224 protein-coding genes and 1 pseudogene are annotated in these 227,078 nt (G+C 71.7%); 125 read left to right on the top strand and 100 right to left on the bottom strand.

What is annotated here, in order from left to right; all coding sequences use genetic code 11:
• Positions 1-125: 125 nt before the first annotated feature.
• A complete protein-coding gene (gene sucB, locus ACYVLT_RS09880; RefSeq protein WP_461119828.1) occupies positions 126-1,898 on the bottom strand; it encodes a 2-oxoglutarate dehydrogenase, E2 component, dihydrolipoamide succinyltransferase in 1,773 nt (590 codons plus the stop codon).
• A 54-nt stretch (positions 1,899-1,952) separates the two neighbouring features.
• Positions 1,953-3,323: a dihydrolipoyl dehydrogenase gene (gene lpdA, locus ACYVLT_RS09875; RefSeq protein ID WP_461119827.1), complete on the bottom strand. Its 1,371-nt coding sequence runs from the start codon at positions 3,321-3,323 to the stop codon at positions 1,953-1,955.
• 175 nt (positions 3,324-3,498) lie between these two features.
• Here lpdA and ACYVLT_RS09870 point away from each other — a divergent pair, with 175 nt between their 5' ends.
• Positions 3,499-3,816, top strand: a complete 318-nt coding sequence (locus tag ACYVLT_RS09870; protein ID WP_461119826.1) for an oxidoreductase — start codon at positions 3,499-3,501, stop codon at positions 3,814-3,816.
• Here the strand turns inward: ACYVLT_RS09870 and ACYVLT_RS09865 are convergent.
• Positions 3,807-4,376 carry a TetR/AcrR family transcriptional regulator gene (locus tag ACYVLT_RS09865; protein WP_461119825.1) on the bottom strand — a complete coding sequence of 190 codons (570 nt, stop codon included), beginning with the start codon at positions 4,374-4,376 and terminating at the stop codon, positions 3,807-3,809. The two genes, ACYVLT_RS09870 and ACYVLT_RS09865, sit on opposite strands and share 10 nt — an antisense overlap.
• Before the next feature lie 50 nt (positions 4,377-4,426).
• On the opposite strand from ACYVLT_RS09865, the gene ACYVLT_RS09860 reads away from it, so the two are divergent.
• Positions 4,427-5,035: an NAD(P)-dependent oxidoreductase gene (locus ACYVLT_RS09860; protein ID WP_461119824.1), complete on the top strand. Its 609-nt coding sequence runs from the start codon at positions 4,427-4,429 to the stop codon at positions 5,033-5,035.
• A gap of 44 nt (positions 5,036-5,079) precedes the next feature.
• On the opposite strand, the gene ACYVLT_RS09855 is transcribed toward ACYVLT_RS09860, so the two are convergent.
• The gene (locus tag ACYVLT_RS09855) at positions 5,080-6,576 is read right to left on the bottom strand and encodes a leucyl aminopeptidase (RefSeq protein ID WP_461119823.1); all 1,497 of its coding nucleotides are present in this window, start codon (positions 6,574-6,576) and stop codon (positions 5,080-5,082) included.
• A 195-nt stretch (positions 6,577-6,771) separates the two neighbouring features.
• Here ACYVLT_RS09855 and ACYVLT_RS09850 point away from each other — a divergent pair, with 195 nt between their 5' ends.
• Entirely contained in the window at positions 6,772-7,977 is a 1,206-nt protein-coding gene (locus ACYVLT_RS09850; RefSeq protein ID WP_461119822.1) for an APC family permease, read from the top strand.
• Between the two features lie 75 nt (positions 7,978-8,052).
• Entirely contained in the window at positions 8,053-9,153 is a 1,101-nt protein-coding gene (locus tag ACYVLT_RS09845) for a branched-chain amino acid aminotransferase (protein WP_461119821.1), read from the top strand.
• A gap of 411 nt (positions 9,154-9,564) precedes the next feature.
• Here ACYVLT_RS09845 and cobS read toward each other — a convergent pair whose 3' ends face one another.
• Genes cobS through cobU form a run of 3 tightly spaced genes read right to left on the bottom strand, consistent with a single transcriptional unit; the run spans position 9,565 to position 11,857 of the window.
• Entirely contained in the window at positions 9,565-10,266 is a 702-nt protein-coding gene (gene cobS / locus ACYVLT_RS09840) for an adenosylcobinamide-GDP ribazoletransferase (protein ID WP_461119820.1), read from the bottom strand.
• Positions 10,266-11,303 carry a nicotinate-nucleotide--dimethylbenzimidazole phosphoribosyltransferase gene (gene cobT, locus ACYVLT_RS09835; protein WP_461119819.1) on the bottom strand — a complete coding sequence of 346 codons (1,038 nt, stop codon included), beginning with the start codon at positions 11,301-11,303 and terminating at the stop codon, positions 10,266-10,268. Before cobT ends, cobS begins: the two co-directional genes overlap by 1 nt.
• Positions 11,300-11,857 carry a bifunctional adenosylcobinamide kinase/adenosylcobinamide-phosphate guanylyltransferase gene (gene cobU / locus ACYVLT_RS09830; RefSeq protein ID WP_461119818.1) on the bottom strand — a complete coding sequence of 186 codons (558 nt, stop codon included), beginning with the start codon at positions 11,855-11,857 and terminating at the stop codon, positions 11,300-11,302. Before cobU ends, cobT begins: the two co-directional genes overlap by 4 nt.
• Positions 11,858-11,935: 78 nt before the next feature.
• On the opposite strand from cobU, the gene ACYVLT_RS09825 reads away from it, so the two are divergent.
• Positions 11,936-12,136, top strand: a complete 201-nt coding sequence (locus ACYVLT_RS09825) for a hypothetical protein (RefSeq protein ID WP_360460753.1) — start codon at positions 11,936-11,938, stop codon at positions 12,134-12,136.
• A 19-nt stretch (positions 12,137-12,155) separates the two neighbouring features.
• Here the strand turns inward: ACYVLT_RS09825 and ACYVLT_RS09820 are convergent, their stop codons facing one another.
• Complete coding sequence (locus tag ACYVLT_RS09820; protein ID WP_461119817.1) at positions 12,156-13,142, bottom strand: aldo/keto reductase family protein; 987 nt, start codon at positions 13,140-13,142, stop codon at positions 12,156-12,158.
• A 49-nt stretch (positions 13,143-13,191) separates the two neighbouring features.
• Complete coding sequence (locus tag ACYVLT_RS09815; protein WP_461119816.1) at positions 13,192-13,824, bottom strand: DUF3043 domain-containing protein; 633 nt, start codon at positions 13,822-13,824, stop codon at positions 13,192-13,194.
• Positions 13,825-13,866: 42 nt separating this feature from the next.
• On the opposite strand from ACYVLT_RS09815, the gene ACYVLT_RS09810 reads away from it, so the two are divergent.
• The 3 genes from ACYVLT_RS09810 to ACYVLT_RS09800 all read left to right on the top strand — a co-directional run bounded on the left by ACYVLT_RS09810 (position 13,867) and on the right by ACYVLT_RS09800 (position 15,743).
• On the top strand, positions 13,867-14,886 hold the full coding sequence (locus ACYVLT_RS09810) for a glycerate kinase family protein (RefSeq protein ID WP_461119815.1): 1,020 nt from the start codon (positions 13,867-13,869) through the stop codon (positions 14,884-14,886).
• An 88-nt stretch (positions 14,887-14,974) separates the two neighbouring features.
• Positions 14,975-15,349, top strand: coding sequence for a HesB/IscA family protein (locus tag ACYVLT_RS09805; RefSeq protein WP_360460741.1), 375 nt, complete (start codon positions 14,975-14,977; stop codon positions 15,347-15,349).
• A gap of 79 nt (positions 15,350-15,428) precedes the next feature.
• Positions 15,429-15,743, top strand: coding sequence for a PASTA domain-containing protein (locus tag ACYVLT_RS09800; RefSeq protein ID WP_461119814.1), 315 nt, complete (start codon positions 15,429-15,431; stop codon positions 15,741-15,743).
• A gap of 15 nt (positions 15,744-15,758) precedes the next feature.
• Here the strand turns inward: ACYVLT_RS09800 and ACYVLT_RS09795 are convergent, their stop codons facing one another.
• Both ACYVLT_RS09795 and ACYVLT_RS09790 read right to left on the bottom strand, forming a co-directional pair.
• Positions 15,759-15,932, bottom strand: coding sequence for a hypothetical protein (locus ACYVLT_RS09795; protein ID WP_461119813.1), 174 nt, complete (start codon positions 15,930-15,932; stop codon positions 15,759-15,761).
• A gap of 76 nt (positions 15,933-16,008) precedes the next feature.
• Positions 16,009-17,184, bottom strand: a complete 1,176-nt coding sequence (locus tag ACYVLT_RS09790) for an MFS transporter (protein ID WP_461119812.1) — start codon at positions 17,182-17,184, stop codon at positions 16,009-16,011.
• Positions 17,185-17,265: 81 nt separating this feature from the next.
• Between ACYVLT_RS09790 and ACYVLT_RS09785 the strand changes: the two genes are divergently transcribed.
• A complete protein-coding gene (locus tag ACYVLT_RS09785; protein ID WP_461119811.1) occupies positions 17,266-17,697 on the top strand; it encodes a MerR family transcriptional regulator in 432 nt (143 codons plus the stop codon).
• A gap of 67 nt (positions 17,698-17,764) precedes the next feature.
• On the opposite strand, the gene asnB is transcribed toward ACYVLT_RS09785, so the two are convergent.
• Positions 17,765-19,693 (bottom strand): asparagine synthase (glutamine-hydrolyzing), encoded by a 1,929-nt coding sequence (asnB, locus tag ACYVLT_RS09780; RefSeq protein WP_461119810.1) that lies wholly within the window; start codon positions 19,691-19,693, stop codon positions 17,765-17,767.
• A gap of 204 nt (positions 19,694-19,897) precedes the next feature.
• Here asnB and ctaC point away from each other — a divergent pair, with 204 nt between their 5' ends.
• Complete coding sequence (gene ctaC, locus ACYVLT_RS09775) at positions 19,898-20,830, top strand: aa3-type cytochrome oxidase subunit II (protein ID WP_461119809.1); 933 nt, start codon at positions 19,898-19,900, stop codon at positions 20,828-20,830.
• 12 nt (positions 20,831-20,842) lie between these two features.
• Positions 20,843-21,259 (top strand): cytochrome c oxidase subunit 4, encoded by a 417-nt coding sequence (locus ACYVLT_RS09770; protein WP_360460722.1) that lies wholly within the window; start codon positions 20,843-20,845, stop codon positions 21,257-21,259.
• Between the two features lie 61 nt (positions 21,260-21,320).
• Here ACYVLT_RS09770 and ACYVLT_RS09765 read toward each other — a convergent pair whose 3' ends face one another.
• Positions 21,321-21,989, bottom strand: coding sequence for a lysophospholipid acyltransferase family protein (locus tag ACYVLT_RS09765; protein ID WP_461119808.1), 669 nt, complete (start codon positions 21,987-21,989; stop codon positions 21,321-21,323).
• Between the two features lie 73 nt (positions 21,990-22,062).
• Positions 22,063-23,049 (bottom strand): MBL fold metallo-hydrolase, encoded by a 987-nt coding sequence (locus ACYVLT_RS09760; protein ID WP_461119807.1) that lies wholly within the window; start codon positions 23,047-23,049, stop codon positions 22,063-22,065.
• A gap of 82 nt (positions 23,050-23,131) precedes the next feature.
• Here ACYVLT_RS09760 and ACYVLT_RS09755 point away from each other — a divergent pair, with 82 nt between their 5' ends.
• Positions 23,132-24,001 carry a LysR family transcriptional regulator gene (locus ACYVLT_RS09755; protein ID WP_461119806.1) on the top strand — a complete coding sequence of 290 codons (870 nt, stop codon included), beginning with the start codon at positions 23,132-23,134 and terminating at the stop codon, positions 23,999-24,001.
• An 18-nt stretch (positions 24,002-24,019) separates the two neighbouring features.
• Here ACYVLT_RS09755 and trpD read toward each other — a convergent pair whose 3' ends face one another.
• The 3 genes and pseudogenes from trpD to ACYVLT_RS09740 form a co-directional block, all read right to left on the bottom strand.
• Entirely contained in the window at positions 24,020-25,072 is a 1,053-nt protein-coding gene (trpD, locus tag ACYVLT_RS09750; protein WP_461119805.1) for an anthranilate phosphoribosyltransferase, read from the bottom strand.
• A gap of 7 nt (positions 25,073-25,079) precedes the next feature.
• On the bottom strand, positions 25,080-25,490 hold the full coding sequence (locus ACYVLT_RS09745; RefSeq protein ID WP_360460710.1) for a hypothetical protein: 411 nt from the start codon (positions 25,488-25,490) through the stop codon (positions 25,080-25,082).
• 67 nt (positions 25,491-25,557) lie between these two features.
• Positions 25,558-25,935 (bottom strand): annotated as a pseudogene (locus ACYVLT_RS09740) (hypothetical protein); the annotation flags it as partial.
• A gap of 83 nt (positions 25,936-26,018) precedes the next feature.
• On the opposite strand from ACYVLT_RS09740, the gene ctaE reads away from it, so the two are divergent.
• From ctaE to ACYVLT_RS09715, 5 genes are all read left to right on the top strand, one after another.
• On the top strand, positions 26,019-26,627 hold the full coding sequence (ctaE, locus tag ACYVLT_RS09735; protein ID WP_082404045.1) for an aa3-type cytochrome oxidase subunit III: 609 nt from the start codon (positions 26,019-26,021) through the stop codon (positions 26,625-26,627).
• 44 nt (positions 26,628-26,671) lie between these two features.
• Positions 26,672-27,481, top strand: coding sequence for a cytochrome bc1 complex diheme cytochrome c subunit (gene qcrC, locus ACYVLT_RS09730; RefSeq protein ID WP_461119804.1), 810 nt, complete (start codon positions 26,672-26,674; stop codon positions 27,479-27,481).
• Positions 27,478-28,602, top strand: coding sequence for a cytochrome bc1 complex Rieske iron-sulfur subunit (qcrA, locus tag ACYVLT_RS09725; RefSeq protein WP_461119803.1), 1,125 nt, complete (start codon positions 27,478-27,480; stop codon positions 28,600-28,602). Before qcrC ends, qcrA begins: the two co-directional genes overlap by 4 nt.
• Positions 28,599-30,269, top strand: coding sequence for a cytochrome bc1 complex cytochrome b subunit (gene qcrB / locus ACYVLT_RS09720; protein ID WP_461119802.1), 1,671 nt, complete (start codon positions 28,599-28,601; stop codon positions 30,267-30,269). Before qcrA ends, qcrB begins: the two co-directional genes overlap by 4 nt.
• 74 nt (positions 30,270-30,343) lie before the next feature.
• Positions 30,344-30,880 carry an HAD domain-containing protein gene (locus ACYVLT_RS09715; protein WP_461119801.1) on the top strand — a complete coding sequence of 179 codons (537 nt, stop codon included), beginning with the start codon at positions 30,344-30,346 and terminating at the stop codon, positions 30,878-30,880.
• 40 nt (positions 30,881-30,920) lie between these two features.
• Here the strand turns inward: ACYVLT_RS09715 and ACYVLT_RS09710 are convergent, their stop codons facing one another.
• On the bottom strand, positions 30,921-31,205 hold the full coding sequence (locus ACYVLT_RS09710) for an Lrp/AsnC family transcriptional regulator (protein WP_461119800.1): 285 nt from the start codon (positions 31,203-31,205) through the stop codon (positions 30,921-30,923).
• Positions 31,206-31,247: 42 nt separating this feature from the next.
• Entirely contained in the window at positions 31,248-32,951 is a 1,704-nt protein-coding gene (locus tag ACYVLT_RS09705) for a DEDD exonuclease domain-containing protein (RefSeq protein WP_461119799.1), read from the bottom strand.
• Positions 32,952-33,118: 167 nt separating this feature from the next.
• Here ACYVLT_RS09705 and ACYVLT_RS09700 point away from each other — a divergent pair, with 167 nt between their 5' ends.
• From ACYVLT_RS09700 to ACYVLT_RS09685, 4 genes are all read left to right on the top strand, one after another.
• The gene (locus ACYVLT_RS09700; RefSeq protein ID WP_461119798.1) at positions 33,119-34,468 is read left to right on the top strand and encodes an NYN domain-containing protein; all 1,350 of its coding nucleotides are present in this window, start codon (positions 33,119-33,121) and stop codon (positions 34,466-34,468) included.
• A gap of 298 nt (positions 34,469-34,766) precedes the next feature.
• Entirely contained in the window at positions 34,767-35,807 is a 1,041-nt protein-coding gene (locus tag ACYVLT_RS09695) for a C40 family peptidase (RefSeq protein ID WP_461119797.1), read from the top strand.
• 61 nt (positions 35,808-35,868) lie between these two features.
• The gene (locus ACYVLT_RS09690; RefSeq protein WP_461119796.1) at positions 35,869-37,143 is read left to right on the top strand and encodes a basic secretory protein-like protein; all 1,275 of its coding nucleotides are present in this window, start codon (positions 35,869-35,871) and stop codon (positions 37,141-37,143) included.
• 9 nt (positions 37,144-37,152) lie between these two features.
• Positions 37,153-38,283 (top strand): glycosyltransferase family 4 protein, encoded by a 1,131-nt coding sequence (locus ACYVLT_RS09685; RefSeq protein ID WP_461119795.1) that lies wholly within the window; start codon positions 37,153-37,155, stop codon positions 38,281-38,283.
• A gap of 122 nt (positions 38,284-38,405) precedes the next feature.
• Here ACYVLT_RS09685 and ACYVLT_RS09680 read toward each other — a convergent pair whose 3' ends face one another.
• A complete protein-coding gene (locus ACYVLT_RS09680; RefSeq protein ID WP_461119794.1) occupies positions 38,406-41,357 on the bottom strand; it encodes an AfsR/SARP family transcriptional regulator in 2,952 nt (983 codons plus the stop codon).
• Positions 41,358-41,674: 317 nt separating this feature from the next.
• Complete coding sequence (locus ACYVLT_RS09675; protein ID WP_461119793.1) at positions 41,675-43,483, bottom strand: AMP-dependent synthetase/ligase; 1,809 nt, start codon at positions 43,481-43,483, stop codon at positions 41,675-41,677.
• 112 nt (positions 43,484-43,595) lie between these two features.
• Here ACYVLT_RS09675 and ACYVLT_RS09670 point away from each other — a divergent pair, with 112 nt between their 5' ends.
• The 7 genes from ACYVLT_RS09670 to ACYVLT_RS09640 all read left to right on the top strand — a co-directional run bounded on the left by ACYVLT_RS09670 (position 43,596) and on the right by ACYVLT_RS09640 (position 48,827).
• Entirely contained in the window at positions 43,596-43,976 is a 381-nt protein-coding gene (locus ACYVLT_RS09670; RefSeq protein ID WP_461119792.1) for a polyketide cyclase / dehydrase and lipid transport, read from the top strand.
• Positions 43,977-43,987: 11 nt separating this feature from the next.
• A complete protein-coding gene (locus ACYVLT_RS09665) occupies positions 43,988-44,776 on the top strand; it encodes a metallophosphoesterase family protein (RefSeq protein ID WP_461119791.1) in 789 nt (262 codons plus the stop codon).
• A 27-nt stretch (positions 44,777-44,803) separates the two neighbouring features.
• Positions 44,804-45,241, top strand: coding sequence for an SRPBCC family protein (locus tag ACYVLT_RS09660; RefSeq protein WP_461119790.1), 438 nt, complete (start codon positions 44,804-44,806; stop codon positions 45,239-45,241).
• Positions 45,238-46,446 carry an ArsA family ATPase gene (locus ACYVLT_RS09655; RefSeq protein ID WP_461119789.1) on the top strand — a complete coding sequence of 403 codons (1,209 nt, stop codon included), beginning with the start codon at positions 45,238-45,240 and terminating at the stop codon, positions 46,444-46,446. The genes ACYVLT_RS09660 and ACYVLT_RS09655 overlap by 4 nt, the downstream gene beginning before the upstream one ends.
• Before the next feature lie 5 nt (positions 46,447-46,451).
• Positions 46,452-46,817, top strand: a complete 366-nt coding sequence (locus ACYVLT_RS09650; protein ID WP_461119788.1) for a hypothetical protein — start codon at positions 46,452-46,454, stop codon at positions 46,815-46,817.
• On the top strand, positions 46,811-47,782 hold the full coding sequence (locus ACYVLT_RS09645; protein ID WP_461119787.1) for an ROK family glucokinase: 972 nt from the start codon (positions 46,811-46,813) through the stop codon (positions 47,780-47,782). The genes ACYVLT_RS09650 and ACYVLT_RS09645 overlap by 7 nt, the downstream gene beginning before the upstream one ends.
• A gap of 112 nt (positions 47,783-47,894) precedes the next feature.
• Positions 47,895-48,827, top strand: coding sequence for an anti-sigma factor RsbA family regulatory protein (locus ACYVLT_RS09640; RefSeq protein ID WP_461119786.1), 933 nt, complete (start codon positions 47,895-47,897; stop codon positions 48,825-48,827).
• A gap of 214 nt (positions 48,828-49,041) precedes the next feature.
• Here the strand turns inward: ACYVLT_RS09640 and ACYVLT_RS09635 are convergent, their stop codons facing one another.
• Positions 49,042-49,518 carry a hypothetical protein gene (locus ACYVLT_RS09635; RefSeq protein ID WP_461119785.1) on the bottom strand — a complete coding sequence of 159 codons (477 nt, stop codon included), beginning with the start codon at positions 49,516-49,518 and terminating at the stop codon, positions 49,042-49,044.
• A 201-nt stretch (positions 49,519-49,719) separates the two neighbouring features.
• Between ACYVLT_RS09635 and ACYVLT_RS09630 the strand changes: the two genes are divergently transcribed.
• The 3 genes from ACYVLT_RS09630 (at position 49,720) to ACYVLT_RS09620 (ending at position 52,092) form a co-directional block, all read left to right on the top strand.
• Complete coding sequence (locus ACYVLT_RS09630; RefSeq protein WP_461119784.1) at positions 49,720-50,451, top strand: lysophospholipid acyltransferase family protein; 732 nt, start codon at positions 49,720-49,722, stop codon at positions 50,449-50,451.
• 22 nt (positions 50,452-50,473) lie between these two features.
• Complete coding sequence (locus tag ACYVLT_RS09625; protein ID WP_461119783.1) at positions 50,474-50,986, top strand: polyadenylate-specific 3'-exoribonuclease AS; 513 nt, start codon at positions 50,474-50,476, stop codon at positions 50,984-50,986.
• 80 nt (positions 50,987-51,066) lie between these two features.
• Complete coding sequence (locus ACYVLT_RS09620; RefSeq protein ID WP_461119782.1) at positions 51,067-52,092, top strand: 6-phosphofructokinase; 1,026 nt, start codon at positions 51,067-51,069, stop codon at positions 52,090-52,092.
• A gap of 54 nt (positions 52,093-52,146) precedes the next feature.
• Here ACYVLT_RS09620 and ACYVLT_RS09615 read toward each other — a convergent pair whose 3' ends face one another.
• Both ACYVLT_RS09615 and ACYVLT_RS09610 read right to left on the bottom strand, forming a co-directional pair.
• Positions 52,147-52,503: a cupin domain-containing protein gene (locus ACYVLT_RS09615; protein ID WP_461119781.1), complete on the bottom strand. Its 357-nt coding sequence runs from the start codon at positions 52,501-52,503 to the stop codon at positions 52,147-52,149.
• Positions 52,504-52,525: 22 nt separating this feature from the next.
• Complete coding sequence (locus ACYVLT_RS09610; RefSeq protein WP_461119780.1) at positions 52,526-52,774, bottom strand: DUF4242 domain-containing protein; 249 nt, start codon at positions 52,772-52,774, stop codon at positions 52,526-52,528.
• 134 nt (positions 52,775-52,908) lie between these two features.
• On the opposite strand from ACYVLT_RS09610, the gene ACYVLT_RS09605 reads away from it, so the two are divergent.
• Complete coding sequence (locus ACYVLT_RS09605) at positions 52,909-54,636, top strand: AfsR/SARP family transcriptional regulator (protein ID WP_461119779.1); 1,728 nt, start codon at positions 52,909-52,911, stop codon at positions 54,634-54,636.
• Here ACYVLT_RS09605 and ACYVLT_RS09600 read toward each other — a convergent pair.
• Positions 54,623-55,642: a DUF2891 domain-containing protein gene (locus ACYVLT_RS09600; protein ID WP_461119778.1), complete on the bottom strand. Its 1,020-nt coding sequence runs from the start codon at positions 55,640-55,642 to the stop codon at positions 54,623-54,625. The genes ACYVLT_RS09605 and ACYVLT_RS09600 overlap by 14 nt on opposite strands.
• Positions 55,643-55,705: 63 nt before the next feature.
• Between ACYVLT_RS09600 and ACYVLT_RS09595 the strand changes: the two genes are divergently transcribed.
• Positions 55,706-57,094 carry a class II 3-deoxy-7-phosphoheptulonate synthase gene (locus ACYVLT_RS09595; RefSeq protein ID WP_461119777.1) on the top strand — a complete coding sequence of 463 codons (1,389 nt, stop codon included), beginning with the start codon at positions 55,706-55,708 and terminating at the stop codon, positions 57,092-57,094.
• 56 nt (positions 57,095-57,150) lie between these two features.
• Here the strand turns inward: ACYVLT_RS09595 and ACYVLT_RS09590 are convergent, their stop codons facing one another.
• The gene (locus ACYVLT_RS09590) at positions 57,151-59,199 is read right to left on the bottom strand and encodes a Stk1 family PASTA domain-containing Ser/Thr kinase (RefSeq protein WP_461119776.1); all 2,049 of its coding nucleotides are present in this window, start codon (positions 59,197-59,199) and stop codon (positions 57,151-57,153) included.
• Positions 59,200-59,383: 184 nt separating this feature from the next.
• Between ACYVLT_RS09590 and ACYVLT_RS09585 the strand changes: the two genes are divergently transcribed.
• Entirely contained in the window at positions 59,384-59,749 is a 366-nt protein-coding gene (locus ACYVLT_RS09585; RefSeq protein WP_461119775.1) for an Rv2175c family DNA-binding protein, read from the top strand.
• A 140-nt stretch (positions 59,750-59,889) separates the two neighbouring features.
• Here the strand turns inward: ACYVLT_RS09585 and ACYVLT_RS09580 are convergent, their stop codons facing one another.
• The 4 genes from ACYVLT_RS09580 to ACYVLT_RS09565 all read right to left on the bottom strand — a co-directional run bounded on the left by ACYVLT_RS09580 (position 59,890) and on the right by ACYVLT_RS09565 (position 65,154).
• A complete protein-coding gene (locus ACYVLT_RS09580) occupies positions 59,890-60,792 on the bottom strand; it encodes a phytoene/squalene synthase family protein (RefSeq protein WP_461119774.1) in 903 nt (300 codons plus the stop codon).
• The gene (mptB, locus tag ACYVLT_RS09575) at positions 60,789-62,330 is read right to left on the bottom strand and encodes a polyprenol phosphomannose-dependent alpha 1,6 mannosyltransferase MptB (RefSeq protein ID WP_461119773.1); all 1,542 of its coding nucleotides are present in this window, start codon (positions 62,328-62,330) and stop codon (positions 60,789-60,791) included. Before mptB ends, ACYVLT_RS09580 begins: the two co-directional genes overlap by 4 nt.
• Before the next feature lie 260 nt (positions 62,331-62,590).
• Positions 62,591-64,084 carry a phytoene desaturase family protein gene (gene crtI / locus ACYVLT_RS09570; RefSeq protein WP_461119772.1) on the bottom strand — a complete coding sequence of 498 codons (1,494 nt, stop codon included), beginning with the start codon at positions 64,082-64,084 and terminating at the stop codon, positions 62,591-62,593.
• 2 nt (positions 64,085-64,086) lie between these two features.
• On the bottom strand, positions 64,087-65,154 hold the full coding sequence (locus ACYVLT_RS09565) for a polyprenyl synthetase family protein (protein WP_461119771.1): 1,068 nt from the start codon (positions 65,152-65,154) through the stop codon (positions 64,087-64,089).
• Positions 65,155-65,259: 105 nt separating this feature from the next.
• On the opposite strand from ACYVLT_RS09565, the gene ACYVLT_RS09560 reads away from it, so the two are divergent.
• Both ACYVLT_RS09560 and ACYVLT_RS09555 read left to right on the top strand, forming a co-directional pair.
• The gene (locus ACYVLT_RS09560; RefSeq protein WP_461119770.1) at positions 65,260-66,144 is read left to right on the top strand and encodes a methylenetetrahydrofolate reductase; all 885 of its coding nucleotides are present in this window, start codon (positions 65,260-65,262) and stop codon (positions 66,142-66,144) included.
• Between the two features lie 9 nt (positions 66,145-66,153).
• Positions 66,154-66,546, top strand: a complete 393-nt coding sequence (locus ACYVLT_RS09555; RefSeq protein ID WP_461119769.1) for a VOC family protein — start codon at positions 66,154-66,156, stop codon at positions 66,544-66,546.
• Between the two features lie 15 nt (positions 66,547-66,561).
• On the opposite strand, the gene ACYVLT_RS09550 is transcribed toward ACYVLT_RS09555, so the two are convergent.
• Positions 66,562-67,212 carry a DUF3153 domain-containing protein gene (locus tag ACYVLT_RS09550; RefSeq protein WP_461119768.1) on the bottom strand — a complete coding sequence of 217 codons (651 nt, stop codon included), beginning with the start codon at positions 67,210-67,212 and terminating at the stop codon, positions 66,562-66,564.
• A gap of 105 nt (positions 67,213-67,317) precedes the next feature.
• On the opposite strand from ACYVLT_RS09550, the gene ACYVLT_RS09545 reads away from it, so the two are divergent.
• Both ACYVLT_RS09545 and ACYVLT_RS09540 read left to right on the top strand, forming a co-directional pair.
• Entirely contained in the window at positions 67,318-68,997 is a 1,680-nt protein-coding gene (locus ACYVLT_RS09545; protein ID WP_461119767.1) for a DUF885 domain-containing protein, read from the top strand.
• A gap of 82 nt (positions 68,998-69,079) precedes the next feature.
• The gene (locus tag ACYVLT_RS09540) at positions 69,080-69,706 is read left to right on the top strand and encodes a CHAP domain-containing protein (RefSeq protein WP_461119766.1); all 627 of its coding nucleotides are present in this window, start codon (positions 69,080-69,082) and stop codon (positions 69,704-69,706) included.
• 643 nt (positions 69,707-70,349) lie between these two features.
• Here ACYVLT_RS09540 and ACYVLT_RS09535 read toward each other — a convergent pair.
• Both ACYVLT_RS09535 and ACYVLT_RS09530 read right to left on the bottom strand, forming a co-directional pair.
• Positions 70,350-70,910 (bottom strand): GNAT family N-acetyltransferase, encoded by a 561-nt coding sequence (locus tag ACYVLT_RS09535; protein ID WP_461119765.1) that lies wholly within the window; start codon positions 70,908-70,910, stop codon positions 70,350-70,352.
• Entirely contained in the window at positions 70,907-71,407 is a 501-nt protein-coding gene (locus ACYVLT_RS09530; protein WP_360466218.1) for a YbaK/EbsC family protein, read from the bottom strand. The genes ACYVLT_RS09535 and ACYVLT_RS09530 overlap by 4 nt, the downstream gene beginning before the upstream one ends.
• A 182-nt stretch (positions 71,408-71,589) precedes the next feature.
• On the opposite strand from ACYVLT_RS09530, the gene ACYVLT_RS09525 reads away from it, so the two are divergent.
• Positions 71,590-72,003 (top strand): SAV_6107 family HEPN domain-containing protein, encoded by a 414-nt coding sequence (locus ACYVLT_RS09525; RefSeq protein ID WP_461119764.1) that lies wholly within the window; start codon positions 71,590-71,592, stop codon positions 72,001-72,003.
• Positions 72,000-72,764, top strand: a complete 765-nt coding sequence (locus tag ACYVLT_RS09520) for a maleylpyruvate isomerase N-terminal domain-containing protein (protein WP_461119763.1) — start codon at positions 72,000-72,002, stop codon at positions 72,762-72,764. The genes ACYVLT_RS09525 and ACYVLT_RS09520 overlap by 4 nt, the downstream gene beginning before the upstream one ends.
• A gap of 57 nt (positions 72,765-72,821) precedes the next feature.
• Here ACYVLT_RS09520 and ACYVLT_RS09515 read toward each other — a convergent pair whose 3' ends face one another.
• Complete coding sequence (locus tag ACYVLT_RS09515) at positions 72,822-74,399, bottom strand: alkaline phosphatase D family protein (protein WP_461119762.1); 1,578 nt, start codon at positions 74,397-74,399, stop codon at positions 72,822-72,824.
• 34 nt (positions 74,400-74,433) lie between these two features.
• Positions 74,434-75,588 (bottom strand): carboxylate-amine ligase, encoded by a 1,155-nt coding sequence (locus ACYVLT_RS09510; RefSeq protein WP_461119761.1) that lies wholly within the window; start codon positions 75,586-75,588, stop codon positions 74,434-74,436.
• Between the two features lie 110 nt (positions 75,589-75,698).
• Between ACYVLT_RS09510 and ACYVLT_RS09505 the strand changes: the two genes are divergently transcribed.
• The gene (locus ACYVLT_RS09505; RefSeq protein ID WP_461119760.1) at positions 75,699-76,409 is read left to right on the top strand and encodes a VOC family protein; all 711 of its coding nucleotides are present in this window, start codon (positions 75,699-75,701) and stop codon (positions 76,407-76,409) included.
• 4 nt (positions 76,410-76,413) lie between these two features.
• On the opposite strand, the gene rox is transcribed toward ACYVLT_RS09505, so the two are convergent.
• Complete coding sequence (gene rox / locus ACYVLT_RS09500; RefSeq protein WP_461119759.1) at positions 76,414-77,868, bottom strand: rifampin monooxygenase; 1,455 nt, start codon at positions 77,866-77,868, stop codon at positions 76,414-76,416.
• Positions 77,869-78,175: 307 nt separating this feature from the next.
• Between rox and ACYVLT_RS09495 the strand changes: the two genes are divergently transcribed.
• Both ACYVLT_RS09495 and ACYVLT_RS09490 read left to right on the top strand, forming a co-directional pair.
• Positions 78,176-78,793 (top strand): GntR family transcriptional regulator, encoded by a 618-nt coding sequence (locus ACYVLT_RS09495; RefSeq protein ID WP_461119758.1) that lies wholly within the window; start codon positions 78,176-78,178, stop codon positions 78,791-78,793.
• 1 nt (position 78,794) lies between these two features.
• Positions 78,795-79,790, top strand: coding sequence for a 1-aminocyclopropane-1-carboxylate deaminase (locus ACYVLT_RS09490; protein ID WP_461119757.1), 996 nt, complete (start codon positions 78,795-78,797; stop codon positions 79,788-79,790).
• 12 nt (positions 79,791-79,802) lie between these two features.
• Here ACYVLT_RS09490 and ACYVLT_RS09485 read toward each other — a convergent pair whose 3' ends face one another.
• Positions 79,803-84,359: an ATP-dependent helicase gene (locus tag ACYVLT_RS09485; RefSeq protein ID WP_461119756.1), complete on the bottom strand. Its 4,557-nt coding sequence runs from the start codon at positions 84,357-84,359 to the stop codon at positions 79,803-79,805.
• Between the two features lie 216 nt (positions 84,360-84,575).
• Here ACYVLT_RS09485 and ACYVLT_RS09480 point away from each other — a divergent pair, with 216 nt between their 5' ends.
• Together ACYVLT_RS09480 and ACYVLT_RS09475 are read left to right on the top strand one after the other, a co-directional pair.
• Positions 84,576-86,519 (top strand): Hsp70 family protein, encoded by a 1,944-nt coding sequence (locus tag ACYVLT_RS09480; RefSeq protein WP_461119755.1) that lies wholly within the window; start codon positions 84,576-84,578, stop codon positions 86,517-86,519.
• 78 nt (positions 86,520-86,597) lie between these two features.
• Positions 86,598-87,839, top strand: a complete 1,242-nt coding sequence (locus ACYVLT_RS09475; RefSeq protein ID WP_461119754.1) for an MFS transporter — start codon at positions 86,598-86,600, stop codon at positions 87,837-87,839.
• Here ACYVLT_RS09475 and ACYVLT_RS09470 read toward each other — a convergent pair whose 3' ends face one another.
• Together ACYVLT_RS09470 and ACYVLT_RS09465 are read right to left on the bottom strand one after the other, a co-directional pair.
• Complete coding sequence (locus ACYVLT_RS09470; protein WP_461119753.1) at positions 87,840-87,965, bottom strand: hypothetical protein; 126 nt, start codon at positions 87,963-87,965, stop codon at positions 87,840-87,842.
• A gap of 19 nt (positions 87,966-87,984) precedes the next feature.
• The gene (locus ACYVLT_RS09465) at positions 87,985-88,824 is read right to left on the bottom strand and encodes a LysR family transcriptional regulator (RefSeq protein WP_461119752.1); all 840 of its coding nucleotides are present in this window, start codon (positions 88,822-88,824) and stop codon (positions 87,985-87,987) included.
• A 71-nt stretch (positions 88,825-88,895) separates the two neighbouring features.
• Between ACYVLT_RS09465 and ACYVLT_RS09460 the strand changes: the two genes are divergently transcribed.
• The 4 genes from ACYVLT_RS09460 (at position 88,896) to ACYVLT_RS09445 (ending at position 91,399) form a co-directional block, all read left to right on the top strand.
• Positions 88,896-89,357, top strand: coding sequence for a cupin domain-containing protein (locus tag ACYVLT_RS09460; RefSeq protein ID WP_461119751.1), 462 nt, complete (start codon positions 88,896-88,898; stop codon positions 89,355-89,357).
• Positions 89,358-89,367: 10 nt separating this feature from the next.
• Positions 89,368-89,562: a DUF3046 domain-containing protein gene (locus tag ACYVLT_RS09455; protein WP_461119750.1), complete on the top strand. Its 195-nt coding sequence runs from the start codon at positions 89,368-89,370 to the stop codon at positions 89,560-89,562.
• A 203-nt stretch (positions 89,563-89,765) separates the two neighbouring features.
• The gene (gene recA, locus ACYVLT_RS09450) at positions 89,766-90,809 is read left to right on the top strand and encodes a recombinase RecA (protein WP_461119749.1); all 1,044 of its coding nucleotides are present in this window, start codon (positions 89,766-89,768) and stop codon (positions 90,807-90,809) included.
• Positions 90,810-90,886: 77 nt separating this feature from the next.
• The gene (locus tag ACYVLT_RS09445) at positions 90,887-91,399 is read left to right on the top strand and encodes a regulatory protein RecX (protein WP_461120156.1); all 513 of its coding nucleotides are present in this window, start codon (positions 90,887-90,889) and stop codon (positions 91,397-91,399) included.
• A 235-nt stretch (positions 91,400-91,634) separates the two neighbouring features.
• Here the strand turns inward: ACYVLT_RS09445 and ACYVLT_RS09440 are convergent, their stop codons facing one another.
• Positions 91,635-92,327, bottom strand: a complete 693-nt coding sequence (locus tag ACYVLT_RS09440) for a YqeB family protein (protein ID WP_461119748.1) — start codon at positions 92,325-92,327, stop codon at positions 91,635-91,637.
• A 54-nt stretch (positions 92,328-92,381) separates the two neighbouring features.
• Here ACYVLT_RS09440 and ACYVLT_RS09435 point away from each other — a divergent pair, with 54 nt between their 5' ends.
• Positions 92,382-93,023: an HAD family hydrolase gene (locus ACYVLT_RS09435; RefSeq protein ID WP_461119747.1), complete on the top strand. Its 642-nt coding sequence runs from the start codon at positions 92,382-92,384 to the stop codon at positions 93,021-93,023.
• Positions 93,024-93,241: 218 nt separating this feature from the next.
• On the opposite strand, the gene eda is transcribed toward ACYVLT_RS09435, so the two are convergent.
• Positions 93,242-93,895, bottom strand: a complete 654-nt coding sequence (gene eda, locus ACYVLT_RS09430) for a bifunctional 4-hydroxy-2-oxoglutarate aldolase/2-dehydro-3-deoxy-phosphogluconate aldolase (protein WP_461119746.1) — start codon at positions 93,893-93,895, stop codon at positions 93,242-93,244.
• Positions 93,892-95,757: a phosphogluconate dehydratase gene (edd, locus tag ACYVLT_RS09425; protein WP_461119745.1), complete on the bottom strand. Its 1,866-nt coding sequence runs from the start codon at positions 95,755-95,757 to the stop codon at positions 93,892-93,894. The genes eda and edd overlap by 4 nt, the downstream gene beginning before the upstream one ends.
• Positions 95,758-95,981: 224 nt before the next feature.
• On the opposite strand from edd, the gene ACYVLT_RS09420 reads away from it, so the two are divergent.
• The 4 genes from ACYVLT_RS09420 (at position 95,982) to ACYVLT_RS09405 (ending at position 99,799) form a co-directional block, all read left to right on the top strand.
• On the top strand, positions 95,982-96,278 hold the full coding sequence (locus tag ACYVLT_RS09420; RefSeq protein ID WP_461119744.1) for a hypothetical protein: 297 nt from the start codon (positions 95,982-95,984) through the stop codon (positions 96,276-96,278).
• 118 nt (positions 96,279-96,396) lie between these two features.
• Positions 96,397-97,158 (top strand): hypothetical protein, encoded by a 762-nt coding sequence (locus ACYVLT_RS09415; protein WP_360464039.1) that lies wholly within the window; start codon positions 96,397-96,399, stop codon positions 97,156-97,158.
• A 9-nt stretch (positions 97,159-97,167) separates the two neighbouring features.
• Positions 97,168-99,045, top strand: coding sequence for a fumarate reductase/succinate dehydrogenase flavoprotein subunit (locus ACYVLT_RS09410; protein ID WP_461119743.1), 1,878 nt, complete (start codon positions 97,168-97,170; stop codon positions 99,043-99,045).
• Position 99,046: 1 nt separating this feature from the next.
• The gene (locus tag ACYVLT_RS09405) at positions 99,047-99,799 is read left to right on the top strand and encodes a succinate dehydrogenase/fumarate reductase iron-sulfur subunit (RefSeq protein WP_461119742.1); all 753 of its coding nucleotides are present in this window, start codon (positions 99,047-99,049) and stop codon (positions 99,797-99,799) included.
• A 57-nt stretch (positions 99,800-99,856) separates the two neighbouring features.
• On the opposite strand, the gene ACYVLT_RS09400 is transcribed toward ACYVLT_RS09405, so the two are convergent.
• The 6 genes from ACYVLT_RS09400 to ACYVLT_RS09375 all read right to left on the bottom strand — a co-directional run bounded on the left by ACYVLT_RS09400 (position 99,857) and on the right by ACYVLT_RS09375 (position 105,755).
• Positions 99,857-100,423 (bottom strand): hypothetical protein, encoded by a 567-nt coding sequence (locus ACYVLT_RS09400; RefSeq protein WP_461119741.1) that lies wholly within the window; start codon positions 100,421-100,423, stop codon positions 99,857-99,859.
• A gap of 128 nt (positions 100,424-100,551) precedes the next feature.
• Positions 100,552-100,980 carry a cytotoxic translational repressor of toxin-antitoxin stability system gene (locus ACYVLT_RS09395; RefSeq protein WP_461119740.1) on the bottom strand — a complete coding sequence of 143 codons (429 nt, stop codon included), beginning with the start codon at positions 100,978-100,980 and terminating at the stop codon, positions 100,552-100,554.
• A complete protein-coding gene (locus ACYVLT_RS09390) occupies positions 100,977-101,393 on the bottom strand; it encodes a type II toxin-antitoxin system HicB family antitoxin (RefSeq protein ID WP_461119739.1) in 417 nt (138 codons plus the stop codon). Before ACYVLT_RS09390 ends, ACYVLT_RS09395 begins: the two co-directional genes overlap by 4 nt.
• A gap of 178 nt (positions 101,394-101,571) precedes the next feature.
• Positions 101,572-104,430, bottom strand: coding sequence for a vitamin B12-dependent ribonucleotide reductase (locus ACYVLT_RS09385; protein ID WP_461119738.1), 2,859 nt, complete (start codon positions 104,428-104,430; stop codon positions 101,572-101,574).
• Between the two features lie 110 nt (positions 104,431-104,540).
• Entirely contained in the window at positions 104,541-104,999 is a 459-nt protein-coding gene (nrdR, locus tag ACYVLT_RS09380) for a transcriptional regulator NrdR (RefSeq protein ID WP_461119737.1), read from the bottom strand.
• Positions 105,000-105,257: 258 nt separating this feature from the next.
• On the bottom strand, positions 105,258-105,755 hold the full coding sequence (locus tag ACYVLT_RS09375) for a LysM peptidoglycan-binding domain-containing protein (RefSeq protein ID WP_461119736.1): 498 nt from the start codon (positions 105,753-105,755) through the stop codon (positions 105,258-105,260).
• A 241-nt stretch (positions 105,756-105,996) separates the two neighbouring features.
• Between ACYVLT_RS09375 and lexA the strand changes: the two genes are divergently transcribed.
• Positions 105,997-106,674, top strand: a complete 678-nt coding sequence (gene lexA / locus ACYVLT_RS09370) for a transcriptional repressor LexA (RefSeq protein WP_461120155.1) — start codon at positions 105,997-105,999, stop codon at positions 106,672-106,674.
• Between the two features lie 52 nt (positions 106,675-106,726).
• Here lexA and ACYVLT_RS09365 read toward each other — a convergent pair whose 3' ends face one another.
• The 3 genes from ACYVLT_RS09365 to ACYVLT_RS09355 form a co-directional block, all read right to left on the bottom strand.
• The gene (locus ACYVLT_RS09365; RefSeq protein WP_461119735.1) at positions 106,727-107,671 is read right to left on the bottom strand and encodes a hypothetical protein; all 945 of its coding nucleotides are present in this window, start codon (positions 107,669-107,671) and stop codon (positions 106,727-106,729) included.
• Positions 107,672-107,759: 88 nt separating this feature from the next.
• Positions 107,760-109,205 carry a GTPase HflX gene (hflX, locus tag ACYVLT_RS09360; protein ID WP_461119734.1) on the bottom strand — a complete coding sequence of 482 codons (1,446 nt, stop codon included), beginning with the start codon at positions 109,203-109,205 and terminating at the stop codon, positions 107,760-107,762.
• A gap of 43 nt (positions 109,206-109,248) precedes the next feature.
• A complete protein-coding gene (locus ACYVLT_RS09355; RefSeq protein ID WP_461119733.1) occupies positions 109,249-109,749 on the bottom strand; it encodes an ArsR/SmtB family transcription factor in 501 nt (166 codons plus the stop codon).
• A 49-nt stretch (positions 109,750-109,798) separates the two neighbouring features.
• Between ACYVLT_RS09355 and ACYVLT_RS09350 the strand changes: the two genes are divergently transcribed.
• Genes ACYVLT_RS09350 through ACYVLT_RS09340 form a run of 3 tightly spaced genes read left to right on the top strand, consistent with a single transcriptional unit; the run spans position 109,799 to position 113,112 of the window.
• Positions 109,799-111,031, top strand: coding sequence for an MFS transporter (locus ACYVLT_RS09350; protein WP_461119732.1), 1,233 nt, complete (start codon positions 109,799-109,801; stop codon positions 111,029-111,031).
• On the top strand, positions 111,015-112,244 hold the full coding sequence (locus tag ACYVLT_RS09345) for an MFS transporter (protein WP_461119731.1): 1,230 nt from the start codon (positions 111,015-111,017) through the stop codon (positions 112,242-112,244). The genes ACYVLT_RS09350 and ACYVLT_RS09345 overlap by 17 nt, the downstream gene beginning before the upstream one ends.
• The gene (locus tag ACYVLT_RS09340) at positions 112,237-113,112 is read left to right on the top strand and encodes an SMP-30/gluconolactonase/LRE family protein (protein WP_461119730.1); all 876 of its coding nucleotides are present in this window, start codon (positions 112,237-112,239) and stop codon (positions 113,110-113,112) included. Before ACYVLT_RS09345 ends, ACYVLT_RS09340 begins: the two co-directional genes overlap by 8 nt.
• A 25-nt stretch (positions 113,113-113,137) precedes the next feature.
• On the opposite strand, the gene dapF is transcribed toward ACYVLT_RS09340, so the two are convergent.
• The 3 genes from dapF to ACYVLT_RS09325 are packed head-to-tail and all read right to left on the bottom strand — an operon-like array spanning position 113,138 to position 115,587.
• Entirely contained in the window at positions 113,138-113,938 is an 801-nt protein-coding gene (gene dapF / locus ACYVLT_RS09335) for a diaminopimelate epimerase (RefSeq protein ID WP_461120154.1), read from the bottom strand.
• 10 nt (positions 113,939-113,948) lie between these two features.
• Positions 113,949-114,857: a tRNA (adenosine(37)-N6)-dimethylallyltransferase MiaA gene (gene miaA / locus ACYVLT_RS09330; protein WP_461119729.1), complete on the bottom strand. Its 909-nt coding sequence runs from the start codon at positions 114,855-114,857 to the stop codon at positions 113,949-113,951.
• Between the two features lie 4 nt (positions 114,858-114,861).
• Positions 114,862-115,587 (bottom strand): class III extradiol dioxygenase subunit B-like domain-containing protein, encoded by a 726-nt coding sequence (locus tag ACYVLT_RS09325; protein WP_461119728.1) that lies wholly within the window; start codon positions 115,585-115,587, stop codon positions 114,862-114,864.
• 185 nt (positions 115,588-115,772) lie between these two features.
• Between ACYVLT_RS09325 and ACYVLT_RS09320 the strand changes: the two genes are divergently transcribed.
• Positions 115,773-117,107 (top strand): DUF349 domain-containing protein, encoded by a 1,335-nt coding sequence (locus tag ACYVLT_RS09320; protein ID WP_461119727.1) that lies wholly within the window; start codon positions 115,773-115,775, stop codon positions 117,105-117,107.
• Between the two features lie 231 nt (positions 117,108-117,338).
• Here ACYVLT_RS09320 and ACYVLT_RS09315 read toward each other — a convergent pair whose 3' ends face one another.
• Entirely contained in the window at positions 117,339-117,815 is a 477-nt protein-coding gene (locus ACYVLT_RS09315) for an Rv2732c family membrane protein (protein WP_461119726.1), read from the bottom strand.
• Positions 117,812-119,281, bottom strand: coding sequence for a tRNA (N6-isopentenyl adenosine(37)-C2)-methylthiotransferase MiaB (miaB, locus tag ACYVLT_RS09310; protein WP_461119725.1), 1,470 nt, complete (start codon positions 119,279-119,281; stop codon positions 117,812-117,814). Before miaB ends, ACYVLT_RS09315 begins: the two co-directional genes overlap by 4 nt.
• Before the next feature lie 57 nt (positions 119,282-119,338).
• On the opposite strand from miaB, the gene ACYVLT_RS09305 reads away from it, so the two are divergent.
• Positions 119,339-120,289 (top strand): TAXI family TRAP transporter solute-binding subunit, encoded by a 951-nt coding sequence (locus ACYVLT_RS09305; protein WP_461119724.1) that lies wholly within the window; start codon positions 119,339-119,341, stop codon positions 120,287-120,289.
• A 122-nt stretch (positions 120,290-120,411) separates the two neighbouring features.
• Here the strand turns inward: ACYVLT_RS09305 and ACYVLT_RS09300 are convergent, their stop codons facing one another.
• Positions 120,412-121,791, bottom strand: a complete 1,380-nt coding sequence (locus tag ACYVLT_RS09300; protein WP_461119723.1) for a sensor histidine kinase — start codon at positions 121,789-121,791, stop codon at positions 120,412-120,414.
• Positions 121,792-122,463 carry a response regulator transcription factor gene (locus tag ACYVLT_RS09295; RefSeq protein WP_073886595.1) on the bottom strand — a complete coding sequence of 224 codons (672 nt, stop codon included), beginning with the start codon at positions 122,461-122,463 and terminating at the stop codon, positions 121,792-121,794.
• A gap of 161 nt (positions 122,464-122,624) precedes the next feature.
• Between ACYVLT_RS09295 and ACYVLT_RS09290 the strand changes: the two genes are divergently transcribed.
• The 4 genes from ACYVLT_RS09290 to ACYVLT_RS09275 all read left to right on the top strand — a co-directional run bounded on the left by ACYVLT_RS09290 (position 122,625) and on the right by ACYVLT_RS09275 (position 125,893).
• Positions 122,625-123,353, top strand: a complete 729-nt coding sequence (locus ACYVLT_RS09290) for an amino acid ABC transporter ATP-binding protein (RefSeq protein ID WP_198932576.1) — start codon at positions 122,625-122,627, stop codon at positions 123,351-123,353.
• Positions 123,354-123,415: 62 nt separating this feature from the next.
• Complete coding sequence (locus ACYVLT_RS09285; protein ID WP_461119722.1) at positions 123,416-124,303, top strand: glutamate ABC transporter substrate-binding protein; 888 nt, start codon at positions 123,416-123,418, stop codon at positions 124,301-124,303.
• A 70-nt stretch (positions 124,304-124,373) separates the two neighbouring features.
• Entirely contained in the window at positions 124,374-125,048 is a 675-nt protein-coding gene (locus ACYVLT_RS09280) for an amino acid ABC transporter permease (RefSeq protein WP_360463655.1), read from the top strand.
• Positions 125,045-125,893 carry an amino acid ABC transporter permease gene (locus tag ACYVLT_RS09275; RefSeq protein ID WP_461119721.1) on the top strand — a complete coding sequence of 283 codons (849 nt, stop codon included), beginning with the start codon at positions 125,045-125,047 and terminating at the stop codon, positions 125,891-125,893. Before ACYVLT_RS09280 ends, ACYVLT_RS09275 begins: the two co-directional genes overlap by 4 nt.
• A gap of 54 nt (positions 125,894-125,947) precedes the next feature.
• Here ACYVLT_RS09275 and ACYVLT_RS09270 read toward each other — a convergent pair whose 3' ends face one another.
• Positions 125,948-127,036, bottom strand: coding sequence for an Rv2629 family ribosome hibernation factor (locus ACYVLT_RS09270; RefSeq protein WP_461119720.1), 1,089 nt, complete (start codon positions 127,034-127,036; stop codon positions 125,948-125,950).
• A 48-nt stretch (positions 127,037-127,084) separates the two neighbouring features.
• Here ACYVLT_RS09270 and ACYVLT_RS09265 point away from each other — a divergent pair, with 48 nt between their 5' ends.
• The 7 genes from ACYVLT_RS09265 (at position 127,085) to ACYVLT_RS09235 (ending at position 131,375) form a co-directional block, all read left to right on the top strand.
• The gene (locus ACYVLT_RS09265) at positions 127,085-127,792 is read left to right on the top strand and encodes an EcsC family protein (RefSeq protein WP_461119719.1); all 708 of its coding nucleotides are present in this window, start codon (positions 127,085-127,087) and stop codon (positions 127,790-127,792) included.
• A 63-nt stretch (positions 127,793-127,855) separates the two neighbouring features.
• Positions 127,856-128,944 (top strand): helix-turn-helix domain-containing protein, encoded by a 1,089-nt coding sequence (locus ACYVLT_RS09260; protein WP_461119718.1) that lies wholly within the window; start codon positions 127,856-127,858, stop codon positions 128,942-128,944.
• Positions 128,945-129,024: 80 nt separating this feature from the next.
• Positions 129,025-129,489 carry a hypothetical protein gene (locus ACYVLT_RS09255; protein ID WP_461119717.1) on the top strand — a complete coding sequence of 155 codons (465 nt, stop codon included), beginning with the start codon at positions 129,025-129,027 and terminating at the stop codon, positions 129,487-129,489.
• Positions 129,490-129,885: 396 nt separating this feature from the next.
• Positions 129,886-130,038 (top strand): hypothetical protein, encoded by a 153-nt coding sequence (locus ACYVLT_RS09250; RefSeq protein WP_461119716.1) that lies wholly within the window; start codon positions 129,886-129,888, stop codon positions 130,036-130,038.
• 32 nt (positions 130,039-130,070) lie between these two features.
• Complete coding sequence (locus ACYVLT_RS09245) at positions 130,071-130,262, top strand: hypothetical protein (RefSeq protein WP_461119715.1); 192 nt, start codon at positions 130,071-130,073, stop codon at positions 130,260-130,262.
• Positions 130,263-130,702: 440 nt separating this feature from the next.
• Complete coding sequence (locus ACYVLT_RS09240; RefSeq protein WP_461119714.1) at positions 130,703-130,909, top strand: hypothetical protein; 207 nt, start codon at positions 130,703-130,705, stop codon at positions 130,907-130,909.
• Between the two features lie 40 nt (positions 130,910-130,949).
• Positions 130,950-131,375 (top strand): CBS domain-containing protein, encoded by a 426-nt coding sequence (locus tag ACYVLT_RS09235; protein WP_360463631.1) that lies wholly within the window; start codon positions 130,950-130,952, stop codon positions 131,373-131,375.
• A gap of 48 nt (positions 131,376-131,423) precedes the next feature.
• Here ACYVLT_RS09235 and ACYVLT_RS09230 read toward each other — a convergent pair whose 3' ends face one another.
• The gene (locus tag ACYVLT_RS09230; RefSeq protein ID WP_461119713.1) at positions 131,424-131,954 is read right to left on the bottom strand and encodes a CGNR zinc finger domain-containing protein; all 531 of its coding nucleotides are present in this window, start codon (positions 131,952-131,954) and stop codon (positions 131,424-131,426) included.
• Positions 131,955-132,016: 62 nt separating this feature from the next.
• Here ACYVLT_RS09230 and ACYVLT_RS09225 point away from each other — a divergent pair, with 62 nt between their 5' ends.
• The 3 genes from ACYVLT_RS09225 to ACYVLT_RS09215 are packed head-to-tail and all read left to right on the top strand — an operon-like array spanning position 132,017 to position 134,278.
• On the top strand, positions 132,017-132,667 hold the full coding sequence (locus ACYVLT_RS09225) for a maleylpyruvate isomerase family mycothiol-dependent enzyme (protein ID WP_461119712.1): 651 nt from the start codon (positions 132,017-132,019) through the stop codon (positions 132,665-132,667).
• 46 nt (positions 132,668-132,713) lie between these two features.
• Positions 132,714-133,649 (top strand): DUF3500 domain-containing protein, encoded by a 936-nt coding sequence (locus ACYVLT_RS09220; RefSeq protein ID WP_461119711.1) that lies wholly within the window; start codon positions 132,714-132,716, stop codon positions 133,647-133,649.
• Positions 133,646-134,278: an endonuclease V gene (locus tag ACYVLT_RS09215; RefSeq protein ID WP_461119710.1), complete on the top strand. Its 633-nt coding sequence runs from the start codon at positions 133,646-133,648 to the stop codon at positions 134,276-134,278. The genes ACYVLT_RS09220 and ACYVLT_RS09215 overlap by 4 nt, the downstream gene beginning before the upstream one ends.
• A 12-nt stretch (positions 134,279-134,290) precedes the next feature.
• Here the strand turns inward: ACYVLT_RS09215 and ACYVLT_RS09210 are convergent, their stop codons facing one another.
• Together ACYVLT_RS09210 and ACYVLT_RS09205 are read right to left on the bottom strand one after the other, a co-directional pair.
• Positions 134,291-135,529, bottom strand: a complete 1,239-nt coding sequence (locus tag ACYVLT_RS09210) for a family 4 glycosyl hydrolase (protein ID WP_461119709.1) — start codon at positions 135,527-135,529, stop codon at positions 134,291-134,293.
• Positions 135,526-136,392: a LysR family transcriptional regulator gene (locus ACYVLT_RS09205; protein WP_461119708.1), complete on the bottom strand. Its 867-nt coding sequence runs from the start codon at positions 136,390-136,392 to the stop codon at positions 135,526-135,528. Before ACYVLT_RS09205 ends, ACYVLT_RS09210 begins: the two co-directional genes overlap by 4 nt.
• A 71-nt stretch (positions 136,393-136,463) precedes the next feature.
• On the opposite strand from ACYVLT_RS09205, the gene ACYVLT_RS09200 reads away from it, so the two are divergent.
• Positions 136,464-137,366, top strand: a complete 903-nt coding sequence (locus tag ACYVLT_RS09200; RefSeq protein ID WP_461119707.1) for an alpha/beta hydrolase — start codon at positions 136,464-136,466, stop codon at positions 137,364-137,366.
• On the top strand, positions 137,366-138,529 hold the full coding sequence (locus tag ACYVLT_RS09195; RefSeq protein WP_461119706.1) for an MFS transporter: 1,164 nt from the start codon (positions 137,366-137,368) through the stop codon (positions 138,527-138,529). Before ACYVLT_RS09200 ends, ACYVLT_RS09195 begins: the two co-directional genes overlap by 1 nt.
• Here the strand turns inward: ACYVLT_RS09195 and add are convergent.
• Positions 138,486-139,487: an adenosine deaminase gene (add, locus tag ACYVLT_RS09190; RefSeq protein ID WP_461119705.1), complete on the bottom strand. Its 1,002-nt coding sequence runs from the start codon at positions 139,485-139,487 to the stop codon at positions 138,486-138,488. The two genes, ACYVLT_RS09195 and add, sit on opposite strands and share 44 nt — an antisense overlap.
• A gap of 159 nt (positions 139,488-139,646) precedes the next feature.
• On the opposite strand from add, the gene ACYVLT_RS09185 reads away from it, so the two are divergent.
• The 3 genes from ACYVLT_RS09185 (at position 139,647) to ACYVLT_RS09175 (ending at position 143,499) form a co-directional block, all read left to right on the top strand.
• The gene (locus ACYVLT_RS09185; protein WP_461119704.1) at positions 139,647-141,494 is read left to right on the top strand and encodes a Xaa-Pro dipeptidyl-peptidase; all 1,848 of its coding nucleotides are present in this window, start codon (positions 139,647-139,649) and stop codon (positions 141,492-141,494) included.
• A gap of 93 nt (positions 141,495-141,587) precedes the next feature.
• On the top strand, positions 141,588-142,352 hold the full coding sequence (locus tag ACYVLT_RS09180) for a M23 family metallopeptidase (RefSeq protein WP_461119703.1): 765 nt from the start codon (positions 141,588-141,590) through the stop codon (positions 142,350-142,352).
• A gap of 115 nt (positions 142,353-142,467) precedes the next feature.
• Positions 142,468-143,499 (top strand): DUF4192 domain-containing protein, encoded by a 1,032-nt coding sequence (locus ACYVLT_RS09175; RefSeq protein ID WP_461119702.1) that lies wholly within the window; start codon positions 142,468-142,470, stop codon positions 143,497-143,499.
• 852 nt (positions 143,500-144,351) lie between these two features.
• Here the strand turns inward: ACYVLT_RS09175 and ACYVLT_RS09170 are convergent.
• From ACYVLT_RS09170 to ACYVLT_RS09155, 4 genes are read right to left on the bottom strand one after another with little or no spacing between them, the layout of a single operon-like run.
• The gene (locus ACYVLT_RS09170; protein ID WP_461119701.1) at positions 144,352-146,403 is read right to left on the bottom strand and encodes a S9 family peptidase; all 2,052 of its coding nucleotides are present in this window, start codon (positions 146,401-146,403) and stop codon (positions 144,352-144,354) included.
• On the bottom strand, positions 146,403-147,380 hold the full coding sequence (galE, locus tag ACYVLT_RS09165; RefSeq protein WP_461119700.1) for a UDP-glucose 4-epimerase GalE: 978 nt from the start codon (positions 147,378-147,380) through the stop codon (positions 146,403-146,405). The genes ACYVLT_RS09170 and galE overlap by 1 nt, the downstream gene beginning before the upstream one ends.
• Before the next feature lie 48 nt (positions 147,381-147,428).
• Positions 147,429-148,589, bottom strand: a complete 1,161-nt coding sequence (gene galK / locus ACYVLT_RS09160) for a galactokinase (RefSeq protein ID WP_461119699.1) — start codon at positions 148,587-148,589, stop codon at positions 147,429-147,431.
• Complete coding sequence (locus tag ACYVLT_RS09155; RefSeq protein WP_461119698.1) at positions 148,586-149,278, bottom strand: metal-dependent transcriptional regulator; 693 nt, start codon at positions 149,276-149,278, stop codon at positions 148,586-148,588. Before ACYVLT_RS09155 ends, galK begins: the two co-directional genes overlap by 4 nt.
• Before the next feature lie 61 nt (positions 149,279-149,339).
• Here ACYVLT_RS09155 and ACYVLT_RS09150 point away from each other — a divergent pair, with 61 nt between their 5' ends.
• Positions 149,340-150,188, top strand: a complete 849-nt coding sequence (locus tag ACYVLT_RS09150) for a sulfurtransferase (RefSeq protein ID WP_461119697.1) — start codon at positions 149,340-149,342, stop codon at positions 150,186-150,188.
• A gap of 205 nt (positions 150,189-150,393) precedes the next feature.
• Here ACYVLT_RS09150 and ACYVLT_RS09145 read toward each other — a convergent pair whose 3' ends face one another.
• Complete coding sequence (locus ACYVLT_RS09145) at positions 150,394-151,008, bottom strand: DUF3558 domain-containing protein (protein WP_461119696.1); 615 nt, start codon at positions 151,006-151,008, stop codon at positions 150,394-150,396.
• A 163-nt stretch (positions 151,009-151,171) separates the two neighbouring features.
• Between ACYVLT_RS09145 and ACYVLT_RS09140 the strand changes: the two genes are divergently transcribed.
• From ACYVLT_RS09140 to ACYVLT_RS09120, 5 genes are all read left to right on the top strand, one after another.
• Entirely contained in the window at positions 151,172-152,347 is a 1,176-nt protein-coding gene (locus tag ACYVLT_RS09140) for an acetoin utilization protein AcuC (RefSeq protein ID WP_461119695.1), read from the top strand.
• A 2-nt stretch (positions 152,348-152,349) separates the two neighbouring features.
• The gene (locus tag ACYVLT_RS09135) at positions 152,350-155,040 is read left to right on the top strand and encodes a bifunctional acetate--CoA ligase family protein/GNAT family N-acetyltransferase (RefSeq protein WP_461119694.1); all 2,691 of its coding nucleotides are present in this window, start codon (positions 152,350-152,352) and stop codon (positions 155,038-155,040) included.
• A gap of 135 nt (positions 155,041-155,175) precedes the next feature.
• Positions 155,176-156,009 (top strand): glutamate ABC transporter substrate-binding protein, encoded by an 834-nt coding sequence (locus ACYVLT_RS09130; RefSeq protein WP_461119693.1) that lies wholly within the window; start codon positions 155,176-155,178, stop codon positions 156,007-156,009.
• Between the two features lie 58 nt (positions 156,010-156,067).
• On the top strand, positions 156,068-156,841 hold the full coding sequence (locus tag ACYVLT_RS09125) for a GntR family transcriptional regulator (RefSeq protein ID WP_461119692.1): 774 nt from the start codon (positions 156,068-156,070) through the stop codon (positions 156,839-156,841).
• A 238-nt stretch (positions 156,842-157,079) separates the two neighbouring features.
• The gene (locus ACYVLT_RS09120; RefSeq protein WP_360466527.1) at positions 157,080-157,406 is read left to right on the top strand and encodes a hypothetical protein; all 327 of its coding nucleotides are present in this window, start codon (positions 157,080-157,082) and stop codon (positions 157,404-157,406) included.
• 67 nt (positions 157,407-157,473) lie between these two features.
• Here the strand turns inward: ACYVLT_RS09120 and ACYVLT_RS09115 are convergent, their stop codons facing one another.
• The 5 genes from ACYVLT_RS09115 to ACYVLT_RS09095 all read right to left on the bottom strand — a co-directional run bounded on the left by ACYVLT_RS09115 (position 157,474) and on the right by ACYVLT_RS09095 (position 161,184).
• Positions 157,474-158,106: a hypothetical protein gene (locus ACYVLT_RS09115; RefSeq protein WP_461119691.1), complete on the bottom strand. Its 633-nt coding sequence runs from the start codon at positions 158,104-158,106 to the stop codon at positions 157,474-157,476.
• A complete protein-coding gene (locus ACYVLT_RS09110; RefSeq protein ID WP_461119690.1) occupies positions 158,106-158,654 on the bottom strand; it encodes a hypothetical protein in 549 nt (182 codons plus the stop codon). The genes ACYVLT_RS09115 and ACYVLT_RS09110 overlap by 1 nt, the downstream gene beginning before the upstream one ends.
• A gap of 101 nt (positions 158,655-158,755) precedes the next feature.
• Positions 158,756-159,559, bottom strand: a complete 804-nt coding sequence (locus tag ACYVLT_RS09105; RefSeq protein ID WP_461119689.1) for an ABC transporter permease — start codon at positions 159,557-159,559, stop codon at positions 158,756-158,758.
• Positions 159,556-160,536, bottom strand: a complete 981-nt coding sequence (locus ACYVLT_RS09100; protein ID WP_461119688.1) for an ATP-binding cassette domain-containing protein — start codon at positions 160,534-160,536, stop codon at positions 159,556-159,558. Before ACYVLT_RS09100 ends, ACYVLT_RS09105 begins: the two co-directional genes overlap by 4 nt.
• A 225-nt stretch (positions 160,537-160,761) precedes the next feature.
• Positions 160,762-161,184: a heavy metal-responsive transcriptional regulator gene (locus ACYVLT_RS09095; protein ID WP_461119687.1), complete on the bottom strand. Its 423-nt coding sequence runs from the start codon at positions 161,182-161,184 to the stop codon at positions 160,762-160,764.
• Positions 161,185-161,834: 650 nt separating this feature from the next.
• Between ACYVLT_RS09095 and ACYVLT_RS09090 the strand changes: the two genes are divergently transcribed.
• Together ACYVLT_RS09090 and ACYVLT_RS09085 are read left to right on the top strand one after the other, a co-directional pair.
• Positions 161,835-162,689 carry a helix-turn-helix domain-containing protein gene (locus tag ACYVLT_RS09090; protein WP_461119686.1) on the top strand — a complete coding sequence of 285 codons (855 nt, stop codon included), beginning with the start codon at positions 161,835-161,837 and terminating at the stop codon, positions 162,687-162,689.
• Entirely contained in the window at positions 162,686-162,862 is a 177-nt protein-coding gene (locus tag ACYVLT_RS09085; RefSeq protein ID WP_461119685.1) for a DUF397 domain-containing protein, read from the top strand. The genes ACYVLT_RS09090 and ACYVLT_RS09085 overlap by 4 nt, the downstream gene beginning before the upstream one ends.
• Here the strand turns inward: ACYVLT_RS09085 and ACYVLT_RS09080 are convergent.
• Together ACYVLT_RS09080 and ACYVLT_RS09075 are read right to left on the bottom strand one after the other, a co-directional pair.
• Positions 162,840-163,973 (bottom strand): sensor histidine kinase, encoded by a 1,134-nt coding sequence (locus tag ACYVLT_RS09080; RefSeq protein ID WP_461119684.1) that lies wholly within the window; start codon positions 163,971-163,973, stop codon positions 162,840-162,842. The two genes, ACYVLT_RS09085 and ACYVLT_RS09080, sit on opposite strands and share 23 nt — an antisense overlap.
• Positions 163,970-164,626 (bottom strand): response regulator transcription factor, encoded by a 657-nt coding sequence (locus tag ACYVLT_RS09075; RefSeq protein ID WP_461119683.1) that lies wholly within the window; start codon positions 164,624-164,626, stop codon positions 163,970-163,972. The genes ACYVLT_RS09080 and ACYVLT_RS09075 overlap by 4 nt, the downstream gene beginning before the upstream one ends.
• Before the next feature lie 105 nt (positions 164,627-164,731).
• Here ACYVLT_RS09075 and ACYVLT_RS09070 point away from each other — a divergent pair, with 105 nt between their 5' ends.
• The 9 genes from ACYVLT_RS09070 to ACYVLT_RS09030 all read left to right on the top strand — a co-directional run bounded on the left by ACYVLT_RS09070 (position 164,732) and on the right by ACYVLT_RS09030 (position 172,570).
• A complete protein-coding gene (locus ACYVLT_RS09070; protein WP_461119682.1) occupies positions 164,732-165,214 on the top strand; it encodes a hypothetical protein in 483 nt (160 codons plus the stop codon).
• Positions 165,215-165,246: 32 nt separating this feature from the next.
• The gene (locus ACYVLT_RS09065; RefSeq protein ID WP_461119681.1) at positions 165,247-166,266 is read left to right on the top strand and encodes a peptidoglycan-binding protein; all 1,020 of its coding nucleotides are present in this window, start codon (positions 165,247-165,249) and stop codon (positions 166,264-166,266) included.
• Positions 166,263-166,928, top strand: coding sequence for an ABC transporter ATP-binding protein (locus tag ACYVLT_RS09060; RefSeq protein ID WP_461119680.1), 666 nt, complete (start codon positions 166,263-166,265; stop codon positions 166,926-166,928). Before ACYVLT_RS09065 ends, ACYVLT_RS09060 begins: the two co-directional genes overlap by 4 nt.
• Positions 166,921-168,114 (top strand): ABC transporter permease, encoded by a 1,194-nt coding sequence (locus ACYVLT_RS09055; RefSeq protein WP_461119679.1) that lies wholly within the window; start codon positions 166,921-166,923, stop codon positions 168,112-168,114. The genes ACYVLT_RS09060 and ACYVLT_RS09055 overlap by 8 nt, the downstream gene beginning before the upstream one ends.
• A 233-nt stretch (positions 168,115-168,347) precedes the next feature.
• Positions 168,348-168,857: a formate dehydrogenase accessory sulfurtransferase FdhD gene (locus tag ACYVLT_RS09050; protein WP_461120153.1), complete on the top strand. Its 510-nt coding sequence runs from the start codon at positions 168,348-168,350 to the stop codon at positions 168,855-168,857.
• Complete coding sequence (locus ACYVLT_RS09045; protein ID WP_461119678.1) at positions 168,836-169,000, top strand: hypothetical protein; 165 nt, start codon at positions 168,836-168,838, stop codon at positions 168,998-169,000. The genes ACYVLT_RS09050 and ACYVLT_RS09045 overlap by 22 nt, the downstream gene beginning before the upstream one ends.
• Positions 168,997-170,298: a hypothetical protein gene (locus ACYVLT_RS09040; protein ID WP_461119677.1), complete on the top strand. Its 1,302-nt coding sequence runs from the start codon at positions 168,997-168,999 to the stop codon at positions 170,296-170,298. Before ACYVLT_RS09045 ends, ACYVLT_RS09040 begins: the two co-directional genes overlap by 4 nt.
• 135 nt (positions 170,299-170,433) lie before the next feature.
• Entirely contained in the window at positions 170,434-171,624 is a 1,191-nt protein-coding gene (locus ACYVLT_RS09035; protein WP_461119676.1) for an NAD(P)/FAD-dependent oxidoreductase, read from the top strand.
• Between the two features lie 10 nt (positions 171,625-171,634).
• Positions 171,635-172,570: a sigma-70 family RNA polymerase sigma factor gene (locus tag ACYVLT_RS09030; RefSeq protein ID WP_461119675.1), complete on the top strand. Its 936-nt coding sequence runs from the start codon at positions 171,635-171,637 to the stop codon at positions 172,568-172,570.
• Positions 172,571-172,684: 114 nt separating this feature from the next.
• Here ACYVLT_RS09030 and ACYVLT_RS09025 read toward each other — a convergent pair whose 3' ends face one another.
• From ACYVLT_RS09025 to ACYVLT_RS09010, 4 genes are all read right to left on the bottom strand, one after another.
• A complete protein-coding gene (locus tag ACYVLT_RS09025) occupies positions 172,685-173,422 on the bottom strand; it encodes a GntR family transcriptional regulator (protein ID WP_461119674.1) in 738 nt (245 codons plus the stop codon).
• Positions 173,423-173,746: 324 nt separating this feature from the next.
• Positions 173,747-175,243, bottom strand: coding sequence for an aldehyde dehydrogenase (NADP(+)) (locus ACYVLT_RS09020; protein WP_461119673.1), 1,497 nt, complete (start codon positions 175,241-175,243; stop codon positions 173,747-173,749).
• Positions 175,240-176,061, bottom strand: a complete 822-nt coding sequence (locus ACYVLT_RS09015; protein ID WP_461119672.1) for an NAD-dependent epimerase/dehydratase family protein — start codon at positions 176,059-176,061, stop codon at positions 175,240-175,242. The genes ACYVLT_RS09020 and ACYVLT_RS09015 overlap by 4 nt, the downstream gene beginning before the upstream one ends.
• Positions 176,062-176,090: 29 nt before the next feature.
• On the bottom strand, positions 176,091-176,873 hold the full coding sequence (locus ACYVLT_RS09010) for an IclR family transcriptional regulator (RefSeq protein ID WP_360460078.1): 783 nt from the start codon (positions 176,871-176,873) through the stop codon (positions 176,091-176,093).
• Between the two features lie 877 nt (positions 176,874-177,750).
• Between ACYVLT_RS09010 and ACYVLT_RS09005 the strand changes: the two genes are divergently transcribed.
• From ACYVLT_RS09005 to ACYVLT_RS08980, 6 genes are all read left to right on the top strand, one after another.
• Positions 177,751-178,653, top strand: coding sequence for a 5-dehydro-4-deoxyglucarate dehydratase (locus ACYVLT_RS09005; protein ID WP_461119671.1), 903 nt, complete (start codon positions 177,751-177,753; stop codon positions 178,651-178,653).
• Positions 178,650-179,906 carry a glucarate dehydratase family protein gene (locus ACYVLT_RS09000; protein WP_461119670.1) on the top strand — a complete coding sequence of 419 codons (1,257 nt, stop codon included), beginning with the start codon at positions 178,650-178,652 and terminating at the stop codon, positions 179,904-179,906. Before ACYVLT_RS09005 ends, ACYVLT_RS09000 begins: the two co-directional genes overlap by 4 nt.
• A gap of 14 nt (positions 179,907-179,920) precedes the next feature.
• Entirely contained in the window at positions 179,921-181,042 is a 1,122-nt protein-coding gene (locus ACYVLT_RS08995) for a hypothetical protein (RefSeq protein WP_461119669.1), read from the top strand.
• Positions 181,043-181,267: 225 nt separating this feature from the next.
• Positions 181,268-181,747: a hypothetical protein gene (locus ACYVLT_RS08990; protein ID WP_461119668.1), complete on the top strand. Its 480-nt coding sequence runs from the start codon at positions 181,268-181,270 to the stop codon at positions 181,745-181,747.
• Between the two features lie 116 nt (positions 181,748-181,863).
• A complete protein-coding gene (locus ACYVLT_RS08985; protein ID WP_461119667.1) occupies positions 181,864-182,388 on the top strand; it encodes a hypothetical protein in 525 nt (174 codons plus the stop codon).
• A gap of 110 nt (positions 182,389-182,498) precedes the next feature.
• Positions 182,499-183,830, top strand: a complete 1,332-nt coding sequence (locus tag ACYVLT_RS08980) for a jacalin-like lectin (protein ID WP_461119666.1) — start codon at positions 182,499-182,501, stop codon at positions 183,828-183,830.
• On the opposite strand, the gene ACYVLT_RS08975 is transcribed toward ACYVLT_RS08980, so the two are convergent.
• Together ACYVLT_RS08975 and ACYVLT_RS08970 are read right to left on the bottom strand one after the other, a co-directional pair.
• Positions 183,815-184,576: a class I SAM-dependent methyltransferase gene (locus tag ACYVLT_RS08975; RefSeq protein ID WP_461119665.1), complete on the bottom strand. Its 762-nt coding sequence runs from the start codon at positions 184,574-184,576 to the stop codon at positions 183,815-183,817. The two genes, ACYVLT_RS08980 and ACYVLT_RS08975, sit on opposite strands and share 16 nt — an antisense overlap.
• Positions 184,577-184,617: 41 nt before the next feature.
• A complete protein-coding gene (locus tag ACYVLT_RS08970) occupies positions 184,618-184,845 on the bottom strand; it encodes a hypothetical protein (protein WP_461119664.1) in 228 nt (75 codons plus the stop codon).
• A 132-nt stretch (positions 184,846-184,977) separates the two neighbouring features.
• Between ACYVLT_RS08970 and ACYVLT_RS08965 the strand changes: the two genes are divergently transcribed.
• Together ACYVLT_RS08965 and ACYVLT_RS08960 are read left to right on the top strand one after the other, a co-directional pair.
• Positions 184,978-185,823, top strand: coding sequence for a helix-turn-helix domain-containing protein (locus ACYVLT_RS08965; protein ID WP_461119663.1), 846 nt, complete (start codon positions 184,978-184,980; stop codon positions 185,821-185,823).
• Complete coding sequence (locus tag ACYVLT_RS08960; RefSeq protein ID WP_461119662.1) at positions 185,823-186,011, top strand: DUF397 domain-containing protein; 189 nt, start codon at positions 185,823-185,825, stop codon at positions 186,009-186,011. The genes ACYVLT_RS08965 and ACYVLT_RS08960 overlap by 1 nt, the downstream gene beginning before the upstream one ends.
• A 35-nt stretch (positions 186,012-186,046) precedes the next feature.
• On the opposite strand, the gene ACYVLT_RS08955 is transcribed toward ACYVLT_RS08960, so the two are convergent.
• Complete coding sequence (locus ACYVLT_RS08955; protein WP_461120152.1) at positions 186,047-187,702, bottom strand: fumarate hydratase; 1,656 nt, start codon at positions 187,700-187,702, stop codon at positions 186,047-186,049.
• 105 nt (positions 187,703-187,807) lie between these two features.
• Here ACYVLT_RS08955 and ACYVLT_RS08950 point away from each other — a divergent pair, with 105 nt between their 5' ends.
• A complete protein-coding gene (locus tag ACYVLT_RS08950) occupies positions 187,808-188,743 on the top strand; it encodes a phosphotransferase family protein (RefSeq protein ID WP_461119661.1) in 936 nt (311 codons plus the stop codon).
• A 251-nt stretch (positions 188,744-188,994) separates the two neighbouring features.
• Here the strand turns inward: ACYVLT_RS08950 and ACYVLT_RS08945 are convergent, their stop codons facing one another.
• The 4 genes from ACYVLT_RS08945 to ACYVLT_RS08930 all read right to left on the bottom strand — a co-directional run bounded on the left by ACYVLT_RS08945 (position 188,995) and on the right by ACYVLT_RS08930 (position 192,519).
• Positions 188,995-189,987, bottom strand: a complete 993-nt coding sequence (locus ACYVLT_RS08945) for a sigma-70 family RNA polymerase sigma factor (protein WP_461119660.1) — start codon at positions 189,985-189,987, stop codon at positions 188,995-188,997.
• 202 nt (positions 189,988-190,189) lie between these two features.
• Positions 190,190-190,615 (bottom strand): D-aminoacyl-tRNA deacylase, encoded by a 426-nt coding sequence (gene dtd / locus ACYVLT_RS08940; protein WP_461119659.1) that lies wholly within the window; start codon positions 190,613-190,615, stop codon positions 190,190-190,192.
• Positions 190,612-192,099 (bottom strand): DUF7782 domain-containing protein, encoded by a 1,488-nt coding sequence (locus ACYVLT_RS08935; protein WP_461119658.1) that lies wholly within the window; start codon positions 192,097-192,099, stop codon positions 190,612-190,614. Before ACYVLT_RS08935 ends, dtd begins: the two co-directional genes overlap by 4 nt.
• 93 nt (positions 192,100-192,192) lie before the next feature.
• Entirely contained in the window at positions 192,193-192,519 is a 327-nt protein-coding gene (locus tag ACYVLT_RS08930; protein ID WP_461119657.1) for a hypothetical protein, read from the bottom strand.
• A gap of 76 nt (positions 192,520-192,595) precedes the next feature.
• Between ACYVLT_RS08930 and ACYVLT_RS08925 the strand changes: the two genes are divergently transcribed.
• On the top strand, positions 192,596-193,288 hold the full coding sequence (locus ACYVLT_RS08925) for a TetR/AcrR family transcriptional regulator (protein WP_461119656.1): 693 nt from the start codon (positions 192,596-192,598) through the stop codon (positions 193,286-193,288).
• Here the strand turns inward: ACYVLT_RS08925 and ACYVLT_RS08920 are convergent.
• Complete coding sequence (locus tag ACYVLT_RS08920) at positions 193,269-194,771, bottom strand: PucR family transcriptional regulator (protein ID WP_461119655.1); 1,503 nt, start codon at positions 194,769-194,771, stop codon at positions 193,269-193,271. The genes ACYVLT_RS08925 and ACYVLT_RS08920 overlap by 20 nt on opposite strands.
• A gap of 95 nt (positions 194,772-194,866) precedes the next feature.
• Here ACYVLT_RS08920 and ACYVLT_RS08915 point away from each other — a divergent pair, with 95 nt between their 5' ends.
• Positions 194,867-195,181, top strand: coding sequence for a DUF3099 domain-containing protein (locus tag ACYVLT_RS08915; RefSeq protein ID WP_461119654.1), 315 nt, complete (start codon positions 194,867-194,869; stop codon positions 195,179-195,181).
• Here ACYVLT_RS08915 and ACYVLT_RS08910 read toward each other — a convergent pair.
• On the bottom strand, positions 195,163-196,071 hold the full coding sequence (locus ACYVLT_RS08910; RefSeq protein WP_461120151.1) for a carbohydrate kinase family protein: 909 nt from the start codon (positions 196,069-196,071) through the stop codon (positions 195,163-195,165). The two genes, ACYVLT_RS08915 and ACYVLT_RS08910, sit on opposite strands and share 19 nt — an antisense overlap.
• A gap of 11 nt (positions 196,072-196,082) precedes the next feature.
• A complete protein-coding gene (locus ACYVLT_RS08905; protein WP_461119653.1) occupies positions 196,083-196,991 on the bottom strand; it encodes a pseudouridine-5'-phosphate glycosidase in 909 nt (302 codons plus the stop codon).
• 31 nt (positions 196,992-197,022) lie between these two features.
• Here ACYVLT_RS08905 and ACYVLT_RS08900 point away from each other — a divergent pair, with 31 nt between their 5' ends.
• On the top strand, positions 197,023-197,274 hold the full coding sequence (locus tag ACYVLT_RS08900; protein ID WP_461119652.1) for a DUF3039 domain-containing protein: 252 nt from the start codon (positions 197,023-197,025) through the stop codon (positions 197,272-197,274).
• Positions 197,275-197,301: 27 nt separating this feature from the next.
• On the opposite strand, the gene ACYVLT_RS08895 is transcribed toward ACYVLT_RS08900, so the two are convergent.
• Positions 197,302-198,501, bottom strand: a complete 1,200-nt coding sequence (locus ACYVLT_RS08895; protein WP_461119651.1) for a YihY/virulence factor BrkB family protein — start codon at positions 198,499-198,501, stop codon at positions 197,302-197,304.
• Between the two features lie 174 nt (positions 198,502-198,675).
• Here ACYVLT_RS08895 and ACYVLT_RS08890 point away from each other — a divergent pair, with 174 nt between their 5' ends.
• The 5 genes from ACYVLT_RS08890 (at position 198,676) to ACYVLT_RS08870 (ending at position 205,241) form a co-directional block, all read left to right on the top strand.
• Positions 198,676-200,388 (top strand): DEAD/DEAH box helicase, encoded by a 1,713-nt coding sequence (locus ACYVLT_RS08890; RefSeq protein WP_461119650.1) that lies wholly within the window; start codon positions 198,676-198,678, stop codon positions 200,386-200,388.
• 179 nt (positions 200,389-200,567) lie between these two features.
• The gene (locus ACYVLT_RS08885; protein WP_461119649.1) at positions 200,568-201,704 is read left to right on the top strand and encodes a sugar ABC transporter substrate-binding protein; all 1,137 of its coding nucleotides are present in this window, start codon (positions 200,568-200,570) and stop codon (positions 201,702-201,704) included.
• 123 nt (positions 201,705-201,827) lie between these two features.
• Positions 201,828-202,601, top strand: a complete 774-nt coding sequence (locus tag ACYVLT_RS08880; RefSeq protein WP_360460122.1) for an ATP-binding cassette domain-containing protein — start codon at positions 201,828-201,830, stop codon at positions 202,599-202,601.
• 35 nt (positions 202,602-202,636) lie between these two features.
• A complete protein-coding gene (locus ACYVLT_RS08875) occupies positions 202,637-204,067 on the top strand; it encodes a sugar ABC transporter permease (RefSeq protein WP_461119648.1) in 1,431 nt (476 codons plus the stop codon).
• A 1-nt stretch (position 204,068) separates the two neighbouring features.
• Positions 204,069-205,241, top strand: a complete 1,173-nt coding sequence (locus ACYVLT_RS08870) for an ROK family protein (RefSeq protein WP_461119647.1) — start codon at positions 204,069-204,071, stop codon at positions 205,239-205,241.
• Here ACYVLT_RS08870 and ACYVLT_RS08865 read toward each other — a convergent pair.
• The 5 genes from ACYVLT_RS08865 to ppgK form a co-directional block, all read right to left on the bottom strand.
• Positions 205,134-207,260: a tetratricopeptide repeat protein gene (locus ACYVLT_RS08865; RefSeq protein WP_461119646.1), complete on the bottom strand. Its 2,127-nt coding sequence runs from the start codon at positions 207,258-207,260 to the stop codon at positions 205,134-205,136. The two genes, ACYVLT_RS08870 and ACYVLT_RS08865, sit on opposite strands and share 108 nt — an antisense overlap.
• Positions 207,261-207,266: 6 nt before the next feature.
• Positions 207,267-207,635, bottom strand: a complete 369-nt coding sequence (locus ACYVLT_RS08860) for a hypothetical protein (protein ID WP_461119645.1) — start codon at positions 207,633-207,635, stop codon at positions 207,267-207,269.
• A 118-nt stretch (positions 207,636-207,753) separates the two neighbouring features.
• Complete coding sequence (locus tag ACYVLT_RS08855; RefSeq protein WP_015800348.1) at positions 207,754-207,933, bottom strand: DUF7455 domain-containing protein; 180 nt, start codon at positions 207,931-207,933, stop codon at positions 207,754-207,756.
• Positions 207,934-208,467: 534 nt separating this feature from the next.
• Entirely contained in the window at positions 208,468-209,796 is a 1,329-nt protein-coding gene (locus ACYVLT_RS08850) for an RNA polymerase sigma factor (protein WP_198932892.1), read from the bottom strand.
• Between the two features lie 171 nt (positions 209,797-209,967).
• Positions 209,968-210,729, bottom strand: a complete 762-nt coding sequence (ppgK, locus tag ACYVLT_RS08845) for a polyphosphate--glucose phosphotransferase (RefSeq protein ID WP_461119644.1) — start codon at positions 210,727-210,729, stop codon at positions 209,968-209,970.
• Between the two features lie 95 nt (positions 210,730-210,824).
• Between ppgK and ACYVLT_RS08840 the strand changes: the two genes are divergently transcribed.
• Complete coding sequence (locus tag ACYVLT_RS08840; protein WP_461119643.1) at positions 210,825-211,625, top strand: inositol monophosphatase family protein; 801 nt, start codon at positions 210,825-210,827, stop codon at positions 211,623-211,625.
• A gap of 43 nt (positions 211,626-211,668) precedes the next feature.
• Here ACYVLT_RS08840 and cei read toward each other — a convergent pair whose 3' ends face one another.
• Positions 211,669-212,388, bottom strand: a complete 720-nt coding sequence (cei, locus tag ACYVLT_RS08835) for an envelope integrity protein Cei (protein WP_461119642.1) — start codon at positions 212,386-212,388, stop codon at positions 211,669-211,671.
• 430 nt (positions 212,389-212,818) lie between these two features.
• Here cei and ACYVLT_RS08830 point away from each other — a divergent pair, with 430 nt between their 5' ends.
• Positions 212,819-213,118 carry a DUF4193 domain-containing protein gene (locus tag ACYVLT_RS08830; protein WP_053717171.1) on the top strand — a complete coding sequence of 100 codons (300 nt, stop codon included), beginning with the start codon at positions 212,819-212,821 and terminating at the stop codon, positions 213,116-213,118.
• A 193-nt stretch (positions 213,119-213,311) separates the two neighbouring features.
• On the opposite strand, the gene ACYVLT_RS08825 is transcribed toward ACYVLT_RS08830, so the two are convergent.
• Positions 213,312-213,776 carry a DUF3093 domain-containing protein gene (locus ACYVLT_RS08825; RefSeq protein ID WP_461119641.1) on the bottom strand — a complete coding sequence of 155 codons (465 nt, stop codon included), beginning with the start codon at positions 213,774-213,776 and terminating at the stop codon, positions 213,312-213,314.
• Positions 213,777-213,800: 24 nt separating this feature from the next.
• On the opposite strand from ACYVLT_RS08825, the gene dut reads away from it, so the two are divergent.
• The gene (gene dut, locus ACYVLT_RS08820; protein ID WP_053717169.1) at positions 213,801-214,268 is read left to right on the top strand and encodes a dUTP diphosphatase; all 468 of its coding nucleotides are present in this window, start codon (positions 213,801-213,803) and stop codon (positions 214,266-214,268) included.
• Between the two features lie 5 nt (positions 214,269-214,273).
• Positions 214,274-214,900, top strand: coding sequence for a DUF3710 domain-containing protein (locus tag ACYVLT_RS08815; protein ID WP_461119640.1), 627 nt, complete (start codon positions 214,274-214,276; stop codon positions 214,898-214,900).
• Here the strand turns inward: ACYVLT_RS08815 and ACYVLT_RS08810 are convergent.
• Positions 214,897-215,571, bottom strand: a complete 675-nt coding sequence (locus ACYVLT_RS08810; RefSeq protein WP_461119639.1) for an alpha/beta fold hydrolase — start codon at positions 215,569-215,571, stop codon at positions 214,897-214,899. The two genes, ACYVLT_RS08815 and ACYVLT_RS08810, sit on opposite strands and share 4 nt — an antisense overlap.
• Positions 215,572-215,676: 105 nt before the next feature.
• Between ACYVLT_RS08810 and ACYVLT_RS08805 the strand changes: the two genes are divergently transcribed.
• A complete protein-coding gene (locus tag ACYVLT_RS08805) occupies positions 215,677-216,054 on the top strand; it encodes an OB-fold nucleic acid binding domain-containing protein (RefSeq protein WP_033437072.1) in 378 nt (125 codons plus the stop codon).
• Positions 216,051-216,815, top strand: coding sequence for a DUF3159 domain-containing protein (locus ACYVLT_RS08800; protein WP_461119638.1), 765 nt, complete (start codon positions 216,051-216,053; stop codon positions 216,813-216,815). The genes ACYVLT_RS08805 and ACYVLT_RS08800 overlap by 4 nt, the downstream gene beginning before the upstream one ends.
• Positions 216,816-217,133: 318 nt before the next feature.
• Here ACYVLT_RS08800 and ACYVLT_RS08795 read toward each other — a convergent pair whose 3' ends face one another.
• Both ACYVLT_RS08795 and ACYVLT_RS08790 read right to left on the bottom strand, forming a co-directional pair.
• Positions 217,134-217,790, bottom strand: a complete 657-nt coding sequence (locus ACYVLT_RS08795) for a potassium channel family protein (RefSeq protein WP_461119637.1) — start codon at positions 217,788-217,790, stop codon at positions 217,134-217,136.
• The gene (locus tag ACYVLT_RS08790; RefSeq protein ID WP_461119636.1) at positions 217,791-218,453 is read right to left on the bottom strand and encodes a potassium channel family protein; all 663 of its coding nucleotides are present in this window, start codon (positions 218,451-218,453) and stop codon (positions 217,791-217,793) included.
• 226 nt (positions 218,454-218,679) lie between these two features.
• Between ACYVLT_RS08790 and ACYVLT_RS08785 the strand changes: the two genes are divergently transcribed.
• From ACYVLT_RS08785 to ACYVLT_RS08760, 6 genes are all read left to right on the top strand, one after another.
• A complete protein-coding gene (locus ACYVLT_RS08785) occupies positions 218,680-220,695 on the top strand; it encodes an APC family permease (protein ID WP_461119635.1) in 2,016 nt (671 codons plus the stop codon).
• Entirely contained in the window at positions 220,692-221,921 is a 1,230-nt protein-coding gene (locus ACYVLT_RS08780) for a class I SAM-dependent RNA methyltransferase (RefSeq protein ID WP_461119634.1), read from the top strand. The genes ACYVLT_RS08785 and ACYVLT_RS08780 overlap by 4 nt, the downstream gene beginning before the upstream one ends.
• Before the next feature lie 74 nt (positions 221,922-221,995).
• Positions 221,996-223,894: a 1-deoxy-D-xylulose-5-phosphate synthase gene (dxs, locus tag ACYVLT_RS08775; RefSeq protein ID WP_461119633.1), complete on the top strand. Its 1,899-nt coding sequence runs from the start codon at positions 221,996-221,998 to the stop codon at positions 223,892-223,894.
• A 229-nt stretch (positions 223,895-224,123) separates the two neighbouring features.
• On the top strand, positions 224,124-224,756 hold the full coding sequence (locus ACYVLT_RS08770; RefSeq protein WP_461119632.1) for a slipin family protein: 633 nt from the start codon (positions 224,124-224,126) through the stop codon (positions 224,754-224,756).
• A gap of 331 nt (positions 224,757-225,087) precedes the next feature.
• Complete coding sequence (locus tag ACYVLT_RS08765) at positions 225,088-225,765, top strand: response regulator transcription factor (RefSeq protein WP_461119631.1); 678 nt, start codon at positions 225,088-225,090, stop codon at positions 225,763-225,765.
• A gap of 1 nt (position 225,766) precedes the next feature.
• Positions 225,767-226,909: a sensor histidine kinase gene (locus ACYVLT_RS08760; protein ID WP_461120150.1), complete on the top strand. Its 1,143-nt coding sequence runs from the start codon at positions 225,767-225,769 to the stop codon at positions 226,907-226,909.
• The last annotated feature ends 169 nt before the right edge of the window (positions 226,910-227,078 follow it).

Raw genomic sequence — 227,078 nt, 5'->3', positions numbered from 1 at the left:
ACGTGTCACCCGCACCACGCCGACCGTCACCCTTCGGTGCCGAAGTGCCCCCGTCGTGGAGGCGCAACGGCGAGGGCCGCCCCCGGTGTGCCGGGAGCGGCCCTCGCCGAACGTCGAACGTGGCCTCAGAGACCGAGGTCGGCCTCGAACGAGCCCTCTTCCAGGCGGTTCTTGACCGTGGTGAGGAACCGACCCGCGTCGGCGCCGTCGACCAGCCGGTGGTCGTAGGTCAGCGCCAGGTAGGCCATGGACCGGATGGCGATGGTGTCGTCGCCGTTCTCGTCCGTGATCACCACCGGGCGCTTCTTGACCACGCCCACACCCAGGATGCCGACCTGCGGCTGCTGGATGATCGGGGTGTCGAACAGCGCGCCGTTGCTGCCCAGGTTGGTCAGCGAGAACGTGCCGCCGGTCAGCTCGTCGGGCGTGAGCTTGTTGCCCCGCGCCCGCGCCGCCAGGTCGCCGATCTTGTGCGACAGGCCGGCCAGGTTCAGGTCGCCCGCGTTCGCGATGACCGCGTTGAGCAGGCCCCGCTCGGTGTCGATCGCGATACCCAGGTGCTCGGCACCGTGGTACACGACCTCCTTCTTCTCCTCGTCGATGGAGGCGTTCAGCACCGGGTGCTGCTTGAGCGCCTCGACCGCCGCCTTGGCGAAGAACGGCAGGAACGTCAGCTTCGTGCCCTCGCGCTGCTCGAACGCCGCCTTGGCCCGGTTGCGCAGCCGGGCGATCTTGGTGACGTCCACCTCGAACACCTGGGTCAGCTGCGCCGAGACCTGCAGCGATTCCCGCGTGCGCTGGGCGACGATCTGCCGCAGCCGGGGCAGCTTCTGCACCGTGCCGCGCTTGCCGCTGGTGTCGGCCGGCGGGGTGGCGACCCGCTGGGCGGGTGCGGACGACGCGGCGGCCGGCTTGGGCGCCTCCTGCTCCTGCTTGGGCGCCTTCGCGGCCTCGACGGCGGCGAGCACGTCCTGCTTGCGGATCCGGCCACCGACGCCGGTGCCCTTGAGCGTGGCGAGGTCGATGCCGTTCTCCGACGCGAGCTTGCGCACCAGCGGCGTCACGTACGGCGCGCCGTTGGCCGACTCCTCGGCGGGGGCCTCCTGCTTCGGGGCCTCCTGCTTGGGAGCCTCCTGCTGGGGGGCTTCCTGCTTGGGAGCCTCCTGCTGGGGAGCCGCCGGAGCGGGCTTCGGGGCTTCCTGCGTGGGCGCGGGCTTGGGCGCTTCCTGCGCGGCGGGCGCGGGCGAGCCCGAGCCGATCACCGCGAGTTGACCGCCGACCTCGACGGTCTCGTCCTCACCGGCGCTGATCTCCAGCAGGGTGCCCGCCACCGGTGACGGGATCTCGGTGTCGACCTTGTCGGTGGACACCTCCAGCAAGGGCTCGTCGACCTCGACCGAGTCGCCGACGGCCTTGAGCCAGCGGGTCACGGTGCCCTCGGTGACGCTCTCGCCCAACGCGGGCATGGTCACCGGGGTGCCGTCGGCCGCGCCGCCGCCGGACTGGGCCGGCGCCTCGGCCGGAGCGGATTGCTCCTGCTGCTGCGGCTGCTCGGGCTCGGGCGCGGACTGGGGTTCGGGCTGCGCCTCCTCGGCGGGCGCGGTGGCCTCGCCGGCGGACGAGTCGGACGAGCCGGACGAGTCGGAGGACCCGGCGTCCGAACCGTCGCCGATGACGGCGAGTTCCGCGCCGACCTCGACGGTCTCGTCCTCCTGGGCGACGATCTTCTGGAGCACACCCGCCGCGGGGGACGGGATCTCGGTGTCGACCTTGTCGGTGGACACCTCCAGCAAGGGCTCGTCGACCTCGACGCGGTCACCCTCCTGCTTCAACCAGCGGGTGACCGTGCCCTCGGTGACGCTCTCGCCGAGTGCGGGCATTTGGACGGAGAAGGCCATCGTTCGCTGACTCCTCGTGCGTGGGTCGGGGATCGGCTGACTGGGGTGCGACGGTCAGCCGTGCACGTGCAGCGGCTTGCCGGCCAGGGCGAGGAAGGCCTCGCCGAGGGCTTCTGTCTGGGTCGGGTGGGCGTGGACCAGCGGAGCCACGTCCTCGGGGTAGGCCTCCCAGCTGTAGATGAGCTGGGCCTCACCGATCAGCTCGCCGACCCGCTCACCGACCATGGTGACACCGACCACCGGGCCGTCGGGCGCCTTGACGAGCTTGACACCGCCGGCGGTCTTCAGGATCTGGCTCTTGCCGTTGCCCGCGAGGTCGTAGACGAACGTCTCGACCGAACCGTACTTCTCCTTGGCCGCGGCCTCGGACAGGCCGACCGAGGCGACCTCGGGCTTGCAGTAGGTGACGCGCGGGATGCCCGCCTCGTCGATGACCTTCGGGTTCTGCCCGGCGATGTCCTCGGCGACGAAGATGCCCTGCTGGAAGCCGCGGTGCGCGAGCTGCAGGCCGGGCACGATGTCGCCGACGGCGTAGACGCCGGGCAGGTTGGTGCGCAGCCGCTCGTCGGTGATGACGAAGCCGCGCTCCATCGTCACGCCGGCCTCCTCGTAGCCGTGGCCCGCGGTGTTCGGGCCGCGGCCGACGGCGACCAGCAGCAGGTCGGCGTCCAGCACGTCGCCGGACTCCAGCGTGACCGACACGCCCGAGTCGGACTGGGTGGCGCCGGTGAACCTCACGCCGGTCTTGAACTTGATGCCGCGCCGGCGGAACGCGCGCTCCAGCTGCTTGGAGGCGTACTCGTCCTCGGCCGGGACCAGGCGGGGCAGCGCCTCGACGATGGTCACGTCCGCGCCGAAGGAGGCCCAGACGCTGGCGAACTCGACGCCGATGACGCCACCGCCGAGCACGACGACCCGCTCGGGGATGAAGTCCAGGTTGAGCGCCTGGTCGCTGGTGATGATCCGGCCGCCGATCTCCAGGCCGGGCAGGCTGCGGGCGTACGAACCGGTCGCCAGCACGACGTTGCGGCCGGTGTAGCGCTGCCCGTCCACCTCGACGGTGTTCGGGCCGACGAACGTGCCCGCGCCCTCGACCAGGGTTACCTTGTTGGCCTTGACCAGACCCTGCAGACCCTTGTAGAGCCGGCTGACCACACCGTCCTTGTAGGAGTTGACACCCGCGATGTCGATGCCCTCCAGCGAGGACTTCACGCCGAACTGGTCACCCTCGCGCGCGTTGTCCGCGACCTCCGCCGCGTGCAGCAGCGCCTTGGTCGGGATGCAGCCGCGGTGCAGGCACGTACCCCCCAGCTTGTCCTTCTCGACCAGGATGACGGACAGGCCGAGCTCGGCCGCGCGGAACGCGCAGGCGTAGCCGCCCGAGCCGCCACCGAGGATCACAAGGTCGGCGGAGGTGTCGGTCACGGGTTCTCCCTGGAGAGCTTGATGCCTTACTCCGCGCGGGTGCGCGCGTGTAATTGCCATCTTGTCACTACCGCGCGAATGCCGGCGACGCGGTGTCCTGTTCAGAGGATTTGGCCCCGGCTTCACACCCGCGCCGGCACCATGGTCGGGAGGAGTCCCGGCAGGAGGTGGCCCGGTGGGCCTGTTCGACCGTTTTCGCAGGAAGCAGCGCCCCGGCGTGCTGCGGTCGGCCACGTCCACGGACACCGGCCACCTGGAGCAGTGGGCCGCCGCGCGCCGGGGCGTGGAGGCCTACGTCGAGCCGAAGACGACCGTGACCGAGACCACGATCGTGCTCGTCGCGCACGACGGTGAGTGGACGCGTCGCCGGATCGACGGCACCGAGGGCGCCAAGCGACTGGCCAAGAAGCTGGGCATCCCGATCTACGACGCGGGCATCGTCGGCTACCCGAAGCGGATGCGCGAGTACTCGCGGCGCAAGGGTCAGGCCTGACCGAGCCCCGTCCACAGGGTCGCCACCAGCCCTCGCGGATCGGTGGGCCAGTCGGTGAAGAAGCCGAGGAACGCCTGGTAGTGGCACGCGCCCAGGATCAGGTCCGCGGCCGATCGCGGGTCGACGCCCGCGGGCAGCCTGCCCAGCGCGCGTTCCGCTTCGAGGTACCGGGCGAGCGTTTGCGGCACGACTCCCGGCCCGGTCTCGTGCGTGCGCAACGCCTCGCGGTGCGCGGCCAGCAGGGCGGGCTCCGAGAAGATCGACGCGGCGATCGGGAAGGTCTCGACGTAGAACGCGATCGCGGCCCGCGCGATGTCGACCAACGTCTCCCGCACGTCGCCGCGCCCGGCCTCCAGCCCGGCCAACAAGGTGCCCAGGTCGCTCGGCGCGCGTTCCCTCAGCACCGCGAGGAACAGCGCGGTCTTGTCCGTGAAGTGCTTGTACAGCGCCGCTTCCGAGAAGCCCGCCGCCTTGGCGATCTCCTTCGTCGTCGCCCGGGCGAGCCCTCTGGTGCGCATCACGTGGGCCGCCGCGTCGAGCATGCGGTCACGGGTGGTCATGGGACTATCCTAGTGGTTAGTGAGCACTCACCAACTGAAGGACGACACGAATGAGGATCACCGTTTTAGGCGCGAGCGGCGGTACCGGGACGAGGATCGTGGAGCTGGCGCGGGAGGCGGGCCACGAGGTCACCGCGGTCGTGCGCACGCCCAACGGCCGTGACGCGGTGGCCGACGTGATGGACCCCGACTCGCTCGGCCCGCACGTCGTCGGCGCGGACGCGGTCGTCTCGGCCATCGGCCCGCGCAACGTGCGCACGCCGACGACCGTGCAGACCGACAGCACGAACTCGCTGGTGCGGGCCATGAAGGAGCACGACGTGCGCCGGTTGGTCGTGGTCAGCAACAGCGGCATGGTGACCGACGGCGACGCCCCGTTCGTCCGCTACGTGGTCAAGCCGGTGCTGCGCCGGGTGTTCAAGCACCCGTGGGGTGACATGGCGCGGATGGAGGAGGTCGTGCGCGGCAGCGGTCTGGAGTGGACGATCGTCCGCCCGCCGCGGCTCACGGACGGGCCGCGCACGGAAGGGTTCCGCACGGCGGTGGACACCAACGTGCGGGCGGGCATGCAGGTGTCCCGGGCCGACGTGGCGGCGCTGGTGCTGCGCTGCCTGGCCGACCCGGGCACTGCGGGCAAGGCGATCAGCCTCGCGAGTTAGCGGAGGCGACCAGCCCCGCGAGCCGGGGGCTGATCGCCGTCGGACTAGCCGTTGGCCGCGATGTCGGCCAGCACCGCCGCCAGGGTCCGCACCGGGACGCCGGTGCCGCCCTTGGCGGTGTACCCGTACGGCGCGCCGCTGTGGAACGACGGTCCGGCCACGTCGATGTGCGCCCAGGTCACGCCCTCGGCCACGAACTCGCGCAGGAACAGGCCCGCGGCCAGCATGCCGCCGAACCGGTGCCCGGCCACGTTCGCGATGTCGGCCACCCGCGAGTCCAGGTCGCCGCGCAGCTCCTCCGGCAGCGGCATGGCCCACGCCTGCTCGCCCACCGCGCGACCGAGCGCGGCCACGCGGTCGCGGAAGTCCTCGGTGCCCATGACGCCCGCGGTCCGCTTGCCGAGCGACACGACCTGCGCGCCGGTCAGCGTGGACGTCTCGATCAGGTAGTCCGGGGCGTCCTCGCAGGCGCGCACGATCGCGTCGGACAGGATCAACCTGCCCTCGGCGTCGGTGTTGAGCACCTCGACGGTCTTGCCGCCGTACATGGTCAGCACGTCGCCGGGCCGGTAGGCGGTGCCCGACGGCATGTTCTCCGCCATCGGCGCCCACGCGGTCACCTCCAGCGGGTACTTCAGCTTCGCGGCCAGCACGACGGTGGCGATCACGGCCGCCGCGCCGCCCATGTCGGAGGTCATCTCGTCCATGCCCGCGGCGGGCTTGATGGAGATGCCGCCGGTGTCGAAGGTGATGCCCTTGCCGACCAGCGCGACCTTCTTGCCCGCCTTCGGGCCGCGGTAGGTGATGCGCACCAGCCGCGGGGGACGGCTGGAGCCGCCACCGACGCCGAGGATGCCGCCGAAGCCCTGCTTGCGCAGCGCCTTCTCGTCCAACACCTCGACCTCCAGCCCCTCGGCCTTGGCCAGGGCGGCGGCCCGCTCCGCGAACGACGCCGGGAACAGGTCGTTCGGCGGGGTGTTGACCAGGTCGCGGGTCGCGCTGACGGCCTCGGCGATCGCGGTGGACGCCTTGAGCGTCGCGCGGTGCGCCCGGATGGCGCCCTCGGTCGGCGCCACGAGGTCGACGCGGGCGACCGGGCCGCTGCCCTTGTCGGACTTGTAGGCGGTGAACGAGTACGCGCCCAGCACGGTGCCCTCGACGGCCGGGCCGAGGTGCAGGGCGGACAACGTGGTGATGGCGCGCTTCTTGCCGCCGAGCGCGCGAGCGGCGGCACCGGACGCGCGGCGGACCTGGTCCTCGGTCACCGAGCCGTCGTCGGCGAGCTTGCCCAGGCCGACGGCGAGCACGACGGGCGCGCCGAGCTTGCCCAGCGTCGGCACGGTGACGACCTCCTCGGCCTTGCCGCTCGCGCCGAGGGCGTCGAGCACGTCCGGCAGCGTGCCGTCGAACGCGGCGTTCACCGCCTCGGCGCCGGGGGCGAGGGCGAGGCCGTCCGGGCCCTGGACTGTGCCCACCACAACGGCGTCGGCGGTGGTGCTGCTCGGGTCACTGTCGGTGATGGCCAGCTTGGGCGCGGTCACTGCGGCTCCTTGACGGGGTCCTCCCGGCACTTCCTGGTCGTGCGGCGGGATGGTGGTGGATCGCGACGAATGCTAAAGGTCTCGTTCACACACAGGGCGGCCGCACCTTCGATCGCAATGAGTAACAATTAACACGAACGGGTGTCGACCGGCCGGGCGTTCGCAGTCACCCGGTTGATCTGAGACTGTGTACCGGTGACAATCACGCCCCGTGCCGGGGCCGTGGCGCTCGCTCTCGGCGCGATGCTGGGGGTCGGTGTCTTCACCGGGTTCGCCCCCGCCGCGGTCGTAGCAGGCCCCTGGCTCCTCCCCGGTCTGCTCTTAGCCGCGGTGACCGCCGTGTGCTGTGCGTTCGCCACCGCCAAGCAGCACCGCGCCTATCCGGACGCGCCGGGCGGTTACGCCTACATCCGCAGTCAACTCGGCCCGTGGCCCGCGCGCATCGGCGCGAGCGCTCACCTGATCGGCCGAGCGGGCATGGCCGCCGCGCTGGCCGGGATGTTCGGCGCGTACGTCGTCCCCGAGCACCGGGTGGCGGCGGCGTTGGGCCTGATCGCGGTGACCGCCGGGTTGGGTGCGGCGGGTTTCAGGTGGAGCACCGGGCTGAGCGTGGCGACGGTGGTCGTGGTGCTGGGTGTGCTCGTCCTGGTCGTGCTGGTGTGCTTCTCGGTCGCGCCGCCGCGCAACCCGGTCGTGGTGGGGGAGGGACCGGGTTTCGACGGGATCATGGCGGCGGCGTCGCTCCTGTTCGCCGTGTTCGTCGGCTTCGAGCGGATCACCTCGCCGCAGGTCGGTGACCAGGTATTTTCGGCTCGCGTGCTGCGCTTCGCGGTGCCCGTGGCGATCGGTGTCGTGCTGCTGGTCGGCATCGGGGTCGGCGCGGCGGTGCTGCGGCAGCTCGGGTCGGCGCGGTTGGCGTTGTCGCCGACGCCGCTGCGGGACGCGTTGATCGTGGCCGACGGGCGGTGGTTGCTGCCCGTGCTCGGGTTCGGCGCGGCGGTGGCGGCGGTGTCGTCGCTGTTCTTCGTGCTCGCGTCGGCGCGGCGCACGCTCGTCGGCCTCACCGAGACGGGTGACCTGCCGCAGGTGCGCGCGGGCTGGCCGTTGGACGTGGTGGGCGCGGCACTGGCGGTTCTGGGCGTGGTGGCGCTGCCGCCGTCGACGGCGCTGGCGGTGGGTGCGTGCGGCACGGCGTTCTACTACGGGTTCACGAACGCCTCGGGGCGGGTGCTGCTGCACGATGACCGGACCTGGCCGATGCGGACGGTGTGCCTGGGGTTGGGCCTGTCCGTCCTGCTGGCGATGAGCGCACCCGCGGACGCGCTCGTGATCACCGGCGTGGCGCTCGCGCTGGGTACCGGACTGCTCGCGCTGGGTCGAGTGCGGCAGGCCGTCGGCTGACCCGTACGGATGGTCGGATGTCCGAGCATCGGGACAACGATTTTCCGACGTCCCACTGGCGGCTATCGTGCTGCCATGACGACCGCGTTGCCTTTCACCCGGACCCCCAACCCGCAGCCGGCGACCCCGGAGCGCGTTGCGGAGGTACTCGCGAAGCCGGGCTTCGGGCAGCACTTCACCGACCACATGGTGACGATCCGCTGGAACCAGGAGCAGGGCTGGCACGACGCCGTCGTCGAGCCCTACCGCTCGCTGGAGCTCGACCCGGCGGCCATGGTGCTGCACTACGGCCAGGCGATCTTCGAAGGGCTCAAGGCCTACCGCCAGCCCGACGGCTCGATCGCGTCCTTCCGCCCTTCGGCCAACGCCGAGCGCTTCCGCGCGTCGGCGCGCCGGTTGGCGATGCCCGAACTGCCCGACGAGCTGTTCCTGGACTCGATCCGGGAGCTGCTGGCCGTCGACGAGCGGTGGGTGCCCGCCATCCCCGAGGAGTCGCTGTACCTGCGGCCGTTCCTGTACGCGACGGAGAAGGGCCTCGGCGTGCGGCCGGCGAAGGAGTACCTGTACGTGCTCATCGCCTCGCCCGCGGGGTCGTACTTCGCCGGCGGGTTGAAGCCGGTGACGGTGTGGCTGTCGACGGAGTACGTGCGGGCGGCGCCGGGTGGCACCGGGGCGGCGAAGTTCGCGGGCAACTACGCGGCGTCGTTGGTGGCGCAGGCGCAGGCGGCGGAGCAGGGCTGCGACCAGGTCGTGTGGTTGGACGCGGTGGAGCGGCGGTGGGTCGAGGAGATGGGCGGGATGAACCTGTTCTTCGTCCTCGGCTCGGGTGAGGACGCGCGGGTCGTGACGCCGGAGCTGTCCGGTGCGCTGCTGCCGGGGATCACGCGTGACTCGTTGCTGAGGTTGGCGGCGGACTTCGGGTACGCGGTGGAGGAGCGGCGGATCTCCACGGAGGAGTGGGAGAAGAAGGCCGAGTCGGGGGAGTTGACGGAGGTGTTCGCGTGCGGCACGGCGGCGGTGATCACGCCGGTGGGGCACGTGAAGCACGCCGATGGTGAGTTCAGCGTGTCGGGTGGGCGGACGGGGGACGTGACCATGCGGTTGCGCAATCACTTGACGGGCATCCAGCAGGGCCTAGTGGCGGACCCGCACGGCTGGATGACCAAAATCAACTAACCCCGCGTGTCCTACGTCGGGAACGCGCGTGTCCTACGTGCAGAACGCGCGTGTCCTACGTTGGGAACAGGCGAGTTGAACGCTCAGAACGGGCGTGTCGAACGTTCAGGACCCGAGAGTCCTACGTTCAGAGCGCGAGAGTCCTACGTTCGGAGTGTGTGAGTCCTACGTTCGCGGGGTGTGAGTTCTGCGTTCAGGGGCGGTGGTCCGGTCCGGCTCGATTTGACATGGGGCCCTTACGGGCACCCCAGGCAGGCCAAAGCCGGGCAGGCCTGGCGGATAAAGCGCCCGCCAGGCCTGCCCGGCTTCGTCCAGCCTATGGCACCCGAACCCATGTCAAATCGAGCCTCGGTGGGGATGTTGCGGGGCCGTTGTGGGGGCGTTGTGGGTGGGTTGGGGTTGTGGGTTTGGTTAGAGGGCGGTGATGGTTAGGACGGTTAGGGTGGCGGTTTCGCAGGCTGCGCCTAGGACGTCGCCGGTGATTCCGCCGAAGCGGTTGCGGGTGTGGTGGAGAAGTAGCAGGACGAGGGTGGCGGCCAGGAGGATGGCGGCTGGGCCTTTCCAGGGGTGAACGAAGAATGCCGCTGTGGTGAGGGCTGTCCACCACGTTGCGGCCAGCCATGGGGGTTGGGTGCCTGCTACCAGGGCGCCTAGGCCCTCTGGGCGTGCGGCGGGGGTGCCGCGCAAGCAGCACAGGATGAAGGCGGCACGGCCCGTGGTCAGGGCGAGTAGTACCGCGCTCCAGTGGACGTGGGGGTAGGCGGCGGCTTGGGCGCCTAGGACGACGATCAGCGCTACTACCGCGAACGGGCCGGCGCTGCCGTCCTTCATCACGGCCAGTGCGCGTTCCGGGGGGCCGTAGCAGCCCAGGCCGTCGGCGGTGTCGGCCAGGCCGTCCAGGTGCATGCCGCGGGTGGCCAGGGCCAGGAAGCCGACCAGGAGGAAGCCCGCGAGCAGGTCCGGCAGGGGGATCAGGAGCAGGACGGTGGCGGCGGCGCCCAGCAGCAGGCCGACGAACGGTGCGAACGCGATGGCCCGCTGGGCTGCCCGGGTGTCGACCTCGTTGCCGACGCGGACGGGCAGCACCGTCAGCCAGGACAGGGCCAGGCGCATCAGGCGGGTCCGGAGACGCCCGCGCTGTCGAAGGTCGCCATCTCGGCCAGGATCCGGGTCGCCATCACCACCAGGGGCAACGCCGCCACCGCACCCGAGCCCTCGCCCAGTCGCATGTCGAACTCCAGCAACGGTTCCAGGCTCAGGTGACCCAGTGCCAGGGCGTGCGCGGGCTCGACCGAGCGGTGGCCCGCCACCCACCAGTCGCGCGCACCGGGCGCAAGCTCCTCGGCCACGACGGCCGCCGCGCCGACGACCACGCCGTCGAGGATCACCGGGGTCTTGCGGATCGCGGCCTGGGCCAGGAAGCCCACCATGGCGGCGATGTCCGCACCCGAGGCGGCGGCCAGCAGGGCCAGTGGGTCGTTGATCACGGGGCGCGCACGGCGGAGGGCGTCGCGGATGGCCGCGGTCTTGCGCATCCAGGCCTGGTCGTCGATGCCGGTGCCGCGACCGACCACGGCCACCGGCTCCGAGCCGGTCAGGGCGGCGATCAGGACCGCGGCGGGTGTCGTGTTGCCGATGCCCATGTCGCCGGCGATGAGCAGGTCCGCGCCGCCGTCGACCTCGTCGTCCACGAGCTTGCGGCCGATCTCGACCGCCTGCTCGGCCTCCTCCGGCGTGAGGGCGTCCTCGCGGTCGATGGAGCCGGAGCCCCGGCGCACCTTGTGGTCGCCGACGGCGGTCTCGGCGTCGACCGCCAGGTCCACCACGCGGACGGTGGCGCCGGCCACGTTCGCCAGCACGTTCACCGCCGCGCCGCCCGCCAGGAAGTTGGCCACCATCTGGCCGGTGACCTCGCTCGGGTACGCCGACACGCCGTGCTGCGCCACGCCGTGGTCGCCCGCGAACACCACGACCCGGGGCCGGGTGAACGGGCGGGGCGGGCACTCGCCCTGGCACGCCGCGACCCACGCGCCGAGCTCCTCCAACCTGCCCAAGGAGCCCACGGGCTTGGTGAGCACGGCCTGTCGGGCGGTCGCCTCGGCGCGCACGTGCTCGCTGGGCGGCTCGACGGACGGGAACTCGATGGTCACCGACTACCTCCGGGTTCGCGCAGTCGCAGTGGGATTCCGGCGACGACCAGCAGCACCTCGTCGCACACCTCGGCCAGCCGCGCGTTGAGCGAGCCGAGGTGATCGCGGAAGAGCCTGCCAGAGTGGGTGCTGGGCACGACGCCCAGGCCGACCTCCGCCGACACCAGGACCAGATGGGTGCGGGTTCGGGCGACCGCGCGGACCAGCGCGGCGCACTCGTCCTCGACCTGCGCGATGCCGTGGCCCTCCCACGCGCCCGCGTCGTCCAGGGCGCCGCTGAGCCAGGTGGCCACGTCGTCGACCAGGATCGGCGGGTCGGTCTCCAGAGTGGCGGTGAGCAGGGCGATCAGGTCGGTGGGGGAGGGCGCCTCGACCGTGGTCCAGGTGGTGGGACGGCGGGCCACGTGCTGGGCGATCCGCAGTTCCCAGTCGGCGTCGTCGGGGTAGCGCCGCGCGGTGGCGACGTAGGTCACGACGTCCTCGGTGAGCAGGCCCTCCGCGTGCGCGGACTTGCCCGAACGCGCGCCGCCCAGCACCAGTGTCCGACGCGTCACACCGCACTCCAACCGTTCCAGGAGGACATAGCCTGACCGGGAACGTTACCCGTACGGCGCAGCGCGAGGAGGTCCGTCATGGAGTACCGGTGGCGGTACCAGGACGAGCAGGGGCACGAGGTCGAGGGGCCGCGGGTCGCCTTCCCGGACCAGACCGCGGCCGAGGACTGGTTCGGCTCGGCGTGGGTCGACCTGCGGGAGGCGGGGGTCGCGCAGGTGACGTTGCTGCGCAGCGAGTCCGAGGTCTACGGCCCGATGTCCCTCGCCCCGGCCGAGTAGCCGGGGCGAGGGCGCGCCGTCACGGGGTGACGGTGAACCGCGGGTCGGACTCGACGACGCCTTCGAGCACGTCGTCGATCTTCTTCATCAGGTCCGCGTCCAGCGTCACGCCGGCGGCCTTGACGTTCTCGTGCACCTGCTCCGGGCGGGACGCGCCGATGATCGCGCTGGCCACGTTCGGGTTCTGCAGGGTCCACGCGACCGCGAGCTGCGCGAGGCTGAGCCCGGCCTCGTCGGCCAGCGGCTTGAGCTGCTGGACCTTCTCCAGCACCTCGTCGCGCAGGAAGCGCTGGATGAACTTGGAGCCGGTCTCGTCGGTCGCCCGCGAGCCCTGGGGCACGGGCTGGCCCGGCAGGTACTTGCCGGTCAGCACGCCCTGGGCGATGGGGGACCAGACGATCTGGCTGACGCCCTCGCGCTCGGAGGTCGGCACGACCTGCGACTCGATGACGCGCCACAGCATCGAGTACTGCGGCTGGTTGGAGATGAACGGCACGTTCAGCTCACGCGCGAGCGCCGCGCCGCGGGCGATCTGGTCGGCGTTCCACTCCGAGACGCCGATGTACAGGGCCTTGCCGGAACGGACGACGTCGGCGAAGGCCAGCATCGTCTCCTCCAGCGGCACCGACTTGTCGTACCGGTGGGCCTGGTAGAGGTCGACGTAGTCGGTCTGCAACCGCTGGAGCGAGCCGTTGATCGACTCCAGGATGTGCTTGCGACCGAGGCCCTTGTCGTTCGGGCCGCCGGGCCCGGTCGGCCAGAAGACCTTGGTGAAGATCTCCAGCGACTCGCGGCGCTGACCGGTCAGCGCGCGGCCGAGCACGGCCTCGGCCTTGGTGTTGGCGTAGACGTCCGCGGTGTCGAACGTGGTGATGCCGGCGTCGAGTGCGGCCCGGACGCAGGCCGTCGCCTGGTCCTCCTCGACCTGGGATCCGTGGGTGAGCCAGTTGCCGTACGAGATCTCGCTGATGTTCAGGCCACTGCGGCCGAGGCGTCGGAACTCCATGCGGCCAAGCCTAGTACCGGATCGTTCGGGTAGCTAACGAGCTCCGGGGTCACACCTGGTCGCCGGGGCGCACCCTCGGCTTGGGCACGCGCAGGCGGCGCAGCTGGCTGGCGCGGATGAACGAGTACCAGCCCAGCGACAGGCCGCGGGTGGTGTCGTTCGGGAACTTCAGCCGCACCCGCCGGTTCACCATCCGGCCGAGCACGAAGCCCTCCACGACCATCGCGAGCAGCATGAACGTGGTCAGCAGGGTCGCGTACTGCTGCACCGCGGGCATGGGCACGAGCAGCGCGACGAACACCAGGATGGCCAGCGGCATGAACAGGCCCATGAGGTTGCGCCGCGAGTCGACCACGTCGCGGATGTAGGCCTTCACCGGGCCGCGGTCGCGGGGCAGGAGGTACTTGTCCTCGCCCGCCATCATCCGCTGGCGCCGCTCGACCGCCGCCGCGCGGCGCTCCTCCTTGGAGACCTTGCTCCCGCGCGCCCGCTTCAACGCCTCGCGCTGCGTCCTGGGCGGTGGTGGCACCGGACCGCGCCTCTTGCCCTCGGCCTCCCGGCGCTTCGGCGTGGGCCGCCCCTTGCCGGGCGTGCGCGACGGATCGGTCGAGGTCACCTCCGCGGGAGCGTCATCGGCGGTGGTCTCGGCGGTCTCGTCGGCGTTGCGGCGCAGGAACCTCACCACACCAGAGTAGGAGATGCCCCGATAAGTACTGTTCGCGAGGTGCGAGTTGTTATTGCGCCGGACTGCTTCGGCGGAACGCTGACCGCGCGGGAAGTCGCCGAGGCCGTGGCCGAGGGCTGGCGCCGAACCGCTCCCGACGACGAACTGCTCCTGCGCCCGCTGGCCGACGGCGGACCCGGTTTCGTGGACGTGCTGCACGCCGCCCTGGGCGGCACGCTGCACACGACGACCGTCACCGGCCCGCTGGGCACGCCCGTCCCGGCCAGGTGGCTGGAGCACGACGGCACCGCCTACCTGGAGTCCGCCGCGGCCTGCGGCCTGGACCTCATCCCCGCCGACCAGCGCCCGAGCACCGCCGAGACGGCCACCACCAGGGGCGTCGGGGAGCTCGTCAACGCCGCCGGTGACGCCCGCGTTCACACGATCGTGGTCGGTCTGGGCGGTTCGGGGACCACGGACGGCGGCGCGGGGCTGCGCGAGACGGTGCGGCCCGTCACGGCCCGGCTCGTCGCCGCCTCCGACGTGGAGAACCCGCTGCTGGGCCCGCACGGCGCCGCGCACACGTTCGGCCCGCAGAAGGGCGCGTCGCCCGAGGCGGTGGCGCGGCTGGAGGCGCGGCTGGCCGCGATGGACGAGCTGGCCGCCGTTCGCGACCGGCCCGGCGCGGGTGCGGCGGGAGGCCTCGGAGCCGCGCTGATGGCGCTCGGGGCCGCGGTGGAGTCCGGTGCGGGGCTGGTTCGCTCGCTCACCCGGCTGGACGAGGCGCTGGACGACGCCGACCTGGCCGTGACCGGTGAGGGCAGCTTCGACTGGCAGTCGCTGCGGGGCAAGCTGGTGACCGCCGTGGCAGGCGGCGCGGCCGAACGCGGGGTGCCGTGCGTGGTGCTGGCGGGCCGGGTCGCCGTGGGCAGGCGTGAGGCCGCGGCGGCGGGCGTGCAGGAGTCGTACGCGGTGGCCGAGCACGCCGGGTCGGTGGAGCGCAGCATGGCGGACCCGGCCGGCACACTGGCCGACCTCGCCGCGCACGTGGCGAGGCACTGGTCACACCCCCGTCGCTGACGTCTGTGCGACCATGGGGGTAGGAACAAAGCGGGTACTTCCCGTGTTGCCCGGAATAGATGCCCGCAAAGGACCTCTGAGGAGAGCCATGACGACCGCTCAGGACGCAGTCACCTCGACTCCTGAAGCCCCGCCCACCCACGGCGTGACGCTGACCGACGCGGCTGCCGTGAAGGCCAAGGCGCTGCTCGACCAGGAGGGGCGCGACGACATGCACCTGCGCATCGCCGTCCAGCCCGGTGGTTGCGCGGGGCTGCGTTACCAGCTGTTCTTCGACGAGCGCACGCTCGACGGCGACGCGCTGCGCGACTTCGGCGGCATGAAGGTGGCCGTGGACCGCATGAGCGCCCCGTACGTCGAGGGCGCCGTGATCGACTTCGTCGACACGATCGAGAAGCAGGGTTTCACCATCGACAACCCGAACGCGGGCGGTTCGTGCGCCTGCGGCGACTCGTTCCACTGATCGACCGCTGGGACGTCAGTCCGGGAAGGGCCCTCGCCACACGGCGGGGGCCCTTCCCCGTTCTGGGACCCTGGAGCGCATGGCGCACACGAGCGTGCCGCACCTGGTGGGGTTGACCGTGCCCGAGGCCCGGGACAGGGGGCACCGAGCTGGTGTCGTGGTGACGTCACGTGACGTCGACGGCCCGGGGTTGGGCGCCCGGACCTGGCCGGGCACCTGGATCGTCACCGCGCAGGAGCCGCCGGCCGGTGCACGGGTGCGCCGCGGCGCACCCGTCGTCATCGACTTCGAGGAGTACCCGGACGCGGGTGGCGCGGGCGACCGGGAACCACGCCGCCCACTGCCCAAGCTCGACGAGCTCCGAGCCGACCCGGCCGAGGACCGCGCCGAGTGACCACCTGAGCCGGTCTCAGACGTAGGCGTCCAGGTCCGCGACCTGGGCGTAGTTGGCGTCGTCCACCTGCCACGGCACGGTGGGCCGCGGTTCCTGGAGGGGCCTGCCCTCGGCGCCGCGCAGCTCGCGCGGCAGCTCGGTGCAGTCCTCGATCAGCTCGGCCAACGTGTCCGCCTCGGTGTTCCTCACCTTTCCGACCGTATTCGTGCCATTGCCTTGACAGAAGCCCTACCGGGCGGTAATCGCCGCCCGGTAGGGCCTCATCTCACACGTGCGCGGCCAGCGGCACGGGGGCCGGGCCCGTCGACCGGGCGGTCACCCTGCCGACCACCAGGGCCACCCCCAAGCCGAGGATGGTCGACACCCCGCCGACGGTGCCGACCCACCGCAGGCCGAGCCCGCTGGTCAGCACCACGCCGCCGAGCATCGGGCCCAGCGCCGCGGCCACGTTGAACGCGGAGATGTTCACCGAGGCGACCAACCCGGCCGCCGAACCCGCCTGCCCCATCAGGTAGGTGTGGATCAGCGGACCCGCCGTGAACGCGCTCGCGCCCAGCACGAACACGCTCACCACGGCCGCCACCTTGCTCTCCAGCACCAGCCCCTGCGCCAGCAGCATCACGCCGAGCACGGCGAGCGGGACGGGCAGGACGCGGGCGATCCGGTGCGGCGGCACCTTGCCCGCCAGCGTGCTGCCGACCAACGTCCCCAGGCCGTACACGAGCAGCACACCGGTCACCCAGCCCGGCGCGAACCCGCTCACGTCCCGCAACGCGGGCGCGACGTACGTGAACGCGGTGATCAGGCCGGTGAACGACAGGATCGTGGTGGCCAGACCGAGCAGCACGGTCCGCTTGCCGAACGCGAACAGGCTGGCCCGCACGCCGGGGTCCGGCTCGTGCGCCACCTTCGGCGTGCCGAGCACGACACCGACCAGCCCGATCGCGGTCAGGGCGGCGACCAGCACGAACGACGCCCGCCAGCCGTAGTTCTGGCCGATCAGCGTGCCGAGCGGGATGCCGAGGATGGTGGACAGGGCGACACCGTTGACGACCTTGGCGATGGCCGCGGTCTGCTTCTCCGGCGGCACGGCGGCGATGGCGACCTGGGACGCCACCGCGAAGAACAGGCCCTGGGCCAGCGCGGCCACCATGCGCGCCACCATGAGCAGGGTGTAGTCGTCGGCCAGGGCGCTGCCCACCGACGCCACCAGCGCCAACGCCATGACGGAGATCAGGAGCTTGCGGCGCGCGATGCGCCCGGTGAACACGGTGAGCACCGGACCGCCCAGGGCGACGGACACGGCGTACGCGGTCACCAGCAGGCCTGCGGTCGGCACGTCCACACCGAGATCGGTGGCGACCTCGGGAAGCACGCCGACGATGATGAACTCGGATGTCCCCACAGCGAATGCGCTGAGCATCAGGATGAAGGTGATCACGGCGACGACGCTAAAGTGTGACACTGACGTCAGGGTCAAGGTTGCGTGATCGAACGCTCTTTTCGGCAGGGGTGGGAATAAGTGCTCATCGGTGAACTCGCGGAGAAGACCGGCGCCACGGTGCGCATGCTGCGCTACTACGACCAGCACGGGCTGCTGACGCCGCAGCGCACGGACTCCCGCTACCGCGTCTACGACGAGTCCGACGTCGAACGCGTGCGCAGCGTCCGCTGCCTCATCAGCGCGGGCCTGAACGTGCGGCTGGCGCGGCTGGTGCTCGCGCACGCGTTCGACCAGGACGTCGAACTACCCGAGGACGAGGCGGGCTGCGTGCCGCTGCTGCGGCTGCTGAACGAGGAGCTGACCTCCATCGACGCCCGCATCGAGGAGCTGAACCGCAGCAAGACCCACCTGACCAAGCTGGTGGGCGACGTGTCCCGCATCCTCCGGGAGAAGGCGGGCGCCGAGGTCGTCGCCGACTGCGAGGCCCTGCTGGTGGACGAAGCCGGCTGAGCCGACGCTCCACCCGCGGCGAAGGCCCCCGGCTGCACGCGCCCGGGGGCCTTCGCCGCGGCCGGCCCTAGAGCTTGACCGGGTAGTGCGGCTCCGGCACGACCGGGCGGATCCGGCCCTCCACGAAGATCCCGTGCCAGATCATGAACACCAGCAGCGCCCAGATCCGCCTGCTGTGGTCCGCGACCCCCGACCGGTGCTCCTCGACGACCCGCAGCACCGCGCCCTTGTCGATGTACTGGTCGGTCTGCGACTGGCGCACGATCTCCACCGCCCAGTCGTGCATCTCGTCCTTCAGCCAGTGCCGGATCGGCACCGGGAAGCCCAGCTTGCGCCGGTTGAGCACGTGCGCGGGCACGATGTCGCGGATCGCCCGGCGCAGCGCGTGCTTGGTCGTCTCCTTGGTGAGCTTCAGCTCCGACGGCACCTGGGACGCGATCCGGAACACCTCGGGGTCCAGGAACGGCACCCGCAGCTCCAGCGAGTTCGCCATCGTCATCTTGTCGGCCTTGACCAGGATGTCGCCGCGCAGCCACGTGAACAGGTCCACGTGCTGCATCCGCGTCACCGGGTCCCAGCCCTCCGACTCGCGGTAGGGCTGCGCGGTCACGTCCTTGTGCGACACGTTCGGGTCGTACGTGCGCAGCACCTGCCGCAGCTGGTCGTCCATGAAGATCCGGGCGTTGCCGTAGTAGCGCTCCTCCAGCGTGAGCGCGCCGCGGCGCAGCAGGTCCTTGCCGCGCACGCCCTGCGGGATCTTGGTCGACACCTTGCCCATGGCCTTGCGCAACGCGCCGGGCACCTTCTCGAACGGCGCCAGCGACAGCGGCTCGCGGTAGATCGTGTAGCCGCCGAACAGCTCGTCCGCGCCCTCGCCCGACAGCACGACCTTCACGTGCTCACGCGCCTCGCGGGCGATGAACCACAGCGGCACCAGCGCCGGGTCGGCCACCGGGTCGTCCAGGTACCACGTGATCAGCGGCAGGGCGTCCATCATCTCCTGCGCCGTCACCGCCCTGACCACGTGCTTCACCCCGATCGCGGCGGCCGACTCGGCGGCCACGTCGATCTCGGAGTAGCCCTGCCGCTCGAACCCGGTGGTGAACGTGATCAGGTCCGGGTTGTGCTCCTTGGCCAGCGCCGCGACCACGGTCGAGTCGATGCCGCCGGACAGGAACGAGCCGACCGTCACGTCCGCGCGCATGTGCTTGGCCACCGAGTCGCGCAACGCCTCGGTGATCTCGTCGTACAGCCGGTTCTCGTCCGCGTCGCCGCGCACCGCGCGCGGTCGGAACGTGGCCGGGAAGTACCGCTCGACCACGGGCTTGCCACCCGGCTTGAGCGTGAACGACGTGCCGGACTCGATGCGGTGAACCTCGCTCTGGAGCGACTCCGGCTCCGGCACGTACTGCAGGATCAGGTAGTGCTGCAGCGCCTTCTTGTCGACCTCCGGCGTGATGCCGATCGTCGGCGCCAGCTGCAGCACCGACTTCTTCTCGCTGGAGAACGCCACGCCGCCCGGACCGGCCGCGTAGTACAGCGGCTTGATGCCGAACGGGTCGCGCGCGCCGAACACGACCCGGCGCGCCTTGTCCCAGATCAGGAACGCGAACATGCCGCGCAGCTTGGCCACCGCGGACGGGCCCCAGTAGTGGTAGGCCGCCACGATCGTCTCGGTGTCGCCGTCGGTGGCGAACACCGCGCCGAACTGCTTGGTCAGCTCCGCGCGCAGCTCGACGTAGTTGTAGATCTCGCCGTTGAACAGGATCGCGTACCGACCCTGCTGGTCGTGCGGACCCCAGTGCAGGGGTTGGTGCGAGTGCTCGATGTCGATGATGGAGAGGCGGTTGAAGCCGAAGACGACCTCACCGCCCTGCCAGGTGCCACTCTCGTCGGGGCCGCGGTGGCGCATGCAGCGCAATGCCCCCGCCACCGCCGAGCGCGCCCGCTCGGCCTCGTTCTCGCCAGGGCAAACCAGTCCTACCAGGCCGCACACGCCGTAACACCCTTCGTGTCGTGTGGAGAAGAGTCCAGTATGCCGGGGGCCGGTCGTGTGACCGAAACTGCACTCCACGGGGGCAGCCCCCGACGGGTGACGTGCCGTGCGCTGAGCTACGCTCCCGCATGATCCGGCAAGGGGTGACTTCCACCCCTGCCTGCGAGCTTTTTGACGTTGAGTGGCGCGAGGAGGCGGCGAGCAGTGGGCCTGAAGGAGGGCACCAGGGCAGCCCGGCTGGCGAAGGTCGGCGGGCTGGTCGGCCTGGTCGGCGTCGGGGCCACGGGTTGCTCCACGGAAGAGGTGCTGCGCTTCGGCTGGCCGGTGGCCGTGACGCCGCAGGCCGAGGCGATGCGCGAGCTGTGGACCTGGTCGGTCGTCGCGGCGCTCGCGGTCGGTGTGATCGTGTGGGGCCTGATCCTGTGGTCGGTCGCGTTCCACCGCAAGAAGAGCGAGGAACTGCCCCGCCAGGTCGCCTACAACCTGCCGCTGGAGCTCGTGCTGCTGGTCGTGCCGACGATCATCGTCGCGGTGTTGTTCTACTTCACCGCCGTGACGCAGAACTACGTCACGGACAAGTCCGAGGACCCCGACGTCACGGTCGACGTGATCGCGTTCCAGTGGAACTGGGAGTTCCAGTACCCGCAGTTCAAGACCGAGGAGTCCGACCTGCCGGTGAGCACCGTCGGCACGTCCGGCGAGATCCCGCTCCTGGTGGTGCCGCAGGGCAAGTCGATCCGGTTCACCCTGCGGTCGACCGACGTCATCCACTCGTTCTTCGTGCCCGAGTTCCACTTCAAGCGGGACGTCTTCCCCGAGCCGGAGAAGAACAACCAGGACAACTCGTTCCAGATCGACCAGATCGACCGCACCGGGTCGTTCGTCGGTCGGTGCGCCGAGCTGTGCGGCGTCTACCACGCGGTGATGAACTTCGAGGTCAGGGCGCTCACGCCGGAGGACTTCGACCGGTACATCGAGCTGCGCAAGCAGACGAACACCGACACCGGCCAGCCGTACACGGCCGCCGAGGCGTTGACCGAGATGAACTGCGGTGAGCTGTGCACGCCGCACGCCGTGACGACCAAGCCCTTCGACACCGACCGGACTGTCCGCGAGGCGTCCGACGGTGGGAAGTAGGAGGACGCTGCGATGAAGGTCGAAGCCCGCATTTTCGACTTGGTGATGGGGTTCTCGTTCCTCATGGCCGCCGTGTACGGCTACTGGACCTGGGCGGACACCAACGCCGTCGAGCCGACCGGCACCGTGGCGCTCGCGCTGACCGGTGGGTTGGCGCTGATCGTCGGCACGTACTTCCGGTTCGTGGCCCGGCGCATCGAGGTGCGACCCGAGGACAACGCGGACGCGGAGGTCAGCGACGGCGCCGGTGAGCTCGGCTTCTTCAGCCCCGGCAGCTACTGGCCCATCGGCCTGGCGGCGGCCGCCGCGACGGCGGGCGTGGCGCTGGCGTTCTGGCACGTCTGGCTGTTGGTGATCGCGGTCGTGCTGGTGCTGATCGCCGTCGGCGGCCTGGTGTTCGAGTACCACACCGGTCCGAGCCACGACTGAGCACGGATTTCCCCACAGGGGGCCACCTTCGGGTGGCCCCCTTTTTTGGTCGTCCTGGGGGTCAGGCGGCCGCGTTCGAGTTCTGGTAGCTGTCCACGTACTCCTGTTCGGACAGTTCCAGGATGCGGTAGACGATCTCGTCGGTGACCGAGCGCAGCACCGGCAGCGACCCGTGCATGCCCGCGTAGCGGTCGAAGCACAGCGGCCGGCCGAACCGGACGGTGACCGGGCGGACGCGGGGCAGCCTGCGGTCCACCGGCTGCACCTGGTCGGTGCCGATGATCCCGACCGGGACGACCGGCGCGCCGGACTCCAGCGCCATCCGGGCCACGCCGGTGCGACCGCGGTGCAGCCGGCCGTCCAGCGAGCGCGTGCCCTCGGGGTAGATGGCGAACGCGCCGCCGCCGTCCAGGATCTCCTTGGCGGTGTCCAGGGACGCCCTGGCGGCCCGACCGAGCCCGCGGCGCACGGGGACGTGGCCCAGGGAGCCGAAGAAGTAGCGGGAGAGGGCGCCCTTGACGCCCTTGCCGTCGAAGTACTCGGCCTTGGCGAGGAACGAGACGCGGCGCGGCACCACCATCGGGACGACGATGCTGTCGATGAACGACAAGTGGTTCGGCGCGAGGATGACCGGACCGTCGGTGGGCACGTTTTCGAGACCTTCGACCGTCGGCCGGTAGACCAGCCGCGCCGTGGGCGCCACCACTCGCTTCATCACCGTGTAGAGCATGCCCACAGCATGACCGGCGGCCGTTGCGCGGCGGTGAAAAGGTGGCCGTCATCTCGACCGCGGTCGGCGGGGTTCACCGGTCCGCGCGGTTCACGCCGACGTACTCCGCGCACAGGCAGCCGACGCCCCTCCCGATCCACTCGCGACCGACCCACTCCGGGTGCCGTTCGACCACCAGCGCCTCGACCTCCTCGACGATCGCCGCTTCGCCCATCGCCGAATCACGGCGCGCCCACGTCTCGTCCCGCAGCAGGCGGAGGTAGTCGCGGGCCTCGGCGAGCAGCCGGGCGTCACCGACCTCGCCGTGACCGGGCACGACGGTGCGGGCGCCGGCGGCGGCGAGGCGTTCCAGCACCGCCTGCCAGCGGGTGCCGGAGACGTCGGTGTCGTGCGGCGGGAACCACGGGAAGATCGCGAACCCGCCCGCCTCCACCAAGTCGCCGGTGAACAGCACGTCCGCGTCCGGCACCCGGACCACCTGGTCGCCCCGGCTGTGCGCGCGGCCCGTGGCGCGCAGCTCCACCACCCGGCCACCGAGGTCCAGGTCGTGCTCGCGGTCGTAGACGACGTCGGGCCGCGCGAGCTCGACGCCGACCAGCCGCCGGGCGATCGACTCGCCGAGGCCGCGGAACATCTCCAGGTAACCGGGGCCCTTCCGGGCCAGGTCGTCGGCCTGGTCGCGGTTGAGCAGGAAGGTCGCCTCGCCCGCGAAGGCCTGCGCCCCGAACGCGTGCTCGGGGTGGAAGTGGGTCGTGGTCAGGTACAGCCTGCGCCCGCGGGCGTGCTCGACCGCGAACTCCAGCACGGCCTCGGCGTTGGCGACGCCCAACCCCGTCTCGACCACGAGCACGGAGTGCGAGCCGCCGATGACGCCGATGTTGGGCACGAGCGGCACACCCCGGTCCGGGACGACCAGGAGGTCGCGGGCGAGGTCACGGGCGTCGGCGACCCGCACGACGGGATCGGGCAGCGCCGGTCCGGGCGGCGTGGGGCCGGACCGGGTGGTTTCGGACGGTGCCGGTTCGGACGGTGCCGGTCCGGACGGGGTGGGTTCGGTCATGCCACCAGTCCACTCCGGACCGGTCGGAGCCGTCCAAGCCCGATCCGGCACCGGCGATACCGCCCGGGTATCTTCGCTGGTGATGGACCTCCGCGAGCTGCGCTACTTCGTCGCCGTCGCCGAAGAACTCCACTTCGGACGGGCCGCCGCACGCCTGCACATGACCCAGCCCCCGCTCAGCCGCGCCATCAAGCGGCTCGAAACCGACCTCGGCCACGTCCTGTTGCACCGCTCGTCCGCCGGCGTGTCCCTCACCCCGGCCGGCGCGTCGCTCTACGACGAGGCGCGCACGTTGCTCGCGCGAGCCGACCAGGTCCGCACCAGGGTCGCCGCCGCGGCCGGCACGGCGACCATCACGATCGGCACGCTCGCCGACAGCGCCGGGCAAGCGGGCACCCGGCTGGCCGCCGCCTACCGCGCGCACCACCCCGAGGTGCACGTCCGGATCCGCGAGGCCGACTTCACCGATCCGACCACCGGCCTGCGCGCCGGCCTGGTCGACGTGGCGCTCACCAGGGCGCCGTTCGACGACACGGGCATCGTCACGCACGTGCTGCGCAGCGACCCGGTCGGCGTGGTGCTGCGGGTGGACGATCCCCTGGCCGGCCGCGAGAGCGTGCACACGGACGAGTTGGCCGACCGCCGGTGGTTCCGCCTGCCGGAGGGCACCGACCCGGTCTGGCAGGCCTACTGGAGCGGCGGGCGGCACCGCGACGGACCGGTCGTGCGCACGGTCCACGAGTGCTTGCAAGCGGTGCTGTGGAACGGCTCGGTGGGGTTGGCGCCGCTGGCACACGCGCTGCCCGAAGGGCTCACGGTGGTGCCGCTGGTCGACCTGCCACCGAGCCGCCTCGTGGTCGCCTGGGCCGACGGCGACCCCGGCCCGCTCGTGCGCTCGTTCGCCCGGATCGCGGCCACCGCGTACGGCGGCCGCGCGCCGAACAACCGCTGAGGCCGGCTGAGCGCGGTCTCAGCCGTCCGCGAGGGCCTTCTTCAGCTCCGTCGACCGCGCCGCCCAGCGCCGCAGCAGGTCCGCCGCCGCACCGGAGTCGATCGCCGCCGCGGCCCGGCCCATCGCACCCGCCAGGTCCGCGTGCAGGTCGCCCGAGAGCCCGCCGTGCGTGGCGAGCGCGCCCGCCGCGTTGAGCAGCACCGCGTCCCGCACCGCACCCGGCTTGCCCGCCACCAGCTCGCGCACGACCTCGGCGTTCACCGAGGCGTCGCCGCCCTTGAGGTCGTCGGCCAACGCCGGTGCGATGCCCAGCACCGACGGGTCGATCCGGTCGGTGCGCACCGCGCCGCCGTCGGCGACCCACACCGACGTCGTGGTGGTCGTGGTGATCTCGTCCATCCCGTCGTCACCGCGCACGACCAGCATGGTGTTGCCCCGACGTGCGAAGACACCCGCGATCAGCGGCGCGAACGCCACCCGGGCGCAGCCGACCAAGCCCGCCTTCGGCTGGGCAGGGTTGGTCAGCGGGCCGAGCAGGTTGAACGAGGTCGGGATGCCGATCTCGCGCCGCGGCGCGCCCGCGTGCCGGAAGCCGGGGTGGAACACCGGGGCGAAGCAGAAGCCGATGCCCAGCTCCTCCACCGTCCGCTGCACGCCCACCGGCGGGAGGTCGATGGCCACGCCGAGCTCTTCGAGCACGTCCGCCGTGCCGCACTTGGACGACGCCGCGCGGTTGCCGTGCTTGACCACCGGCACGCCGGCGGCGGAGGTGACGATCGCCGCCATGGTCGAGATGTTCACCGAGCCGGAGCTGTCACCGCCCGTGCCCACGATGTCGGCCGCGTGCACGTCCACGGTGAACCGGCGGGCGTGCTTGAGCATCATCGTGGCGATGCCGTCGACCTCTTCGGGCGTCTCGCCCTTCGCCCGCAGCGCCACCGCGAACGCGGCGATCTGCGCGGGCGTCGCGGCGCCGGACATCACTTGGTCCATCGCCCACGACGTGTCGTCCTGCGAGAGGTCGACCCGGTCCACGAGCTGGTTCAGCAGTAACGGCCAGGTGCGCTCCACGGCGACATCAGCCCCGGACGACGGGCAGGGCCGTCGAGCGCAGCACCTCGGCCACGGTCTCGGCGGCGGCCAACGGGTCGAGCGGGTGCACCAGCACCGCGTCCGCCTGCGACCACGTCGCCAGCCACCGGTCGTCCTTGCGGCGCACCGCGACCACGATCGGGGGGCAGTCGGTGATCTCGTTCTTCAGCTGCCGGGACAGTCCCATGCCACCGGTCGGCTGCGCCTCGCCGTCCAGGATCGCCAGGTCGACGCCGCCGTTGTCCATCTCGTACAGGACGTCGGCGATCGCACCCGCCTCGACGTACTCGACGCGACCCAGGTCGGGCGCGGGACGGCGCCCCACCGCAGTGATGATCGTCTCACGCACCTCGGGGCGGTGGCTGAACACCAGGATCCTGGTCGTCTGCGTGCTCATCGGCGCGATCCTCCGGCGGGTCGGGGTGCCAGGTGGGGCAGATGCTATCCGGCCGGCTCCCCGTGACCTGAAGTGCGTCCCACCCGATCCAGTCGCCGCCGAGCCGTTGCGCCAGGCTCGCCATCCGGGCCCGCTGCTGGGCGCAGGCCAACGCGGTCAGCACCTGCACCCGCAGCGCCTGCCAGTGCCCGTCGTGACGAAGCACCCACCCGTCCGGCGTGAGCAGCTCACGCGCGCGTTCTACCTGGTCAGGGGGTAGTACCAGGTGGTGGCGCAGCACCGCGGGCCCGTCCGCCCGCCAGCGCGGCGACCTGGCCAACACGGCCGAGTCGGCCTCGGCGACGTCGAACGCCTCCGCCACCACCGACAGACCAGGTGAATCGATCTCCAGTGCGGGTACACCCCGCCGCGCGCGGCGATCACGCAACCGGCTCAACAACCCCATGACGTCCTCACCGTGCGTGTGACCCAGATGACCTGCGTACGTGCCCCGGACCCGATGGGCGGGACGAAAACCTGCAAGCAATAATGCGTCGTGTGACAACGGCAGCGCCCTCAATCGGCCAGCGCGTGCACTCGCTGAACCGCCCGAACATGGTCAGCGTCGGCACGATCGTCTGGCTGTCCAGTGAGCTCATGTTCTTCGCGGGGCTCTTCGCCATGTTCTTCACGGTGAAGGCCCAGAACGAAGGGCACTGGCCACCAGCACCGACCCACCTGAACGTGCCTTACGCACTGTTCTTCACGATCATCCTGGTGGCGTCCTCGTTCACGTGCCAGTGGGGCGTGTTCGCCGCCGAGCGGGGCGACGTGTTCGGTCTGCGCCGCTGGTACATCGTGACGCTGATCATGGGCGCCATCTTCGTCGCCGGCCAGGCCGGTGAGTACGTCACCCTCGTGAGCGAGGGCACGACGATCCCGGCCTCGGCCTACGGCACCGTCTTCTACCTCACGACCGGCTTCCACGGCCTGCACGTGATCGGTGGCCTGATCGCGTTCGGCTACCTGCTGGTCCGCACGAAGCTGAGCAAGTTCACGCCCGCGCAGGCGACCTCCGCCATCGTCGTGTCGTACTACTGGCACTTCGTCGACGTCGTCTGGATCGGCTTGTTCGCCATCATCTACATCGTGCCCTGACCAGCTCGAACCCCGAACTCACACCAGCAAGGGTTGCCGCACACATGACCACCAACACCACACGGGCCCGGAAGCGCGGCACCAAGCTGCGCAGGCGGATCTCGGGCCTGCTCGCGCTGGGCTTCGCGCTGCTGGCCGCGGGCTTCCTGTTCAGCGCCCTCGCGCCGCAGCCGCAGACCGCGCAGGCGCAGGACGACCCGGCGCAGGTGCGACTGGGTGAGCAGCTCTACAACAACGCCTGCATCACCTGCCACGGCAAGAACCTCGACGGCGTCGAGGACCGCGGTCCCAGCCTGATCGGCGTGGGCGAGGCGGCCGTGTACTTCCAGGTGTCCTCCGGCCGCATGCCGATGGCCCGCCAGGAGGCGCAGGCGCAGCGCAAGCCCGCCAAGTTCACGCCGGAGGAGGTGGACGCGATCGGCGCGTTCATCCAGTCCCGCGGCGGCGGCCCGCAGACCCCCGAGGAGCGCGGCGAGGCGCTGCGCGGCGAGGACCCGGCCCGCGGCGGCGAGCTGTTCCGGCTCAACTGCTCGGCGTGCCACAACTTCACCGGCCGCGGCGGGGCGCTGTCGTCCGGCAAGTTCGCGCCCGAGCTCGACGGCGTGTCCGAAGAGCAGCTGTACACCGCGATGCTCACGGGCCCGCAGAACATGCCGAAGTTCTCCGACCGGCAGCTCACGCCGGAGGAGAAGGAAGACATCATCGCGTACATCAAGTCGGTGACCGACGGGAACAACAACCCCGGCGGCGCCCCCCTCGGCGGCCTCGGGCCGGTATCGGAGGGTCTGATCGCGTTCATCGTGGGTATCGCCGCCCTGATCGGCGTGACCCTCTGGATCGGAGCCAAGGCATGAGCGGCGTGAAGCCGAACGAGCTGCCCGACGAGGCGGAACTCGCCGGGATGAGCCGGGACGAGCTGGTCAAGCTCGGCACCGGGATGGACGGTGTGGAGCTCGTCCACTACGAGGACCGCTGGCCGGTCAAGGGCACCCGCGCGGAGAAGCGCGCCGAGCGCCTGGTGGCCCTGTGGTTCACCATCGCCGCGCTCGCCGGCGTCGCGTTCCTCGTGGCGTTCATCTGGTGGCCGTGGAAGTACGAGGCGCCGCACACCGGCGACCACATCCTGTACAGCCTGTACACGCCGGTCATCGGGTTGACGCTGGGTCTGTCGGTCCTCGGCCTCGGCATCGGCGCGCTGCTGTACACGAAGAAGTTCATCCCCGAGGAGCTGGCCGTCCAGCAGCGCCACGACGGTGGCTCCCCGGAGGTCGACAAGGCCACGATCCTCGCCCAGCTCGCCGACGCGGGCGACCGCTCCACGATCGCCCGCCGGTCGCTCATCAAGCGCACCGCGGGCCTGGGCGCCGGCGTGTTCGGCCTCGGCGTGCTGGCCGTGGGCGTCGGCGGGCTGATCCGCAACCCGTGGGCGAAGAGCGACTCGAAGGACTCGCTCTGGCACACCGCGTGGAAGTCCGACGACGGCGAGAAGGTCTACCTGCGCCGGCACACGGGCAACTTCCACGAGGTCGCGCTGGTGCGTGCCGAGGACCTCGACGCGGGTGGTTTCGAAACGGTGTTCCCGTTCCGCGAGTCGGAGCGTGACGACGAAGAAGCCCTGGTCCACGCCCTGAAGCGGGCCGACAGCCCGGTCATGCTCATCCGCCTGCGCCCCGGCCAGACGGTGACCAAGCGGGCCGGCCAGGAGGACTTCAACTACGGCGACTACTACGCGTACTCGAAGATCTGCACCCACCTCGGGTGCCCGACCTCGCTGTACGAGCAGCAGACCGGCCTGCTCCTGTGCCCCTGCCACCAGTCGCAGTTCGACGTCTTCCACTACGGCAAGCCCCGGTTCGGCCCGGCAACCCGTGCCCTCCCGCAGCTTCCGATCACGGTTGACGAGGACGGATACTTGATTGCTCGCGGCGACTTCATCGAGGCCGTGGGTCCGGCGTTCTGGGAGCGTAAGTCATGAGCGGCATCACCACGCCGACAAAGCGGCAGGGCGCAGGCGCCCGCGCGGCGGGTGGCGCCGCCAAATGGGCCGACGACCGGTTCCACATGGCCGGCGGTGTGCGCAAGCAGCTGAACAAGGTCTTCCCGACGCACTGGTCGTTCCTGCTCGGCGAGATCGCGCTGTACAGCTTCATCGTGCTGCTGCTGTCCGGCACCTACCTGGCGCTGTTCTTCGACCCCTCCATGGAGGAGGTCGTCTACAACGGCGCCTTCGTGAACCTCCAGGGCATCGAGATGTCCCGGGCGTTCGAGTCGACCCTGCAGATCTCGTTCGAGGTGCGCGGCGGTCTGTTCGTGCGCCAGGTGCACCACTGGGCCGCGCTGCTGTTCATGGGCGCGATCGTGGTGCACATGTTCCGGATCTTCTTCACCGGCGCGTTCCGGCGCCCGCGTGAGATCAACTGGGTCATCGGCATCGTGCTGTTCATGCTCGGCGCGATCGAGGGCTTCCTCGGCTACTCGCTGCCCGACGACCTGCTGTCCGGCACGGGCCTGCGGGTGATGGCGGCGCTGCTGATCTCGATCCCGGTGATCGGCACGTGGACCAACTGGCTGCTGTTCGGCGGTGAGTTCCCCGGCACGGAGGTCATCCCGCGGCTGTACTCGCTGCACATCCTGGTCATCCCGGGCATCATCCTGGCGCTGATCGCGGTGCACCTGGGCGTGGTCTGGTACCAGAAGCACACGCAGTTCCCGGGCGTGGGCCGCAAGGAGAACAACGTCGTCGGCGTGCGCATCATGCCGGTGTTCGCGGCCAAGGGCGGCGGGTTCTTCGCGGTGGTCGTGGCGGTCACCGCGATCATGGGCGGCGTCTTCCAGATCAACCCGATCTGGAACTTCGGGCCGTACAACGCGGCGCAGGTGTCGGCGGGCGTCCAGCCCGACTGGTACATGGGCTGGACCGACGGCCTGATCCGGCTGTGGCCCGCGTGGGAGCTCTACCTGGGCAACTACACGGTGCCGGCGGCGTTCCTGCCGTTCATGCTCGGCCTGCCGCTGCTGACCGGCCTGGCCGCGGTGTACCCGTGGATCGAGCGCAAGATGACCAAGGACTACGCGCACCACAACCTGCTCCAGCGCCCGCGCGACGTGCCGGTCCGGACGTCGCTGGGCGCCATGGCGATCGCGTACTTCATGGTGCTGCTGCTCTCGGGCGGCAACGACATCATCGCGATGAAGTTCGACATCTCGCTGAACGCGATGACGTGGATGGGCCGCATCGGCATGCTCCTCGTCCCGCCGCTGGCGTACTTCATCACCTACCGCATCTGCATCGGGTTGCAGCGGGCGGACCGCGAGGTGCTGGAGCACGGCGTGGAGACGGGCATCATCAAGCGCCTGCCGCACGGCGAGTTCATCGAGGTCCACCAGCCGCTGGGCCCGGTGGACGACCACGGCCACCCCCTGCCGCTGGCCTACCAGGGCGCGGCGGTGCCGAAGAAGATGAACAAGCTGGGTTCGGCCGGGCACCCGGTGCCGGGCAGCTTCCTGACCCCGGACCCGCCGGAGGAGACCGCCGCCCTGGGCCGTGCCCGGGCCGAGCGCGGTGTCGCGGCGGACTCCCTGTCGGCCGAGAACAAGGCCGCGGGCGAACTGGCCGGGAAGCCGGCCCAGCCCGAGGACTGACCGTTCGTCCGAGAAGGCCCCGCACCTGTCCGGTGCGGGGCCTTCTCGCAGTTCAGAGGGGCTATGGTGCGGCGGTGGCCCACCTCGGACGGCGTCCGCTGCTCTTCCTCGACGTGGACGGACCGCTCATCCCGTTCGGCGGCGGCGGGTACGCCACCCACGGATCGGTTCCGGCGGGCGGCAATCCGCTGTTGAGCAGGATCGACCCCCGCCTCGGGCGACGGCTGGCGGCGTTGCCGTGCGACCTGGTCTGGGCGACGACGTGGATGGCCGAGGCGAACGAGTCGGTCGCGCCCCGGCTCGGCCTCCCGCCGCTCGCGGTGGTCGAGTGGCCTGAGCCGTCCGAGGTGGACGAACGCGCCGGCCTGCACTGGAAGACCCGCGCCCTGGTCGAGTGGGCGGACGGGCGCTGCTTCGCCTGGGTGGACGACGAGATCACCCGGACCGACCGCGCCTGGGTGGCCGCGCACCACCGGGGCGACGCGCTGCTGCACCGGGTCGACCCCCGTCAAGGGCTGACCGACGCCGACCTCGCCGCGATCGAGGAGTGGTCGCGGCGCGACCACGGCGGGTGCCAGGCACGGTCTTTCGAACCTCCACACCACCGGTGACCGCGAAACCTGTCCCGGTCCCGCCGGCGCGGGCCGCCGATCAGGCGTCGTCGAGGCCGATGGCGAACGCCGCGTCCGTGTCGCGCTTCGAGTACGACCGGAACGAGATGTGGGTGTCGGTGTTCAGCACGCCGGGCACCTTGGAGATGTGGCCGGGCACCAGGTCGGCGAGGTCCTCGTGCCGGGCGACCTTGACCAGGGCGATCAGGTCGACGTCACCGGCGCACGAGTAGACCTCGGTGACTCCCTCGATGTCGGCGATCGCCTGCGCCGCGTCCGGAATGGTCTCGGCGGCGGCCTGGATCAGCACGATCGCGGTGATCACAGCGGTCCTCCACAAGTCGTCGGGGTTTCGACCGACCACATGCTAGTGGCCCGCCACCCGGTACTGGTCGCGACCGGCCTCGGCGCGCGCGACCCACTCCCGCCACGCCCCGGCCGCGGCCGCGGGCGACGTCCACGGTCGCTCGCAGTGCACCAGCCGCGTGCCGGGCCGGTCGATCCACCGCAGCACCACGCCGACCTCCTCGGCGGGCGCGCCGAACAGCGGGCCCTCGCCCGGGACCACCGTCTCCGCCGACGCGACCAGCGCGTCGACCACCGGCATCGGCCGCGTGCCCCGCCGCGCGACCCCGGCCGACGCCAACCGCCCGTGCCGCACCACGGCGAACTCCCACCCGCCGGCACCGTCGGGACGTGCCACGACCACCTCGGGCAGCGCCGCCAGGCCCGCCAGCCGCTGCGCCCGGTCCAACGAGCGCACCAACGACGACATGCGGTCGCGGCGGGTGGCGGCGTCCTCGAACCGGTGCGCGAGGGCGAGCGCGTCGATCTGCGCGGTCAGCTCCAGCAGCGGCGCCACGTCCGCCCCGGCCACCAGCCGGCGGAACGCCGAAGCGGCGGGGGAGTACTCGTCCACCGACTGCCGTCCCGCGCACGGCGCCTTGCACCGGCCCAGCTCGAACAGGGCGCACGCCGTGGCGGAGGCGTTGCGCGCCGGGATCCGCATCGAGCACGCCCGCAGCGGCACGGCCTCCAGCACGGCCTCCAGCGCCGTCTCGGCCAGCCGGCGGGACCGGAACGGGCCGAACGCACCCTCACGCGGCGTGCGGACCACGGAGAGGCGCGGGAACGCCTCCTCCGTCAGCACGAGCCACCACGCCTGCCCCTGGTTCTTGGAACGCCGGTTGTAGGCGGGTTTGTGCGCGGTCAGCAGCCGCAGCTCCCGCACCTCCGCCTCCAACGAGTGCGCGCACTCGACCGCGTCCACCCGCACCGCGAGCGACACCATCTCCCGCAACCGCTTGCGGCCCTCGCCGGCGGTGAAGTACTGCCGCACCCGTCGCCGGAGGTCGGATGCCGTGCCGACGTACAGCACCTCCTCCGACGGCCCGCGGAACAGGTAGACGCCCGGTCGGGACGGCAGGTGCGCGGCGAGCGTCCGCTTGCGCCGCTGCGCCGGCGTCACCTCGGGCAGGTAGGCGACCAGCTCCTCCAGCGAGTGCACCCCGACCGACCCGACCCGCTCCAGCAGGTGGTGCAGCACCTCGACGGTCGCGCGGGCGTCGATCAGCGCCCGGTGGTTCGGCTGCACGGACACGCCGAACAGCTGGGCCAGCGCGGACAGCCGGCAGGTCGGCGCCTCCTCGCGGCTGAGCACCCGGCGGGCCAGCTTCACCGTGCACACGACCGGCGGCTTGGGCCACGTGTACCCGTGGCGGGCGCAGGCGGCCTTCATGAACCCCACGTCGAACCCGGAGTTGTGCGCCACCAGCACCGCGCCGGCGGCGAACTCCAGGAACGCGGGCAGCACCGTGGCCAGCCTCGGTGCGCCGGTCACCATCAGCTGGGTGATCCCGGTCAACGCCACGACCTGCGGCGGAATGCCCCGCTCGGGGTCGACGAGGGTGCCGAACTCGCCGATCACCCGGCCGCCGCGCACCTTCACCGCACCGATCTCGGTGATCGAGTCCTCGTCCGCCCGGCCACCGGTGGTCTCCAGGTCGAACACGACGAACGTGGTCTCGCGCAGCGGTGTGCCCAGTTCGTCGAACGTGAGCTGAGTAGTCATCGAGCGGCACCGTACTGATCCACCCCGACAATGTCGGATCGCCGCCGCTCCGCACCACCGTTCACTACCCCAAACGCACCACCACGCGAGGACGCGAACGACCGACTTCCGGGCGACCGAGCCGCGACGCCGGAGGCGGCGCAATCAGACACAGCTAGCCTGTATGGGTGCAAGACCCGATCGAGCCCGCGGACGGCGCTGACGACCTGGAACGCGACCAGGCCGTCGAGTCCACTGTGGACTGGGGCGGGTTGCCCGAAGCGCTGCGCGCCCGGCTCGCCGAGTTGAGCGCGGATGCGTTGGGGGACTTGGCGAAGGTGGACATCCCGCAGTCGCTGCGGGCGGTGGCGCGGTTCGCGCCGACCAAGCGCGCCCGGCTGGGTGGGCCCGCGCTGCTCGGCGGGTTGAAGTCGTCGACGAACTTCCGCGCCGCCGTGGTGGAGTGGCTCAGGCGCAACCGGCCGGCGGTGCTGGAGGTGACCTCGCCCGACCCGGTGGCGGCGGGCGCGGCGGCGATCCTGCAGGGCGAGGAGGTCGCGGCCCACTTCATCGAGCTGGTCGGCAGGCGTGCGGCGGACGCGGCGCTGCGCTCGGAGCGCGACCTGGCCGTGCACCGGGCGGAGCGGCTCGAGGTCGAGCTGGAACGGCTGAAGGCGGAACGGGCCGAGGCAGGCGGCGCGGTGGACAAGATCCGCCAGGACGCCGAGGCCGAGCTCGAACGGCTGCGCAAACGGTTGCGCGAGCAGGGCGTGCGGCTGCGCGAGGCCAAGGACCGGGCCGAGTCGGCGGCGGCCGAGTCCGAACGGGTGCGCGTGGCGGCGGAGGCCGAGCTGCGCCGGTTGACCGCCGAACGGGACCGGGAGCGCGAACGCGCCGAGCACGAGCGCGCCAAGGCGCAGCGGGCGGAGTCGGACGCTGAGGTGGCGCGCCAGTCCGCCAAGGAGGCCCGGCAGGCCGACGAGGTGCGGTTGGCCCTGCTCGTGGACACCCTGGACGGCGCGGTGAACGGCCTGCGCCGGGAGTTGGCCCTGGGCGGCGCAGGCCCGCGACCCGCGGACCTCGTGCGCGGCGCGAGCGCGGCGCAGGGCGCGGTCGGCCGGGTGGAGGACCCGGCGGCGTTGGACCGGCTGTTGGCGCTGCCCGCCGTTCACTTGATCGTGGACGGCTACAACGTCACGAAGACCGGCTATCCGGAGCTGTCGCTGTCGAACCAGCGGGACCGGCTGGTGCACCAGCTGGCCGTGCTGGCGGCGCGCACCGGCGCCGAGGTGACGCTGGTGTTCGACGGCGCGGGTGTGGTGGCCGTGCCGACGACCGCGCCGCGCGGGGTCCGGGTGCTGTTCAGCGATCCCGGCGTGCTGGCCGACGACGTGATCCGGGCGTTGGTGACGGCCGAGCCCGAGGGGCGTCCGGTGGTCGTGGTGACGTCCGATCGGGCGGTGGCCGATTCCGTCCGTCGGCGGGGCGCGCACCCGGTGCCGTCCGCGGTGCTCCTGGCCCGGCTGGGCCGGGTGTGACACAGATCGTGTTTTTAACACCACCGGGGGTCACACGACCAGGTCACAGCTAGACCGTTCGTGAACACCGTTGAACCTGACACGAAATCCGTGCCCCGCCAGTGGACTCCTGACCTCACTTTTCGTAACCTAGCCGAGATCTCGCGGCGGGCAGTGGTCCATCCTGGGCCGCGACGCGGGCTCACCGCCGAATCGGCCTGTCGGGGAGCCGAGCCGGAACACTCTCAGCAGGGTTCTGTCGGGTCGCGTCATGCGCCCGGCCGGCAGGCGGTTCAGACGTGAGGAGACACACGCGACTGTGGCGTCGCAACGACTCAAGCGCGGCCTGCGCGGGGCGATGGCGGCCACGGCGGTGGCCGCTGCCGCGGTGGGCGTTCTGCCCGTACCCGCCGGAGCTCAGCCGAACACCCCCGCGAACGCCTCCGAGGCGCTGAAGAAGTACAACGAGCTGGCCGAGCAGGCCACCAAGCTCAACGAGGAACTGCTGCGCGCCGAAGAGCAGCGCAACGCCAACCAGACCGAGCTGGACAAGGCCAACGCCGACCTGGCGCAGGCGACCCAGGCGGGCGACCAGGCGAAGTCGGACGAGGAGACCTTCCGCGTCCAGGTCGACAAGCTGACCGAGGCGTCGTTCGAGGGCGCTCGGTTCAACCAGCTGTCGGCGTTGCTGGTGTCGGACTCCCAGCAGGACTTCCTGAACCGGATGTCGGCGCTCGGCGTGCTCGCGTCGGACAACAACGAGGCCCTCGTCCGGCTCTCCGGTGCGGTCGACGCCGCCGAGGACGCGCGGCTGAAGGCGGCCGACGCCCAGGGCCGCGCGCAGGCCGCGACCGACGAGGCGACCCGGATCGCCGACGACATCAAGAAGCGCCAGGGCGAGTTGCAGGGCCAGATCACCCAGGTCCGCAACCAGCTGAACCAGCTCAACCAGCAGGAGCGGACCACGCTGACCAACGCGGGTCCGAAGGTCACCACCAACGTGCCCGAGGGCGCCGCGGGTGTCGCCCTGCAGTTCGCGCTGGACCAGCAGGGCGACATGTACCGGTACGGCGCGACCGGACCGGACGTCTGGGACTGCTCCGGTCTGACGTCGAAGGCCTACGCGCACGCCGGCGTGATCATCCCGCGCACCTCGGGCGGCCAGGCGGGCGCCGGGCGCCCGGTCAGCCGCGGCGAGGTCAGGGCCGGTGACCTGATCATCTACAACGGCGGCAACCACGTGGCCATGGCGGTGGACAACGCGCGGGTCGTGCACGCGTCCACCGACGGCGTCCCGGTCAAGGTCGTGTCGCTGGAGTCGCCCGGCTCGATCTACGCGATGCGCCGCATCGCGGGCTGACAGCCGTCGTCCGGCAGGGCCATCCTGGACGGGGTGGCCCTGCCGATGACTTTGGAGGCTCGTGAGCCGCTTTCGGGTCGTGCTGGCCGCGTTGGTGGCCGTGACCTTCCTGGCCGGGCTGACCACGGCCGTGGTCACGGTCCCGCCGTCGGGTCCTTCCGCGTCGGCCGACACCGCCTCCACGCCCCGCGCGGACGCCGTCCGGTCGTTGCTGGACCGGCGGGCGAGGGCGCTGCTGGAGCGTGACGAGACGGCGTTCACCGCGGACCTCGACCCGGTGGCCGACGCCGGGTTCCGGCAACGGCAGCGCGACCTGTTCCGCAACCTCGCCGCCGTGCCGCTGGCCGAGTGGGCGTACTCGGCCGAGTGGGGTGCCGGCGGGACCGACCTCGCCGGCCTGGACCTGCCCGCCGCGGACGAGGCGTGGGCGCCGGACGTGCGGCTGTCGTACCGGCTCAGCGGCGTGGACGTGGAGCCGAGCAGCCAGGGCATGGCCTACCTGTTCACCCGTCGTGGGGACCGCTGGTACCTCAACTCGGACACCGCGCTGGAGCCGCTGGGCAAGCGCACCTGGCGCGGGCCGTGGGACTTCGGGCCGTGCCAGGTGCTCGCCGGGACCGGCGGGTTCGTGCTGAGCCACCCCGGCGGCGAGGCGCTGGCCGGCCGGGTGCTGGCGGAGCTGGACGGCGCGGTGGCGGCGGTGACCGAGGTGTGGGGCGAGGCGTGGTCGCGCCAGGTGGCCGTGCTGGTCCCGGCGAGCGCGGACGAGATGGTCGCGCTGGTCGGACCCGGCTTCGCCACCGGGGCGATCGCGGGCGTCGCGGTGGCCGACCGGGTGGACCCGGACACGCGCGCGGTGCGCGGGCAACGGGTGGTGCTGAACCCGGACAGCGCGGGCGCGTTGTCGCCGTTGTCGTTGCGGGTGCTGTTGCGGCACGAGATCACGCACGTCGCCGCGCGCGGGGAAACCGTGGACGGCGCGCCGATGTGGGTGCTGGAGGGGTTCGCGGACTACGTGGGCTACCGGCGCAGTGACGTGCCGCTGCGCAAGGCCGCGCCGTTGTTGGCCGCGCGGGTGCGGGAGGGGTTGCCCACGGCGTTGCCGTCGGACGCCGACTTCCGCGGCGGCGCGATGGAGGAGGCCTACCAGCAGGCGTGGTCGCTGAACCTGTACCTGGCGTCGTCGCTGGGCGAGCCGGGGCTGGTGCGGCTGTACCGGCGGTTGGCGCGGGTTCGGACGTCCGAAGTGGACGCCGTGCTGGTCGAGGTGACCGGTGAGGACACCGCGGCGCTGGTGCGCGGGTGGCAGGACTTCCTGCGGCGGTCGTTCCCGTAACGTGGTCGCGTGCGTCGGACCCTGTTGGTGACCAATGACTTCCCGCCACGGCCCGGCGGCATCCAGGCCTACCTGCACGCGTTGGCCGTGCGGTTGCCCGAGTTGGTGGTGTACGCGCCGTCGTGGGAGTCGGCCGCGGGCTCGCACCCGGAGTTCGACGCGGCGCAGCCGTTCGAGGTGGTGCGGCACCCCGGGACGTTGATGCTGCCCACGCCGGACGTCGTGCGTCGTGCGTCGGACATCCTGCGCGGAGCGCGCTGTGACGCCGTGTGGTTCGGTGCGGCGGCGCCGTTGGCGTTGATGGCCTCACGGCTGCGTGCCGCCGGTGCTTCGCGGGTGGTCGCGTCGACGCACGGGCACGAGGTCGGGTGGTCGATGCTGCCGGGTGCGCGGCAGGCGTTGCGGCGCATCGGGTCGGACGCGGACGTGGTGACGTTCGTGAGCCGGTACACGCGGTCCCGGTTCGCGGCGGCGTTCGGTCCGATGGCGGCGTTGGAGCACCTGCCGTCCGGGGTGGACACGTCGGTGTTCGCGCCCTCGGCGGCGGCGCGGGCGGAGGTGCGCGCGCGGTACGGGTTGGGCGACCGGCCGGTGGTGGTGTGCGTGTCGCGGCTCGTGCCGCGCAAGGGGCAGGACGTGCTGGTGCGGGCGTTGCCGGAGATCCGGCGGCAGGTGCCCGATGCGGCGTTGCTGCTGGTGGGCGGTGGGCCGTACCGCGGCGCGGTGGAGCGGCTGGCCGCTTCGGTCGGCGTGTCCGAGCACGTGGTGCTGACCGGGTCCGTGCCGTGGGAGGAGCTGCCCGCGCACTACAACGCCGGTGACGTGTTCGCCATGCCGTGCCGCACGCGGGGGCGTGGGCTGGACGTCGAGGGCTTGGGCATCGTGTACCTGGAGGCGTCGGCCACCGGGCTGCCGGTGGTGGCGGGGCGTTCGGGCGGTGCGCCGGAGACCGTGCGCGACGGCGTGACCGGGCGCGTGGTGGACGGGCGTGAGGTGGCGGAGGTCGCCGACGCCGTCGCCGCCCTGCTCGCCGATCCCGGCACGGCGGCCAAGATGGGCGCGGCGGGCCGTGAGTGGGTCACCGCGAACTGGCGCTGGGACGACCTGGCCGACCGCCTGGCCGGCTTGATCAACACCTGAGCGTTGAACTCGGGGTACCTGAACGTAGGACACGGTCGTTCCGAACGTAGGACTCGCGCGCGTGTCCTACGCTCGGAACGCGCGTGTCCTACGTTCAGGACGGGTGAGGTGAACGGTCGGGATCAGGGCGTGGGGTGGCCGATCTGGTCCTGGAGGTCGGCGGCGCGGGTGGTTTCGGCGGCGGCCGCGGCTTCGTCGCCCAACGCGCGGTGGACGGCGGCCAACTCGGTGCGGGCGGTGCGTTCGGTGATCCGCAGGCCCAACCGGGCGGTGAGCGTCACGGCCTGGGTGGCCAGCGCCTTCGCCTCGGCGGGCTGCCCCAGGAGCCTGCGAACGCCCGCCAGGCCCACCAGGGCACGAGCCTCGCCCGGCAGGTAACCGATCCGACGCGCCTTGGTCAGGGCCTGCTGGACCTGCTCGTCGGCGGTCCGCAGCGAGCCGAGGCCCCGGTTCGCCGACGCCATCACCACCAGCACGTTCGTGGTGATCCGCTGGTCGCCGTCCTCCCGCAGCTCGGCCAACGCGCGGTCGGCCAGCTGCAGCGCCTCGGCGTGCTCGCCCAGGTCGACGCGCACCGACGCGATGCTCTCCAACACCCGGGCGGTGGCCTCGTGGGAACCCGCCTCCGTCGACAGCCGCAACGCGTCGGCGAGGTGGGTGAGCGCGCGCTGCGGCTCACCCATGAGCTGCGACGCCACGCCCAGGAGCGTCAACGTGGTGATCTCACTGCCGCGCAGACCGTGCTCCACGCTGATCGCCAGCGCCTCGCCCAGCAGGTCCACCGCCTCGGCCAGCTCACCGGTCTCGATCGCCAGCATGCCCAACCCCGTCAGCACGCCCGTCTCACCAGACCGCGGCCCGCCGGACTCGCGCTTCAACGCCAGGCACGTCTCCAGGTCGTTGCGCGCCGACGTCAGGTCGCCCGACTCCAGCCGCACCACGCCGAGGTGCCCGCGCACCTCCGCCTCCGACGCCAGGTCACCGGACATCCGGTGCAGCTCCACGGCACGCGTGTAGTGCGTCACGGACGTGTCGAAGTCACCGAGCCGCCAGTGCAGCGCGCCCAGGTTCTGGTGCATCGCCGCCTCACCCGCCACGTCGCGCTGCTCGTGCGCGGCGTCCAGGCCGTACTGGGCGGTCGACAGCCACTCGGTCACGTGCTTGCCGATCCACAGGTAGCCGCGCAGCCCGTCGGCCAGCCGCCACGACATCGCGGCCGGTCCCCGTTCGGCCGCCGACCGGATCGCCGCGGTCAGGTTCGACCGCTCCGCGTCCAGCCACGCCCGCGCCTGCGCCGCCGTCTCGATCCGCGGCAGCCGCACCGCCCGCTCGGCGGGCGCGGGCAACCGCATCAGGTCCGGGTACAGCAGCTCCGCGCAGTGGTCCACCGCCCGCACGTAGAACTCCAGCAGCCGCACGCGCGCCGCGCCCACGTCCTCGTTCCCGGCGTCGGCCATCTCGGCGGCGTACCGCGCCAGCTCGTCGTGGAACGCGTACCGGCCGCCGTCGGAGCCCACCAGCCGCGCCCTGGTCAACTGGCCGAGCAGCGCGGTGGCCTCCGGCACGGTCAGGTCGGCCGCGTTCGCCGCCGCCTCGGTGGTGAAGTCCGGCCCCGGCACCACGCTCAGCAACGCGAACAGCCGCCGTGCGCCCGGCGTGAGGGCGGCGTGCGCCAGGTCGAGCGGACGGCGGTCGCCCAGCCGCTCCAGGTACCGCGCCACCGAACCGCCCGCCACCGACGCCGCCGCGATGTGCAACGTCAGCGGCAGGTGCCCGCACCGACGCGCCAGGGTGGCCGCGGTCTGCCCCGACCGGTGCAGCAGGGCGAGCGACTCGTGCGGTTGGAGCACGTCCAGCCCGACCCGCCGGGCGCCGTCGACGGCGATCAGCCCGCGCAGGTCGTCCCGACTGGTCACCAGCACCGGGCAGCTGGCCGCGCCGGGCAGCAGCGGGCGCACCTGGTCCGGCGCGGCGGCGTTGTCCAGCACGAGCAGCATCCGCCGTCCGGTCAGCAGCGACCGGAACAGGGTGCTCTGCTCGTCGGAGTCCACCGGGATCTGCTCCGGCGGCACGCCGAGCGCCCGCAGGAACCGGGTCAGCACCTCCACCACCGGCGTGGCCGGTCCCGGCGCGTACCCGCGCAGGTCCACGTACAGCCGACCGTCCGGGAAACGCTCCCGCAACCGGTGCGCCACGTGCACCGCCAACGCCGTCTTGCCCACCCCGGGCACGCCGGTCAGCGCCACGATCGGCACCGCGGTGCGCGGCCCGTCCGGCGCGATCAGCTTGGCGATCCGGTCCACCAGCTCGGCCCGCCCGACGAAGCCCGGCACGTCCGGCGGCAGCTGGTCCGGCACGTCCGGGTCGACCCGTTCGGCGGGCGCGGCCAGGCTCGGGTCGCCCACCAGGATCGCCTGGTGCAGCTCGCGCAGCGCCGCACCGGGCTCGATGCCCAGCTGGTCGCCCAGCTCGCGGTCGACCAGCCGGAACGCCTCCAGCGCCTCGGCCTGCCTGCTGCCCCGGTACAGCGCCACCATCAGCTGCGCCCAGAACCGCTCCCGCAGCGGGTGGTCGGTCGTCAGCGACCGCAGCACCGGCACCAGCCGCTCGTGGTTGCCCAACGCCAGCTCGACGTCGTTGCGCTCCTCGTGCACCACCAGCAGCCGTTCGGCCAGCCGCGGCACCTCTTCGTCGCGCAACGCCTCCGACGGCACGTCCGACAACGCCGGGCCGCGCCACAGGCCCAACGCCTCGGCGTACAGCTCGGCCGCGTCCGCCAGGTGCCCGGACTGCGCCGCCTGCCGCGCGAGACCCGTCGTCGTGGCGAACCGGTGCACGTCCACCTGCTCCGGCGGCACCACCAACCGGTAGCCGTCCGAAGTGGTCCGGATCAGCGACGGGTCGCCGAGCAGCTGCCTCAGGCGCATGACGTAGGTCTGCAACGTGCCCCTGGTGCGGGCCGGTGGATCACCTCCCCACAGGAAGGAAACCAGTTCACCAATTGAGACGGCGCGACCCGCGCGCAGTGAGAGGGCAGCCAGCAGCGCCCGGTGCTTGCCCGCCCGAACGGGCACCGGTTCACCCTGTATGCGCACCTCAAGCGGGCCGAGAAGGCCGAACCACGGCCCAACGCCCATCCGTTTGCGTCCCCTCGTTCCGCCTCCCCGTCACACAGCCTAGGGCGGGCGCTGACGGCACGAGTCACCGCCGCGTCAGCGATACGACAGCGCGCTCAGGCACTCTATGAACGTCCCGGTTGGGGGACCGGGACAACAAGCTTCTCGGGTCCGCGTCAGCGGATACGCGATCACTGGGGGTCGGGTGGCCCGCACCATCGGTGCGGGCCACTCGTCTTTGTCGGATTGACTCTGCTCAGCGACCTTGCGAGGGGTCAGCCCGCATAGATGGCTTCGATGTCCTGCTTGTAGGTCGACGCCACGACCGAGCGGCGGAGCTTGAGGCTCGGGGTCATCTCGCCGCCGGCTTCGGTGAAGTCGACCGGCAGGATGCGGAACTTCTTGATCGCCTCGGCCTTGGACACGGCCTGGTTGGCCTCGTCCACGGCGGCCTGGATCTCGCCGCGCAGGGTCTCGTCGTCGATCAGGTCGGCCACGGTCGCGGACGCGGGCTTGCCGTTCTGCTCCTTCCACGCCGGGAAGAACTCCGGGTCGACCGTGATCAGCGCGCCGATGAACGGCTGCGCGTCACCGACCACCATGCACTGGCTGATCAGCGGGTGGGCGCGCAGGCGGTCCTCCAGCACGGCCGGCGAGACGTTCTTGCCGCCGGCGGTGACGATGATCTCCTTCTTGCGGCCGGTGATCTTCAGGAAGCCGTCCGCGTCGAGCTCGCCGATGTCACCGGAATGGAACCAGCCGTCCTCCAGCGCCTCGGCCGTCGCCTGGTCGTTGTTCCAGTAGCTGCGGAACACGATGTCGCCCTTGATCAGGATCTCGCCGTCCTCGGCGATGCGGATCGCCGTGCCGATCACCGGACGTCCCACCGTGCCGACCCGGAACGCCGCCGCCGTGTTCACGCACGCCGCCGCGCTGGTCTCGGTGAGGCCGTAGCCCTCCAGCACCGGCACGCCGATGCCGCGGAAGAAGTGCGCCAGCCGCTCGCCCAGCGGCGCGCCGCCGGACACCGCGTTGGTGCAGCGCCCGCCGAGCGCCGCCTGGAGCTTGCTGTAGACGAGCTTGGCGAACAGCGCGTGCTTGAGCTTCAGCCCGAGACCAGGGCCGCCGGTGTCCAGCGCCTGGCTGTAGGCCACCGCGGTCGCCTCGGCCGCGTCGAAGATCTTGCCCTTGCCCGCCGCGTGCGCCTTCTGCTTCGCGCCGTTGTAGACCTTCTCGAACACCCGCGGCACGGCCACCACGAACGTGGGCCGGAACGACTGGAGGTCGTCCACCAGGTTCTTCACGTCGGCGGTGTGTCCCATGGTGACCCGCGTGTACACGCCGCACACCGACAGGGCGCGGGCCAGGATGTGCGCCAGCGGCAGGAACACCAGCAGCGAGTTGCCCGCTTGCATGAGCTGCGGGAACGCGGTGATGCCGCCGCGCACCTCGGACAGCAGGTTGCGGTGGGTCAGCTCGCAGCCCTTGGGCCGGCCGGTGGTGCCGGAGGTGTAGACGATGGTCGCGGTGTCGTCCGCGCCGACCATCTTGCGCCGGGCGCGCGCGTCGTCGTCGGACACCGACGCGCCCAGCGCGGTGAGCTCGTCGATCGCGCCCGCCGCGTCACCGGAGGGACCGTCGATCTGCCACACGTGCCGCACCTCGGGCAGGCCCGCCACCACGGAGTCCACGCCCGCGCGGTGCTCGGCGGTCTCCACGAACACGGCCTTGGCCGAGGAGTCGGACAGGATCCACTCGACCTGCTCGGTCGACGAGGTCTCGTAGATCGGGACCACGACGCCGCCCGCCTGCCAGATGGCGAAGTCGAGCAGGGTCCACTCGTAGCGGGTCTTGGACATCAGTCCCACCCGCTCGCCTGGCTGCAACCCCGCCGCGACCAACCCCTTGGCGACCGCGAGGACCTGCGCGGCGAAGTCGCGGGCGGTGACGTCCACCCACGTGCCGTCCACGCGGCGGCGGAAGCTGACGGCGTTGCCGAAGCGCTCCGCGTTCGCCCACACCATGTCGGTGAGGTTCTCCTCGGCAGCCACAGTGGCGGTGGCGGGGACGCTGAACTCGCGCACGTCGACCTCCGGACGATTGTTTGTTACCGGTGGGGAAACCTAGCCTGTGATTCCGGCGATACACCAGGCCGGCCGGTGTTTCCGTGACCGTGTCGTGGCACTCTTCCCTCCCGTGCCCAGTGTCGACGTGGTGGACGAGACGTTCCTCGCAGTGCCTCCGGCGGTGGTCGCCGCCGCTTTCGCGCCGCCCGCCGCGTGGGTCGGGTTCTGGCCCGACCTCACCCTGGACGTCTACGCCGATCGGGGCACCCAGGGGTTGCGCTGGACGGTCGGCGGCGCGCTGGTCGGAACGATGGAGGTGTGGCTGGAGCCGGTCCTGGACGGCACCCTGCTGCATTACTTCCTGCGTGCCGACTTGCCGGGCGGTGCGTCCGACAAGCGGATACGCCGCGAGGTGCGCCGCCGCCAGTTGGCCGCCAAGCAGGTGTCACTCGGCCTCAAAATGATCTTGGAGGACGGTCGGCCCCCCGGTGTGCCGCCCGCGCTGCCGTAGATTTGGCTCTCGTGCGGGTTCACGTCGTCTCGGATGTCCACGGCAACGCGGAGGCCTTGGCCCGCGCCGGGGACGGCGCCGACGCGCTCGTGGTGCTCGGCGACCTGGTGGACTTCGTCGACTACCACGACCACGGCAAGGGCATCCTCGGCCGGGTGTTCGGCGCGGAGAAGGTCGAGGTGTTCGCCCGGCTGCGGCGCGGCCGGTTCGGCGCGGAGACGGTCCGCTACATGCGGTCGCTGTGGGAGGGCCTGGACAACGCCGCGGACGTCGTCCAAGAGGCGATCATGGAGCAGTACACCGCGATGTTCGCGGCGATGAGCGCGCCCACCTACGCCACCCCGGGCAACGTCGACAGCCCCGAGCTGTGGCCGATGTTCGCCCGTGACGGCGTGCACGTCCTCGACGGGCAGGTCGCCGAGATCGGCGGGCTGAGGTTCGGCTTCGCGGGCGGCGCTCTGCTGCACCCCGGCTTCGTGCCGAACCGGCGCGGTCCGTGGCGGCCCTACCTGCGCACGGAGTCGGACTTCGGCGCGGCGCTGGCCGGGCTGGGCGAGGTCGACGTGCTGTGCACGCACGTGCCGCCCGCGGTGGCCGAGCTGACCTACGACGTGGTCGCCCGCCGACCGGAGCTGGGCTCGACGTCGTTGCTGAAGGTGATCGAGCGCGACCGGCCGCGGTGGTCGGTGTTCGGGCACGTGCACCAGCCGATGGCGCGGCGGGTGCGGGTCGGCTGGACCGAGTGCGTCAACGTCGGCCACTTCCAGCGGACCGGCACGCCCCACGTGTTGCGCTGGTGAGCAGAACCACCGGGTAGCCTCCCGGGCATGGCCGACGAGTCCACCCAGTCCATCGTCATCGACGCGACGCCCGAGGAGATCGCGGCGGTCATCGCCGACTTCGACGCCTACCCCGAGTGGGCCAACGGGGTCAAGCGCGCCGAGGTGCTGGAGACCGGGGCGGACGGGCGCGCGGCGCAGGTCAAGTTCAACATCGACCAGGGCCCGATCAAGGACGAGTACGTGCTCGCCTACGACGAGTGGTCGCCGAGCCGGATCTCGTGGCACCTGGTCAAGGGTCAGATGCAGAAGTCGCAGGAGGGCAGCTACGCGCTGGCGCCCCAGGGCGGCTCGACCGAGGTCACCTACACGCTGTCGGTGCAGCTCGTCGTGCCGATGATCGGCCTGTTCCGGCGCAAGGCCGAAAAGATGATCATGGATACCGCGCTCAAGGAGCTCAAGCGGCGGGTGGAAAACGCTGGATGAGCGCCCGCCTGCTGCTCTTCACCGGTAAGGGCGGGGTCGGCAAGACGACCCTGGCCGCCGCCACCGCCACCGCGCTCGCCGCCGGTGGCCGCAAGGCGCTGGTCGTGTCCACCGATCCCGCGCACTCGCTGGGCGACGCGTTCGGCGTGCCGCTGTCCGGGAACGTCGCCGAGGTCGACGGCGGCGGTTCGCTCGGCGGCCTGCACGCCGCCCAGGTCGACCCCCGCGCGCTCGTCGACGACGCGTGGCGCGACCTGCGGGGACACCTGCGGACCGTGCTCGCCGGCGCGGGCGTGGACGAGCTGGACGCGGAGGAGCTGACCGTCCTGCCCGGCGTCGAGGAGCTGCTGGCGCTGTCGGAGGTGCGGCGGCTGGCGAGCGGCGGGCCGTGGGACGTGGTGGTCGTGGACTGCGGTCCGACCGCCGAGACGTTGCGCCTGCTGGCGCTGCCCGAGGCGTTCGCCTCCTACCTGGAACGGCTGTTCCCCACCCACCGCCGGGTGGTGCGCGGGCTGCTGGCCGGTGTCGCGGGCAGCGGCACGGTGGAGAAGTGGGACGCCACCGCCGACGCGCTGGGCAGGCTCGCGGAGAACCTGGAGCAGCTGCGCGGCCTGCTGACCTCGCCGACGACCAGCGTGCGGCTGGTGCTGACCCCCGAACGGGTGGTGGCGGCGGAGACCAGGCGGACCGTGACGGCGCTGGCCCTGCAAGGCATCCGGGTCGACGGCGTGGTGGCCAACCGGGTGGTGCCGCACCCCGGCGCGGGACGCGGTCCGGCCGCCGCGTGGCTGCGCACCCGCCGGGCCGAGCAGGACGCGGTGCTCGCCGAGCTGGCCGACCTCGGGTCGGTGCGCACGGTGGAGCACCGGGCCGCCGAACCGGTCGGCACGACCGCGTTGCTCGACCTCGCCGACAGCCTCTACCAGGGCCGCGACCCGCTGGACGGCGCGTCGGGCGACGGGCGGCTGCTCGACGTGGAGCGGACCGGCGAGCGGGAGTACACGTTGCGCATCGCGCTGCCGGTCGGCGACTCGTCGCTCGACCTGGCGCGGGTGGGCGACGACCTGGCCGTCACCGTGGACGGCAGGCGCCGGCTCGTCGCGCTGCCGTCGCTGCTCAAGCGCTGCCTGGTGACCGGCGCGGAGTTGGACGACACCGGGTTGGCGGTGCGGTTCGCACCCGACCCCGACCTGTGGATGCGGTGAGGCACGTGGACTCGAAGCTCACCGAAGAGCTGCGCCTGCTGCTCGACGCGGCCGCCGAGCGGGCGCAGCCGTGGCTGCACCGGATGGCCGCCGAGGGCGAGCACGACACGCGGACGTGCGGCTGGTGCCCGTTGTGCAACGCGGTGGCGCTGGCCCGCGGCGACCGGTCGGAGCTGGCCGCCAAGGCAGCCGAGCACGTGACCGGGTTGATCGCGGTGTTGCGGGCGGCGCTGACCGAGCCCGCGTCGGCTCCGGGTTCGGCTCCTGGCACAGGTGCTGGTCCTGGTTCGGACGAGGAGCCGGAGCAGCCGGAGAAGCCGCGCGTCCAGCACATCCCGGTGGTGCGGCGTGACCAGGGGTCGCAGTGCTGACTGTCGGCGTCGACGTCGGCGGGACGAGCGTGCGCGCGGGTGTGGTCGACGGCGACGGCGCGGTGCTCGACACGGCGCGTGCGGCCACACCCAGCGGCGAGGAGGCGTTGGAGGAGGCGATCGGCACGGCCGTCGCCGAGCTGGCGTCCCGGCACCGCGTCACGGGCGTCGGCCTGGCCGTGGCCGGGTTCGTCGCCTCCGACCGGCAGACCGTGCGGTTCGCGCCGCACCTGGCGTGGCGGCAGGCGCCGGTGGCGGAGCGGATCTCCCAGCGGGTCGGCATGCCGGTGGTGCTGGAGCACGACGCGAACGCGGCGGCGCTGGCCGAGCACCGGTTCGGCGCGGCGCGTGGCGCGAAGATCGCCGCCCTGGTCGCGCTCGGCACCGGTATCGGCGGTGCGCTGCTCATCGACGGCCAGGTGTTCCGCGGTGCGCATGGCGTGGCGCCGGAGCTGGGCCACCTGCGGCTCGTGCCCGATGGGCGGCCGTGCCCGTGCGGCAAGAACGGCTGTTGGGAGCGGTACTGCAGCGGTACCGCGTTGAGCACCACGGCGGTCGAGCTGCTGGCCCGCTACCCCGGTCAGTCGACCGTGCTGGCGCGTGAGGCGTTGGGCGACTCGCGGGCGGTGACCGGGCGTCGGGTGGCGGGCGCGGCGCGTGACGGCGACCCGTTGGCGCAGCGTGCGATGGCGGACCTGGCCCGGTGGCTGGGGGAGGGGTTGGCGCTGGTCGCCGACGTGTACGACCCCGAGGTCGTGGTGATCGGGGGCGGTGTCTCGGAGTCCGCGCCGCTGTTCCTGGACGACGCCCGTGAGCACTACGCGACCGTGCTGACCGGGGCCGGGCACCGGCCGTTGGCCCGCATCCGGACCGCGCAGCTCGGTGACGACGCCGGGATCGTCGGGGTGGCGACCCTGGCCCGGGACGTGGCGGCGAGCACAGCCCGCAACGGTCGCCACCGTTGATCTGCCGGTCCGCGTAGCATCGCGGAATGCGGACCTCCGGCGCCGTGACCGCCACCCGGGGACCGCGCGACCACGACGTCCGCGTGTCCCGCGTCGATACCGTGGTGCGCCGATGAGGACGGGTGCGGCGAGCGGGCACGTCGGTTACTTCCACGAGAGCGCGTTCTACGGCAGCGACGACGACTTCAGGTCGATCGTGGTGCCGTTCGTCGACGAGGGCGTGTCGGCGGGTGAGCCGGTGCTGCTGGCGTGCCGGCCCGCCAACGAGCGGCTGGTCCGGGAGGCGGTGGCGGACGCGTCCGGGATCGTGTTCCTGTCCGGCGGCGACCAGTACGACCGGCCCACCGAGGCGATCCTGGCCTACCGGAAGCTGTTCGCCGAGTACGCGGGCTCGACGCAGATCCGGGTGGTGGGCGACGTGCCGCACCCCGGCGTCGGGGCGACGTGGGACTGGTGGGGGCGCTACGAGGCGGCGGTGAACGAGGTCTTCGCCGAGGTGCCGCTGTGGAGCCTGTGCCCGTACGACCTGCGGACCACGCCGGCGCGGGTGTTGGCGGACGTGGTGCGCACGCACCCGCACGTCGCCGGGACGGACGGGTCGCACCTGCCGAACCCGCGGTACCGGTCGTCGTGGGCGTTGCCGTCGGCCGGGCCCACCGGGTTCGAGGCCGGGCCGCCCCTGGTCGAGCTGACCGACCCCACACCGGCCGAGGCGCGGCGGGCGGTGACCACGGCGTGCGCGATCACCAGGCTGAGCCGGGACCAGGTGGACGACCTCGTGTACGCGGCGAGTGAGGCCGTGACCAACGCCTGTTGCCACGGGCTGCCTCCCGTGCGGCTGCGTGCGTGGGCGGGGGCGTCGCACGTGCTGGTGGCGGTGACGGACGGTGGCGACGGCCCGTCGTCACCTTCGGCGGGCCTGGTCCCGACCGACCGCACCACCACGGCCGGCGTCGGCCTCTGGCTGACCCACCGGACGTGCAGCGACGTCAGCATGACCCGCGACGCCGAGGGCTACACCATCCGCCTGACCGCCACCACCTGACCCCGCCAGTCGAACCTCCAAACCGCGAGAGTCCTACGTTCGCGTCGCGAGAGTCCTACGTTCAGGCACCCCGAGTTCAACACTCACGACGAACGGTCGAGTACCTGAGCGTTGAATTCAGGGGTCCTGAACGTAGGACTCTCGCGACCTGGAGGTAGGACTCTCGAGGTCTGGAGGTAGGACTCTCGGGGCTTGAGGGTTCGACTCGCGGGGGTTAGAGGACGGCGCCGTCGTCCCAGCCGGAGTCCGGGGGGTTGGTGTTGCGCATGCGCAGGATCAGCCAGCCGGCGCCCGAGCACATCACGATCAGCGCCAGCGGGGTGCCGATCTTGCCGGTCAGGCCGAACAGGCCCGGCACCAGCAGGAGCACCACGCCCAGGGCGATCACCAGCAGCGCCGCGATCGTGCCCGGCCGCAACGCGGGCAGCGGCGGCGGCTCCGGCGGCACGTAGTGGTCGTCCGGGTCGTCCGAGTCCGGGTACGCGTCGGGGTCGTCGTCGGCCGTGGCCACGGCGGGCTGGCCCTCGGGCCGCCCCGGGCGCACGGGCTCCGCCTCGTCGGTTTCGTCCGGTTCGACCTCGTCGGGGAAGGCCTGCCTGCCCACGCCTTCGCGTTCCAGGCCCGCCACGATCTCGGCGAAGGTCGCGTCCACGTCCTCCGGGCCGTCGGTCGAGTCGCGTCGCGAGTTCATCGGCGTGCTCCAGCCCTCCGGGTCGTGAAGGCCAATCCTCTGCCAGGTGTCATCGTCCCACGAGCCCGTTGTGTTGCGGATTACGGCAGCCGGTGGACCTTGGGACCGTACCGCCTCCGCGCGGGTGTTCGTTGTGTGTTTCGCCATCGGCTCCGTAGGCTGGCGGCGGGGATCAAGCACGTCGAGGAGGCGCTCCCAGCGGTGCTCTACTGGTTGATGAAACACATCTTTCTCGGGCCGCTCCTGAAGCTGTTCTTCCGCCCCCGGATCATCGAGGGCGCGGAGAACATCCCCAAGGAGGGCGGCGCCATCCTGGCGAGCAACCACCTCGCGGTCTCCGACTCGTTCTTCCTCCCGCTGAAGCTGTCCCGCCGGGTCACCTTCCCGGCCAAGATCGAGTACTTCACCGGCAAGGGGCTCAAGGGCGCCTTCCAACGCTGGTTCTTCTCCGGCGTCGGCCAGGTGCCGATCGACCGGTCCAGCGCGTCGGCCGCCCAGGGCGCGCTCGACACCGGCGTGCGGATCGTGCGCGAGGGCAAGCTGCTCGGCATCTACCCCGAGGGCACCCGGTCGCCCGACGGCCGCCTCTACAAGGGCAAGGTCGGCGTCGCGTGGATCGCGCTGGAGTCCGGCGCGCCGGTCATCCCGGTCGCGATGTTCGGCACCGACAAGGCCAACCCCATCGGCTCGAAGATGTGGCGGCCGTACCCGATCCGGATCAAGATCGGCAAGCCGTTGGACTTCTCCCGCTACGCGGGCCTGTCCGGCGACCGGTTCGTGCTGCGGTCGATCACCGACGAGATCATGTACGCCCTGATGGAGCTGTCCGGCCAGGAGTACGTCGACGTCTACGCGGCCAAGGCCAAGGAGGGACAGGGCGAGGACAAGCAGGCGTTGGCGGCCGATCGGCTGCCCGAGGCGAAGGCCGGCTGATCGGCACCCCTAGGCTGGCGGGGTGCGGTTCTTCTACGACTGTGAGTTCATCGAAGACGGGGTCACGATCGACCTCGTCTCCATCGGGGTGGTCGACGAGGAAGGCCGCGAGTTCTACGCCGTGTCGACCGAGTTCGACCCGGCCAAGGCGGGTCCGTGGGTGCGCGCCAACGTGCTCAACCAGCTGCCGCCGCCCGCCGACCGGGCGTGGCGCAGCCGGGAGCGGATCCGCGCCGACCTGCTCGACTTCGTCGGCGGGCCCAAGGCCAACCGGGACGACATCGAGCTGTGGGCGTGGTTCGCGGCCTACGACCACGTGGCGCTGGCACAGCTGTGGGGCCCGATGCCGGCCCTGCCGCGCTGCCTGCCCCGGTTCACCCGCGACCTGCGCCAGCGCTGGGAGGACGTGGGCAAACCGCGGCTGCCGCAGGCCCCGGCCGACGCGCACGACGCGTTGGCCGACGCCAGGCACAACCTCGCGCGCTGGAAGGTGATCGAGAGCGAGCGGCAGCGCCGGGGTTTCTCCGTCCGGTAGGTGGACCCTCGCTTGCTGCACCGATCCAGGGCGTGTCAGTCTTGGGTGACCCACGCCACGAGAAGAGATTGGCTAAGCAAATGCGCATTGGTGTGCTCACCGGCGGTGGCGACTGCCCCGGCCTCAACGCGGTCATCCGCGGTGTGGCCCGCAAGGGCATCGAGGCCCACGGCTGGGAGATCGTGGGGTTCCGCAACGGGTGGCAGGGACCGGTCGAGAACCTGACCAAGCCGATCGGGCTCGATGACGTCGAGGACATCCTCACCAGGGGCGGCACCATCCTCGGCTCGTCGCGCACCAACCCGTACAAGATCGACGGCGGTGTCGACCGCATCCGCGAGACGCTGGCCGCGAACAAGGTCGACGCGCTGATCGCGATCGGCGGCGAGGACACCCTCGGCGTCGCCAAGCGGCTGACCGACGACGGCATCGGCGTCGTGGGCGTGCCGAAGACCATCGACAACGACCTGGGCGCGACCGACTACACGTTCGGGTTCGACACCGCCGTGCACATCGCCACCGAGGCGATCGACCGGCTGCGCACGACGGCCGAGTCGCACCACCGCGCGCTGGTGGTCGAGGTCATGGGCCGCCACGCGGGCTGGATCGCGCTGCACTCGGGCCTGGCCGGCGGCGCGAACGTGATCCTGGTGCCGGAGCGGCAGTTCAGCGTCGACAAGGTGGTCGAGTGGGTGGAGCGCCGCTTCGAGCGCCAGTTCGCCCCGATCATCGTGGTCGCCGAGGGCGCGATGCCCGAGGGCGGCGCCGAGGTGCTGCACTCCGGTGAGAAGGACGCGTTCGGCCACGTCCGGCTGGGCGGCGTCGGCACCTGGCTGGCCGAGGAGATCGCCGAGCGGACCGGCAAGGAGTCCCGCGCGGTCGTGCTGGGCCACGTCCAGCGCGGTGGCATCCCCACCGCCTACGACCGCGTGCTCGCCACCCGGTTCGGCCTGCACGCGGTGGACGCGGTCGCCGAGGGCGACTTCGGCGTCATGGTCGCGCTGCGCGGCACGGAGATCGTCCGGGTGAAGCTGGCCGAGGCGACGGCGGAGCTCAAGACCGTCCCGGTGCACCGCTACGCCGAGGCCGAGGTCTTCTTCGGCTGAGATCCGACCTTTCGGTGAGAGCCCCTGGCGTCCTCGGACGCCAGGGGCTCTTCATCACTTCTTGGCGTAGTCGGTCAGGCCGGTGAAGTCGACCATCACGCACGGTTCGTCGCCGACGATCCAGGCGTCGTGCCCCGGCTCCACCATGATCGCCTCACCCGCCCCGGCCTCGCCTTCCTCGCCGTCGTCCATGACGACGTGCATCCGGCCGGACAGGATGTAGCCGGTGTGGGAGGCCTGGCAGGAGTGCGTGCCCGCGATCGGCTGCACGTCCTTCGACCACCGCCAGCCCGGCTCGAACTCCGCTCTGCCGACCGTCGTGCCACCGACCGTGACCAGGTCGACGTGGCCGTGCGGGAACTCGCGGACCTCTTCCGGCTCCGTGAAGCTCTTCGACGCCAGCACGGACATCTCCATCACCTCTCGTCGTGTCTCAGCCCTGGACCACGGGGTAGATCTCGTCCGCCACGAGGCCGTGCGCCTCCCGGTGGACCCGGTGCGCCGACTCCGCGTCCGGCGCGTCGACCAGGCAGAAGGCCTTGCCGTCCTTCTCGTCGACCCAGTAGTTGAGGTACCGGACGCCGTACTGGTCCTGGGTGCGGAGGTCGGCGGAGTGGGCGTCGGCCACGTCCTTGGCGCCGGCGCCCTCCGGGAGGTTGTTGTGCACGTCCATGAACAACATCGCGTCCTCCTGTCCTGGTCGGTCTTGCCCCGGTTGGTCGGAACACGCTAGGCGGCGGTGCGTTCCCAAACCGTTCCCACCAGCGCCCCGGCTTCCCCCGAGCGCTCCGGCGAGGGCGGACGTAGGGTGCCGCCATGCCGGCCACCTGCCAGGTGCGCGTTCTGGGCAGGTTCTCCGTCTCCGTCGACGGCAGACCCGTCCCCGGCAACGTGTGGCGCAACCGCCGGGCGGCCGACGTGGTGAAGCTGCTGGCCGTGGAGCCCGACCACCGGCTGCACCGCGAGCAGGTCATGGACCGGCTGTGGCCCGACCTGCCCGCCGACGCGGCCGGGGCGAACCTGCGCAAGGCGGTCTACTACGCGCGGCGTGCGCTGGGACGCGCCGACGCGGTCCGGTGCGAGGGGCGGCTGCTGACGCTGTGGCCGGGCGGCGTGCTCGACGTGGACCTGGACCGGTTCGAGCGGGCCGCCGACGCCGCGCTGGCCTCGGGGGACGCCACCCGCTGCGCGCTCGCCGCCGCCGAGTACCGCGGTGGCCTGCTCGTCGACGACCGCTACGAGTGCTGGGTGGCCGAGCCGCACGAGAAGGTCGAGGGCCGGTACGTCGCGCTGCTGAGGGCCGCCGGCGACTGGGCACGGCTGCTCGAACTGGACGAAACCGACGAACAGGCCCACCGCGCGGTGATGCGACGGCACCTGGCCGCGGGCAACCGCCGGGAGGCGTTGCGCCAGTTCGACCGGCTGCGCCGCACGCTGCGGGAGCGGATCGGGGTCGGGCCGGACGCGGAGACCATCGCGTTGTACGAGTCGGCGCTGGCCGTGGACGCGGCCGAGCCGCCGTCGCCGTCGCAGCGGGCGGCGGTGGCGCTGGCCAACGGCCTGGTCGCGTTCGGGCGCCGCCACCTCGCCGAGGCCGAGCGGCTGGCCAGGCAGGTGCGGGTGCTGGCGCTGGACGCCGACCTCGGGCACGAGCTGGGCGAGGCCTCCACCCTGCTGGCCCTCGTCGCGCACGCCCGCGGCACGTGGCACCGGCTGTTCCGGGAGGAGTTCGCCGACTCCGTGCGGCACCCGACGCGGCCGGAGGTCTACGACGCCCACCTGTGCTTCCAGGAGTTCTACCTCTACGGGCCGGAGGGGCACGACGGCGCGGAGGCGTTCGGCCGCGACCTGCTGGACATCGCGTCACGGGCGGGTTCCGCGGCGGGCCGGGCGCTGGCCTTCCTGCTGCTGGGGGAGTTCGCCCTGCTGTCCGGCCACCTCGACACCGCGGTGGCCACCCTGCGCGAGTCCCTGTGCGAGGCCGAACGCGCCGGGTGCGTCTCGGCGCAGTCCCTGGCGCTCGAACGGCTCGCCGAGGCCGCGTCCCGCCGCGGGAACCGCGCCGCCGCCCGCGCCGACCTCGACCGCGCGTTGCCGCTGGCCCGGTCGTCGGGCATCCCGTCGCACCTGGTGATCCGCCTGCACGGGGTCCGCGTGCAGGCCGCCGACAGCCTCGGCGGCGCGCTCGGCGCGATCCGGGAGGCCGAGCGGTGGCTCACCGAGGCGCCGCACGTGTGCGACCCGTGCTCCATGGGCTTCCGGATCGCGGCGGCGACGGCGTGCGCGTGCGCGGGCAGCCCCAGCCGGGCCCGGCCGCACCTGGTGGAGGCGGAGCGGATCAGCGGGCTGTGGCAGGGCGGCCAGTGGTCGGCCGCGTTGTGGGAGGTGCGCGCGCAGGTCCGGCGTGCGCAGGGTCAGCGCACGCAGGCGGCGGCGCTGTTCCTGGAGGCCGCCGAGCGGTTCGCGGCGATGCGCCGTCCCCTGGAGGAGCGCAGGTGCCGTGCCGCCGCGGCCGGCTGCCCGACCGGCCTCAGCGGTCCGTGAACGCGCCGAGGTCCAGGTAGGCGGCGAAGGTGCCCAGCCAGTGCTCGGCGTAGTAGCCGTGCCCGAACACGTGCCGCAGGCCGGTCTCGCGGTGCTCCTCGGCGGCCGTGCGGGCGAGGTCGGTGTACCGGTGGTCCGGGGGCAGCGCGTCGGCGATGGCGCCCCACTGCCACGCCCGTGACAGCGCCAGGCCGACCAGGTGCGAGCCGTACGCGTCACCCGGGTCGTCCACCGGCGTCGGCTCGCGCAGCACCTTCCAGCGCGAGTCCTCCAGGTGCGGCAGGAACGCCTCGAACCAGGCGGTGAACGCGTCCGCCGGCAGCACCCGGCGCATCAGGTCCGCCTCGGTCAGCGCGGGGGACAGGAAGTCGGCCGCGTCCGGCTCGAACCCGCCGTACCCGACGTCCTCGCGGTGCCACCGCAGCGCCGCCTCCGCGCACGCCGAGGCCAGCTCCTCGTCACCCACGGCACGTGCCGCGTCGAGCACCAACCCGGTCGCGAACGCGGTGTTGCCGTGCGTGCCGGTCCGGATCGGCAGCCGCGCGCCCGCCACCTTGGCGAGATACCGGTCACGCAGCACCGCGCTCAACGGCCGCAACGCGGTCGCCCACGGTGAGTCCCAGGTGCGGAGTTCCGCATCGAGCACGAGCAGCCACGCCCACCCGTACGGGCGCTCCCAGAACCCGCCGTTGGGGCCGTCGAAGAACGCCGCCTCGGTCCGCGCGTGCTCCTCGGTGATCAGCGAATCCAGCACCCGGCGGGCCTGCTCCGCACCCTCGACGCCGGGCCGCAACCGCAGCAGGCGGGCCGTCAACCAGGTCTGATGCACGCACGAGTGCCAGTCGAAGGAGCCCGCGAAGATCGGGTGCAGCACCCGCTGCGGCACCAGGTCGGCGTCGCCGGTGACGACGTGCGACCAGTGCCCCGGGTAGTCCCGCCGGAGGTTGTCCACCGCGGTCGACAGCAGCCTGGCCGCCGTGTCGTCATCCAGTCGGGTGTCAGGCATGGCCCACATGATGCACAGGCGGACCCGCGTCCGTCTCTGAGTGTGGACGGCTATCTTTAACGTGTGAACTGGACCGTGGACGTGCCCGTGGACACGCTTCCCGAGCTTCCGCCCCTACCGCCCGAGCTGCGCGACCGGCTCCACGACGCGCTGGGCAGGCCCGCCGCCCAGCAGCCGGAGTGGCCGGACGCCGAGCAGGTGCGCCGGGTGCGCGCCGTGCTGGAGAGCGTGCCGCCGATCACCGTGCCCGCCGAGATCGACCGGCTGCGCGACAACCTGGCCGAGGTCGCCCGCGGCGAGGCGTTCCTGCTGCAGGGCGGCGACTGCGCGGAGACGTTCGCGGACAACACCGAGCCGCACATCCGCGCGAACGTCCGGACCCTGCTGCAGATGGCCGTCGTGCTCACCTACGGCGCGAGCCTGCCGGTGGTGAAGATCGGCCGCATCGCCGGCCAGTACGCCAAGCCGCGCTCGTCGGGCATCGACGCGCTGGGCCTGCCGTCCTACCGCGGCGACATCGTCAACTCGCTGGTCGCCACGCCCGAGGCACGCGTGCCGGACCCGTCCCGGATGATCCGCGCCTACGCCAACGCGGGCGCGGCGATGAACCTGCTGCGCGCGATGACCACCGCGGGCATGGCCGACCTGCACCGGCTGCACGACTGGAACAAGGACTTCGTCCGCCAGTCGCCCGCGGGCGAGCGGTACGAGGCCCTGGCCGGCGAGATCGACCGCGGCCTGCGGTTCATGTCGGCGTGCGGCGTGAACGACGCGTCGCTGCACACCACCGAGATCTTCGCCTCGCACGAGGCGTTGCTGCTGGACTACGAGCGGGCGCTGCTGCGCCTGGACACCAACGGTGACCAGCCGAAGTTGTACGACCTGTCGTCGCACTTCCTGTGGATCGGCGAGCGGACCCGGCAGCTGGACGGCGCGCACGTCGCGTTCGCCGAGCTGCTGTCCAACCCGATCGGGTTGAAGATCGGGCCGTCCACGACGCCGGAGATGGCCGTCGAGTACGTCGAGCGCCTCGACCCGCACAACCAGCCCGGCCGGTTGACCCTGATCAGCCGGATGGGCAACGGCAAGGTGCGCGACGTGCTGCCGCCGATCATCGAGAAGGTCACCGCGTCGGGCCACCAGGTCATCTGGCAGTGCGACCCGATGCACGGCAACACGCACGAGTCGTCCACCGGTTACAAGACCCGGCACTTCGACCGGATCGTCGACGAGGTGCAGGGCTTCTTCGAGGTGCACCGGCGCCTGGGCACCCACCCCGGCGGCATCCACATCGAGCTGACCGGCGAGGACGTCACCGAGTGCCTGGGCGGCGCCCAGGAGATCTCCGACCTGGACCTGGCCGGCCGCTACGAGACCGCCTGCGACCCGCGCCTGAACACCCAGCAGTCGCTGGAACTGGCCTTCCTGGTCGCCGAGATGCTGCGGAGCTGAGAGAACCTCGATCGGCAGTGGCCCCCGACTCCGACGAGTCGGGGGCCACTGCCGTGTCAGACCGCGATGATGGTGATCTTGGTGTCCTTCGGGACGCGCTCACCGGCCCGGATGGACTGGTTCACCACGCGGGCCCGGTCGCGGTTGTTGAACTGGACGTCGACCTTGAGGCCCGCGTCCTCCAGGATCTTCTTCGCTTCCTTGACCGTCTTGCCCTCGACCTGCGGCACGGTCACCGAGTCGGCCGACACGATGACGGTCACCTGCCGGTTGTTCGGTGGCAGGTTCGTGCCCGCCGGCGGGTCGGTGCGGATGACCTTGCCCCCGTCGACCTTGTCGGAGAACTCCGTCGGGCCCTCGACCGGGTCGAACCCGGCCGCGCTCAGCTCGGCGAACGCCTCGTCCTTGGTCTTGCCGGTCACGCTGGGCACCGGCCTGGGCTGGGAGCCCTTGCTGAGCACGATCGTCACCGTGGAGCCGATCGGCACCGGCGTGCCGGGCGCGGGCTTCAGGGTGACCACCTTGCCCTTGGGCACGCGGTCGCTGAACGCGTCCTCAGCCGGGTTGAGCTGGGACTTCAGCCCGACCGAGGCAATCTCCTGCTCGGCCGCGGCCACCTCGACGCCCCCGTTGACCTGCGGCACGACCGGCTTGCCTGCGGACACCACGAGCCGCACCAGGTCGCCCTGGTTGGCCTTGGTGCCGGCGGGCGGGTCGGTGCTGATCACCTGACCGCTGGGCACGGTGTCGCTGTTCTCGGTCCGCAGCGACCTCTTCAACGACGCCTCGTCCAGCAGCGCGGTGGCGGTGGTCTCGTCCTTGCCGACCAGGTCCGGCACGGTGGTGACCCGGCCCACCACCAGCCACCAGCTGGTGATGCCGATGATGAGGGCGGCCACCACCACGACGCTGATCCACGTGATGAACTGCCGCTTGCTGCGCGCCCGCATCTCCTCGTAGAGCTGTTCGGGCGTCTTCTTCTTCGGCTGTCTCTTCGGGCGCGGGCGGACCGCGGGGGGCACCGGCGCGGCCGGCTCGGGCGGCGCGATCAGCTCCGCCCGGGAGATCGCCCTGGTGCCCTGCGGGCCCGCTGACGGCGGCACGAGCGGGTTCGGCCGGCGCACCGGCACGGTCGGGTCGGCGAACGGCGCGCCCGCGCCCACCCGCACCGGCTCCACCCGCAACGTCTGCTCGGCCAGGCTCAGCGGCACGTGCTCGGTGGCCTCCTGCGCGGGCGCGGCGGCGACGGGCACCGGCACGTCCACGGTGGCCAGGCCCAACCTCGCCCGCGCGGTCTCCACCTCGGACAGGAACGACTCGGCGTCCGCCGGCCGCAGGAACGGCTCCTTGCGGGTCGCCCGCCGCACCAGCTCCGCGACCTCCGCGGGCACGTCCGGCACCGCGGGCACGTCGTCGTTCACGTGCCGGTAGGCCACCGAGATGGCGTTGTCGCCCACGTACGGCGGCGCGCCGGTCAGCATCTCGTACAGCAGCACGCCCGCCGAGTAGACGTCGCTGCGCGCGTCCGTGGTACCGGTGGTGACCTGTTCGGGTGACAGGTAGGCGACCGTGCCCAGGATCATGGTGTCGCTGGTCACACCGGCCGTGGAGACCGCCCGGACCAGGCCGAAATCGGCGACCTTCACCGTGCCGCCGGACCCGATGAGCACGTTCTCCGGCTTCACGTCCCGGTGCACGAGGTCGGCCCGGTGCGCGGCGGCCAGCGGCGAGAGCACCTTCTCGATCACGGTGAGCGCCAGCGCCACGTCCAGCTTGCCGCGCGCGTTGAGCAGGTCGCGCAGCGTGCCGCCCTCGACCAGCTCCATGACCAGGTAGACCCGGTCCTCGTCCACGCCCTGGTCGTGCACCTGCACCACGCCGGGGTGGTGCAGCTTCGCCGCGGCCCGCGCCTCGCGCTCGAACCGCGCCACGAACTGCGGGTCGGCGGAGAACCTGGGGTCCATGACCTTGATGGCCACGGTCCGCTCCAGCCGCGTGTCCACACCGCGGTACACGGTGGACATGCCGCCCCGCGCGACCAGGGTGCCTACCCGGTAGCGTTGTTCGAGCAGCCCGCCGATCACGTTCGTCGCCGACCTTTCCACAGCCGTGGATCGTACGGTGGGTGGTGCCGACCGATGCTGTGCGCAGGAGCATCCCACGCCCGCTTGTGGGATCCGCGTCAAAGCGGGTCGAAACAGGGGGTGTCCGCAAGGGGACCCGAGGGTGTACCGCCACCACCCGGTTGGCGCAGGGCGTCGTTCACGTCGTTGTGGCATCGTGACGCAGGTGAGTGCGATTCCTGCCGCTGCGGATGTGCTGGCTCCCGACCTGGAGGTCCTGTCCCTCCCCGAGGTCGCTGAGCGTCTTGACCTGCCGATCAACCGAGTCCACCAGTTGCTGCGCGACGGTCAGCTGCTCGCGGAGCGCCGGAACGGCGTCCTCGTCGTCCCCGCCCAGTTCCTCGCCGCCGGAGGCGTGGTCAAGGGGCTGCCCGGCACCATCACGGTGCTGCGCGACTCCGGCTTCTCGACCGAAGAGATCCTGCGGTGGCTGTTCACCGAGGACGACACCCTGCCCGGCACGCCCGTCGAGGCGTTGCGCGGCGACCGCGGCCGTGAGGTGAAGCGGCGGGCACAGGCCCTGGCGTTCTGACGCGCCGACGCACCACTTCTCCCAGAAGACCGTTCAACGCCAGACGACCGTTCAACGCCAGACGACCGTTCGACGCCGGACGACCGTTCGACGTCCGGGCGGCCCCCGACCGGGGAGTCGTCCGGACGTCGCGCCTCCGGCTAGCGCCCGGTGACCCTGGCCGCCAGCGCCCGCGCGAAACCGGGCCCGGCCACCGCGAGCCGGCGCGCGTTCGGCACCACCACCCGCCGGTCCAGCACCTGGTAGTCGGCCGCCGCGATCTCGTCCAGGATCTCCCGGTACAGCGTGAGCGCGGTCCGCACGCACGGCCGCGACACGGGCCGCAGCATCGGCACACCCACCTCGGCCTCCCGGTACTCGGCCAACGTGTGCGCGACCAGGTGCCGCATCACCCGCCGCACCCGCTGGTCGGGCCGCCCGGTCTGCCGGCACCACACCAGCAGCTCCCGGTCGACGCCGTGGGCCGCCAGCACGTCCTGGGGCAGGTAGACCCGGCCCCGGTCGAGGTCCTCCCCGACGTCGCGCAGGAAGTTGGTCAGCTGGAACGCCCGGCCCAGCGCGGCGGCGGGCGGCTCGGCCAGGGCGCGCGGCACCACCGTCCCGAACACGGGCAGCAGTTGCAGCCCGATCACCGCCGCCGAGCCGTGCACGTACCGCTCCAACGCCGGGAAGTCCGGGTAGGACGTGACGGTGAGGTCCATCCGCATCGACGTGAGGAAATCGGTGAACAGGGCCGGGTCGATCGAGTGGCGGCGCACCGCGTCCACCAGGGCGACGAGCACCGGGTGTCCCGTGGCACGTCCCGCCAGCTCGTCGAGCAGCTGCGCCTCCAGCAGCTTCAGCTCGGCCGCCGGGTCGGCCGACCCGCCGCTGTCCACGATCTCGTCGGCCAACCGCGCGAAGCCGTACAGGGCGTGCACGGCGGGCCGCTGGGCGGGCGTGAGCAGGCGCGTGGCGAGGTAGAACGTGCGGCCGTGCCGGGCGTTCAGCTCGCGGCAACGGGCGTAGGCGGCGGAGACGTCCGGCCCGGCGCGGTCCGTCACCCGTACCTGCCGGACAGCCGCAGCGGGTCCGGCTTGGTCAGCGAGACGCACGCCAGCGCCGACACCGCCGCGACCATCGCCAGGTACACCCACGAGTACAGCGCCGTGTCCCCGTTGGGGAAGGTCACCAGCAGCAGCCAGGTGGAGAAGAACGCGGCCGCCTTCAACCCGGTCGTGGTCCACGGCAGCGCCGCGGCCATCACCAGCGGCCAGCTGAAGTACCAGGGCAGCGTGGCGGGGGAGAGCAGGGCCACGGCCAGCATGGTGATCGCGGCGCGGCGCATCGCCTCCGGACCGCCGTCCTGCGCGGCCCGCCACTGCCGCCACGCGATGTAGACCAGCAGCACCGAGCCGAGGCCGCGGGCGATGGTCATGAACCAGCCCGGCTCGACCCGGACGAACGCGTTGACCACGGTGTGCGCGAAGTCGCCGACCGCGCTGGGCAGCGACAGCCAGTTCACGATCGTGGACGACGAGCTGAGCGCCGGGATCCAGCCCAGGTCGAGACCGGACACCGCGGTGGTCGCGGCGAACACGGCGACGAACGTGACCAGGCCGCCCGCGATGGCCTTGCCGAGCCGTGCCGCCCGCGTGCCGCCCAACCTGCCCGCCCAGACCAGCACCAGGAACGGCAGCGCGACCACGGCGGTCGCCTTCACCGCGAACGCCAGCGTCACCACCGCGATGCCCGGCACGTGCCTGCGGTCGAGGACCAGCAGCACCCCGGCGGCCAGCAGGCCGACCATCAGCAGGTCGTTGTGCGCGCCGCCGATGAGGTGCACGAGCATCAGCGGGTTCGCCACGGCCACCCACAGCGCGACCGCGGGCCGACCGCCGAGGTGGCGGGTCAGCCCGGGCAACGCCCAGCACAGCAGCACCAGGCCGAGGGCCAGCACCAGCCGCATGGCCACCACGCCGCCGATGACGCTGCCCGCGGTCGCCCACACCACGCCCTCGGCGAGCATCAGGAACAGCGGCCCGTACGGCGCCGGGGTGTTCTGCCAGACCCAGCTCACGTTGTCCGACAGCGGGCTCTGCAGCACCGCGGGACCCACGGAGTAGGGGTCGAGGCCGTTGAGCGCGATCTGGCCCTGTGCCAGGTAGCTGTAGATGTCCTTGCTGAACAACGGCGGCGCGAACAGCAGCGGCAGCGTCCACGCCACGATCGCGGTGAGCACCGCGGCGCTGCCGACGTGCCGGTTGCGCACCATCCGGCCCAGCCGGATCCACGACCAGATCACCATGCCGAGCCCGACGTAGAGCACCGCGGTGGCCAGGTCGTGGCCGTGGCCGTACCGGATGAAGCTCAGCGAGGTGTCGGCGATCAGCGGGTCGTGCTTGAGGATCGCGCCGGCGCCGGTGCCGCCCAGGGCGATCAGCATGACGCCGCCGACGCCGAGCAGGATGGTGCGGATGGGGATGCCGCCCGGATCCGGCCGGTCCGATCGGCCCCCGTCGCCCGGAACCCGGGTAGCCGACGACCGCACCGGCCCGACAGGTGCGGCGCTCGATCTCGGGAAGGACGGGGTCGCGGCCATCGCGCGAACATCGTCGCACAACGTCAAGACGCGCCGGCACGTGATGGCGCTGTCTGGTGACACGCTCGTAACACCCGGAGCGATCCTTGCACGCCGCAGGTCACCCGGGGGAGTGACCACATGGAGTATTCGATCACCCGGTCGGGATCGGTCCGACCTGCGCCGAGTACCGCCGGATCCCCCGTCGGGGTGCACTGTTCAACACGTGCCCGCGGTGGACGGCGCCGCGCGGGGTGCGCGACGTCACGTCCCGACGCCGGTCATCGGCGGGTGTGCGCCCGCCGCGCCGCCACCGACCGCCGGGACCTCGAGGCGGTGGCGCCCGTGATCCGCTGGGCGGCGAGCCGGCCCGAGATCAGCACCGGCGGCACGCCGACGCCCGGCGTGGTGCCGCACCCGGCCAGCACCGCGTTGTCCAGCACGAGGTTGCGCGGCCGGAACGGGCCGGTCTGGGCGAACGTGTGCGCGGCCGAGAACGGGGTGCCCGCGGCCAGGCCCATCGCGGCCCAGTCCCGCGGCGTGACCAGGTGCTCGACCTCGATCGCGGCGCCGAAACCGGTCAGCCCGCGCGCCTCCAGCACGCCGACCAGCTCGTCGCGGTAGGCCGGGCCGACGCGGTCCCAGTCGATCGGGCCGGTGCGCAGGTTCGGCGCGGGCGCCAGCACGAACATGCCCTGCCCCGGCGGCGCGGTGACCAGCAACGACGGGTCGCTCATCAACGTGCCGCGGCGGGTCAGCTCGTCGAACGTGCGCTCCCACGCCGCGCCGAAGAGCAGCGTGTGGTGCGCCAGCTCCGGCCACGTCCGGTCCACGCCCGCGTGCAGCACGACCGCGGACGGCGACCACGTGATCGGCACCGGCCGGCGCGGGCGGTGGCCCAGCAGGCGGTACGACATCGGGAGGTCCGGTGTGAGCACCACCGCGTCGCACGGGATGCGCTCGCCGTGCGTGGTGCGCACCGCGGTGACCCGGCCGCCGATGCGCTCCAACCAGGCCACCGGGGTCTGGAAGCGCAGGTCCGCGCCGGCGTCCCGGGCCGCCGCGGCCAGCGCGTCCGGCAGCGCCCGCATCCCGCCTTCGGGGTAGTGGACGCCCGCGATCGTGTCCATGTAGGCGATCACGGCGTACGCGGCGAGGGCCTTGCGCGGCGGCACGCCCGCGTACAGCGACTGGAACGAGAACACCCGCTGCAACCGCTCGTCGTGCAGGAACCGCGCCACCGACGGCCCCAGCCGCCCGAACCCGCGCAACGCGGCCAGCTTCGCCAGCTGCGGGGTGAGCAGCGACAGCGGCGAGTCGAAGTTCGAGCCGATGAACCGCTCGCGCTCCACCCGGTACAGCTCGGTCAGCCAGCGGCGCAGCGCCCGGTACCCCTGCGCCTCGCGCGGACCGGCGAACCGGCGCACCTCGGCCTCCATCGCCTCGGCGTCGGAGTGCACGTCCAGCGTGCTGCCGTCGGCGAAGCGGGCCCGGTAGGCGGGGTGCACCGGGCGCAGGTCCAGCCGGTCGCGCAGCGAGTCGCCCACCGCGTTGAGCGCCTCGTCCACCAGCTCCGGCATGGTCAGCACGGTCGGCCCGGTGTCGAACCGGTAGCCGCCCAGGTCCAGCCTCCCCGCCCGGCCACCGGGCACGGCGTCGCGCTCCACCACGGTGACCCGGCGGCCCGCGCCGAGCAGGTGCAGCGCCGCGGACAGCCCCGCCAACCCCGCGCCGACCACGACCACGTGGTCCGTGCGGCCGGTGACCGTGCGCATCGTCAGGAGGTCCGTTTCGTGGCGCTGATCGCCAGCTCCGCGAGCCGCTCACCGGCCGGTTCGGCGATCGGCGACCGGTCGAGGGCGCGCAGCGCGGACTCGGTCAGCTCGGCGATCCGCTCCTCGACCGCGTCCACCGCGCCGACCTCGCGCAGCCGCGCGCGGACCTGGTCCACCAGGGCGACGTTCAGGTCGGGCTTGCCCAGCGCCTCGTGCAGCACGTCCGCGCCGAACTCCATGCCCAGCGCCACCAGCAGCGTCCGCTTGCCCTCGCGCAGGTCGTCGCCTGCGGGCTTGCCGGTCACCGCGGGGTCGCCGAACACGCCGAGCAGGTCGTCGCGCAGCTGGAACGCCACGCCGATGTCGGTGCCGAACGAGCGCAGGCCGTCCACCAGCTCCGGTGACGCCCCGCCGATCGCCGCGCCCATGTGCAGCGGCCGTTCCACGGTGTACGCGGCGGTCTTGAGCCGGTCGATGCGCAGCGCGGCGCCCGGCGAGCTGTCGCCGCGCGCCTGCGTGAGCACGTCGAGGTACTGGCCCGCCAGCATCTCGGTGCGCATGTCCCGCCACGGCAGGCTCAGCCGCTGGAGGGCGTCGGTCGGCAGACCGGCCGCGAACAGCATGTCGTCCGCCCAGGCCAGCGCCACGTCCCCGATCAGCACCGCCGCCGCCAGCCCGAACCGCTCGGGCTCGCCCAACCAGCCCTCGTCGCGGTGCTTGCGGGCGAACCGGACGTGCACGGTGGGCATGCCGCGGCGGGTTTCGGAGGCGTCCATCAGGTCGTCGTGCACCAGCGCGCACGCCTGGATCAGCTCCAGCGAGCTGACCGCGGTGAGCACGGCCCCGGCCAGCTCGCCCTCCGGGTCGCCGCCTGCGGCGCGCCAGCCCCACCACGCGAACGTGGGCCGGACCCGCTTGCCGCCGCCGAGGACGAAGTCGGCCAGGGCGTCCACGGCGCCGGTGAAGTTCTCCTCCATGCGCGCACCCAGTGCCCGGCGGTCGGCTAGGTATCCTGCCAACGCTTCGTCGACGTGCTTGGGCAGTTCGAGGTCCAACGGGTGGGGCGGCACCCGTCTATGGTCACCTCTGCTCCCGCCGCGTGCCCAACCGGGGGGCTGGTCCCATCCAGTGAAAGGAATCTCCCACTGTCCGGACGTACCTCTAGGCTGGCCGGCATGACGTCGGTGGTCGAGCGCCTGCGCGGGGGGTCCCCCGTGTTCTCCGTCGAGTTCTTCCCGCCGCGCGACGAGGCCGAGGAGACCATCCTCTGGCGCGCGATCCGCGAGCTCGAAGCCCTCGACCCGGCGTTCGTGTCCATCACCTACGGCGCGGGCGGGTCGTCGCGCGACCGGACCATCCGCACCACCGGCCGGGTGGCGCAGGAGACGACCCTGCTGCCGATGGCGCACCTCACCCTGGTCAACCACTCCGTGGCCGAGCTGCGCAACGTGATCGGCTGGTACGCGGCCGTCGGCGTGCGCAACATCCTCGCCGTGCGCGGCGACCCGCCCGGCGACCCGAACGGCGAGTGGGTGCCCCACCCGGAGGGCCTGACCTACGCCGAGGAGCTGGTCCGGCTGTGCCGCGAGCTCGGCGACTTCTGCGTCGGCGTGGCGGCGTCCCCGTACGGCCACCCGCGGTCGACGGACCTGGACGAGGACACCAAGTACCTGGTGCGCAAGCTGCGGGCGGGCGCGGACTTCGCGATCGCGCAGCTGTTCTTCGAGCCGGAGGACTTCCTGCGCCTGCGCGACCGGGTGGCGGCGCTGGGCTGCGACACGGTGCTGATCCCGGGCCTCATGCCGCTGACCACGCCGCGGACGTTGGCCAAGACGGTGGAGCTGTCGGGCGCGTCGGTGCCGGACTCGGTGGCGCGCCGGCTCGACCCGTACGCCGACGACCCGGCGGGTTTCCGCGCGGCCGGGATCGACCTGGTGACCGAGGTGGGGGAGCGGCTGCTCGCCGAAGGCGTGCCGTGCCTGCACTTCTACACGTTCAACCGGTCGAAGGCGACTCGGGAGATCGTCGGCCGCCTGGGTCTGGTGCCCGCCCGCGCCTAGGCTGCGGCCATGGCGGAGATCACCACCCTGTTGATGTTCGAAGGCCGGGCCGAAGAGGCGATGACGCTGTACATGTCGCTCTTCGCCGACTCGGAGGTGCTGACCATCTCGCGCTACGGGCCCGAGGGGCCCGGGGCGGAGGGTTCCGTGGTGCACGCGACGTTCACGCTGGCCGGGCGGACGTACGGGTGCATGGACAGCTCGCAGAAGCACGAGTTCACGTTCACGCCCGCGGTGTCGTTGTACGTGAGCTGCGAGACCGAGGACGAGATCGACCGCCTGTACGCGGCCCTGTCCGACGGGGGCCAACCGCTGATGCCGCTCGGCGACTACGGCTTCAGCCGCAAGTTCGGCTGGACCAACGACCGCTTCGGCGTCTCCTGGCAACTGAATCTGGTCTGAGCGACCCGCGGCCCCTCAGGCGACGCGGTGGCGGCGGTGGGCGACGACGGCCAGCACCACCACGATCAGTGCCGCCCCGCCGGTCAGCCCGGCCACCAGCATGGTCCAGCCGAAGTAGGACACCGAGTTCGCGCCGGCGTACCGGACCGTCGCGGTCAACATCGACGCCTGGCCGGGCTTCGGCGACCACGAGATGGTGGCGTTGTCTTCCTCTCGCCCGTTCGTGTCGACAATTTCACCCGGGAAGCTGATCTTCACCTGGATGTCGGCGCGCTCCGGCGGCACCTGGGTGAGGTCGACCGACCCCGACAGCGTCACCAGGTCGCCGGACCGCCGGAACGTCAGCTGGTACCGGCTGGACGAGGCGCTGGTCGCCGCCGACAGCGCCTGCACCTCGTCGAACGTCAGCCCGCTGAACGACAGCTGCGTGCCGACGTAGTCGTCCACCTTGTACGGCTTGGTGGTGACCTTGCCCGCCAGCTCGTGCGGCACCTTCAGCTGCGGGCCGGGGTCGTTGTCCTTGGTCGGCGGCGTGGCGGCGGTGATCTCGCCGGACACGCGGTCGTCGGAGGACAGCGCCATCGCGGCGTGCAGCCGAACGCACCCCGTCAGCGACAGCATCGCGAGGAGGAAGACCGGCAGGAGGAGCGCGGAGGCCCTGGGCACGCGGCCATCCTGCCGGCCACGGTCAAAAGTTGACCGGAGGTACACGATCGTGAGCGTGGCTAATTACCTGTTGGAGGGACACCGCCCGCAGGTAACGTGCGGCTCATGTCACCCTCCTCCGCCGGCGTGCACGGCATCAGCAACCAGTTCGTGGCCGATTACGCGGCGGCGGACCCGCTGACCGCGACGTTCATCGGCAAGCCCGGCCACGACGACCGGCTCACCGACTACTCGCCGGAGGGCCACGCCGCCCGCGAGGAACTCGCGCGCAACGCGCTCGCCGCGATCAACGCCGCCGAGCCCGCGGACAAGTCGGAGGCCGACGCGAAGGCCGTGTTCCTGGAGCGGGTGGGTCTGGAGGTCGAACTCCACGAGGCGGGCCAGATGGAGGGCAACCTCAACGTCATCGCGAGCCCCGTGCAGTCGATGCGCGAGGTGTTCGACCAGATGCCCACCGACACCGCCGACGACTGGGCCGTGATCGCCAAGCGGCTCACCGCCGTGCCCGAGGCGGTGGCGAACCTGCGCGCGGGCCTGGCCCACGCCGCCGACCAGGGCCACGTGGCCGCGTTGCGGCAGGTCGGCAAGGTTGCCGAGCAGTGCGACACGTGGTCGGGCCGGACCGGCGGCAAGTCGTTCTTCGCCGCCCTGATCGCCGACGCGCCCGCGGACGGCGCGCTGCGCACCGAGCTGGAGACGGGCGCGAGGGCCGCCGCCGAGGCCTACGGCGACCTGGCCGCGTTCCTGCGCGACGACCTCGCGCCCAAGGCGCCGAAGAAGGACGCCGTCGGCGAGGACGTCTACCGCTTGCAGTCCCGCTACTTCACCGGCTCCCGCCTCGACCTGGGCGAGGCCTACGAGTGGGGCTGGGCGGAGTTCACCCGCATCGAGACCGAGATGAAGCAGGTCGCGAACCGGATCAAGCCGGGCGCGACCCTCGCCGAGGCCGCCGCCGCGCTGGACGCCGACCCGCGCTACCTGGTGCAGGGCAAGGACGGCCTGCGGTCGTGGATGCAGGAGCTGTCGGACAAGGCGTTGCAGGACGTGCGCGGCGTGCACTTCGACCTGCCGGACGAGCTGATGAAGCTGGAGTGCCGCATCGCGCCGCCCGGCGGTGGCGTCGGCGCCTACTACAGCGGCCCCACCCCGGACTTCTCCCGTCCCGGTCGCATGTGGTGGTCCGTGCCGGACGGCAAGGAGGAGTTCCCCACCTGGCGCGAGGTCTCGACCGTGTACCACGAGGGCGTGCCGGGCCACCACCTCCAGGTCGCCACGGCCGTGTACCAGGCGGAGAAGCTCAACGAGTTCCAGCGCCTGATGTGCTGGGTGTCGGGGCACGGCGAGGGCTGGGCGCTGTACGCGGAGCGGCTGATGCGCGAGCTCGGCTACCTGGAGGACGACGGCGACCTGCTGGGCATGCTCGACGCGCACCTGTTCCGCGCGGCGCGGGTGATCATCGACATCGGCATGCACCTGGAGCTGGAGATCCCCAAGGGCACCGGCTTCCACGAGGGTGAGCGGTGGACCCCGGAGCTGGGCCTGGAGTTCATGCTCACCCGGACCATCACCGACGCGGCGCACGTGCACGACGAGATCGACCGCTACCTGGGCTGGCCCGGCCAGGCGCCGTCCTACAAGCTGGGCGAGCGGCTGTGGCTGGCGGCCCGTGACGACGCCCGTGCCCGGCACGGTTCCGCGTTCGACCTCAAGGGTTTCCACAAGGAGGCCTTGGAGATGGGTGCCATGGGGTTGGACACTCTTCGTGAACGGCTCGCGGAACTCTGACCCGATCCGGTGACCTCGGCCTCACGCCGAGGTCACCCGGCTCGGTGTTGGATGGGTGAGCGGACGACCGTAGGGGGAACTGATGACCGGACGTGCGGTGCGAGCCGCGGTCGGTGCGGTGCTGGCCGGCGCGCTGCTCGTCGGCGGGTCGCCGGCGCACGTGCAGGCGCAGCCGCTCGGTGACCAGGCCGAGTGGCGCATCCGGCAGGAGATCGTGGACCACGCCCTGCGCCAGGTCGGCCAGCGCGAGGGGACCGGCAACCTCTACCCGCCGCAGTACCAGGTGGCGGGCCAGGGCGTGCTGCGGCCCGCGGAGTGGTGCGGCGTGTTCGTCAACTGGGCGTGGACGACCGCCGGCGTGCCGGACCGGCCGTCGATGCGCCCCGCGCCGGGGGCGTCCGTGCTGGATCAGGGGCACTGGGCGACGTACTGGCAGAAGTGGGGTCGGGCCAACGGCCGGTGGAAGGACATCGCGGAGCGCGACGTCGAGCCCGGTGACGCCGTGGTCTACGGCAACTACCCGGACATGCACGCGCACGTCGGTCTGGTGGTCGAGGTCAAGTACGACCGAACCGGTCGGAAGGCCACTCACGTTCGGACTGTCGAGGGCAACTTCGGCGACCGGGTCGTGTACTCGAAGCTGCGCAAGATCGAGGGTCTGAACGCGGGCAGGTACCTCCAGGCGTCGGGCTTCGTCTCCCCCTTCTAGCGCCAGCCCACCTGGGTGGTCGTGGGCGGTGCTGGGCGCGAAAGCCAGGGCTTTAAAGATCAAAAGCGTCCTCGCCGGACGGGCAGATCAGCAGGATGACGGGGTTGGGCGGTCGAGTCCCGTCCCAGCGTGTGCCGGGGTCCGTGTCATCCCGCCGACCTCCACAAGGGCAACCACACGTGTCAAGGGGGCCGTTCCAGCCCATCGTTCCTGTTGGGTCGGAAGGTGCCCCCTTGACACGTGCGGTAGGGCTGCGCCAGGTCGGCGGGATGACACGGACCCCTCCTTTGAGAGAAACCCGCCAGTGGACGACCGGGGTCTTGCCTCATGCCGTTGCGTCGTTGTGCCGCTGCTCTTCTCCCCAAAAGGAGGGCTTCGTGTCATCCCGCCGACCTGGCTCTGCCCTACCGCGCGTGTCAAGGGGGCGGGGTTCGGGCTTGCCCGGTGTGGGTCTCCTGCCGCCCCCTTGACGCGGGTGGTAGCCCGGAGGGAGGTCGGTGGGATGGCACGGAGTCCGGACCCACGACGAGACCGGGCAGGACCGGGTAGTCGGGGTCATCCTGCTGATCTGCCCGTCCGGCGAGGACGCTTTTGATCTTTTGCCCTTGCTCTGCCTCTGCCTCCGCCGACCAGCGGCGACGGGTCAGGTGATCGGGAGGACCCGCCCCAGCACGGCGAACGGCCGGGGGTCGCCGGTGAACTGGTAGTGCCGCAGCACGTCCACGAAACCCACCCGTCGGTACAACCGCCACGCCTTGCTCGGACCCTCCGGAGTGGACAGCAGCACCCGCGAGCTCGGCACGCCACCCAGCAGGTTGCGCAGCAGCTGCTCCCCGACACCCCGCCCCTGCGCACCAGGCAGGACGTGGAGTTCGGTCAGCTCGAAGTAGTCGCGCATCCACTCCTCCACCGCCCTCGGCCCGGACATCATGGTCAGCCCGTGCCGCACCTGCTCGTGCCACCACTGACCGACCGAACCGCGGTAGCCGTAACCGATGCCGACCAGCTCGTCCTGCTCGCCCAACGCCACCACGCATCGCCAGCCGTCACGCAGCATGTGCGCCAACCACATGGGCGCGCGCTGCTCGGCCGTGCCGGGCGGGTACTCCATGGCACTGACGTAGAGCGCCAGCGCCTCGTCCAGCCGGGAGTTCAGCTCGCGCGCGGACAACGTCACGATCCGCCGGGACGGTGCGGCGGTCACCGGGCGACCTCGGCGGACGTGCCACCGGTCAGGTCGAGCAGCCCCGCGTAGGTCGTCGGGTAGACCGCGTGCGGGTGCCCGGCGGCGGCCCACACCACCTCGTACTGCTCAAGAGCGACATCGACGAACGTGAGGATCGGCGCCGGGTGGCCCACCGGGGAAACGCCGCCGATGACCTGGCCGGTGTGCTCGCGCACGAACTCGGGCGTGGCCCGCTCGATCGAGTCCGCACCCGCCAGCACGGCCAGCTTGTCGGTGTCGGCCCGGTGCGCGCCGGAGGTGAGCACGAGCAGCGGCGCGGCGACGCCGTCGCGGACCGCGGCGAACACCAGGCTGTTGGCGATCGCGCCGACCGGCACACCCACCGCGTCGGCCGCCGCGGCGGCGGTTCGGACGGCGTCGGCCAACACGCGGATCCCGTTCGCGGCCTCGTGGTGGCCCGCCTCGGACAGTGCGGCGGCCACCTTGCGGATGCCGGGGTGGTCGAGTGCGCTCACCTGTTCATAAGACCACGGGCGGTCGGCTTGAGGAGTGCCGGGCCGGCAGGATAGTCTGGTCTGGCTCGAACGTTTGTTCGAGCAATGCCTTGGTGGTGGGGCGGGGGAAGCGCCCCACCACCAAGTGCCGCCGTCTCCCCGCGGCGGTCGTCGCTGTCCCGACGCCGCGAGGAGGCCGCGAGATGACTCAGACCTTCCCCCGCCGCATTCCCCTCCCGCTACCACCGGCGTCGGCGGTGACCCTGCTCGGACAGGCCCGCGAGTGCCTGGCCGAGGCCGAACGGGATCCCTCGCCGCACGCCCGCTTCGCCACGGCCTACCTGGCCGCGATGCGGGCGGCGGCGGCCGTGCTGGCGGCCAGGGGCCGACCCCACCGGGGCCGGGCCAAGCCGACCAGCGTGTGGGTCCTGCTGTCCTCCCTCGCGCCGGAGTTGCGCGAGTGGGCCGCGTTCTTCGCCGAGTGCTCGGCGACGCGCGCGGCCGTGCTGGCGGGCATCACCAGGCAGGTCACCGAGCGCGCAGCCGACGACCTGGTGCGCCAAGCGGCGCAGTTCACCGAGTTGGTCGACGAGATCATGTACGAGGACGGACTGTGAGCAGGGGACTGGTCGCCTACGACCGCCTGATCGACGTAGTGGAAGCCGAAGCCGAGCGCCTGGCGGCGGCGGCCGAGGGACAGCGCCCGGAACGCCAGGTGCCCGCGTGCCCCGGGCTCAACCTCGGGGAGACGGCGCGGCACGTGGGCAGCACGTACCGGATGGTGTCGACGTGGCTGAGGGAAGGCAGCCAACCCCTGGTGTGGCAACAGGACCCGGAGCCGGGGCAGGCGTTGCCGGACTACGTCCGCGCGGGCGTGCGGCCGCTGGTGCGGGCGCTGCGGCCGCACGAGCCGGACGACCCGTGCGAGACGTGGTGGCCGGCCGAGCGCAACCACAACTTCTGGGCACGGCGGCTGGCGCACGAGTCGACCGTGCACCGGATGGACGTGCAGGCGGCGGCCGGGCTGCCGATCGACCCGGTGGACGACGACGTGGCCGAGGACGGCGTGGACGAGATCCTGACGCTGTGGTTGGGACACCGGCTGGACGTCCTCGGCGTGCGCGGCACGCGGGAGGGGACGGTGGCGATCCGCACGGGCGACAAGGTGTGGCTGGCCACGACCGGCCCCGACCCGGCGGTGGCCCGGCTGGTCACCGACGAGGAGGCGGCGTCGGCGCACGGCGAGGTGATCGGCGCGCCGATGCAGGTGTACCGCTGGCTGTGGGGCCGGATCCCGGACCGGGACCTGCCGCCGACCACCGGTGACCACGACGCGATCGCCCAGCTGTGGGCGTTGCTGAGGCTGGCCACCAAGTAGTCGTGCGTCCGCCGCCGGGTGCCCGACCCCCACCCGGCGGCGGACGTGGCGAGCCGCTCACAGCGTCAGCGAGGTGACCTCTTCCAGCCCGTCGGACTTGGCGGTCTCCAGCCGGAAGCGGGCCACCCGCCCCTCGATCTCCAGCACCCCCACCGAGTTGCCGAAGTGCGGCCCGCTGAGCTTGTGCCACGCCACGGGGTCCGGCGAGATGCCCCGCCGATCCGCCCACCACCGCAGCACCCGCGCGATCGGCTTCGACCACGACAGCCGGAACGCCGGCCGGAACACCCACGGCGGGTCGTTGTGCACCGGCGAGCACACGAGTTGGTACACCTTCGCGTCCACCGACGACGGGAACGTCGCCCGCGCCGCGTAGCTGTGGTGCACGTCGCCGGACAGCACGCACACCGTGCCCGGCGCGTCGTCGGCCTTCGAGATCCGCTCCAGCAACCGGGCCAGCCGCTCGAACGACGCCCGGAACGCGGGCCAGTGCTCCAGGTCCGCGACCTGCCGCACCTTCTCGCCGACCCGGCCCCGCCACCCCGGCAGACCCGCCATCCGCTCGTTCATCGACTGGAGGTGGCTCAACGCGTGCGGCATCAGCCACGGCAGGGACGAGCCGACCAGCAGGTGGTCGAAGTCGCCGTGGGCGTTCTCCTCGATCCAGTCGAACTCCCGCTCGCCGACCATGAGCCGCTGCGGCCCGGACAGGATGCGCCCGCTGCGCGTGTCGATCACCAGCAGCCGCACCCGGCCGAAGTCGCGCCGGTAGCTCCACCGGGTCGACTTGCCGCCGTCGACCTCCTGGTCGGCCTGCTCGGCGAAGTCCTCCAGCAACGGCTGCACGTCACCGCCGCTGGACCGCACCTTGGCGTACAGCTCGTCGCGCGCCAGCTCGTCCGGGCTGAGGTTGCCCAGGTGCTGGTAGACCCAGTACGACGCGAGCCCCGCCCGGATGCGCTCGGGCCACCAGCGCTTGGTCGCCATCTGCTCGCGCCACGTCCGCGAGGTGTTCCAGTCGTCGCGCACGTCGTGGTCGTCGAAGATCATCGAGGTCGGCACGACGGACATCAGCCAGCGGATCTCGGGGTCGGCCCACGACTCGTGGTACAGCTCGGCGTACTCGCGGAACGACACCACCTCGCCCGCCGGCTCCGGTCTGCGCTCGGCCAGCCACTGGGTGATCCGCGGCGTCGGCTCGTCGGCGTAGACCTGGTCGCCGAGCAGCACCAGCGCTTCCGGCCACCGGTCCCGCGGCTCGTCCTTCATCCGCAGCGCGTACGCGTCCAGCGCGTCCGGGCCGAGCTTGTCCGCCGTGCCGTCCGACGACTTCGCCGCGCGGCACGAGCCGAACAGCAGCCGCCGCACCGGCGTGGTGCGGATGCTCGGCGGCGGGAAGGGCGAGTCCGGTCGCGGCCACACCAGGTCGCCGTCCAGTCGCACGTCGTAGGCGGTGTCGGAACCGGGTGGCAGCCCCTCGACCACGACGAGGGCGAAGTGCTGCTCGCCCACCTGGAACGTCTCCGCGTGGTGTCCGGCGATGGTGACCTCACACGGCGTGTCCGTCTCGACCCACACCGTGGCCGAAGTGGAGTCGACGTGCCGCAACACCGGACCGAGAACCAGGTCAGCCATGGGGGAAAGGTATCGCGCGGGCCGGGAGGCCGGGTCAACCGCGTGCGGCGGGCTGCGGTGAGGCGGGCACCCCGTGCCCGGCCGCGGCGGTCCGGGTGATCAGGTGGTCCACCACGTCACGCAGGTCGTTGCGGTGGGCGTGCGCACGACGTTGCCGCCGGGCACCTCCACCGTCCCGGCACAGGCGGTGCAGGACCGGGCGGACCACGTCGAGCTCGCCGAACCCGTCGAGGACGGGGCCGACGTCGTGCAGCAGCCGGCGCACGAGCTGCGCCACCGGTCGCAGGCGGTCGTCGCGCGGGTCGTAGCCCTGGCCCGTGCAGCCGTCGCGGGCGGCGCGCCAGCAGGCCGCGCGCAGCACGTGATCGGCGACGGCGGGACCGGTGTCGCCCCGCCGGACGCGGTCGAGGGCGGTGACGGCCATGGCGCGGACGAGCGCGGCGAGGGCGATCACCTGCTCGACGTCGGCGATCGCGTCCATGGGCCGGACCTCGACGGTCGGCAGGTGCGCGCTGGCGCGCACGTCCCAGAACAACGTGGCCTCGTCCACCAGCGCGCCCATCTCCAGCAGGCCCGCGACCGCCCGGTCGTACTCGTCGACGTCGGCGAAGCGGGGTGGTGGCCCGGACACGGGCAGCAGGTGGGTGGCCATGGTGCGCCAGCAGGCGTAGCCGGTGTCGCGGTGGTCGTGGAACGGCGAGTTCGCGGCCAGCGCGATCAGGACGGGCAGCCAGGGGCGCAGGTGGTTGCCGACCAGGACGGCGTGCTCCCGGTCGGGCATGGCCACGTGGACGTGGGTCGCGCACACCGCCGCGGCGTCGGTCGTGGCGCCGTACCGGCGTTGCCCCTCCCGGTACCGGGCGTCCTCGCGCACCGGCGGCGGGCGGTCCGCTCCCAGCACGGGCGTGCCCGAGGCGTACACCGCCAACCCCTCACGCGCCGCCGCCTCCCGGACCGCCGCCCGCATCCCCGAGACCTGGTCGCGCACCTCCGCGATACCGGTGCACGGCGGTGTCTTGGCCTCCACCTGGTACTCGGTGAACTCGCCGCTGACCTGCTCGCCGAGCGCCCGTCGCGCGGTCGGCAGGACCCGTGACGCACCCACGGCGACGGTCCGCGTCCGGGGATCGACGAGGAAGTACTCCTCCTCGATCCCCAACGTGGGTGGCGCGTGCTGCCTCACCGTCACGGGATCCAGGGTTCCCCGTGGTGCGGGATCGCACCGGCAACCACCCGGTCGGGCTTCCGAACCACGTTTTTCGGAGGCAGGACCGACCGCCCGGGCGTTACCTTCGGGCCATGGCGACGAGGTGGTACGACGTGGTGGTCGACGCGGCCGATCCCGCCGCGCTGGGCCGGTTCTGGTCGGCGTTGCTGGGCACGCGGATCACCGGCGAGAGCGACGACGAGGTCGACGTGGCGCTCAGCGACGGGCTGGAGCTGGTGTTCGTGCCCGTGCCGGACGCGAAGGTGGTGAAGAACCGCGTGCACCTGGACCTGACGTCCACGTCGCCGGAGGACCAGGCGGCGATCGTGGCGCGCGCGGTGGCGGCGGGCGCGAAACCGGTCGACGTCGGGCAGGGCGACGTGCCGTGGGTGGTGCTGGCCGACCCGGAGGGCAACGAGTTCTGCGTGCTGGAGCAGCGCGACGAGTACGCCCACACCGGTCCGGTGGCGGCGGTCGTGGTGGACGCGTTCGACCCGCCGGCGCAGGTGGCGTTCTGGGCCGGTCTGACCGGGCTGCCGGTGACGCGCGAGGACGCCGACTTCGCGTCGCTGCGGCAGGAGGCCGGGCCGTCGCTGGAGTTCGTGCGGGTGGGGGAGCCGAAGTCGGTGAAGAACCGGCTGCACCTCGACCTCGCACCGCCCCCCGACGGCGACCTGCCGACCGAGGTGGCCCGGCTGGAGGCGTGGGGCGCGGTGCGGGCCGACGTGGGGCAGATCGACGTGCCGTGGGTGGTGCTGGCCGACCCGGAGGGCAACGAGTTCTGCGTGCTCACGCCCCGCTGAGCGCTCAGGCGGTGTCCGCGCCGGAGCGGCTCGCGGTGGTGGCGGCCCCGAACCAGGTCGGCAGCCGGTCGACGAGGTCCCGCTGGTCTTCGCCGACCCACGCCACGTGGCCGTCGGGCCTCAACAGCACGGCGGGCACGTCCAGTTCCTCGCTGACCTCGACGACGTGGTCGACCCGGTCCTCCCAACCGGCCACCGAGAGCCGCCCGGTCTGGTCGAGCAGCAGCCCGCGGCCGCCGTGCATCCGCTCGTAGAGGCGCCCGTGCTTCAGGCCGACGTCCCGCAGCCGCTTGCCGAGCAGGTCGTGCCCCTCGCCGAAGTCGTAGCGGATCCCGATCGCGGTGATCTTCTCCATGATGCGCCGGTTCACCTCCTCGATCTCCATCAGCTCCGACAGCAGCCGGCGCACCGCCCGCGGCCCCGGCTCGGTGGACATCAGCTCGATCTGCGCGCGGGTGTTGTCCAGCACGTCGGCGGCCACCGGGTGGCGTTCGGCGTGGTAGCTGTCCAACAGCCCCTCCGGCGCCCAGCCGTCGACCGCGGCGGCCAGCTTCCAGCCGAGGTTGAACGCGTCCTGGATGCCGAGGTTCAGCCCCTGCCCGCCGGTCGGCGGGTGGATGTGCGCCGCGTCGCCGGCCAGCAGCACCCGGCCGACCCGGTAGCGCTCGGCCAGCCGGGTGGCGTCGCCGAAGCGGGACAGCCAGCGGGGCGAGTGCACGCCGAGGTCCGTGCCCGCGGTCGCCAGCAGCGCGGCCCTGACCTCGTCCAGGGTCGGTGGGACCGCGCGGTCCTCGGCGACCCCTTCGGCGGGCACGATCACGCGGTACACCCCGTCCCCGAGCGGCATGGCCCCGAACCGCAACTGGGTCTTGCGCACCTCGGCCATCACGGCGGCCAGCGTCTCCGGCGACGCGGTCAGCTCCATCTCGCCCAGCAGCGTCTCGACCCGGCTGGGCTCGCCGGGGAAGTCGACGCCGAGCAGCTTGCGCACCGTGCTGCGGCCGCCGTCGCACCCGACGAGGTAGCGCGAGCGCAGCCGCGTGCCGTCGGCCAGCTCGGCGGTGACCCCGTCGTCGTCCTGGCTCAGCCCGACCAGTTCACGGCCACGCCGGATCTCGGCGCCGAGTTCGGTGGCGCGTTCGGCCAGCAGGCGGTCGGTGGTGGTCTGCGGGATGCCGAGGATGTACGAGTGCGCGGTGTCCAAGCCGGCGGGCCACGGACCGCCGATGCCGGCGAAGAACCCGCCGACCGCGAACTGCCGGCCGTGGGCGAGGAACCGCTCCAGCAGGCCGCGCTGGTCCATCACCTCGATGCTGCGCGAGTGCAGGCCCAGCGCGCGCACGTACTTGGTCGGCTCCGACTCCTTCTCCAGCACGACGACGCGCACGCCGTGCAGCCTCAACTCGGCGGCCAGCATCAAGCCCGTCGGACCACAGCCGACCACGATCACGTCAATCATGCGAACCCCCATTAACGGCGCACTTCGGCTGCTTCGCGAATCCCTGATTTCCTCAGGGTTCGACCACGGCCGCAGATTTTGCGGTACTACCCGGGTCTTGCCGCAAGACCCCCTGTGCGCTATAAGTTGAAGGTGGCGGGAAGTGGGTTTCCCCGTCGCGCCTTCTCGCCGGCGGTGGTCCGGTTCCCCTCATGTCGACATCGTTCGTCGCGATCGGCCGTTTCGCAGGACGGCCCCGTACCCGTGCTCTGGCGATCACCCGGGAGAGCGTCTACCGTGCTTCCGTATGCAATATATTAGTCGGGGGTTGTTCCGGGACCAGGCGCTGATCGCGATCCGCGAGGCGATCCTGGGCGGCGACCTGGCGCCCGGTGTGCCGATCAAGGACGTGGAGCTGGCCGAGCGGCTGGGGTTGTCGCGGACGCCGGTGCGGGAGGCGTTGGCCCGGCTGACCGACGAGGGCCTGGTCGAGAGCAAGCCGCACAGCTACACGCGCGTGACGCCGCTGGACACCGCGGCGGTGCGCGACGCGCACATCGTCGTCCAGACCATGCACGCGCTCGCCGCCCGGCTGGCCGTCCCGCGCGTGGTCGAGGCCGACCTGGACGCCATGCGCGCCGCCAACACGGCGTTCGCCCACGCCCTGGCCACCGGCGACGTGCGCGCCGCGCTCGCCGCGGACGACGAGTTCCACGCGGTGGCCGTGCGGCGCAGCGACAACTTCGCCCTGATGGCCACCATCGAGCGCTACACGCCGCTGGTGCGCCGCCTGGAACGGCTGCGGTTCGCCGCGCCGACCGGCCGCCACTCGGTGGCGATGCACGATGAGATCACCACCGCCTTCGCCGCGGCCGACGCCGACCTCGCGGCCCGGCTGGTCGAGCGGAACTGGGCGACGTTGGCCGACCTGTTGGAGGAGAACTGACATGGCGCTGGACGATTTCGCGCGCTTCCCGCTGACCTTCGGCCCGTCCCCGGTGCACAAGCTGGAGCGGTTGACCGCGCACCTCGGCGGCGCGCAGGTGTGGGCCAAGCGGGAGGACTGCAACTCCGGGTTGGCCTACGGCGGCAACAAGACCCGCAAGCTGGAGTACCTGGTCGCGGACGCGTTGGCGACCGGCTGCGACACGTTGGTGTCGATCGGCGGCGTGCAGTCCAACCACACGAGGCAGGTGGCCGCCGCGGCGGCGCGGGCCGGGCTGAAGTGCGTGCTGGTGCAGGAGAGCTGGGTCGACTGGCCGGACGCGGTGTACGACCGGGTGGGCAACATCCTGCTCAGCCGGCTGATGGGCGCCGACGTGCGGTTGGTGGAGGCGGAGTTCGGCATCGGCGTGAAACCGGCGTGGGAGCAGGCGATCGAGGACGTGCGCGCGGCGGGCGGCAAGCCGTACCCGATCCCGGCGGGCGCGTCGGACCACCCGTTGGGCGGGCTCGGGTTCGCCGGGTGGGCGGCCGAGGTCGAACGGCAGGAGGCCGAGCTGGGCGTGCGGTTCGACACGGTGGTCGTGTGCTCGGTGACCGGCAGCACGCAGGCGGGCATGGTCGCCGGGTTCGCGGGCAGCGGTCGGACGGTCATCGGCATCGACGCCTCCGCCGAGCCGTGCGACACCCGCGGCCAGATCGCCCGCATCGCCAAGAACACGGCCGGCCTGCTCGGCGTCGAGGTGGCCGACGAGGACGTCATCCTCGACGACCGGTTCCACGAGGGCATCTACGGCGTGCCCGGTGAGGCCACGGTGGAGGCGATGAAGCTCGGCGCCCGGCTGGAGGGCATGATCACCGACCCGGTGTACGAGGGCAAGTCGTTGGCGGGCCTGGTCGAACTGGTCTCCACCGGCGAGATCCCGCGCGACGCCACGGTGCTGTACGCCCACCTGGGCGGCCAACCCGCGCTCAACGCCTACAGCTCCCTGTTCCGCTGACCGGGCGCCGCGTCACGCCCGCAGCCGCAGCCCCTTGGGCGTGGCGCGGAAGCCCGCGTCCTGGAGGATGCCCGCCAGCCGTGAGCCCAGCGCGACCTCGCCGTCCGCGCGCTGCACCGCCAACTGCCCCAGCCAACCGTCCCGCACCGCCCGGCTCAGCGCCTGCGCCGCGGCCTGCAACGGCACCTCGTCCTCGGTGAACGACAGCAGCGACCGGCCGCCCCGCTCGACGTAGAGCGTGGCCAGCCCGTCCACCAGCACCACCAGCGCACCGGACTTGCGGCCCGGCCGGTGCTTGCCCTCGCCCGACGGCTCCGGCCAGGTCAGCGCCGCGCCGTAGGGTTGGGCCGGATCGGCCGCCGCGAGCACCACGGCCTCCGACGTGCCCACGTGCTCCTGGCCGGGCGGTCGGGACGACGCGCGCAACCGGTCCACCGCGCCCCGTGCCGCGAACTGCGCCGCGCCGAGCCCTTCGACCACGTACCCGCGCACGACCTGGCCGGACTCCTCCATCGCGCGCAGCACCCGGTACACGCCGCTGAACCCGCCGGTCACCCGCTCGGTGTCCAACGCGCCGCGGGTGAGCACGCCGTGCCGCTCCAGGAACGCCTCGGCCCGCGCGTGCGCACGCCGGGTCGCGTCCACCGCCGGCACCACGGCCAACGACCACCGGCCCGCCACCGTCGGCGGCCCGGTGCGGCTGGGCATGTCCGGCCGGCCCGACCGCATCCGCGCGTACCGGCCGCGCGGCGCCGCCCGCCGCGGCTTGTGCGCCGTGCCGCCACCCGCGACCAGCGCCCGCAGCGGCGCCAGCGTGTCGTTGGTGACCACACCCGCCCACACCAGGTCCCACAACGCGCCGACGACCTCGCCGTCCGTGGTCGGGCCCTGCAACGACACCCGGTCGACCAGCTGGCGGAAGAACAACGCGCCACCGCCCAACGCCTCCACCACGGCGGTGTGCAGCGACGAGTCCGGCATCGCCTCCGGCACCAGGTCCGGCAGCAGCAGGTCGGCCACGTCCGCGGGCGCCAGCGCGATCCAGCCGTCACCGCCCGCCAGCGAGCCGCAGCCGGTCCACGTCACCTCGCCGGACGCGGTCAGCTCGTCCAGCAGCGCCGGGCTGTAGCCGGGCAGCCGCGCGGGCAGCACCAGCGACTCCACCGCGCTCGCGGGCAGCGGCGCGCCCGCCAACTGCTCGACCACCGAGTACACGTCGTCCACCGTCGGCGCGGACCGCAGCCGCCGCCCCACCCCGTGCCAGCCCGGCAGGAACCGGCCCAGCGCGGCGGGTTCCACCGGCTCCACCTCGGCCCGCAGCCGGGCCAGCGACGCCCGCCGCAACCGCCGCAGCACGTCGGCGTCGCAGTACTCGGTGTGGGTGCCGCCGGGCCTGAGCTCACCGCGCACCAACCGCCCGGTGGCCGCCATCCGCTCCAGCACACCCGTCACCACCGCCACGCCCAACCCGAACCGCTCCGCCGCCTCCAGCGCCGGGAACGGACCGTGCGTGCGCGCGTACCGCGACAGCAGGTCGCCCAGCGGGTCGGCCACCGGCTCGGTGAACACCTCCGGCACGCCCACCGGCAACGCCACGCCCAGCGCGTCGCGCACCCGGCCCGCGTCCTCGATCCCGATCACCCGGTCCTGGCCCGCGATGCGCACCCGGATCGCCCGCCGCTGCGCCACCAGGTCCGCCAACCACTCCGGCCGCACGCCGCGGGCCAGGGCCTCCGCCTCGGACAGGTCGCCGAGGAACCGCAGCAGGTCCGCCGCGCCCTCCGCGTCCCGCGCGTGCCGGTCCGGCGCGAGGCGTTGCAGGTTGCGCTCGACCTCCTCGACCACCTCCGGGTCGAGCAGCTCCCGGATCGCCTCGGAACCCAGCAGCTCCGCCAGCAGCGCCGAGTCCAGCGACAACGCCGCCGCCCGCCGCTCGGCCAGCGGCGCGTCCGCCTCGTACAGGAACATCCCGACGTACCCGAACAGCAGGCTGCGGGCGAACGGCGACGGCGACGGCGTCTCGACCTCCACCACGCGCACCTTCCGCGCCCGGATGTCGGCCATCAGCTCACGCAGACCGGGCACGTCGTACACGTCCTGCAAGACCTCGCGCATCGCCTCCAGCACGACCGGGAAGCTCTCGTACTTCGCCGCCACCGACAGCAACTGCGCCGCCCGCTGCCGCTGCTGCCACAACGGGGAGCGCTTGCGCGGGTCACGCCGGGGCAGCAGCAGCGACCGCGCCGCGCACTCGCGGAACCGGGCCGCGAACAACGCCGACCCGCCGACCTCGGCCACCACGACCTGCTCGACCTCCTCCGGGTCGAGCAGCACGTCGTCCGCGCCCGCCACGACCTGCGCGCCGTCCAGGTCGACCGCGTCGGGCAACCTGATCACGATGCCGTCGTCGGAGTGCGCCGCCTGCACCTCGATGCCGCGCCGCTCCCGCAGCCTGGCCGCGATCGCCAACGCCCACGGCGCGTTGACCTGCGCCCCGAACGGCGAGTGCACGACCAGCCGCCAGTCGCCGAGCTCGTCGCGGAAGCGCTCCACCAGCACGACCCGGTCGTTGGGCACGTGCCTGGTCGCCTCGCGCTGCTCACCCAGGTACGCCAGCAGGTTCGACGTCGCCCAGGCGTCCAACCCGGCCGCCGTGGTCCGCTCCGCCGCACCGCTGTCGTCCATGGTGGACACCTCGCGCAGGAACTTCCCCAACGCCCGCCCCAGTTCCAGCGGGCGGCCGGGTGCGTCGCCCTTCCAGAACGGCATCCGCGCGGGCTGACCCGGCGCGGGCACCACGATCACCCGGTCGTGGGTGATGTCCTCGACCCGCCACGACGACGTGCCCAGCAGGAACGTGTCGCCGACCCGCGACTCGTAGACCATCTCCTCGTCCAGCTCGCCGACCCGGGAACCGGGACCGCGCTCGGACGGCGGCGTCATCACCGCGAACAGCCCGCGGTCCGGGATCGTGCCGCCCGACGTCACCGCCAACCGCTGCGAACCCGGCCTGCCGCGCAGCTCGCCGGTGATCCGGTCCCACGTGATCCGGGGCCGCAGCTCGCCGAACTCCTCGCTCGGGTACCGGCCCGACAGCATGTCGAGCACCGCCTGCAACGCGGACTCCGGCAGCGCGGCGAACGGTGCGGCCCGCCGCACCAGCCCGGACAGCGACTCGACCGTCCACGTGTCCATGGCCACCATCGCCACGACGTGCTGCGCCAGCACGTCCAGCGGGTTGCGCGGGTACCGCACGGCCTCGATCGCGCCGTCCCGCATCCGCTCCGCCACCACCGCGCACGACACCAGGTCGCCCCGGAACTTCGGGAACACCACCCCGCGCGACACCGCGCCGACCTGGTGCCCGGCCCGGCCGACGCGCTGCAACCCGGAGGCCACCGTCGGTGGCGCCTCCACCTGCACCACCAGGTCGACCGCGCCCATGTCGATGCCCAGCTCCAGCGACGACGTCGCCACCACGCACGGCAGCCGGCCGGACTTCAGCTCCTCCTCGACCACCACGCGCTGCTCGCGTGACATGGAGCCGTGGTGCGCGCGGGCGACGGCGGCCGAGCGCTGGGTCGTGGTGCCGGACTGGCCGGCCAGCTCGGAGGGGTACCGCTCCACGTCGGCGACCACCTCGGCGGCCTCTTCGGACAGCTCGTTGAGCCGCGCCGTGAGCCGCTCGGCCAGCCGCCGGGAGTTGGCGAACACGATGGTCGACCGGTGCTGCCGGACCAGCTCCAGGATCCGCTGCTCCACCGCGGGCCAGATCGAAGCCCGCTGCTCCGCACCCGCCGCCGAGCCGGACACCTCGCCGGTCGGCTCGCCCAGCACCGACATGTCCTCGACCGGGACCTCGACCCGCACCTCGATCGTCTTGGCCGTCTTCGGCTGCACCACCCGCACCGGCCGCCCGCCCGCGAGGAACGAGCCCACCTCCTCGACCGGCCGGACCGTCGCCGACAGCCCGATCCGCTGGGCGGGCCGTTCCAGCAACGCGTCCAGCCGCTCCAGCGACAGCGCCAGGTGCGCCCCCCGCTTCGTCCCCGCCACCGCGTGCACCTCGTCGACGATCACCGTCTCCACCCCGCGCAACGAGTCACGTGCGGCCGACGTGAGCACCAGGAACAGCGACTCCGGCGTGGTCACGAGCACGTCCGGCGGCGTCCGCGCGAAGGCCCGCCGGACGTCGGCGGGCGTGTCACCGGTCCGCATGCCGACGGTGATGTCCGGTTCGGGCAGCGACAGCCGGTGCGACGCCTGCCGGATGCCGGCCAACGGCCCCCTGAGGTTGCGCTCCACGTCCACCGCGAGCGCCTTCAACGGCGAGACGTACAGGACCCGGCACCGCCGCTTCGGCTCGGCGGGCTTCGGCGTGGCCGCCAACCGGTCCAACGCCCAGAGGAACGCCGCCAGCGTCTTGCCGGACCCGGTGGGCGCGATGACCAGCGCGTGCTCACCCGCGGCCGCCGCCTCCCAGGCCCCGACCTGCGCCGCCGTGGGCGCGTCGAAGGCCCCGGCGAACCACTGCCGGGTCGCGGGGGAGAAGGCGGCCAGAACGTCCATCCCCCCATCTTGAACCACCCCACCGACAGTGTTGGATTGCCGCTGCTCCGCAGACGGCGGGCGAGGTCGCCCGGAAGTCGGTCGTTCGCGTCCTGATTCCCGACGATCGAAAAGCGTGATCGCCGGGAATCAGGACGCGAACGACCGACGCGACCTCGCGTGGTGGGTGGGCTGTGGCACGATCACCACGGCTTGAACCTGAGGGGTGTATCCATCGTGCGCGTCCTGTCCGTCGACCTGGGCACTTCCAACACCGTCGCGGTGCTCGCCGCGCACGGCCGGCCGCCCCGGGTCGTGGAGGTGGACGGCTCGGCCACCATGCCGTCGGCCGTGTACTGCGAAGAGGACGGCACGCTGGTCGTCGGCCGCGACGCCGAGCGCCGCGCCCGCCTCGACCCGGCCCGCTTCGAACCCAACCCCAAACGCCGGGTGGACGACGGCGTGCTGCTGCTGGGCGACAACGTCGTCCCGGTCACCGACGCGCTCGCCGCCGTGCTGCGCCGCGTGCTGGAGGAGACCACCCGCCAGCTGGGCGGCGAGTCGCTGGACGAGGTCCGCCTCACCCACCCCGCGCAGTGGGGCCCGACCCGCCGCAACGTGCTGCTGTCGGCGGCCCGCCTCGCGGGCGTGAGCGGCGAGATCGTGCTGGTCCCCGAACCGGTCGCGGCCGCCTCCCACTACGCCTCCCTCTCCGTCGGCCAGGCGCTCGCGGTGTACGACCTGGGCGCGGGCACGTTCGACGTGGCCATCGTCGGCGCCACCCAGAGCGGCTTCACCGTGCTCGCCGAGGACGGCCTGCCGGACCTGGGCGGTCTGGACGTCGACCAGGCGCTGCTCGAACACGTCGGCCGCCAGGTCTCGCACCGCGACCCGGCGGCCTGGCAGCGGCTGCTGCGCCCCGAGTCCACGGCGGACCGCCGCGCCCGTCGCACGTTGCAGGAGGACGTCCGGGCGGCCAAGGAGTCGTTGTCGCGGCACGCGCACACCGAGGTGCCGATGCCGGAGCCGTTCGAGGACGTGCTGGTCAACCGCTCCGACCTGGAAGCGCTGGTCCGGCCGAGCATGATGCGCAGCGTGGAGCTCCTGGAGTCCACGATCCGCTCCACCGGCATGGCGCCCAACCAGCTCGCGGGCATCTACCTGGTCGGCGGGGCCAGCCGCATCCCGCTGGTGGCGACGATGATCGCCGAGCAGGTGCGGATCGTGCCGACGAGCCTGGACCAGCCGGAGACCTCGGTCGCCCTGGGCGCGCACCACGTGCCCAAGAACGGCGTCACTCCGCGCTCCCAGGAGCCGACCAGGCCCAAGGAACCCGACACGGTCGTCACCACGCCGGTGACGCCGCCCGGCGGCCAGTACCGGCCCAGCCCGACGGTCGGCGGCACCCACCAGGCCAACCCGAACCAGGCCAACCCGACCGTGAGCGGCCCCTACCAGGTGAACCCGCAGACCAGCGGCTCGTACCAGGTGAACCCCAACGTCAGCGGTCCGTACCAGGTCAACCCCCACGCCAGCGGGCCCTACCAGGTCTACCCGCAGACCGGCCCGCAGCAGTTCAACTTCCCGACCGTCAGCCCACGCGCCCAGTCCGCACCGGAGCAGCGCAAACCCAACCGGACCCTGCTGCTCGCCGCGGGCGCGGCGGTCGTCCTCGTGCTCGCCGTGGTCGGCGGCATCTACGCGTTGAGCGGCTCGGGCGTGCCCAGCGCGCAGGACTGCAAGAACGACACCCAGCAGGACGACAAGGGCTTCACCGAGTGCCTGCGCCTGTTCGCGGGCGCCGTCCCGGACACCGGCACGTGCAAGGCGGGCGGCACACCCGGCGTGGGCGGCGTCGCCGACATCAAGGGCACCGTGGTGAGCTGCGCGGTGAAGGACGACTACTCGGTCCAGTACGTCCTCACCGAGACCGTCGTCGGCGCGCAGCACGGCGCCGAGGCCGTCGTGCGGTCGCTCAAGACCGACATGGTCGAGGCGCAGTGGGCGGGCAACGGTCTGACCGGCAAGTACCGGGCCGCCGCCGACGGCGGGCTGGGGCTGCTCGTGTTCACCGCCGACAACCTCCCGCTGCTGGGCATCGTGACCAAGAGCGGCGGCGAGGAGCTGAGCCCGGACCAGGTCGCGGACTTCTTCGAGGCCTCCGTCCAACCAGGCGTGTGACCACGGGTCCCGCGCCCGGGCACCTGAACCCGGACGGTGGCTGGTAGCCCCCCATCGCCCCTGGCAGAGTCAAAGATCATGACCGCGGTCGACGTCGTGCAGCGCAGGGTGCTGCGGGTGCTGGCGGTGACCCAGGTCCTCGGCGCGGCGGGCGTCACCATCGGCCTCGCGGTGAGCACGCTCATCGCCGCCGTGCTCGCCGACTCCGACGCCGTCGGCGGCCTGGCGCAGACCGCCGCGGTGGTCGGCGCGGCCCTCTTCGCGTTGCCCGCGGCCCGGTTGGCGGCCCGCAGCGGTCGCCGTCCGGCACTGGTCCTCGGCTACGGCGCGGGCGCGGTGGGTGCGGCCGTCGCGGCGTGCGCGGTGGTGCTCGGCTCGTGGCAGGTGCTGCTGCTCGCGCTCGTCCTGTTCGGCGCGGCGTCCAGCGCGAACCTCGCCGCCCGGTACGCGGGCGCCGACCTCGCCCACCCGCACCGCCGGGCGCGCTCGGTGGCGTTGGTGGTGTGGGCGGCGACCCTGGGTGCCGTCGCCGGGCCGAACCTGGCCGATCCGGCGGGTCGGGTGGCCGTGCGGCTGGGGTTGCCGGTGGGCGCGGGGCCGTACCTGCTGTCGGTCGTGTTGTTCGGCCTGGCCGCGCTGGTCGTCCGGCACTTCCTCAAGCCCGACCCGCTGACCCTCGCGAAATCCGCCGTGACGCCCGCGACGCCGGTCACACCCGGGCGGGGCGTCGGCGCCAAGCGGTCGACGGCGGTGTGGCGGTCCCTGCCCGCCGCCGGGAAGCTCGCGCTGGGCGGCGTGACGCTGTGCCACACCGCGATGGTCGGCCTGATGTCGATGACCCCGGTGCACATGGAGCACTCGGGCGCGTCGCTGCGCGTCGTCGGCGTGGTGATCAGCCTGCACGTCGCCGCGATGTACGCGGCCAGCCCGCTGTTCGGCTGGATGGCCGACCGGCTCGGCAGGGTGCCCGTGCTGGCGATCGGCGCGGCGCTCGTGGTCGCCGCGTCCGGCATCGCGGGCATGGCGCCCTCGCACGACGCGCCGCAGCTGGCCGCGGGCCTGGCGCTGCTGGCGTTCGGCTGGTCGGCGGGTGTCGTGGCGGGATCCGCGCTGCTCACCGAGTCGGTCGGGGTGGTGGACCGGCCGGCCGCGCAGGGCCTGTCCGACCTGTGCATGAACGTCGGCGGCGCGCTCGGCGGCGTCGCCGCGGGCATCGTGGTGACCGCGTGGTCCTACGCCGCGCTGGGCCTGGTCGTCGGGTTCACCGCGCTGCCGCTGCTGGTGACGTGCCTGTTCGCGTCGTTGCAGCGAGTGCGGTGATCAGCGCTTGCGGTTGTACCAGAGCGCCCGCAGCCCGACGACGATCGCCGCGACGAGCCCGGCGATCATCGCGACCGTGGCGATCGGCGACGACATCCCCGTGGGGTCTTCCTGCAAGAACAGCACCCGTCGAGGTTAGCGCGGGTCAGCGCGCGGCCGCGGCGAACTCGCGCACCCTGACCGTTTCACCCGCCGTGCGCCAGACCATGCCCCACACCAGCCGCGGCGCGTCCACCAGCGGCAGGAACGCGATCCTGGGCCGGGCGAAGTAGCCCGCGGCGTGCGCGCCCAGCGGGCAGACGCCCTCGCCGTCGGCGATCGCGGTGAGCAACTCCTGGAACGTCGTGACGTCCCGTCCACGCGTGATGGCCGAGCCCGCGGGAGTCGCGTCACGCCAGTAGGCGGCGCGGAAGACCGTGTCGCGCGCCAGGTCCTCCAGGGTCACGGACCGTTGCCGCGTGAACGGGTGCGTGTCGGACACGGCGAGCACCAACGGCTCCTCGTGGACGACCGGTCCCGCCGTCAGATCGGGCTCGTCGACCGGGAACAACGTCACCAGCACGTCCACCTCATCGCTCCTGAGCAGCGAGAACGGGTCGATGAACGGCGCCTCGCGGACGCGCACCTCGCTGTCGGGGTGACGGGTGCGGAACCGGTCCAGGACGTCGCCGACCAGGTCGGCGACCGCCGGCGCCTCGAACCCGACGCGCACCAGGGACGTCCCGCGTGCGGCTTCCACAGCGCGCGCTATGCCGTCCACGATCTGCCGGTAGGCCGGCGCCAGGTCGTCCCGCAGCCGGTGGCCGATGGGGGTGAGCGCGACCCGGCGGCTGGTCCGCTCGAACAGCGGCGCGCCGATGCGGCGTTCCAGCTGCTTGACGGACTGGCTGACCCGCGCCTGGGAGACGTGCAGCCGCTCGGCGGTGCGGCTGAAGTGGAGTTCCTCCGCCAGCGCCAGGAAGACCTCCAGGTCACGTCGTTCCATAACCGCCAGGTTATCGTTCCATCGGACCTTCGTCGTTGTTCGGGTCCCTCCCGGCGACGATTCTCGACCACATGGAGAACCTGCTGCTCGTCCGCGCCGCCCAGGCCGAAAAGCTCGACGCCGACCCCGCCGCCGTGGTCACCCTCCTCGCCGACCTCGACGGCCTGACCGGCAACCGGTCCACCTTCCGCGACGGCTCGGACGGCGCGCCGCCGCACTTCCACACCCGCGCCTCGGAGCTGTTCTTCGTGCTCGACGGCACGCTCCAGGTGCTGTTGGACCAGGACGTGGTGACCCTGGAGCGCGGTGACTTCCTCGTCGTGCCGCCACGCGTGCCGCACGCGTTCGGCGCGCTCAAGGGCGCCGACGCGGACATCCTGTTCGTCTTCACGCCCGGCATGGGGCGGTTCGACTACTACCGGCTGCTCGACCGCGTGCAACGCGGCGAGGCGAGCCCTCAGGAGATCCGCGACTCGCAGGACCGGTTCGACAACCACTACGTCGACAGTCCGGCCTGGAAGGCGGCGCGCTAGCCTGGACCCGATGCGCATCACGATGTTCCGCAAGCTGATGGCGGGCGAGTTCGGCCAGGTCAGAGCGGAGATGGTGGCCCGGGACCACGTGCTGTCGGCCCTCGGCGGCCGGACTCCCGACCAGGCGTTGGACGCGGGTGTGCCGGCCAAGGAGATCTGGCTGGCCGTCTGCGACGCCTTCGACGTGCCGGAACAACGGCGGTGACGTGGCCGGTGACCTCGTCGGCGCACGTCGACCCGGTGTGTCGACCAAGTGGTCGAACACCTGTTCGGCTACACTCCCCGACACGACCGGGTGACAACACCCCGCAGGTGACCTGGTCCCCGCCGAAAAATGTCGGACCCCACCCGTAACGTCGGCCCCGACATCGCACCGCGACCCCAAGACACTCCGAGGTGGACTCCAAGATGGCACCCCAGGCACCCGACCGGGACAAGGCCCTCGAACTGGCCCTGGCCCAGATCGACAAGCAGTTCGGCAAGGGCTCGGTCATGCGGCTCGGCGAGGAGACCCGCGCCCCGATCCAGGTGATCCCCACCGGTGCGATCGCGCTCGACGTCGCGCTCGGCATCGGCGGCCTGCCCCGCGGCCGCGTGGTCGAGATCTACGGCCCCGAGTCCTCCGGTAAGACCACGGTGGCCCTGCACGCCGTGGCCAACGCCCAGCGCAACGGCGGCATCGCGGCGTTCATCGACGCCGAGCACGCGCTCGACCCCGACTACGCGAAGAAGCTGGGCGTCGACACCGACGCGCTGCTGGTCTCCCAGCCCGACACCGGCGAGCAGGCGCTGGAGATCGCGGACATGCTGGTCCGCTCCGGCGCGCTCGACATCCTGGTCATCGACTCGGTGGCGGCCCTGGTGCCCCGCGCCGAGATCGAGGGCGAGATGGGCGACAACCACGTGGGTCTGCAGGCCCGCCTGATGAGCCAGGCGCTGCGCAAGATCACCGGTGCGCTCAGCAACTCCAACACCACCGCGATCTTCATCAACCAGCTGCGCGAGAAGATCGGCGTGATGTTCGGCTCGCCCGAGACCACGACCGGTGGCAAGGCGCTGAAGTTCTACGCCTCGGTGCGGCTGGACGTGCGGCGCATCGAGACCCTGAAGGACGGCGGCGAGCCGGTCGGCAACCGCACCAGGGTCAAGGTCGTGAAGAACAAGGTGGCCCCGCCGTTCAAGCAGGCCGAGTTCGACATCCTCTACGGCCAGGGCATCAGCCGTGAGGGCTCGCTCATCGACATGGGCGTGGACCAGGGCATCCTGCGCAAGTCGGGCGCCTGGTACACCTACGAGGGCGACCAGCTGGGCCAGGGCAAGGAGAACGCGCGGAAGTTCCTGCGCGACAACCCGGACGTGGCCAACGAGATCGAGAAGCGGATCAAGGACAAGCTGGGCATCGGCGCCACCCTCGACGCCGAGGAGCCCGCCGCCGCGCCTGTCGAGTTCTAGCCGGCGTGGCGGGAAGAGGTGGCCGTGGTCGCGGGCCGTCCCGCGACCCCTCGGCCGACGACACCGAGCCGCCCCCGATCGACCCGGCGAAGGAGCAGCGCAAGGCGACCGACATCTGCTACGCGCTGCTCACCGCACGGGCCCGGACGCGGGTGGAGTTGAAGGACGCCCTGCTGCGCAAGGACATCAGCGAGCAGACGGCCGAGCTGGTGCTGGCCAAGTTCGACCGGGCGGGCCTGATCGACGACGCCGCCTTCGCCGAGGTCTGGGTCCGCTCGCGGCACACCTACCAGGGGCTGGGGCGGCGCGCGCTGGCCATGGAGCTGCGCCGCAAGGGTGTCGCGGACGAGGTGGCGGCCGAGGCCGTCGCCGCGGTGGACGACGAGGCCGAGGAGGACCGGGCCCGCGACCTGGTGCGCAAGCGACTGCGCACGATGGCGGGCCTGGACGACACGACCAGGATCCGCCGCCTGGTCTCCGCCCTGGCCCGCAAGGGTTACGCGGAGGGCATGGCCTACCGCGTGGTCCGCGAGGAACTGCGCCGGGCGGGCGAGGACGCCACCCCGCTGGACGACCTGAACCAGGACTGACCGACCGGTCACCGCCGTGACCCAGCGAGGACCACCGGCCGGGTCGAGGACGAACGGGTTGCCGGCCGGGTCGAGGACGAGCAGGTTGCCGGCCGGATCGCCCGACGCGGGCACGATCACGCGCACGGCACGATCACGCGCACGGCCACGAACCACCGCGCCGACCTGGCTGACCACCCGTCGCCGTCGCGACCACCGCCGGAGTCGTCACGTCCGGCCGCCGTCGATGCCGACCTCAGGCCACCGGACGGATCAGGCGCCAGTACTGGCGCTTCTTCTCCTCGCGCACCACGACGCCGAGCCGGCTCAACTCGTCCCGCAGCTCGGCCGCGTCGTCCTTGTCGTCCTTGCGCAACGCTTCCGCCCGCACCTTCAGCAGCGCGTTCGCGCCCGGCGGCAGGTCCGGCGTCCCGTCCACCCAACGCCGGTAGTCCTCCCGGTACGGGTCGCCGTCGCCCAGCCACTGGTAGCCGTGCCGCTGGAACGCCTCGGCCAGCTCCTCCGGCTTCAGGTCGTGGCTCTCCCGGGCCAACTCGCCGGTGTCCACACCGAGCAGCACGAACTTCTTGCCGTCCAGGAACACCCCGGACACCAACGTCCGGTCGAAGCTGCGGTGCTTGCCGCCCCTGAGCAGCTCGACACCCTCGTTGAACACCTCGACCACCAGCCGCTCGTGCGCCGCGATCCCGGCCACCACCAGCCCGAGCACCGCGCCGACGGCCACCGACCCCACCGTCGCCCACGGCTCGGGGATGGACGCCACCAGGCGGAACGGCCCCTGCATCGGCGCCCACGACAGGTCGGCCACCCACCCGGCGATCGACTTCAGACCCCACAGCACGACCGCGCCCAGCACCGGGAACCCGACCGACACCAGCGCCACCTGCCCGCGCGGCTCGGCGACCACGGTCGTCATTCGCGCGTTCATCCCCCACTACCTCCCCGGAAAGTGAGCACCAACTTATCTCCGTAGCCTGAGCGGGTGCGGATCAGGGCCGAACACATCGTCTGGGACTGGAACGGCACCTTGTTCGCGGACAACGACGCCGTGCTCGCCGCGGTCAACCGGGTCTGCGCCGAGTTCGGCCACGGGGCGGTCACGCTGGCGCACTGGCGCGAGGTGTTCGCCCGGCCGATCAAGGACTGCTACGAGCAGCTGTTCGGCAGGCCGCTGACCGCGGCGGACTGGGCCCGCCTCGACGTCGTCTACCACGCCGAGTACCGGGCGCTGATGCACCGGTGCGGGCTGGCTCCCGGCGTGCCCGACCTGCTGACGACGTTGCGGCACACCCAGTCGCTGCTGTCGATGTGGTTCCACGACGAACTGGTCCCGCTGGTCACCCGCTTCGGCCTGGGTGAGCTGTTCAGCCGGGTGGACGGCCTCAAGACCGCGGCGGACGGCGGCTCGAAGGCCGAGCACCTCGCCGAGCACCTCGAAGCCCAGCGGCTGCACCCGAGCCGAGCCGTGCTGATCGGCGACGTGGCCGACGACGCCGAAGCCGCCCGGCACGTGGGCGCGCGGGTCGTCCTGGTCGCCACCGGCACCAGCTCCCGCAAGGTCCTCGAACGGACCGGCGCCCCGGTAGCCGACTCGATCCCGCAAGCCCTCGCCTACCTGGCCTGACGACCGACGGCGCTTCCGCCGAAGGCACCCGTCGGCCGGAGATGCTCGCTAGGGCGCCTCTGCCGAAGGCACCCGTCGGCCGGAGATGCTCGCTAGGGCGCTTCCGCCGAATGCACCTGCCAGCCGAAGACGCCCGCCGGGCCGCGGCCGTCGAAAACACCGCCGGCCGAAGGTGCCCGCCGGGGCGCCTCCACCGAAGGAAGGCGCCCCCGTCGAGTTCAGAGCGCCGAAGCGGCCCGTGCCAGTTCCTCGATCCGCGCCCAGTCACCGGACACCAGCGCGTCCTTGGGCGCGAGCCACGACCCGCCGACGCACCCGACGTTGGGCAGCGCCAGGTAGTTCGGCGCGGTCGCGGGTGTGATGCCGCCGGTCGGGCAGAACCGCAGGCCGGGCAGCGGGCCGCCGATCGACTTCAGGTAGTCCACCCCGCCCGCGGCCTCGGCCGGGAAGAACTTCAGCGACGTCAGCCCGCGCTCGGCCAGCCTCATCGCCTCCGACACGGTCGCCGCGCCCGGCAGGAACGGCAGCCCGGTGTCCTCGGCCGCGTCCAGCACCCGGTCGGTCGACCCCGGCGTCACGAGGAACGCCGCACCGGCCTTCGCGGCCTGCTCGGCGTGCTCCGGCGCGGTCACCGTGCCCGCCCCGATCACGATGCCCGGGACCTCCGCCGCGACCCGTTCGATCGCGGCCAGCGCGGCGGGCGTGCGCAGGGTCAACTCGATCACGCGGACACCGCCGCGCAGCAACGCCTCGGCCAGCGGCACGGCGTGCTCGACGTCGTCCACGACGACGACCGGGATGACGGGCGACAGCGCCAGCAGGTCCGCCCCCGTCGCATGAGCCGGCGTGGCTCCCCCTGGGGTCGTGGTCACCGGGACACCTCCTGGTTGAACTGGCCTTCGAAGTGCGAGGCCGCGATCGGTCCGAACACGCTCGCGCCCCGGTCGGCGGGCCCGACCGCCCGGCGCAGCGCGGCGAACAGCTCCCGACCCGTGCCGGTCCACGCCTGCGCGTCCGGCGGGAAGTCCACCAGGTCGCGCCCGGCCAGCTCCGCCGGGTCCACGAACGCCTCCAGCGTGCCGGTCTCGGCGTCCAGCCGCAGCACGTCACCGTCGCGCACGCGCGCCAGCGGACCACCCACGGCCGCCTCCGGCGTGACCTGGATGGCGGCCGGGATCTTGCCCGACGCGCCGGACATCCGGCCGTCGGTGACCAGCGCGACCTTGAAGCCCCGGTCCATCAGCACCCCCAGCGCGGGCGTCAGCTTGTGCAGCTCCGGCATCCCGTTGGCCTGCGGACCCTGCTGCCGCACCACCACGACCACGTCCCGCTCCAGCTCACCGGCCTGGAACGCGGCGCTGAACGCCTCCTGCGAGGTGAACACCCGCGCGGGCGCCTCGACGACCCGGTGCTCCGGCTTGACCGCCGACACCTTGATCACCGCGCGGCCGAGGTTGCCCGACAGCATGCGCAGGCCGCCGTCGGCCGCGAACGGGTCCGACACCGGCCGCAGCACGTCGGTGTCCAGCGAGCGCGGCGGGCCGGGCCGCCACTGCAGCACGCCCTCGACCAGCACCGGCTCCTGCCGGTAGCGGTCCAGCCCGTCGCCCGCGACGGTCTTCACGTCGGCGTGCAGCAGGCCCGCGTCCAGCAGCGTCGAGACCAGGAACTGCACGCCGCCCGCGGCCTGGAAGTGGTTGATGTCCGCCGAGCCGTTCGGGTAGACGCGGGCCAGCAGCGGCACCACCGACGACAGCTCGGAGAAGTCGTCCCAGCTCAGCGCGATGCCCGCGGCCGAGGCGATGGCGACCAAGTGCATGGTGTGGTTGGTCGACCCGCCGGTGGCCAGCAGCGCGATCACGCCGTTGACCACGGACTTCACGTCCACCACGTGGCCGATCGGGGTGTAGTCGTCGCCGCGGCTGATCTCCACCGCACGCCGTGCGGCCTCCTCGGTCAGCGCCTTGCGCAGCCTGGTCCCCGGCGGCACGAAGCTCGCGCCGGGCAGGTGCAGGCCCATGACCTCGACCACGAGCTGGTTGGAGTTCGCCGTGCCGTAGAACGTGCAGGTCCCGGGGCTGTGGTAGGACTGCGCCTCGGCTTCGAGCAGGTCCTCGCGGGACGCCTTGTCCTCCGCGAACAGCTGCCGCACCCGGGCCTTCTCCGAGTTCGGCAGGCCTGAGTGCATCGGGCCCGCGGGCACCAGGATCGCGGGCAGGTGCCCGAACGCCAGCGCGCCGATCAGCAGGCCGGGCGTGATCTTGTCGCACACGCCGAGCAGCAGCGCCGCGTCGAACATCTCGTGCGACAGGGCGATGCCGGTCGCCATCGCGATGACCTCGCGGCTGAACAGGGACAGCTCCATGCCCGCGCGGCCCTGGGTGATGCCGTCGCACATGGCGGGCACGCCGCCCGCGAACTGCGCCACGCCGCCGACCGCGCGTGCCGCGTCCTTGATCCACGCGGGGTACTCGTGCATCGGCTGGTGCGCGGACAGCATGTCGTTGTAGGCGGACACGATTGCCACGTTCGGGCGACGCAGCGCCCGGAGGAGCTCCTTGTCACCACCCGTGATCCCGGCGAAACCGTGGGCCAGGTTGCTGCACGCCATGTCGCGGCGGGCGGGGCCCTCTTGCTGGGCGCGGGCGACTTGTTCGAGGTAGGCGGACCGGCCGGCGGCGCTGCGGGCGGCGATTCGAGCCGTCACTGAGGCGACGACGGGATGCACGCTCATGGTCTGCTGTCTCCGGTGGTGATCACGGGCCGTGATGGCCCGGTGGGACGGCAGCGCTGGCGTCGCACGTACGGACGTGACAGCAAGCACACTATGTCACGACACATGATCGTGACAAAACCGATTCAGATCCTGAGACGCGACTCGGGCGCTTGTGGTTCTTGTCACAGCGGCTTCCACTTGGCAGAGTCGGCACACGGACCGACCCGAGGGAGGTGCTGACCATGACGTCCTCCGAGATCGTGGAGCTGCGCCGGGCGCTTGGCCAACTGCGCCACTGCGTCGGCGGCCTGCGCGCGCGGTACGGCGACGTGGCCGCGGTGCAGAGGCTGGCCAACGACGTCGAACGCCTGGACATCGACGCGACCGAGCTGCTGGACCTGGACAGCACGCCGCGCCAGCGCGAAGCGCCCCGGGTCGAACGGGAGGTCGTCGTCGTGCCCGACACGCCGTACGACCCGAAGCTGTGGCACGACGCCGACGACGAAGGGCTCGGCGGCTACCGCAGTCACCGGACCTGAGCGGCTCACGAGACCGGCCCCCGCGTGCAGACGCGGGGGCCGCTCCCGTTTCAGGCCAAGATATGTGTCCCAAAGCACATTGTGTCCCGCACCACAACGAAGTGGAACGAGGTGAGGTATGAGGGCGCAGATCGCCCAGCGCACGTTGCGCACAGACCGGTGGTGGCTACCGCCGCTGGCGACGTTCGCGGGCCTGCTCCTGATTTCGATCTACGCGGCCGTGCGGACCTTCATGGGTGACTACTACTGGGTGGACGAGTACCGCTACCTGACGCCCATGTACTCGCCGTGCCTGACCGAGGAGTGCCTGCCCAACGCGGCGCACTTCGGCCGCTTGCTGCCCGAGCTGCCGGGGTTCCTCACCCCGCCGGTGATCATCATCCCGTTCCTGCTCGGTTTCCGGGTGACCTGCTACTACTACCGCAAGGCCTACTACCGGGCGGCGTGGATGTCCCCGCCCGCGTGCGCGGTGGCCGAGCCGCACGCCAAGTACACCGGTGAGACCCGCTTCCCGCTGATCGCGCAGAACCTGCACCGCTACTTCTTCTACGCGGCCTCGCTCCTGCTGCTGATCAACGTCTACGACGCGGGTTACGCGTTCAGCACCGGCATCGGCCTGGGCAACATCGTGCTGCTGGTCAACGTCGCCCTGCTGGGCGCGTACACGCTGTCGTGCCACTCGTGCCGCCACATCGCGGGCGGGAGGTTGAAGCACTTCTCCAAGCACCCGGTCCGGTACTGGGCGTGGACGCAGATCTCCAAGCTCAACGCCAAGCACATGCAGTTGGCGTGGGCCTCGCTCATCTTCGTCTGCGTCACGGACCTCTACGTCGCGCTGGTCGCCTCCGGGACGATCGCCGACCTCCGATTCGTCAACTGAGGAGTGGTTTTGCCCGAGCTGGAACGGCATTCGTTCGACGTGCTCGTGATCGGTGCCGGCGGTGCGGGGTTGCGCGCCGCGATCGAGGCCAGGGAACACGGGATGCGCACGGCGGTGCTGTGCAAGTCGTTGTTCGGCAAGGCGCACACGGTGATGGCCGAGGGCGGCATCGCCGCGGCCATGGGCAACGCGAACTCGAACGACAACTGGCAGGTGCACTTCCGGGACACCATGCGCGGCGGCAAGTTCCTCAACAACTGGCGGATGGCCGAGCTGCACGCCAAGGAGGCGCCCGACCGGGTGTGGGAGCTGGAGACCTACGGCGCCCTGTTCGACCGCACCAAGGACGGTCGGATCAGCCAGCGCAACTTCGGCGGCCACGAGTACCCGCGCCTCGCGCACGTCGGTGACCGCACCGGGTTGGAGCTGATCCGCACCCTCCAGCAGAAGGTGGTGTCGCTCCAGCAGGACGACTTCGCCGAGACCGGCGACTACGAGTCGCGGCTGAGGGTGTTCCAGGAGTTCACCGTCACCGACCTGGTGCTCGACGACGGCAAGGTGGCCGGCGCGTTCGGCTACTGGCGCGAGTCGGGCCGGTTCGTGCTGTTCGAGGCACCCGCGGTGGTGCTCGCGACCGGCGGCATCGGCAAGTCGTTCAAGGTCACGTCGAACTCGTGGGAGTACACCGGGGACGGCCACGCGCTGGCCCTGCGCGCGGGCGCGTCGTTGATCAACATGGAGTTCGTGCAGTTCCACCCGACCGGCATGGTCTGGCCGCCGTCGGTGAAGGGGATCCTGGTCACCGAGTCGGTCCGCGGTGACGGCGGCGTGCTGCGCAACTCCGACGGCAAGCGGTTCATGTTCGACTACATCCCCGAGGTGTTCAAGGACAAGTACGCCGACAACGAGGCCGAGGCGGACCGCTGGTACGCCGACCCCGGCAACAACCGGCGACCACCGGAGCTGCTGCCGCGCGACGAGGTGGCCCGCGCCATCAACTCGGAGGTCAAGGCCGGTCGCGGGTCCGAGCACGGCGGTGTGTTCCTCGACGTGTCGACCCGGTTGCCCGCCGAGGAGATCATGCGGCGGCTGCCGTCTATGCACCACCAGTTCAAGGAGCTGGCCGACGTCGACATCACCGCGCAGCCGATGGAGGTCGGGCCGACCTGCCACTACGTGATGGGCGGCGTGCAGGTCGACCCGGACACCGGCGCGTCGTCGGTGCCGGGGCTGTTCGCGGCGGGCGAGGTGTCCGGCGGGATGCACGGCTCGAACCGGCTGGGCGGCAACTCGCTGTCCGACCTGCTGGTGTTCGGGCGACGGGCGGGCGCGGGCGCGTCGGACTACGTCGCCGGGATGGCGACGCGGCCGGTGTGCTCGGACGAGGCGGTGGCGGCCGCGGAACGGACCGCCGTGGCGCCGTTCTCCGGTTCCGACGCGGGCGGTGAGAACCCGTACACGCTGCACATGGAGTTGCAGCAGGCGATGAACGACCTGGTCGGCATCATCCGGCGGGCCGAGGAGATGGACCAGGCGGTCAACCGGCTGGAGGAGCTGAAGCGGCGGGCCGCGACCCTGGTGGTCGAGGGGCACCGGCAGTTCAACCCCGGCTGGCACCTCGCGCTCGACCTGCGCAACATGCTCGTGGTCAGCGAGTGCGTGGCGCGGGCCGCGTTGCTGCGCACGGAGAGCCGAGGCGGGCACACCCGGGACGACTACCCGAGCATGGACGCCGAGTGGCGGCGCAAGCTGCTGGTGTGCCGGCTGGCCGACGACGCGGTCGAGGTCGTGGAGGAGCCGCAGCTCCCGATCCGGTCGGACCTGCTGGAGCTGTTCGAGTCGAGCGAGTTGCAGAAGTACCTGACCGCGCACGAGCTGGAGGGCTGACATGGGGTACCAGGGGCACTTCCGGGTGTGGCGCGGTTCGGACGAGGGCGGCGGGCTGGAGGACTTCACCGTCGAGGTCAACGAGGGTGAAGTGGTGCTCGACGTGATCCACCGGTTGCAGGCGACGCAGACGCCGGACCTCGCCGTGCGGTGGAACTGCAAGGCGGGCAAGTGCGGGTCGTGCTCGGCGGAGATCAACGGCAAGCCGAGGCTGCTGTGCATGACGCGGATGTCGGTGTTCGCGGAGGACGAGACGGTGACCGTGACGCCGATGCGCACGTTCCCGGTGATCCGCGACCTGGTCACGGACGTGTCGTACAACTACCAGAAGGCACGCGAGATCCCCGCGTTCAAGCCGCCCGCGGGCGTGGCGCCGGGGGAGTACCGGATGCAGCAGGTCGACGTGGAGCGCTCGCAGGAGTTCCGCAAGTGCATCGAGTGCTTCCTGTGCAACAACACGTGCCACGTCATCCGCGACCACGAGGAGAACAAGGAGTCGTTCGCCGGGCCGCGGTTCCTGATGCGGGCCGCGGAGCTGGAGATGCACCCGCTGGACGAGGGTGACCGCGTGTCGGAGGCGCAGTCGTCCCACGGCCTGGGGCTGTGCAACATCACCAAGTGCTGCACCGAGGTGTGCCCGGAGCACATCAAGATCACCGACAACGCGTTGATCCCGATGAAGGAACGCGTGGCCGATCGGCGCTACGACCCGATCGTCTGGCTGGGCAACAAGCTGTTCCGCAACAAGTCCTGACGGTGGACCCGCGTTGCGCCACACCCGGTGGCGCAACGCGGGTTCGCGGGTGTGGACCTACGTGGAACCGGCGATCCTCGCCGCCACCCAGAAGAACACCTTCGGGTCGCCGAGGCCGGACGCGGTGAGCCAGTCGGCCGCCACCCGTGCCTCCTGCTCGTCCTGGACCAGTCCCCACCGCCCGGGGCGGACACCGGTCGCCTCCCGCACGTCCTCGACCAAGCCGCCGAGGCACATCCAGGTGTGCCAGCCGCCGGAGTCGTAGCCGACCAGCTCGAACCCGAGCACCCCGCTCGCGGTGACGGGCTCGGCCCGGGCCAGCCGACTCGGCAGGCTGCCCGCCGCCGCGTCCCAACCGCCTTCGGCCACGTCCGCCAGCAGGGCCTCGACATCCCGCCCGGCGATGCCGACCTCGATGACGTGCAGGCCCTGCCGACCCGCGCGTGCCGCCTCGGCCGACACCGGGTCGCCGAACCACTCGTCCCAGCCGTCCGGGTCGGCCGCCACCAGCGTCGAGACGCAGTCGCTCATCGACACCAACGGGCCCTCGGGCAGACCTTGGTCCTGCCAATCCGGCCGAGCCTCCCGCGAGACCACGCGATAGCCCGCCAGGACGTGCGTCACCGGTCCCACCGCCTACCGAACGCGCCGGTGAGACACGCCCCGCTCGCTCGTTCCACGGCGACAGCGTAGGCGGCAGCCGGGTCGTGACACGCATGAGAATCGGGCAAGCCACGCCGCTGCCGGCGTGTTCAACCGCCTTCGGTCCAGAAGCGCTGAAGCCTGGCGATCGCCTCGTCCTTGCTCATCGCGGCCACCTCGGACTCGTCGAGGCCGACACGTGAGATCAGCATGTGCACCAGGTCGGCGGGCAGGGCCTGCGTCGGCGGCTCGGGCGTTCCCCGGGCAGGCTTGACGCCGTCCTGCACGCACGACCAGAACGCCGGTTCACCGACGTCGAGCTGATCGCGAAGGTTGTGCTTCCACATGCTCGGCCCGTAGCCGGTGCGGTCCACCGGGTGCGAGACGCGGGTGCGCAGGATCCGACCGTCGACAAGATCGAGTTCGTACGTGACGTGATGCGTTCCGGTTCGGCCGCGGGCGTCGCGCACCCGGCGCCATTCCTCGGTCAGGCAGAACGCCTCGTGGTCCTTGCGCGTTGGCTGCGGACGGGAAGTCACCGCGCGGCACCGACGAGCCAGTCGCGTAGCTGCTCGTCGTCGCTGTGGCTGATCAACTGCACCAGCCCCCAGTTGTCGCGGTGGTTCGGTGCGTCGAGCAGACGCTCCTGCCAGTCGTCCGCGTACTCGCGCAAGGCGTCGACCATCTCGGCGATCGCCTCGTCGAAGGACGCGCCGTCGGCGGCCACCGGCAGCCCTGGGGTGAACACCGACCAGCCGCCGGCCTCCGGGACGACCTGGGCACGCGACGGAACGATCGACGCGAGGAAGTGGCGCAACCTCTTGACGTCCACAACCGCCGTCGTGGCCGAGTCGCGTCGAACCGTGGCGACTCGTCCCTTCTCCGCGGCGTCCAGAAGGTCCTTCAGGTGCGCGCGAGCATCGGTGTAGCTGTCGTAGTGGACAGCGGGCATGCCGGCCTCCCGAGGTGTCTCCACCGGCCTGCCGCTTCCCGTCAAGTACGTCACGTACGTGACGTACTTGAGCCGGTGTTGCATTGAACGCAACGGCGCGTAGGCGGCAGCCGGGTCGTGGCACGCAGGAAAAACGGGCGGGGAGCCGACTCCGACTCCCCGCCCGCATCTCACACCGTCAGCTGCAGCCCGAGGTGGAGCCGCAGCCCTCGCACAGGTAGCACGAGCCGGCCGGGCGCATCTTCGTGCCGCACGTCATGCACAGCGGCGCGTCGGCGGTGGTGCCCAGGTGCAGTTCGAGCAGTTCCGTGGAGCTGCCCACCTTGACGTCCTGCGGCTTGGACTTCTTCTCCTCGACCGGAGCCGGGGTGGAGGGTGATGCGGACGGGGCGGCGTCGACCGACGTGCGCAGGCCCTCCAGGTCGACGTCGGAGCCGTTGCCGTAGTCGCTGTTGACCTGCGCGGTGCGCTCGTCGGCGGTGAAGATGCCGAGCTGCGCCCGCTTCTCGAACGGCAGGTAGTCCAGCGCCAGGCGGCGGAACAGGTAGTCCAGCACGCTGGTCGCGATGCGGACGTCCGGGTCGTCGGTCATGCCCGCCGGCTCGAAGCGCAGGTTCTGGAACTTCGAGACGTAGAACTCCAGCGGGATGCCGTACTGCAGGCCCACCGAGATCGACATGGAGAACGCGTCCATCACGCCGGCCAGCGTCGAACCCTGCTTGCCCAGCTTGACGAAGATCTCGCCGAGGCCGTCGTCCGGGTACGAACCGGCGTGCAGGTAGCCCTCCGCGCCGCCGACCGTGAACGACACCGTCTGCGACGGGCGCTTCTTCGGCAGCCGCTTGCGCACCGGGCGGTACTCCACGACCGTCTCGGGCTTGGTCTCCGCGACGGCCGACGACTTGGCCGACTTGCCCGCCGACAGCGGCTGGCCGACCTTGCAGTTGTCGCGGTAGATCGCCAGCGCCTTCAGGCCCAGCTTCCAGCCCTGGTAGTAGATCTCCTCGACCTCTTCGACGGTCGCCGTCTCCGGCATGTTCACCGTCTTGGAGATCGCGCCCGAGATGAACGGCTGCACCGCGGCCATCATCCGCACGTGGCCCATCGGCGCGATCGAGCGGTCGCCCATCGCGCAGTCGAACACCTCGTAGTGCTCGGGCTTGAGGCCCGGCGCGTCCACCACGTGGCCGTGCTCGCCGATGAACTCGACGATCGCCTCGATCTGCTCCTGCTGGTAACCCAGCACCTGCAACGCGCGCGGCACGGTCTGGTTGACGATCTGCATCGAGCCGCCGCCGACCAGCTTCTTGAACTTCACCAGCGCCAGGTCGGGCTCGATGCCGGTGGTGTCGCAGTCCATCATCAGGCCGATGGTGCCGGTGGGCGCGAGCACGCTGGCCTGCGCGTTGCGCCAGCCGTTGCGGGCGCCGACCCGCTGGCAGTCCTGCCACGCCTTGGTCGCGACCTTCTGCACCGCGCCGTCGTTCGCGTGGTACGTGCGCAGCATGTCGTTGGCGGCCGAGTGCTTGCGGATGACCCGCTGGTGCGCCTCGGCGTTGCGGGCGTAGCCCTCGTACGGGCCGACGATCCCGGCCAGCTCCGCGGACCGCTTGTACGCCACGGCCTGCATCAGGGACGTGATCGCGGCGGCCAGCGCGCGGCCACCCTCGGAGTCGTACGCGTGACCGGTCGCCATGAGCAGCGCGCCCAGGTTCGCGTAGCCGATGCCCAGCTGGCGGAACGCGCGGGTCGTCTCGCCGATCGCGGGGGTCGGGAAGTCCGCGAAGCAGATCGAGATGTCCATCGCGGTGATGATCAGCTCGACCGACTTGGCGAACAGCTCCGCGTTGAACGTGCCGTCGTCGGAGAGGAACTTCATCAGGTTCAGCGACGCCAGGTTGCAGCTGGAGTTGTCCAGGTGCATGTACTCCGAGCACGGGTTCGAGGCGGTGATGCGGCCCGACTCCGGCGTGGTGTGCCAGTCGTTGATCGTGCCGTCGTACTGGATGCCGGGGTCGGCGCACTCCCACGCCGCCTGCGCCAGCTTGCGGAACAGGCCCTTGGCGTCGACGTGGTCGATGACCTCGCCGGTCATCCGGGCGCGCAGGCCGAACTGGCCGCCGTTCTCGTAGGCGTGCATGAACTCGTCCGACACGCGGATCGAGTTGTTGGCGTTCTGGTACTGCACGGACACGATGTCCTTGCCGCCCAGGTCCATGTCGAACCCGGCGTCGCGCAGTGCGCGGACCTTGTCCTCTTCACGCGCCTTGGTCTCGATGAACTCCTCGACGTCGGGGTGGTCGACGTCGAGCACGACCATCTTCGCCGCGCGGCGGGTCGCGCCACCGGACTTGATGGTGCCCGCCGACGCGTCCGCGCCGCGCATGAACGACACCGGGCCGGACGCCGTGCCGCCGGAGGACAGCAGCTCCCGGGACGAGCGGATGCGCGAGAGGTTGAGGCCCGCGCCGGAGCCGCCCTTGAAGATCAGGCCCTCCTCGCGGTACCAGTTCAGGATCGACTCCATCGTGTCGTCCACCGACAGGATGAAGCAGGCGCTGACCTGCTGCGGGGACGTGGTGCCCACGTTGAACCACACCGGCGAGTTGAAGCTGAACACCTGGTGCAGCAGCATCCAGGTCAGCTCGTGCTCGTAGATCTCGGCGTCGGCCCCACTGGCGAAGTACCCGTGCTGGACGCCCGCCTCGACGTAGGTCTTCACCACGCGGTCGATGAGCTGGCGCAGGCTGTGCTCGCGCTGCTGGGTGCCCACCGCGCCGCGGAAGTACTTGCTGGTGACGATGTTGGTGGCGTTGACCGACCAGAAGTCGGGGAACTCGACGCCCCGCTGCTCGAAGTTCACCGAACCGTCGCGCCAGTTCGTCATCACGACGTCGCGGTGCTCCCAGGTGACCTCGTCGTACGGGTGCTTGCCCGCGGTGGTGTAGACGCGCTCCACCTTCAGCTTGGCGTTCTTCTCGCCCGCGCCGTTGCGGGTGGCCGTCCTCTTGCTGGAGCCACCGACGGTCTCCGTCATCCCGGCTTCCTCATTCCGTTTCACGAGTTCTCGACGTTCCGGTGCGCGACCCACGTCCGGGCTCCCCCCGTCCGAGCCGGTCAGGCGCAGTTGTCTTGCGTCGCGTCCGCTCAGTCGTCCGTGAGCTGGGCGGTGCGAAGATCGGCGATCTCCTTCTCGAAGTCCTCCACGGACGAGAAGGAGCGGTACACGCTGGCGAAGCGGAGGTACGCCACCTCGTCCAGCTCGCGGAGGGGACCGAGGATGGCCAGGCCGACCTCGTGGCTGGGGATCTCGGCGACGCCGCCGGAGCGGATCGACTCCTCCACGCGCTGCGCCAGCTGCTGGAGGGCGTCCTCGTCGACGGGACGGCCCTGGCACGCGCGGCGCACCCCGACGACGACCTTGTCCCGGCTGAACGGCTCGGTGACGCCGGAGCGCTTGACCACCGCGAGCACGGCCTCCTCGACCGTGGTGAAGCGGCGGCCGCAAGCCGTGCACGACCGCCGGCGGCGGATGACCTGGCCCTCGTCGACCTCGCGGGAATCGACCACACGCGAGTCCGAGTTCCGGCAGAACGGGCATCGCACGGCTGGTCTCCCCCTCCCCTGGGCAGCACCCATCGCGTTAGCCCCACTCGTCGGGAAAACCCCAACCTGTGGACTAACTACAACGGTGCGACCACTAGATGTAGGGGTCAACCTATGCCCAAGGCCCACGGCGCTGCAAGTCGGACGCGGGCGTGTCCCGTCACTCGGACGGCGGAATCGGACGGGGCTGCCCGGAAACGCGCGAACCGCGCTCGCGGAGGTCCGGGAGCGCGGCTCGTCAGGGCTTGGCAGCGGGTCTCAGGGGGTGCCGTGGGGGACGACCAGCGACTGGCCGGGGACGACGTCGGTGTCGGCGAGCGAGTTGAGCTCGCGGATGCGGGACACCACGGCGTCCGGGTCGCTGTTGGGCGCGCTGCGCTCGGCGACGTCCCACAGCGACTCGCCCACCTGGACGTGTACGACGTTGGTGCGTTCGGGGACGGTCGTGGCGCCGGAGACGTACAGGTAGAGCCCGCTCAGCAGGGCGGCGAAGAGGGCCGCGGCCACCGCGTAGCCCGCGAACTGGACGGCCGGGTGGCGCTGCGGCCGCACCTCGCAGGCGACCGGGTCCGGCGCGGTCCGGCGCACCGCGAGCGGTCGGGTGCGGGTGGACGGGCGGCGGTTGTCCTTGTCGTGTACTTCGAACCGGCGAAGTACCCGTGGTCCCGGTCGCAGTCCCGCGCCGAGGGCGACATCCTCGACACCGGCGCCTTCCACGAGTTCGAAGCTGTTCCGGGTGCCAATGACCACCGCCATGATGTCCTCCAACGCAGGTCATCCGATCATGATCGAACCTGTGTTCGATCGAACGTCCGTGCGAATGTCTACCACTTCGCCGGGCGAAATCGCTAGGACACGCCGAGGTTTACTTCGAACAGGTGTTTGATCTGGACACGGAACGCGACTACCGTCCACAAGTGAAGATCGTCGGAGAGCCGGCCTGGGCAATCGGGACCGGTGAGGAGGAAGCACCGTGGCACGCAAGACCAGCGAAGACCTGCGCACCGCAGATGTGCCCTCCGCGCCCGAACCGGCGGACATCGCGGGCAACGCCGGGCTCACCCTGCGCCAGCGCAAGGTGCTCGACGTGATCCGCGACTGGCTCGACCGGTTCGGCTACCCGCCCAGCGTGCGCGAGATCGGGGAGGCGGTCGGCCTGACCTCCACCTCCTCGGTCGCGCACCAGCTGCGCGCGCTGGAGCGGAAGGGGTACCTGCGCCGCGACCCGAACCGGCCGCGCGCGGTGGGCGTGCTGCCCGCCGAGATCGTGACCGGCCTCGACCCGGCGTCCAAGCCCACGCCCGCGTACGTGCCCATGCTGGGCCGCATCGCGGCCGGTGGGCCGATCCTGGCCGAGGAGGCCATCGAGGACGTGTTCCCGCTGCCGCGCGAGATCGTCGGCGAGGGCGACGTGTTCCTGCTGAAGGTCGTGGGTGACTCGATGGTGGACGCCGCCATCACCGACGGCGACTGGGTCGTCGTCCGCCAGCAGCCGACCGCGGACAACGGCGAGGTGGTGGCCGCGATGATCGACGGCGAGGCCACCGTCAAGTCGTTCAAGCGCAAGGACGACGGGCACGTGTGGCTGATGCCGCACAACGAGGCCTACCAGCCCATCCCCGGTGACGACGCGTCGATCCTGGGCAAGGTCGTGGCGGTCCTGCGCAGGCTCTGACCCACCGTCCTGCGCAGGCTCTGACCACGGCTCCCGAACGGGTGCCGACCGCTCAGGTCCGGCGGCGGCGCGATCGGCGCACCAGTGCTCCCACCAGCACCAACGCCACCGCGCCGCCACCCACCACCGGCCACGGCGACCGCGGGTCGTCAGGCGGGGGAGCGGTGTCGTCGGGGGGCGCCTGGGCGTCCGCCGAGGTGGTGGTCGTGGTGGGTTCGGGCGGCACGGCCAACGCCGCCGCGCCCGCCACCGCCCGCACGGTGGACGACGCGCCGCCGGCGTTGCCGAACTCGGACGCCGACAGCAGCGTGCCGTCCGGGTCGAACGCGATCGCCTCGCCCTGCGGCTCACCGGCCAGCGGCACCCGCACCGGCTCGGACTCCAGCGCCTCGGCCAGGTCGCCGTCCGGCACCGCGAACAGGTACGCGTCGGTGTAGGTCCGCACCGCCGCCACCCGGCCGTCCCTGGTCATCGCGGCGCCCGTGACCACGCGCGTCACCACGGAGTTCTGCATGGGCCCGCCCGGCGTGTCCGTCCCGCCGATCGACACCCGCGCCACCTGCTCCATCGGCGTCGGCACGCCTTCGGCCAACCGGGACGCCGGCCGGTAGACCAACGCCGAGCCGAGCGTTTCCTTCGTGATGATGTGCGGAATGCCGGAACCGTCGAGCAACAATGCCTCGGCGTCGTGCTTTCCGTCAGGATACGTGAGTCGGTACAAACGGGCGCTGCCGTCGGGTGAAACCGCGTGCAATGCCACGGTTTCGCGAGACTTGCCGTTGTCGCCGGTGTCCGCCGCCCACAGAGTTCCGTCAGGCGCCAATGCGAGGTCTTCGACGTCGAACGGGTTGTTGGGCGCGGTGATCGTGCGGCTGATCGCGCAATTGCGGTCGAGCACCTGGATCTGCAACCGGCCGTTGTCGCTGTCGTTCACCGCGAACCACCGGTCGCCGTTCGAGACGAGCCCGGACAGCTCTTCCAGCCGTGGGTCGGTCACCGCGCACACGTCGACGACGGCCGGCTCCGCCCCTGCGGAACCGGCCGTCATCAGCAGCCCTACAACCACCAGCAGAGCGCGCAACGGCTCAGGCGCGGCTTCCGTTCACGGCGAACTTCTCCAGCACGCCGGCCAGGTCGGGCCGCACCCTGGCGGACAGCTCGGTGCCCTCCTCGGTGTGCCGCTCCTTGAGCACCTCGCCCTCGCGGTGCACGCGCGCGACCAGCTCGCCCCGCGCGTACGGCACCATCGCGTCGACCACGACCTCCGGCCGCGGCGTCATGGCCGCGATGCGCTCGCGCAGCTCGGTGATGCCCTCGCCGGTGTGCGCGGACACGAACACCGCACCCGGGAACAGGTGCCGCAGCCGGGCCAGGCCGAGCTCGCCCACCGCGTCGACCTTGTTCACCACGAGCAGCTCGGTCGGCATCGGGTCGTCACGCCGCGAGGAGATCTCGCTGATCACCTCGCGCACCGCGACGACCTGCTTCTCCGGCATCGCGTCGGACCCGTCGACCACGTGGACCAGCAGGTCCGCGTCCGCGACCTCCTCCAACGTCGACCGGAACGCCTCGACCAGCTGGTGCGGCAGGTGCCGCACGAAGCCGACCGTGTCGGTCAACGTGTAGGGCAGGCCCTCGGGGGTCTCGGTGCGCCGCGTGGTCGGGTCGAGGGTCGCGAACAGGGCGTCCTGCACCAGCACGCCCGCGTCGGTCAGCGCGTTGAGCAGGCTGGACTTGCCCGCGTTCGTGTAACCCGCGATGGCCACGTTCGGCACCGAGTTGGCCACCCGGCGGTGCCGCTTGGTCTCCCGGACGACGCTCATCCCGGCGATCTCGCGGCGCAGCTTGGCGATGCGCGCGCGGATGCGCCTGCGGTCGGTCTCCAGCTTGGTCTCACCGGGACCGCGCAGACCCACGCCGCCGTTGGCGCCACCGGCACGACCACCGGCCTGCCGGGACAGCGACGCACCCCAACCGCGCAGGCGCGGCAGCAGGTACTGCAGCTGGGCCATCTCGACCTGCGCCTTGCCCTCGCGCGTGGACGCGTGCTGGGCGAAGATGTCGAGGATCAGCGCGGTCCGGTCGACGACCTTGACCTTGAGCTTCTCCTCCAGCTGCCGCAGCTGGCCGGGGGAGAGCTCGCCGTCGCAGATCACCGTGTCCGCACCGGTCGCGATCACGATGTCGCGCAGCTCGTGGACCTTGCCGGAGCCGATGTAGGTGGCCGGGTCGGGCCGGTCGCGCCGCTGCACGAGGCCTTCCAGTACCTCGGAGCCCGCCGTCTCGGCGAGCAGGGCCAGTTCGGCCAGGGACGCGTCCGAGTCCGCCGCCGTGCCCTCGGTCCACACGCCGACCAGCACGACCCGCTCCAGCCGGAGCTGCCGGTACTCGACCTCGGTGACGTCTTCGAGCTCGGTGGACAACCCGGCTACGCGGCGCAGCGCGGTGCGCTCTTCGAGTGCCAGGTCGCCGGTGGACAGCTCGTCCTCGTGGTCGAGCCAGTCGTTGCTGTTGTACGTGTTTTCCGTCATTTGCCCTTCATCGTCCCACGGCACCCCTGAGGGGACCGAGTGGTTAATCGCCTGGGTAGAGGGCCAGGTAGATCGCCACGCGTTCACCGTCGGGGTGTGCCGGCTCGGCTGCCAGCTCATCCAACAACGTCTGGAGGCGCCGTTTTAGTTCCCCGCGGTCGACCCGGGCCACCAGTCGGAACTGGTTCATCGCGGCCGGCCCCAGCTCCGCGACCTCGCCCAGGAACGCCTGGAACACGGCCTCGCTGGTCTCCTCGGAGTGCGGGGTGCCGTCCTTGGTGAGCCGCCACGACAGGCCCGTCGACCGGTACGGGATCTCCCGCGCGCCCCGGTTGCCCACACGCTCCCCTTGCGCCTCCAGGAAGCCCGTGGCGACGAGTTTGCGCACGTGGTGGAGGGTCGTCGCGGGGTCCTTCCCGAGCCGCTCGGCGATCTCCTTGTTGGTCATCGCGCGGTCGTAGGTGAGCCGGATGATGCGCAGCCGCACGGCCGAGGCCAGGGCGGCGGCCTCGGCGTCGGTCGCCGGACGTCGTTGCACCGGCACAGCATAAGACCGGCGCGGCAGAAGTGATTGACACTTTCCAATCACTCGCGTGACACTTCCCGTCGTGTCCCTCTGGTCTCATCGCGACTTCCGCCTGCTGTGGGCAGGCGACACCGTCAGCCAGTTCGGCTCCACGATCGGCCAGACCGTGCTGCCGCTGCTCGCCGTGGGCGCGCTGTCCGCCACGCCGTTCGAGATGGGCGTGCTCTCGGCGGCGGGCACGGCCGCGTTCCTGCTGATCGGGCTGCCCGCCGGGGTGTGGGTGGACCGGCTGAGCCGCCGTCCGGTGATGCTCGTGGCCGACTTCGCCCGGGCGGCGCTGCTGCTGTCGGTGCCGGTGGCCTGGTGGCTGGGCGTGCTGACGCTGGCCCAGCTCGTCGTGGTCGCCCTGCTGGTGGGTGCGGCCACGGTCATGTTCGACATCGCCTACCAGTCCTACCTGCCCGCGCTGGTCGGCCGGGAGCAGCTGGTCGAGGGCAACTCGAAGCTTGAGGCCAGCAGGGCCGTGGCGGCGGTGTCCGGCCCGGCGGCGGCCGGCGGCGTCGCGCAGCTGGTCGGCGCGGCGATCGGCGTGCTGGCCACCGCCGTCGGCTACCTGGTGTCGGCGGTGTTCCTGCTGCGGATCCGGACGGTCGAGCCACCGCCGCGGCCGCCGGACAAGCCCGGTCTGGTCCACGAGATCGCCGAGGGCCTGAAGTTCGTCTTCGGGCACCGGTCGCTGCGCGCGATCGTGGCCTGCACCGGGACCGCGAACTTCTTCGGCGGCATGGCGGCGGCCGTGCTGGTGCTGTTCCTGGTGCGCGAGCTCGGGCTGTCCGCGGGCGTGGTGGGCCTGGTGCTCAGCTCGGCGGGCGTCGGCGGCGTGCTGGGCGCGCTGACCGTGAACCGGTGGAACGCCCGCTTCGGCCAGACCACGGTGATCTGGCTGTCCGGCCTGGTCACGTGGCCGTTCGGGGTGCTCGTCCCGCTCGGCGCGGCGGACTGGCGGATCGCGTTCGTGCTCGTCGGCGAGGCCGCGGTGGCGTACGGCGCGACGGTCTACAACATCGCCCAGGTCAGCTACCGGCAGTCCATCTGCCCGGACCACCTGCTGGGTCGGATGAACGCGAGCATCCGGTTCGTGGTGTGGGGCGCGATGCCGCTGGGTGGTCTGGTGGGCGGCGCGCTCGGTGGTGGTGTGGGCGTGACGGCCACGTTGGCGGTCGGGATGGCGTGCCAGGCCGCGGCCGTGCTGTGGGTGATCCTGTCGCCGCTGAGGAGCCGTGATGCCGTTACCGCGTGACTTCCGGCTGTTCTGGGGCGGTGACGCGGTCAACCAGTTCGGGGCGGCGGTCTACACGTTCGTGGTGCCGGTGGTGGCGATCGAGGCACTGGACGCGTCGGCGTTCCAGGTGGGTGTGCTGACCGCCGCGGGCACGGCCGCGTTCCTGCTGATCGGGCTGCCCGTGGGCGTCTACGTGGACCGGGTGCGCAAGCGGCCCGTGCTGGTGTGGAGCACGGTCGCCCGGGCGTCGGTCCTGGTCACGGTGCCGGTCGCGGCGTGGCTGGACCGGCTCACGTTCACGCACCTGCTGCTCGCCGCGCTCGGCGCCAGTGTGCTGACGGTGTTCTTCGAGGTGGCCTCCCAGGCGTACCTGCCGATGCTGGTCGATCGGGCCGGGTTGGCCGTGGCGAACGGCCGGCTGGTGTCGACGCAGCAGGTCGCGCGGCTGTCCGGTCGGCCGTTGAGCGGGCCGCTGGTGCAGGTCCTGGGCAGCGCGAACGCGGTGTTGGCCATCAGCGCGTCGTTCCTCACGTCAGCGCTGCTGCTGTGGGGGATGCGCACGCCTGAACGGGCCGTGGAGCGGCGCGAGCGCGCGCTTCGGGCGGACATGGTCGAAGGACTCCGGTTCGTGTTCGGGCACCCGTTGCTGCGGCCGATAGCGCTGTGCACGACGTGGTTCAACCTGACCAACGCCATGTGGGGCGCGGTCAACGTGCTGTTCCTGCTGCGCGAGCTGGCGTTGTCGACGACGACCACCGCCGTGCTGCTGGGCGTCGGCAGCGCCGGTGGCGTGCTGGCGGGTCTGCTCGCGGGCCGGTTGGCGCGGCTCGGGCAGGCGCGGCTGGTGTGGCTGTCGTTGCTGGTCACGCAGCCGGCGTGGGTGCTGGTCCCGTTGACCGAGCCGGGCTGGCGGCTGGCGTTGTTCGCGGTCGGCACGCTGGTCACGTCCGCGGGCGTGGTCGTCCACAACGTCGCGCAGGTCAGCCTGCGGCAGGCGTTGTGCCCGGACCGGCTGCTGGGCCGGATGAACGCGAGCATCCGGTTCCTGGCCTGGGGCGCGATGCCGGTGGGGGCGGTGGCGGGCGGTGCGCTGGCCGAGTGGATCGGCGTCCGGAACACGCTGTGGGTCGCGTCGGCCGGGATGGTGCTGTCCGCCGTCTGGGTGGTCCTGTCACCACTGCGGTCGATGCGGGACCTGCCGGTGATCACTAGCCTCGACCGGCATGGCTGACACCACCGTGCTGCGCGAGGGTCTCCGGTTCGGCGAAGGCCCGCGGCAGGGGCCCGACGGCAGGCTCGTCTACTCGGACTTCTACGACCACGAGGTCCGCGTGCTCGACCTGGCCACGGGCGAGGAGGAGGTCGTCTGCGAGGTGCCGGGGCAGCCGTCCGGCCTGGGCTGGCTGCCGGACGGCCGCCTGCTGGTGGTGTCGATGCGCGACCGCCGGGTGCTGCGGCTGGAGCCCGACGGCGCTCTGGTGGAGCACGCGGACCTGAACGGGATCGCCACCTTCCACGCCAACGACATGCTGGTCGACCCGCACGGCCGCGCGTACGTCGGCAACTTCGGCTTCGACCTGCACGCCGCCCTCGCGGCGGGTGGCGAGGGACCGATGCTGGCGCCGGACTGGGTCGCCCCCGGCACGCCGTTGGCCCTGGTGCGGTCGGACGGCGGCGTGAGCGTGGCGGCCGAGGACATGAAGTTCCCGAACGGGATGGGGTGGCTGCCCGGCCGTGACGGCGAGCGCGGGCGGCTGGTCGTCGCCGAGACCCTGGCCTTCCGGCTGACCACCTTCGCGGTGGCCGACGACGGCACGCTGTCCGACCGGCGGGTGTGGGCGTCGCTGCGCGAGCACTTCATCGCGCCGGACGGCATCGCGGTGGACGCGGACGGGGGTGTGTGGGTGGCGCCCGCGCTCCAGCCGTTCGCGTTCCGGGTCGAGGAGGGTGGCGAGATCACCCGGAAGGTGGAGACCAGCCAGGTCTGCTTCGCGGTCGCGGTGGTCGGTGACAAGCTGGTCTGCTGCACGGCGCCCAGCTCGCAGCCCGAGGTGGTGGCCGGGGAGCGGTTGGGCAAGCTGGAGGTGTTCGACCTCTAGACCACCTCCGGAGCGCGTCCCAGCTCTAGAGCGCGTCCCACCAGGCCTGGTCGAGCTCGCCGCGGGCCAGCAGCACGGCCGGTCCGGTGAGCGTGGAGGTCTCCTCCTCGATCACCACGGACACCTGTCCACCGCGGACGTCCACAGTGGCCTTGCCGGTGCGCCGACCGGCCCCGTACAGCCACGACGCCACCGCCGCCACCGTGCCGGTGCCGCACGACCGGGTCTCGCCCACGCCGCGCTCGTGCACGCGCATCCGGAGGGCGCCCTCGTCCAGCACGTTGACGAACTCGACGTTCACGCCGTGCGGGAACTGCGCCGGGTCGTGGCCGGGCGGCAGCTTCAGGTCGAGCTCCGCGACCGGCACGTCGGTCACGCACGCCAGGTGCGGGTTGCCGACGTTCACCGCGACGCCGCCGAACGCGGTGCCGCCGACCGTGGCGGTGCCCGTGCCGGTGACCAGCGCGCGGCCCATGTCCACGGTCACCGTGCCGTCGTCGTGCGCGATGACGTGCCGCTCACCGGCACGCGTGCCGATGGTGAACTCGCCCGCGGGCACGAGCTCGGCCTCGACCAGGTACTTCACGAACACGCGCACGCCGTTGCCGCACATCTCGGCGATCGAGCCGTCGGCGTTGCGGTAGTCCATGAACCAGGGGCCGAAGTCCGGCCGCACGACCCGCAGCACGCCGTCCGCGCCCAGACCGCGCTGCCGGTCGCACAGCGCGCGCACCCGCGACTCGGTCAGGTCCAGCAGCGCGTCCGGGTCGGGCAGCACGACGAAGTCGTTCTCGGTGCCGTGGCCCTTCAGGAACTCGATACCCACGGTCACCAGGCTACGGTGCGACCAGTTTGAGCACGTCGTCGGCCAGCGCGGGGGAGCCCGCGTCGAACCAGGTGACCCGCTGGTCGCGGCGGAACCAGGACCGCTGCTTGCGCACGAACCGCCGGGTGGCCTGCGCGGTGGCGGCCGCGGCCTCTTCCAGGGAGTGCTCGCCGTCGAACGCGGCCAGCACCTGCTGGTAGCCCAGGGCGCGGGACGCCGTGCGGCCGTCGCGCAGGCCGCGGGCCTCCAGGGCGCGGACCTCGTCCACCAGGCCCTTGTCGAACATCTCCGCCACGCGTGCGTCGACGCGCTCGTCCAGTTCGGACACCTCGCGGTCGAGGCCGACGAGGTGGGTGTCGTAGCGGGCCGGTCCCGACTTGGGCAGCGTGGCCGAGAACGGTTGACCGGTCAGCTCGATGACCTCCAGCGCGCGCACCACGCGGCGGCCGTTGCTGGGCAGGATCGCCAGGGCGGCGGCGGGGTCGAGCTGGGCCAGCCTGCCGTGCAGCGTCTCCGAGCCGAAGATGGCCAGTTCGCGTTCGAGTTGGGTGCGGATCTTCTCGTCGGTGCCGGGGAACACCAGGTCGTCCAGCACGGCCTGCACGTACAGGCCCGAGCCGCCGACCAGCACGGGGGTGCGGCCTTCGGCGAGGAGCCGCTCGACCGCGGCGCGGGCTTCGCGCTGGTAGGCGGCCACGGAGGCGGTCTCGGTCACGTCCAGCACGTCGAGGAGGTGGTGCGGGACGCCGTGGCGCTCGGTTTCGGTGATCTTGGCGGTGCCGATGTCCATGCCCCGGTAGAGCTGCATCGCGTCGGCGTTGACCACTTCGCCGCCCAGTTCGACGGCCAGCCGCACGGCCAGGTCCGACTTGCCGGTGGCGGTGGGTCCGACGACCGCGACGGGGATGGGGGTGTTCACGTGGTCAAGCCTCCCAGACGGCCAAGTGGTAGCCGACGCCGAATGGCGCCAGGAACGTCGACCGGGTGCACCGCCACGCGCCCGGGATGCCGGCGGCCACCTGCCAGGCGGCGCGTCCGTTCGCGCCGAGGTCGGCGGCGAGCACCGGGTCGATCGAGCGCAGCGCGGCGGTGTCGGCGGTGGCCAGCGCCTTGCGCACGTCCTCGTCGAACGGCTCGGCGCGCTCGTCCGGGCGGCCGACGGCCAGCTCACCGCGTCGGTGCGAGCCGTCGCCGAGCACGAGCAGCGCCGGGGAGCCGGCCAGCCGCGCGCCCAGGGTGAGGCAGTCGGCGGTGGGCAGGTCCGGAGGGACGAGGTGGACGCGGACGGACCTTGCGCCGACCTGTTCGCGCAGCCAGGCGGCGATCAGGGCAGGTAGGGGCAGGTCGTCATCCACGTCCGCAGAGGGCGTGGTCGGGGGTGGGTGTGGGGAGGGTGAGGGCGGGGTGAGCGAAGACAGGGAGGCCCGAACGTCCGCCCCGAAGCCGCGGAACGTGCCGGTCGCGTGCTCGATCACTCGCGGACCGGACGGGTCGACGCCGACCGCCACCCAGTCCGGCGCGTGCGCGGCCAGTTCCCGTGCGACGGCCAGGCACGCCGACCGCACCTGCTCGGTGTCCGACACGGCCCCGGAGACCAGTTCGGGCACCAACAGCGGGGGGTGCGGGACGACCGCCAAGCGCGAGATCATGGCAGCCCACGCTACTCATCGGCCACCACCGGTACCGATGCGAGCCTTGACCTGTTTGAATGCGCGCGAGGTACTGGGCACTCTTAGGGAGCGTCGCGGTACTCGGGTGCTGGGCCCCGTCGTAGGCGGGGCGCCCGTGGTCGGCACGGGCACCACGAAGTGGGCAGGCGAGGAGGAAGCCGGCGATGGCGGAGCACGAGACGACACCGGGAACCACTGGCGACAGTGGTGCGGGGGCGGTGGTCGAGGAGACCCGGGTGGAAGCGACGCCGGTCACGGCGGCTCCACCGGTCCCCGTGGCGTCGGACCACCCTGACCGCTGGGGGCGCGTGGACGCGGACGGCACCGTCTACGTCACGACGGCGGAGGGCGAGCGGGTCGTCGGTTCCTGGCAGGCGGGCGAGCCCGCCGAGGGCCTGGCGCACTTCGCGCGCCGGTTCGACGACATCCGCACCGAGGTCGAGCTGCTGGTGACGCGGCTGTCCTCCGGTGCGGGAGACCCGAAGCACGCGCTGACCAGCGCGAAGCACGTCCAGGAGAGCCTGGCCGACGCGGCGGTGGTCGGCGACCTCGCCGCTCTGGCCGCACGGGTGGAGTACGTCCTGGCGCTGGCCGAGAAGGGGCTGGAGGCCGCGAAGGTCGCCAAGGACGAGGCTCGCGCCGCGGCGGGCGCCCGGAAGCTGGAGCTGGTCGAGGAAGCCGAGGTGTTGGCCAACGAGTCGACGCAGTGGAAGGCCGCCGGCGACCGGTTGCGGCAGATCCTGGATGAGTGGAAGACCATCCGGGGTGTCGACCGCAAGACCGACGAGCAGCTGTGGCGGCGGTTCTCCAAGGCGCGTGACGCGTTCAACCGCCGGCGCGGGTCGCACTTCGCGGACCTGGACCGGCAGCGCAGCGTGGCCAAGAACCGCAAGCAGGAGCTGGTCGAAGAGGCCGAGAAGCTCATCGAGTCCGACGACTGGGGCCCGACGGCCGGCCGGTACAAGGACCTGATGGTCGAGTGGAAGGCCGCCGGGCGTGCGCCCAAGGAGGCCGACGACGCGCTGTGGCAGCGGTTCCGCGCCGCGCAGGACGCGTTCTTCGCGAAGCGGTCGGAGGCGTTCAGCGAGCGTGACGCGGAGTTCGCGTCCAACGCGAAGCTGAAGGAGGAGCTGCTCGCCGAGGCGGAGCGGATCGACCCGTCGCTGGACCTGGAAGCTGCCCGGCAGCAGCTGTACAAGATCCAGGAGCGGTGGGACGCGATCGGCAAGGTGCCGCGCGAGCGGGTCCGTGAGCTGGAGGGCAAGCTCCGCACGATCGAGGAGCGGGTGCGCGGGGCGGTCGACGCGCAGTGGCGCAAGTCCGACCCGGAGGCCGAGGCGCGCGTCGCGCAGTTCCGGGAGCGGGTCGAGCAGTTCGAGGCTCAGGCGGCGAAGGCTCGTTCGGCCGGTGACAAGAGGCGGGCCGAGCAGGCTGAGGCCCAGGCGAAGCAGTGGCGTGAGTGGCTGGCGGCGGCGGAGCAGGCGGTGGCCAGCAGGTAGGGGGGCCGTTGGGTCCGGCTCGATTTGACTCGGGGCCCTTACGGGCACCCCAGGCAGGCCAAAGCCGGGCAGGCACGGCGGGGAAAAGCGTCCCGCCCTGCCTGCCCGGCTTCGTCCAGCCTAAGGCACCCGAACCCATGTCAAATCGAGCCTCGGTGGGTCGGCGGCGGGGCCGTTGTGGGTGGGTGGGGGAGGTGGACTCGGAGGGCCGTGCCGGGGCCGTGTGCGGGGTTACTGCATAGGTGGGCGGGAGGCGGCTAGTTTCAGCCACTTCACCAGCAGTACGACGACGGCGATGACGGCCAGGATCAGACCCAGGCCCGGACCCGGGCCGGGGTGGTGGCCCGTGGTGGTTTGGGTGGTCCAGATCGAGAGCACGCCTGCCACCGAGGCGGCGAACGATGCCAGTGCGCAGATCCAGGCCAATGCCCAGCGGCGGACGGCGAGGGTCAGGGCTGGGAGCAGGACGCCCACGACGATCGCCATGTAGGCGAAGACGCGGGGGAGGCCGGGGCCCTCACCGGACACGATGCCCAAGCCCCGGATGTCGTCCACCCAGGGCAGGATCAGCGACACCAGGATTGCCAGGGCGGCGATGGCGATCGTCAGGGCGCCGGCGCCGGGGTCGAAGTGCTTGGCGGCGGAACGGCCGACGCCGTCGATCTCCTCGCGCAGGCCGGCCAGGTCGTCCGGGTCGTGCTGGCTCATCCGACCGCGCACCCGCCGACCGCCGCGGGCTGGGCGGCGGGCTTGCCGAAGGACGGCAGGCCCAGCGTGACGCCGGGGGTCTTCGGCTTCAGACCCGCTTCGGAACGGTCGCCGGCCTTGGTGCGGCGGTGTGAGAGCAGCGGGCCGTCGGCGATCAGGTTGTGCGGCGCGCCGTAGGTCACCACGGTCTCCACGACGTCGCCGGGGCGCACCTCGGCGTCACCGGGCGTGAAGTGCACCAGGCGGCCGTCGCGGGCACGGCCGGTCATCCGGTGGGTCTCGGCGTCCTTGCGGCCCTCGCCGGAGGCGACCAGCAGCTCGACCTCGCGCCCGACCTGCTCGCGGTTGAGTTCGTGGGCGATCTCGTTGACGAGCGTGACCAGGCGGTCGTAGCGCTCCTGCACGACCTGCTTGGGCAGCTGGTCGGGCAGCTCCGCGGCGGGTGTGCCGGGGCGCTTGGAGTACTGGAACGTGAACGCGGACGAGAACCTGGCCTCGCGGACGACGTCCAGGGTGGCCTGGAAGTCCGCCTCGGTCTCGCCGGGGAAGCCGACGATGATGTCGGTGGTGATGGCGGCGTCCGGCATGGCCGCGCGGACGTTGTCCAGGATGGACAGGTACTTGGTGGTCCGGTACGAGCGGCGCATTTCCTTGAGCACCCGGTCCGAGCCCGACTGCAGCGGCATGTGCAGGGAGTGGCACACGGTGGGCGTCTCGGCCATGGCGGCGATGACGTCGTCGGTGAAGTCCTTCGGGTGGGGCGAGGTGAAGCGCACGCGTTCGAGGCCCTCGATGGCGCCGGTGGCGCGCAGCAGCTTGCCGAACGCGAAGCGGTCGCCGAACTCGACGCCGTAGGAGTTCACGTTCTGGCCGAGGAGGGTCACTTCCAGGACGCCCTGGTCGACGAGTGCTTGGACCTCGGCCAGCACATCGCCGGGGCGGCGGTCCTTCTCCTTGCCGCGCAGCGACGGGACGATGCAGAACGTGCACGTGTTGTTGCAGCCGACGGACACCGACACCCAGCCGGAGTAGGCCGAGTCGCGGCGCGCGGGCAGCGTCGAGGGGAAGGTCTCCAGCGAGTCCAGGATCTCGACCTGGGCCTCGCGGTTGTGCCGGGCGCGTTCCAGCAGCACCGGCAGCGAGCCGATGTTGTGCGTGCCGAAGACCACGTCGACCCAGGGGGCGCGTTTGACGATCTCGCCCTGGTCCTTCTGCGCGAGGCAGCCGCCGACGGCGATCTGCATGTCGGGGTTCGCGGACTTGGCGGGCGCGAGGTGGCCGAGCGTGCCGTAGAGCTTGTTGTCGGCGTTCTCGCGCACGGCACAGGTGTTGAACACGACGACGTCCGGTGTGACGTCGCCCGCCGCGGGTGTGTAGCCCGCGTCCTCCAACATGCCGGCCAGGCGCTCGGAGTCGTGCACGTTCATCTGGCAGCCGAACGTGCGGATCTGGTAACTGCGAGTCACTGCACCTAGTCCTTCCGTCGGGTCCAGCGTAGAGCGTGGACGTGCGACGATGCGCAGGTGTCGGGAACGCTGCTGCGGTTGCACGCGGTCGGGGCCGCATTGGCCCTGGCCACCCTGTCGTTGACCGCGTGCGGCGACGACCTGGACCAGGTCAAGCTCACCATGGCGGCCGGCAGCCCCGGCGGCGTCTACCACAAGTTGAGCATGGCGCTGGCCGACGCGTGGACCCGGGACCCGGGCATCCCCCGCCCGCAGGTGGCGAACACGGCGGGCTCGGTGGACAACCTCGACCGGCTGCGGGCCAACCAGGCGCAGGTCGGCTTCTCGGCGGCCGACGCGGCGGAGGAGAAGCAGAAGGGCGACGCGGCGCACAAGCTGTACGCGCTGGCCCGGATGCACGACGACTACCTCCAGCTGATCGTGCGGGACGACCTGCCCGCGACCAGGCTGGCCGACCTGAAGGGCCTGCGGGTGAGCGTGGGCGCCCGCGACTCCGGGGTGTGGCTGATCGCCCAACGGCTGCTGGAGTCGGCGAAGATGTCGCCGGAGGCCGACCTCAAGGTGCAGTACATGGACCTGCCGACCAGCGCGAACGCGATGCGCGACGGCGCGCTGGACGCGTTCTTCTGGTCCGGTGGCGTGCCGACGGACGCGGTCACCACGCTGGCCACCACGGTGAAGCTGCGGATGCTCGACCTGGGCGACGTGCTGCCGAAGCTGCGGGAGGACTTCCCGGTCTACGGCTCGGCGACGCTGCCGGCCTCGGCCTACGAGCAGGTCGGGGGCGGCCCGGTGGTCACGCTGGTCGTGCGCAACTTCCTCCTGGTCAACGACACGATGTCGGACGACGTGGCGGAAGCCCTGGTCAGGGGTCTGTTCCAGGCTCAGCCGGAGCTGGTCGCGGCGAGCCCGGTGGCCAGGTCGATCGAGGTCAGGTCGGCGATCGAGACGACACCGATCGAATTGCATCCCGGCGCGATGCGCTATTACCGCGACGTCAAGGTTTGACCCGCGCTTCGTCAGCCAGTCGCCAACACCGTGTCGGTGATCGACGCCAACAGCGGCAAGCCCGCCGACCCGTTCGCGGTGGGCAAGCAGCCCGAGGGCGCGGCCGTCACGTCCTGACCGGTTCAGGCGGCCGGGAACTCGACCACGACCCGGAGGCCGCCCTCCTCGGGCGACTCCAGCCGGACTTGGCCGTCCACCCGGTCCACGATCTGCCGCACGAGCGCCAGGCCGAGGCCGGAGCCCTGCACGTTCTGGTGTGCCGGGCTGCGCCAGAACCGGTCCGTGGCGCGGTCCAGCTCGTCCGGCGCGAGGCCGGGCCCCTCGTCCTGCACGGTCAGCCGGACCACGCCGTCGCGGCGGCGGACGTCGACGCGCACCAGCGTGCCGTCGGAGGTGAACTTCAGCGCGTTGTCCAGCAGCGCGTCCAGCACGGTCTCCACGCCGCGCGGCGGCACGAGGGCCGTGCCGCCGGGCTCGCCGTCCAGCACCAGGTGCACCTCGCGGGCCGCGGCGGCCGGCTGCCAGGCCGACAGGCGGCCGGCCACCGCCCGGTCCACGTCCACCGGCACGGGGTCGACCGACGGCGCGCCCGCCCGTGCCATGGACAGCAGCTCGTCCAGGATCCGGTTGAGCCGGTTGGCCTCCTCCAACGCCGCCGCCTGGTGCGTGACGCCCTCGCCGACCACGTGGTCTTCCAGATTGGACAGACGCAGCTTCAACGCCGTCAGCGGGTTGCGCAGCTGGTGGGAGGCATCGGCGACGAACGCGCGTTGGGACGCCAGCACGTCACCCACGTTGGCGGCCATCTGGTCGAACGACCGCGACAGTTGCCGCAGCTCCGGCGGCCCGTCGGACGAGCCGACCGGCTGCACGGGCTGCCCGGACACCACCGCCGCCAGCAGCCGCCCGGTGGCGTCGTCCAACCGCCGCACGGGCCGCAACGTCCACCGGACCAGCGGCAACGCCACGAACACGCCGATCGCGAGCACCAGCAGGCTCGACGCGAGCAGCACCGACCACCACAGCAGGACCTCGCTCCGGGTCTTCCACGTCGGCGAGAACGTCACCACCGCGCCCCGGACCTCGCCCGCCTCCAGCACCGGCTCGGCCAGCACCAGCTCGGTCGACTCCCACGGCATGACCAGCTCCGGCGCGACCGGCTGGCGACCGGCCAACGCGCCGCGCACCAGGTCGGCCACCTCGGGGGAGGACACGTCCACGCCGTCGGAGGAGGCGGCCACCACCTGGCCGTCCTGGCCGAGCAGCGCCACCCGGATGCCGTACAGCTCGTGGTACCGGCGCAGCTCGGCCTCCAGCACCTCCGGCTGGTCGTCGATGAACGGCCGCTGCGCCACGGACGCGAACCGCGTGGTGTCGGTGAGCCGGTCCAGGAACATCTCCTGCTGCTCCGTCTGGGCCACGCCGCGCCCCAGCGGGACGCCCATGCCCAGCAGCACGAGCACGACCAGCGTCAACACGATGCCCAGCAGCCGCGACCGCACTCAGCCCCCGCTCAACCGGTACCCGACACCGCGCACCGTCTCCAACAACGAAGGACGCCCGAGCTTGGTCCGCAACGTCGCCACGTGCACGTCCAGGGTCCGGTTGGCCCCCGCCCAGGTGCGTCCCCACACCTCGGCCAGGATGCGCTCCCGGGTGCACACGGCGCCACCCGCCGCCACCACCAGGGCCAGGACCTGGAACTCCTTGCGCGACAACGCCACGGGTTCGCCCGCCACGGTGACCTCGTGCCGACCGAGGTCGACCCGCACGTCGGCGACCTCGAAGACCTCGGTCCCGGTGCCGCCGACGCCGACCGGGTCGCCGCGCCGCCGCCGCACCGCGTGCACCCTGGCCACGAGCTCACCCACGTCGTAGGGCTTGACCAGGTAGTCGTCCGCGCCGGCGTGCAGACCGAGGATCCGGTCGTCGATCTCGCCGCGGGCCGACACGACGATGATGGCCACGTCACTCGCCGCACGGATGTGCCGGCAGAGCGTGACACCGTCCACATCGGGCAGGCCCAGGTCGAGCAGCACCACGTCGACCCCGGTCAACCGATCGAGCGTCCCCCTACCGGTAGCCTGCCGGTCCACCGTGAAACCTCGCCGGGTCAGCGCCGGTACCAGCGCTTCTGCCACGCGGTCGTCGTCCTCGACCAACAGCACCCGCACCGTGGAGCCTCCCCGATAAGTGTCGCCACCCTGTGACAGAGTTGAGACCCTAAGTCTTGCTCAACCGCCTGGACTGGTGTGGGCATGCACACCTAGGTTTCCGCCATCGCTCAGGAACCCCTACTGGAGGACTGATGACCGCCGCCACTCCTGCTCCGCCGATGATCCGGATGGCGGGCGTGGACAAGTTCTTCGGACCTCTGCACGTGCTCAAGGACGTGACGCTGGAGGTGCCGAAGGGGCAGGTCGTCGTGGTGCTCGGGCCGTCGGGCTCGGGCAAGTCCACGCTGTGCCGCACGATCAACCGGCTCGAACCCATCGAGTCCGGCGTGATCGAGGTGGACGGCCAGCCGCTGCCCGCCGAGGGCAAGGAGCTGGCCCGGCTGCGCGCCGACGTCGGCATGGTCTTCCAGTCGTTCAACCTGTTCGCCCACAAGAGCATCGTCGACAACGTGATGCTCGCGCCGGTGAAGGTCCGCAAGACCCCGGCGGCCCAGGCCCGCAAGACGGCCATGGAGCTGCTGGAGCGGGTCGGCATCGCGAACCAGGCGGAGAAGTACCCCGCCCAGCTCTCGGGCGGGCAGCAGCAGCGCGCGGCGATCGCCCGCGCCCTGGCGATGCGGCCCAAGGTGATGCTGTTCGACGAGCCCACCTCCGCGCTGGACCCCGAGATGGTCCAGGAGGTGCTGGACGTGATGACGACGCTGGCCAAGGAGGGCATGACCATGCTCGTGGTGACCCACGAGATGGGCTTCGCCCGCAAGGCCGCGGACCGCGTGATCTTCATGTCCGACGGCGAGGTCGTCGAGGACTCGACGCCGGAAGCGTTCTTCTCCGCGCCGAAGTCCAACCGCGCGAAGGACTTCCTTGGCAAGATCCTGACCCACTGAAGTCCCACGACCGCGGCGCTGAGCCTGGCGCCGCTCTACCGAAGAAGAGCAGGAGAACGACGATGAGGGTTCGCACCCTTGCGGTGGCGCTGCTGGCCGGCGGCCTCGCCCTGACCGCGTGCGGCAAGGAGGGTGGCCCCGGCGAGACCGGCTCGGCCCCCTCGCAGCAGGTCGCCGCCGACGTGAAGGTCGACGGCTCGCCGACGTTCGACAAGATCAAGGCCCGCGGCAAGGTGATCATCGGGGTCAAGGAGGACCAGCCCGGCCTGGGTTACAAGGACCCGACCAGCGGCAAGTTCACCGGCTTCGACATCGAGATCGCGAAGCTCGTCGCGGCCAAGCTCGGCTACGGCGACGACAAGATCGAGTACAAGGCCATCCCGTCGGCCGGTCGCGAGCAGGCGCTGATCAACGGTGACGTGGACTACTACGTGGGCACCTACACGATCAACGCCAAGCGCAAGGAGCAGGTCGCGTTCGCCGGCCCGTACTTCACCGCGGGCCAGGACCTGCTGGTGAAGAAGGACGACAACACGATTACCGGCAAGGACGCGCTCAAGGGCAAGAAGGTCTGCTCGGTGACCGGCTCCACGCCGATCCAGAAGGTCAAGTCCGAGGGCCTGACCGAGCCGGAGAACATCGTCGAGCTGCAGAACTACTCGCAGTGCGTCGAGCAGCTGGAGCAGGGCGCGGTCGACGCCGTCACCACCGACGACGCGATCCTGAAGGGCTACGCCTCGCAGTCGCCGACCACGCTGAAGGTCGTCGGCCAGACGTTCTCGAACGAGCCGTACGGCATCGGCCTGCCCAAGGACGACAAGGCGCTGCGCGACAAGGTCAACGACATCCTGCAGGCGGCCCTCGACGGCGGCGACTGGCAGAAGGCCTACGACGTCACCCTGGGCAAGTCGGGTTCCACCACCGACAAGCCCGTGCTCGACCGCTACTGATCACGTCCGCGGCCGGTCGTCGGGTCCTCCGGCGGCCGGCCGCACCACACCCACCTAGCCGAGGAAGCCGATGGACGTCCTGCTCGACAACCTCGACCTGTACGGGCCCGGGTTCCTCAACACCGTCGAGCTGTTCCTGATCGCCGCGGTCGGGTCGCTGGTGTTGGGGACGATCCTGGCGATGCTGCGGGTCGCGCCGGTCCCCGTGATGCGGGTCATCGGCACCGCCTACGTGACGATCGTCCGCAACACCCCGCTCACGTTGGTGTTCTTCTTCTTCGCCTTCGCGTTCCCGCTGCTCAAGATCGTGGACGCGGACACGTTCGGCGGCTCCGCGTCCGGCTACTACTTCACCGCCGCGCTGGCCGCGCTGATCCTCTACACGGCCGCGTTCGTGTGCGAGGTCGTGCGATCGGGCATCAACACGGTGCCGGTGGGCCAGGCGGAGGCGTCCCGCGCGCTGGGGCTGACCTTCGGCCAGATGCTGGGTTCCGTGGTGCTGCCGCAGGCCACCCGCGCGGTCGTGCCGCCCATGATGAGCACGATGATCGCCCTGCTGAAGAACACCACCATCGCGGCGGGCTTCTCGGTGTTCCAGGCGGGTTCCATCAGCGCCAACCTCTCCGAGCGCGGCGAGAGCCAGTTGATCGGCCTGCTCTGGGTCGCGGCGTTCTTCGTGGTGCTGGTGATCCCCATGACCCTGCTGCAACGCAGCCTTGAGAAGCGGTGGAGCATCGCCCGATGAGCTCGGTCCTGTTCGACGTCCCCGGGCCCCGCGCCCGGCTGCGCCACCGCCTCTACGCGGTCCTCGGCGTCATCCTCCTGGTCGCGGCGATCGGTTTCGTGGTCTACCGGTTCGCCGAGAGCGGTCAGTTCGACGGCCAGAAGTGGACCTGGATCCAGTACGAGAAGGTGCAGACCGACCTGCTCGACGCGCTGCTGAACACGCTCAAGGCGTTCGCCGCGGGCGCGGTGCTGGCGCTGCTGTTCGGGGCGATCTTCGCCGCGGGCCAGCTGTCGGACCACAAGGTCATCCGCGTGCCGTCGATGCTGGTCGTCGAGCTGTTCCGGGCCGTGCCGCTGGTCGTGCTGATCTTCGTGTTCCACTACGGCCTGTCGCTGGGCGCCCCGTTCTACTCGGTGGTGCTCGGCCTGACGCTGTACAACGGCTCGGTGCTGGCCGAGGTGTTCCGCGCCGGCGTGCTGTCCCTGCCCCGCGGGCAGAGCGAGGCCGCCTACGCGGTGGGCATGCGCAAGACCCAGGTGATGAACTACGTGCTGCTGCCGCAGGCGGTGCGGGCGATGCTGCCGGCGATCATCAGCCAGCTCGTCGTGCTGCTCAAGGACACCGCGCTGGGCTTCCTCATCACCTACGAGGAGCTGCTGCGCTACGCCCGGTACGTGGGCAGCATCTTCGAGTTCGGCCGGCCGCTCGTGCCCGTCACGATCGTGGTGGCCGCGATGTACATCGCGATGTGCCTGCTGCTGACCTGGCTGGCGACGTACCTGGAGAAGCGCAACCGGCGCGACAAGAAGGTCATCGAGCTGGAGAGGAACCCGGCCGACGACGTCGTCGCGGCGGCCGTCTGACCGTCGTCCGGGAGGGTCTCCGCCGCGCTCGTGGCACGGCGGAGACCCTCTTCGTCAGTAGCGCAGCAGCGCGCCGACGCCCTCGCTCAGGCCGGCCACCTCGGTGACGACCACCTGCGCGCCGGTCGCCGCGGCGGCGGTGCCCAGGGCCTCGTCGGCGCGGTGCTCGCCGACGTGCTCGACGCCCAGGCCGCGCAGTTCGGTCTCCTTCAGCGCGAGCTGCGCCGGGTCGTCGCCGGACCACACGGTGCGGTCGCCCAGCGCCGGGTCCGACACCAGCAGCGCGGCCACCTTCGCCTCGCGCAGCGCCTCCACCACGGGGGCCAGGCCCTGCACCGCGCGGCCGTGCGGGCGGCCCGCCTCGTCGGTGAACTCCTCCACCACGTCGTTGTCCAGGTCGAACTGGTACTGGGCGACCAGCGACCGCACGGCCTGGTCGAACGCGGCGTCGTCCGCGCCCTCGGCCAGGCTCGCGCCCTCGACCTGGATCAGCACGTCCCGGCACCGCAGGCTGAGCTCCTCGCGCACCTCGGCACGTGCTTGCACCTCGCCGCCCAGGATCAGCAGCCGCGCGTCCAGGTCCGTCACCATCCGGTCCGCCTCGGCGGCCACCAGCGCCGCGTTGTGCCTGGTCGTCTCCTCCACGGCCCGCTGGAGCCGTCGGTGCGACCAGCCGCCGGGAACCTTGTGCAACGGGTGCTCGTCGCCGCGCACCTCGCCGTGCGCCTCACCGGTCCGCTCGCCGCGCCCGTCGTACCCGTGCAGGTCCGCGCCCGCCCGGTCGACCAGCACGATCACGTGCGGCACGGTGGGTTCGGTCCAGATGGCCAGCGGCAGCAGGTGCGGGAGGTCCGACCAGCGCACGATCTCGCGGCCGGGCGGGCGCGGCAGCACCCGGTCCAGCAGCAGCCTGCCGTGCGCCGCGATCAGCGCCCGACCCGACTTGCCCGGCACCGGCGTCAGCGCCGCCTCCTGCATCGCGTCCAGCGTCGCGTCGTCCGCGCCCTGCCCGGCCAACTCCTCGCGCGCACCGCGCCAGCGCGGCTCCATGGCCTTGGCCGCGTCCTCGGTGTCGTGCGAGACGTCCAGGTAGACCGACGCGAACGGGCCGCGTTGCCGGACCAGCTCTCCCAACGAAGACATGTCCATTGGTCTCGGCTACCCGCTCGCGCGCCGCGTAACCTCGGGGGCATGGTGGACGAACCGGGTGCGATCACCAGGGTGCAGCAGAGCGCCGTTGACCACCTCCTCAGGGTGGGCATCAACGGTTTCGGGCCGTTCAAGGGCGCTCGGCAGATGGCCGTGGAGGCGTTGGACAAGGGGTTGACGCCGGAGGAGGCGATCAAGCACCTGATCCGGACGCACGTGGCGGCGGCCGGCGTGCAGGGTTTCGCGACCAACGTCGGCGGCCTGATCACGCTGCCGGTGACGCTGCCCGCGAACCTGACCGCGTCGTACCTGGTGCAGACGCACCTGATCGCCTCGATCGCCGCGGTGCACGGGCACGACCTGGACAGCGACGAGGTGCAGACGGCGATCCTGGTGTGCCTGCTGGGCAACGCCGGGACCGAGCTGCTGAAGAAGGCGGGCATCAGGGTGGGTGCCAAGCTCACCATGAACCTGATCGAACGCATCCCCGCGCAGCTCATCCGGGAGATCAACAAGCGCGTCGGCTTCACCCTGCTGGCCAAGTACGGCACCTCCAAGGCGACCGTCACCCTGGCCAAGGGCGTGCCGCTGGTGGGCGGTGTGATCGGTGGCACGTTCGACGCCGTGACCACCCGCGCGGTGGGCGCCTTCGCGGCCCGCTTCTTCACCGAGCACGAGGACGCCCCGGCGGTCGTGGACGGCACCGTCATCGACGGCGAGATCGTCTCGATCGTCGAGAACCGGGAGTAGCCGACCGCATCGAGTGAACCCCGGCGGGGTTGACATGTGCGAATTTCGCACGATTATGGAGTCGTGGACTGGGCTGACGTAGGCGAACGTGTGCGGGAGTGCCGGCTTGCTGCACGCCTGTCCCAAGACGAGCTCGGGCGAGCCATCGGCCTGGAGCGCTCGGCGATAGCCAAGGTGGAAGCCGGCACGCGCAAGGTCGACGCGCTTGAGTTGGCGAGGTTCTCGACAGCCTTGGAAGTTCCCCTCAGCCACTTCCTGTCGGCACGGCCGCCGGTGCTGTCGCGCCGGGCCCAGCTGGTGGAGGAGACCGACAGCGAGACCTCCCGTCGGTCGTACCAGCTTGAGGCGAAGCTGCTCGCCTGGTTGCGGGACGTGCGGCAGATGGCCGACTCGAGTGTGCTCGAACTGCCACGACTGCTGACCTACGACGGTGTGGCCGATGCGGAGGGAGCGCGGGAAGCGGCTCGCTGGACGCGTGATCGGTTGGGACTCGACCGGCAGCCGATCGACACGCTCATGTCGGTGTGCGAGCTCGCCGGGCAGTTCGTGCTCGTCACCGACCTCCCGGGCGACGGCGCGTCGTTGCGCGACGACGACATCGCGGTCGCTGTGGTGAGCCGCGAGCCGGATCCCGGCAGGCGACGCGCGACTGCGGCGCACGAACTCGGGCACCTCGTGCTCGGCGACGAGCACTCCAGCGACCTGGGGGTGTCCGCCTCGCGGGCTGACCGCGAGGTCGTGATCGACGCCTATGCCGCTGAACTGCTGCTCCCCTCGGAAGCCGTGTCGGAAGCCGTGTCGGCGGCGCCGCCATCCGGCGAGCTACGAGATGTGCTGATCGGGTTGGCCGCCCGTCACCGGACGTCCTGGTCGCTAGTCGTGCGGCAGGCAGCACACGTAGGCGCGCTCGATCAGGAGTCGGTCTCCAGGTGGATCCCGGCCAATCCGACACGAGCCGAGTTGCTGGAGGCGGTGGGGTGGGTTCCCCAACCGGACCTGGAAGCGGTACGCGTGCCGCCGCGGTACGCCGACGCGGTGATGAGGGCGTGGCGGAACGGTGTCGTGACTGTGACGCGTGCAGTGGAACTCATGCACGGGCAGATCAAGTCCGACGACCTGCCTCGTCGTGAGGAAGCGGACCTCGCGCCGTGACCGGAGCCGTTCCGTCGCGGGTGAAGCTCGTTTTCGACGCGATGATGCTGAACCACTTCGCGCGTGCGGAACGGCTGGACGTGCTCGCCGACCTCCTGCTCGAATACGACTGTCTCACCACCGAGATCGTGCGGGAAGAGCTGCGGGGCGGCACGACCGCGTACCCGGAGCTGGCGGAAGCGCTCGATCTCGAATGGCTCGAGGTGGTGCCCCTGGATTCGATCGAGGCCCTGACGACCTTCACCGCGTGGGTAGATCGCATCGGTTCCGGGACGCGTGACCGTGGCGAGGCGAGTGTCTTCACGGCGGCTGAACTGGCCGGAGCGGTAGCGATCTCCGACGACCGGGAGGCCGTGCGGGTCGCCCGGCACCACGGCGTCGAGGTCCACGGCACGTTGTGGTTGTTGGCACACGCGTGCCGCGACGGCAAGCTGACGGAGATCGCGGCCGGGAACTTGATCGACCTGCTGGTCCACCACGACATGCGGTTGCCGTGCACCGGTGCCGGGTTCGGCGGTTGGGCCAGGCAGCACCAGATACTTTGATCGGCACAACACATCGCCTCGGACTTGCGGGCGCGGCCGTCGCGCGCACCGTCGGACCGCTGCTGCTCACCACCCTCGTGCTGGGCCGTGGTGGGCTGGCTGGTGCTCGGCGCGTTGTTCCTCGCCGCCGCGCTGGCTATGACGCCCGCCGTCGCGTGGGCACGGCGGTCGCAATCCCCGTCCGCCGATAAATGGGTTGGCGTCGCCGCGTGAAGCACGCTAACGTCATGACCATGTTCTTCCAGATCGACCTCTGAGGACTTCTTCCTCCAGCGCCGCACCGGCCTCGGGCCGTGCCGTGCCCTTCTCCTGGTGGCCTTAGCGGCTCTTCACACGACCCTGTCGATCCACGGGTCGTAGCTTCTTGCACGCCTCGAACAACGAGGAGGCGATCGCATGCCCACCATGCGCAACGAACCGCCACACGACGGTCAGCCGACCAACCGCGCCGCACGCCGCGGCGCCCGCGCGTCCGGCGCGGTGCAGCCGCGCTTCGGCGGCGGCCGAGCTGTCGTCAACCCGCGCCAGTACTCCATGCGGCGTCGCTGACCGGCGACATCGCCACACCCCAGGAGGCAACCATGACCGACCAGGACGTTCCGCAGGCCGACGACGGCGAGCAGGACCAGCCCGAGCAGCCCGCCGTGCCGCTCAACCGCGCGGCCCGCCGCGGTCACGCCCAGAAGAACGACGGCGTGAACAAGGCGCCCGGCCGTCCGCACCAGAACACGTTCGTCGGACGACGCGTGTTCCGGCGCACGAGCGGCGGCTGAGCGACGAGCACGACACGGCCGCCCGACCGGTCTCCGGTGCGCGATGAGCGCACACCTGGTGAACCCGGAGCCGGTCGGGCGGTCGGCCGAGACCGGGCACCGTCGCGGGCGCGTTCGACCACGCGCCCGCGACGGTGCTCGTCGGCGGTGAGGCGGGCGTGGGCAAGTCCTGGCTCGTCGACTCGCGGCCGTTGCTGCCCGTCTTCCACGGCGGGCACGGTGCGGCCGGCCATGATCGACCGTGTGTTGTCCTTGTGGGACAGCGCAACGCACCTCGGCGTCGGCGTTGCCCTTGGTATCGTTGCTCCGAGCGGGTGATGATCCAGGGGACCTGGCGTGGCGGTCGGCGGTGATCGGCATCGGGCACGGGCTGTTCGCCGGACCTGATGCGGTGGTCCTGCTGAGGCGGCCGCCGGCGGCGCCGATGGGCACCTCCGGACGTGACGACGCTGGTCCGCACGGTGGGCTTCCCGATCGGACCGGCGTCGGGCGCCTCGCTCGGCGGGTTAGGCCGGACGGCGGTGGTGCTGATGGCGATCACCACCCCCGGGGTCCTCGTGACCGCAGCGCAGCTCACGTCGGCCGAACGCCCGGTGCTCCTATCGGGCGCGGGCTCTGCCGATCACGTGCTCGGAGAACTAGCCTGAGCTGGGTAGCACCGGGTCCGGCGGAGATCGGGAGGCGCCCATGAGGATCGCTGACGTCTTGCGGAACAAGGGTTCGGCCGTGGCCACGGTCGAGTCGAGAGCGTCGGTCGCGGAGCTCGTCGCCGCGCTGGCCGAGCACAACGTGGGCGCGATGGTCGTGATGGGGCCCGAGGGCGTCACGGGGATCGTGTCGGAACGCGACGTCGTGCGGAAGCTGAACGACCGGGGCGGCGAGCTGTTGGGCGCGCCGGTGTCGGAGATCATGACGAGCGAGGTGTTCACCTGCACGCCGCGCGATTCGGTCGACAGCCTCACGGTGTTGATGACCGAGCAGCGCATCCGGCACGTGCCGGTGGTCGACGACGGCCGGCTGGTCGGCATCGTCAGCATCGGGGACGTGGTGAAGAGCCGGATCAGCCAGTTGCAAGAAGACCACGACCAGCTGACCGCGTACATCCAGGGATAGCCACCGGCCGCGCGGGCGCCTCCGGGTGCCCGCGCGGCTCGGCGACCGCTAGTGGTCGCGACCGCGGTGGTAGTGCCTGCTGACCCTGGCCCGGTTGCCGCACGACGGCTTGCACCACTCCTGCCGGGGGTGCGCCTTCACGAAGTACCGGATGCACCTCGGCCCGGCGCACGCGCGCAGTTCCCCGAGCGTCCCGCTCGCCAGGAACTCGATCGCCGCCGTCGCCAACGTCGCCAGCAGCCGGTCGCCGTCGTCGGCCGAGTCCAGGTAGCGCAGCCGCGGCTGCTCGTCCCACTCCAACCGGGCCGCCCGGGGCACGCGCGCGGCGGCCTCGTTGACGACTTCCAGCGCCCGCTCGAAGGTCATCAGGTGGGGCGTGTCCAGGCGTTCGGCGGCGTGCGCCGCGTGCGCGAACAGGGACCGCACGGCCCAGCGCAGCTCGACCAGCCGCCGCCGCAACGCCTCGTCCGCCCTCACCCCGGCCCACGCCGTGCAGCCCTCCGGGGTGGCCAGGTCGTCCGCGATCCCGCCGTGCCCGTCGTGCCGGACCGTGCTCGCGAACTCCAACGCCAGTGCCACCCCGACGATTCTAGTGATAGGTTCCCTAACGCATTTGAGTCGTCAACCCATTAGGGGGAGCTGTGTCGATCCAGGCGAACGCGCTGGACGCCCACCGCAGGCTGGCCGCCGTCATCGAGGACCTCACCGACGAGCAGGTGGCCCAGCCCTCCGCGCTGCCCGGTTGGACGCGCGGGCACGTGCTGGCCCACCTGGCCAACGTCACCGTCGCGCTCGCCGGTCAGGCCGAGCACGAGGGCACGAAGGTCGAGCCCTACCCCGGTGGGCGGCCCGCCCGGGACGCCGCGATCGAGGCGGGCGCCGGGCGTTCGGCGGCCGCGCACCGGGCCGCGATCGCGGACGCCGCCGCCCGGCTCGCCAAGGCGTGGGACGACGTCCGCGACTGGGACACCCCGGTCTACTACCGCGACGGCACGCTGACCGGCACCGCCTACGGGGTGTGGCGCGAGGTCGAGATCCACACCCGCGACCTCGACCTCGGCCCGGTCACGTGGTCGCCCGAGTTCTGCGACCACGTCGTCGGTTTCCTGTCCTCGCGGGTGCCCGACGGCGTCCGGCTCACCCTCCAGGCGCCGGAACGCCGGTGGGTCGTCGGTGCGGGCCGCGACGTCACCCTGACCGGCTCGCTCACCGACCTGACCGCGTGGCTGGCCGGTCGTGAGCCCGAGGGGCCGATCACCGGCGACCGGCCGGACCTCGACCCCTGGCCGTAGTCGCGCCACTGCTGCTCCGCGACCCGGGGGCAGATAGGTTCGAGTGATGCTGCACGAGATAGCCGAAGCCGCGCGGGGCTTCCTCGGCCTGTTGGACGACGAGCAGCGCGCGGCCGTGGTGCGGAGCCCGTCCGACGACGAGCTGCGCACGGGGTGGGCCTACACGCCCGGCCCGCGGCCCGGCGTGGTCTACGGCGATCTCGGGCGGGACCAGCGCAAGGCCGTGCACCGGTTGCTGTCGTGCGTGCTCAGCCCGCACGCCTACGCGCAGACCACCGCCATCATGGCGTTGGAGGACGTGCTGGACGACCGCGAGGGCGGCAACCGGGACCGGCACCAGGGCGACTACTGGACCGTGCTGCTGGGCGAGCCGGGTGACGAGCCGTGGGGTTGGCGGGTCGAGGGGCACCACCTGTCGGTGAGCGTGGTGGTGGCCGACGGGCGCGTGTCGGCCACGCCGTTCTTCCTCGGCGCGAACCCGGCCCGCACCACCTACCGCGGCCGCACGGTGCTGCAACCGTTGCGGTTGGAGGAGGAGTTGGCCCGTGAGCTGCTGGACCGGATGGGTCGGACGGCACGCGGGTTGGCCGTGGTCGCCGACGTGCCGCCGCCGGACCTGAAGACCGGCAACGCGCGCCTCGTCGGCGACCTCGACCCCGTCGGCGTGACGCCCGCGCAGCTCGACCGCGCGTCACGCGGGCTGCTGGTCGGCCTGGTGCGGTACTACCTCGACCGGCTGCACGGCGACCTGGCCGACGAGGAGTTCGACGCCCTGGACCTGGACCGGCTGCACTTCTCGTGGGAGGGCTCGGACAAGCGCGGCGCGGGGCACTACTACCGGATCCAGGGGCCGGAACTGCTGATCGAGTACGACAACACCGACAACGACGCCAACCACGCGCACTCGGTGTGGCGGCGGCGGTCCGGTGACTTCGGCACGGACCTGCTGGCCGCGCACCGCGCCTCGGCGAGGCACGAGTGACCCCCGACGAGGCGATCGCCGAGCAGGAGCGGCTCCGGCCGCGGGTGTCGACGGAGACCGACCCCGGGCTGGTGGTGCGGCACGTCGCCGGGCTCGACGTGTCCTACGCCGACGACGACCGGTTGGCGGCGGCGATCGTGGTGCTGGACGCGGAGTCGTTGCGGACCGTGGACTCCGCCGTGGTGATCGGCCAGGCGGACTTCCCGTACGTGCCGGGCCTGTTCGCGTTCCGCGAGCTGCCGTCGTTGCTGGAGGCGATGGAGGAGCTGACCGTGACGCCGGACCTGCTGGTGTGCGACGGGCAGGGGTTGGCGCACCCGCGGCGGTTCGGGCTCGCCTGCCACCTCGGGGTGGTGACCGACCTGCCGAGCGTCGGCGTGGCCAAGACGCCGATGGGGCCGTTCTCCATGCCGGACGACGTGCGCGGGGCGCACACCGATCTCGTGGACGGCGACGAGGTCGTGGGACGGGCGTTGCGCACGCGGGCAGGGGTCAAGCCGGTGTTCGTGTCCGTGGGGCACCGCATCGACCTCGACCGGGCGTGCGCCGAGGTGCTGCGGCTGTGCGTGACGCGGATCCCGGAGACGACCCGCCGTTCGGACGCGTTGGGTCGGGCTCGGCTCAGGTAGGTCAAGCCGGGGTCAGGCCAGGTGGGCCAGCTCGGGGTGCCGGTGGGCGTAGGTGTCCAGCAGGCTCCTGGCGGTGGCGACCGAGTCGACCAGCGGGTGCAGCGCGAACGCCTTGAGCGCGGCCGAACGGGTGCCCTCCATGATCAGCCGGTCCACGGCCTTGACCGACGTGACGAGGCCGGCCGCGTGGTCGGGCAGCGGGCTCACCGGCACCGGGCGCGCGCCCGTCGCGTCCACCTCGCACGGCACCTCGACGATCGCCTGGTCGTCCAACGTGGACAGCGTGCCGTTGTTGGCCACGTTGAGGATCAGCGTGGCCGTCTCGTTGTCCGAGATGGCGCGCATGAGGGCCATGGCGACGTGCTCGTACCCGCCGCCCTCAAGGCTGTCGCGCTCGCGCTCTTGAGCCATGTACGTGGCTTCGCGTTCCAGGCGCGTGGTCTCCCAATCCACGTCACCGTCGTAGAAGCGTTGTTGTTGGTTCAACAGGAAAGCGCCGCGGTTGTCGCCCAACGCCTCACGGGTCGAGTAGTAGTAGTGCAGGTACTCGTTGGGGATGACGCCGAGCGCGCGGAGCCACTCGGCGCCGAAGAGCCGGCCCTCCTCGAAACCCGCCAGTGCCGCGTCGTCGGCCAACAGGGTCGGCAGCAGGTTCTCCGTGCCCAGGTGCACGCCTTGCAGCCAGCCGAGGTGGTTCAGGCCCGCGTAGTCGAACGTCGGGTCGACCCCGTCGAAGGCCTCGGCGAGGTCGAGGGCCTTGGCGACGCGGCGGCACAGGCCCAGCGGCGAGTCGCAGATGCCGATCACGCGGTCGCCCAGGTGGCGGGCCATGACCTCGGTGATCAGCCCGGCCGGATTGGTGAAGTTGACGACCCACGCGTGCGGCGCGAGTTCGGCGACGCGCCGGGCGATCGCGTCCGCCACGGGGGCGGTGCGCAGGCCGTACGCGATGCCGCCCGCGCCGACGGTCTCCTGGCCCAGGACGCCGTGCGCGTGGGCCACCTCCTCGTCGATCGCGCGGCCGGCCAGGCCGCCGACCCGGATCGCGGAGAACACGAAGTCCGCGCCGCGCAACGCCTCGTCCAGGTCGGTGGTGGCGGTGACGGGCGGGCCGCCGCGCAGGACGGGCACGATCGCGTTCAAGCGGTGCGCGTCCACGTCGTGCAGCACGAGTTCGGTGATGTGCTCGTCCAGCGCCTTGTGCACGAGCGGCACGCGGAAGCCGCCGCCGCCCAGGATGACCAGCCTCATGCGTCCCATCCTGCCTCGGCGAGCAGGGCCACGAAGGCCGACGTGAGCGGGTCGGGTGCTTTGTGCGCGTAGGCGACCAGGGTCCTGCGCACCGGGGGGTCGGTGCGCAGGACCGCGCCGTCGAAGGTCTCCGGCAGGATGTTGCGCGGCACGAGCGCGGGGCCGAGCCCGGAGGCGGCCAGCACGGGCGCGGCGGCGGTCTGCTCGGTGCGGACCACGGCGGCCGGCTGGAAGCCCTCCGCCGCGCAGGCCGCGTCGACCAGGTCGGCCAGGCCGTTGCCCGGCGCGTAGTGCACCCAGCCGACGTCGGCGAGCGCCCGCAGCCGGATCGGCTCCCGGTGGCGGGTGTCGGGCGGCAGCACGATCACGAACTCCTCCACGCCGAGCCGCTGCCGGAAGCCGACCCAGCTCGCGGGCTCGGGGCCGAGCGCGATGTCGGCCTGGCCGTCGGCCATCGCCTCGCGCAACTCCTCGGCGTGGCGGTGCTCGAACAGGCGGATGCGCACGTCGGGGTGCCGTGCGCGCCAGAGCCGGAGCACGGGCGGCAGCACGCCGAGGGTGAGCGAGTAGAGCGTGGCCACGCGCAGCTCGCCGCACTCCAGGCCCGCCGTTCGTCGTGCGGCGGTGAGCGCGCGCTCCGACTCGGCCAAGGCGGCACGGGCGTGGGGCAGCCAGGCGCGGCCGGCGGGCGTGAGGCGGACGGCGCGGGGCAGCCGGTCGAGCAGTCGGGCGCCCACGGCGCGCTCCAAGGCCCCGATCTGGTGGGAGAGGGCGGGCTGGGTGACGTGCAGCAGTTCGGCGGCGCGGGTGAACGAGCCCTCGTCCACGACGGTGATCAAGTACTCGTACTGGCGCAACGTCATGAGGTCAGTTTATGCGTCCGAGAAAAAACATGCCTTGGACTTATCACCGCTGGTCATCGGATGATCGGCCGATGACGTTGAACGAAGACGCCCGCGCGGTGCTGGACAAGTCGGCGGGTGCGCCCGGGCTGGAGGAGCTGTCGGTCTTCGAGGCTCGTCGGGCGCAGTGGGGGTTCCTGGCGCTCCAGGGGCCGCCCGAACCGGTGGCGCGCGTCGCGCACCTCTTCGTGCCCGGACCGACGGCCGACCTGCCCGCGCGGATCTACTACCCCGAGGGCGACGGGCCGTTCCCGGCGATCGTGTTCCTGCACGGCAGCGGGTGGGTGACCTGCAACCTCGACATCTACGACGTGGCGCTGCGCGCGTTGGCCAACGCCACCGGGCACGCGGTGTTCGCGGTGAACTACCAGAAGGCCCCGGAGCACCCGTTCCCCGTGCCGCTGGACGACTCCTACGCGGCGACGGCGTGGCTGTTCGAGCACGCGGCGTCGGTGGACGTCGACCCGGCCCGGATCGGGGTGATGGGCGACAGCGCGGGCGGCAACCTCGCCGCCGCGGTGGCGTTGCGGGCCCGCGGCGCGCTGGACCTCGCGTTCCAGGTGCTGGTGGTGCCCGCGCTGGACGTCGACTTCACCACCCGGTCCTATGTGGATCACGAGACGGGCTACGCGCTGTCGGCGGCGACGATGCGGTGGTTCTGGTCGCACTACCTCGGGTCGACCCCCGTGTCCGAGCTCGCCGCGCCGCTGCGGGCGTCGGTGGACGGCCTGCCGCCCGCGTTCGTGGCCGTCGCCGAGCACGACCCGGTGCGTGACGACGGCGAGCGGTACGCGGCGAAGCTGGAGGCGGCCGGCGTGCCGGTGCGGTGGCGCGAGTTGGAGGGCACGATCCACCCGTTCGTGTTGATGGACGGCGTGCTGGACACCTACCGCGTGCTGCTGGGCGAGCTGCGGACCTGGCTCGGTGCCCGGTGATGCCGCCCGCGTTGCTCGCGCTGGCCGTCGGCGCGTTCGGCATCGGCACCACGGAGTTCGTGATCGTGGGGCTGTTGCCGCAGGTGGCGGGGGATCTGGGGGTGTCCGTCCCGACCGCCGGGCTGCTCGTGTCCGGGTACGCGCTCAGCGTCGTGGTCGGCGCGCCGCTGATCACCGCGGGCGCGTCGCGGCTGCCGCGCAAGCGGCTCCTGGTCGGTCTGATGGCGTTGTTCGTGCTGGGCAACCTGGTGTGCGCGGTGGCCGACGACTACGCGGTGCTGATGGCGGGACGGGTCGTCGCCGCGCTGTGCCACGGCGCGTTCTTCGGCGTCGGGTCGGTGGTGGCGGCGGGGTTGGTCGCACCGGACCGGCGGGCGCGGGCGATCGCGATGATGTTCACCGGGTTGACCGCGGCCAACGTGCTCGGCGTGCCGGCCGGCACCGCGCTGGGGCAGGAGTTCGGGTGGCGGTCGACGTTCTGGGCGGTGACCGCGCTGGGCGTGGCCGGGCTGGTGGGGATCGTGGCGCTGGTGCCGGCGCAGCCCGCGTCGACCGGGTTGCGCGGCGAACTGGCGGTGTTCGGTCGGCCCGGGGTGTGGCTCGCGCTGGCGACCACGGCGCTCGGGTTCGGCGCGGTGTTCGCGTCGTTCACCTACGTCGCGCCGATGATGACCGAGGTGGCCGGGTTCTCGCCGGGTGCGGCGACGTGGCTGCTGGTGCTGTTCGGTGCCGGGCTGTGCGTGGGCAACGTGGTCGGCGGGCGTGCGGCGGACCGTCGGCTGATGCCCAGCCTGTACGTGTTCCTGAGCGCGCTCGCGGTCGTGTTGGTGGTCTTCGCGTTCACCGCGCGGTGGGCGTTGCCGGCGGCGGTCACGATCGCGGTGTTCGGCGTGTTCGGGTTCGCGACCGTGGCGCCGTTGCAGGCCAGGGTGCTGGAGCAGGCCGCGGGCGCGCCCGCGCTGGCGTCGGCGGCGAACATCGCCGCGTTCAACCTCGGCAACGCGGCGGGCGCGTGGCTGGGCGGGGTGGCGATCGACGCCGGGCTCGGCTACACCGCGCCCAACTGGGTGGGCGCGGCCATGGCGCTGGCCGCGCTCGGCGTGGCGGTCGCCGGCGGTGTCAGTGGCCGAGCGCGTCGATCTCGGCCAGCAGTGACCGCTTGAGGTCCTCGGGCGCGAACGCGGCCCGCACCCCGGTGCGGGCCAGCTCGGCCAGCTCCGCCTTGCCCAGCCCGAACACCTCGTGGCACAGCAGGTACTCGCCGTCCAGGTCGGTGTGGAACATGCCGGGGTCGTCCGTGGCCAGGGTGACCGGCACGCCGGCGTCGAGCAGCCTGGGCAGCGGGTGGTCCTTGATGTCCTTGACCGCGCCCGTGCGGAGGTTCGAGGTCGGGCAGACCTCCAGGGTGATCCGTTCGGCGGCCAGCCGGCGCAGCAGCTCGGGGTCGTCCACCGCGTTGATGCCGTGGCCGACGCGTTCGGCGTGCAGCTCGTCGAGGGCCTCGCGGACCTGGTCCGGGCCGGTGGTCTCGCCCGCGTGCGGCACGCAGTGCAGCCCCGCGTCCCGGGCCGCGGTGAACGCCTCGCGGAACGCCCGGCGCGGCGCGTCCGCCTCGAACCCGCCGAGCCCGAAACCGACGGTGCCCGCCGGCCGGTGCGTCACCGCGTACTCCGCGCTGGTCAGGCCGAAGTCCCGGTCCCACAGGCCGGGGATGTCGAACACCCAGGCCAGCTCGACGCCGTGCTCGGCGCGGGCCCGTTCGCGGCTGGTGGTCAGGGCGTCGTCGAGCTCCTCGGGGGCGATGCCGGCGCGCAGGTGGCTGGTCGCGCTGACGGTCACCTCGGCGTAGCGGACGTTGCGCCGCGCCTGCTCCTCGGCCAGCCCCAGCACCAGCGCGGCCACGTCGTCGCCGGTGGTGACCAGGTCGTTCACCGCCGCGTAGACGTCGATGAAGTGGCCGAAGTCGGTGAACTCGTAGAACCGGCGCAGCTCGGCGGGGTCGGTCGGGACGTCGTGCCCGGGGTGGCGGCGGGCGAGGGTGAGGACGGTGGCGGGGGAGGCTGACCCGACGAGGTGGACGTGCAACTCCACTTTGGGCAGCGCGGCGATGAAGTCACGCATGGCCGGGCGAGTCTGCCCGGGTCCGGCGTCGCTGGTCAAGGGGCCGATCGTCGGATCTTCGACCGCTGTCCATTGTGGACTTGGCACACCCTTGACAGGGGTTGTGGCGCGGGGGATGGTCAGCCCGAAACCTGTCCTACACATGATGGGGGTTCGGTCGTGAAGGGTGCACGGAGAGCCGCGGTGCTCGCCGCTCTGGTGACGTTGCCGCTGGGCTTGACGCCCGCGGTGGCCGGCGCCGTCGCGGAAGGCCCGGTGTTCGTCGGCGGCGAGGCGCAACCCGTCTTCGACCCGAAGGACGTGGTGCGCGAGAGCCTCTGGGTGCGCGCGCCGGTCGACAGCGACCGCGACGGGCACGACGACGAGGTCTACACCGAGGTGGTGCGCCAGAAGGCCACCGACCGCGGGCTGAAGGTCCCGGTGGTGTTCTTCAACAGCCCGTACTTCTCCGGCGGCAACGACGTGGCCAACCACAACGTCGACCTGGAGCTGTACGTGCCCAACCGCCGCGGCGGGTACGACAAGCGCGACGGTTCGCTGCTCAAGGCCGAGGCGGACGAGCGGATCGCCGCCGCCGTCGGGCCCAACCCGGCGCCGATCCGGTCCGGGCGCTACGAGGACTACTTCATCTCCCGCGGCTTCGCCATGGTCTACGCCGAGTCGCTGGGCACCGGCAAGTCGTCGGGCTGCCCCACCTCGGGCGGCCACAACGAGACCGTCGGCTCCAAGGCCGTGGTCGACTGGCTCAACGGCCGCGCCACCGGACGTGACGCGGCGGGCGCCCCGGTCGTGGCGGGCTGGACCACCGGCAAGGTCGGCATGATGGGCGTGTCGTACAACGGCACCCTGCCCAACGCCGTCGCCGCCACCGGGGTCGAGGGCCTGGAGGCCATCGTGCCCATCGCGGCCATCTCCAGCTGGTACGACTACTACCGGGCCGACGGCGCGGTGGTCGCGCCCGGCACGTTCCAGGGCGAGGACCTCGACGTGCTGGCGGAGTACGTCTACACGCGCGCGGACCGGGAGGTGTGCAAGCCGGTGATCGCCGACGTGGCGGCCCGGCAGGACCGCGTGACCGGTGACTACAGCGAGTTCTGGGACGAGCGCAACTACGTCAAGGACGCGTCGAAGGTGCGGGCCGCGGTGCTGGCCGTGCACGGGTTGAGCGACTGGAACGTGAAGGTCAAGCACGTCGCGCAGTGGTACGAGGCGTTGCGGCGGCACGGCGTCGAGCACAAGATCTGGCTGCACCAGGCCGGGCACACCGACCCCGACACGCTGCGGTCGGTCGAGTGGCGGCGCACGATCAACAAGTGGTTCAGCCACTACCTCTACGGCGTCGACAACGGCATCGAGCGCGAGCCCAAGGCGACGATCCAGCGCGAGGACAAGACCACGTGGGTGGACGAGGCCGACTGGCCCGCACCCGGCACGTCGACCGCCCGGGTGTACCCGTGGGCGGGCGGCACGGCCAAGGGCGCGTTGCGCTTCGAGTCCGTGCCGGGGAACGCGGTGGTGGAGTCGTTGCGGGACGACTCGTCCAAGCTCGCCGAGCACCTGGTCGACCTGCCCCGCTCCGGCAACCGGCTGTCGTACGCGACGGGCGTGACCACGGCGCCGGTGCGGTTCTCCGGTGTCGCCCGGGTCGACCTGGCGATCTCGTTCGACCGGCCCGCGGCCAACGTGACCGCGCTGCTGGTGGACCGGGCGCCGGACGGCACGTCGCACGTGATCACGCGCGGGTGGACCGACCCGCAGAACCGGGTGTCGCCGTCGCGGACCAAGTCGATCGAGCCGGGCAAGCAGTACCGGGTCGAGGTCGAGCTGGAGCCGAACGACTACGTGGTCCCGACTGGTCACCGCGTCGAGTTCGTGCTGATCTCGTCTGACTACGACTACACGCTGCGGCCCAAGCCGGGCGCGGGCCTGTCGATCGACCTCACGTCGACGGTGGTGGAACTGCCCGTGGTCGGCGGCGACACCGCGTTGCGCCGATCGATTGGTTAGGAAGTAATTCACGAACACAACACTTGGTAAGTCTTCCACTGAGGCGGCCGGGCGTGGTCGGATGATCACCCCCAGTCGTCAAGGAGGTGGCAGATGAGCCGACGCGTGTTCGTCACGGCCTTGGTGGCGCCGCTGATCGGCCTCGTCCTCACGCAGGGCGAGGCCGCGGCGGCGCCGAACTTCCAGATGCCGTTCCCGTGCAACCAGGTGTGGGAAGGCCAGACCCGCACCAACCACAGCCCCGCGAACTCGGTCGACTTCAACCGCGCGAACGACGACGGCGACCCGGTGGTCGCGTCGGCGGCGGGCACGGTCACGCGGGTCGCGAACGAGGGCAGCACCAGCTACGGGCGGTGGGTCGAGATCGACCACGGCAGTGGCTGGCGCACCCGGTACGCGCACCTGTCCGTGCAGAGCGTGTCCGTCGGGCAGTCCGTGCGGATCGGCCAGCGGATCGGCAACGTGGGCACGACCGGCGGGTCCAGCGGACCGCACCTGCACTACGAGCAGAGGCTCAACGGCGTCGACCAGAAGATCAAGTTCAACGGGACGCAGATCTACTACTGGGGTTCGCGCAGCTACACCAGCCGCAACTCGTGCGGCACCAGCGGCGTGACCGGCACCGTCGGCACCGACAGCGGCGCGTCGGTGACCATCCGCTCGGGTCCGGGGACGCAGTACGCGGCCGTGGGGTCGGTCGCGAACGGCGCGTCGGTGACGATCAGCTGCCAGGCGCGGGGCGAGACGGTCACCGGCAAGTACGGCACCACCAACCTGTGGGACAAGATCGGGTCGGGCTACATCTCCGATGCGTTCGTGTACACAGGTTCGGACGGCCAGGTGGCCCCCGACTGCTGAGTTTCCGCAGGTGACGGGTCGCTCCCCGGTAGTGGGGAGCGGCCCGTTTTCGAGTTGTCCACAGGTTGGCGCCGGCCGCCGGCCCCCGTCGCCGCCGTCCGCCATGGTCGGACCCATGACCAAGCTGCTGCCCCCGACCCGGCTGCGCGACCCGGGCGACCTGATCGCCGCCGTGCCGCACCTGCTGGGCTTCCACCCGTCCGACTCGATCGTGCTGCTCGTGGTGCGTGACCACGACATAGCCATGACCTTGCGCGTCGACCTGCCGCCACCGGGGGTGCCGAACCGGGTGGCGCACCAGCTCACCGCGCCGTTGGCCGGGTTGCGCGAGGTCGACGCGGTGGTCGTGGTGATCGGGGGCGGTTCGAGCGACCCGCCCGAGGACCTCCCGCACGACGCGCTGGTCGACGCCGTGGACGAGGCCCTGTTCGCCGCCGAGGTGCCGCTCCTGCTGGCGGTGTGGACGCGTGCGACGGCGAAGGGCGAGCGCTGGTTCGACTACCACGACGCGGGCACGGCCGGTTCCGTGCCGGACCCGTCGAGCACGGCGTTCGCCGCGGCGTCGGCGGCGGGTGGCCACGTCACCTACCCGAGCCGTGCGGCGATGGGCGAGCTGTTGGCCCCGGACCCGCCGCAGGCCCTGTCCCGGCGGGCCGCCCTGCTCAACCGCCTGGCCGACCTGCCGGCGGAGGAGGACACCGTGCCGGCGCGGCACCTCGACCTGATCCACGCCGAGGTCGTCCGTGCCGCAGGCCGCAAGCGCCCGTTGACCGACGAGGAGGTGGCCGACCTGGCGCACGCCCTGTCGAACCCGCTGACCCGGGACGCCAGCCTGGCCTACTGCATCGGGGACCACGCCCGGAGCGCGGAGGCCCTGTGGACCGAACTGACCCGGGCGACCCCCGCACCGGAACGGGCCGAACCCGCCACCCTGCTCGCCTTCTCCGCCTACGTCAAAGGCCTGGGCACCCTGGCCGCCCTCGCCCTGGACCGGGCCGAACAGGCCTACCCGGGCCACCGCCTGGCCGGCCTGCTGAGGGCAGCCCTGGACGCCGGCCTCCCCCCAGCCCAGATCCGCACCCTGGCCGAACGAGCCGCCGCCACCGACTGGACCACCCCACCCACCACCCCGACCCGACAACCCTGACCCCCACCACCCGCCCAGCCCAGCCCAGGCCACAGCCAAGCCCGGCCCGCCCAGCCCGGCCCTGACCTGCCAACCTCCCGCCGACCACCCTCCGCCGACCACCCTCCGCCGACCACCCTCCGCCGACCACCCTCCGCCGACCACCTGGCCACCGACCACCTGACGGCTCGGCCAGCCCAGGCCGCCGGCCCGACCGGGTTGCCGGATGCATGGCCACCGACCACCGACCACCGACCCCGATCCGCCACCCTACGGATCGCAAGTCGGGCTGGCGCGCCTGTCAGCCCGGTTGCCGGTTGCCGGTTGCCGACGGCCCTGCCCGGCCGGGTCGCCTGCCGGGCCGTGCTGTCGGATTGGAGGGTTGCCGACCGCGGACCGGGATCCGCCGCCCGACGGATCGCGAGTCGGGCCTGGTCGCTGGCTCGCCCCCGGACGCCGCCTGCCGCCCACCGGCAACCCTGCGACCGGATCGCTTGTCGGGCCGGATCGCCAGTCGGACCGTGCTGTCGGATTGCAGGCTCGCCGACGCCGGCCGCCAGCGGGAATCCGCCGCCCGACGAACCCGCCGACCCCACTAGCCCGCCAACCTGCCCACCCCACCAGCCCGCCAGCCCGCCAACCCGCCGACTCCACTAACCCGCAGACTCCACTAACCCGCAGACTCCACTAACCCGCAGACTCCACTAACCCGCCGGCCCCGCTGGCCCGCCAACCCGCCGACCCCCGCGGACCCCGCCGCCCGCCAACCCACCGACCTCGCCAACCCACCGACCCCGCCAACCCGCCGACCTTGCTGGCCTGCCGACCCGCTGGAACCGCCGGCACGAGGCGGTGAGCCGAGACCTGGTCCCGCTAGACGAGTTCCGGCCGCTGCCAGGGCTCGCCGAGCACGTGTTCGGCCAGGAACGCGAACACCGTCTCGTACCAGACCTTGGCGTTGCCGGGCGTCAGGATCCAGTGGTTCTCGCTCGGGAAGTACAGGAACTTCGCCGGCACGCCGTGCCGCACGAGGTCGAAGTACAGCCGTTGCCCCTCACCGATCGGCACCCGGTAGTCCTTGTCCCCGTGGATCACCAGCATTGGCGTCTTGATGTCCGCCACCCGCAGGTGCGGCGAGTTCGCACTCACCTGCTCCTGCTGCCGCAGCGGGTCGCCCATCTCGCGGATCCAGTAGTACGAGTCGTCCGTCGTCCCGGTGAACGCGTCCAAGTGCCACAACGACGCGTGCGTCACGATCGCCTTGAACCGGTCGGTCCGGGTGGCGATCCAGTTCGCCATGTACCCGCCGAACGACCCGCCCATGGCGGCGGTCCGCGAATCGTCGACGTCGTCGCGCCGCACCGCCACGTCGGTGATCGCCATCAGGTCCGTGTACGGCTTGCCACCCCAAGCAGCCCACCCGGCACGCACGAAGTCGTGCCCGTACCCGGTCGACAACGCCGGGTCCGGCAGCAGCACGGCGTAGCCCCGCGCGGCCATCAGCCACGGGTTCCACCGCCAGCTCCACCCGCTCCAGCTCATCACCGGCCCGCCGTGCACCCACAGCAGCAGCGGCGCGGGCTGCTCGGCCGACGCGCCGGTCGGCAGCACCAACCACGCCCGCACGGTCCGCCCGTCCTCGACCACCGTGTCGATCTCGGTCAACGTCCCGGGCACCGACTCCACCGCACCGGGCGCGGGCAGCGGCACGGCCTCCTGGTCCACACCGGACGCCGACAACCGCACCGGCTGCGGCGGGTGGTCCCACGCGCTGCGCAACGCGTACACCGCGCCACCGTCCGGGCTGACCCGCACGTCGGTGTACGCACCGGACGCGGTCAGCTTCACCACCGACCCGGACGCCAGGTCGAGCCGCCAGATCGGCTGGTGGCCGCGGTGGCTGCTGGTGAAGTACACCGCGTCACCGGTCGGGCTCACCACCGGGTGCTCGGGCTCCTCGGCGAAGTCCGCCGCCAACTCCTCGACCGCGCCCGACTCCAGGTCGACGCGCACCAACGTGTTCGTCCACGGCCGGTCCGAGGTCGAGTCCAACGCCCGCACCGCGATCACGCCCGACGAGTCCGGCAGGAACACCGGTTGCAGGAACGAGTGCCCCTCCAGGTCGGCCAGCACCCGGTCCGTCGCGCCGTCGGTCGAGGTCAACCGCAGCCGGACCCGCGTGCCGTAGGACGCGCTCACCTCGACGCTCTCGGCGTGCACCACCCACCGCCCGTCCGGGCTGAGCGCGGGCGAGTCCGCCAACCGCGAGGCGGCGTTGGGCCTGAGGTCGACCAGGTCCTCGGACTGGTCCACGCGCTCGCTGTCCACACCGACCGGCGACGTGGTCGCCAGCAGCCGGGGGAAGCTCGGCCCGAGGTCGGCGTCCCAGAACCGCACCGGGTACGACTCGTGCAGGATCGCGGTCACCCCGGCGTCCTCACGGGCCTTGCGGTGCTCCTCGTCCTGCTCGCCGAACTCCGCGGTCGGGTGCGCGCCCGCCGCCAGCAGCACCGTGCCCGCGTCCCGCGCCACCGCGAACTCCGACACCCCGCCGGCCGGGCGGTACAGCTCACGGGCCTCGCCCACGGCCGGCAGCAGCCACAGCGCCGCCTTGTCCTTCGGCTTGCCCTCCGCGGGCTTGGCCTCCTGGTCGGGCCGCGCCGAGAGGAACAGCAGCGCGCCGTCCGGCGTGAACGCGGGCGCCGACTCGCCCTTCGCGCCACGCGTCAACCGCCGCGCCGGGCGCTCACCGGCCGGGTCGACCTCCCACAGCGACCCCTGCCACGCCTTGCGGTCCGGCGAGAGCGTCGCCACCACCGTGACCAGCCGCGTGCCGTCCGGCGACAGCGCCAGCGAAGAGATCCGCGGCATCTCCGTGAACGAGGTCAGGTCCCCGAACCCGGCCTCGGTGATCTTGCCTGTCATCACGCCCCCTGTTGTGACCGGGTGAAGTCCCACGCGTCGCGCACGATGCCAACCAGGTCCACCCGCTCGGGCCGCCAGCCCAGCTCGGTGCGCGCCTTCTCGCTGGAGGCCACCAGCACCGCCGGGTCACCGGCCCGCCGCGGCGCCACGTCGGCGGGGATCGGGTGCCCGGTCACCTCGCGGCACGCGTCGACGACCTGCCGCACCGAGAAGCCGAGCCCGTTGCCCAGGTTGTAGATCCGGTGCTCGCCGGCCGCCGCGTGCGCCAACGCCCGCAGGTGCGCGTCCGCCAGGTCCACGACGTGGATGTAGTCGCGCACGCACGTGCCGTCCTCGGTCGGCCAGTCGTCGCCGTAGACCTGCACCCGCTCGCGCTTGCCCGACGCGACCTGGAGCACGATCGGGATGAGGTGCGTCTCCACGCCGTGCCGCTCGCCGAACCGCCCGTACGCGCCCGCCACGTTGAAGTAGCGCAACGACACGGCGGCCAGGCCGTGCGCGGCGGCGTAGGACGTGATCGCGTGGTCGATCGCGAGCTTGGTCGCGCCGTAGGTGTTGGTGGGCAGGGTCGGCGCCGTCTCCGCGATCGGCACCCGCTCCGGCTCGCCGTAGGTCGCGGCCGTGGAGGAGAACACCAGCCGGGACGTGCCGTGCTCGCGCATCGCGTCCAGCAGCCGCAGCGACGTCACCACGTTGCCCTGCCAGTACTTCGCCGGGTCCTGCATGGACTCGCCGACCAGCGACTTGGCCGCGAAGTGCAGCACACCGTCGAAGGCCGCGCCGCCGACCCCCTCGGCCAGCACGTCGCCGATCGCCTCGTCGATGCCCGCCTCGACCAGCCGGGCGCCGTCGGGCACCGCGTCCGTGTGCCCGGTGGACAGGTCGTCCAGCACCACGACGTCGTGCCCGGACTCCACCAACCTGGCCGCGCAGACGCTGCCCACGTACCCGGCACCGCCCGTGACGAGCAACTTCACCTTGCGAACCCCGCTCTCAGTGTTCGATCAGACCACCCGGCACAGCGCCTAGTGGTCCCGGCCCGCGCCCGCCGAGGGCACGGCCGTGAAGGTCCTCGGCGTCGTCCAGCCGCGCTCGGCGAACGCCTCCAGGACCCGCCGCACCACCGCGTCGTGCCGCTCCACCGGCACCAGCGCGATCGCCGACCCGCCGAAACCGCCGCCGACCATCCGGGCGCCCAGCGCGCCCGCCGCCTTCGCCTCGTCCACGGCGACGTCCAACTCCGGGGCGGACACCCGGTAGTCGTCCCGCAACGACGCGTGCGAGGCGTCCAGCAGCGGCCCCAGTTCGGCCAACCGGCCGGACCGCAGCAGCTGCACCGCCTCCAGCACCCGCTCGTTCTCCGTCACCACGTGCCGCGCCAGCGGGCGCAACTCCTCCGGCAGCCGCGCCAGCGCGCCGTCCAACTCGGTCACGTCCACGTCGCGCAGCGCGGGGACACCCAGGATCGAGGCGGCCTTCTCACAGCCCGCGCGCCGGGCGCCGTAGCCGCCGTCGGTGTGCGAGTGGCTGGCGCGGGTGTCGACGACCAGCACCTCGAGACCGTGCTCGGCCGCGTCGAACGGCACCTGCTCGGCCTTGAACGAGCGCACGTCCAGGAACAGCACGTGCGCCTCGGCGCAGCACAGCGACGCGGTCTGGTCGAGCAGGCCGGTGGGCGCGCCCACGAAGTCGTTCTCCGCGCGCTGCACCCAGCGCGCGATCTGCGGCAGGTCGTCGGCCGGCCGCTCGGCCAACCCGAGCAGCGCCAGCGCCACCGCGCACTCCAGCGCGTGCGACGAGGACAGGCCCGCGCCCGCCGGCACGTCACCCGCGATCACCAGGTTCGCGCCACCGGTCACGCCCTGGTCGCGCAGCACCCACGCGACACCCGCCGGGTAGGCGGCCCAGCCGCCGACGACACCGGGTTCGAGCTCGGCGACCGCCACCGGCGCGGCCTGCTGCACCACGCCGTCGTCACCGACCGTGGCCACGTGCAACCGACCGTCGGCTCGCGGTGACGCGGCCACCGCGGTGCGGTGCGGCAGCGCGAACGGCAGCACGAAGCCGTCGTTGTAGTCCGTGTGCTCCCCGATCAGGTTCACCCGGCCGGGCGCGGACCAGACGCCTTGCGGCGCCACGCCGTGCAGGCGGGTGAACGCGGCGATCGCGCGCCGCGTCGGGCTCACCGGGCCTGCACCAGGACGGCGTGGGCCACCGCCGGGTCCAACTCGGCGACCGTGCCGTTGCCCCGCACCTGGATGACCTTCGCCCCGCCGAGGGAGTCGACCTCCACCGTGCCGCCCGGCACCACGCCGGCGGCCTTCAGCTCGGCCATCAGGTCCGGGTCGAGCTGCACGTGCTCGGCGATCCGGCGCACCTCGACGCGACCGCCGCCGCGCCGGGCCACCTCGTCGACGCGCACGAGGTCCGCCTCGGCCGCCGGCGCCGGCTCGCCGTCGCCCAACTTGTCCAGACCGGGGATGGGGTTGCCGTAGGGGGAGGTGGTGGGGTTGCCGAGGAGCTTGACGAGCTTGCGTTCGACCGCCTCGCTCATGACGTGCTCCCAGCGGCACGCCTCGCTGTGCACGTGCTCCCACTCCAGGCCGATGATGTCGACCAGGAGGCGCTCGGCGAGCCGGTGCTTGCGCATGACCGCGATGGCCAGGTTGCGGCCCTGCTCGGTGAGCTCCAGGTGGCGGTCGTCGGCCACGATGACCAGACCGTCGCGCTCCATCCGCCCGACCGTCTGGCTGACCGTCGGACCGCTCTGCGCCAGCCGCTCGGCGATACGCGCACGCAGCGGCACTACGCCCTCTTCTTCGAGCTCGTAGATCGTGCGGAGGTACATCTCGGTAGTGTCGATGAGCTCGTTCACACCCGCTCCCCTTCGTATGGCGTCAATGCTAGTCGGCCGGTCACGGGTGCAGGATGGTGCCGTGCATCCACTGATCAGCACCGAAGCCCTGGCCTCCGCGCTGCACGGCGCCGAACCCCCGGTCGTCCTCGACGTCCGCTGGCGGCTGGGCGGACCGCCGGGACGTCAAGACTACGAGGTCGGGCACGTTCCCGGTGCCGTCTACGTCGACCTGGACACCGAGCTGTCCTCGCCGCCCGGCGCGGGTGGCCGCCACCCGCTGCCCGACCCGGCATCGCTGCAGGCCGTGCTGCGGGCCGCCGGGGTCCGCCAACATCACCCGGTCGTGGTGTACGACGGCGGTGACGGCTCGGTCGCGGCGCGTGCCTGGTGGCTGTTGCGGTGGGCCGGTCACCCGGAGGTGGCCGTCCTGGACGGCGGCTTCGCGGCGTGGACCGCCGAGGACCGCCCGGTCGACGCGCGGACGCCGGCACCCGTGCCCGGCGACATCGTCGTGCGCCCCGGCGCCATGCCCGTGCTGGACGCCGACGGCGCCGCCGCGTTCCCCGCGTCGGGCGCGCTGCTCGACGCCCGTGCGCCCGAGCGCTACCGGGGCGAGGTCGAACCGGTCGACCCGCGCGCCGGCCACATCCCGGGCGCGCTCAACGCGCCGACCTCGGGCCACACCACCGACGGCCGCTGGCGGCCCGCCGCCGCACTGGCCGAGCGCTTCCAGGCCATCGGCGTCTCACCCGACCGCCCGGTCGCCGCCTACTGCGGATCGGGCGTCACCGCGTCGTCGGTGGTGCTGGCCCTGGAGGTGGCCGGCATCACCACCCCCGACGCCCCCGCACCGCTCTACACCGGCTCCTGGTCCGAGTGGTCCTCGAACCCCTCACGCCCCGCCGCCACCGGCCCCACCACCGGCTGACGCCCCCGCGAGGTCGCGTCGGTCGTTCGCGTCCTCATTTCCCGGCGATCACGCTTTTCGATCGTCGGGAAATCAGGGCGCGAACGACCGACTTCCGGGCGACCGAGCCGCCGTCTGCGGAGCAGCGGCAATCCAACACAGCGCGAACGACCGACTTCCCGGCGACCTCGCCCGCGACGCCGGAGGCGGCGCAATCCAACACAGCTCAAGCGTTGGGGATCTTCTCGAAGGCCTTGGTGGCCAGCGCGAGGGCGACCTTGCAGGGTTCGAACTCGTCGATCGGCGTCACGGTGACCTGGAACGCGGGCGTGATCTCGTCCGGGTCGTCGGTCAGCATCACCAGGACGGTGCACTCGCCGTCCTGCTTGACCTCGTACGCGGTGTTGCCGCCGACCTCGATGGGACGCGCCTCACCCTCGTACTCGGCGAAGTTCAACATGAACAGCACCACGGCGTACGGGTCCTCCGTGCTCTGCACGCAGCCCTTCTCGCCGCCCTTCGCCGCACCGATGGCGGCGGTCACCTCCTCGGGCGTGAGGATGTCGCAGTCCTCGTAGCCCTCGGTCTTCTTCTTCGTCGCGATCTTGACGTCACCGTTCGGCTTCTTCGCCTCGGTCGTCTTGGGCGCGCTCTCCTTGTCCGACGCCTTGGGCGACGAGGTCTTGGTCGAGGACGGCTTGCCGGAGGCGGTCTTCTCACCGGTCGACCCGCCCACCGCGGCGACCGGGCTGCCGGAGACCGCGGTGGCGCAGGCCGACAGGCCGAACGTGAGCGCCAAGGCCAGCACAGTGGTCAGGGCGGGGACTCGTCGCAGGTGCATGTCTTCTCTGACCCCGTTCCGACGTGCGGGGTTCCATCCTCGATGGCCGCAATCCTGGCCCGCGTCGTCCCGGCAGACTCTAGGTCCACCCGTGCCGCCCGGACGTCCGGGTCGACCAACCTGTGATCACACCACCGCCCGCCGCGTGGGTTAGGTTGCCGACATGGGCAAGTCAGCGGCGGTGGTCTGGGACGAGTCGTTCCTCGGCTACGACCTGGGAGGCGACCACCCGCTCAACCCCGTGCGGCTGGACCTGACCGTGCGGTTGGCGAGGGGCCTGGGCGTGCTGGACGGCGTCGACCTCATCGCGCCCGTCCCGGCGACGGACGTGGAGATCGAACGCGTCCACGAGCCGTCCTACCTCAACGCCGTGCAGGCCGCGCCGATGGCCGGGTGGGACGTCGGCCACGGCCTCGGCACCGCCGACAACCCGGTGTTCGCCCGGATGCACGAGGCGTCCGCGCTGGTCGTCGGCGGTTCGCTGGCCGCCGCGCGCCGGATCGCGTCCGGTGAGGCGGACCGGGCCGTCAACATCGCCGGCGGGCTGCACCACGCCATGCGCGACCACGCGGCCGGGTTCTGCGTCTACAACGACTGCGCGGTGGCCATCTCGTGGCTGCTGGACAACGGCTTCGACCGGATCGCCTACATCGACACCGACGTGCACCACGGCGACGGCGTGCAGGCCGCCTTCTACGACGACCCGCGCGTGCTCACCGTGTCGGTGCACCAGAACCCGCTGAGCCTGTGGCCGGGCACCGGCCGACCGGCCGAGCTGGGCGGCCAGGGCGCGGAGGGCACCAGCGTGAACCTGGCCCTGCCGCCCGGCACCGGTGACCGGGCCTGGCTGCGCGCGTTCGAGGCCACCGTCCCGTCCCTGCTGCGCGCGTTCCGGCCGCAGGTGCTGGTCACCCAGTGCGGTGTGGACACGCACCGGGAGGACCCGCTGGCCGACCTCGCGCTCACCGTGGACGGCCACCGCGCGATCTACCGCCGCCTGCGCGACCTGGCCGAGGAGACCGCGAGCGGCCGCTGGCTGGCGCTGGGCGGCGGCGGGTACGAGCTGCTGCGCGTCGTGCCGCGCAGTTGGACGCACCTGCTGGCCACCGTGCTGGACCGGGACGTCGACCCGAACGCGCCGCTGCCCGCGGACTGGGTCGCCCACGCCTCGACCGTGGCGCCGAACTGGCCGCTGCCCTCCTCCATGACCGACGAGTCCGACACCGCGTTCCAGCCGTGGGGCGGCCAGCTGGACACCCCGGTCGACCGGGCGGTGATGGAGACCCGGCGGGCGGTGTTCCCGCTGCACGGCCTGGATCCCGACGACCCGAGGGACTGAACGTGGACCCGTTCGACTACCCCAGGCACTGGGAGGCCGACGTCGTGCTCAGCGACGGCGGCACGGTCCACCTGCGCCCGATCACGCCCGACGACGCCGAGAAGCTCCTCGCGTTCCACGGCAGGTTGTCCGAGCGCACCCGCTACTTCCGCTACTTCGGCCCCTACCCGCGGATGCCCAAGCGCGACCTCGACCGCTTCAGCACGGTCGACCACGTCGACCGGGTCGCCTTCACCGCCCTGCTCGGCGACGACATCGTGGCCGTCGGCCGCTACGACCGGCTCGGCGACGGCGGTGCGCCCGCGGGCTCCGCCGGGGGTAGCTCGGCCGAGGTCGCGTTCGTGGTCGAGGACGCCCACCAGGGCCGCGGCCTCGGCTCGATCCTGCTCGAACACCTGGCCGCCGCCGCCCGGGAACGCGGGCTGAGCCGGTTCACCGCCGAGGTGCTCGCCGAGAACGGCCAGATGGTGCGGATCTTCCGGGACGCGGGCTACGGCGTGAGCCGCGCGTTCGAGGAGGGCGTGGTGCACCTGGAGTTCGACATCGACCCCACCGAGGAGTCGGTGGAGGTGGCGCGCGCCCGCGAGCAGGCCGCCGAGGCGCGCAGCGTGCACAACCTGCTGCACCCGAAGTCGATCGCGGTCATCGGCGCGTCCACCGACCAGACCAAGATCGGCCACGCGGTGCTGACCAACCTGCTCGCGGCCGACTTCGCCGGTCCGGTGTACCCGGTGAACGCCGAGCACCGGTCCGTGCGCGGCGTGCGGGCGTACCCGTCGGTGCTGGAGATCCCGGACGACGTGGACCTGGCCGTGGTCGCGGTGCCCGCCGCGGGCGTGGACGAGGTGATGGACGCCTGCCTGGCCAAGGGCGTGAAAGCGCTGGTCGTGGTCACGTCCGGGTTCGGCGAGACCGGTCCGGGCGGGTTGAGCGCGGAACGCAGGCTCGCCGCCGAGGCACGCGCGCACGGCATGCGGGTGGTCGGCCCGAACGCGCTGGGCGTGCTGAACACCGACGCGGGCGTGCGCCTCAACGCGACCCTCGCGCCGCGGCTGCCCGCCCGCGGCCGCACGGGCTTCTTCTGCCAGTCCGGCGCCCTGGGCACCGCGATCCTGGCCACCGCCGCCGAACGGGGCCTCGGCCTGTCCACGTTCGTCTCGGCGGGCAACCGCTCGGACGTCTCCGGCAACGACCTGCTCCAGTACTGGGAGACCGACCCGGCCACCGACGTGGTGCTGCTGTACCTGGAGTCGTTCGGCAACCCGCGCAAGTTCGCCCGGCTGGCCCGCAGGCTCGGCCGCACCAAGCCGATCGTGGCGGTGAAGTCCGGTCGGCACGCGGTGACGCCCGCGTTGGCGGCGACGTCGGTGCCGGTGGACGAGTCGAGCGTGCAGGCGCTGTTCGAGCAGGCGGGCGTGATCCGGGTGGAGTCGCTGGCGCAGCTGTTCGACACCGCCCTGCTGCTGGCGCACCAGCCGCTGCCCGCCGGGCCGCGCGTGGCCGTGGTGGGCAACTCGACCGCGATCGGGCTGCTGGCCGCGGACACGGCGCTGGCCCAGGGGCTGGAGCTGGCCGGTGAGCCGGTGGACGTGGGCGCGCAGGCCGGGCCGGAGGCGTTCGCGGCGGCGGTGAAGGAGGCGTTGGACGACCCGGACGCGGACGCGCTGGTGGTCGTGTTCGTGCCGCCGCTGGCGGTGCCGGGGACGGCGTTCGCCCGCGCGTTGCGCGAGGTCGTGGAGCAGGGCGGGCGGACCAAGCCGATCGCGTCGACGTTCCTCGCGGTGGAGGGTGTGCCGGCGGAGCTGGCGGTGCCCGGTCCCGGTGGCGCTCCCGGACGGGGTTCCGTGCCGTCGTACCCGAGCCCGGAGCGCGCTGTGCTCGCGTTGGCCCGGGTGACGCGTTACGCGCGTTGGCGGTCCGCGCCGCAGGGGACGTTCGTGCGGCCCGACGGCATCGACTCCGACGCCGCGCACGCCATCGTGGCGTCCCGGGTGCTGGACGGCGAACGGCGGCTGGACGACGAGACGACCGTGCGGCTGCTCGCGTGCTACGGCGTGGAGGTCGTGCCGTTCCGCGTGGTGACGTCGGCGGACGAGGCGGTGCGCGCGGCGGGGGAGTTGGGCTACCCGGTGGCGATGAAGGCCACCGACGACCGGTTGCGGCACCGCACCGACCTGGTCGGTGTGCGGCTCGACCTGTCCGGTGAGGAGGCCGTGCGCACGGCGTACGCGATGCTGGCCGGGATGTCCGACCGGCCGGACGTGTACGTGCAGCGCATGGCGCCCAAGGGGATCTCGTGCGTGCTCGGGCTCCAGGACGACCCGTCGTTCGGCACGCTGGTGTCATTCGGGCTGTCGGGCCTGGTCAGCGACCTGCTGGGGGACCGGGCCTACCGCGCGGTGCCGCTCACCGACGCGGACGCGGCGGCGCTGGTGCGCGCGCCCAAGGCCGCGCCGCTGCTGGCGGGCTACCGGGGCGACGAGCCCGCGGACCTGCCCGCGTTGCAGCAACTCGTGCTGCGGCTCGCGGCGCTGGCCGAGGACCTGCCCGAGGTGCGGGAGCTGTCGTTGGAACCGGTGTTGGCCAGCGCCGCCGGCGCGTACGTCAGCAGCGCGCGCATCACGCTCGGCCCGCCCCCGTCCCGACATGACACCGGTCCCAGACGGCTCCGATCACCCGGCGGGTCGCGTTAGCGCGGTCGCGGTCCCGTTGCGCAACCGTCATCCTTGACCGATCCGGTGTCCCCCATCTTCCCCGCGGCTCTGGATTAACCGCTTTGAGCCGCTTAGGTTTCCGGCGTCTGAGAGGAACTCCCGAAAAGGGGAAGAATGGCTCTGGCACCGCTGCGCGCCCTCGTTGTGGCGTGTTCCGCCGCGCTTGTCCTCACGTCGTGCTCCACCGGTGACGACACGACCGTCGCCGGCAAGGCGGACGGCTCCAACGAGCTGACCATCGCCGTGGCGTACGACCAACCGGGGCTCGGTGTGCGCCGCATGGACGGCACCTACCGCGGCTTCGACGTCGACGTGGCCCGTTATGTCGCAAAAGAACTGGGTGTGGAGGAGTCCGGCATCAAATTCACCGAGGCGACGCCGTCGGAACGGGAGAAGTTGCTCACCACCGGCGCCGCGGACCTCGTCGTGTCCAGCTACTCGATCACCGACAAGCGCAAGGAGGTGATCGACTTCGTCGGACCGTACTTCGTGGCCGGGCAGGACCTGCTGGTCCGGTTGACCGATGACCGCATCACCGGCCCGGAATCGCTCAACGCGGGCGGGCTGAAGCTGTGCTCGGTGGCCAACACGACCTCGGCGCAGTACGTGAAGGACCAGTTCGCGCAGTCCGTGCAGCTCGTGGAGTACCCGAACTTCAGCGACTGCGTCACCGCGCTGCTGGCCGAGCAAGTGGACGCGATGACGACCGACGACGTGATCCTCGCCGGCTACGCCGCGCAGAACCCCGAGCTGCTCCGCGTCGTCAACAGACCGTTCAGCAAGGAGGAGTACGGCATCGGCATGCGCAAGGGCGATCCGACCAGCAAGTCCAAGGTGGTCGCGGCCGTTCGGAAGATGATCGACTCCGGCGAGTGGCGCAGGTCGTTGGAGGCCAACGTGGGGGCTTCCGGTTACGCCATTCCCGAGCCGCCCGCGGTGCTCCCGTGATCTGCGACCCACCCCGTTAGCGGTCTGACCGGCGCGGACCGCCCCGTAGGCTCGAACCGTGCATGCCTCGCATTACGTGCCCCAGTACCGCGCGGACGGGCCGGTCCGCGCCGGCATCCCCGAACACGGCCGCATCCCCCGCTACTACGCGGTGAAGACCGAGCTGCAGTGGCTCGTCGACGCGCTGGGGGAGGGCACGGCGCTGCCGTCGGAGCGGGAGCTGGCCGAGCGGTACTCGGTGTCGAGGGTGACGCTGCGGCAGGCCGTCGGGGAGCTGGTGCTCGAAGGCAAGCTGCAACGCAGGCAGGGCAGTGGCACCTACGTCGCGCCGCCCAAGCTGGTGCAGCCGCTGTCGTTGCTCAGCTACACCGAGGGGATGCGCCGCCAGGGCGTCGACCCGGCGCGCAGCGTGATCACCGTCGAGCACCTGCCCGCGGACGACGTGCTGGCGGCCGACCTGCGGATCGGGCGGGGCGACCCGGTGATCCACCTGGAACGGGTGCTGCTGGCCGACGGTGAGCGGATCGGGCTGGAGTCGACCTACCTGTCGCAGGCGCGGTTCCCCACGCTGCTGGCGGCGTTCGACCCGACCACGTCGCTGTACGAGTGCCTGACCGGGCGGCTGGGGGTGGTGTTCGCCGAGGCCGAGGAACGGGTGGAGACGGTCCTCGCGACGCCGCGCGAGGCGTTGCTGATCGGCACCAACCCGGCGCTGCCGATGTTGCTGCTGCACCGCGTGTCCCACGACGACGTCGGCGAGCCGATCGAGCGGGTCCGTTCGCTCTATCGGGGCGACCGGTTCAGCTTCGTCGCCCGGCTGCGGGCGGAGTGAGGGTCGCATAACGGTGTCACCCGCGTGGTCCCGCTGCGGTGATCGATCAGTCCACTGAGGACAGTTATGGGCCGGTCGGCCGGGGTCGGTCGGCCGCAGGCCGCCGAACGTTAGCGAATCTTGCCCTGGAACCGCCCATTGGCAGTAATTTGGGCATGCCCTCGCGGATGTACCGTTGGTGCCCTGGGACGTGAGTCCTCCTCACCCGCATCGTCGCGGGGGAAGCGGGGGTGGCGCGGTGGCGTTCAAAGAGGAGTTCCTGACGGAACTCGAAGACTGCCTGCGCGGGTACGGCGCGGTGCCGGTGATCAACCCGGAGGCGCTGGCCCGGTTCATCGACTACGTGCGCCGACTGCCGGACGACGACTCGCGGCTGCGCTGCCTCGAAGGCGTCGACCAGGGTTCCGGGTCGTTCTGGAACAACCCGGCGGTGTGGTGGGAGCAGGTACCCCGGTTCGGCGTCGGATCATCGGACTGCTCGGACCTGCTCGACCGGATGCTGGACGAGGCGATCAGCGACGAGATCGACGTGCTGGAGATGGAGATCCGGGAACTACCTGGGTGAGAACGTGAAACACCCGTTGTGCACCTGGGTCGCCAGACGCACAACGGGGAGCTTCACCGGGTGGGGATCACACGGAGAGCAGGCGGTCGAAGAACGAGCGGTAGCGCTTCAGGGCCTGCCGCAGTTCTTCGGTCTGCACTTCGTCGCCCCGTTGCCACTGCTCTTCGAGCGCGTGCTTGTGCTCGGTGAACGTGGTCGCGAGGGTCTGCATCACCTGGGCGACCAGTTCGTCGGCCCGCTGCACGGCCTCGCGCGGGTCGTCGACGAAGTCGGCTTGCAGGGCGCGCCACTCGGCCTGGTAGTCGGCCGCGTCGTCCGTGGTGAACAACGGCGCGTCACCGGCGGTCGTGGAAGCCCCGTACAGCTCCGTCGGCTCCGAGGTGTCCTGATCGTGACCGGCCTGCTCGTGGCCAACCTGCTCGTGATCGGTCTGCCCGTAGCCGACCTGGTCGTGGTCGGTCTGCTCGTGGTCGGTCCGCGCCGGGTCGACCTGGTCCCGGTCCACCGGCTCGCGCTCAACCGGTTCGTACTCGGACTCGGTGTGCTCGTGCGCGGTGGTCTCGTGGTCGACCGGTTCGCGAACGGCCGGCTCCTGGCCGACCTGCTCGTGCACGGCGTGCTCGTGCTCGACCTGGTCCTGTGCGACCGGCTCGCGCTGAGCGAAGTCCTCGGTGGTCAAGTGCTGTCGTTGGTCCGTCATCACCGCGCCCCTTCCCGGTGGTCGCCGAGCAAGTCTTCGAACACGGTGCGGTAGTGCACCATCGCGGTGCGCAGGTCTTCGGTCGATGCCTCGCCGCGCTCCTGGCGCTCGATGATCGAGTGCGCCTCGCGGTAGTGGTCGAGCGTGCGGGCGTGCTCGACGGACAGCAACGTCGCCTGGCGCTCGTACCCCTCGGTGGGGTAACCGCGTTCCGCCATGAGGTCGGTGACCAGGTGATCCGCCTGGCCCACGGCCTCCGTCGGCTCGTCGACGAACCGCTCCTGCACCTTGGTCCAGTTGCGGGTGTAGCTCTCACGCGTCACGGGGTTGAGCGCACGCAGTTCCAGCTTCGAGTGCTCGCGCTCCCGCTCCGCGAGTTCCCGTTCCGCCGCCATGCGGCTGCCGTTGCGTTCGAGGGCGCGCTCGTACTCGGGGCCGAACTTCGAGCGCAACCGCTTGCGCTGCAACAGGAACCTGAGCAGCACCGCGATCGCGGCCAGTACGACCAGCACGACGACGATCACGCCGATGGTGGTACCGGTGGACATCTGCGCCTCCTTGGGCTCTGATGCCCACCGGCTACCCCTCCCGAGGCCGATTTGAAACCTGCTCACCTCTTGACAACGTGGTCGGCCTCGGATTTCCCGTTCTAGCGGGCGACCGCCTTGCGGTACTGCCGGATCGCCAGCGGCACGAAGATCAGCAGGAACACGGCCACCCAGATCAAGGTCATCAGCACCGGGTGCTGCAACGGCCACACGTCCGCCGGGGGCACCATCTCGTTGGTGTTGCCGAACAGCTCGCGGGCCGCGGCCGTCACCGCCGACACCGGGTTCCACTCGGCGAACGTCTTCAACGGCCCGGGCAGCCTGCTCTCCTGCACGAACGTGTTCGCGATGAACGTCAGCGGGAAGATCGCGATGAACGAGGCGTTGTTGAACACCTCGGGGCTGCGCACCATCAACCCGACGATCGCCATGCCCCACGACACCGCGTAGGCGAACAGCAGCAGCAAGGCGAACCCGGCCAGCGCCTCCAGCGGCGACGAGTGGATCCGCCAGCCGACGATCAGGCCGGTCACCGACATCACCACGATGACGATGACGTTGTTCGCCAGGTCGCTGGTGGTCCGCCCGATCAGCACCGCCGACCGCGCCATCGGCAACGACCGGAACCGGTCGATCACGCCCTTCTGGATGTCCTCGGCCAGCCCGGCGCCGGTGATGGTCGCGCCGAACACCACCGTCTGCGCGAAGATGCCCGCCATCAGGAACTCGCGGTAGTCCATGCCCGGGATGGCGATGGAGCCGCCGAACACGTACGCGAACAGCAGCACGAACATGATCGGCGACAACGTCGAGAACACGAGCAGGTCCGGGACCCGCTTGATCTTGATGAGGTTGCGCTTGGCGACCACCACTCCGTCGCCCAACGCCTGCGTGAACGCGCTCATGCTCCCTGCTCCCCCTGCTTCTCGTCGGTGCCGGCCCCGCCGGCCGCGTGCCCGGTCAGCGTGAGGAACACGTCGTCCAGCGTCGGCCTGCGCAGGCCGACGTCGAGCACCTTGACCGACTCTGCGTCCAACCGCCGGATGCCGTCCACCAGCACGTCGGCGCCGCCCGACACCGGCACGGTGAGCCGGTGCCCGCGGTCGTCCACCGCGATCTCGCCGATCGCCAACGGGGTCAGCGCGGCCTTGGCCGTCTCGGCGTCCTGCGCGGAGCCGACGGTGAGCTCCAGGCGTTCGCCGCCGACCTGGTCCTTCAACTCGTTCGCGGTGCCCAGGGCGATGACCCGGCCGTGGTCGATCACCGCGATCCGGTCCGCCAGCCGGTCGGCCTCCTCCAGGTACTGCGTGGTCAGCAGCAACGTCGTGCCACCCGCGACCAACTCACCGATCACGTCCCACATCCCCAACCGGCTGCGCGGGTCCAACCCCGTGGTCGGCTCGTCCAGGAACAACACCCGCGGTTTCGCCACCAACGCCCCCGCCAGGTCCAACCGACGACGCATACCCCCCGAGTAACCCTTCACCGACCGGTCCGCCGCCTCCACCAGGTCGAACCGCTCCAACAACTCGTGCGCCCGCTCCCGACTCCGCTTCCTGCCCAGGTGGTACAACCGACCCACCATGTCCAGGTTCTCGAACCCCGTCAGGTTCTCGTCCACCGCCGCGTACTGACCGGACAACCCGATCCGACGACGCAGCTCCTTGGCATCGGCGACCACGTCCAACCCGGTGACGGTCGCCTTGCCCTTGTCGTGCTCAAGCAGTGTGGTGAGCACGCGCACCGTTGTGGTCTTGCCCGCGCCGTTCGGCCCGAGCAGGCCCATGACGGTCCCTTCCGGCACCACGAGGTCGAGGCCGTCGAGGGCGACCACCTTCCCGTAGCGCTTGACCAGTCCTTCGGCCACGATTGCGTCTGCCATGCGGGCCATGATGGACCTCGGGTCCGACATTTTCAGGCGGATTTCACAGACTCCCGGCCCCGGCGGACGTCACGGGGGCGAAAAGTCTTCGCGTAGCCACTGTGGACGGTACGGTCCCGGCGCGCCGGAACCGGGCGGGTGGGGGTCGGCGGGCGCCTCGCCGACCTCGTTCACCTCAGCAGCAGCCCGTGCCGCACTCGCAGTCGCACCCGCACTCGCTGTTCATCATCGGTCACCTCCTGTCCCGGATCGATTCGTCGGCTCTGGTGGGCACCACGTGCCCGGCTCGATGTCCGGGCAGCGCCCGGTGGGCAGCCCGCGCACCATCTCGGTCAGCTCGTCGCGCAACGCCGACAGTCGGGCGACCTCCGCGTCGAGTTCGGTGATGTGGCGGTGGAGCAGCTCTTCGGCGGGTTCGCACGGGCACACGCCGGTGTCGCGCACGGCCAGCAGGTCGGCGATCTCGCGCAGCTTCAGGCCCAGCCGCTGGCAGCCCCGCACGAACCTGATCCGCTCGACCGCGTCCTCCTGGTAGACCCGGTAGCCGGCGGCGGTGCGCGGCGGCGGGTTCAGCAGCCCGGCGCGCTCGTAGTACCGGACCGTGTCCGGGCGGATCCCGACCGCGTCGGCCAGTTCAGCAACACGCATGACCCGACGGTAGACCTTGGAGCGCACTCCAAGGTCAAGCGCCGGATCCCGACCGGTGTCGCCAGCTGCCGCTGCGCCGTTCGGGCGGTGTCGCCGTTGCGCTGGGTCGTCGGCGTCCGTGACCCGGCCGGTCGGGCCGGCCAGATCCACCACCCGGTCCCGGGCGTACCTGCTCGCACCTCCGTCGGCCGCGGTGGCCCGGTTCCCGAACCGGGGCACCGGTCGTGAGCCGGTGCGGACCGCCTCCGGCCGGCGCGATCGCCCTGGGTGGCGGGGTACCGCCGGTCGGTGTTCGCCCGTCCTCACGGCGGTCCGCCGGGCGCGGTGAGCATGAGATCCACATCGCGGTGCCGTGGAACCCCCTTGACGTTGCGCTGTCGGACCTGAGAGATGTACATGTGGCCGAACTTCGGTCCGCGCTGATCACCCGTCCGGGTCGTCGGGCCCGTCGTACGGCCTGCCGGTACCGGCGGCGTGGTCAACGGGGGGACGGCGGGGCGAGCTCGTCGGCCCCGGGCGGGTGGAAGGCCGGCCAGGTGCGGCAACAGAGGTGTATATGCACCTTGTAAACGCTCGATCGAGTGAAACTGGGCGGAACGCGGAACCGGACTAGGGTGTTCGCAGTTCTTTTCCAGCGAGGAGAGATCCGCATGGCAGCCGTCCAAACCCGACGCAAGCGCAAGCTGGGGCAGTTCCTGAACGCCTTGCGCAAGCGAGCGGGCAAGACCGAGATCGACTACCACGCGCTGACACGCAAGACGCAGTCGACGCTGTCGCGGATGGAGAACGGTTACATCAGTCCCAGTTGGACCGAGCTGGGCGCGCTGCTCGGGCTCTACGGGGCGAGCGATGCCGAACGGCGTGAGGCGGAAGCGTTGTGGGAGGACGCGAAGCAGGATGGCACCCGATTGGTGTACGCCGCGGCGTACACGCCCGAAGCGCGCACCTACGCCCGGCAGGAGTCCGACGCCACCGAGGTCCGCACCATCGAGATGATCGTCATCCCGGGTCTGCTCCAGACGCCCGCCTACGCGGTGGCGATCAGGCTCGCGGGCCAGCGGTTCATGGACGCGTCGGTATCGGTGGAACAGGTGACCGCGGCGCTGGCGAACCGGCAGCGCCGGCTGCCCGGGTTGCTCCTGCACGCGGTGATCGACGAAGCGGCACTGCACCGGATGGTCGGCGGGCCTTCCGTCATGCGCGAGCAGTTGTCGCATTTGCTCGACAAGGGGAAGCAGGACAACATCACCATCCAAGTGGTTCCGTTCGGCGCCGGTGCTCACGGAACCATGTCCGGTGGTGGCGCGACCGCTCTCCGCTTCGAGGACAGTGATCCTTCGGCCGTGTACCTGGAGTACGCGGGCGGCGGCAAGTGGGTGGACAATCCCGCCGACGTGCAGAAGTACCTGCTGCACTTCGAGGAAATGGTGAGTGAGGTCGCCCTGTCGCCCAAGGAGTCGGCTTCGTTGATCAGAAAACTGGCAACCGCGGTGAAGGACACATGAGAAACGACAGAGCGTGGCGCAAGAGCACCTACTCCGGCGCGGGGAACAACTGCGTCGAGCTGGCCGTGGGACGGAGCACGACCAGCGTCAGGGACAGTAAACGACCTGGATCGAGATTGACCTTTGCGGACCGTCCATTCCGGGCGTTCCTCACGTCCCTCCGACAAACCTGACCGCAACCGCCAACCCGCCGTCCGCCCCCGGTGTCGCGGTCACCGTCGCACCGTGGGCGGTGGCGATGGCCCGGACGATCGACAGCCCGAGACCCAGGCCTCGATCGCCCGTGGTGGTGGCGACCCGGTCCAGCCGGCGGAACGGCCGGAACAGCCCTTCCACCTCGTAGGGCTCGATCTTCGGGCCGGTGTTCGCCACCACCAGGACCCCCGGTCCGGCGCTCACGTCGACCCACCCGTCCCGGCGGTTGTGCCTGATGGCGTTGTCCACCAGGTTGCGCACCAGGCGCTCCAGCAGCACCGGGTCGCCGACGACCTCGCACGGCGTCAACTCGTGGTGCAGGTCGACGCCGGCCTTCTCGGCGACGGCCCTCGACTGCCACAGCACGTGCTCGGCGATGTCGGAGACCGAGGTGGCGGTGCGCTCGGTGAGCTCGTTCTCGCTGTCGGCCAACGTGAGCAGCCCGTCGATGAGCCGTTCGTGGCGGGCGTTGACCTCCAGCAGCTCGGCGCCCAGCTGCTTGGCGTCCGCCGAAGCACCCGGTCGGGTGATCGACACCTCGATGAGCGCCCGTTTCACCGCGAGCGGGGTGCGCATCTCGTGGGACGCGTCGGCGACGAACCGGCGTTGGCCGTCGAACGCGCGGTCCAGCCGGTCGAGCATCGCGTTGAACGTCTCGGCCAGCTCGGCCACCTCGCCGCCGGGACCGGTCGGCGGTATCCGCTCGTGCAGGCCGTGGCCCTGCGCGATCCGGCGTGCGGTCTCGGTGATGCGGTGCACCGGCTGCAACGCGCCGCGCGCCAGCAGCCACCCGAACGCCACCGCGATCAGGGCCACGCACAGCAATGCGAGGCCTCCTCGGGTGAGCAGCGAGTCCAGCACCTCGTCGCGGTAGCGGGTCTGGGCGGTGCGGACCGCCGCGATCAGGTCGTCGGAGGACGCCTCGCGCAGCTCGCGCAGGCTCACCACGTCGGTGAGCGGCTGGAGCCGGCCGTTGAGGCTCTGCCACACCAGCAGGTAGGTGACCGCGAGCAGGACGGCCCCGGCGAGCAGGAACAACCCGCCGTAGAGCGCGGTCAGCCTGCCGCGGATGCTCCACCGGCCGATCACGGGATCCGGTATCCCACACCGGGCACGGTCTCGATCAGCGGCGGCTCACCGAGCTTGCGGCGCAGCTTCACCATGGTCACCCGCACCGCGTTGGTGAACGGGTCGATGTGCTCGTCCCACACCTTCTCCAGCAGGTGTTCGGAGGTGACGACGGCGCCCTGCGCGCGGAGCAGTTCCGTCAGCAGCGCGAACTCCCTGTTGGCCAACGGGATGAACTCACCCGCTCGGGTGACTTGGCGGCGGGCCGGGTCGAGCCGGAGGTCCGCCCGTGCGAGCACCGGCGGGTTCGGCGGCCTGACCCGGCGCAGCAGCGCGTGCACCCGTGCGGACAGCTCCACGAACGCGAACGGCTTGGGCAGGTAGTCGTCCGCGCCGAGGGCCAGCCCCTCCACCCGGTCGCGCACCGCCGCGGCGGCGGTGAGCATGAGTATCCGCGTCTCGGCGCCCGAGTCGGCGACCCGGCGGCACACGTCGTCACCGTGCACGCGCGGTATGTCCCGGTCGAGCACGAGCACGTCGTAGTCGTTGACCGACAGGCGCTCCAGGGCGGAGTCGCCGTCGTGCACCACGTCGACGGCGAACGCCTCGCGGCGCAACCACTCGGCGATGGTCGCCGCCAGCGTCGTTTCGTCTTCGACCACGAGGATGCGCATGCGGTCCATGGTGCGCCGGGGGTCATAACCTCCGCATAAGCGGTTGTGGTTACGCGCTGGTTATGGCCTCGCTGGTCGACTGGCCCCACCGATGAAGGAGGGGACATGCGATTCAGCATCGTGCCGGTGTTGCTGGCGCTGGCACTGACCGGGTGCGGCACGGGCGGCGCCGCGCCGTCGGGGCCGTCGGGGCCGTCGGCGTCGGGCTCGGCGATGAGCCAGGAGGACCGGTTGCGGGAGTTCGCGCGGTGCATGCGCGACAACGGCGTGGACGTGCCGGACCCGGAGCCCGGCGGCAAACCGGGTGGCTTCGGGAAGGTGGACCGCACCGATCCGGACTTCGAGCGGGCCAGGGAGGCGTGCCGGGAACTCCTGCCCGGCGGCGGTGATCTGTCCAAGTTGGACCCGGAGCAGCTCGACCGGTTGCGGGAGTTCACCCGGTGCATGCGGGACAACGGGGTCGACGTGCCCGATCCCGACCCGAACGGCGGCACGATGAGCGGGCTCGGGAAGGTCGACCGCGACAGCCCCGCGTTCCGGGCGGCGCTCGATGCTTGTCGGGACAAGCTCCCGGTGCTGGGCCGATGAGGGGCCGGGCGAGAGTCGCCTGGGGAGCGGGCGTGCTGGTGGTGCTCGGTGCGGGCGGTGTCGCCGCGGTGGGCCTCGGCGGCGCGGACCCGGCGCCCGCGAGTGCGGCGAACCTGCCGCCCGCCACGGCGGAGGTGGTGACGACGACGCTGACCCGCACCGAGCGGGTGGCCGGTGCGTTGAGCCACGGCGCGGCCACCGCCGTGCCCGTCGGCGCGCAGGGCACCGTCACCTGGCTGCCCGAGCCCGGCGCGGTCATCGGGCGCGGGCAGGCGGTGTACGAGGTGGACGACCGGCCCGTCCCGCTGCTGTTCGGCGCCACGCCGGCGTACCGGTCGCTGTCCGCAGGGGTCACCGGCCGGGACGTCCTCCAGTTGGAGGAAAACCTGCTGGCGTTCGGTTACGGCGGGTTCACCGCGGACGAGTCCTACACCGCGGGCACGGCCACGGCGGTGCGCGCGTGGCAGCAGGCGCTGGGTGTGCCGGAGACGGGGGTGGTGCAGCCGACGGACGTCGTGGTCGCCGGTGGCGAGGTGCGGGTGGCGGAGTTGAAGGCGCAGCCGGGCGGTCGGGCGACGGGTCCGGTGCTCACCTACACGGGTACGACCCGGGTCGTGGTCGTGCCGCTGGAGGTGGGCAAGCAGCACCTGGTGGCCGAGGGCGTGTCGGCGACCGTGGCCCTGCCGGACGGCAAGTCGGTCGAGGGCAGGGTCGAGTCGGTGGGCACCGTGGCCACCACCGGCCCGGCCCAGCCGGGCGCGAGCCCGATCACCACGGTCGAGGTGGTGGTCTCGGTGGCCGACCAGGCCGCGCTGGGGCGCCTCGACTCGGCCCCGGTGGACGTCCTGCTCGTGTCGGAGCGCAAGGAGGGCGTGCTGGCGGTGCCGGTGGGCGCCCTGGTGTCGCTCGGTGAGGGCGAGTACGGCGTCCAGGTGGTCGAGGGCGGTGCGACCCGGTACGTGCCGGTGGAGACGGGGCTGTTCGCCGCCGGTCGGGTGGAGGTCGTCGGCGAGGGCATCGCCGAGGGCGTCGAGGTCGGGGTGCCGCGATGACGCCGGTGGTGGAGTTGCGCGAGGTGGGACGGGAATACCAGGGGGTGGTCGCCCTGCGGGAGGTGTCGCTCACCGTCGAGCGCGGTGAGCTCGTGGGCATCGTGGGCCCGTCCGGGTCCGGCAAGTCGACGTTGCTCAACCTCATCGGCACCCTCGACCGGCCTTCGCACGGCGAGGTGCGCATCGACGGGCACGCGGTGGGCGACCTGTCGGACCGGGCGCTGTCGGCGTTGCGGGCGAGCGTCATCGGGTTCGTGTTCCAACAGTTCCACCTGACCGCTGGTGTGTCCACTGTGGACAACGTGGCGGACGGTCTGCTCTACACGGGCGTCGGCCTGGGGAAACGCCGTCGACGTGCGGTGGCGGCGTTGGAGTCGGTCGGCCTGGGGCACCGGCTGACCCACCGACCGCACGAGTTGTCCGGTGGCGAGCGACAACGCGTGGCGATCGCCCGCGCCGTGGTGGGGCGGCCGGCGCTGCTGCTCGCCGACGAGCCCACCGGGAACCTCGACTCGAAGTCGGGCGAGGGCGTGTTGCGGCTGCTGCGGTCCCTGAACGCCTCGGGCACCACGGTCCTGGTCATCACGCACGACCAAGAAGTGGCCGCGACCCTGCCGCGCCGGGTGGACGTGCGCGACGGTCGGGTGGTGGGTGATGGCTGACCTGCGACCGGCTCGCCTCAGCCCGGCCGACGTCCTGCGCGTGGGCGGCGCGGGCCTCCGCGCCCGACCGACGCGGGTGGTGCTGTCCGCGCTGGGCATCGCCATCGGCATCGCCGCGATGATCTCGGTCGTGGGAATCTCGACGTCCAGCCGGGCCGACCTCGACCGCCGCCTCGCCGCGCTCGGCACGAACCTGCTGACCGTCGGCCCGGGCCAGACCCTGTTCGGCGAGCAGACGCACCTGCCGACCGAATCGGTGGGCATGATCGGCCGGATGGAACCGGTCCTGTCCACCACCGCGACCGGCCGGGTGGTCGACGCCCACGTCTACCGCAACGACCACGTCCCCGAGACGGAGTCCGGCGGCATAGCCGTCCTGGCCACCAGGACGGACCTCCTGGACACCGTCGGCGCGACGGTCGCGAAGGGCGTCTTCCTCAACGAAGCCACCGCCCGGTACCCGGCCGTGGTCCTCGGCCACAAAGCCGCCGAGCGCCTCGGCGTCGCCGCGCCGAACGAACCCGTCCACCTGGGCGGGGAGTGGTTCACCGTGGTGGGCGTCCTGCACCCCACACCCCTCGCGCCCGAACTCGACACCGCGGCCCTGGTCGGCTGGCCGGTGGCGGGCCGGGAACTGGGCTTCGACGGCTACCCGACCACGGTCTACGCCAGGTCCAGGGAGGACGCCGTGCACAGCGTCCAGGCCAACCTGGCCGCGACCGCCAACCCCGAACACCCCGACGAAGTGGAGGTGTCCCGCCCCTCGGACGTCCTGGCGGCCAAACAGGCCACCGACGAAACCCTCAACGCCCTCCTGCTGGGTCTGGGCGCGGTAGCGCTGCTGGTGGGCGGCGTGGGCGTGGCCAACACCATGGTCATCTCGGTCCTGGAACGCCGCGCCGAGATCGGCCTCCGAAGATCCCTGGGCGCCACCAGGGGCCAGATCCGCGCCCAGTTCCTGACCGAGTCACTGCTCCTGTCCGCCCTCGGCGGCGCCGCCGGCGCTGTCCTGGGTGTCCTCGTGACGACGGCCTACTCCGCCTACCAGCACTGGCCGACTCTGGTCCCGGCCTGGGCCACCCTGGGCGGCATGGCCGCGACCGCCGTGATCGGCGCCTTGGCGGGCCTCTACCCGGCCGTCCGAGCCAGCCGCCTGTCCCCAACGGAGGCCCTGGCCACTCCCTGAACGTGCCCGGCCGTCTCCAGATCGGCCGTTCGGGCACTCGGATCCGGTCCAGCCGCTCCGCGGCGTGGTGTGCCGGGCGCCGGCCCCGGACAAGGAGTGTCCCCAGACGGGGAGCGTCCACAGAAAGGAGTATCCACATGGGATGGTTATGAGCAGGCAGGCGTGGTGGGCGCCGTGCGCACCAGCGCAAGCCGGCCGACGGCCGACGACCGCTCACCGTCGACGCCGAGACCCTGGCCACGCTGCCGGGCGACCTCCGTCCCGCGCCACGGGTCTTCGACCGCACGGGCGGCCTGCACGCGGCGCGGCTGTTCGACGCCGAAGGCCGACTGCCGTACCGGAGGGAGTACGTCGGCAGGCACAACGCGGCTGACAAGGCGGTGGGCTGGGCGCTGAGGAACCGGGGGCCTGCCGCTCACCGGCGCCGTCCTGGTGGTCAGCGGCCGGGGCCGGTGGAGCTGGTGCAGGCGGCGGCGATGGCCGGGATCCCGCTGCCTGACGTCGTGTCCGCGCCGTCGTGTCCGCGCCGTCATCGCCGGCCGTCACCGCCTCGTGTGAGACAGAGATCCGCACTCCGCAGAGATCCGCACTCCGTGGGAGCGCGAGTGCGCGATCGGCGTAATCACGCGTGTTCCACGACGTGCGCGGGCCTTGTTGGTTCATCGTGGTCGCTGGATCGTGGAGCAGGGGAGGGCCCACGTCCGTCCTGGGATTTTCGCGCGTGCTCGTGGCCGCGTTGGTGATCGCCGGTGTGGTGACGCCGACGGCCGGGGCGGCGGAGGCCGGGTCGGTGGCGGGGAGTTTCCGGCGCACCACCGGCGCATCCGTCGCACAGGCCCGCGTCGACCTGACCGACCAGCACGGCAACAGCGGGACTCGGTGGTGACCGACGCCGGAGGCCGGTACCGGTTCGCCGCCGTGCCCGCCGGTCAGTACAAGCTGCGCTACCAGTGGCCGTCGTTCACCGAGCAGTGGTGGCCCGGGAAGCACGACTCGTGGTCGGCGCAGCAGATCACGGTCGTGACCGGGGTGGAGACCGCGGTGGACGAGGTGGCACTGCCGGTCGGAGACCTGGAGATCACGATCACCGACTCCGCGACCGGCGCGCCGATGCCGGGCGTGTGCGTGTCGGCGAGCGGGCCGCACTTCGTCAGCGGTTGCGCCGACTCCGGCGGCAAGGTGGAACTCGGCCCGGCTCGCGTGGGGCGTTGGCACGTGACCGCCAACCCGCCCGCGGGCTACCTCTACGGTTCCGTCGACCAGGACGTCGTCGCGGAGCAGACGACCACCGCGTCCATCGCGATGGACCGCGAGGCGGTGCTGGACCTGACGTTCGTGGACGCGGTGACCGGCCGGCCCGTGCCCCGCACGTGCGTCGCCGAGGTGGACGAGGGCGCCCGCGGTTCCGTCCCGCAGTACCTCGACACCTGCGCCGACTCCGCCGGACGACTGCGCCTGGGCATGCGCTTCACGGGCCGCACCAAGCTGTTCGCCAGGCCGACGGACGGCGTGCACGGCAGCCAGTGGGTGGGCCCGGACGGCGGAACGGGCGACGTGGACCAGGCGGCCTGGCACGTCCTGCGTTCCGGCGAGACGACCTCGGTGACCATCCGACTGGACCCGGCGGGCACCATCAGCGGCACGGTCACCGCCGCCGCGACCGGCGCGGAGGTGTCCGGCGTCTGCGTCATCGTCGCCCCCGCCGCACCGTGGTCGGTCAACCCCTACGAGCCGAACTGCACCTACGGCAGCGGCGCCTACACGATCCGCGGCCTCGGGCCCTACGACTGGCCGGTCCAGTTCCCCGACCGCTCCGGCCGCTACGCCTGGCAGTGGTCCGGCAACGCCGCCGACCGCCACTCGGCCACCCCGGTCCGCGTGCACGCGGACCAGGTCACGACCGCCGACGCCGCCCTGACCGCGGCCGGCGTGCTGACCGGCCGGATCACCGGCCTCACCATCCCGTGGCACTACGCGTCCGTCTACGCGGTGAACGCCAGGACCGGCGATTGGGCCGCCCCGCAAGCCGGCATGAAGAGCCCGAACCAGTACACCATCGCCGGACTGGGGACCCAGGCCGTCCGCATCGCGTTCACCCCGACCAACGAAGGTCTTCAGTGGCACCCCGTCCCGGTGGACGTCACCGCCGGCGCCACCACCACCGTCGACCTGACCGCGAACTGACACCCCGGCCGGACCGGTCGCGGCTGCGCCGGGCACCTGCCGACGTCCGCGGTGACCCACGTCATAGTCGAAGCCTGTCAGGGATCGGCTCGCTGTCTCGTTCAGAGGCGGAGCGAACCAGACAGGAGCACGAACATGCCGCACCGCGTCATCGTCCTCGGAGCCGGGTACGCCGGGGCCTACGCCGCTGGAAACCTCGTCCGCCGCCTGCACCCCGACGACTTCGAGATCACCGTCGTCAACGCCGAACCCGACTTCGTCGAGCGGTTGCGCCTGCACCAGGTCGCCGCCGGCCAGGACCTGCGCCGCCGCGGGCTGGCGGAGATGTTCGCGGGCACCGGCATCCGCCTGCGCCAGGCGCACGTCACTGCGGTCGACGTCGAGCACCGGACCGTCACCGTCACGGACGGCGAGGGCACCGACCGGCTCGACTACGACACCCTCCTGTACTCGCTGGGCAGCACCGTCGCCGACCAAGGCGTGCCGGGCGTGGCCGAGCACGCCTTCCACGTCGCCGGACGGCCGTCGGCGCTGCGCCTGCGCCGTCGGCTGGACGAGCTGGACGGGCACGGGACGGTGCTGGTCGTCGGCGGCAACCTGACCGCGATCGAGGTCGCCACCGAGATCGCCGAGTCCCGGCCGGGGCTGCGGGTCAGCCTCGTCACGAGCGGCGAGCTGGGCGGTTGGCTGGGCGCGAAGGCCCGCCGCCACCTGCTGCGGGCGTTCGACCGGTTCGGCATCGCGGTCCACGAGCACACCACGATCGACCGCGTCGAGGCGACGGGCGCCTTCGCCGAGGACGGCACCGGTTTCGCCGCCGACGCGACGGTCTGGGCGGCGGGTTTCGCGGTCCACCCGATCGCCGCCGCCAGTGGTCTCGACGTCGAGGCCGACGGCCGGATCCGGGTCGACCGCATGATGCGGTCGGTCTCGCACCCCGACGTCTACGCCGCGGGCGACAGCGTCCACGTCATCGGCGAGAACGGCCGGCCGCTGCCGATGTCGTGCGCCTCGGCGGGCTTCACCGGCATGCAGGCGGTGGCCTCGATCATCGGGGACCTGACCGGCCGCAAGATCGCGAAGACCTCGCTGGTCTACGTCGGCAACCACATCAGCCTCGGTCGGCGGGACGCGATCTTCCAGGCGGTCGGCCGCGACGCGCGGTCGAAGTCCTGGGCCCTGCGCGGACGTGCGGCCGCACGGTTCAAGGCGGCCATCCTCCGGGGCGCCGCCTTCGGCGTGGGCCACCCGACCTACGGCATGCCGACCCGCAAGCTCCGCGCGGCGACCGCGGCCGACCGTCCCGCCGAGGCGGTCACCGCCTAACGTGGCGCTCATGGACCACGCGACCGCCGAGCGCTTCGAGGCCAGCCGGGACCGGTTGGCCTCGTTGGCGTACCGCCTGCTCGGCTCGGCCGCCGACGCCGAGGACGCGGTGCAGGACGCGTTCCTGCGCTGGCAGGCGGCCGATCGGGACCACATCGAGGTGCCCGAGGCGTGGCTGACCAAGGTGGTCACCAACCTGTCCCTCGACCGGCTCCGCTCGGCCAAGGCGCGGCGTGAACGCGCGGTCGGCACCTGGCTGCCCGAACCGCTGCTCGACGGCGACCCGATGTTGGGACCGGCGGACACCGCCGAGCAGCGCGAATCCGTGACGCTGGCGGTGCTGACGCTGATGGAACGCCTCACGCCGGTCGAGCGCGCCGTCTACGTCCTGCGGGAGGCGTTCTCCTACAGCCACGCCGAGATCGCCGGGATCCTCGACATCACCGAGTCCGCGAGCCAGCAGCACGCCCACCGCGCCCGGCGCCACATCGCCGCCGGCCGCACCACCGGCGAGGTCGACCGCGGCACCGCGCGACGGATCGTCAAGGCGTTCCTCGACGCCGCCTCCTCGGGCCACACCGAACGGCTGGTGGCGTTGCTGACCGACGACGCGACCGCGATCACCGACGGCGCCGGGTTGGCCGAGAAGCTGCTGCGCTACACCGATCCCGAGCAGTTCGCCGCCGCCGCGCGAGCCGCGTTCAAGCCGACTCCGGCGAAGCGGAAGCTGATCGGCGGCTCGCCCTCGATCCACGCCGGGATGGTCAACGGCTCGCCGGCGGTGCTCGCCGTGTTCGAGGACCGGGTGGTGGGCATGGTGGTCCTGGAGGTCCGCGACGGCAAGGTCGCGTCCGTGCGCGGCATGGCATCACCGGCGCGACTCGGCCGCGTCACCGAGCAGTGGCGCCGGGGCGAGCACGACGAGCCGCTCGTCGAACGGTGGTGACCGCGGTCAGGGCCTGAGCGCGTGCCTCCGCGTCACCGCCGATCTCGCCCTCCACCGGGGAAGGGGTGGCGCCCGCGGTCCCGATCGCGTCAACCGCATGACCTGCCGCGTGACCTACTTCGACTGCGTGGCGTCCCGGTGCTCGCGGTAGGCGGTGCGGGTGCGCTCGGTGTGCTGGTTCATCAGCCTGGCGGCCTCCTGCGGCTCGCCCAGGGTGATGGCGTCGATGATGTCGGCGTGCTCGGTCCAGGCGTCCTTGCCTCGGGCCAGCGCGAGCGGCGCGTAGTACCAGCGGACGCGGCGGTCGACCGTGGCGATCATCTCGGCCAGCACGGCGTTGCCGGACAGCTGGGTGATGAACTCGTGCAGCGCGGCGTTCGCGGTGACGACCCGGTCCACGTCCTTGGCCTTGAGCGCGGCGACGCCCTCGTTCTGCAACTTCCGCAGCTGCTTGACGTCCTCTTCGGTGGCGTGCTCGGCGGCGAGCCGGGCGGAGTAGGTCTCCAGGACGTTGCGCACGGCGAGGAGCTGGTCGGCCTCTTCGTCGGTGGGCGTGTGCACGAACGCCCCCTGCGCCGGGCGCAGGTCGACCCAGCCCTCGGTTTGCAGGCGCTGCAACGCCTCGCGCACCGGCTGACGGCTCACGCCCAGGTGCTCGGCCAGCTCGATCTCGACGAGGTGCTGACCGGGCTTGAGCGCACGGGACACGATCAGGTCGAGCAGCGCCTCGTAAACGGCTTGGCGCAACGGCGCGGGCCGCTCGACCTTCCGGCCGACAGCGCTGCTCAGCGAGTCACGGCCCGCCCGGCGGGTATTCCCCGTGCCAGTCAGCGGCGAACTGGGCCGACTCACGGTCGCCTCCTCGGGCACGTGTCGGGAATGCCGGATTCAACATACAGACTTTCGTATACAAAATACGATTCGCTTCACCGGAACGAGCGACGGGTTTCACTGTCATCGGTGCGGACTTGTCGAGACGCGGCGGGGTGGGCGTTCGGGGTTACGCCTGGTGAGCGCGGCTCGACCACACCTCGGCCGCGATGAGCAGACCAACGTCACCGAGGCGGCGCCACCTTCGGGCCGGACGGGTCGGCGGGCACCGGTCGAAAGCGGAAAGCGGGGGAGGTGGCGTCAGGCGCCTGGAACGCCTGGCGCCACCTCCCGCTCGCCCAAGCCCTAGTGGACGCCGAGTACGCCGTCCACCCGGCGGGGGATGCCCAGGGGGTTGCCCTCGCGCAGTTCGGCGGGCAACAGGGCGTCCGGCCAGGACTGGTAGGTCACCGGTGCCACCCACCGCCGGATGGAAGTCGCCCCGACCGACGTGTGCAGCGGGTTCGTCGTGGCCGGCCACGGTCCGCCGTGGTGCATGCCCCACGCCACCGCGACACCGGTCGGCCAGCCGTTGAAGATCAGCCGCCCCACCACCGGCCGCAGCGCCTCAGCGACCCGTCCCGCCTCCGGGTGCTCGCCCTCGGCGGCGTGCACGGTGCCGGTGAGCGTCCCGGGCAGGCGGGGGAGGACCGTCTCCAGCTCCGCCGCGTCGCGGTAGGTCACCACGACCGCCGCCGGGCCGAAGTGCTCCTCGGTCAGCTTCTCCAGGTTCTCCGCGAACGTCGCCAGCGGCACCCGGAACAGGCGCGGTTCGACGCTCCAGCCCTCGGCGGGCGCGGTGCCCGACGCGACCAGCTCGACCAGCCCGGACGCGGCCAGGCCATCGGTGCCCGAACGGTACGAGTCGCACATGCGCTCGTTGAGCATCGGACCGCCCACGGACGCCGACACGGCCTCGGCCAGCGCCGGCACCAGGGCTTCCGGCGCGAACAGCAGACCGGGGTTGGTGCAGAACTGGCCGACACCGAGCGTCAGCGAGCCGACGAACTCCGCCGCGAACCCCTCGGGCCGTGCGGCGGCCGCCCCGGGCAGCACCACGGTCGGGTTCACGCTGCCCAACTCGCCGTAGAACGGGATCGGGTCGGGTCGGGCGCAGGCCAGGTCGAACAGGGCCCGGCCGCCCCCGGTCGAGCCGGTGAACCCGACCGCCTTGACCTCGGGGTGCTTGACCAGCGCCACCCCGGCCTCCTGGCCGTGCACGATGCCGAAAACACCCGCCGGGACGACCGACTGCACCACCCGCGCGGTCTCCCGCGACGTGCCGGGGTGCGACGGGTGCGCCTTCACGACCACCGGGCAGCCCGAGGCCAGCGCGGACGCCGTGTCGCCGCCCGCCACCGAGAACGCGAACGGGAAGTTCGACGCCGCGAACACCCCGACAGTCCCGAGTGGACGCAGCATCCGCCGCAGCACGGGCCGCGGCGGGATGATGTCCGGGTTCGCCGAGTCCAACGTCGCCTCGACGTAGCTGCCCTCGCGCAGCACCTCGCCGAACAACCGCAGCTGGTTCGTGGTCCGCTTCAACTCGGTGGTCAGCCGCGGCACGCCGAGCGCGGTCTCCGCGTCCGCGATCTCCACCAACGCCGAGGTCGACGTGTCCAGCGCGTCGGCCACGGCTTCGAGCACCGAGGCCCGCTCGACGGCGGGCAGTGACGACCACGCCGGGAACGCCGCCGCGCCCGCCCGTGCGATCGCGTCGACCTCGACCTCCGACGTCTCCGGCACCGCCTCGCCGACCGGCTCGCCGGTACGCGGGTCGAACCCCTGCACGCCGTCGCTCATCGGCCGGCCTCCTTCACCGCGGTGTCGAACTCGGGCGTGCACCACATACCACCCAGGTACGTCACGGCCGGTGAACCGGGTTCCGGCGAGCCCGCCGCCAGCACCTCGTCCGCGAACACCTCGGAGTCGTCCTCCGACTTGTAGCCCAAGGCCTCCGCCTCGGCCAACGAGAACCACCGGCGCGTGTTGTCCGAGACTCCCCAGATCACCCGGAAACCCGGCGACGGCGCCGACAGGCACGCCTCGAACAGTCGCGCGCCGTCGTCCGGCGACAGCCACGTCGACAGCATCCGCGCGTCCCGCGGCTTCTCGAAGCACGAGCCGATCCGCACCGCGATGACGTCCAGGCCGTACCTCGACGCGTACAGGCTGCCCAACGCCTCCAACGCCACCTTGCTCACGCCGTAGTAAGTGTCGGGCTGCGGGAACAGGTAGTCGCCCGCCTCGCCGGACGCGCGCTCGTAGTACCCGACCGCGTGGTTGGAGCTGGCCAGCACGACCCGCGACACCCCGGCCCGGCGCGCCGCCTCCAGCACCACGTGCGTGCCGTTGATGTTGACGTCCAGGATCTCCGCCCACGGCCGTTCCAGGCTGTGCCCGCCGAGGTGGATCACCGCGTCGACGTCCGCGCACGCCTCGTCCATCGCGGCCTGGTCGGTGACCGACGCCGTGACCAGCTCGACCCGCTCACCGTCGGCGGCGGGCGGCAGCGGCGCGATGTCGAGCAGGCGCAGGGTCCGGTCCGGCGCGGCCAGTCGGGTGCGCATGAGCGTGCCGACTATGCCGGCGGCGCCGGTGATCAGGATTCGTGCGGTCACGTCGAGCCCTTTCGGATCCGGGACGGGAATCAGCGGCCGAACTGGCGCAGCAGCTCGGTGATCGTGCGTGCCGCGTGCAGCAGTGCCTCCACGACCTGCCGCTCGTGGTCGGGGTCGAGCCGGCCCAGCGGCACCGAGCAGCTCATCGCGTCGAGCACCGGGTTGCGGTAGGGCAGGGCGACGGCGAAGCAGCCCAGGCCGGGCGTGTTCTCCTCGCGCTCGTGCGCGTACCCGACCGCGCGGAACCCCGCGAGCTGCGCGTGCAGCGCCGGGCGTTCGATGATCGTGTTCGGGGTCAACGGCGTCAGCCGGGTGGGCAGGATCGCGTCCACCTCCGCCGGCGTGCGCGCGGCCAGCAGCGCCTTGCCCAGGGACGTGGAGTGCGCGGGCAGCCGGCGGCCGACGCGGGACACCACGCGCAGGTGGTGCTCGGACTCGCGGCTGGCCAGGTACACCACGTCCGCGCCGTCGAGGCGGGCCAGGTGGACCGTCTCGTTGATCTCCCGGCGCACTTGCTCCATCACCCGGATGGCGACCTGCACCACCGGATCGTGGTCGAGGTACGACGTGCCGACGAGCAGGGCGCGCACGCCGATGCCGTACGTGCCGCGGGTGGGGTCGAGCTCCACCCACCCCCGGGCGACGAGCGTCTGCAGCAGCATGTAGAGGCTCGACTTCGGGTAGCTCAGCTCGCGGTGCAGTTCGGTCAGGGTCAGCGGGCGGTCCGACGCCGACAGCACTTCGAGCAGTTCCACAGTCCGATCGGCCGACTTGACCGCGTTCGGCCGAGCGGGTGACGCGGGTCCAGTCACCAAGTCCTCCACGGGAAACGTTCCGGCAACACGCACTTGACACGTCGCTGCGCCGATTCTTACAGTCCGGCCAACACGTTCACAAGTACGACCCCGCTTCACATATATGAAAAGTACGGGTGTGAACAGGAGTCACCGCCCATGACACTCTCCCGCCGGTGCGCCACGGCCGTCGCTGTAGCGACCGTTGCGGGTACCGTCACGCACCCGACCTGCGAGTACCGGCCGTTCGGAGGATTCGCGCACCGGCCGCGCCGAGGCACGCCGTCCCCGGCCCGAACGCGCCGCGCGGCGCGGTCCGGCAAACACGGCACCGAATCTCCCGGCGACCGCCTCCCCGTCGAGCCTCACCCCGTCGGAACGGCGGCATCCGCCGAACCGGTGAAAACCAGCGCACGGCCGGGGTTGCGCAAGTCCTGGACTTGGACCGCCCGGTCGCCCAGGGTGGCCCGGTGACACCGGTCGACACCGCCCTAGACGTGGGAGCGACGGCCAGTGGCGGCGGTGCCGTCGCTACCCACCCCGCGGGGCGATCCCAACGGCGGGATCGCCCCGCGGGCCGGTACCGGAACCAGTGCCACGTCGGTGGGGACTCGCTCATCAGCGCCGATGGTGCCCTGCTGCTCCACTCACCTTGTCGTCGACGCGTTCGCCGCCTGTGCGTTGGCGCGCAAGGAACTCCGCGGTCACCCAGCCGTCCACGCCCCGCTGGTCGGGACGGTGCGGCGACCGCGCGAGGCGCGGGGAGTTCGAGGATCTTCCCCCGGATCCGCCGCTCCCCGTGCCGACCCGCGCTCGGCGGATCGCACGGTTCGCCGCACAAGTCCTTCCTGCGTGGGATTCACCACCGGAGCGATCAAGGGATGAAGGTCTGGGTATGCAACTGGATGGGGTGCTGTTCTTCCCGGTGACGCCGTTCGACGCGGACGGCGTGCTCGCGGAGGACGTGCTGGCCGAGCACGTCGAGCGCGGGGTGGCGGCGGGCGCGGGCGGCGTGTTCATCGCCTGCGGCACCGGCGAGTTCCACGCGTTGGAGCCGTCGGAGGTCGAACGGGCGGTGGCCGTGGCGGTCGAGGCGACCGCCGGGCGGGTGCCGGTGTTCGCGGGCGCGGGCGGCCCGCTGCCGACGACCCAGCGGATCGCCCGGGCGGCCGCGGGTGCCGGTGCGGACGGCTTGCTGCTGCTGCCGCCGTACCTGGTCACCAACCCGGCCAAGGGGTTGGTGCGGTTCGTGGCGGAGGTGGCGGGCGCGTCCGACCTGCCGCTGATCGTCTACCAGCGCAACAACGCGGTGTTCACGCCGGAGACGGCGGTGGAGGTCGCGTCGCTGCCGACCGTGGTCGGGTTCAAGGACGGGCTCGGCGACATCGACCTGCTGCACCGCATCGTGCTCGCGGTGCGCTCGGCGGTCGACAAGCCGTTCCAGTTCTTCAACGGCCTGCCGACCGCGGAGCTGACCGTGCCCGCGTACCGGGGCATCGGCGTCGAGCTCTACTCCTCGGCGGTGTTCTGCTTCGCGCCGGAGATCTCGCTCGGCTTCTACCACGCCGTGCACAGCGGTGACGACGCCCTGGTCAACCGCTACCTGATGGAGTTCTACAAGCCACTGGTCGAGTTGCGCGACAAGGTGCCCGGTTACGCCGTGTCGCTGGTCAAGGCCGCGGTGCGGGCCACCGGGCTCGACGTCGGCGGCGTCCGCCCGCCGCTGCTCGACCCGACGCCCGAGCACGTGGCGGAGCTGGAGAAGATCGTCGCGGCCGGACGGAGCCTGGCCGCATGAAGATCACCGACATCGTCATCACCCCCGTCGCCTTCCGCGACCCGCCGCTGCTGAACTCGGTCGGCGTGCACGAGCCGTGGGCGCTGCGCACCATCGTCGAGGTGCACACCGACGAGGGGATCTCCGGGCTCGGCGAGAGCTACGGCGACATCGGCCACCTCAACCGGATGCGCACGGCCGCGCCCTCGCTGGTGGGTCTGGACGTGCACTCGTTGAACGAGATGCACGCCCGGATCGCGGCGGCGCTGGGCGGCGAGGCCGGGTCCGACCGGCACGGGCTGACCGGGCCGCTCACCGTCGAGTCCACGGTGGACCGGGTGTTCTCGCCGTTCGAGGTGGCGACCTGGGACATCCGCGGCAAGGCCCTCGGCCGCCCGGTGAGCGACCTGCTCGGCGGCGCGGTGCGGTCCGCGGTGCCCTACAGCGCGTACCTGTTCTACAAGTGGGCCGGGCACCCCGGCGCCGAACCGGACGAGTTCGGCGAGGCGCTCGACCCGGCGGGCGTCGTGGCGCAGGCGCGGCTGCTGGTGGAGCGGCACGGGTTCGGCTCGATCAAGCTCAAGGGCGGCGTCTACCCGCCGGAGCAGGAGATCGAGGCGATCCGCGCGCTGCGCGAGGCGTTCCCCGACCACCCGCTGCGGCTGGACCCCAACGCGGCGTGGACGCCGGAGACGTCGCTGAAGGTCGCCGAGGAGCTCGACGGCGTGGTCGAGTACCTGGAGGACCCGGCGCCGGACATCGACGGGATGGCGCGGGTCGCGGCACGTGCGCCGATGCCGTTGGCGACGAACATGTGCGTGATCGCGTTCGAGCACATCGCCCGGTCGGTCGAGGTGGGCGCGGTGCAGGTCATCCTGTCCGACCACCACTACTGGGGCGGCCTGTCGCGGTCCAAGGAGCTGGCCGGGATCTGCCGGACGTTCGGCATCGGCCTGTCCATGCACTCCAACTCGCACCTGGGCATCAGCCTGGCCGCGATGACGCACCTCGCCGCGTCCACGCCGAACCTGAACTACGCGTGCGACACGCACTACCCGTGGAACTCCTCGGACGACGTGATCACCACCCCGTTCACGTTCGTGGACGGCGCGGTGCCGGTGCCGACCACCCCGGGCCTGGGTGTGGAGCTCGACCGCGACGCGCTGGCACGGCTCGCGGAGAACTACCGGACGTGCGGGCTCGTGCAGCGCGACGACACCGGTTACATGCAGAAGCACGATCCGTCTTACGAGAGGAAGCGCCCCCGGTGGTGACCACCGTCGCGCACTTGTACCCATGGGACGTCGTAGGCGACCCGTCCGCTGTCGACCGGGTCGCGTCGTTGGGTGTCGACGCGGTGGCCTTGGCCGCGTCGTACCACACGGTGCGGGCCGCGACACCGTTGCACCCGACGCGTCGGATGGTGGACGCGCGGCACGCGGCGTTCTACCTGCCGGTGCGGGAGGAGGCGTGGCGGGGCAAGCGGTTGGTGCCCGCCGCACCGTCCTGGGTGGACGATGACTCCTACGGCACGGCCGCTGGGTCGTTGCGCGCCGCCGGGTTGCCGGTGTACGCGTGGACCGTGCTGACGCACAGCAGTCGGCTGGGCGACGCTCACCCGGACGTGGCGGTGCGCAACGCTTTCGGCGACGTGTACCCGTACGCGCTGTGCCCGTCGAACGACGACGTGGTCGAGTACACCCGGACGTTGGTGTCCGAGGTGCTGGAGCTGGGCCGGCCGGACGGGATCGTGCTGGAGGCGTGCGGGCCGCTCGGGTTCGTCCACGGCGGGCACCACGAGAAGACCGACGGCGCGGACTGGTCGGCCGTGCAGCAGAAGCTGCTGTCGTTGTGCTTCTGCGCGGGGTGCGTTCGGCGTTATGACGACGTTGACGGCCTGCGCGCGCTGGTGCGTGCGGGCGTCGACAACGCTGCCACGAGCGTGGAGGAGGCCCTGGGCGACCAGGCCGCCCACGTGCGCGAGGTCCGCACCGGTCTCACCCGTTCGTTGCGGCGTGAACTCGTCGGGCTGATCCGGTCGACTTCGCCGTCCACGCGCATCGCCATGCACGCGACGGCCGACCCGTGGGGGACCGGCCCGTTCGCCACGGTGGCCGGGGGAGTCGACGCCGACGTCGACGTGCTGACCCTGACGTGCTGGCCGGGTGTGGACGCCTCCGTGCCCGCGATCCGCGCCTTGCGCGCCGAGACCGACGTGCGCACGGCCGCGTACGTGCTGGCCCTGCCTCCGAAGCCGGCGGACGGCGAGGCGTTGCTGGCGGAGTGGCTGGCCTACGCCGACGCCGGCGTCCGCGAGTTCCACCTCTACCACGCGGGCCTGGCCTCCACCTCCCGCCTCACCGCCCTCCGCCACGCCATCACCACCCTCAACCAATCCCTCCCCTCCTAAACCGCGAGAGTCCTACCTCCACGTCGCGAGAGTCCTACGTTCAGACACCCCGAGTTCAACGCTCAGGACGGCTCGCCCGTGGGCCGAACGTTGAATTCAGGGGTCGTGAACGTAGGACTCTCGGCGCGTGAGCGTTGGACTCTCGCGGTGGTGGTGGGTCAGCTGAACGGGTAACTGTGAAGAAGGGTGGGCAACCGGCGGGGTGGGTTGGTCCGTCCTGTTCACATGAGAAGCCTTGGAACCGTTATCGGCGCGGGTGTGCTGCTGGTCGTGCTCGCCGCCTGCGCGACGTCCACGCCCGTCGGTCCGGGCGACGGTGGGCCGACGCTGACCACGTCGGCCTCGCCGACCACCTCACCCGGCGAAGAACCGGAGTTCGACAGCCCCGTGCCGGCCGGCGGCACGGAGGTGCCGAAGGACCGGATCGACGCGAGCGCCGTCCCCGACGGCAACCCGACCACCACCTGGACCGAGGGTGACGGCACCGTGCTCGGCGTCATCGCCCAGGAAGCCGGCTGCGGCAAGGCGAGCGTCGAGGTCGCGGAGCAGAACGCCCAGGTCGTGAAGGTGGTGCTGGTCGAGACCACGCCGCTCGACCAGCCGGTCTGCACGATGGACATCCGCTACCCGCCGCTGACCGCGAAGCTCGACGCGCCGCTCGGCGACCGCAAGGTCGTCCTGTCCACCCGGCAGGACCAGAAGTAGCAGGAACAGAAGTAGCGGCACCGGAAGCAGACCCTCCCTGGTGCCCGGTCGGCCTGCCCCCGGTCGGCCGGGCATCGCCCCTGCAACCTCACCGGCCCGAGTACCGTCCTCCAGCTATGAGGAACGTCAAGGTCGCCGCCGTCGTCGCCCTGTTCGCGCTCGCAGGATGCACCAACACCGCCAGCAACGGCCTGCACGACCAGTCGTCGAGCGCCCCTACGACGACGACAACAGCCTCATCCGCCGCCCCGACAACGTTGTCATCCCCCGGCGGCGCGCAACCGACCGCCCCACCGCCGCAGACCAGCGCCGCGCCGCTGGCGGGCGGGTCGACGGAGGTCCCGCCGGCCCAGATCGACAGCGGCACGCTCCCCGACACCTACACGCCGCAGGCGTGGACGTCCGCGGACGGCCGAACGGTGCAGGTCGTCGGCATGGCGGGAGGGTGCAAGACGGCGAGCGCCGAGGTCACCGCGCAGTCCGGCGACCAGGTGTCGATCACCCTCGTCACGACCTACTACCCGCCGCCCAGCGGCGTCGTCTGCACGCAGGAGCTGCGCTCGGTGCCGGTCAACGTCACCCTCGACGCGCCCCTCGGCACCCGCCGGATCGTCCTGGAGGTCCGCGAGGACACGGCGTGACCCGAAGACGGTGACGGTGGGCCGGCCGGGTGGACTGACCGGGTGAACACCTGAAAAACATTCGCGTAGTGGGTTCCGGGCACGAGCCCGGATCGCCACACTTCGGTGACGTGAGACGACTCCTCGGCATCGTGCTCGCGGTCGCGGGCGCCACCGCGTTGGCCGCACCGATCGCACCGGCATCCGCCGCACCGACCGCGTCCGCCGCCGACACCGGCGGGCAGTTCTCCGTGCTGACCTACAACGTCGCCGGGCTCCCCGAACCGCTGTCGTCGTCGGACCCGGCGAAGAACACCCCGGTCATCGGCGCCCGCATCCGCGACTACGCCGTGGTCAACGTCCAAGAGGACTTCAACTACCACGCCGCCCTCTACGCGGCCGACAACCACCCGCACCGCACCCCCACCAGCGGCGGGGTGCCGTTCGGCGACGGCCTCAACACCCTCTCGGCCTACCCGTACAGCGACTTCGCCCGGGTGAAGTGGAACCAGTGCAACGGCACCGACTGCCTGACGCCCAAGGGCTTCACGTTCGCCCGCATCCGCCTGGCCGAGGGCGTCTACGTGGACCTCTACAACGTCCACGCCAACGCCGGCAGCACGGACGCCGACCTGGCGGCCCGCCGCGCGAACATCACGCAGCTGTCGCAGTACGTCACCCGCACCTCCGCCGGCCAAGCGGTGATCATCATGGGCGACACGAACACCCGCTACACCCGCACCGGCGACAACATCCGCGACCTCGTCCGCGCCAACGGCCTCACCGACGCCTGGGTGGAGCTGATCCGGGGTGGCGCCGAACCCGCCGCCGGGGCACCGGCCCTGGTGTGCGACCCGCAGAACGTCACCAGTTCGTGTGAAGTCGTCGACAAGGTCTTCTACCGCGACAACGCCTTCATCGACCTCACCGCCACCACCTACCGCAACGACCACGCGGCCTTCCTCGACGCCGACGGCAAGCCGCTGTCCGACCACTACCCGCACGCGGTCGGCTTCGACTGGCGGCTCGCCGACCACCTGCGCATGAGCGACCAGGTCGGCGGCCCGCACGGCACCCCGTTCACCGACGTCGACGCCATCCGTCCCGGAACCGCCGTGCGCGAGGTGACCCTGAGCGGAGGCGCACGCCTCGACCGCGTCGGCATCACGCTCGCCGACGGCACCGCTCGAAGCCACGGTGGTACGGGCGGCACCCCGGCCTCGCTCACCCTCCAGCCCGGCGAGCACCTCACGGGAGCCACGCTCACCCAAGGTCAACGCGACGGCCGCACCCGGATCTTCTCCGTCCGCATCACCACCAACCTCGGCCGCACGATCTCGGCCGGCACTCCCACCGGCGACGCGGCCACCTTCACCGCACCCGCGGGCTGGCACATCGCGGGCTTCACCGGCCGTTCCGGCAGCGAGGTCGACAAGCTGGGCGTGATCTACACCCGCGGCTGACCGTCCTTGCGCGCCTCGACCAGGAACCGCTCCGAACTCGTCCGGAACGACCCCTCCTGCCCGATGTGCTCGTGCATCGCGACCAACCGGTCCCGGTACGCCTCGACGGTGAAGTCGGGCACCGTCCACAACACCTTGCGCAGGAAGTGCACGACCGCGCCGACGTCGAAGAACTCCACCCACAACGACTCCGACCGCAGGTCGACGACGGTCAGCCCGGCCGCCTCCAACCCGGCCACCGCGCGCTCGGTGCTGCGCCCGTCGCTCACCGGCTGCGGACCCATCATGAAGTCGGTCAGCTCCCGCAACGTGCCCATGCCGACCTGCTGCGACAGGTAGGTGCCACCCGGCCGCAGCACCCGGCCGACCTCGTCCCAGCGCGTGACGACCGGGTGCCTGCTCACCATCAGGTCGAACGACGCGTCCGGGAACGGCAGCGGCCCATCGTCCTCGGCCTGGACCACCGAGGCGCCCAGCGCGGCCAGGTTGCGGCGGGCCACCTCCAGGTTCGGCGGCCACGACTCGGTGGCCGCCAGCACTGGAGGTGCCTGCGGGATCGACGCCAGCACCTCACCACCGCCGGTCTGCACGTCGAGCGCCGCCTCGGCCCGGGACATGCGGTCGGCGAGGAGCTTCGAGTAACCCCACGACGGCCGCCCCTCCGTCGCCCGGCCCTCGAACCAGGAGAAGTCCCACCCCTCGACGGGAACGGACGCGCCCTCGGCCACCAGTTCATCGAACGTCATGCGCACCAAGGTCCTACAAGGCCCGCGCCGGACGCGAACGATTACTCGGTGGTCGAGAAGGCGGCCACCCCGTCCCACGCGAGCCACAGGTCGGCGTCGATCTGGTCTTCGTCGGCCACGATGGTGCCCGTCTCGGCGACGTAGAGCCCGAGGTTGCACCGATGGGCCGCCAGCATCTCCACCATCCAGCCGTGCAAGTCCTCGTCGTCGGCCACGGGCGCCCGCGCGACCTGTCGGAAGTACACCCCGCTCCCACTCGTCTCGATCAAGCTCAGTTGATGGAACCGCGACCCCATGTCGTCACTCCCCGCCTTGGGTTGTACACTCTCCGCACTCGGGACTACTATCTCGTACGTACAGGATGCCGACAAGTCCCGATCGGGTGATGATCGAGGAGAACGATGACCAGCCCACACCGCAGTGCCGCCCGCATCCAGATCGGCACCACGCTGCGCCGCATGCGCGAAGAGGCCGGCGTGCCCCGTGAGCGCGTGGGCGAGGTGCTGCGCTGCACCATGACCAAGATCAGCAACATCGAGAACGCGATCAGCGGCGTCAAGCAGGCCGAGCTGGAGAAGCTCCTCGACCTCTACGGAGCCGACGAAGCGACCCGCGAGGACCTGTTCGCGCTCAACTCCGAGGCCCACCGCCGCAGGCCCAAGAGCAAGATCGGCGGCCCGATCTCCCCGTGGCTGCGGCGCATCCTCGACGTGGAGGCCATCGCCACCGAAGCCCTGTACTCGTCGTTCGAGCTGATCCCGGCTGTGCTCCAGACCGAGTACTACGCGCGTGCGCTCATGACCGGGGTCGGCCTGGGCGGCGAGGTCCTGGAGAAGAACCTCCAACTGCGCCTGGAACGGCAGGCGTTGCTGACCGACCGCGAGCCGCCGTTGAAGCTGTGGGCGGTGATCTCGGAGCCCGCGTTCCGGGCCAACATCGGCGGCTCGGAGGTCATGCGCGACCAGCTCAAGCACGTGCTCGCCCTGACCGAGCTGGAGAACGTCGTGGTGCAGGTGATGCCCCAAGGAGCCGGGGCGCACGCGTTGACCGGTACTACGCTGACCTTGTTCCGGCTGCCCAACAACCTGCCGTCCCTGGTCAGCGTCGACACCCCGTTCGGAGACCACTTCGAGGACGGGGCCAACCACGTGGAGAAGACGAGCCGCTGGTTCGACCACGCCCGTGCGAAGGCGTTGGGAGTTGAGGAAAGCCGCGAACTCCTGACCCGGATCACGGAGGAGACCTGATGACCCTGAAGCCCGGCGAGTGGACGAAGTTCAGCGGCGGCGGCTCGAACTGCGTCGAGGTCATGCGCACGGCCGAGGAAGTGCTCGTCCGCAACAGCAACCGGCCTGAAGAAGCCCCACAGCGCTTCACCTTCAGCGAGTGGGACTTCTTCACGCGCGGCGCCAAGCTCGGCGTGTTCGACCTCTAGTGCCCGACCGCTAGTGCCCGACCTCCAGGGGAGAGCTACTTGCGGAACGAGATCTGGAGGGTCGGGGCGGAGGTCTCGGCGAAGAAGTCGTTGCCCTTGTCGTCCACCACGACGAACGCCGGGAAGTCCTCCACCTCGATCTTCCAGACCGCTTCCATGCCCAGCTCGGCGTACTCCAGCACGTCGACCTTGCGGATGCAGTCCTGGGCCAGCCGCGCGGCCGGACCGCCGATCGACCCGAGGTAGAACCCGCCGTGCGACGCGCACGCGGACGTCACCTGCTTGGACCGGTTGCCCTTGGCCAGCATCACCAACGACCCGCCGGCGGCCTGGAACTGCTCGACGTAGGAGTCCATCCGCCCGGCCGTGGTCGGCCCGAACGACCCGGAGGCGTACCCCTCGGGCGTCTTGGCCGGCCCGGCGTAGTACACCGGGTGGTCCTTCAGGTACTGCGGCATCGGCTCGCCCGCGTCCAGCCGCTCCTTGATCTTGGCGTGCGCGATGTCCCGCGCCACCACCAGCGGACCGGTCAACGACACCCGCGTCTTCACCGGCAACGCCGACAGCGTCGCGCGGATCTCCGCCATCGGCCGGGTCAGGTCGATCTTCACGACCTCGTCGGACAGGTCCTCGCCCGTCACGTCGGGCAGGAAGTGCGCCGGGTCGCGTTCCAGCTGTTCCAGGAAGATGCCCTCGGGGGTGATCTTCGCCTTGGCCTGCCGGTCCGCCGAGCACGACACCGCGATGCCGACGGGGCAGGACGCGCCGTGCCGGGGGAGTCGGATCACGCGCACGTCGTGGCAGAAGTACTTGCCGCCGAACTGCGCGCCGATGCCGAAGTTGCGGGTCAGCTCCAGCACCTGCTGCTCCAGGTCGACGTCCCGGAACGCGTGCCCGAGCGCCGAACCCTCGGTGGGCAGGCCGTCGAGGTAGCGGGCCGAGGCGAGCTTGGCGACCTTGAGGTTCTGCTCCGCCGACAGGCCGCCGACGACCACGGCGAGGTGGTACGGCGGGCACGCGGCCGTGCCGAGCGAGCGCAACTTCTCGTCCAGGAACTTGGCCAGCCGCGAGGGGTTCAGCAGCGCCTTGGTCTCCTGGTAGAGGAACGTCTTGTTGGCCGAGCCGCCGCCCTTGGCCATGAACAGGAACTCGTACTTCGGCTCCACGCCCGGCGCGGTGAACAGGTCGATCTGCGCGGGCAGGTTGGTGCCGGTGTTCTTCTCGTCCCAGAACGTCGTCGGCGCCATCTGCGAGTACCGGAGGTTCAACTCCTGGTAGGCCTCGAAGATGCCGCGCGACAGGGCCTCTTGGTCGGTGCCGCCGGTCAGCACGGACTCGGTGCGCTTGCCCATCACGATCGCGGTGCCGGTGTCCTGGCACATGGGCAGCACGCCGCCGGCGGAGATGCACGCGTTGCGCAGCAGGTCCATCGCGACGAACCGGTCGTTGCCGCTGGCCTCGGGGTCGTCCACGATCGCGCGCAGCTGGGCCAGGTGCGAGGGTCGCAGCAGGTGCTGGATGTCCCGGATGGCCTCCTTGGCCAGCAGCGTCAGCGCCGCGGGCTCGACCTGGAGGAACGTCCGGCCGGCCGCCTCGACGACCGACACACCGTCCGGCGTGACCAGCCGGTAGTCGGTGTGGTTGTCCTTGGCCAACGGCAGGACGTCGGTGTACTGGAACTGAGGTGCCAAGAGGTTCGGCGCAGTCACGTCGCGGGCTCCCTTGCGCGCTTCGGGTTCCGCCGAACTTATACCGATCCCGCCGCCGCGTCCCCGAGGCGTGATGTGATTCGCGTCGTGTTCGACAGCCTCACCAAGCGCCGGCTCCCCGAAGCCGAGCTCGACGCCCTGGTCCGCCGCGTGCTCGGGGTGCCCCTCGCCGCGCACGTCGAGCTGACCGAGGGCATGTTCAACACCGCCTACCGGCTCACCGCCGCGGACGGCCGCGAGGTCGTGCTGAAGGTCGCGCCGCCGCCTGACGTGCCGCTGCTGACCTACGAGCGGGACCTGATGCGCACGGAGGCGTTGGCGTTCGGGCTGATGGCGGCGCGTGGCCTGCCGGTGCCGGACGTGCTGCTGCACGAGGACGGCCTGCTGCTGATGACGGCGCTCAACGGCGAGTCGTGGAGGTCGGCGCGGCCCCGGCTGAGCGACGCCGAGCACGGCGCGCTGCGGCGTGAGCTCGGCGCGATCACCCGTGAGCTGCACACCATCCGGGGTGACGTGTTCGGCTACGCGCAGGGGCCGAACGCGGCGACGTGGCGCGAGGCGTTCACGGCGATGGTGGACGCGGTGCTGGCCGACGCGGACCGGTTCGGCGTGGAGCTGCCCGACGTGCGGCCCGCCGTGCAGGCCCGGGCGCACCTGTTGGACGAGGTCACCGAGCCGGTGCTGGTGCACTTCGACCTGTGGGAGGCGAACGTCTTCCTCGCCGGCGGCCGGGAGGAGGGCCTGCGGATCGAGGGGATCATCGACCCGGAACGGGCGGTGTTCGGCGACCCGCTGGCGGAGATCGCGACCGTGGCGTCCTTCACCGACCTGGACGACGACTTCAAGGCCGGTTACGGCATCTCGGGCTTCACCGAGGCCGAGGAGACCCGGATCGCGCTCTACAGCGCGTACCTGTGCATGGTGATGATCGTGGAGGGCGTGCCGCGCGGTTACCGCGGCGCGGAGCACGAAGGGCACGTGCGGTTCTTCCGCGGGAAGCTCGCCGAGTACCTGACGCTCTGAGCACCTGGACCTCTGAGCACCTGGAGCTTTGAGCACCTGGAGCTTTGAGCACCTGGAACTCTGCGGAAATGCGGAAGGCCGGGCCGGCCCCCGACCGCCCCGACCTTCCTCAGCATGCGACAACCTCCGCGAAATGGGGCGGAGGTGTCGCTTGGCTCGTGTATCGCACGACCGTGCCGTGACCAGCGTCACAAGTCAATACCGCGCGACGGTGACTCCCCGCTGAATCGCATCAGCCGCGGGAGACCGCGTCAGCTCGCGTAGGCCCGCAGCTTGGCCGCCCGCTCGCCCTGCCGCAGCTTCGACATGACCTCGCGCTCGATCTGCCGCACCCGCTCCCGCGACAGGCCGAACTGCTTGCCGATCTGGTCCAGCGTGCGCGGCTGGCCGTCCTCCAGGCCGTAGCGCAGCCGGATCACCGACTGCTCGCGCGGGTCCAACGTGGCCAGCACCCGGCGCAGGTCGTCCTGCAACAGGCCGGAGATGACCGCGCTCTCCGCGTCGGTGGCGTCGGAGTCCTCGATGAAGTCGCCCAGCGGGGCGTCCTCCTCGGTGCCGACCGGCATGTCCAGGCTCACCGGGTCGCGGGCGTGGTCGAGCAGGTCGACCACCTTCTCCGGCGACAGGCCCGACTCCTTGGCCAACTCCTCGTTGGTCGCCTCACGGCCCAACTGCTGGTGCAGGTCGCGCTTGATCCGGGCGAGCTTGTTGACCTGCTCCACGAGGTGGACGGGCAGTCGGATCGTGCGACCCTGATCCGCCATTCCCCTGGTGATCGCCTGGCGGATCCACCAGGTCGCGTAGGTCGAGAACTTGAAGCCCTTGGTGTAGTCGAACTTCTCCACCGCGCGGATCAAGCCCAGGTTCCCCTCCTGGATCAGATCGAGCAGCGGCATTCCGCGTCCGGTGTATCGCTTCGCCAGCGAAACGACCAAGCGCAGATTCGCTTCGAGAAGGTGGTTCTTTGCCACGTGACCATCGCGGATCAACGCGCGCAGTTCCCGCTGGCGCTCATCCGGCAGGTCCGGATGCGTCTCCAGCTTGTGCTGCGCGAAGACCCCCGCCTCGATCCGCTTGGCGAGTTCCACTTCGTCGGCCGCGGTCAGCAGCGCTGTCTTGCCGATCCCGTTCAGGTACACCCGAACCAGGTCTGCGGCCGGTCCCTGGGCGTCGAGGTCCAACTCGGCGCTCGTGCTGGTCGTCTCGTTCCCGACCTGACGGTCGAGGAGCTTCGGGACGGTCATGGAGCTCCCTCCCCCTTGTGTCGCGGGCTGGCAGTGCGGTCGTGTCGCGCACTCCGCGCTGCGTCGCGCGGCACACCTTTCGGTGTCTGACACTGGGGGAAACGCGAACCGGGTCGAAATGGTTCCCGCTTCCCACGACCTGAAGACGTCACTGCGGTCACAGCGGTTGCGCCGCGAATCCTGAGGATTGCCTGAGAAGGATCTAGAGTTCCACCAACACGGTGAACGGGCCGTCGTTCGCACTCCGCACGGACATCATCGCGCCGAACCGTCCGGTTTGTACCCGGGCGCCCTTGCGGCGCAGTTCCGACACGACCTCCTCGACCAACGGCTCGGCGTGCTCCGGCCGGGCGGCGGCGGTCCACGACGGCCGCCGACCCTTCCGCGTCTCGCCGTAGAGTGTGAATTGGCTCACAACGAGCAGGGGTGCGCCGGTCGTGGCGCACGACTCCTCGTCCCGCAGAACGCGCAGCTCGTGCAGCTTCCGGGCCATCACGTGCGCCTTGTCGGCGTCATCGTCGACGTGGACGCCCAGCAGCACCAGGAGGCCGGGTTCCGCGATCGCACCGACGACCTCGTCGTCCACGGTGACCGAGGCCTCCGTGACGCGCGCCACGACCGCTCTCACGCGGGCACCACCATGCCGTGGCGGACCAGCTCGCGGACCACCGGCAGGGCGGACGCGGCGAGCGCGTCGGCGTCCAGGTCGTGCGCGTAGGCGAGCAGCGTGACCAGGTCCGCCAGCGGCAACGCGCCCCGGAAGCCCGCCAGCAGCCTCGACGCGGTCTCGTCCAGCTCGTGCTGCCAGCCGGGGCCGTCGGTGCGGTGCAGGCGGCGCACGACCGACTCCCAGCCGTCCTCGGTCGGCGCGGAGACCTCCTCCAGCAGCACGGTCTCCGGCACGGTGAAGCGGGTGGCCAGCAGCGTGGCGTTGTCGGTGGCGCGCAGCCAGGCGACCCGGTCCAGCCAGGCGGCGGACTCCGGGCCCAGCGGGTCGTCGAAGGCGTGGCGGAGGTCTTCGCACACGACCTCGGCGTGCTCGGCGTCCGTCCGGCGCAGCGTGACGAAGCCGAACCCGATGCCCTCGACGTCGTTCTCGGCGAACCAGTCCAGCCAGGCCGACGCCTTGGCCCGGCCCTCGGCGCCGCGCGGGTCGACGCCCGCGTCACGCAGCCACGTGCCGACGTACAGGGCGGGATCGGCGACGTCGCGCTGCACGAACCAGGCGTCCACGCCGACGCGCGGCAACCAGGCCGAGACCCGGTCGGCCCAGTCCTCGCCCCTGCGGTGCAGCCAGGAGGCCAGCAGCTGGCCCACGCCGCCCTCGTTGAGGAAGGCCGGCATCTGGCGCACGACCAGGGCGCTCGCGTCGTCGCCGGCGAGGCCGGAGTCGCGGTAGGTGTAGTCGACCCGGGGCGGGCCCACCACGAACGGCGGGTTGCACACGACCTGGTCGAACCGCCGGCCGCGCAGGGGGCCGAACCACTCGCCCTGGCGCAGCTCGACGTCGACCTCGTTGATCCGGAACGTGCCCGCGGCCAGGGCCAACGCGCGTTCGGACAGGTCGGTGGCGGTGATGCGCCGCGCGTGGCGGCTCGCGTGCAGGGCTTGGACGCCGCAGCCGGTGCCGAGGTCGAGCAGCGTGTCGACCTGGCGGCGCGACGTGGCGCGGGCGAGGCTGATGGAGGCGTGGCCGACACCCAGCACGTGGTCGGCCGGGACGGGTCCGCCGCGCTGGTCGGCGTCCTGGTCGGCGATCACCCACCAGGAGCCCTCGTCGTCGCCGTAGGGGCGGATGTCGAGGCCTGCCCGCAGCCCGTCGCCGTCACCGCGCAACACCTCGGCCTTGACCGCGGTGTCCAGGTCGACGTCGGGCAGCGCCGCCCGGACGGCGGCCTCGGGCTCGGTGTCGCCGAGCAGGAACAGGCGGACCAGGGTGCCGAGCGCGCCCGCGTCCAGGGTGGCCCGGCGGGCGGCCTCGGGCTCGCCGCGGCCGAGGGCGGCGTGGGCCTGCGGCCCGAGCACGTCGACCACCCCGTCCGCGTCGTAGTCGGCGGCCCGGAACGCCTCGCGCAGCCGTGCGGTCAGGTCGGGAGAAAGATCGGGGAGCACGCGGTCATGGTCTCGCGCCCCGCCCGCACGCGCCTGAGCAGCCCCACCGGACGCGGTGAACCGGTCGCCGATGCGCCCCTCGCCGGCAGGTGGTCACGTCAGGCTCGCCACGAACGCGGCGAAGCTCCGCTCCGTCCGCGCTCGGTAGCCGATGAACAGGCGGTTGGCCAGCGGGACGGCCCAGCGGCCGCGGGTCGCGACGTTGCGCACCCGGTGCGTGAGCCGAGCGCCACCGCCCACCGCCTCCACCTCGTACTCGCCCCGGTACCACCACCCGCCCTGCACGGCGACCGCCCGCCGCGCGCGGTCCACCTCGATCCGCCCGCCGCCGGCCTCGGTGATCGCCTCGACCACCGAGGCCAGCACGGAGTCCGCCGACGCGGGCACGGTCGCGGTCAGCTCGATCATCGCCTTGGCCACGAATCCTCCTCGAACAGTGTTCGTTACTCGAACGATGTTCCTTACGAACAGTGTTCGCGTCAAGTACGGTGTTCGCATGAGCTCGGAGGACCCGCCGTGGCGCACGCCGCCCGCCAAGCCGGTCGTCAAGCCGCGCCTGTCCCGCGAGCTGATCGTCCGGACCGGCCTGGACGTCCTGCTCCGGGAAGGCCTCGACGCGGTGAGCACGCGACGGGTCGCCCAAGCCCTCGGCACGGGGCCGGCCTCGCTCTACGCGCACGTCGCCACCAAGGACGAGCTGGTCGAGCTGATGCTCGACCGGGTCCTGGAGGAGGTGCCGCTGCCCGTGCCCGACCCCGACCGCTGGCAGGACCAGGTCAGGGAACTGCTGCGCGCCCAGGTCGCCGCCATGCAGGCCTACCCGGGCATCGCCAGGGTCGCCTGGCAGGTCATGATCCCGATCGGCCCGAACGCCCTGCGGCACGGTGAGGCGCTGCTCAGCCTCCTGCGCGCGGGCGGTCTGTCGCTCACCCACGCCGCCTACGCCGCCGACGCGCTCAGCCTCTACACCAAGGCGTTCGCCTACGAGGGCAGCGCCTGGCGCACCGTCGACCAGACCGAGGTGGCGGCGCGCGGCAGGCAGATGGGGGAGTACCTGGCCTCGATGCCACCGGACGCGTTCGCGAACATGACGGCCACCGGCCACCTGTTCACCGCCGAGACCGCCGCCGAGCGGTTCGACTTCGGACTGGACCTGCTGCTGGGCGGGCTCACCCGCCGGACGGGTTGATCGCCAACGCGATCGCCATCGCCAGCCGCTGCTCCGGGTCGCCCAACGGCAACGACGTCACCGCGGCCATCCGCTGCATCCGGTACCGCAACGTGTTCGGGTGCACCGACAGCGCCCGTGCGGCCTCCCGCGCGTCGCCCTGGGCCGCCAACCACGCCCGCAACGTCATCGCGTACTGCGTCCCGTGCTCGACGTCGTGCCGCACCAGGTCCGCCACCGGTCCCCGCGACGGCAACCGCCCCGCTTCCGCCACCCCGGCCAACCGGCGCAGCAGCACCCGCGCCCACGCCTGGTCGTACACCACGGGCTCGCCGTCCGACAGCGCCAGGCACTCGTCGGCCTCGCTGCGGGACGCGGACAGCGACGCGGCGTCCGCCCGACCACCGACCCCGGCCGGCACGACGGCCTCCGACGGCAGCTCACGCGCCAGCGCCCGCACCCACTCCACCGCCGCGGCCGGGTCCTCGCCGCACGGCAGCACGGTGTAGATCACGTTCCCGAACAACGCCGAGCGGCCCGGCCGCGACCAGCCGAAGCCCGCCGTCGCGCGGGAGAACGCGAGCAGCGCGGCCCCGTGCTCGCCCTCACCCGCGTGCGCCTGCACCGCGATCACCCGCAGGTCGGTCGACGGCAGGCCGAGCCTGGCCAGGTTCGCCGGCAGCCCGGACTCCAGCGCCTCGATCACCAGGTCCGCCTCGGCCTGGCGCTCCAGGTCGGCCGACGCCCGCGCCCGCAACAGGTGCAGCGCCGCCGTCCGCGCACCGTCCACCAGGGCGGCCTCGCGCACCGCGTCGACCGGGTCGTCCACCTCGACCCACACCGACCCGAGCAGCTCCCGCCCGGCCCGCACCGCCGCCACCAGCCGCCCGCCGAGCTGGTCGGTCAGCTTCGGCACGAACAGCGGCTCGTCCGACCGCGCCAGGTGGGTGAACACGCCGTAGTCGTCCAGCGCCCGCCAGGCCTCCTCCGGCACCCGCCGGCCCAGGATGGTCTGCACCCGCACCGGGTCGACGCCCTGCTGCCGGTAGGAGTAGGCGAGCACGCGCGACTGCTGGTCCTCGATCGTCACCGGCCCGCCGACCACCGCCGCGATCGCGTCCGCCACCGCGAACAGGTCACCCGACCCCTGCCCGCCGAGCACCAGGGTCTGCGCGACGTTCGCCAACTGCCCCCACGGCACCGAGGGATCCACCAGCAGCACCGCCGCCCCGGACCGCTTCGCCGCCGCGTGCACCCGTTCGTCCAACGGCGGCGACCCGTGCAGCACGACCGCCGCCGCGGCGGTCGAACCGACCAACCGCGCCGCCGCCGCCGGTGACGGCACGCCCAACCCGAGCAGCACGTCGTCCGGTGCGGCGGTCGTGTGCTCCGCCGGATCGTTCAGCGCCACACCGCGCAGTTCGACGTCCCGACCCCTCGGCGCGCAGCTCAGGTGCGTGCCGAGGCTGCCGAGCACGTCCACGAGCCGATCAAGGGCCACCACAGCCGGATCCTACGGTCGCCGCCGCCCGGGCGCGGCGGATGTGAATTGACGAACCGGAAGTGCCGTTTCGGGTCACGCGGTGGGACTATGAAGGCATGGTCAGTCCCGAGCGCGACGGCACACCGGTGCTCATCACCGAGGCGGCTCTCTCGTACGAGGAGCAGCACGCCGCGCGCAAGCGCAAGTACGCGATCATGATGGGCGCGCGCATCCCGTGCCTCATCCTGGCGATGGTCTTCTACCAGACCTGGTGGCTGGCCCTGGCGCTGATCGTGCTGTCCGTGCCGCTGCCGTGGATGGCCGTGCTGATCGCGAACGACCGGCCGCCCCGCAAGGCGGAGAAGCCCAGCCGCATGGTCAAGGAGCACCGCGCCATCGAGGCGCGCGCGCATCACGTCATCGAGGGCTGACCCCGCCGCGACGGCTGGGCGCCCACGACCGACACCGCCCGCGCCGCCGCGCGCACACCGCCGAGCAGCGCGTCCCGCCGCGACGCCCCGGACAGCCACGCCGCCAGCAACCCGGCGTCGAACGCGTCACCCGCACCGGTCGAGTCCACGCACTCGACGTCCTCGGCGGGCACCGACACCACACCCTCCCGGTCGACCCAGCTCACGCCGGCCGCGCCCGAGGTCAACGCCACCGCGCCCACCACGTCCAGCAGCACGGCGGCCGACGCGGGCGCCGCGGACCCGGTGAGCGCCACCAGCTCCTCGGCGTTGGGCAGCAGCACGTCGACCCCGCGCACGTCGTCCAGGAACCCGTCGTAGATCAACGCCGACGACTGCGGGTCGACCGACGTGGTCAGGCCCGCCTCACGGGCCGCGCGCAGCACCGCCAACCCGGCCGGCCGCGACGACGGGTCCAGCAGCACGTACCCGGACAGGTGCAGGTGCGAGGCGTCGCGCAGCAACCCCTGGTCCAGGTCGCCGGGGGAGAACCGGGCGTTCGCGCCCCGGTCGGGCAACATGCTGCGCTGACCGGTCTCGTCCACCAGCACCACCACGCAGCACGTCGCCGCCCCGGTGTCCACGGCGAACGCGCACCGCACCCCGGCCGACGTCAGCTCGGCGTGCACCTGCCGTCCCGCCGAGTCCGCGCCGACCCGTGCCACCAGCACCGGCGACGCGCCGCACGCGGCCAGCCACGCCGCCGTGTTGGCGCCCGCGCCACCGGGCTCGATGGTCACCGCCGCGCGCGAGTCGCCGCCGTGCACGATCGGTCCGGCGTGCCGGGCCACCACGTCCAGCCCGGCGTCGCCGACGACCACGACGCCGGTGCCGCGCCCCACCGGTGCCATCGCGAGCTCGGTCACGCCGCCAGCTCCACGGCCACCGCCGCCGCCAGTGAGGCGTTCGACACGACCAGCGCCTCGTTCGCGTCCAGGCTCACCCCGCCGCTGGCGGTGTGGAAGTGCTCCAGCAGCACGGGCGTGACCTCCTTGCCGTGCACGCCCCGTTCGCGCAGCAGGTCCAGGCCCTCCGACAGCAGCCGATCGTGCAGGTCGGCGTCCATCTCGAAGTCGACCGGGATCGGGTTGGCCAGCAGCACGCCCGCCGAGCCGGGCACCCCGCGGTGCGCCGCCACCACGGCCGCGGCCTCGGCGGCCGAATCGACCCGCCACGGCACGCCGAACTCCGACTCGCGCCGGTAGAACGCGGGGAAGCGGTCCGTGCCGAAGCCGAGCACCGGCACCGAACGGGTCTCCAGCAGCTCCAGCGTCGCGCCCATGTCGAGGATCGACTTCACCCCCGAGCACACCACCAGCACCGGCGTGGTGGCCAGCACGTCCAGGTCGGCGGACACGTCCCAGGTCTCCCGCGCGCCCCGGTGCACACCGCCCAGGCCACCGGTGGCGAACACGCCGATCCCCGCCGCGTGCGCCAGGGCGGCCGTGCTGGCGACGGTCGTCGCGCCGTCGCGCCCGAGCGCGTACGCCGCGCCCAGGTCCCGCCGCGACAGCTTCACCAGGTCGTTGGCCGGGTCGCAGACGTAGTCGAGCTCGGCGGGGGTCAACCCGATCTTGGGCACGCCGCCGAGCACGGCGATCGTGGCCGGCACCGCGCCCGCGGCGCGCACCACGCCTTCGAGCCGTTCGGCGACCTCGCGGTTGCGGCCGGGCGGTAGCCCGTGGGACAGGATCGTGCTCTCCAACGCGACCACCGGCCGGTTCTCGGCCAGGGCGGATCGGACCTCTTCGGTGACGCTCGGCGTGCTCACGAGGGGCCATCATCCCAGGTACGCTGTCCGCGTGAGCACGCAGACTCTGCCCGAGGTGGAGACCCGGCCGGAAGGCACGGACCACACCGGGGACGACACCCCGAAGATGTTCCACTACGTGCGCAAGGCCAAGATCGCGGAGAGCGCGGTGATGGGCACGCACGTGGTGGCGCTGTGCGGTGAGGTGTTCCCGGTGACGAAGTCGCCCAAGCCGGGCTCCCCCGTCTGTCCGGACTGCAAGAAGATCTACGAAGGCCTGCCCAAGGGCGGCGGCGGCGAGTAGACCGCTCCCGCGCCGGTAGGTCCGGCGCTAGGAAGGCCCCGGCACCGACCCGCCGGGGCCGGACCCGTGCCCGCTCACCCGCGGGTCGCGCTTCGTTCGACGTTCCACCGGCAGCGGCACCGTGTGGTTGGTGTCCGCGGGTGACGGCGCGGTGTGGTTCGTGTCCGCGGTGCGCTCCGCAGTGTGGTTCCGGTCCGCCGGCACGATGCCCTCCGCGGGCGGCGGTTCCTGGTCCGGCCACGCCGGCTTGTCCTCGTCCGACCTGATCCGCTCCGCGGCGCGCTCGATCTCCAGCCGCTGCCACCGCCGCCGCTGCCGACGCGTCATCTTCGCCGGCCACATCTCCTGCAACGCGCTGTTGAAGTAGGCACCCAGCGTGATCGCCAACCCGATCAGGTAGGCGAACAGCAGGAACGCGATCGGCGTCGCCAACGCCCCGTAGGTGTACCCGGTGGTCGTGATCCACTGGATGTACAGGCGCAGCCCGATGGACGACAGCAGGAACACCGCCATCGCCAGCACGGCGCCCGGCACCAGCCGGTGCCACGGCAGCTTGTTCGGCAGCGACAGCTTGTACAGCGTGGTCAACGCCACCACCAGCAACACGCCGATGCCCGGGTAGTAGAACGCGTTGAGCCAGAACCCGATCGTCGGCTGCCACGACGTCGGGAAGATCTGCGTCAGCAGCTCCGGCCCCAGCGCCAGCACCGGCAGGCCGACGATCAGCAGCACCAGGCTCGCCATGTAGAGCAGCAGCGCGAAGATCCGCTGCCACACCTCGTTGCGCACCCCGTACTGGTCGTGCGCCGCGGTGATCGCGTCCACGAACGACGACATCGCCGACGACCCGGCCCACAGCGAGATCAGGAACCCGACCGAGACGATCTCGCCCTTGCCGGTGGTCAGGATCTGGTCGACGGTGGGCACGATCACGTCGTTGACCACGTCCTGGCTGAAGATCGTGCGGCAGGTCGAGATGATCCGGTCCTTGACCGCGCTCACGACCTCCGGCCCGAACCAGTCACCGAGGTAGCCGAGGCTGCCCAGCAACCCCAGCAGCAGCGGGGGGAACGACAGGATCTGCCAGAACGCCGCCTCGGCCGCCTCGGAGAAGATGCTGCCTTCCCAGGCCTTGGACAACGTGCGCGCCAAGAGGCGCAGGGGTCCCTTGCGACCCGCGCTGCGTGCTGTGTCGTCCCTCGGCGAACCCATCGCAACATCAAGCATGGTGCATGACGGGTGATTTCGCGGCATCGGAGACCGTGCGCCGCGGGCGCAGCGGGTAGGCTGTCGATGCCCTCGACGGTCACCCGCACCGAGGGCATTTGCGTGTCCGCCACCGCGACACCACCGCCGCACCTCCGCGGCACCGCCGCTGATCAGCGCAGAAGGGGTTCGAGGTTGTCGCAACCGCAAGTCGCCACGACCCGTCCCCTCCGCGCCTGGCAGCGCCGCGCGCTGACGAAGTACCTGGCGGCGAAACCCAAGGACTTCCTGGCCGTGGCCACGCCCGGCGCGGGCAAGACGACGTTCGGCCTGCGCGTCGCGGCCGAGCTGCTGGCCGACCGCACGATCGAGGCCGTCACGATCGTCACCCCCACCGAGCACCTCAAGCACCAGTGGGCCCGGGCGGCGGCCGAGGCGGGCATCGCGATCGACTCGAACTTCCGCAACACCATGGCGGTGACCTCCCGCGACTACCACGGCGTCGCGCTCACGTACGCCCAGGTCGCCGCGCACCCGATGCTGCACCGGGTGCGCACCGAGAACCGCAAGACGCTGGTGCTGCTCGACGAGATCCACCACGGCGGCGACGCGAAGTCGTGGGGTGACGCGATCCGCGAGGCGTTCACGCCCGCCGTGCGGCGGCTGTGCCTGACCGGCACGCCGTTCCGCTCGGACGACTCGCCGATCCCGTTCGTCAGCTACGAGCCGGGGCCCGACGGCGTGCAGCGCAGCCGGTCGGACCACTCCTACGGCTACGCCGACGCGTTGCGCGACGGCGTGGTCCGGCCGGTGATCTTCCTGGCGTACTCGGGCGAGGCGCAGTGGCGCACGAGCGCGGGTGAGGAGTTCTCCGCCCGGCTGGGCGAGCCGCTGACCCAGGAGCAGACCGCGCGGGCGTGGCGGGTGGCGCTGGACCCGACCGGCGAGTGGATGCCGTCGGTGCTCAAGGCCGCCGACATGCGCCTGACGCAGCTGCGCCAGGGCGGCATGCCGGACGCGGGCGGCCTGGTGATCGCCACCGACCAGACCGTGGCCAAGGCCTACGCCGAGATCCTCAAGCGCCACACCGGCCACGACGCGACCCTCGTGCTGTCCGACGACCCGAAGGCCTCCGGCCGCATCGCCGAGTTCGCCGCCTCGACCGACCGCTGGCTGATCGCGGTCCGGATGGTGTCGGAGGGCGTCGACGTGCCGCGGCTGGCCGTCGGCGTGTACGCCACCAGCGCCTCGACCCCCCTGTTCTTCGCCCAGGCCGTCGGCCGGTTCGTGCGGGCCCGCGCCAAGGGCGAGACGGCCAGCGTGTTCCTGCCCAGCGTGCCGGTGCTGCTCGGGTTGGCCAGCGAGCTGGAGCAGCAGCGCGACCACGTGCTGGGCAAGCCGCACCGGGAGAAGGACGGCTGGGACGACGAGCTGCTGGCCCAGGCCAACCAGGTCGCCGACGAGCCGGGCGAGGAGGAGAAGGCGTTCACCGCGCTGGGCGCCTCCGCCGAGCTCGACCAGGTGATCTACGACGGCTCGTCGTTCGGCACGGCCGCGTTCGCGGGCAGCGACGAGGAGCAGGAGTACCTGGGCCTGCCCGGCCTGCTCGAACCGGACCAGGTGCGCGCGCTGCTGCGGCAGCGGCAGGAGAAGCAGCTGGTCGAGGCCAGCAAGCGCCCGGTCGCCGCACCCCCGCCACCGGCGCCGACGCGCTCGGCGAGCGTGCAGGAACGGCTCGCGCAGCTGCGCAAGGAGCTCAACACGCTGGTGGCCATGCACCACCACCGCACCAAGAAGCCGCACGGCAAGATCCACAACCAGTTGCGCGAGTACTGCGGCGGCCCGCCGACCGCGATGGCCAGCATCGAGCAGCTGGAGGAGCGGATCGCTACGCTCCGTTCGTGGTGACCTTTGTTGTGACCTGAGGTGACTGACTACTGCATTAGGAGTAGTCAGATGTCTGTTCGGTTACCTCGTCGTTAGCGCATCGTGCCTACTTTACCGGTCAAGTGTGCTTCCGGTCACCGCCTGTCCCGGCATACGTTGTGCGCCACAACATTTACGCACCTGCGTGAAAGGGATGGCGAATGCGCAGCAAGAGCCTCGCTCTCATCGCCCTTGGCACCGGCCTCGCCGTGGCCATGACGGCATGTGGCGCGAACACGTCCGGCGGCAACACACCCGCCTCGGACACCAACACGAACAGCGGCTCGGGCGGCGCGAAGGTCGGCGTCATCCTCCCCGAGACCGCCAGCTCCGCGCGCTGGGAGGGCTTCGACAAGCCGCTCCTGAAGAAGGCGCTCGAAGCCGAGGGCCTCCAGGCCGACATCCAGAACGCCCAGGGCGACGTGCAGAAGTTCTCCACGCTCGCCGACGGCATGATCAACGCCGGGGTCAAGGTGCTGATCATCGCCACCCCGAACAGCGAGATCGGCGCGACGGTCGCGAAGAAGGCCGAGGCGCAGGGCATCCCGGTCATCGACTACGACCGGCTGAACCTGGGCGGCAGCTCGAAGTACTACGTCTCGTTCGACAACGAGAAGGTCGGCGAGCTCCAGGGGCAGGGCCTCGTCGAGGGCCTCGCCGCGCTGGCGCCGGGCAAGAAGCCGGCCGAGGTCATCGAGATCGAGGGCGCGCCGACGGACAACAACGCGACGCTGTTCTACAACGGCCAGCAGAAGGTCCTCAAGCCCAAGTACGAGGCCGGCGACCTGAAGCTCGTCCAGTCCAAGCCGATCGACAAGTGGGACAACCAGGTCGGCGGCACCACGTTCGAGCAGATCCTGACCGGCAACGGCCAGAAGGTGGACGGCGTCGTCGCCGCCAACGACGGCCTCGCGGGCGCGATCATCACCGTGCTGAAGAAGTACGGCCTGAACGCGAAGGTCCCGGTCACGGGCCAGGACGCCACCCCGGAGGGCCTGCAGGCCATCCTGCGCGGCGACCAGTTCATGACCGTGTTCAAGCCGATCAACGAGGAGGCCGAGGCCACCGCCAAGCTGGCCGCCGCGCTGGCCAAGAACGACACCGCCGCCGCGGACAAGATCGCCACCGCGTCGGTCAACGACCCCACTGGCAAGCGTGACGTCAAGTCCGTGCTGCTCACGCCCCAGCTGATCACCAAGGACAAGGTCAAGGTCGTCATCGACGCCGGCTTCGTCAAGGCGTCGGAGGTCTGCGTCGCCGACCTGGCCGCCGTCTGCACCGAGCTCGGCATCAAGTAGGTCAAGGCTCGCGCCGGGGCGGGGTGTGGGAGACGCACCCCGCTCCGGCGCGCCCACCGTTGCGTGGGCGAACACCTGAGCACGGGTTAGACCCTTCAGACGGGTTAGACGGAGGAATTTCCAGTGAGCGAGCCGATCCTCGAACTGCGCGGCATCAACAAGAGTTTCGGTCCCGTGCACGTCCTGCACGACATCGACTTCGACGTGCACCCGGGCCAGGTCACCGCACTCGTCGGCGACAACGGCGCGGGCAAGTCGACGTTGGTCAAGTGCATCGCGGGCATCCACCCGACCGACTCCGGTCAGGTCCTGTTCGACGGCGAGGAAGTGCACATCCACGGCCCGCGTGACGCCGCGCACCTGGGCATCGAGGTCGTCTACCAGGACCTCGCGCTGTGCGACAACCTCGACATCGTGCAGAACATGTTCCTGGGCCGGGAACGCGGCAAGCTCGGCATGCTCGACGAGGCGGACATGGAGCAGGCCGCGCGCAAGACGCTGACCTCGCTGTCGGTGCGCACGGTCAAGTCGGTGCGCACGCAGGTCGCGTCGCTGTCCGGCGGCCAGCGGCAGACCGTGGCGATCGCCAAGGCCGTGCTGTGGAACAGCAAGGTCGTGCTGCTGGACGAGCCGACCGCGGCGCTGGGCGTCGCGCAGACCCGCCAGGTGCTCGACCTGGTGCGCAGGCTCGCCGAGCAGGGCCTGGGCGTCGTGCTGATCAGCCACAACATGAACGACGTGTTCGAGGTCGCGGACCGCATCGCCTGCCTGTACCTGGGCCGGATGGCGGCCGAGGTCAACACCAAGGACGTCACCCACGGCCAGGTGGTCGAGCTGATCACCGCCGGCCGCTCCGGGGACCTGGGCATCGCCCGACCCGAAACCGCGACCATCTGATGCCGCGCCAAGCTCCCCACGACGAGGAACGCAGCATGTCCAACACCACGAGCGAGACCGCCCCCGACGCACCCCAGGGCGCGGCGATCTCCGACTTCGGCATCGACACCACGTCCCAGTCCACCGGCGAGGCGCTGCGCGACTACGCCGCCCGGCTGCGTGGCGGCGAACTGGGCTCCCTGCCCGCGCTGCTCGGCGTCGTCGTGCTGCTCATCGTGTTCAGCTCGCTCGCCGACACGTTCCTGACGCTGGGCAACATCGCCAACCTGCTCGCGCAGGGCGCGAGCGTCGTGATCATCGCGATGGGCCTGGTGTTCGTCCTGCTCCTGGGCGAGATCGACCTGTCCGCGGGCACCGCGTCCGGCGTCACCGCCTCGGTGATGGCGCTGCACCTGATCAACGGCGGCAACCTGCTCGGCGGCATGGGCGACACCGTCTTCTACCTGTTCTGCGGCCTGCTGGCGCTGGCCGCCGTGCTCGCCGCGGTGATGCGGATCTGGGCGGGCACCGCCCTGTCGGTGGTGGCGCTGGTCATCGCCCTGGTCGGCGTGCCGGCCAACCCGTGGGTCGAGATGCTGCTGGCCGTCTGCGTCGGCACCGCGATCGGCTGCATCACCGGCTTCCTCGTGGCCCGCGTCGGCATCCCGTCGTTCGTCGTGACCCTCGCGCTGTTCCTGGCCTGGGGCGGCGTCATCCTCCAGTTCATCGGTGAGGGCGGCACGCTCGGCCTGCGCGACGACGTGCTCTTCAACGTCGCCAACGGCAACTTGAGCACCGCGGGTTCGTGGGCGTTGTTCGTCCTCGCCGCCGGCGGCTACGCGGCTGTCGTGCTCGGCCGCCACTTCAGCAGGCTGCGCCGCGGCCTGGTCGCGTCGCCCACCCCGATCGTGCTGGTCAAGGTCGGCGTCGTCCTCGTGCTGGGCGCGGTGGCCACCTACGCCCTGACGCTCAACCGCTCCAAGAGCGACCTCGTGGTGATCACCGGTGTGCCGTTCGTGGTGCCGATCGTGCTCGTCCTGCTGGTCATCGGCACGTTCGTGCTGGAGCGCACCCGCTACGGCCGGCACGTCTACGCCGTCGGCGGCAACCAGGAAGCCGCCCGCCGGGCCGGTATCAACGTCGCCCAGGTCCGGATGAGCGTGTTCGTGATCGCCTCCTCGCTGGCGGCCGTCGGCGCGATCGTCTACTCGTCGAAGGTCGGCTCGGTCGACCCGAACGCCGGTGGCGGCAACACGCTGCTGATGGCGGTCGGCGCGGCCGTGATCGGTGGCACGTCGCTGTTCGGCGGCAAGGGCAAGCTGCGCGACGCGGTCATCGGTGGCGCGGTGCTCGCGATCATCCAGAACGGCATGGGCCTGCTCGACCAGCCCGCCGCGGTCGTGTTCATCGTGACCGGCCTGGTGCTGCTCCTGGCCGCGAGCGTAGACGCGCTGTCCCGCCGCCGGGCGGCATCCGCCGCCCGCTGACGTGAGCACACCGACCGCGGGAGCCCGACCCGACGAGGTACGAAGGCACAACAGAACGGCGCTGCTGCGCCGACTGCACGTGGACGGGCCCTCCACCAGGGCGTCGCTGGCGGCTGAGCTGGGCCTCAACCGCAGCACGATCAAAGCCCTGGTGGACGGCCTGGCCGAGTCCGGCGTGGTGGCCGAACGGGTGCCGGCGCAGCGTTCCGGCGCCGGCCGCCCGTCGCTGCTCGTGCTGCCGCAGCCGCACGCGGCCGTGGTGATGGCCATCGACATCCGCGTCGAGCAGGTGGCGATGGCCATGGTGGGCCTGGGCGGCGACATCCTCGGCCGGGACTCGTGGAACCTGCACCACCGGTCCCGCGACCCCGGCGAGGTGATCACGCACGTCGCCGACTCGGCCAAGCTCCTGGCCGACGAGCTCGACGTGCAGGCGGTCGGTGTCGGCGTGTCCGTGCCGGGCGTGGTCCGCCGCTCCGACGGCCTGGTGCACGAGGCGCCGAACCTGCACTGGACCGACGTGTCGCTGGGTGAACGGCTGTCGTCGGTGCTCAAGGTGCCCGTCCAGGTCGGCAACGACGCCGAGCTGGGGGCGTTGGCCGAACACGTGCGCGGCGCCGCCCGTGACTCGTCGGACATGGTCTACATCTCCGCCGACGTCGGCATCGGCGGCGGCGTGATCTCCAGCGGCCAACCGCTGCGCGGCACCGGTGGTTACGTGGGCGAGCTCGGGCACATGGTCGTGCGCCCCGGTGGCCGGCGCTGCTACTGCGGCTGCCAGGGCTGCTGGGAGACCGAGGTGGGGGAGGCGGCGCTGTGCCGCGCCCTGGCGATCCCCGAGGACTCGCCGCGCGGCACGGTGGTGGCGGAGCTGCGGTCGTTGGCGGGTTCGCCGGACAGCGTGGCGCACCGGCTGGGCGAGTTCACCGAGTGGCTGGCCATGGGCTTGATCACGGTGGTCAACATGCTCGGGCCGGAACTGGTGGTGCTGGGCGACTTGTTCACCGCGCTGCCGGAGTCGTTGGTCGACCAGTTGCGGCGCACCGTGCAGAAGCGGTCGCTGGTGTCACGAGCCGTCGGGGGGACCAGGATCGTCTCCTCGCCCCTCGGCCGTGACGCCAAGCTCATCGGCGCCGCCGAGCTGGCCTTCGAGCCGGTCCTGGGCGACATCTGACAGTCGACGCAGGCTCAGCCGCGCGAGCGCGACGTCGGGGTGGTCCGGCCCCAGGACCCGCAGCTGGTCGGCGACCACGGCGCGCAATTCGGTCAGGGCAACGGGGATCTGCCCGAGTTCGGCGCGGTCGTGGGCCAACACGTAGCGGGTGAACAGGGTGTCGGGGTGGTCGGGACCCAGGACGCGGCGGCGGTCGAGCGCCACCTGTTCGAGTTCGCCGACGGCTCGGGCGTGATCGCCCGCCTTGCCGCGCCAGCCGGCGAGGTTGTGGCGGGCGGCGAGGGTGTTCGGGTGGTCCGGCCCGACCGTGCGGAGGTGATCCGCGAGCACCCTCTCGAACTCCGCGATCGCGCCCACGTGGTCGCCCGCCACCGCCCGCCAGCCGGCGAGGTTGTTCCGCGCGGCCAGGGTGTCCGGGTGGTCCGGACCCAGGACGCGGAGCTGGGCGGCGAGCAACCGTTCGAGTTCCCTGACGGCGCCGACCGGGTCGCCTGCCTCCGCGCGTCGGGTGGCGAGGTTGCTCTGGACGATCAGGGTGACCCGGTGGTCGGGGCCCAGGCTCCGGGTGGTGTCCCGGGCCAGGCGCTCGTACTCGGCGATGGCGTCGGCGTAGCGCCCCGCCCGCCCGCTCCAGAAGGCGACTTCGTGGCGGGCGTGCAGGCTGTCGATGTGGTCGGGTCCGAAGTGGGCCTCCGCCCGTCGGCTCAGCTCGCGGAAGTGGTCGACGGCGTCGCCCATCAATCCCGCCTCGCCGAGCGACTTCCCGGCGTGGAAGAGGACCGCGTGCGCCCTGGGCTCCCAGAGCGCCGATGCGGTGTGGGTGTGCAGGGCGTTCGCGGCGGACCGGAGCGCCCTGGCCAACGCGCTGTCGGTCTCGTGCGCGGGCCAGGCCAGCAGGAGCGCGTCCGCCGCGAGGTGCGCCAGGGGAGTGAGCCGATCCGGCTCGATGGTGTCGCGGACGGCACGTTGCAGCAGCGCGTGCGCACGAATCGTCGTGGTGCTCAACGTGATGAGGCTGAGGCGGTGCAGGCAGGCCAGTGCGTCACCCACGGCGTCGGCGTCCACGTCGAGGTGCCGCAGGGTCACGGCGGTGGTCAGCACCGCAACGGGGGTGTGTGCCGGGTCGAGCAGGCTGATGATCTCCAGCAGTGGCCGGGCGAGGCCTCGTGGGCGCAGGCCGTCGGCGCGTTCGATCGACAACGACCAGGTCGCCGCGACCGTGGCCCGGTGCTCGTCGGGTAGTTCGTCCTGCGCGGGCAGCACTTCGGAGAGGGCTCGGCGGTCGGCCAAGCGCTTGCGGTAGCCGGCGACCGTGAGCAGTGGTTTGTCCGCGATGAAAGCCGCGGCCTGGGCCAAGGCCAGCGGCAGGTGGCCCAGGTCGTTCGCCAACGCCCGCAGGTGTTCCGCGTCGTGGCCGGGGAGCTTCGAGGTCAGGTAGGCCACCGACTCCGCCTCGGCGAACACGCCGACCTCGACCAACGGGCGATCGTCGCGGAACAGCGCGGCGTCACGGCGGCGCGTCGTCACCACGACCCGGCCCGTCGCGGAGATCGGCGGCCACAAACCCCTGAGGTCGGCCGGGTCCTGCACGTCGTCCAGGACGACCAGCCACCGCCGGTCGGTGGAGCCGAGCCACGTCAGCAACGCCGCGGCCGCGTCCTCCGCGGCGATGCCGGGCTTGAGGTCGCGCAGCACCCGGCCGGCGGTGTCGGCGTAGCCGCTGATCACGGAGACCCTCGTCACGGCGTTCAGCCAGACCAGGAGGTCGACCGACCCGTCCCGCCACGCCGCGTGCGCGTGCCGCACCGCCAGCTGCGTCTTGCCGACACCGCCCAAACCGGACAGCACCGCGGATCTCCCGACCAGCTCCGCCTCAGCCCGGCGGTTCTGGTACCGGTCCGCGACCGGCGGCGGCACGCCGACCCGCACGGGCCACGTCACCGGTGGCACCGGGGGCAGGTGGATGTGCTGGGTGTTCCCGTCACCCACCTGCACACCGAGGTTGTCGTGGACCTCCACGGCGGGCTACTCGCCGAAGTTCAGCGTCATCGTGTTGCCGTCGCCGATCTGCACGCCCCGGTTGTCGTGCACGTCCACGCGGTACTTGGCCGCGCCTTCCGGATCCGCCAACGCCAACACCCGGCGTGCCGCCGCGACCAGCTCGGCGTCGGCCCCGGCGTCCGCGGCGGTCAACGCCGCCCTCAACTCCTCGGGATCGGTCGGCTCCTCCTCGACCCCACCGCGGCGCAACGCGCGCCGTGTCAGCGACTTCAGACCCTGGTACGCGTCCTTCACCGCGGTCGAAGCAGCGTCCGTCACGCCCGCCGTCGCGCCCGCGGCCAACGCCGCCACCACGAGATCCACCGACTCGATCACCGGCACCCCCTCCGTCACCACGAGTATCGCCGAGACCGCGGGGAGGACGCCGCAAAATGAGGGGGGCGGGGATCCTCTCGGATCCCCGCCCCGGACGGCTAGGGTGCTACGAGCCCCATGCCGGGACTCGTGGTGTTCAGCCCTGCTGCAACTCGGCAGCGAGCTCACGCAGCTTGGTGCTGTGCTCACGGGCGTGGTGCCCGCAGAACAGCAACTCGCCCCCGGAGGGGAGCACGGCGCGAACCTGGGCAGCAGCCCCGCAGCGGTCGCAGCGGTCGGCAGCGGTCAACGCGGGGCGGGTGAGCGTCGTAGTCATGGAAATCTCCCTCCGTCCCGGCACCGGGGATCGGTGCCCTCACACCTAGCTGCGACCACCTCGCATCTGGCGGGTGCGCCGTGTTCGCTGCTTCTACTCTTGCAGACGCACGGGCGTAAGTCAGTGTTCCCTGGATCGTGGCGACCCGCGTCACTCGTCATTTACCCGGCGCCCGGGTGGTCGGAACCTGAGAATTCCCACCGATCGATCCGCTCGTGCTCACGTTCCGCTGTCGTCGCAACGGTTTCCCTACCTGCGAATACGGCGTTCGACGCATGGCCGTTGCTCCAGAAGGTGGGTTCCGGGCGACGTCCACTGTGACCGGTAACACTTTGGTCAGCCCAGAGCGAACACGGCCCCCGATTCCACCATCCGGACGTGATCCGTCCAGTTCACGAACCGTTCGACCGCCCGTTCAGATCGCCACAACACGTCCGTCGATCGTGGTCGTACAGCGTACGAACGCGGTGCAAAGAGCAAGGCCCCCCGACCTGACAGCCGAGGGGCCTTGCCCAGAGTGGTCTTCGGACCGGATCAGTCCAGGTAGTCGCGCAGCACCTGCGACCGCGACGGGTGCCGGAGCTTCGACATCGTCTTCGACTCGATCTGCCGGATCCGCTCCCGCGTCACGCCGTAGACCTGGCCGATCTCGTCCAGCGTGCGCGGCTGGCCGTCGGTGAGGCCGAACCGCAGCCGCACCACACCCGCCTCGCGCTCGGACAACGTGGCCAGCACCGACTGCAACTGGTCCTGCAGCAGCGTGAACGACACCGCGTCCACCGCCACCACGGCCTCGGAGTCCTCGATGAAGTCACCGAGCTGGCTGTCGCCCTCGTCGCCGATCGTCTGGTCCAGCGAGATGGGCTCCCGGGCGTACTGCTGGATCTCCAGCACCTTCTCCGGGGTGATGTCCATCTCCTTGGCCAACTCCTCCGGGGTGGGCTCGCGGCCCAGGTCCTGGAGCAGTTCGCGCTGGATGCGACCCAGCTTGTTGATGACCTCGACCATGTGCACCGGGATGCGGATGGTGCGGGCCTGGTCGGCCATCGCGCGGGTGATCGCCTGGCGGATCCACCACGTCGCGTACGTGGAGAACTTGTAGCCCTTGGTGTAGTCGAACTTCTCCACCGCGCGGATCAGGCCGAGGTTGCCCTCCTGGATCAGGTCCAGGAACGCCATGCCGCGACCGGTGTAGCGCTTGGCCAGCGACACCACCAGGCGGAGGTTCGCCTCCAGCAGGTGGTTCTTCGCCCGCTCGCCGTCCCGCACGATCCACCGCAGGTCGCGGCGCATCTGCGGGGTCAGCTTCTCCTGCTCGTCCTCGGCGCGGCGCACCCGCTCGGCGGCGTAGAGGCCGGCCTCGATGCGCTTGGCGAGCTCGACCTCCTCCTCCGCGTTGAGCAGGGCGACCTTGCCGATCTGCTTGAGGTAGGCGCGGACCGAGTCGGCCGAGGCGGTGAGCTCGGCGTCCTTGCGGGCCTGCCGCAGGGCCTCCGACTCCTCCTCGTCCCAGACGAAGTCGCCCTCGCCGGGCTTGGCCTCCTCCTCGGCGGGCTCCTCCTCGACCGGCTCGTCGATCAGCTCGACGTCGTCGACCAGGTCCTCGGCGTCTGGGGCGCCTTCGAGGTCTTCGGGCTCCTCGCCGTCCTTCTTCACCTTGCCGGGCGCGGCAGCGGCGGCCTTGGCGGCCGTCTTGCGCGGCGCCCGCGTGGCCGTCTTACCCGCCGCGGCGGTCTTCGCCGCCGGCTTCTTCGCCGGGGCCTTCCTCGCCGAGGTGGCCTTGGGCGTCTCCTCGGCGTCAGCCTGAGCTGCCTGAGTAGTCTTCGCGGCTGCCACGTACGCCCTTTCGCGACTGTCGATCAAGGCCGAACCGAAGGGCGCGAACCTCGGTCGCCTGAGTACGGGGGATCCCCCGCCGGATCGTTCGTCAGCGGGGCACCGTTCCATTGTAACGACGAGAATCGCGTGCCGTTGCGCCACGGCGTCATCCGAGGTGGTCCGGCACGCGTTCTCGCAGGTGGAACGCTGCTTAAATCAGTGCCGGAGACCTTGCGCGGCGGCCACGGCCGCCCCGACGATGCCCGCGTCGTTCTTCAGCGCGGCGGCCACCACCTCGGTGCGCACCTCCAGCAGCGGGAGCCACTTCTCCGCCTTCTTGCTGACCCCGCCGCCCGCGATGACCAGGTCCGGCCAGATGAGGTTCTCCAGCACGTTGATGTACCGCGACACGCGGGGCGTCCACTCGGCCCAGGTCAGACCCTTGTCCTCCTTCACCGAGGCCGCCGCGCGCTTCTCCGCGTCGTGGCCGTCGACCTCCAGGTGGCCGAACTCGGTGTTGGGCACGAGCTTGCCGTCCAGGAACAGGGCGCTGCCGATGCCGGTGCCGAACGTGAGCAGCACCACCAGGCCGTCCCGGCCGACACCGGAACCGAACCGCATCTCGGCGATGCCGGCGGCGTCGGCGTCGTTGAGCACGACGACCTGGTCGGTCGGCCTGCCCAGGCGCTCGGCGAACAGGGCGGCGGCGTCCGTGCCGATCCACGCCTGGTCCACGTTGGCCGCGGAGTGCGCGACGCCGTGCTTCACCACGCACGGCAGGGTGACACCCACGGGACCGTCCCAGTTGAACTTCTCGACGATCTCGGCGACCACGTCGGCGACCGCGTCCGGCGTCGACGGCGTGGGTGTGGTGATGCGCAGGCGCTCACCCTCCAGCGCCCCCGCTTCGAGGTCCACGAGCCCGCCCTTGATGCCGGAACCGCCGATGTCCACGCCGAACCCGCGGGTCATGCCCATCCCCGTGGCCCTTCCTACTCGATTCAGTAACCGTGGCCGCAGACATTAGCCTGCAGTTCTCCGATAGTCCCGTGAGAGTGACGCAGGAGGAACAGTTGCGTTTCGATCCGCTCACGCTGGTGGACGTCGCCGTGCTCGTGGCCCAAGAGGCCGGTGAGTTGGCCGTGACCATGCGCGAAGCCGCCGTGACCGATGTCGACACCAAGAGCAGCGCCACGGACGTGGTGACGGCGGCCGACCGCGCGTCCGAACAACTGGTCCGGCGACGGCTCGCCGAGTTGCGGCCCGGTGAGCCGGTGATCGGGGAGGAGGAGGGCGGCAGTGCCGCCGTCGAGGGCCTGACCTGGGTCGTCGACCCGATCGACGGCACGGTGAACTACCTGTACGGCATCCCGCACTACGCCGTGTCGGTGGCCGCGCAGGTCGACGGCGCGTCGGTGGCGGGCGCGGTGGTGGAACCCGTCAGCGGCCGGGTGTGGACGGCGGCGCGCGGCGGTGGGGCGTGGCTGGACGGGCGGCGGCTCCGGGTCTCCGACGCCACCCGATTGGACTTGTCCCTTTTGGGTTACGGCTTCGCCTACCGGCCCGAGCGGCGGCAGCGGCAGGCCGACGCGTGGGCGGGCCTGGCGACCAGGGTCCGGGACATGCGGCGGGCCGGTGCCGCGTCGCTGGACCTGTGCGCCGTCGCCGCGGGCCGGTTGGACGCCTACGCGGAGCACACCCTCGGCCGGTGGGACTGGGCGGCCGGGGCGTTGCTGGCCGGCGAGGCGGGCGCGGTCGTCCACCTACCGGGTGAAGCTCCGGAGCTGGGCGCGGACGCCACCTTCGCCGCCGCACCCGGCATCGCCGACGCCCTGTTCACCGCCCTGGTGGAAGCCGGCTTCGGCAAGGTCTGACCCGCGAGCCGAACATCCCGGGCGTTCGGCTCGCGGGTGCGGGTCAGCACTCGATGTCGCGGGCAGCCCTCAGGTTGTCGGCGTTGAGCGACAGCGGCGTGGAACCCTCGGCGACCTGGCCGCCCTGCTGCTCGGGCTGCTGCACCGCCCACTCGGCCAGCTGGTCGAGCACCTTGCGGGCATCGCTGTTGGGCTTCACGTCGCTGAACTTCTGGCCGATCGCCACGTCCACCGTCGCGTCCTGGCGCTCGTCGCGCACCAGCTCCAGGCACGGCTCGATCAGGCTCAACGTCCGCGCCGCACCCGCGCCGGGCGCGCCGAACCGGATCTGACCGCGACAGGTCATGTCCTGCGCCGGGTACACCGGGTCGTTGCCCGGCTCAGCGGCCTGCTTCATCCCCAGCTCGACCAACGTCGTCGCGACGAACCGCGCCTGGTTGCGCTGCGTGCTGGCGTTGAACACCCGGAACTGCACGGCGCCGACCGGCACCGGGTCGGTGCGGTCCAGCGCGTCGTGCCCCAGCACCGTGCCCAACGGCGGCGCGGGCTCGGCCGCGGGCGCGACGGGCGCGCCGGCCGAGGGCGACGGCATCCCGCCGGGCGGGTTGCACTTGATCGCCGCGTCCACGTCGCCCGCGTCGGACAACACGCGGTTCCACACCACCACCGCGGTCACGGCGAGCACCAGGAACAGGACGAGCGCCGGCCACGGCCGTCGCTTCCGGTACCGCGACGACCCGCTGCTCCCCGTACCGGGTCCCACGTCCGTCGACCTCCCCTGGGCCAGTGTTGACAGTGATCAGGCTATGCCGCGCCCCGCGGCCCCGCGTCTCGGGCGGGTGTGTAGCGGGCCGCAATCACCCGGTCGCGGACGGTCAACGCCCTCGTCGGGCGTCGAAGCACGGGAGCACCGGGTGAGTGATGCGCGTCCCAGCCTATCTGGCCAGCGTGGGAAGGGCCTGTCACCCGTCTGCTCAATTAGGGGGAACCCGCTGCGCGACCCCCCGATCAATGAGCTACCCTCTCGGCGCTCCGCGCACCGCCGGACACCTGAAAGCGTCGACGAACAGGGGGTTGGCGCCCGGCCGCACGAGCGAGACCTCCGTCACTGGGGACGGAGGGCACAAAAAGGGGCGCTGGTGCGTTATCCAGCGACACGAACAGTCTCCGTTGACCGCAGGGGTGAAAGAAGTATGGCGACCGACTACGACGCACCGCGTCGCAGCGAGGCGGACGAACTCGCTGAGGACTCCCTAGAGGAGCTGAAGGCGCGGCGCAACGAAACGCAGTCCGGGGTCGTCGACATCGACGAGGACGCGACCGCCGAGAACTTCGAGCTGCCGGGCGCCGACCTGTCCGGTGAGGAGCTCACGTTCAAGGTCCTGCCGAAGCAGGCGGACGAGTTCACGTGCTCGAAGTGCTTCCTGGTGCACCACCGCAGCAGGCTGGCCGAGGAAGTCAACGGCCAGTACATCTGCCGCGACTGCGCCTGACGCACGACCGCGCACGAACCCGCACGACCGGCCTGATCAGCTACGACCGCACCGAACCGAGCACCACCGACCAGACCAAGCGCCACCGGACCGAGCACACAAGCACCTACGACCAGACCTGGGCGCTCACCCCCACCGCCGGGGTGGCGCCCAGTCCCCGTTGACCCAGTCACCGGCGACCCCGCGCCCGGCCTCACCGAGCGCGCAGCAGCGCCGCCAGCTCCTCCGCCGAACGCACGCTGAACAGCCAGTACGGCGTGGGGTCGGCCGGGTCGCGCAACTCGACCCGCACCATCGGCCCGATCCACCCCCGATGGGTGACGAACGCCATCGGGTCCAGGTTCGGCCCCATCGCCTTCCGCTTGGTCTTCGCGTCGAACACCTCGACCTCGCCGAGCAGGTCGAGCGGCACGTGCGCCGGACCGACCCGCAGCTCGCCGCCGGACACCTCGACCTTCACCGAGCCCATCCGCACGATCAGCAGCACGGTCAGCGGCACCGTGATCAGGTACGGCAGCCACGACCGCACCCCGGGGAACCCCATGTGGATCTCGGCGGCCAGCAGCACGGCCGCGGCCAGCGGCAACGGCCAACCCCACCAGGGCACGTACAACCGCTCGCGGAACGCGGTCGGGGCGGTCACAGCACTCTCGCTCACGCCACCAGGGTAGTCTCGCGCGCCGTGCCCAGCGTCGAGGTCCTGTTGTCCCGGCTCGATCCCGCCGTACCGCTCCCGGCATACGCCCGACCGGGTGATGCCGGCGCGGACCTGGTGACCACCACCGACGTGGTGATCGAACCCGGCGAACGCGCGGTCGTCGGCACGGGTGTCGCGATCGCGCTGCCCGAGGGGTACGCCGGGTTCGTGCACCCGCGTTCCGGCCTGGCCGCGCGCGTCGGCCTGAGCGTGGTCAACACCCCCGGCACGATCGACGCCGGCTACCGGGGCGAGATCAAGGTGTGCCTGGTGAACCACGACCTGCGCGAGCCCGTGGTGCTCACGCGCGGCGACCGGATCGCCCAGCTGGTGGTGCAGAAGGTGGAGCACGCGGTGTTCCGCGAAGTCGACGAGCTGCCCGACTCCGCGAGGGGTGCGGGAGGCTACGGCTCTACAGGCGGGCACGACGTGCTCGCCCGGACGGAGGGGTGAAGGCGATGTTCGGAAAGCGCCGCAAGCGCGGTAGGCACTCCGCGAACCGGGGGACGGCGCAACCCGAGGTCGAGTTCGACGGTGCGGAGGAGGCCGACGACGGCCCGTTCGACTCCGAGCAGGCCCCGAACGACGGCCTGAACCGGCTGGACCTGGGCTCGATCCGGCTGCCCGTGCCCGACGGCGCGCAGTTGCAGGTGCAGCTGGACGACAAGGGCGCGGTGCACGCCGTGAACCTGCTGACCACCGTCGGCCAGCTCACCGTCAGCGCGTTCGCCGCGCCCAAGACCGACCGGCTGTGGCCGGAGGTCAGCGCCGAGATGATCGCCCAGTTCAAGTCCGAGGGCTTCCGGATCCTGCGGGAGAACGGCGACTGGGGCGAGGAGATCACCGCCCGCAACAACGAGGTGCACCTCCGCGTGGTCGGCGTGGACGGTCCCCGGTGGATGCTGCGCGGCATCGCCGCGGCGCCGACCGAGGAGCAGGGCGTGCGCGCGACCGACGCCCTTTACACGGTGTTGCGCGACACGATCGTGGTGCGGGGCGAGCAGCCGATGCCGGTGCGCACGCCGCTGCCGATCGAGCTGCCCGAGGCGATCGCCCGGCACATCCAGGCCCAGCAGCAGGGCTAGCCCGCCGACGTGGCGAGGTAGGCGGCGAGCGCGGCGCGGCCCAGGGACTCCCGGTCCGCGCCCAGCGCCGCCAGCGTCGTCGTGCGCAGAGCGGCACGGGGGAGTGCCTCGACCCACGTCCGGGCGACGTCCAAGGGGTGAATGGGGTCGTCGGTGCACGCCGCGACCCCCACCGGCGCCGTCAGCCCGGTCAACTCGGCCACGGTCGGCGCCGACGACCCGGCGGCCTCCCGCAGCACCTCCGCCAACCGAGACCCGTACCGCGGCCACGCCCGCCGCAGCTCGTCGCCGAGCCACCCGTCGACCCCGGTCAGCGCCGCCTCGACGCCCGCCGACGCCACCACCGAGGCGCTGGCCCGGGCCGCCAGGGCCGCCGGCGCGCCGTCCGGGTCCCCGTTCCAGGCGGGCAACGCCACCAGCAGCCCGGCGCACCGCTCGGGATGCCGTACCGCCCACGCCGCCGCCACGTGCGCGCCCAGTGACACACCACCCACTACCAGCGGCGTCCCGTCCCACGCCGCGTCCAACGCCTCGACGTGCTCGCGCACACCCCGTGACGCGGGCGCGACCAGCGTGAACCCGGCCTCGGCCAACGGGCGGCCGAACACCCCGGCGACGAACACCTCGTCGGACGCGGTGCCCGGCAGCAGAACGGCGCGTGACGAGCTCATGACGCCAGATCCTCCCCCAGTCGGATACCCGGTCGGGTGCACCCGGTTACGCTGGCTGTTGGACGGGCTTCGTCGTCGAGGCCCCGCGCAATCCAGGAGTCGGGGATGACTGGTACTGGGGGTGGCTACTGGCGCCGCCTCGTGCGTCGGCTGACCACCGACGTCAGTGAGCTGGACGCCGACGACCTGTCCCGAAAAGCCGAGGCCGTCGGGGCCATCCGCGCGTGCGACTGCAAGTCGGGCCAGGAGGTGACGGTGTTGGGCAGGCTGCGCAGCGTCGAGCTGTGCCCGCGTGACGCCGCCGCCACGTTGGAGGCCGAGTTGTACGACGGCACCGAGGGCGTGACCCTGGTCTGGCTCGGACGTCGCCGGATCGCCGGCATCGAGCCCGGCCGCACCATCAAGGCCAGAGGACGGATCGCTGTCCGGGACGGGCGCAAGGTGCTCTACAACCCCTACTACGAGTTGCAGAACGCTTCATGACACCGGCGAACGAGTCCGAGAAGCAGCCCACCCTCCTGGAGCAGATGGGCGGCGTGAGCGGCCTGCTGTTCTCCTCGTTGCCCGTCGTGGTGTTCGTGCTGGTCAACGCGTTCGCCGGCCTCATGCCCGCGATCTGGAGCGCGCTGGGGTTCTCCGTCGTGATCGGCATCGTGCTGGCCATGCGCAAGGGCTCGGTGCAGCCGGCCGTCTCCGCCGTCTTCGGCGTCGGCATCGCCGCGTTCATCGCCTACCGGACCGGCGACGCCAAGGGCTTCTTCCTGTTCGGCATCTGGCAGAGCCTCGTCTACGGCGGCGTGTTCATCGGGTCGATCCTGGTCAGGTGGCCGCTGGCGGGCGTGATCTGGTCGTTCCTCAACGGCCAGGGCACGGCGTGGCGCAAGGACAAGGCCAACGTCCGCGACTACGACATCGCCACCCTCGTGTGGGCGCTGGTCTTCTGCGCCCGGTTCGTGGTGCAGCGCTGGCTCTACGACGAGGCCTCCGTGGGCTGGCTGGCCGCCGCCCGCCTGGCCATGGGCTACCCGCTGATGGCGGTGGCGCTGGTCGCCACGGTGTGGGCCGTGCGCCGTTCGGACAAGCGCCTCAAGGCCACCCTGGCCAGGGAAGAGGAGGAGAACCGCGAAGCGGAACAACGCCTCCGAGCCCAAGCCGAGGCCAAGCCGACCATCTACGACGACCTGCTCGACGCCTCCACCGACCAACACCCCACCCCGGCCCGCGCCGAGGACAGACAACTCTGACCAGCCGCGACCACCCCGACACCTTCACCACCACGCCCTTCCCCAAAAGGAGGGGTTCGTGTCATCCCGCCGACCTGGCGCAGCCCTACCGCGCGTGTCAAGGGGGCTTGTTCAGGCCTGCCCGGTGGTGAACCGTTGCCGCCCCCTTGACACGTGTGGTTGCCCTTGTGGAGGTCGGCGGGATGACACGGACCCCGACCAACAACGCAGCCGCACTGGACCGCTCATCCCCGTCATCCTGCTGATCTGCCCGTCCGGCGAGGACGCTCTTGATCTTTTTCTTTAACGCCCACCCCACCCAGGGCAGCCTGGTCAGCCTCAGTACCCCAACGCCGACCGAATCTCCCGCTCCACATCCGCAGCCGCCACGAACAGCAGCTCGTCCCCACCCTCCAGCGTGTCATCGGGCGTCGGCACGATCACCCGGCCACCCCGCAGGATCGTCACCAGCGCCGCGTCCCGCGGCAGCGCCAGCCCGTTCACCGGAGACCCGGCCAACGGAGTGTCACCCGGCAGCGTGATCTCCACGAGGTTCGCCTGACCCTGGCGCAACGTCATCAGCCGCACCACGTCGCCGACCGTCACCGCCTCCTCCACCAGCGCGGACAGGATGCGCGGCGTCGACACGGCCACGTCCACCCCCCACGACTCGGTGAACAACCACTCGTTCGCCGGGTCGTTCACCCGCGCCACCACGCGCCGCACCGCGAACTCGGTCTTCGCCAGCAACGACACGACCAGGTTGACCTTGTCGTCACCGGTGGCCGCGATCACCACGTCGCACAGCTGCATGCCGGCGTCCTCCAACGACGACAGCTCGCACGCGTCGGCCTGCACCCACTCGGCCTGCTCCACGGTGTGCGGCTCGAAGTGGTTCCGGTCCCGTTCGATGAGCATCACCTGGTGCCCGTCGGACACCAGCTCGGCCGCGATGGACCGACCCACCGCACCGGCACCCGCAATGGCGATACGCACTCAGCTCTCCTCGGGCGCGTGAGCCGCAGCCGCGGCCACATCGGTCACGGTGCCGGACAGGGCGGCCACGTACACCTGGTCGTCGGCCTGGAACACGGTCTTCGAGTCGGGCAGCACGCCGGTGCCGAACCGCATCACGAACGCCACCCGGCAACCGGTGGCTTCCTGCAGGTCACGCACCGTGCGCCCGACCCAGTCCTCGTGCAGCTCCAACGGCAGCACGGCCACGCTGCCCGACGGGTCGCGCCACGCCGTCGCGGTGCCCTCGGGCAGCAGCATCCGCAGGAACCGGTCGGTCGACCACGGCACGGTCGCCACCGTCGGGATCCCCAGCCGCTCGTACACCGCGGCGCGCTTCTCGTCGTAGATCCGCGCGACCACCGCCTCCACCCCGAACGTCTCCCGCGCCACCCGGGCCGAGATGATGTTGGAGTTGTCGCCGCTGGACACGGCCGCGAACGCGCCCGCCCGCTCCACACCGGCCGCGATCAGCACCTTCTGGTCGAAACCGTTGCCGACGACCTGCTGGCCGTGGAAGTCCGAGCCGAGCCTGCGGAAGGACTGCACGTCCTTGTCGATCACCGCGACCTGGTGGTCCAGGCGTTCGAGTGCCTTGGCCAGGGACGAGCCCACCCGGCCGCAGCCCATGATCACCACGTGCACGAAAGCCTCCCCGAACGACGCCTACGGAGAACCTACCGTTCCTAATGGACGAGCGAGAGCAGTGTCGGACCTGCGTCTCGGCACCGCACGCATCCCGAACGGCACCGGGCACGTCGAGCCGGCACCCGGAGGCACCCGCCCCAGACCCGCGACGCACGTCACAAGCAACCCGGTGCTCACCCGACGACAACGCTCAGGTGCTCACCACCCCTTACGCTCTCGACCCGTGTCCAAGCTCGCAACCGCGGCCAAGCGCCTCCTGGTCGGCAGGCCCTTCCGCAGCGATCGCCTAGCCCACACGCTGCTGCCCAAACGCATCGCCCTGCCCGTGTTCGCCTCGGACGCGATGTCGAGCGTGGCCTACGCCCCCGAGGAGATCTTCCTCGTGCTGTCGGTGGCGGGCCTGTCGGCCTACGCGCTCGCGCCGTGGGTCGGTGTGGCGGTGGTCGTGGTGATGCTCACGGTCGTCGCGAGCTACCGGCAGAACGTGCACGCCTACCCCTCCGGCGGCGGTGACTACGAGGTCGCCACGGTCAACCTGGGGCGCAGAGCGGGCCTGACGGTGGCGAGCGCCCTGCTGGTCGACTACATCCTCACGGTCGCGGTCTCCATCTCCTCCGCCGCGGCGAACATCGGCTCGGCCATCCCGTTCGTCGCCACCCACAAGGCCGAGTTCGCGGTCGTCGCGATCGTCCTGCTCACCGCGATCAACCTGCGCGGCATCCGCGAGTCCGGCAGCGCGTTCGCCGTCCCGACCTACGCCTTCATGGCCGGCATCATCTTCATGATCGGCTACGGCCTGTTCCGCGGCTTCTTCATGGGCGACGAGATGCGCGCCGAGAGCGCGGGGCTCGAACTGCGGGCCGAGGACGACCACCTCGTGGGCCTGGCGTTCCTGTTCCTCGTGCTGCGCGCCTTCTCGTCCGGCAGCGCGGCGCTCACGGGCGTCGAGGCGATCAGCAACGGCGTGCCCGCGTTCCGCAAGCCGAAGTCGCGCAACGCGGCGACCACGCTGCTCGCCATGGGCCTGATCGCGGTCACCATGCTGATGGGCCTGATCGTGCTGGCCCAGCTCACCGGCGTGAAGATGGCCGAGGACCCGGCGCACCAGCTCGTCAACGCGCCGGCGGGCTACGAGCAGAAGACGATGGTCGCCCAGATCGCCGGCGCGGTGTTCGAGGGCTTCCCGGTCGGGTTCTTCTTCATCACCACGGTCACCGCGCTGATCCTGGTCCTGGCCGCGAACACCGCGTTCAACGGCTTCCCGGTGCTCGGCTCGATCCTCGCCCAGGACCGCTACCTGCCGCGCCAGCTGCACACCCGCGGCGACCGGCTCGCGTTCAGCAACGGCATCGTCTTCCTCGCCGGCGCGGCGATCGTGCTGGTCATCGCGTTCGACGCGGAGGTCACCAAGCTCATCCAGCTCTACATCGTCGGCGTGTTCGTGTCGTTCACGATGAGCCAGACCGGCATGGTCCGGCACTGGAACCGCCTGCTCAAGACCGAGACCGACCCGATGGCGCGCCGCCGGATGCGCCGGTCCCAGGCGATCAACGCGTTCGGCCTCGCCCTCACCGCCTCGGTCCTGGTCGTCGTGCTGATCACGAAGTTCACCAAGGGCGCGTGGATCGCGATCGCCGCGATGGCCGCCCTCTACGCCCTCATGACCGCGATCCGCCGGCACTACGACCGGGTCGCCGAGGAGCTGCGCCAGCAGGAGCGGCAGAAGCTGCTGCCCGCCCGCAACCACGCCATGGTGCTCGTCTCCAAGCTGCACATGCCGACCCTGCGCGCCCTGGCGTACGCCAAGGCGACCCGGCCGGACATCCTGGAGGCCGTCACCGTCAACGTGGACGACGGCGACACCCGCCGCCTGGTGCGCGACTGGGAGAAGGAGAACTTCAAGGTGCCGCTGAAGGTGATCGAGTCGCCTTACCGCGAGATCACCAAGCCGGTCCTGGACTACGTCAAGCGGGTCCGCACGGACAACCCGCGCGACGTGGTGACGGTGTTCATCCCGGAGTACGTGGTCGGTCACTGGTGGGAGCAGTTCCTGCACAACCAGAGCGCGCTGCGGCTCAAGGGCAGGCTGCTGTTCCAGCCGGGCGTGATGGTGACCAGCGTGCCGTGGCAGCTGGCCTCATCCTCGAAGGTGACCGACAAGGACGACGTCGTGGCGCCGGGCGCGATCCGGCGCGGCCTGGACAAGCGCGGCGGGAACGACCAGGGGGACGGCAAGTGACGGCGACCTGGAAGCAGCGGCTGATCGAGGTCGAGGTCGGCGCGGTCGCCCACGGCGGGCACTGCGTCGCCCGGCACGAGGGCCGCGTCGTGTTCGTCCGGCACGCGCTGCCCGGCGAACGGGTGGTCGTGCGGATCACCGAGGACACCGGCGGCTCGTTCTGCCGCGGCGACGCCGTCGAGGTGCTCCAGGCCTCACCGGACCGCGTGCAGCCGCCGTGCCCGTTCGCCGGACCGGGCCTGTGCGGCGGCTGCGACTGGCAGCACGCGTCCTGGGAGGCCCAGCGCGAGCTGAAGGCCGCCGTGGTCAGCGAGCAGCTGCACCGCCTGGCCAAGCTCGACTGGGAGGTCATCGTCGAGGACCTGCCCGGCGGTCCCGAGGACTGGCGCACCCGGATGCGCATGGCCGTCGGCCCGGACGGCCGCCCCGGCTTCCGCGCCCACCGCAGCCACCACGTCATCCCGGTCGACGACTGCGTCATCGCCGTGCCCGACGCCCTCGACGACGTGGTCGACCGCACGTGGCCACCCAAGTCCGAACTGGTCATCACCCGTGACGCCGGCGGCCGCACGCACCTGACCGAGATCGGCCCGCCGGTCATCCGCCGGGGCCGCCCCGTCCCCGGACCGTCCCGCCTCCGCCAGGGCAGCGGCACCGCCACCGAACTGGCCGCCGGCCGCACGTGGAACCTGCGCGCCGACGGGTTCTGGCAGGTCCACCCGGCCGCCGCGGACACCTTCGCCAAGGTCGTCGGCGACTGGGCGGACTGCCAGCCCGGCGAACGCGCCTGGGACCTCTACGGGGGCGTGGGCCTGTTCGCGTCCGTGCTCGCCGAGCAGGTCGGCCCCTCCGGCTCGGTCGCCGTGGTCGAGTCGTCGCACGGCGCGGTCGCCGACGGCAAGCTCAACCTCTCCGACCACCCGCAGGTCAGCTGGTACGCGGGCCGCACCGAGGCCGTGCTCGACTCGCCCGACTTCACCGACCTGCCACCCGACGTCGTGGTCCTGGACCCGCCGCGCAAGGGCGCGGGCAAGGTCGTGGTGACCGCGATCGCCCGCAGCAGACCCGCCCGTGTGGTTTACGTCGCGTGCGACCCCGCCGCCCTGGCCCGCGACATAGCCTCGTTCGCCCAGCAGGGTTACGAGTTGACCCAGCTCAGGGCGTTCGACGCGTTCCCGATGACGCACCACGTGGAATGCGTCGCCCTGCTGGAGCCCGTTCGCTGAAAGGCGTCTCAGGCCGCGGTCCGTAAACTGACCGGACGAGTCGGGGAGTCGTACCACAGGGTGAGGTGGAGCGAGTGACGCTGCTGGAATCCGTGCACGGACCGGCGGATCTGAAACGGTTGGGGCCGGACGAGCTGGTCGTGCTCGCCGAGGAGATCCGGCGTTTCCTGGTCGACAAGGTCTCCAGGACCGGCGGGCACCTCGGGCCCAACCTCGGCGTGGTCGAGCTGACCATGGCGGTGCACCGGGTCTTCGACTCGCCGCACGACTCGGTCGTCTTCGACACCGGCCACCAGAGCTACGTGCACAAGATCCTCACCGGCCGCCGCGAGGGCTTCGACACGCTGCGCCAGAAGGGCGGCCTGTCCGGCTACCCCTCCCGGTCGGAGAGCGAGCACGACGTCGAGGAGAACAGCCACGCCTCGACCGCCCTGTCCTACGCCGACGGCCTGGCCAAGGCCTACCAGCTCGGCGGGCAACGCCGGCACGTCGTGGCGGTCGTCGGCGACGGCGCCCTCACCGGCGGCATGTGCTGGGAAGCGCTCAACAACATCGCCTCCGGCACCGACCGCCCCGTCGTCATCGTGGTCAACGACAACGGCCGGTCCTACTCGCCGACCATCGGCGGCCTGGCCGACCACCTCTCCTCGCTGCGCCTGCAACCCGGCTACGAGCGCGCCCTGGAACGCGGCAAGAACGCCCTCCAGGGCACCCCGTTCGTCGGCAAGCCCCTCTACGCGGCCCTGCACGCGGCCAAGCGCGGCATCAAGGACGCCCTCAGCCCGCAGGCCATGTTCGAGGACCTCGGCCTCAAGTACATCGGCCCGGTCGACGGCCACGACCACGCCGTCCTCGAATCGGCCCTGCGCCGCGCCAAGTCCTTCGGCGGACCCGTGATCGTGCACACCGTCACCCGCAAGGGCAACGGCTTCGCGCCCGCCGAGAACCACGAGGCCGACCAGATGCACGCCACCGGCGTCATCGACCCCATCACCGGCGAGAACATCGGCCCGTCCAAGCGCACCTGGACCCACGTCTTCGCGGACGAACTGGTCGCCCTCGGCGGCGAACGCCCCGACCTGGTCGCCATCACCGCCGCCATGCGCGGGCCCACAGGCCTGGACAAGTTCGCCGGCCTCTACCCCGAGCGCTGCTTCGACGTCGGCATCGCCGAACAACACGCCATGACCTCCGCCGCCGGCCTCGCCATGGGCGGCATGCACCCGGTGGTGGCGATCTACGCCACCTTCCTCAACCGCGCGTTCGACCAGCTCCTGCTGGACGTCGCCATGCACAAGCAGGGCGTCACCGTCGTGCTCGACCGCGCCGGCATCACCGGTCCCGACGGCGCCTCCCACCACGGCATGTGGGACCTGTCCATCTGCGGCCTGATCCCGGGCATCCACGTGGCCGCCCCCCGCGACGCCGCCTCGCTGCGCGAAGAACTCCGCGAGGCCGTCCGCATCCCCGACGCACCCACCGTCCTGCGCTACCCGAAGGCCTCGGTGGGCCCCGACCTGCCCGCCCTCGAACGGATCGGCACCGTCGACGTCCTGCACCGCTCCGGCTCCGACGTCCTCCTCGTGACCGTCGGCGCGTTCGGCGAACTCGGCCTCGCCGCCGCTCAACGACTCGCCGACCAGGGCATCGGCGTCACCGTCGTCGACCCCCGCTGGGTCTTCCCCGTGTCCGACGACCTGGTCACCATGGCCGCCGACCACCGCCTCGTCGTCACCGTCGAGGACAACGGCAGGCACGGCGGCTTCGGCTGGGCACTGGCCGCCGCACTCCGCGACGCCTCGGTGGACGTCCCCCTCCGCGACCTGGGCATCCCCCAGGAGTTCCAGGTGCACGGCGAACGCGGCGAGGTCCTCACCGATGTCGGCCTGACCGCCCAGGACGTCTCCCGCCGCATCATCGAGTGGGTGGTCGCCACCGAGCCGGCGGAAATGGGCGCGACGGTCAAGAAGTAGCCGTATACCCTCCCCACGCCCGGTCAGCGGCTCGGACGGCACTGCCGAACCCGGGTTCCGCGATCACAGCCGGGCACACCTTTCAGATAGGCGCGTTGCCAACGCGGCGGGTTGCGACACCCAAGCCGCGACCCCGGTCGACCACGGGGCGCAGGGCCCTGCGAGCCCCGTGCTCCCGCCCACCGCCCCACGACCGGGGTCGCGGTCCGCACGGCAGGAGGGGGGACCGGTGAAGCACACACTCATGCCGTGGGAACGCGGCGTGGTCTTCCGCCACGGCAAACTGGTGGAGGTCCTCGAACCCGGCCGCCACCGCCGCAACTTCCGCCACCGGGTCCACCACGTCGACGTCCGACCCCGCGCCCACACACCGGGCTGGCAGGACATCCCCACCGCGGACGGCGTCCTCATCCGCGTCACGCTCGTCCTCCACTGGGCGATCTCCGACGCCGCCCGGTACGTCCAGGAGGCCGCCGCCCCCGAGGTCGAACTGCACCTCCAGGTCCAGGTAGCCCTCCGCGCCGCGGTCCTCACCCGCGCCCACGACGAGGTGGACCGCTCCCGCGACGCCATCGCCACCGAGGTCCGCACCGCCGTCACCGCCCGCGCCGCCACCCTGGGCATCGACCTGCGCGAGGTGGCCGTGCGCGACGTCGTCATGCCCACCGAACTCCGCAAGGCCGCCCTGACCGAACTCCTGGCCCGCGCCGAAGCCCGAGCCACCCTGGAACGCGCCCGCGGCGAGACCGCCGCCCTGCGCTCCCTCCTCAACGCCGCCCGCCTGGCCGAGGACCACCCGGCCCTCCTCCAACTGCGGGCCCTCCAAACCGCCAACACCGTCGTCGTCGAACGCACCCGCTGACACTGCAACCCCTCCTCCCAAAAAGAGGGGTTCGTGTCATCCCGCCGACCTGGCGCAGCCCTACCGCGCGTGTCAAGGGGGCACTGTCCGGTCTTGCCCGGTGTGGGTCCCTTGCCGCCCCCTTGACACGTGTGGTTGCCCTTGTGGAGGTCGGCGGGATGACACGAAGCCCGACCCCCGACACAGCCGCACGGACCGCCCAAACCCCGTCATCCTGCTGATCTGCCCGTCCGGCGAGGACGCTTTTCTTCTTTCGGGGGTGAAGCCGCCGACAGTGTGCCGACAGCTTCACGCTAAGCACCTTCTCAGGGATGTGTGGCACCTTTGTGTGGTGCGGATCCTGGTAGTCGAGGACGAGGTGCCGCTGGCCGACGCGATCGCGCGTGGCCTGCGGCGCGAAGGTATGGCGGTCGACGTGGCCTACGACGGCGAGACCGGCCACGAGAAGTCGACCGTGACCCGGTACGACGTGGTCGTGCTCGACCGCGACCTGCCCGGCATGTCCGGCGACGAGCTGTGCAAGGAGATCCTCAGCTCCGGCGCCCTGACCAGGGTCATGATGCTCACCGCCAGCTCCGGGGTGGACGACCGGGTCGCGGGTCTGTCCCTCGGCGCGGACGACTACCTGGCCAAACCGTTCGCCTTCCCCGAGCTGGTCGCACGCGTGCGCGCCCTCGCCCGGCGCGCCACCCCGGCCACCCCGCCGCTGCTCACCGCCCGTGACGTCGAGCTCGACCCGGCCCGGCGCACCGTGCGGCGCGCGGGGCAGCCCGTCGAGCTGACGCGCAAGGAGTTCGGCGTGCTGGAGGTGCTGCTGGCGGCCAAGGGGTCGGTGGTCTCCAGCGAGGAACTGCTCGAACGGGTCTGGGACGAGAACGCCGACCCGTTCACCACCACCGTCCGCGTCACCGTGATGACGCTGCGCAAGAAGCTCGGCGAACCGGGCATCATCGACACGGTCGTCGGCTCCGGCTACCGCGTGCCCACGGCAGGTTCCACTGAACCGTGAGCTGGTCCGCAGGCGCGGACCCGGGCTGCGGACGCGGCTCACCCTCCTCGCGACCGGCCTGGTGGCGTTCGTCAGCGGCCTGCTGCTCCTGCTCGGCTGGCTGCTCGTCGGCCGGGTCATCGCCTCCTCGCCCCGCTTCGCCGAGGGCAGCACCGTCATCGTGGACGGGCGCGAGGTGGATGCCGGGGCGTTGATGGACCTGCTCGGCGAACAGGCCCGGGACGACGTGCTGCGCTCCGGTTCCATCGCGTTCCTGTGCGTGGTCGCTGCGGCGGCTCTGCTCGCGTGGACCATCACCGGACGCGTTCTGCAACCCGTGCACGACGTGACCGACGCGGCTCGCCGGTTGTCCGCCGAGTCTTTGGGGGAGCGGCTTCGGCTGGACGGGCCCCGGGACGAGGTCGCCGAGTTGGCCGACACGTTCGACGAGATGCTCGATCGCCTGCAAGCGGCTTTCGAGTCGCAACGGCGGTTCGTCGCCAACGCCTCCCACGAGCTGCGCACTCCTCTCGCCGTGATCCGGACGGAGCTGGACGTGACGCTCGCCGACCCGGATGCCGACGCCGAGGAGCTGCGCCGCATGGCCGGGGTGGTGCGCGGGGCGACGGAACGGGCCGAGCAGCTGGTCAGCGCTTTGCTGCTGCTCGCGCGCACGGACGGGCTGGGGTTGGCGGTGCGCGAGCCGGTGGACCTCAACGCGGTGGTGGAGTCCGCTTGGAGGTCCGCACGGGTGGAGGCCGAGGAGCGGCAGCTCCGGGTGTCGTTCCTGCGGGCCCCGGCGCCCGCGGTGGGTGACCCGGCGCTGCTGGAGCGGATCGCGGGGAACCTCCTTGAGAACGCCGTGCGGCACAACGTGCCCGGTGGGTGGATCGAGGTGCGCACCGAGGGTGGGGCCTCGTGGACGTTGCTGCGGGTGTCGTCGTCCGGGCAGGTCGTCGCGCCGGATCGGGTGGAGGAGCTGTTCGAGCCGTTCCGCCGGGGAGGGGTCGACCGGACGGCGCGCATGGGTACCGGGCTCGGGCTGTCCATCGTGCGGGCCGCCGTCGCAGCTCACGAGGGTCAGGTGCACGCCACCGCGGTGCCCGGCGGGGGGCTGTCGGTGGCCGTCCACCTGCCGTCCACGCCGCATGGAAAACTGGTCTGAGTGGTCCCGATCACACATGATCCGGTTTGACGGCTCCCGCAGGGGGTACCACCTGCGAAGACGTGCCTCCAGACCCCCGATTTGTCTCCGCGTTGGGCGGGGTGTAACTTTCTCTCTGCCAGCGCGGAACGGGCCGGAGAGAGACCGGAACGGAGCGCGGCGGACATCA

The organism is Saccharothrix stipae (assembly GCF_054781895.1).
Note: the sequence above shows the minus strand (reverse complement) of the source record. Positions and strands in the feature narration are given on the sequence as shown.

Coding starts and splice junctions, on each gene's coding strand:
- sucB (WP_461119828.1), bottom strand. CDS start 1,898: ATGGCCTTCTCCGTCCAAATGCCCGCACTCGGCGAGAGCGTCACCGAG.
- ACYVLT_RS09865 (WP_461119825.1), bottom strand. CDS start 4,376: ATGACCACCCGTGACCGCATGCTCGACGCGGCGGCCCACGTGATGCGC.
- ACYVLT_RS09860 (WP_461119824.1), top strand. CDS start 4,427: ATGAGGATCACCGTTTTAGGCGCGAGCGGCGGTACCGGGACGAGGATC.
- ACYVLT_RS09845 (WP_461119821.1), top strand. CDS start 8,053: ATGACGACCGCGTTGCCTTTCACCCGGACCCCCAACCCGCAGCCGGCG.
- cobS (WP_461119820.1), bottom strand. CDS start 10,266: ATGCGCCTGGCCCTGTCCTGGCTGACGGTGCTGCCCGTCCGCGTCGGC.
- ACYVLT_RS09825 (WP_360460753.1), top strand. CDS start 11,936: ATGGAGTACCGGTGGCGGTACCAGGACGAGCAGGGGCACGAGGTCGAG.
- ACYVLT_RS09820 (WP_461119817.1), bottom strand. CDS start 13,142: ATGGAGTTCCGACGCCTCGGCCGCAGTGGCCTGAACATCAGCGAGATC.
- ACYVLT_RS09805 (WP_360460741.1), top strand. CDS start 14,975: ATGACGACCGCTCAGGACGCAGTCACCTCGACTCCTGAAGCCCCGCCC.
- ACYVLT_RS09800 (WP_461119814.1), top strand. CDS start 15,429: ATGGCGCACACGAGCGTGCCGCACCTGGTGGGGTTGACCGTGCCCGAG.
- ACYVLT_RS09770 (WP_360460722.1), top strand. CDS start 20,843: ATGAAGGTCGAAGCCCGCATTTTCGACTTGGTGATGGGGTTCTCGTTC.
- ACYVLT_RS09765 (WP_461119808.1), bottom strand. CDS start 21,989: ATGCTCTACACGGTGATGAAGCGAGTGGTGGCGCCCACGGCGCGGCTG.
- ACYVLT_RS09760 (WP_461119807.1), bottom strand. CDS start 23,049: ATGACCGAACCCACCCCGTCCGGACCGGCACCGTCCGAACCGGCACCG.
- ACYVLT_RS09755 (WP_461119806.1), top strand. CDS start 23,132: ATGGACCTCCGCGAGCTGCGCTACTTCGTCGCCGTCGCCGAAGAACTC.
- ACYVLT_RS09745 (WP_360460710.1), bottom strand. CDS start 25,490: ATGAGCACGCAGACGACCAGGATCCTGGTGTTCAGCCACCGCCCCGAG.
- ctaE (WP_082404045.1), top strand. CDS start 26,019: ATGCGTCGTGTGACAACGGCAGCGCCCTCAATCGGCCAGCGCGTGCAC.
- qcrC (WP_461119804.1), top strand. CDS start 26,672: ATGACCACCAACACCACACGGGCCCGGAAGCGCGGCACCAAGCTGCGC.
- qcrA (WP_461119803.1), top strand. CDS start 27,478: ATGAGCGGCGTGAAGCCGAACGAGCTGCCCGACGAGGCGGAACTCGCC.
- qcrB (WP_461119802.1), top strand. CDS start 28,599: ATGAGCGGCATCACCACGCCGACAAAGCGGCAGGGCGCAGGCGCCCGC.
- ACYVLT_RS09705 (WP_461119799.1), bottom strand. CDS start 32,951: ATGACTACTCAGCTCACGTTCGACGAACTGGGCACACCGCTGCGCGAG.
- ACYVLT_RS09660 (WP_461119790.1), top strand. CDS start 44,804: ATGGCCGACGAGTCCACCCAGTCCATCGTCATCGACGCGACGCCCGAG.
- ACYVLT_RS09655 (WP_461119789.1), top strand. CDS start 45,238: ATGAGCGCCCGCCTGCTGCTCTTCACCGGTAAGGGCGGGGTCGGCAAG.
- ACYVLT_RS09640 (WP_461119786.1), top strand. CDS start 47,895: ATGAGGACGGGTGCGGCGAGCGGGCACGTCGGTTACTTCCACGAGAGC.
- ACYVLT_RS09635 (WP_461119785.1), bottom strand. CDS start 49,518: ATGAACTCGCGACGCGACTCGACCGACGGCCCGGAGGACGTGGACGCG.
- ACYVLT_RS09620 (WP_461119782.1), top strand. CDS start 51,067: ATGCGCATTGGTGTGCTCACCGGCGGTGGCGACTGCCCCGGCCTCAAC.
- ACYVLT_RS09615 (WP_461119781.1), bottom strand. CDS start 52,503: ATGTCCGTGCTGGCGTCGAAGAGCTTCACGGAGCCGGAAGAGGTCCGC.
- ACYVLT_RS09610 (WP_461119780.1), bottom strand. CDS start 52,774: ATGTTGTTCATGGACGTGCACAACAACCTCCCGGAGGGCGCCGGCGCC.
- ACYVLT_RS09605 (WP_461119779.1), top strand. CDS start 52,909: ATGCCGGCCACCTGCCAGGTGCGCGTTCTGGGCAGGTTCTCCGTCTCC.
- ACYVLT_RS09600 (WP_461119778.1), bottom strand. CDS start 55,642: ATGCCTGACACCCGACTGGATGACGACACGGCGGCCAGGCTGCTGTCG.
- mptB (WP_461119773.1), bottom strand. CDS start 62,330: ATGGCCGCGACCCCGTCCTTCCCGAGATCGAGCGCCGCACCTGTCGGG.
- crtI (WP_461119772.1), bottom strand. CDS start 64,084: ATGCGCACGGTCACCGGCCGCACGGACCACGTGGTCGTGGTCGGCGCG.
- ACYVLT_RS09560 (WP_461119770.1), top strand. CDS start 65,260: ATGACGTCGGTGGTCGAGCGCCTGCGCGGGGGGTCCCCCGTGTTCTCC.
- ACYVLT_RS09555 (WP_461119769.1), top strand. CDS start 66,154: ATGGCGGAGATCACCACCCTGTTGATGTTCGAAGGCCGGGCCGAAGAG.
- ACYVLT_RS09545 (WP_461119767.1), top strand. CDS start 67,318: ATGTCACCCTCCTCCGCCGGCGTGCACGGCATCAGCAACCAGTTCGTG.
- ACYVLT_RS09540 (WP_461119766.1), top strand. CDS start 69,080: ATGACCGGACGTGCGGTGCGAGCCGCGGTCGGTGCGGTGCTGGCCGGC.
- ACYVLT_RS09525 (WP_461119764.1), top strand. CDS start 71,590: ATGACTCAGACCTTCCCCCGCCGCATTCCCCTCCCGCTACCACCGGCG.
- ACYVLT_RS09515 (WP_461119762.1), bottom strand. CDS start 74,399: ATGGCTGACCTGGTTCTCGGTCCGGTGTTGCGGCACGTCGACTCCACT.
- ACYVLT_RS09505 (WP_461119760.1), top strand. CDS start 75,699: ATGGCGACGAGGTGGTACGACGTGGTGGTCGACGCGGCCGATCCCGCC.
- rox (WP_461119759.1), bottom strand. CDS start 77,868: ATGATTGACGTGATCGTGGTCGGCTGTGGTCCGACGGGCTTGATGCTG.
- ACYVLT_RS09490 (WP_461119757.1), top strand. CDS start 78,795: ATGGCGCTGGACGATTTCGCGCGCTTCCCGCTGACCTTCGGCCCGTCC.
- ACYVLT_RS09485 (WP_461119756.1), bottom strand. CDS start 84,359: ATGGACGTTCTGGCCGCCTTCTCCCCCGCGACCCGGCAGTGGTTCGCC.
- ACYVLT_RS09475 (WP_461119754.1), top strand. CDS start 86,598: ATGACCGCGGTCGACGTCGTGCAGCGCAGGGTGCTGCGGGTGCTGGCG.
- ACYVLT_RS09465 (WP_461119752.1), bottom strand. CDS start 88,824: ATGGAACGACGTGACCTGGAGGTCTTCCTGGCGCTGGCGGAGGAACTC.
- ACYVLT_RS09460 (WP_461119751.1), top strand. CDS start 88,896: ATGGAGAACCTGCTGCTCGTCCGCGCCGCCCAGGCCGAAAAGCTCGAC.
- ACYVLT_RS09455 (WP_461119750.1), top strand. CDS start 89,368: ATGCGCATCACGATGTTCCGCAAGCTGATGGCGGGCGAGTTCGGCCAG.
- recA (WP_461119749.1), top strand. CDS start 89,766: ATGGCACCCCAGGCACCCGACCGGGACAAGGCCCTCGAACTGGCCCTG.
- ACYVLT_RS09440 (WP_461119748.1), bottom strand. CDS start 92,327: ATGAACGCGCGAATGACGACCGTGGTCGCCGAGCCGCGCGGGCAGGTG.
- edd (WP_461119745.1), bottom strand. CDS start 95,757: ATGAGCGTGCATCCCGTCGTCGCCTCAGTGACGGCTCGAATCGCCGCC.
- ACYVLT_RS09420 (WP_461119744.1), top strand. CDS start 95,982: ATGACGTCCTCCGAGATCGTGGAGCTGCGCCGGGCGCTTGGCCAACTG.
- ACYVLT_RS09415 (WP_360464039.1), top strand. CDS start 96,397: ATGAGGGCGCAGATCGCCCAGCGCACGTTGCGCACAGACCGGTGGTGG.
- ACYVLT_RS09405 (WP_461119742.1), top strand. CDS start 99,047: ATGGGGTACCAGGGGCACTTCCGGGTGTGGCGCGGTTCGGACGAGGGC.
- ACYVLT_RS09390 (WP_461119739.1), bottom strand. CDS start 101,393: ATGCCCGCTGTCCACTACGACAGCTACACCGATGCTCGCGCGCACCTG.
- ACYVLT_RS09385 (WP_461119738.1), bottom strand. CDS start 104,430: ATGACGGAGACCGTCGGTGGCTCCAGCAAGAGGACGGCCACCCGCAAC.
- ACYVLT_RS09375 (WP_461119736.1), bottom strand. CDS start 105,755: ATGGCGGTGGTCATTGGCACCCGGAACAGCTTCGAACTCGTGGAAGGC.
- hflX (WP_461119734.1), bottom strand. CDS start 109,205: ATGACGGAAAACACGTACAACAGCAACGACTGGCTCGACCACGAGGAC.
- ACYVLT_RS09345 (WP_461119731.1), top strand. CDS start 111,015: ATGCCGTTACCGCGTGACTTCCGGCTGTTCTGGGGCGGTGACGCGGTC.
- ACYVLT_RS09340 (WP_461119730.1), top strand. CDS start 112,237: ATGGCTGACACCACCGTGCTGCGCGAGGGTCTCCGGTTCGGCGAAGGC.
- ACYVLT_RS09325 (WP_461119728.1), bottom strand. CDS start 115,587: ATGATCTCGCGCTTGGCGGTCGTCCCGCACCCCCCGCTGTTGGTGCCC.
- ACYVLT_RS09320 (WP_461119727.1), top strand. CDS start 115,773: ATGGCGGAGCACGAGACGACACCGGGAACCACTGGCGACAGTGGTGCG.
- ACYVLT_RS09315 (WP_461119726.1), bottom strand. CDS start 117,815: ATGAGCCAGCACGACCCGGACGACCTGGCCGGCCTGCGCGAGGAGATC.
- ACYVLT_RS09290 (WP_198932576.1), top strand. CDS start 122,625: ATGATCCGGATGGCGGGCGTGGACAAGTTCTTCGGACCTCTGCACGTG.
- ACYVLT_RS09285 (WP_461119722.1), top strand. CDS start 123,416: ATGAGGGTTCGCACCCTTGCGGTGGCGCTGCTGGCCGGCGGCCTCGCC.
- ACYVLT_RS09280 (WP_360463655.1), top strand. CDS start 124,374: ATGGACGTCCTGCTCGACAACCTCGACCTGTACGGGCCCGGGTTCCTC.
- ACYVLT_RS09275 (WP_461119721.1), top strand. CDS start 125,045: ATGAGCTCGGTCCTGTTCGACGTCCCCGGGCCCCGCGCCCGGCTGCGC.
- ACYVLT_RS09270 (WP_461119720.1), bottom strand. CDS start 127,036: ATGTCTTCGTTGGGAGAGCTGGTCCGGCAACGCGGCCCGTTCGCGTCG.
- ACYVLT_RS09265 (WP_461119719.1), top strand. CDS start 127,085: ATGGTGGACGAACCGGGTGCGATCACCAGGGTGCAGCAGAGCGCCGTT.
- ACYVLT_RS09250 (WP_461119716.1), top strand. CDS start 129,886: ATGCCCACCATGCGCAACGAACCGCCACACGACGGTCAGCCGACCAAC.
- ACYVLT_RS09245 (WP_461119715.1), top strand. CDS start 130,071: ATGACCGACCAGGACGTTCCGCAGGCCGACGACGGCGAGCAGGACCAG.
- ACYVLT_RS09235 (WP_360463631.1), top strand. CDS start 130,950: ATGAGGATCGCTGACGTCTTGCGGAACAAGGGTTCGGCCGTGGCCACG.
- ACYVLT_RS09220 (WP_461119711.1), top strand. CDS start 132,714: ATGCTGCACGAGATAGCCGAAGCCGCGCGGGGCTTCCTCGGCCTGTTG.
- ACYVLT_RS09210 (WP_461119709.1), bottom strand. CDS start 135,529: ATGAGGCTGGTCATCCTGGGCGGCGGCGGCTTCCGCGTGCCGCTCGTG.
- ACYVLT_RS09205 (WP_461119708.1), bottom strand. CDS start 136,392: ATGACGTTGCGCCAGTACGAGTACTTGATCACCGTCGTGGACGAGGGC.
- ACYVLT_RS09200 (WP_461119707.1), top strand. CDS start 136,464: ATGACGTTGAACGAAGACGCCCGCGCGGTGCTGGACAAGTCGGCGGGT.
- ACYVLT_RS09195 (WP_461119706.1), top strand. CDS start 137,366: ATGCCGCCCGCGTTGCTCGCGCTGGCCGTCGGCGCGTTCGGCATCGGC.
- add (WP_461119705.1), bottom strand. CDS start 139,487: ATGCGTGACTTCATCGCCGCGCTGCCCAAAGTGGAGTTGCACGTCCAC.
- ACYVLT_RS09180 (WP_461119703.1), top strand. CDS start 141,588: ATGAGCCGACGCGTGTTCGTCACGGCCTTGGTGGCGCCGCTGATCGGC.
- ACYVLT_RS09175 (WP_461119702.1), top strand. CDS start 142,468: ATGACCAAGCTGCTGCCCCCGACCCGGCTGCGCGACCCGGGCGACCTG.
- ACYVLT_RS09170 (WP_461119701.1), bottom strand. CDS start 146,403: ATGACAGGCAAGATCACCGAGGCCGGGTTCGGGGACCTGACCTCGTTC.
- ACYVLT_RS09145 (WP_461119696.1), bottom strand. CDS start 151,008: ATGCACCTGCGACGAGTCCCCGCCCTGACCACTGTGCTGGCCTTGGCG.
- ACYVLT_RS09140 (WP_461119695.1), top strand. CDS start 151,172: ATGGGCAAGTCAGCGGCGGTGGTCTGGGACGAGTCGTTCCTCGGCTAC.
- ACYVLT_RS09130 (WP_461119693.1), top strand. CDS start 155,176: ATGGCTCTGGCACCGCTGCGCGCCCTCGTTGTGGCGTGTTCCGCCGCG.
- ACYVLT_RS09115 (WP_461119691.1), bottom strand. CDS start 158,106: ATGACGGACCAACGACAGCACTTGACCACCGAGGACTTCGCTCAGCGC.
- ACYVLT_RS09110 (WP_461119690.1), bottom strand. CDS start 158,654: ATGTCCACCGGTACCACCATCGGCGTGATCGTCGTCGTGCTGGTCGTA.
- ACYVLT_RS09105 (WP_461119689.1), bottom strand. CDS start 159,559: ATGAGCGCGTTCACGCAGGCGTTGGGCGACGGAGTGGTGGTCGCCAAG.
- ACYVLT_RS09100 (WP_461119688.1), bottom strand. CDS start 160,536: ATGGCAGACGCAATCGTGGCCGAAGGACTGGTCAAGCGCTACGGGAAG.
- ACYVLT_RS09095 (WP_461119687.1), bottom strand. CDS start 161,184: ATGCGTGTTGCTGAACTGGCCGACGCGGTCGGGATCCGCCCGGACACG.
- ACYVLT_RS09090 (WP_461119686.1), top strand. CDS start 161,835: ATGGCAGCCGTCCAAACCCGACGCAAGCGCAAGCTGGGGCAGTTCCTG.
- ACYVLT_RS09085 (WP_461119685.1), top strand. CDS start 162,686: ATGAGAAACGACAGAGCGTGGCGCAAGAGCACCTACTCCGGCGCGGGG.
- ACYVLT_RS09075 (WP_461119683.1), bottom strand. CDS start 164,626: ATGCGCATCCTCGTGGTCGAAGACGAAACGACGCTGGCGGCGACCATC.
- ACYVLT_RS09070 (WP_461119682.1), top strand. CDS start 164,732: ATGCGATTCAGCATCGTGCCGGTGTTGCTGGCGCTGGCACTGACCGGG.
- ACYVLT_RS09060 (WP_461119680.1), top strand. CDS start 166,263: ATGACGCCGGTGGTGGAGTTGCGCGAGGTGGGACGGGAATACCAGGGG.
- ACYVLT_RS09055 (WP_461119679.1), top strand. CDS start 166,921: ATGGCTGACCTGCGACCGGCTCGCCTCAGCCCGGCCGACGTCCTGCGC.
- ACYVLT_RS09035 (WP_461119676.1), top strand. CDS start 170,434: ATGCCGCACCGCGTCATCGTCCTCGGAGCCGGGTACGCCGGGGCCTAC.
- ACYVLT_RS09030 (WP_461119675.1), top strand. CDS start 171,635: ATGGACCACGCGACCGCCGAGCGCTTCGAGGCCAGCCGGGACCGGTTG.
- ACYVLT_RS09020 (WP_461119673.1), bottom strand. CDS start 175,243: ATGAGCGACGGCGTGCAGGGGTTCGACCCGCGTACCGGCGAGCCGGTC.
- ACYVLT_RS09005 (WP_461119671.1), top strand. CDS start 177,751: ATGCAACTGGATGGGGTGCTGTTCTTCCCGGTGACGCCGTTCGACGCG.
- ACYVLT_RS09000 (WP_461119670.1), top strand. CDS start 178,650: ATGAAGATCACCGACATCGTCATCACCCCCGTCGCCTTCCGCGACCCG.
- ACYVLT_RS08990 (WP_461119668.1), top strand. CDS start 181,268: ATGAGAAGCCTTGGAACCGTTATCGGCGCGGGTGTGCTGCTGGTCGTG.
- ACYVLT_RS08985 (WP_461119667.1), top strand. CDS start 181,864: ATGAGGAACGTCAAGGTCGCCGCCGTCGTCGCCCTGTTCGCGCTCGCA.
- ACYVLT_RS08975 (WP_461119665.1), bottom strand. CDS start 184,576: ATGACGTTCGATGAACTGGTGGCCGAGGGCGCGTCCGTTCCCGTCGAG.
- ACYVLT_RS08965 (WP_461119663.1), top strand. CDS start 184,978: ATGACCAGCCCACACCGCAGTGCCGCCCGCATCCAGATCGGCACCACG.
- ACYVLT_RS08960 (WP_461119662.1), top strand. CDS start 185,823: ATGACCCTGAAGCCCGGCGAGTGGACGAAGTTCAGCGGCGGCGGCTCG.
- ACYVLT_RS08945 (WP_461119660.1), bottom strand. CDS start 189,987: ATGACCGTCCCGAAGCTCCTCGACCGTCAGGTCGGGAACGAGACGACC.
- ACYVLT_RS08925 (WP_461119656.1), top strand. CDS start 192,596: ATGAGCTCGGAGGACCCGCCGTGGCGCACGCCGCCCGCCAAGCCGGTC.
- ACYVLT_RS08915 (WP_461119654.1), top strand. CDS start 194,867: ATGGTCAGTCCCGAGCGCGACGGCACACCGGTGCTCATCACCGAGGCG.
- ACYVLT_RS08910 (WP_461120151.1), bottom strand. CDS start 196,071: ATGGCACCGGTGGGGCGCGGCACCGGCGTCGTGGTCGTCGGCGACGCC.
- ACYVLT_RS08895 (WP_461119651.1), bottom strand. CDS start 198,501: ATGCTTGATGTTGCGATGGGTTCGCCGAGGGACGACACAGCACGCAGC.
- ACYVLT_RS08885 (WP_461119649.1), top strand. CDS start 200,568: ATGCGCAGCAAGAGCCTCGCTCTCATCGCCCTTGGCACCGGCCTCGCC.
- ACYVLT_RS08875 (WP_461119648.1), top strand. CDS start 202,637: ATGTCCAACACCACGAGCGAGACCGCCCCCGACGCACCCCAGGGCGCG.
- ACYVLT_RS08855 (WP_015800348.1), bottom strand. CDS start 207,933: ATGACTACGACGCTCACCCGCCCCGCGTTGACCGCTGCCGACCGCTGC.
- ppgK (WP_461119644.1), bottom strand. CDS start 210,729: ATGGGCATGACCCGCGGGTTCGGCGTGGACATCGGCGGTTCCGGCATC.
- ACYVLT_RS08830 (WP_053717171.1), top strand. CDS start 212,819: ATGGCGACCGACTACGACGCACCGCGTCGCAGCGAGGCGGACGAACTC.
- ACYVLT_RS08815 (WP_461119640.1), top strand. CDS start 214,274: ATGTTCGGAAAGCGCCGCAAGCGCGGTAGGCACTCCGCGAACCGGGGG.
- ACYVLT_RS08810 (WP_461119639.1), bottom strand. CDS start 215,571: ATGAGCTCGTCACGCGCCGTTCTGCTGCCGGGCACCGCGTCCGACGAG.
- ACYVLT_RS08805 (WP_033437072.1), top strand. CDS start 215,677: ATGACTGGTACTGGGGGTGGCTACTGGCGCCGCCTCGTGCGTCGGCTG.
- ACYVLT_RS08800 (WP_461119638.1), top strand. CDS start 216,051: ATGACACCGGCGAACGAGTCCGAGAAGCAGCCCACCCTCCTGGAGCAG.